Annotated in this window: 201 protein-coding genes and 3 pseudogenes (2 of these 204 cut by a window edge); 89 read left to right on the top strand and 115 right to left on the bottom strand. The window is 59.2% G+C overall.

Going from position 1 to position 230,686, the window contains the following annotated elements; genetic code table 11:
• Positions 1 to 330, top strand: partial view of a DNA helicase Rep gene (gene rep, locus BLU63_RS11230; protein ID WP_010465157.1) — the 3' portion only. 1,680 nt of this gene lie to the left of the window's left edge; only the last 330 of its 2,010 coding nucleotides appear in the window; its start codon lies beyond the left edge, outside the window; it ends in the stop codon at positions 328 to 330.
• Positions 331 to 414: 84 nt separating this feature from the next.
• Positions 415 to 987 (top strand): xanthine phosphoribosyltransferase, encoded by a 573-nt coding sequence (locus tag BLU63_RS11225; protein WP_010465159.1) that lies wholly within the window; start codon positions 415 to 417, stop codon positions 985 to 987.
• Positions 988 to 1,114: 127 nt separating this feature from the next.
• On the opposite strand, the gene BLU63_RS11220 is transcribed toward BLU63_RS11225, so the two are convergent.
• The 6 genes from BLU63_RS11220 to dadA form a co-directional block, all read right to left on the bottom strand.
• Entirely contained in the window at positions 1,115 to 3,037 is a 1,923-nt protein-coding gene (locus BLU63_RS11220; RefSeq protein ID WP_083375467.1) for an acetyl-CoA hydrolase/transferase C-terminal domain-containing protein, read from the bottom strand.
• A 138-nt stretch (positions 3,038 to 3,175) separates the two neighbouring features.
• A complete protein-coding gene (locus tag BLU63_RS11215) occupies positions 3,176 to 3,586 on the bottom strand; it encodes a c-type cytochrome (RefSeq protein WP_083375466.1) in 411 nt (136 codons plus the stop codon).
• A gap of 182 nt (positions 3,587 to 3,768) precedes the next feature.
• A complete protein-coding gene (locus tag BLU63_RS11210; RefSeq protein ID WP_007947433.1) occupies positions 3,769 to 4,317 on the bottom strand; it encodes a cupin domain-containing protein in 549 nt (182 codons plus the stop codon).
• A gap of 126 nt (positions 4,318 to 4,443) precedes the next feature.
• Positions 4,444 to 5,517: an alanine racemase gene (gene alr, locus BLU63_RS11205; protein ID WP_083375465.1), complete on the bottom strand. Its 1,074-nt coding sequence runs from the start codon at positions 5,515 to 5,517 to the stop codon at positions 4,444 to 4,446.
• Positions 5,518 to 5,621: 104 nt separating this feature from the next.
• Complete coding sequence (locus tag BLU63_RS11200) at positions 5,622 to 5,975, bottom strand: RidA family protein (protein ID WP_010465169.1); 354 nt, start codon at positions 5,973 to 5,975, stop codon at positions 5,622 to 5,624.
• The gene (gene dadA, locus BLU63_RS11195) at positions 5,947 to 7,251 is read right to left on the bottom strand and encodes a D-amino acid dehydrogenase (RefSeq protein WP_010465171.1); all 1,305 of its coding nucleotides are present in this window, start codon (positions 7,249 to 7,251) and stop codon (positions 5,947 to 5,949) included. The genes BLU63_RS11200 and dadA overlap by 29 nt, the downstream gene beginning before the upstream one ends.
• Before the next feature lie 157 nt (positions 7,252 to 7,408).
• Here dadA and BLU63_RS11190 point away from each other — a divergent pair, with 157 nt between their 5' ends.
• Complete coding sequence (locus BLU63_RS11190; RefSeq protein ID WP_010465173.1) at positions 7,409 to 7,897, top strand: Lrp/AsnC ligand binding domain-containing protein; 489 nt, start codon at positions 7,409 to 7,411, stop codon at positions 7,895 to 7,897.
• 130 nt (positions 7,898 to 8,027) lie between these two features.
• Here the strand turns inward: BLU63_RS11190 and BLU63_RS11185 are convergent, their stop codons facing one another.
• On the bottom strand, positions 8,028 to 8,381 hold the full coding sequence (locus BLU63_RS11185; protein WP_007947437.1) for a YkgJ family cysteine cluster protein: 354 nt from the start codon (positions 8,379 to 8,381) through the stop codon (positions 8,028 to 8,030).
• A 147-nt stretch (positions 8,382 to 8,528) separates the two neighbouring features.
• Here BLU63_RS11185 and BLU63_RS11180 point away from each other — a divergent pair, with 147 nt between their 5' ends.
• Positions 8,529 to 9,821: an NAD(P)/FAD-dependent oxidoreductase gene (locus BLU63_RS11180; RefSeq protein WP_083375464.1), complete on the top strand. Its 1,293-nt coding sequence runs from the start codon at positions 8,529 to 8,531 to the stop codon at positions 9,819 to 9,821.
• A gap of 136 nt (positions 9,822 to 9,957) precedes the next feature.
• Here the strand turns inward: BLU63_RS11180 and BLU63_RS11175 are convergent, their stop codons facing one another.
• Positions 9,958 to 10,203 carry a DUF1127 domain-containing protein gene (locus BLU63_RS11175; RefSeq protein ID WP_010465178.1) on the bottom strand — a complete coding sequence of 82 codons (246 nt, stop codon included), beginning with the start codon at positions 10,201 to 10,203 and terminating at the stop codon, positions 9,958 to 9,960.
• A 179-nt stretch (positions 10,204 to 10,382) separates the two neighbouring features.
• On the opposite strand from BLU63_RS11175, the gene BLU63_RS11170 reads away from it, so the two are divergent.
• Positions 10,383 to 11,816, top strand: coding sequence for an aminotransferase-like domain-containing protein (locus BLU63_RS11170; protein WP_010465180.1), 1,434 nt, complete (start codon positions 10,383 to 10,385; stop codon positions 11,814 to 11,816).
• Positions 11,817 to 11,876: 60 nt separating this feature from the next.
• The gene (locus BLU63_RS11165; protein ID WP_042932478.1) at positions 11,877 to 13,445 is read left to right on the top strand and encodes a phospholipase D family protein; all 1,569 of its coding nucleotides are present in this window, start codon (positions 11,877 to 11,879) and stop codon (positions 13,443 to 13,445) included.
• Between the two features lie 167 nt (positions 13,446 to 13,612).
• Here BLU63_RS11165 and BLU63_RS11160 read toward each other — a convergent pair whose 3' ends face one another.
• Both BLU63_RS11160 and BLU63_RS11155 read right to left on the bottom strand, forming a co-directional pair.
• Complete coding sequence (locus BLU63_RS11160; RefSeq protein ID WP_010465183.1) at positions 13,613 to 14,758, bottom strand: MFS transporter; 1,146 nt, start codon at positions 14,756 to 14,758, stop codon at positions 13,613 to 13,615.
• A 156-nt stretch (positions 14,759 to 14,914) separates the two neighbouring features.
• Entirely contained in the window at positions 14,915 to 16,408 is a 1,494-nt protein-coding gene (locus BLU63_RS11155) for an aldehyde dehydrogenase (RefSeq protein WP_010465185.1), read from the bottom strand.
• Positions 16,409 to 16,646: 238 nt separating this feature from the next.
• Between BLU63_RS11155 and BLU63_RS11150 the strand changes: the two genes are divergently transcribed.
• On the top strand, positions 16,647 to 17,009 hold the full coding sequence (locus BLU63_RS11150; protein WP_010465187.1) for a cupin domain-containing protein: 363 nt from the start codon (positions 16,647 to 16,649) through the stop codon (positions 17,007 to 17,009).
• 110 nt (positions 17,010 to 17,119) lie between these two features.
• On the opposite strand, the gene rpmG is transcribed toward BLU63_RS11150, so the two are convergent.
• Positions 17,120 to 17,275 (bottom strand): 50S ribosomal protein L33, encoded by a 156-nt coding sequence (rpmG, locus tag BLU63_RS11145; protein WP_008150173.1) that lies wholly within the window; start codon positions 17,273 to 17,275, stop codon positions 17,120 to 17,122.
• 11 nt (positions 17,276 to 17,286) lie between these two features.
• The gene (gene rpmB, locus BLU63_RS11140; RefSeq protein ID WP_007894701.1) at positions 17,287 to 17,520 is read right to left on the bottom strand and encodes a 50S ribosomal protein L28; all 234 of its coding nucleotides are present in this window, start codon (positions 17,518 to 17,520) and stop codon (positions 17,287 to 17,289) included.
• 445 nt (positions 17,521 to 17,965) lie between these two features.
• Here rpmB and BLU63_RS11135 point away from each other — a divergent pair, with 445 nt between their 5' ends.
• Positions 17,966 to 19,552: an ABC transporter substrate-binding protein gene (locus BLU63_RS11135; protein ID WP_083375463.1), complete on the top strand. Its 1,587-nt coding sequence runs from the start codon at positions 17,966 to 17,968 to the stop codon at positions 19,550 to 19,552.
• A gap of 142 nt (positions 19,553 to 19,694) precedes the next feature.
• Here BLU63_RS11135 and radC read toward each other — a convergent pair whose 3' ends face one another.
• A complete protein-coding gene (radC, locus tag BLU63_RS11130) occupies positions 19,695 to 20,369 on the bottom strand; it encodes a RadC family protein (protein WP_010465196.1) in 675 nt (224 codons plus the stop codon).
• Positions 20,370 to 20,505: 136 nt separating this feature from the next.
• Here radC and coaBC point away from each other — a divergent pair, with 136 nt between their 5' ends.
• The 4 genes and pseudogenes from coaBC to argB all read left to right on the top strand — a co-directional run bounded on the left by coaBC (position 20,506) and on the right by argB (position 24,812).
• On the top strand, positions 20,506 to 21,714 hold the full coding sequence (gene coaBC, locus BLU63_RS11125; RefSeq protein ID WP_010465198.1) for a bifunctional phosphopantothenoylcysteine decarboxylase/phosphopantothenate--cysteine ligase CoaBC: 1,209 nt from the start codon (positions 20,506 to 20,508) through the stop codon (positions 21,712 to 21,714).
• Between the two features lie 5 nt (positions 21,715 to 21,719).
• Entirely contained in the window at positions 21,720 to 22,175 is a 456-nt protein-coding gene (gene dut / locus BLU63_RS11120; protein ID WP_010465200.1) for a dUTP diphosphatase, read from the top strand.
• Positions 22,176 to 22,477: 302 nt separating this feature from the next.
• A pseudogene (locus BLU63_RS11115) lies at positions 22,478 to 23,881 on the top strand (phosphomannomutase/phosphoglucomutase); the annotation flags it as partial.
• A 25-nt stretch (positions 23,882 to 23,906) separates the two neighbouring features.
• Entirely contained in the window at positions 23,907 to 24,812 is a 906-nt protein-coding gene (gene argB, locus BLU63_RS11110; RefSeq protein WP_010465204.1) for an acetylglutamate kinase, read from the top strand.
• A 166-nt stretch (positions 24,813 to 24,978) separates the two neighbouring features.
• Here argB and pyrE read toward each other — a convergent pair whose 3' ends face one another.
• A complete protein-coding gene (gene pyrE, locus BLU63_RS11105; RefSeq protein WP_010465206.1) occupies positions 24,979 to 25,623 on the bottom strand; it encodes an orotate phosphoribosyltransferase in 645 nt (214 codons plus the stop codon).
• A gap of 82 nt (positions 25,624 to 25,705) precedes the next feature.
• Between pyrE and BLU63_RS11100 the strand changes: the two genes are divergently transcribed.
• Positions 25,706 to 26,485: an exodeoxyribonuclease III gene (locus BLU63_RS11100; RefSeq protein WP_007934608.1), complete on the top strand. Its 780-nt coding sequence runs from the start codon at positions 25,706 to 25,708 to the stop codon at positions 26,483 to 26,485.
• A gap of 167 nt (positions 26,486 to 26,652) precedes the next feature.
• Here BLU63_RS11100 and BLU63_RS11095 read toward each other — a convergent pair whose 3' ends face one another.
• Positions 26,653 to 27,021 carry a DUF4870 domain-containing protein gene (locus tag BLU63_RS11095; RefSeq protein ID WP_010465209.1) on the bottom strand — a complete coding sequence of 123 codons (369 nt, stop codon included), beginning with the start codon at positions 27,019 to 27,021 and terminating at the stop codon, positions 26,653 to 26,655.
• 27 nt (positions 27,022 to 27,048) lie between these two features.
• Positions 27,049 to 27,771: a ribonuclease PH gene (rph, locus tag BLU63_RS11090; RefSeq protein ID WP_010465211.1), complete on the bottom strand. Its 723-nt coding sequence runs from the start codon at positions 27,769 to 27,771 to the stop codon at positions 27,049 to 27,051.
• Between the two features lie 280 nt (positions 27,772 to 28,051).
• Here rph and BLU63_RS11085 point away from each other — a divergent pair, with 280 nt between their 5' ends.
• From BLU63_RS11085 to BLU63_RS11060, 6 genes are all read left to right on the top strand, one after another.
• A complete protein-coding gene (locus BLU63_RS11085; RefSeq protein ID WP_083375462.1) occupies positions 28,052 to 28,915 on the top strand; it encodes a YicC/YloC family endoribonuclease in 864 nt (287 codons plus the stop codon).
• 12 nt (positions 28,916 to 28,927) lie between these two features.
• Positions 28,928 to 29,548 carry a guanylate kinase gene (gene gmk, locus BLU63_RS11080; RefSeq protein ID WP_010465215.1) on the top strand — a complete coding sequence of 207 codons (621 nt, stop codon included), beginning with the start codon at positions 28,928 to 28,930 and terminating at the stop codon, positions 29,546 to 29,548.
• Between the two features lie 167 nt (positions 29,549 to 29,715).
• Positions 29,716 to 29,979: a DNA-directed RNA polymerase subunit omega gene (rpoZ, locus tag BLU63_RS11075; protein WP_007894670.1), complete on the top strand. Its 264-nt coding sequence runs from the start codon at positions 29,716 to 29,718 to the stop codon at positions 29,977 to 29,979.
• A gap of 57 nt (positions 29,980 to 30,036) precedes the next feature.
• A complete protein-coding gene (gene spoT / locus BLU63_RS11070) occupies positions 30,037 to 32,142 on the top strand; it encodes a bifunctional GTP diphosphokinase/guanosine-3',5'-bis pyrophosphate 3'-pyrophosphohydrolase (RefSeq protein WP_010465218.1) in 2,106 nt (701 codons plus the stop codon).
• 24 nt (positions 32,143 to 32,166) lie between these two features.
• On the top strand, positions 32,167 to 32,547 hold the full coding sequence (locus BLU63_RS11065) for a RidA family protein (protein ID WP_003229509.1): 381 nt from the start codon (positions 32,167 to 32,169) through the stop codon (positions 32,545 to 32,547).
• A 58-nt stretch (positions 32,548 to 32,605) separates the two neighbouring features.
• A complete protein-coding gene (locus BLU63_RS11060; RefSeq protein WP_010465226.1) occupies positions 32,606 to 33,346 on the top strand; it encodes a hypothetical protein in 741 nt (246 codons plus the stop codon).
• A 142-nt stretch (positions 33,347 to 33,488) separates the two neighbouring features.
• Here the strand turns inward: BLU63_RS11060 and BLU63_RS11055 are convergent, their stop codons facing one another.
• Positions 33,489 to 34,346: an SDR family oxidoreductase gene (locus BLU63_RS11055; protein WP_083375461.1), complete on the bottom strand. Its 858-nt coding sequence runs from the start codon at positions 34,344 to 34,346 to the stop codon at positions 33,489 to 33,491.
• A gap of 189 nt (positions 34,347 to 34,535) precedes the next feature.
• On the opposite strand from BLU63_RS11055, the gene exbB reads away from it, so the two are divergent.
• From exbB to BLU63_RS11025, 6 genes are all read left to right on the top strand, one after another.
• Positions 34,536 to 35,504 (top strand): tonB-system energizer ExbB, encoded by a 969-nt coding sequence (exbB, locus tag BLU63_RS11050; RefSeq protein WP_083375460.1) that lies wholly within the window; start codon positions 34,536 to 34,538, stop codon positions 35,502 to 35,504.
• Positions 35,505 to 35,510: 6 nt separating this feature from the next.
• A complete protein-coding gene (exbD, locus tag BLU63_RS11045) occupies positions 35,511 to 35,939 on the top strand; it encodes a TonB system transport protein ExbD (protein ID WP_010465232.1) in 429 nt (142 codons plus the stop codon).
• Positions 35,936 to 36,691 (top strand): energy transducer TonB family protein, encoded by a 756-nt coding sequence (locus BLU63_RS11040; RefSeq protein ID WP_010465234.1) that lies wholly within the window; start codon positions 35,936 to 35,938, stop codon positions 36,689 to 36,691. Before exbD ends, BLU63_RS11040 begins: the two co-directional genes overlap by 4 nt.
• Positions 36,692 to 36,977: 286 nt before the next feature.
• Positions 36,978 to 37,907 carry a hydrogen peroxide-inducible genes activator gene (locus BLU63_RS11035; RefSeq protein ID WP_010465236.1) on the top strand — a complete coding sequence of 310 codons (930 nt, stop codon included), beginning with the start codon at positions 36,978 to 36,980 and terminating at the stop codon, positions 37,905 to 37,907.
• Positions 37,908 to 37,916: 9 nt separating this feature from the next.
• A complete protein-coding gene (gene recG / locus BLU63_RS11030; protein ID WP_083375459.1) occupies positions 37,917 to 39,992 on the top strand; it encodes an ATP-dependent DNA helicase RecG in 2,076 nt (691 codons plus the stop codon).
• Between the two features lie 78 nt (positions 39,993 to 40,070).
• Positions 40,071 to 41,471, top strand: a complete 1,401-nt coding sequence (locus BLU63_RS11025) for an aminoacyl-tRNA deacylase and HDOD domain-containing protein (protein ID WP_083375458.1) — start codon at positions 40,071 to 40,073, stop codon at positions 41,469 to 41,471.
• A 96-nt stretch (positions 41,472 to 41,567) separates the two neighbouring features.
• Here BLU63_RS11025 and BLU63_RS11020 read toward each other — a convergent pair whose 3' ends face one another.
• Together BLU63_RS11020 and BLU63_RS11015 are read right to left on the bottom strand one after the other, a co-directional pair.
• Positions 41,568 to 42,920 (bottom strand): delta-60 repeat domain-containing protein, encoded by a 1,353-nt coding sequence (locus BLU63_RS11020; RefSeq protein ID WP_083375457.1) that lies wholly within the window; start codon positions 42,918 to 42,920, stop codon positions 41,568 to 41,570.
• A gap of 150 nt (positions 42,921 to 43,070) precedes the next feature.
• The gene (locus tag BLU63_RS11015) at positions 43,071 to 43,457 is read right to left on the bottom strand and encodes a helicase (RefSeq protein ID WP_083375456.1); all 387 of its coding nucleotides are present in this window, start codon (positions 43,455 to 43,457) and stop codon (positions 43,071 to 43,073) included.
• 502 nt (positions 43,458 to 43,959) lie between these two features.
• On the opposite strand from BLU63_RS11015, the gene BLU63_RS11010 reads away from it, so the two are divergent.
• Positions 43,960 to 44,343, top strand: a complete 384-nt coding sequence (locus tag BLU63_RS11010) for a DUF6124 family protein (RefSeq protein ID WP_083375455.1) — start codon at positions 43,960 to 43,962, stop codon at positions 44,341 to 44,343.
• 45 nt (positions 44,344 to 44,388) lie between these two features.
• Here BLU63_RS11010 and BLU63_RS11005 read toward each other — a convergent pair whose 3' ends face one another.
• The gene (locus BLU63_RS11005; protein WP_231990954.1) at positions 44,389 to 45,177 is read right to left on the bottom strand and encodes a lysozyme inhibitor LprI family protein; all 789 of its coding nucleotides are present in this window, start codon (positions 45,175 to 45,177) and stop codon (positions 44,389 to 44,391) included.
• 17 nt (positions 45,178 to 45,194) lie between these two features.
• Positions 45,195 to 45,500 carry an XAC2610-related protein gene (locus tag BLU63_RS11000; protein WP_231990953.1) on the bottom strand — a complete coding sequence of 102 codons (306 nt, stop codon included), beginning with the start codon at positions 45,498 to 45,500 and terminating at the stop codon, positions 45,195 to 45,197.
• Between the two features lie 173 nt (positions 45,501 to 45,673).
• On the opposite strand from BLU63_RS11000, the gene istA reads away from it, so the two are divergent.
• Positions 45,674 to 47,188 carry an IS21 family transposase gene (gene istA, locus BLU63_RS10995; RefSeq protein WP_038408847.1) on the top strand — a complete coding sequence of 505 codons (1,515 nt, stop codon included), beginning with the start codon at positions 45,674 to 45,676 and terminating at the stop codon, positions 47,186 to 47,188.
• 17 nt (positions 47,189 to 47,205) lie between these two features.
• Positions 47,206 to 47,961 carry an IS21-like element helper ATPase IstB gene (gene istB, locus BLU63_RS10990; RefSeq protein WP_083375454.1) on the top strand — a complete coding sequence of 252 codons (756 nt, stop codon included), beginning with the start codon at positions 47,206 to 47,208 and terminating at the stop codon, positions 47,959 to 47,961.
• Positions 47,962 to 48,370: 409 nt separating this feature from the next.
• Here the strand turns inward: istB and BLU63_RS33305 are convergent, their stop codons facing one another.
• From BLU63_RS33305 to BLU63_RS10840, 28 genes are all read right to left on the bottom strand, one after another.
• A complete protein-coding gene (locus BLU63_RS33305; protein ID WP_231990952.1) occupies positions 48,371 to 49,609 on the bottom strand; it encodes a lysozyme inhibitor LprI family protein in 1,239 nt (412 codons plus the stop codon).
• Positions 49,610 to 49,840: 231 nt separating this feature from the next.
• The gene (locus BLU63_RS32710; RefSeq protein WP_138739042.1) at positions 49,841 to 50,251 is read right to left on the bottom strand and encodes a hypothetical protein; all 411 of its coding nucleotides are present in this window, start codon (positions 50,249 to 50,251) and stop codon (positions 49,841 to 49,843) included.
• 3 nt (positions 50,252 to 50,254) lie between these two features.
• Positions 50,255 to 53,293, bottom strand: a complete 3,039-nt coding sequence (locus tag BLU63_RS10970) for a hypothetical protein (protein WP_231990951.1) — start codon at positions 53,291 to 53,293, stop codon at positions 50,255 to 50,257.
• A gap of 16 nt (positions 53,294 to 53,309) precedes the next feature.
• Complete coding sequence (locus tag BLU63_RS10965) at positions 53,310 to 54,329, bottom strand: tetratricopeptide repeat protein (RefSeq protein ID WP_083375453.1); 1,020 nt, start codon at positions 54,327 to 54,329, stop codon at positions 53,310 to 53,312.
• 5 nt (positions 54,330 to 54,334) lie between these two features.
• Entirely contained in the window at positions 54,335 to 56,371 is a 2,037-nt protein-coding gene (locus BLU63_RS10960; RefSeq protein WP_083375452.1) for a type VI secretion system Vgr family protein, read from the bottom strand.
• A 28-nt stretch (positions 56,372 to 56,399) separates the two neighbouring features.
• Positions 56,400 to 57,401 carry a serine/threonine-protein kinase gene (locus BLU63_RS10955; RefSeq protein ID WP_077748566.1) on the bottom strand — a complete coding sequence of 334 codons (1,002 nt, stop codon included), beginning with the start codon at positions 57,399 to 57,401 and terminating at the stop codon, positions 56,400 to 56,402.
• Positions 57,398 to 58,126 carry a PP2C family protein-serine/threonine phosphatase gene (locus tag BLU63_RS10950; protein WP_010465258.1) on the bottom strand — a complete coding sequence of 243 codons (729 nt, stop codon included), beginning with the start codon at positions 58,124 to 58,126 and terminating at the stop codon, positions 57,398 to 57,400. The genes BLU63_RS10955 and BLU63_RS10950 overlap by 4 nt, the downstream gene beginning before the upstream one ends.
• Positions 58,126 to 61,665 (bottom strand): type VI secretion system membrane subunit TssM, encoded by a 3,540-nt coding sequence (gene tssM, locus BLU63_RS10945; protein ID WP_083375451.1) that lies wholly within the window; start codon positions 61,663 to 61,665, stop codon positions 58,126 to 58,128. The genes BLU63_RS10950 and tssM overlap by 1 nt, the downstream gene beginning before the upstream one ends.
• Before the next feature lie 13 nt (positions 61,666 to 61,678).
• Positions 61,679 to 62,554, bottom strand: coding sequence for a type IVB secretion system protein IcmH/DotU (gene icmH / locus BLU63_RS10940; RefSeq protein WP_010465262.1), 876 nt, complete (start codon positions 62,552 to 62,554; stop codon positions 61,679 to 61,681).
• A gap of 5 nt (positions 62,555 to 62,559) precedes the next feature.
• A complete protein-coding gene (tssK, locus tag BLU63_RS10935; RefSeq protein WP_077748563.1) occupies positions 62,560 to 63,891 on the bottom strand; it encodes a type VI secretion system baseplate subunit TssK in 1,332 nt (443 codons plus the stop codon).
• Between the two features lie 2 nt (positions 63,892 to 63,893).
• Positions 63,894 to 64,394 carry a type VI secretion system lipoprotein TssJ gene (tssJ, locus tag BLU63_RS10930; RefSeq protein ID WP_010465266.1) on the bottom strand — a complete coding sequence of 167 codons (501 nt, stop codon included), beginning with the start codon at positions 64,392 to 64,394 and terminating at the stop codon, positions 63,894 to 63,896.
• Positions 64,395 to 64,399: 5 nt separating this feature from the next.
• Positions 64,400 to 65,596 (bottom strand): type VI secretion system-associated FHA domain protein TagH, encoded by a 1,197-nt coding sequence (gene tagH / locus BLU63_RS10925; RefSeq protein WP_077748562.1) that lies wholly within the window; start codon positions 65,594 to 65,596, stop codon positions 64,400 to 64,402.
• Between the two features lie 17 nt (positions 65,597 to 65,613).
• Complete coding sequence (locus tag BLU63_RS10920) at positions 65,614 to 65,754, bottom strand: hypothetical protein (protein WP_007894589.1); 141 nt, start codon at positions 65,752 to 65,754, stop codon at positions 65,614 to 65,616.
• 270 nt (positions 65,755 to 66,024) lie between these two features.
• Positions 66,025 to 67,542 (bottom strand): sigma-54 interaction domain-containing protein, encoded by a 1,518-nt coding sequence (locus BLU63_RS10915; protein WP_077748561.1) that lies wholly within the window; start codon positions 67,540 to 67,542, stop codon positions 66,025 to 66,027.
• Positions 67,543 to 67,552: 10 nt separating this feature from the next.
• On the bottom strand, positions 67,553 to 70,201 hold the full coding sequence (gene tssH / locus BLU63_RS10910) for a type VI secretion system ATPase TssH (protein ID WP_083375450.1): 2,649 nt from the start codon (positions 70,199 to 70,201) through the stop codon (positions 67,553 to 67,555).
• Positions 70,202 to 70,214: 13 nt separating this feature from the next.
• On the bottom strand, positions 70,215 to 71,222 hold the full coding sequence (gene tssG, locus BLU63_RS10905) for a type VI secretion system baseplate subunit TssG (RefSeq protein WP_010465275.1): 1,008 nt from the start codon (positions 71,220 to 71,222) through the stop codon (positions 70,215 to 70,217).
• Positions 71,186 to 72,973 (bottom strand): type VI secretion system baseplate subunit TssF, encoded by a 1,788-nt coding sequence (gene tssF, locus BLU63_RS10900; protein ID WP_010465276.1) that lies wholly within the window; start codon positions 72,971 to 72,973, stop codon positions 71,186 to 71,188. Before tssF ends, tssG begins: the two co-directional genes overlap by 37 nt.
• Before the next feature lie 24 nt (positions 72,974 to 72,997).
• Positions 72,998 to 73,465 carry a hypothetical protein gene (locus tag BLU63_RS10895; protein WP_231990950.1) on the bottom strand — a complete coding sequence of 156 codons (468 nt, stop codon included), beginning with the start codon at positions 73,463 to 73,465 and terminating at the stop codon, positions 72,998 to 73,000.
• Between the two features lie 363 nt (positions 73,466 to 73,828).
• The gene (locus tag BLU63_RS10885) at positions 73,829 to 74,107 is read right to left on the bottom strand and encodes a hypothetical protein (protein ID WP_224795533.1); all 279 of its coding nucleotides are present in this window, start codon (positions 74,105 to 74,107) and stop codon (positions 73,829 to 73,831) included.
• 26 nt (positions 74,108 to 74,133) lie between these two features.
• Positions 74,134 to 74,886 carry a hypothetical protein gene (locus BLU63_RS10880; protein ID WP_010465285.1) on the bottom strand — a complete coding sequence of 251 codons (753 nt, stop codon included), beginning with the start codon at positions 74,884 to 74,886 and terminating at the stop codon, positions 74,134 to 74,136.
• 5 nt (positions 74,887 to 74,891) lie between these two features.
• Entirely contained in the window at positions 74,892 to 75,398 is a 507-nt protein-coding gene (locus BLU63_RS10875; protein ID WP_083375448.1) for a PAAR domain-containing protein, read from the bottom strand.
• A gap of 10 nt (positions 75,399 to 75,408) precedes the next feature.
• Entirely contained in the window at positions 75,409 to 75,816 is a 408-nt protein-coding gene (gene tssE / locus BLU63_RS10870; RefSeq protein ID WP_008150080.1) for a type VI secretion system baseplate subunit TssE, read from the bottom strand.
• A 14-nt stretch (positions 75,817 to 75,830) separates the two neighbouring features.
• Positions 75,831 to 77,306, bottom strand: coding sequence for a type VI secretion system contractile sheath large subunit (tssC, locus tag BLU63_RS10865; RefSeq protein WP_010465290.1), 1,476 nt, complete (start codon positions 77,304 to 77,306; stop codon positions 75,831 to 75,833).
• Between the two features lie 29 nt (positions 77,307 to 77,335).
• Positions 77,336 to 77,839, bottom strand: coding sequence for a type VI secretion system contractile sheath small subunit (gene tssB / locus BLU63_RS10860; RefSeq protein WP_010465292.1), 504 nt, complete (start codon positions 77,837 to 77,839; stop codon positions 77,336 to 77,338).
• A gap of 32 nt (positions 77,840 to 77,871) precedes the next feature.
• A complete protein-coding gene (gene tssA, locus BLU63_RS10855; protein WP_077748557.1) occupies positions 77,872 to 79,428 on the bottom strand; it encodes a type VI secretion system protein TssA in 1,557 nt (518 codons plus the stop codon).
• A 649-nt stretch (positions 79,429 to 80,077) separates the two neighbouring features.
• Positions 80,078 to 80,353, bottom strand: coding sequence for an HU family DNA-binding protein (locus BLU63_RS10850; RefSeq protein ID WP_003213368.1), 276 nt, complete (start codon positions 80,351 to 80,353; stop codon positions 80,078 to 80,080).
• 192 nt (positions 80,354 to 80,545) lie between these two features.
• A complete protein-coding gene (locus tag BLU63_RS10845) occupies positions 80,546 to 81,694 on the bottom strand; it encodes an NAD(P)/FAD-dependent oxidoreductase (RefSeq protein WP_083375447.1) in 1,149 nt (382 codons plus the stop codon).
• Positions 81,695 to 81,716: 22 nt separating this feature from the next.
• Entirely contained in the window at positions 81,717 to 81,884 is a 168-nt protein-coding gene (locus BLU63_RS10840) for a rubredoxin (protein ID WP_010465298.1), read from the bottom strand.
• A gap of 202 nt (positions 81,885 to 82,086) precedes the next feature.
• On the opposite strand from BLU63_RS10840, the gene BLU63_RS10835 reads away from it, so the two are divergent.
• Positions 82,087 to 82,650: a chorismate--pyruvate lyase family protein gene (locus BLU63_RS10835; RefSeq protein WP_083375446.1), complete on the top strand. Its 564-nt coding sequence runs from the start codon at positions 82,087 to 82,089 to the stop codon at positions 82,648 to 82,650.
• Positions 82,650 to 83,540 (top strand): 4-hydroxybenzoate octaprenyltransferase, encoded by an 891-nt coding sequence (gene ubiA / locus BLU63_RS10830; RefSeq protein ID WP_010465303.1) that lies wholly within the window; start codon positions 82,650 to 82,652, stop codon positions 83,538 to 83,540. The genes BLU63_RS10835 and ubiA overlap by 1 nt, the downstream gene beginning before the upstream one ends.
• A 56-nt stretch (positions 83,541 to 83,596) precedes the next feature.
• Here ubiA and BLU63_RS10825 read toward each other — a convergent pair whose 3' ends face one another.
• Positions 83,597 to 83,983 (bottom strand): COG4315 family predicted lipoprotein, encoded by a 387-nt coding sequence (locus tag BLU63_RS10825; RefSeq protein WP_010465305.1) that lies wholly within the window; start codon positions 83,981 to 83,983, stop codon positions 83,597 to 83,599.
• A 152-nt stretch (positions 83,984 to 84,135) separates the two neighbouring features.
• Here BLU63_RS10825 and phoB point away from each other — a divergent pair, with 152 nt between their 5' ends.
• The 3 genes from phoB to BLU63_RS10810 all read left to right on the top strand — a co-directional run bounded on the left by phoB (position 84,136) and on the right by BLU63_RS10810 (position 87,657).
• Positions 84,136 to 84,825: a phosphate regulon transcriptional regulator PhoB gene (gene phoB / locus BLU63_RS10820; RefSeq protein ID WP_008150066.1), complete on the top strand. Its 690-nt coding sequence runs from the start codon at positions 84,136 to 84,138 to the stop codon at positions 84,823 to 84,825.
• Positions 84,826 to 84,906: 81 nt separating this feature from the next.
• Complete coding sequence (phoR, locus tag BLU63_RS10815; protein ID WP_231990966.1) at positions 84,907 to 86,193, top strand: phosphate regulon sensor histidine kinase PhoR; 1,287 nt, start codon at positions 84,907 to 84,909, stop codon at positions 86,191 to 86,193.
• 123 nt (positions 86,194 to 86,316) lie between these two features.
• Positions 86,317 to 87,657: a hemolysin family protein gene (locus BLU63_RS10810; RefSeq protein ID WP_083375445.1), complete on the top strand. Its 1,341-nt coding sequence runs from the start codon at positions 86,317 to 86,319 to the stop codon at positions 87,655 to 87,657.
• A 177-nt stretch (positions 87,658 to 87,834) separates the two neighbouring features.
• On the opposite strand, the gene BLU63_RS10805 is transcribed toward BLU63_RS10810, so the two are convergent.
• The 8 genes from BLU63_RS10805 to BLU63_RS10770 form a co-directional block, all read right to left on the bottom strand.
• Positions 87,835 to 88,731 (bottom strand): peptidoglycan DD-metalloendopeptidase family protein, encoded by an 897-nt coding sequence (locus BLU63_RS10805; RefSeq protein ID WP_083375444.1) that lies wholly within the window; start codon positions 88,729 to 88,731, stop codon positions 87,835 to 87,837.
• 205 nt (positions 88,732 to 88,936) lie between these two features.
• Positions 88,937 to 89,887, bottom strand: coding sequence for a response regulator (locus tag BLU63_RS10800; protein ID WP_083375443.1), 951 nt, complete (start codon positions 89,885 to 89,887; stop codon positions 88,937 to 88,939).
• 167 nt (positions 89,888 to 90,054) lie between these two features.
• Positions 90,055 to 90,816, bottom strand: a complete 762-nt coding sequence (gene phoU / locus BLU63_RS10795) for a phosphate signaling complex protein PhoU (RefSeq protein ID WP_008150055.1) — start codon at positions 90,814 to 90,816, stop codon at positions 90,055 to 90,057.
• 120 nt (positions 90,817 to 90,936) lie between these two features.
• Positions 90,937 to 91,770 carry a phosphate ABC transporter ATP-binding protein PstB gene (gene pstB, locus BLU63_RS10790; protein ID WP_010465315.1) on the bottom strand — a complete coding sequence of 278 codons (834 nt, stop codon included), beginning with the start codon at positions 91,768 to 91,770 and terminating at the stop codon, positions 90,937 to 90,939.
• Between the two features lie 95 nt (positions 91,771 to 91,865).
• Positions 91,866 to 93,536, bottom strand: coding sequence for a phosphate ABC transporter permease PstA (gene pstA / locus BLU63_RS10785; protein ID WP_010465316.1), 1,671 nt, complete (start codon positions 93,534 to 93,536; stop codon positions 91,866 to 91,868).
• Positions 93,537 to 93,551: 15 nt separating this feature from the next.
• On the bottom strand, positions 93,552 to 95,585 hold the full coding sequence (locus BLU63_RS10780) for an ABC transporter permease subunit (protein ID WP_169857242.1): 2,034 nt from the start codon (positions 95,583 to 95,585) through the stop codon (positions 93,552 to 93,554).
• A 485-nt stretch (positions 95,586 to 96,070) separates the two neighbouring features.
• A complete protein-coding gene (locus tag BLU63_RS10775) occupies positions 96,071 to 97,069 on the bottom strand; it encodes a phosphate ABC transporter substrate-binding protein PstS family protein (RefSeq protein WP_010465320.1) in 999 nt (332 codons plus the stop codon).
• Positions 97,070 to 97,300: 231 nt separating this feature from the next.
• Positions 97,301 to 98,599, bottom strand: a complete 1,299-nt coding sequence (locus tag BLU63_RS10770; protein ID WP_010465323.1) for an MFS transporter — start codon at positions 98,597 to 98,599, stop codon at positions 97,301 to 97,303.
• A 383-nt stretch (positions 98,600 to 98,982) separates the two neighbouring features.
• Between BLU63_RS10770 and BLU63_RS10765 the strand changes: the two genes are divergently transcribed.
• Both BLU63_RS10765 and BLU63_RS10760 read left to right on the top strand, forming a co-directional pair.
• Positions 98,983 to 99,387, top strand: coding sequence for an acyl-CoA thioesterase (locus BLU63_RS10765; RefSeq protein WP_007896491.1), 405 nt, complete (start codon positions 98,983 to 98,985; stop codon positions 99,385 to 99,387).
• A 57-nt stretch (positions 99,388 to 99,444) separates the two neighbouring features.
• A complete protein-coding gene (locus BLU63_RS10760) occupies positions 99,445 to 100,344 on the top strand; it encodes a D-hexose-6-phosphate mutarotase (protein ID WP_083375442.1) in 900 nt (299 codons plus the stop codon).
• A gap of 135 nt (positions 100,345 to 100,479) precedes the next feature.
• Here the strand turns inward: BLU63_RS10760 and BLU63_RS10755 are convergent, their stop codons facing one another.
• From BLU63_RS10755 to BLU63_RS10735, 5 genes are all read right to left on the bottom strand, one after another.
• On the bottom strand, positions 100,480 to 101,016 hold the full coding sequence (locus BLU63_RS10755; protein ID WP_083377256.1) for a DUF3299 domain-containing protein: 537 nt from the start codon (positions 101,014 to 101,016) through the stop codon (positions 100,480 to 100,482).
• 89 nt (positions 101,017 to 101,105) lie between these two features.
• On the bottom strand, positions 101,106 to 101,351 hold the full coding sequence (locus BLU63_RS10750) for a GlsB/YeaQ/YmgE family stress response membrane protein (RefSeq protein WP_010465333.1): 246 nt from the start codon (positions 101,349 to 101,351) through the stop codon (positions 101,106 to 101,108).
• Positions 101,352 to 101,461: 110 nt separating this feature from the next.
• Complete coding sequence (locus BLU63_RS10745; protein WP_077748549.1) at positions 101,462 to 102,544, bottom strand: 5-(carboxyamino)imidazole ribonucleotide synthase; 1,083 nt, start codon at positions 102,542 to 102,544, stop codon at positions 101,462 to 101,464.
• An 11-nt stretch (positions 102,545 to 102,555) separates the two neighbouring features.
• Entirely contained in the window at positions 102,556 to 103,047 is a 492-nt protein-coding gene (purE, locus tag BLU63_RS10740; protein ID WP_008150032.1) for a 5-(carboxyamino)imidazole ribonucleotide mutase, read from the bottom strand.
• 270 nt (positions 103,048 to 103,317) lie between these two features.
• Positions 103,318 to 104,235 carry a LysR substrate-binding domain-containing protein gene (locus BLU63_RS10735; protein ID WP_077748548.1) on the bottom strand — a complete coding sequence of 306 codons (918 nt, stop codon included), beginning with the start codon at positions 104,233 to 104,235 and terminating at the stop codon, positions 103,318 to 103,320.
• A gap of 180 nt (positions 104,236 to 104,415) precedes the next feature.
• Between BLU63_RS10735 and aspA the strand changes: the two genes are divergently transcribed.
• From aspA to BLU63_RS10700, 7 genes are all read left to right on the top strand, one after another.
• A complete protein-coding gene (aspA, locus tag BLU63_RS10730; RefSeq protein ID WP_010465341.1) occupies positions 104,416 to 105,840 on the top strand; it encodes an aspartate ammonia-lyase in 1,425 nt (474 codons plus the stop codon).
• A 521-nt stretch (positions 105,841 to 106,361) separates the two neighbouring features.
• A complete protein-coding gene (locus BLU63_RS10725; protein WP_083375441.1) occupies positions 106,362 to 107,813 on the top strand; it encodes an alanine/glycine:cation symporter family protein in 1,452 nt (483 codons plus the stop codon).
• Between the two features lie 104 nt (positions 107,814 to 107,917).
• The gene (locus BLU63_RS10720; protein WP_083375440.1) at positions 107,918 to 108,922 is read left to right on the top strand and encodes an asparaginase; all 1,005 of its coding nucleotides are present in this window, start codon (positions 107,918 to 107,920) and stop codon (positions 108,920 to 108,922) included.
• Positions 108,923 to 109,069: 147 nt separating this feature from the next.
• The gene (locus BLU63_RS10715) at positions 109,070 to 110,062 is read left to right on the top strand and encodes an AraC family transcriptional regulator (RefSeq protein ID WP_083375439.1); all 993 of its coding nucleotides are present in this window, start codon (positions 109,070 to 109,072) and stop codon (positions 110,060 to 110,062) included.
• A gap of 246 nt (positions 110,063 to 110,308) precedes the next feature.
• Positions 110,309 to 111,340 (top strand): histone deacetylase family protein, encoded by a 1,032-nt coding sequence (locus BLU63_RS10710; protein WP_083375438.1) that lies wholly within the window; start codon positions 110,309 to 110,311, stop codon positions 111,338 to 111,340.
• A 12-nt stretch (positions 111,341 to 111,352) separates the two neighbouring features.
• A complete protein-coding gene (locus BLU63_RS10705; protein WP_010465352.1) occupies positions 111,353 to 112,453 on the top strand; it encodes a polyamine ABC transporter substrate-binding protein in 1,101 nt (366 codons plus the stop codon).
• A gap of 151 nt (positions 112,454 to 112,604) precedes the next feature.
• Positions 112,605 to 117,188 carry a dermonecrotic toxin domain-containing protein gene (locus BLU63_RS10700; RefSeq protein WP_083375437.1) on the top strand — a complete coding sequence of 1,528 codons (4,584 nt, stop codon included), beginning with the start codon at positions 112,605 to 112,607 and terminating at the stop codon, positions 117,186 to 117,188.
• Positions 117,189 to 117,320: 132 nt separating this feature from the next.
• Here the strand turns inward: BLU63_RS10700 and pdxR are convergent, their stop codons facing one another.
• A complete protein-coding gene (pdxR, locus tag BLU63_RS10695) occupies positions 117,321 to 118,871 on the bottom strand; it encodes a MocR-like pyridoxine biosynthesis transcription factor PdxR (RefSeq protein ID WP_083375436.1) in 1,551 nt (516 codons plus the stop codon).
• Between the two features lie 90 nt (positions 118,872 to 118,961).
• Between pdxR and BLU63_RS10690 the strand changes: the two genes are divergently transcribed.
• The 3 genes from BLU63_RS10690 to BLU63_RS10680 are packed head-to-tail and all read left to right on the top strand — an operon-like array spanning position 118,962 to position 120,730.
• Positions 118,962 to 119,585 (top strand): FMN-binding negative transcriptional regulator, encoded by a 624-nt coding sequence (locus BLU63_RS10690; protein ID WP_083375435.1) that lies wholly within the window; start codon positions 118,962 to 118,964, stop codon positions 119,583 to 119,585.
• Between the two features lie 9 nt (positions 119,586 to 119,594).
• Positions 119,595 to 120,041, top strand: a complete 447-nt coding sequence (locus BLU63_RS10685) for a GNAT family N-acetyltransferase (protein WP_083375434.1) — start codon at positions 119,595 to 119,597, stop codon at positions 120,039 to 120,041.
• A 17-nt stretch (positions 120,042 to 120,058) separates the two neighbouring features.
• Complete coding sequence (locus BLU63_RS10680; protein WP_083375433.1) at positions 120,059 to 120,730, top strand: GNAT family N-acetyltransferase; 672 nt, start codon at positions 120,059 to 120,061, stop codon at positions 120,728 to 120,730.
• Between the two features lie 228 nt (positions 120,731 to 120,958).
• On the opposite strand, the gene BLU63_RS10675 is transcribed toward BLU63_RS10680, so the two are convergent.
• Positions 120,959 to 121,237, bottom strand: coding sequence for a helix-turn-helix domain-containing protein (locus BLU63_RS10675; RefSeq protein WP_083375432.1), 279 nt, complete (start codon positions 121,235 to 121,237; stop codon positions 120,959 to 120,961).
• A complete protein-coding gene (locus tag BLU63_RS10670; RefSeq protein WP_083375431.1) occupies positions 121,234 to 122,586 on the bottom strand; it encodes a HipA domain-containing protein in 1,353 nt (450 codons plus the stop codon). The genes BLU63_RS10675 and BLU63_RS10670 overlap by 4 nt, the downstream gene beginning before the upstream one ends.
• A 231-nt stretch (positions 122,587 to 122,817) precedes the next feature.
• Here BLU63_RS10670 and BLU63_RS10665 point away from each other — a divergent pair, with 231 nt between their 5' ends.
• Complete coding sequence (locus BLU63_RS10665; RefSeq protein WP_083375430.1) at positions 122,818 to 125,781, top strand: autotransporter outer membrane beta-barrel domain-containing protein; 2,964 nt, start codon at positions 122,818 to 122,820, stop codon at positions 125,779 to 125,781.
• 707 nt (positions 125,782 to 126,488) lie between these two features.
• Positions 126,489 to 128,348, top strand: a complete 1,860-nt coding sequence (locus BLU63_RS10660; protein ID WP_083375429.1) for an autotransporter outer membrane beta-barrel domain-containing protein — start codon at positions 126,489 to 126,491, stop codon at positions 128,346 to 128,348.
• A gap of 135 nt (positions 128,349 to 128,483) precedes the next feature.
• Here BLU63_RS10660 and oadA read toward each other — a convergent pair whose 3' ends face one another.
• Positions 128,484 to 130,292 carry a sodium-extruding oxaloacetate decarboxylase subunit alpha gene (gene oadA / locus BLU63_RS10655; RefSeq protein WP_083375428.1) on the bottom strand — a complete coding sequence of 603 codons (1,809 nt, stop codon included), beginning with the start codon at positions 130,290 to 130,292 and terminating at the stop codon, positions 128,484 to 128,486.
• A gap of 11 nt (positions 130,293 to 130,303) precedes the next feature.
• Complete coding sequence (locus BLU63_RS10650) at positions 130,304 to 131,719, bottom strand: acetyl-CoA carboxylase biotin carboxylase subunit (protein WP_010465373.1); 1,416 nt, start codon at positions 131,717 to 131,719, stop codon at positions 130,304 to 130,306.
• Positions 131,720 to 131,909: 190 nt separating this feature from the next.
• Here BLU63_RS10650 and BLU63_RS10645 point away from each other — a divergent pair, with 190 nt between their 5' ends.
• Entirely contained in the window at positions 131,910 to 132,872 is a 963-nt protein-coding gene (locus tag BLU63_RS10645) for a LysR family transcriptional regulator (protein WP_010465374.1), read from the top strand.
• Here BLU63_RS10645 and BLU63_RS10640 read toward each other — a convergent pair.
• The 3 genes from BLU63_RS10640 to BLU63_RS10630 form a co-directional block, all read right to left on the bottom strand.
• A complete protein-coding gene (locus BLU63_RS10640) occupies positions 132,814 to 133,023 on the bottom strand; it encodes a PA3496 family putative envelope integrity protein (RefSeq protein ID WP_010465375.1) in 210 nt (69 codons plus the stop codon). The two genes, BLU63_RS10645 and BLU63_RS10640, sit on opposite strands and share 59 nt — an antisense overlap.
• 251 nt (positions 133,024 to 133,274) lie before the next feature.
• Positions 133,275 to 134,141 carry a transcriptional regulator HexR gene (gene hexR, locus BLU63_RS10635; RefSeq protein WP_008027445.1) on the bottom strand — a complete coding sequence of 289 codons (867 nt, stop codon included), beginning with the start codon at positions 134,139 to 134,141 and terminating at the stop codon, positions 133,275 to 133,277.
• 135 nt (positions 134,142 to 134,276) lie between these two features.
• A complete protein-coding gene (locus BLU63_RS10630; protein WP_010465376.1) occupies positions 134,277 to 137,150 on the bottom strand; it encodes an EAL domain-containing protein in 2,874 nt (957 codons plus the stop codon).
• 258 nt (positions 137,151 to 137,408) lie between these two features.
• Here BLU63_RS10630 and uvrD point away from each other — a divergent pair, with 258 nt between their 5' ends.
• From uvrD to BLU63_RS10615, 3 genes are all read left to right on the top strand, one after another.
• Positions 137,409 to 139,592, top strand: coding sequence for a DNA helicase II (gene uvrD / locus BLU63_RS10625; RefSeq protein WP_010465377.1), 2,184 nt, complete (start codon positions 137,409 to 137,411; stop codon positions 139,590 to 139,592).
• 311 nt (positions 139,593 to 139,903) lie between these two features.
• Positions 139,904 to 140,776, top strand: a complete 873-nt coding sequence (locus tag BLU63_RS10620; protein WP_010465378.1) for a Tim44 domain-containing protein — start codon at positions 139,904 to 139,906, stop codon at positions 140,774 to 140,776.
• 136 nt (positions 140,777 to 140,912) lie between these two features.
• Positions 140,913 to 141,320, top strand: coding sequence for an SMI1/KNR4 family protein (locus BLU63_RS10615; RefSeq protein ID WP_010465379.1), 408 nt, complete (start codon positions 140,913 to 140,915; stop codon positions 141,318 to 141,320).
• A 21-nt stretch (positions 141,321 to 141,341) separates the two neighbouring features.
• On the opposite strand, the gene BLU63_RS10610 is transcribed toward BLU63_RS10615, so the two are convergent.
• Positions 141,342 to 143,105, bottom strand: coding sequence for a cation:proton antiporter (locus BLU63_RS10610; RefSeq protein ID WP_010465380.1), 1,764 nt, complete (start codon positions 143,103 to 143,105; stop codon positions 141,342 to 141,344).
• A gap of 204 nt (positions 143,106 to 143,309) precedes the next feature.
• Here BLU63_RS10610 and BLU63_RS10605 point away from each other — a divergent pair, with 204 nt between their 5' ends.
• Positions 143,310 to 143,792 carry an acyl-CoA thioesterase gene (locus BLU63_RS10605; protein WP_010465381.1) on the top strand — a complete coding sequence of 161 codons (483 nt, stop codon included), beginning with the start codon at positions 143,310 to 143,312 and terminating at the stop codon, positions 143,790 to 143,792.
• Positions 143,793 to 143,843: 51 nt separating this feature from the next.
• Here BLU63_RS10605 and pdxY read toward each other — a convergent pair whose 3' ends face one another.
• Complete coding sequence (gene pdxY / locus BLU63_RS10600; RefSeq protein ID WP_010465382.1) at positions 143,844 to 144,716, bottom strand: pyridoxal kinase PdxY; 873 nt, start codon at positions 144,714 to 144,716, stop codon at positions 143,844 to 143,846.
• Between the two features lie 118 nt (positions 144,717 to 144,834).
• Between pdxY and BLU63_RS10595 the strand changes: the two genes are divergently transcribed.
• Entirely contained in the window at positions 144,835 to 145,248 is a 414-nt protein-coding gene (locus tag BLU63_RS10595; protein ID WP_010465383.1) for a DUF3301 domain-containing protein, read from the top strand.
• Here the strand turns inward: BLU63_RS10595 and BLU63_RS10590 are convergent.
• A complete protein-coding gene (locus BLU63_RS10590) occupies positions 145,245 to 146,210 on the bottom strand; it encodes a CobW family GTP-binding protein (RefSeq protein WP_083375427.1) in 966 nt (321 codons plus the stop codon). The two genes, BLU63_RS10595 and BLU63_RS10590, sit on opposite strands and share 4 nt — an antisense overlap.
• 27 nt (positions 146,211 to 146,237) lie before the next feature.
• Between BLU63_RS10590 and BLU63_RS10585 the strand changes: the two genes are divergently transcribed.
• Complete coding sequence (locus BLU63_RS10585) at positions 146,238 to 146,594, top strand: hypothetical protein (protein ID WP_010465385.1); 357 nt, start codon at positions 146,238 to 146,240, stop codon at positions 146,592 to 146,594.
• Here the strand turns inward: BLU63_RS10585 and BLU63_RS10580 are convergent.
• Positions 146,591 to 147,241 (bottom strand): DUF1826 domain-containing protein, encoded by a 651-nt coding sequence (locus BLU63_RS10580; RefSeq protein ID WP_083375426.1) that lies wholly within the window; start codon positions 147,239 to 147,241, stop codon positions 146,591 to 146,593. The genes BLU63_RS10585 and BLU63_RS10580 overlap by 4 nt on opposite strands.
• Positions 147,241 to 148,449 carry a zinc metallochaperone GTPase ZigA gene (gene zigA / locus BLU63_RS10575; RefSeq protein WP_083375425.1) on the bottom strand — a complete coding sequence of 403 codons (1,209 nt, stop codon included), beginning with the start codon at positions 148,447 to 148,449 and terminating at the stop codon, positions 147,241 to 147,243. Before zigA ends, BLU63_RS10580 begins: the two co-directional genes overlap by 1 nt.
• A gap of 143 nt (positions 148,450 to 148,592) precedes the next feature.
• Here zigA and BLU63_RS10570 point away from each other — a divergent pair, with 143 nt between their 5' ends.
• Positions 148,593 to 148,970: a glutamine synthetase gene (locus BLU63_RS10570; protein ID WP_083375424.1), complete on the top strand. Its 378-nt coding sequence runs from the start codon at positions 148,593 to 148,595 to the stop codon at positions 148,968 to 148,970.
• Here BLU63_RS10570 and BLU63_RS10565 read toward each other — a convergent pair.
• Positions 148,967 to 150,163 (bottom strand): N-acetylmuramoyl-L-alanine amidase, encoded by a 1,197-nt coding sequence (locus BLU63_RS10565; RefSeq protein ID WP_083375423.1) that lies wholly within the window; start codon positions 150,161 to 150,163, stop codon positions 148,967 to 148,969. The genes BLU63_RS10570 and BLU63_RS10565 overlap by 4 nt on opposite strands.
• An 86-nt stretch (positions 150,164 to 150,249) precedes the next feature.
• Between BLU63_RS10565 and folE2 the strand changes: the two genes are divergently transcribed.
• Genes folE2 through BLU63_RS10530 form a run of 7 tightly spaced genes read left to right on the top strand, consistent with a single transcriptional unit; the run spans position 150,250 to position 156,397 of the window.
• Positions 150,250 to 151,146 carry a GTP cyclohydrolase FolE2 gene (gene folE2, locus BLU63_RS10560; RefSeq protein WP_010465390.1) on the top strand — a complete coding sequence of 299 codons (897 nt, stop codon included), beginning with the start codon at positions 150,250 to 150,252 and terminating at the stop codon, positions 151,144 to 151,146.
• A complete protein-coding gene (locus BLU63_RS10555; protein WP_083375422.1) occupies positions 151,143 to 151,811 on the top strand; it encodes a metal ABC transporter ATP-binding protein in 669 nt (222 codons plus the stop codon). The genes folE2 and BLU63_RS10555 overlap by 4 nt, the downstream gene beginning before the upstream one ends.
• Positions 151,811 to 152,677, top strand: coding sequence for a metal ABC transporter permease (locus BLU63_RS10550; RefSeq protein ID WP_083375421.1), 867 nt, complete (start codon positions 151,811 to 151,813; stop codon positions 152,675 to 152,677). The genes BLU63_RS10555 and BLU63_RS10550 overlap by 1 nt, the downstream gene beginning before the upstream one ends.
• An 11-nt stretch (positions 152,678 to 152,688) precedes the next feature.
• Positions 152,689 to 153,564 carry a metal ABC transporter substrate-binding protein gene (locus BLU63_RS10545; protein WP_083375420.1) on the top strand — a complete coding sequence of 292 codons (876 nt, stop codon included), beginning with the start codon at positions 152,689 to 152,691 and terminating at the stop codon, positions 153,562 to 153,564.
• The gene (locus BLU63_RS10540; protein ID WP_077748526.1) at positions 153,561 to 154,121 is read left to right on the top strand and encodes a gamma carbonic anhydrase family protein; all 561 of its coding nucleotides are present in this window, start codon (positions 153,561 to 153,563) and stop codon (positions 154,119 to 154,121) included. The genes BLU63_RS10545 and BLU63_RS10540 overlap by 4 nt, the downstream gene beginning before the upstream one ends.
• A gap of 2 nt (positions 154,122 to 154,123) precedes the next feature.
• On the top strand, positions 154,124 to 155,461 hold the full coding sequence (locus BLU63_RS10535) for a dihydroorotase (RefSeq protein ID WP_083375419.1): 1,338 nt from the start codon (positions 154,124 to 154,126) through the stop codon (positions 155,459 to 155,461).
• A 30-nt stretch (positions 155,462 to 155,491) separates the two neighbouring features.
• A complete protein-coding gene (locus BLU63_RS10530; RefSeq protein WP_083375418.1) occupies positions 155,492 to 156,397 on the top strand; it encodes a His/Gly/Thr/Pro-type tRNA ligase C-terminal domain-containing protein in 906 nt (301 codons plus the stop codon).
• 79 nt (positions 156,398 to 156,476) lie between these two features.
• Here the strand turns inward: BLU63_RS10530 and BLU63_RS10525 are convergent, their stop codons facing one another.
• On the bottom strand, positions 156,477 to 156,998 hold the full coding sequence (locus BLU63_RS10525) for a DUF3617 domain-containing protein (RefSeq protein WP_083375417.1): 522 nt from the start codon (positions 156,996 to 156,998) through the stop codon (positions 156,477 to 156,479).
• 131 nt (positions 156,999 to 157,129) lie between these two features.
• On the opposite strand from BLU63_RS10525, the gene cls reads away from it, so the two are divergent.
• Positions 157,130 to 158,569, top strand: a complete 1,440-nt coding sequence (gene cls / locus BLU63_RS10520) for a cardiolipin synthase (protein WP_010465398.1) — start codon at positions 157,130 to 157,132, stop codon at positions 158,567 to 158,569.
• Here cls and cfaB read toward each other — a convergent pair.
• The 5 genes from cfaB to hflK (BLU63_RS10495) all read right to left on the bottom strand — a co-directional run bounded on the left by cfaB (position 158,566) and on the right by hflK (BLU63_RS10495) (position 165,921).
• Positions 158,566 to 159,750, bottom strand: a complete 1,185-nt coding sequence (cfaB, locus tag BLU63_RS10515) for a C17 cyclopropane fatty acid synthase CfaB (protein ID WP_010465400.1) — start codon at positions 159,748 to 159,750, stop codon at positions 158,566 to 158,568. The two genes, cls and cfaB, sit on opposite strands and share 4 nt — an antisense overlap.
• A 216-nt stretch (positions 159,751 to 159,966) precedes the next feature.
• A complete protein-coding gene (locus tag BLU63_RS10510; RefSeq protein ID WP_083375416.1) occupies positions 159,967 to 161,877 on the bottom strand; it encodes a cation-translocating P-type ATPase in 1,911 nt (636 codons plus the stop codon).
• Positions 161,874 to 162,932 (bottom strand): protease modulator HflK, encoded by a 1,059-nt coding sequence (gene hflK / locus BLU63_RS10505; RefSeq protein WP_083375415.1) that lies wholly within the window; start codon positions 162,930 to 162,932, stop codon positions 161,874 to 161,876. Before hflK (BLU63_RS10505) ends, BLU63_RS10510 begins: the two co-directional genes overlap by 4 nt.
• Entirely contained in the window at positions 162,929 to 163,966 is a 1,038-nt protein-coding gene (gene hflC / locus BLU63_RS10500; RefSeq protein ID WP_010465405.1) for a protease modulator HflC, read from the bottom strand. Before hflC ends, hflK (BLU63_RS10505) begins: the two co-directional genes overlap by 4 nt.
• Positions 163,963 to 165,921 (bottom strand): protease modulator HflK, encoded by a 1,959-nt coding sequence (hflK, locus tag BLU63_RS10495; protein WP_083375414.1) that lies wholly within the window; start codon positions 165,919 to 165,921, stop codon positions 163,963 to 163,965. The genes hflC and hflK (BLU63_RS10495) overlap by 4 nt, the downstream gene beginning before the upstream one ends.
• Positions 165,922 to 166,138: 217 nt before the next feature.
• Here hflK (BLU63_RS10495) and lpdA point away from each other — a divergent pair, with 217 nt between their 5' ends.
• Positions 166,139 to 167,539, top strand: coding sequence for a dihydrolipoyl dehydrogenase (lpdA, locus tag BLU63_RS10490; protein ID WP_083375413.1), 1,401 nt, complete (start codon positions 166,139 to 166,141; stop codon positions 167,537 to 167,539).
• 70 nt (positions 167,540 to 167,609) lie between these two features.
• Here the strand turns inward: lpdA and BLU63_RS10485 are convergent, their stop codons facing one another.
• Positions 167,610 to 168,083, bottom strand: coding sequence for an Lrp/AsnC family transcriptional regulator (locus tag BLU63_RS10485; RefSeq protein ID WP_010465412.1), 474 nt, complete (start codon positions 168,081 to 168,083; stop codon positions 167,610 to 167,612).
• A gap of 145 nt (positions 168,084 to 168,228) precedes the next feature.
• Here BLU63_RS10485 and BLU63_RS10480 point away from each other — a divergent pair, with 145 nt between their 5' ends.
• Entirely contained in the window at positions 168,229 to 168,858 is a 630-nt protein-coding gene (locus BLU63_RS10480) for a LysE family translocator (RefSeq protein WP_144443394.1), read from the top strand.
• A gap of 3 nt (positions 168,859 to 168,861) precedes the next feature.
• Here the strand turns inward: BLU63_RS10480 and BLU63_RS10475 are convergent, their stop codons facing one another.
• The 6 genes from BLU63_RS10475 to BLU63_RS10450 all read right to left on the bottom strand — a co-directional run bounded on the left by BLU63_RS10475 (position 168,862) and on the right by BLU63_RS10450 (position 177,162).
• Positions 168,862 to 170,979 (bottom strand): hypothetical protein, encoded by a 2,118-nt coding sequence (locus tag BLU63_RS10475; RefSeq protein ID WP_083375411.1) that lies wholly within the window; start codon positions 170,977 to 170,979, stop codon positions 168,862 to 168,864.
• On the bottom strand, positions 170,966 to 172,159 hold the full coding sequence (locus BLU63_RS10470) for a DUF3142 domain-containing protein (protein WP_083375410.1): 1,194 nt from the start codon (positions 172,157 to 172,159) through the stop codon (positions 170,966 to 170,968). Before BLU63_RS10470 ends, BLU63_RS10475 begins: the two co-directional genes overlap by 14 nt.
• Positions 172,160 to 172,273: 114 nt before the next feature.
• On the bottom strand, positions 172,274 to 173,101 hold the full coding sequence (locus BLU63_RS10465; RefSeq protein WP_010465420.1) for a class I SAM-dependent methyltransferase: 828 nt from the start codon (positions 173,099 to 173,101) through the stop codon (positions 172,274 to 172,276).
• On the bottom strand, positions 173,095 to 174,252 hold the full coding sequence (locus tag BLU63_RS10460; RefSeq protein ID WP_010465422.1) for an acyltransferase family protein: 1,158 nt from the start codon (positions 174,250 to 174,252) through the stop codon (positions 173,095 to 173,097). Before BLU63_RS10460 ends, BLU63_RS10465 begins: the two co-directional genes overlap by 7 nt.
• Before the next feature lie 52 nt (positions 174,253 to 174,304).
• Positions 174,305 to 175,603, bottom strand: a complete 1,299-nt coding sequence (locus BLU63_RS10455; RefSeq protein WP_083375409.1) for a glycosyltransferase — start codon at positions 175,601 to 175,603, stop codon at positions 174,305 to 174,307.
• The gene (locus BLU63_RS10450) at positions 175,597 to 177,162 is read right to left on the bottom strand and encodes a glycosyltransferase (protein ID WP_231990949.1); all 1,566 of its coding nucleotides are present in this window, start codon (positions 177,160 to 177,162) and stop codon (positions 175,597 to 175,599) included. The genes BLU63_RS10455 and BLU63_RS10450 overlap by 7 nt, the downstream gene beginning before the upstream one ends.
• A gap of 428 nt (positions 177,163 to 177,590) precedes the next feature.
• Between BLU63_RS10450 and BLU63_RS10445 the strand changes: the two genes are divergently transcribed.
• Genes BLU63_RS10445 through BLU63_RS10410 form a run of 8 tightly spaced genes read left to right on the top strand, consistent with a single transcriptional unit; the run spans position 177,591 to position 186,577 of the window.
• Complete coding sequence (locus BLU63_RS10445; RefSeq protein ID WP_010465431.1) at positions 177,591 to 178,505, top strand: GDP-mannose 4,6-dehydratase; 915 nt, start codon at positions 177,591 to 177,593, stop codon at positions 178,503 to 178,505.
• Entirely contained in the window at positions 178,502 to 179,473 is a 972-nt protein-coding gene (gene gmd / locus BLU63_RS10440) for a GDP-mannose 4,6-dehydratase (protein WP_010465433.1), read from the top strand. The genes BLU63_RS10445 and gmd overlap by 4 nt, the downstream gene beginning before the upstream one ends.
• Positions 179,474 to 179,476: 3 nt before the next feature.
• Complete coding sequence (locus BLU63_RS10435) at positions 179,477 to 180,919, top strand: mannose-1-phosphate guanylyltransferase/mannose-6-phosphate isomerase (RefSeq protein WP_083375407.1); 1,443 nt, start codon at positions 179,477 to 179,479, stop codon at positions 180,917 to 180,919.
• The gene (locus BLU63_RS10430) at positions 180,920 to 181,717 is read left to right on the top strand and encodes an ABC transporter permease (protein WP_083375406.1); all 798 of its coding nucleotides are present in this window, start codon (positions 180,920 to 180,922) and stop codon (positions 181,715 to 181,717) included. It abuts the gene before it with no gap.
• Entirely contained in the window at positions 181,717 to 182,967 is a 1,251-nt protein-coding gene (locus tag BLU63_RS10425) for an ABC transporter ATP-binding protein (RefSeq protein WP_083375405.1), read from the top strand. The genes BLU63_RS10430 and BLU63_RS10425 overlap by 1 nt, the downstream gene beginning before the upstream one ends.
• Positions 182,964 to 184,331 carry a glycosyltransferase family 4 protein gene (locus BLU63_RS10420; RefSeq protein ID WP_083375404.1) on the top strand — a complete coding sequence of 456 codons (1,368 nt, stop codon included), beginning with the start codon at positions 182,964 to 182,966 and terminating at the stop codon, positions 184,329 to 184,331. The genes BLU63_RS10425 and BLU63_RS10420 overlap by 4 nt, the downstream gene beginning before the upstream one ends.
• Positions 184,315 to 185,445, top strand: coding sequence for a glycosyltransferase family 4 protein (locus BLU63_RS10415; protein ID WP_083375403.1), 1,131 nt, complete (start codon positions 184,315 to 184,317; stop codon positions 185,443 to 185,445). Before BLU63_RS10420 ends, BLU63_RS10415 begins: the two co-directional genes overlap by 17 nt.
• A gap of 1 nt (position 185,446) precedes the next feature.
• Positions 185,447 to 186,577, top strand: coding sequence for a glycosyltransferase family 4 protein (locus BLU63_RS10410; protein ID WP_010465444.1), 1,131 nt, complete (start codon positions 185,447 to 185,449; stop codon positions 186,575 to 186,577).
• 101 nt (positions 186,578 to 186,678) lie between these two features.
• On the opposite strand, the gene BLU63_RS10405 is transcribed toward BLU63_RS10410, so the two are convergent.
• The 6 genes from BLU63_RS10405 to BLU63_RS10385 form a co-directional block, all read right to left on the bottom strand.
• Complete coding sequence (locus BLU63_RS10405) at positions 186,679 to 187,053, bottom strand: DUF6124 family protein (protein WP_077748505.1); 375 nt, start codon at positions 187,051 to 187,053, stop codon at positions 186,679 to 186,681.
• Between the two features lie 444 nt (positions 187,054 to 187,497).
• The gene (locus BLU63_RS10400; protein WP_083375402.1) at positions 187,498 to 189,528 is read right to left on the bottom strand and encodes a 2Fe-2S iron-sulfur cluster-binding protein; all 2,031 of its coding nucleotides are present in this window, start codon (positions 189,526 to 189,528) and stop codon (positions 187,498 to 187,500) included.
• 63 nt (positions 189,529 to 189,591) lie between these two features.
• Complete coding sequence (locus tag BLU63_RS10395) at positions 189,592 to 190,218, bottom strand: glutathione S-transferase family protein (RefSeq protein WP_083375401.1); 627 nt, start codon at positions 190,216 to 190,218, stop codon at positions 189,592 to 189,594.
• A gap of 115 nt (positions 190,219 to 190,333) precedes the next feature.
• Positions 190,334 to 191,251, bottom strand: coding sequence for a LysR family transcriptional regulator (locus BLU63_RS10390; RefSeq protein ID WP_010465452.1), 918 nt, complete (start codon positions 191,249 to 191,251; stop codon positions 190,334 to 190,336).
• A gap of 286 nt (positions 191,252 to 191,537) precedes the next feature.
• Positions 191,538 to 191,930: a DUF6957 family protein gene (locus tag BLU63_RS32705; protein WP_074059250.1), complete on the bottom strand. Its 393-nt coding sequence runs from the start codon at positions 191,928 to 191,930 to the stop codon at positions 191,538 to 191,540.
• Positions 191,931 to 192,292: 362 nt separating this feature from the next.
• On the bottom strand, positions 192,293 to 192,931 hold the full coding sequence (locus BLU63_RS10385; RefSeq protein WP_228758830.1) for an antitoxin Xre/MbcA/ParS toxin-binding domain-containing protein: 639 nt from the start codon (positions 192,929 to 192,931) through the stop codon (positions 192,293 to 192,295).
• A 227-nt stretch (positions 192,932 to 193,158) separates the two neighbouring features.
• Between BLU63_RS10385 and BLU63_RS10380 the strand changes: the two genes are divergently transcribed.
• The gene (locus tag BLU63_RS10380) at positions 193,159 to 193,707 is read left to right on the top strand and encodes a 3'-5' exonuclease (RefSeq protein WP_017341626.1); all 549 of its coding nucleotides are present in this window, start codon (positions 193,159 to 193,161) and stop codon (positions 193,705 to 193,707) included.
• Between the two features lie 28 nt (positions 193,708 to 193,735).
• Here the strand turns inward: BLU63_RS10380 and BLU63_RS10375 are convergent, their stop codons facing one another.
• The 12 genes from BLU63_RS10375 to BLU63_RS10320 all read right to left on the bottom strand — a co-directional run bounded on the left by BLU63_RS10375 (position 193,736) and on the right by BLU63_RS10320 (position 208,916).
• Positions 193,736 to 194,218 carry a Mov34/MPN/PAD-1 family protein gene (locus BLU63_RS10375; protein WP_017341627.1) on the bottom strand — a complete coding sequence of 161 codons (483 nt, stop codon included), beginning with the start codon at positions 194,216 to 194,218 and terminating at the stop codon, positions 193,736 to 193,738.
• Positions 194,215 to 195,999, bottom strand: coding sequence for a HesA/MoeB/ThiF family protein (locus tag BLU63_RS10370; RefSeq protein WP_031319187.1), 1,785 nt, complete (start codon positions 195,997 to 195,999; stop codon positions 194,215 to 194,217). The genes BLU63_RS10375 and BLU63_RS10370 overlap by 4 nt, the downstream gene beginning before the upstream one ends.
• Positions 195,983 to 197,233: a nucleotidyltransferase domain-containing protein gene (locus BLU63_RS10365; protein WP_019821279.1), complete on the bottom strand. Its 1,251-nt coding sequence runs from the start codon at positions 197,231 to 197,233 to the stop codon at positions 195,983 to 195,985. The genes BLU63_RS10370 and BLU63_RS10365 overlap by 17 nt, the downstream gene beginning before the upstream one ends.
• Positions 197,233 to 198,399, bottom strand: a complete 1,167-nt coding sequence (locus tag BLU63_RS10360) for an SAVED domain-containing protein (RefSeq protein WP_019821280.1) — start codon at positions 198,397 to 198,399, stop codon at positions 197,233 to 197,235. Before BLU63_RS10360 ends, BLU63_RS10365 begins: the two co-directional genes overlap by 1 nt.
• Before the next feature lie 355 nt (positions 198,400 to 198,754).
• Positions 198,755 to 201,898 carry an efflux RND transporter permease subunit gene (locus BLU63_RS10355; protein WP_019821281.1) on the bottom strand — a complete coding sequence of 1,048 codons (3,144 nt, stop codon included), beginning with the start codon at positions 201,896 to 201,898 and terminating at the stop codon, positions 198,755 to 198,757.
• Positions 201,895 to 203,379, bottom strand: coding sequence for an efflux RND transporter periplasmic adaptor subunit (locus BLU63_RS10350; RefSeq protein WP_019821283.1), 1,485 nt, complete (start codon positions 203,377 to 203,379; stop codon positions 201,895 to 201,897). The genes BLU63_RS10355 and BLU63_RS10350 overlap by 4 nt, the downstream gene beginning before the upstream one ends.
• Complete coding sequence (locus BLU63_RS10345) at positions 203,376 to 204,632, bottom strand: TolC family protein (RefSeq protein ID WP_019821285.1); 1,257 nt, start codon at positions 204,630 to 204,632, stop codon at positions 203,376 to 203,378. Before BLU63_RS10345 ends, BLU63_RS10350 begins: the two co-directional genes overlap by 4 nt.
• Before the next feature lie 99 nt (positions 204,633 to 204,731).
• The gene (locus BLU63_RS33295) at positions 204,732 to 205,073 is read right to left on the bottom strand and encodes a hypothetical protein (RefSeq protein WP_019821287.1); all 342 of its coding nucleotides are present in this window, start codon (positions 205,071 to 205,073) and stop codon (positions 204,732 to 204,734) included.
• 74 nt (positions 205,074 to 205,147) lie between these two features.
• On the bottom strand, positions 205,148 to 206,086 hold the full coding sequence (gene copD / locus BLU63_RS10335; protein WP_019821289.1) for a copper homeostasis membrane protein CopD: 939 nt from the start codon (positions 206,084 to 206,086) through the stop codon (positions 205,148 to 205,150).
• A 3-nt stretch (positions 206,087 to 206,089) separates the two neighbouring features.
• The gene (copC, locus tag BLU63_RS10330) at positions 206,090 to 206,473 is read right to left on the bottom strand and encodes a copper homeostasis periplasmic binding protein CopC (RefSeq protein WP_019821291.1); all 384 of its coding nucleotides are present in this window, start codon (positions 206,471 to 206,473) and stop codon (positions 206,090 to 206,092) included.
• Between the two features lie 368 nt (positions 206,474 to 206,841).
• Positions 206,842 to 208,230, bottom strand: a complete 1,389-nt coding sequence (locus BLU63_RS10325; protein ID WP_024078224.1) for a heavy metal sensor histidine kinase — start codon at positions 208,228 to 208,230, stop codon at positions 206,842 to 206,844.
• The gene (locus tag BLU63_RS10320) at positions 208,227 to 208,916 is read right to left on the bottom strand and encodes a heavy metal response regulator transcription factor (RefSeq protein ID WP_024078225.1); all 690 of its coding nucleotides are present in this window, start codon (positions 208,914 to 208,916) and stop codon (positions 208,227 to 208,229) included. Before BLU63_RS10320 ends, BLU63_RS10325 begins: the two co-directional genes overlap by 4 nt.
• Positions 208,917 to 209,121: 205 nt before the next feature.
• On the opposite strand from BLU63_RS10320, the gene BLU63_RS10315 reads away from it, so the two are divergent.
• From BLU63_RS10315 to BLU63_RS10300, 4 genes are all read left to right on the top strand, one after another.
• A complete protein-coding gene (locus tag BLU63_RS10315) occupies positions 209,122 to 209,475 on the top strand; it encodes a co-regulatory protein PtrA N-terminal domain-containing protein (RefSeq protein WP_024078227.1) in 354 nt (117 codons plus the stop codon).
• Between the two features lie 164 nt (positions 209,476 to 209,639).
• Positions 209,640 to 210,176 (top strand): cupredoxin domain-containing protein, encoded by a 537-nt coding sequence (locus BLU63_RS10310; protein ID WP_024078228.1) that lies wholly within the window; start codon positions 209,640 to 209,642, stop codon positions 210,174 to 210,176.
• A 93-nt stretch (positions 210,177 to 210,269) separates the two neighbouring features.
• A complete protein-coding gene (locus BLU63_RS10305; RefSeq protein ID WP_019821297.1) occupies positions 210,270 to 210,521 on the top strand; it encodes a DUF2933 domain-containing protein in 252 nt (83 codons plus the stop codon).
• Positions 210,522 to 210,523: 2 nt separating this feature from the next.
• Entirely contained in the window at positions 210,524 to 212,881 is a 2,358-nt protein-coding gene (locus BLU63_RS10300) for a heavy metal translocating P-type ATPase (protein ID WP_024078229.1), read from the top strand.
• A gap of 311 nt (positions 212,882 to 213,192) precedes the next feature.
• Here the strand turns inward: BLU63_RS10300 and BLU63_RS10295 are convergent, their stop codons facing one another.
• From BLU63_RS10295 to BLU63_RS10280, 4 genes are all read right to left on the bottom strand, one after another.
• The gene (locus BLU63_RS10295) at positions 213,193 to 214,674 is read right to left on the bottom strand and encodes a DUF2971 domain-containing protein (RefSeq protein ID WP_161952183.1); all 1,482 of its coding nucleotides are present in this window, start codon (positions 214,672 to 214,674) and stop codon (positions 213,193 to 213,195) included.
• A 64-nt stretch (positions 214,675 to 214,738) separates the two neighbouring features.
• Complete coding sequence (locus BLU63_RS10290) at positions 214,739 to 215,104, bottom strand: histone-like nucleoid-structuring protein, MvaT/MvaU family (RefSeq protein WP_083375400.1); 366 nt, start codon at positions 215,102 to 215,104, stop codon at positions 214,739 to 214,741.
• A gap of 1,134 nt (positions 215,105 to 216,238) precedes the next feature.
• Positions 216,239 to 216,892: a hypothetical protein gene (locus tag BLU63_RS10285; protein ID WP_024078232.1), complete on the bottom strand. Its 654-nt coding sequence runs from the start codon at positions 216,890 to 216,892 to the stop codon at positions 216,239 to 216,241.
• A 12-nt stretch (positions 216,893 to 216,904) separates the two neighbouring features.
• Complete coding sequence (locus BLU63_RS10280; protein WP_024078233.1) at positions 216,905 to 217,642, bottom strand: HupE/UreJ family protein; 738 nt, start codon at positions 217,640 to 217,642, stop codon at positions 216,905 to 216,907.
• A gap of 513 nt (positions 217,643 to 218,155) precedes the next feature.
• Here BLU63_RS10280 and BLU63_RS10270 point away from each other — a divergent pair.
• Genes BLU63_RS10270 through BLU63_RS10250 form a run of 5 tightly spaced genes read left to right on the top strand, consistent with a single transcriptional unit; the run spans position 218,156 to position 221,887 of the window.
• Positions 218,156 to 218,449, top strand: a complete 294-nt coding sequence (locus BLU63_RS10270) for a metal-sensing transcriptional repressor (RefSeq protein ID WP_024078235.1) — start codon at positions 218,156 to 218,158, stop codon at positions 218,447 to 218,449.
• 7 nt (positions 218,450 to 218,456) lie between these two features.
• Positions 218,457 to 219,605 (top strand): nickel/cobalt efflux protein RcnA, encoded by a 1,149-nt coding sequence (locus BLU63_RS10265; protein ID WP_024078236.1) that lies wholly within the window; start codon positions 218,457 to 218,459, stop codon positions 219,603 to 219,605.
• Positions 219,606 to 220,043: a YqaA family protein gene (locus BLU63_RS10260; RefSeq protein ID WP_024078237.1), complete on the top strand. Its 438-nt coding sequence runs from the start codon at positions 219,606 to 219,608 to the stop codon at positions 220,041 to 220,043. It begins immediately after the preceding gene.
• The gene (locus BLU63_RS10255; RefSeq protein WP_024078238.1) at positions 220,040 to 220,783 is read left to right on the top strand and encodes a TraX family protein; all 744 of its coding nucleotides are present in this window, start codon (positions 220,040 to 220,042) and stop codon (positions 220,781 to 220,783) included. The genes BLU63_RS10260 and BLU63_RS10255 overlap by 4 nt, the downstream gene beginning before the upstream one ends.
• Before the next feature lie 39 nt (positions 220,784 to 220,822).
• Positions 220,823 to 221,887, top strand: a complete 1,065-nt coding sequence (locus tag BLU63_RS10250) for an N-acetylmuramoyl-L-alanine amidase (RefSeq protein ID WP_041161326.1) — start codon at positions 220,823 to 220,825, stop codon at positions 221,885 to 221,887.
• Between the two features lie 130 nt (positions 221,888 to 222,017).
• On the opposite strand, the pseudogene BLU63_RS10245 reads toward BLU63_RS10250, so the two are convergent.
• The 3 genes and pseudogenes from BLU63_RS10245 to BLU63_RS10230 all read right to left on the bottom strand — a co-directional run.
• Positions 222,018 to 222,488: pseudogene (locus BLU63_RS10245) on the bottom strand (IS5 family transposase); the annotation flags it as partial.
• Positions 222,489 to 222,547: 59 nt separating this feature from the next.
• The gene (gene ltrA / locus BLU63_RS10240) at positions 222,548 to 223,816 is read right to left on the bottom strand and encodes a group II intron reverse transcriptase/maturase (protein ID WP_010466266.1); all 1,269 of its coding nucleotides are present in this window, start codon (positions 223,814 to 223,816) and stop codon (positions 222,548 to 222,550) included.
• A 519-nt stretch (positions 223,817 to 224,335) separates the two neighbouring features.
• Positions 224,336 to 224,848 (bottom strand): annotated as a pseudogene (locus BLU63_RS10230) (IS5-like element ISPre1 family transposase); the annotation flags it as partial.
• 461 nt (positions 224,849 to 225,309) lie between these two features.
• Here BLU63_RS10230 and phnC point away from each other — a divergent pair.
• The 6 genes from phnC to BLU63_RS10200 form a co-directional block, all read left to right on the top strand.
• The gene (phnC, locus tag BLU63_RS10225) at positions 225,310 to 226,137 is read left to right on the top strand and encodes a phosphonate ABC transporter ATP-binding protein (RefSeq protein WP_003118432.1); all 828 of its coding nucleotides are present in this window, start codon (positions 225,310 to 225,312) and stop codon (positions 226,135 to 226,137) included.
• On the top strand, positions 226,134 to 226,997 hold the full coding sequence (gene phnD / locus BLU63_RS10220) for a phosphate/phosphite/phosphonate ABC transporter substrate-binding protein (RefSeq protein ID WP_010466255.1): 864 nt from the start codon (positions 226,134 to 226,136) through the stop codon (positions 226,995 to 226,997). Before phnC ends, phnD begins: the two co-directional genes overlap by 4 nt.
• 8 nt (positions 226,998 to 227,005) lie before the next feature.
• Complete coding sequence (gene phnE / locus BLU63_RS10215; RefSeq protein WP_010466252.1) at positions 227,006 to 227,833, top strand: phosphonate ABC transporter, permease protein PhnE; 828 nt, start codon at positions 227,006 to 227,008, stop codon at positions 227,831 to 227,833.
• Positions 227,834 to 227,841: 8 nt separating this feature from the next.
• Positions 227,842 to 228,852 (top strand): phosphonate dehydrogenase PtxD, encoded by a 1,011-nt coding sequence (ptxD, locus tag BLU63_RS10210; protein ID WP_003118429.1) that lies wholly within the window; start codon positions 227,842 to 227,844, stop codon positions 228,850 to 228,852.
• Positions 228,846 to 229,715 (top strand): LysR family transcriptional regulator, encoded by an 870-nt coding sequence (locus tag BLU63_RS10205; RefSeq protein ID WP_010466239.1) that lies wholly within the window; start codon positions 228,846 to 228,848, stop codon positions 229,713 to 229,715. The genes ptxD and BLU63_RS10205 overlap by 7 nt, the downstream gene beginning before the upstream one ends.
• Before the next feature lie 107 nt (positions 229,716 to 229,822).
• Positions 229,823 to 230,686 carry the 5' portion of an IS5-like element IS1384 family transposase gene (locus BLU63_RS10200; protein ID WP_010466230.1) on the top strand. The gene runs 117 nt beyond the window's last position, so 864 of the gene's 981 nt are visible here — the first part of the coding sequence; it begins with the start codon at positions 229,823 to 229,825; the stop codon falls past the right edge of the window.

Here is a 230,686-nt window from a genome sequence, read left to right as displayed (position 1 = left end):
TCCAAGGGCCTGGAATTCCCTTACGTGTTCATCATGGGCATGGAAGAGGAAATCCTCCCGCACCGCTCCAGCATCGAAGCCGACACCATCGAAGAAGAACGCCGCCTGGCCTACGTTGGCATTACCCGCGCGCGTCAGACCCTGGCCTTCACCTTCGCCGCCAAGCGCAAGCAATACGGCGAGATCATCGACTGCGCGCCGAGCCGCTTCCTGGATGAGCTGCCGCCGGACGACCTGGCGTGGGAAGGCAACGACGACACACCTGTTGAAGTCAAAGCCGTTCGCGGCAATACCGCATTGGCGGATATACGGGCGATGTTAAAGCGCTAGAATTGAGCACTTTTTAACCGAACACTTTTTAACCAGGCATTTTTGACAAGCTAGGCGCACATGGCGCCAGTAGAGGAACGCTTCATGGAAGCACTGCACCAGAAAATCCGCGAACAAGGCATCGTGCTTTCCGATCAGGTCTTGAAGGTCGACGCCTTTTTGAACCACCAGATCGACCCGGCCCTGATGAAGCTGATCGGCGATGAATTCGCTGCGCTGTTCAAGGACTCGGGCATCACCAAGATCGTCACGATCGAAGCTTCGGGCATCGCCCCGGCGATCATGACCGGCCTGAACCTCGGCGTGCCGGTGATTTTTGCCCGCAAGCACCAGTCACTGACCCTGACTGAAAACCTTCTGTCGGCGACCGTTTACTCGTTCACCAAGCAGACCGAAAGCACCGTGGCCATCTCCCCGCGCCACCTGACCAGCAGCGACCGCGTGCTGATCATCGATGACTTCCTGGCCAACGGTAAGGCGTCCCAGGCGCTGATCTCGATCATCAAACAGGCCGGCGCCACCGTCGCCGGCTTGGGGATCGTGATCGAGAAGTCGTTCCAGGGTGGGCGTGCGGAACTGGATGCCCAAGGTTATCGCGTTGAGTCGCTGGCTCGTGTGCAGTCGCTGGCTGGCGGCGTCGTGACCTTCATCGAATAAAGCCACACCGCATATCCCTTGTGGGAGCGAGCCTGCTCGCGAAAGCGCCGGATCAGTCAACGATGATGTCGACTGATACTCAGCATTCGCGAGCAGGCTAGCTCCCACAGTGGTTTTGGAGTGGCTGTTATGGCGCGGTGGCCTTGAGGCCGGTGAGCAGTAGCCGCTGAAACAGGTCCTCTTTCAGCCCTTCCGGGTTGGTCAGCTGCATCCGCTCCAGATGCTCGGGAAACGCCGCAGGCTCCGGCGCATCCAGTGCAGCCTTGCCCAACTCCAGAATCTCCGAGAGCTTGAACTTGCTCTTCAACCAGTTCAGCGACCGCAACAAATCCCTCTCCACCGCAGTGAAATCACACCCCAGCGGATACTCCGGAAACAAATTCGGATGCAACGCCTGAATCGCCTGCAAACGCTCCGGGCTGTTGTCGGCAAAACGCGGATCGATGCGGAAATTCTTCGGCAATTTGCCAACGTTCTGCGCCTGCTCGATCAACCCCGGCTGGAAGCGAGAGTCGCTGATATTCAGCAATGCCTCGATCACCGCCGCATCGGTCTTGCCGCGCAGATCGGCGATGCCGTACTCGGTGACCACGATGTCCCGCAGATGCCGTGGGATCGTGCAGTGGCCGTATTCCCAGACGATGTTCGAACTGACCTCACCGCCCGCCTCGCGCCAGCTGCGCAACAGCAGCACCGACCGCGCGCCCTCCAGCGCATGGCCCTGAGCAACAAAGTTGTATTGCCCGCCAACGCCGCTCAGCACTCGCCCGCTTTCGAGCTGATCGGCCACGCCCGCGCCGAGCAGGGTCATGGTGAACACGGTGTTGATGAAGCGCGCGTCCAGGCGCTGCAAGCGTTTGAGTTCTTCCTGACCGTAGAGCTCGTTGATGTAGCTGATGCGGGTCATGTTGAATTCGAGTCGCTTGCTTTGCGGAAGCTCGCGCAGGCGCTCGTAAAAACTGCGCGGCCCGAGGAAGAACCCGCCATGCACCGAGATGCCATCGGTTTGCGCGGCTTCGTCGAGAGTGCCGGCATTGGCTTGTTGCTGGGTCGGCACGTCCGGGTAGACCTTGCGCCGTACGATTCCGGCATCGGCCAGTACCAGCAAGCCGTTGACGAACATTTCGCTGCAACCGTAAAGGCCCTTCGCGAACGGATCGATGCCGCCTTCGCGGTCGATCAACTGCGCCCACTGGCTGAGATTGATATCCGCCAGCAACGCCTTGTAACCGGCATTGTCGGCCTGACGCGCCAGCAACGCTGCGGTCAGGGCATCGCCCATGGCACCGATGCCTATCTGCAAGGTGCCGCCATCGCGCACCAGCGTACTGGCGTGCAAGCCGATGAAGTGATCCTGAAAACCCACGGGCATGTTCGGCGTGGAGAACAGTGTGGTGTTGTCCTTCTCGTCGATCAGCAGGTCGAAGGTGTCGATACCTATTTCGGCGTCACCGGGCATGTAGGGCAAATCGTTGTGCACCTGGCCCACCAGCAGGATCGTCTCTCCCGCCGCCCGGCGCTTGGCGATCATCGGAAACAGGTCGAGGGTGATGTCTGGGTTGCAGCTCAGGCTCAGACGATCCGGGTGTTCGGCGTGGCTGGCCACCAGTTGCGCCACGAGGTTCAAACCGGCGGCGTTGATGTCCCGCGCGGCGTGGCTGTAGTTGCTGCTGACGTAGTCCTGCTGGGCCGATTCGCTATGCAGCAGGCTGCCGGGCTGCATAAAGAATTGATGGACGTGAATGTTCGCCGGCAGGCTGTCTTTGTGAAGTCCGGCGAGAAAATCCAGCTCCGGATAATCGCCAAACACCCGCTCGATGAAGGGTTCGAGGAAGCGCTTTTGCAAACCGTCGCCCAAGGCCGGGCGGCCCAGGCACAGGGCAGTGTAGATCGTCAGCTGCCGGTCGGGCAGTTGCGCGACGCGCTGGAACAACGCGTTGACGAAGTGGTTGGGTTTGCCCAGGCCCAGGGGCAGGCCCATGCGGATATGCGCTGGCAACCGCGCCAATACGTCATCGACCGCCTGCTCGATAGAACACAGCTGCACCATCTGATCCTCCCTTACATTCCGTGAATTGGGGTTGGACCGAGCTTGCCGGGCCTTTACTGCAAAGAATAGTCCCCAAGGAAAATCGCAGGCACAAAAAAACCGCTCGTAAGCGGCTTTTTCGCTGAAGATGCTGGCGTGTTACAGGCCGGACATTTCTTTGATGGCGCCCTTCAGCTCGTCGTCGGAGCAGTCGGCGCAGGTGCCTTTAGGCGGCATCGCATTGATACCGGTAATGGCTTTGGCCAGGATGCCGTCTAGGCCGCCCTGGTGATCGGCGCGCTCTTTCCAGGCAGCCTTGTCGCCGATTTTCGGCGCACCCAGCAGGCCGGTTCCGTGGCAAGCATTGCAATGTTTTGCAATCACATCTTTAGGCGCCTTGGCACCGCCACCGCCAGTAGCAGCAGCAACTTCCATCCCCTTGCACTCTTGACCCTGGACGCAAACCTGGCCGACTGGCTCAAGGCGTTTAGCAATATCGTCGTTGGTCGCTGCTTGTGCGCTGACTGCCCATAGGGCCAATACGGTTGCTGGTACGGCCAGCATTTTCATAATTAGATTCACGCGTTCACCCTCAATGGTGGCTAGTCACGCCTACGGCCACGGTTCGCAGGCGGGCGCAAGTATAACGGTAACCCCGTCACACTGAAACAACCCCAAAGTCGAAGGGGTCTTGTTGCGCAATGGAAAAACGGTTCGGGTGCCTCCGCCATGCTGGCAGGACGCCTCTTCTCTTAGAAATTCGCGGGCGTGGCTGCGCTGATTAGTCGCGCCGGCGCATCGAACGGGTTACGGAAACGGTGTGGCTTGGTACTTTCAAAGTAGTAGCTATCCCCCGCTTCGAGCACAAAAGTTTCGAGGCCTACCACCAGTTCCAGTCGGCCTTCCACCAAAATGCCGGTTTCCTCGCCCTCATGGGTGAGCATCTCGTCACCAGTGTCGGCGCCAGGCGGGTAGATTTCATTGAGGAAGGCGATAGCCCGGCTCGGATGCGCCCGACCGACCAGTTTCATGGTCACTGCACCATCGGAAATATCGATCAGCTCGTTGGCCTTGTAGACGATCTGCGTCGGTTTTTCCTGCAGGATTTCTTCGGAAAAGAACTCGACCATGGACATGGGAATCCCGCCCAGTACCTTCCTCAGCGAACTGATCGAGGGGCTGACGCTGTTCTTCTCGATCATGGAAATCGTGCTGTTGGTGACGCCCGCGCGCTTGGCGAGCTCACGCTGGGAAAGACCTTTGAGCTTACGGATGGATTGCAGTCGTTCACCGACGTCCAAGCTTGCGCCTCCAAGATTCAGGTTGTAGAAATATTGAGCGTTATCATGGCGACAGCGTTCAGTATTTACAACACTTTGGCCTGAATCCTGTTCAGCGAAGCGACTTCCGGTACGGACTGCTGACCGCTAACCCTCGGAATAGAGCTTTGGCACCCGGCGCAGGTTGCAGAAGATCTGATAGGGAATCGTGTCAGCGGCGGCGGCCACGTCGCTGGCGAGGATGTTTTTACCCCACAACTCAACGGTCGAACCCAGGCCGGCCTGCGGTACATCGGTCAGATCGATGCAGAGCATGTCCATCGACACCCGGCCAATCAACTGGCTGCGCTGCCCGGCGACCAACACTGGCGTGCCGGTCGGTGCCTGACGCGGGTAACCATCGGCATAACCCATGGCCACCACCCCGACGCGCATGGGCTTGGGGGTGATGAATTTGGCGCCATAACCGATCGGCTCGCCGGCCGGCAGTTCACGCACGCAGATCACTTTCGATTCCAGGGTCATCACCGGCTGCAAACGGGAGGCCACGGCGTTGGCTTCTTCAAACGGCGTGGCGCCGTAGAGCATGATGCCCGGGCGAACCCAATCGCTCGGAATCTGCGGCCAACCGAGTACCGCCGGCGAGTTGCGCAAGCTGATCTCGGCCGACAAACCTTTACGTGCCGCTTCAAACACAGCGACCTGCTCGGCGCTGGCCTGCTCGTGCAGCTCATCGGCGCGGGCGAAGTGGCTCATCAAGACAATCTTCGCCACCTTGCCGCTGGCCAGCAGCCGTTGATACGCCGCGTGATAATCCTTTGGATGCAAGCCAACCCGGTGCATACCGGAATCGAGCTTGAGCCAGACCGTGATGGGTTTGCTCAACGCGGCGTTCTCGATGGCTTCGAGCTGCCACAACGAATGCACCACGCACCAGAAATCATGCTCGACGATCAGCGACAGCTCATCGGCTTCGAAAAAACCTTCCAGCAACAACACCGGCGCCCGAATGCCAGCCGCGCGCAGCTCCAACGCTTCTTCGATACAAGCCACGGCAAATCCGTCCGCCTCGGCTTCCAGCGCCTGGGCGCAACGCACCGCGCCATGGCCGTAGGCATCCGCCTTGATCACGGCGAGGGCCTTGGCCCCCGTGGTTTCACGGGCGATCCGGTAGTTGTGACGCAGGGCTTGAAGGTCGATCAGGGCACGGGCTGGACGCATGGCGGCAGACTTCTAGGCGGTCATGGGAATAAAAACCGGCGCTGGCTGACGGCGTGAACCGCCAACAGCACCGGAAGAGGGATCTTTCTAACGTCCTGACAGGCTTACGGCAGAGCGGCGACGACCGACAGCTCGATCAGGATTTGCGGTTCGCACAGCTTCGACTCAACGGTCGCGCGGGCCGGGGCGACGCCTTTTGGCAGCCACTTGTCCCACACCGCGTTCATGCCTTCGAAATGCGCGTCGATGTCTTTCAGGTAAATCGTAACCGAGAGCAAACGGCTCTTGTCGGTGCCTGCCAGATCGAGCAAACGCTCGATATTGGCGAGGGTTTCACGGGTCTGCTGTTCAATCCCGGCATTCATGTCGTCGCCGACCTGCCCTGCCAGATAGACGGTGCCGCTGTGGACAACGATCTGGCTCATGCGCTCATTGGTGAGCTGGCGCTGGATTGACATGTTTTGCGGACTCCTGAAGTTTTGTGCCGTAACGGGAAATATCGAGGCCTTCGGCGCTGATCTGCGGCGTTTTCTTCGCCATCAGGTCAGCCAGCAAACGGCCGGAGCCGCACGCCATGGTCCAGCCGAGCGTGCCGTGACCGGTGTTCAGGAACAGGTTGCTGAACGGGGTGGCACCAACGATGGGCGTGCCGTCCGGAGTGGTCGGACGCAGACCGGTCCAGAAACTCGCCTGGGCCAGATCGCCGCCCTGAGGATAAAGGTCGTTGACGATCATCTCCAGGGTTTCGCGCCGACGCGGGTTCAGCGACAGGTCAAAACCGGCTATTTCAGCCATGCCGCCGACGCGGATGCGGTTGTCGAAACGGGTGATCGCGACCTTGTAGGTCTCGTCGAGAATGGTCGAGGTCGGAGCCATCGCCGGGTTGGTGATCGGCACGGTCAGGGAGTAACCCTTGAGCGGATACACCGGGGCCTTGATGCCCAGTGGCTTGAGCAGTTGCGGCGAGTAGCTGCCGAGTGCCAGCACGTAGCGATCCGCGGTTTCCAGCTTGCCGTCGATCCATACGCCGTTGATGCGATCACCGGCGAAGTCGAGCTTCTGAATGTCCTGGCCGAAACGGAATTCCACGCCCAATTTGACGGCCATTTCGGCCAGGCGAGTGGTGAACATCTGGCAGTCGCCAGTCTGGTCGTTCGGCAGGCGCAAGGCACCGGCGAGGATATCAGTGACGCTGGCCAGGGCCGGCTCAACGCGGGCAATGCCAGCGCGGTCGAGCAGTTCGAACGGCACGCCGGACTCTTTCAGAACAGCGATGTCTTTCGCCGCGCCGTCCAGTTGAGCCTGGGTGCGGAACAGTTGGGTCGTCCCGAGGCTGCGGCCTTCATAGGCTATGCCGGTTTCAGCGCGCAGTTCGTCGAGGCAGTCACGGCTGTACTCGGACAGACGCACCATGCGCTCCTTGTTCACCGCATAACGGCTGGCGGTGCAGTTGCGCAGCATCTGCGCCATCCACAGGTATTGGTCGATGTCGGCGGTGGCCTTGATCGCCAGCGGTGCGTGGCGCTGCAACAGCCACTTGATGGCCTTGAGCGGCACGCCCGGCGCGGCCCACGGCGAGGCATAACCCGGCGATACCTGCCCGGCGTTGGCGAAACTGGTCTCCATGGCAGCGGCCGGCTGACGGTCCACCACCACCACTTCGAACCCGGCACGCGCCAGATAATAAGCACTGGTGGTACCGATGACGCCGCTACCCAAGACCATAACGCGCATTTTCATATCCCTCATCGCGGCTTGCCGCTGACGTTCGTAGTTGTAGAGCATTGATGTGCGCAGTGTAAAAAAGATTAGGCAGTGCTTTTCACTATATAACTGCCTATATTTGGCGAGAATTCTCGGCAAAAACCCTTTTCACGGAGGCGCATCCCCTATGCGTACCAACACTCAGACCAAACGTGAGCTGGACAAGATCGACCGCAACATCCTGCGGATCCTGCAAGCGGACGGACGCATCTCCTTCACCGAGCTTGGGGAAAAGGTCGGGCTCTCGACCACTCCGTGTACCGAGCGGGTCCGGCGCCTGGAGCGCGAAGGGATCATCATGGGCTACAACGCCCGGCTCAATCCGCAGCACCTCAAGGGTAGTCTTCTGGTGTTCGTCGAGATCAGCCTCGACTACAAATCCGGCGACACTTTCGAAGAGTTCCGACGTGCGGTGCTGAAACTGCCCCATGTGCTGGAGTGCCATTTGGTGTCGGGGGATTTCGACTACCTGGTGAAGGCGCGGATTTCCGAGATGGCTTCCTACCGCAAGCTGCTGGGCGACATCCTGCTCAAGCTGCCGCATGTGCGCGAATCCAAGAGCTATATCGTGATGGAAGAGGTGAAAGAGAGTTTGTGCCTGCCGATTCCGGATTGAGACTTTGTGGTGTCTGTTGCCGATCGTTCCCACGCTCTGCGTGGGAATGCAGCCCGGGACGCTCTGCGTCCCATCCAGAGCCGAACGCGGAGCGTCCGTTGAGGCATTCCCACGCGAAGCGTGGGAACGATCACACGAGCACTTGGCGTGTCGACGCCATGTACTCATGAATCTGCTTCTCCACCCGCGGATGAATCAGCTCCACGGGCCCCCGCCCATTCGGGCACGGCAAGGTCTTGGTGGTCCCAAACAACCGGCAGATCAGCGGCCGCTCGTCATACACCGTGCAGCCATTGGGGCCCAGGTGCACGCAGTTGAGCTCATCCATCGCCGCATCCTGCTCGGCCCGGGTCTTGCGCGGCAGGCGGGACATTTCTTCCGGCGAGGTGGTCACCGGTCCACAGCAGTCATGGCAGCCGGGCACGCACTCGAACGAGGGGATCTGCTGGCGAAGCGTGCGGATTTTCTGGCTGTTGCAGCTCATCGAAGCGGTGACCCAAAGCGGAATAGACCGGGATTCTGACGCAAAAGCCGCGATCCAGACAGCACGAACCGACCAATGTTGCCCGCGCCGGAACGTCCGGCTTATGCTCCGTCAAATTTTATAGACACACGAATCAGGGACGCTCACATGAATGCCCGTGCCCAGCACACTGCCTCTTACTACGCCGCCAGCAGCCTGCCGCAGCCCGATCATCCGGTGCTGCAAGGCGATCTGGTGGCGGACGTGTGCGTGGTCGGTGGCGGGTTTTCCGGGCTGAACACGGCGCTTGAGCTGGCCGAACGCGGCCTCAGCGTGATCTTGCTGGAAGCGCACAAGATCGGCTGGGGTGCCAGCGGACGCAATGGCGGGCAATTGATTCGCGGCGTCGGTCATGGCCTCGATCAGTTCACCGACGTGATCGGTGCGCAAGGCGTGCGCCAGATGAAACTCATGGGCCTGGAAGCGGTGGAAATCGTCCGCCAGCGTGTCGAGCGTTTCCAGATTCCGTGCGACCTGACCTGGGGTTACTGCGACCTGGCGAACAAACCCCGCGACCTCGAGGGTTTCGCCGAAGATGCCGAAGAGCTGCGCAGCCTCGGCTACCGCTATGAAACCCGGCTGCTGCAAGCCAATGAAATGCACTCGGTGGTGGGTTCGGACCGCTACGTCGGCGGCTTGATCGACATGGGTTCGGGCCATCTTCACCCGCTTAACCTGGCACTGGGCGAAGCGGCCGCCGCACAGCAGCTGGGCGCAAAGCTGTTCGAACACTCGGCGGCGACCCGCATCGATTACGGCCCCGAAGTAAAGGTCCATACCGCCCAAGGCTCGGTTCGCGCCAAGACGCTGGTGCTGGGCTGCAACGCCTACCTCAACCAACTCAACCCGCAGCTCAGCGGTAAGGTGCTGCCCGCGGGCAGCTACATCATTGCCACCGAGCCGTTGAGTGAAGAGCTGGCGCACTCGCTCCTGCCGCAGAACATGGCGGTCTGCGATCAACGGGTGGCGCTGGATTACTACCGGCTTTCGGCGGATCGACGCTTGCTGTTTGGCGGTGCCTGCCATTATTCGGGCCGCGACCCGAAGGACATTGGCGCGTACATGCGGCCGAAGATGCTGGAAGTCTTCCCGCAACTGGGCGGGGTGAAGATTGACTATCAATGGGGCGGGATGATCGGCATCGGCGCCAACCGACTGCCGCAGATTGGCCAGCTCAAGGATCAGCCGAATGTGTATTACGCCCAGGCGTATTCCGGACATGGGGTGAATGCCACGCACCTGGCGGGCAGGTTGTTGGCCGAGGCGATCAGCGGGCAGCAAGGGGGCGGGTTTGATCTGTTCGCTCGCGTCCCGCATATCACCTTCCCCGGCGGGAAGCATTTACGCTCGCCGCTGTTGGCGCTGGGGATGTTGTGGCATCGGCTTAAAGAGTTGGTCTGAGGAAGTTGTAGCGTTTTTGCGGACGCCTTCGCGGGCAAGCCTCGCTCCTACAGGTTATGCGTCGGTCGGAAGATCGACACTAACCCTGTAGGAGCGAGGCTTGCCCGCGAAGAGGCCCGCCAGAACACCGCAAAACTCAGATCCGCCAGAAAGGCTTAAGCCCCTCCTCCCGCGCCTGCTCCCGACTCAACCCCACATCCCTGAGTTGCTCGGGCGTGAGCGTCAGCAACGCCTTGCGCGTGTGCAGACGATGCCAGAACAGACCCCAGCGACTCAGGCCGGACGGCGCATTGCGCATGACTGCCTCGCGCGCACCGTTTTTCTGCCCTGCCGCCAGTTCCTGACTGTGTAACGTCAGCCGCACATCGCTCAAGCCGTTCATTTTGATTGCTCCTGTTTACTTGGGTAGCCAGAGCTTTCATGATGCGCGGACGGCAAAAAGCATTACAGATTCAACGAGACTGTATTAACCCCATACAGATTCTTCGACTCAGCGTCTGAATCCGATAATTTAGCCCCATCTGTACTGGTTAACCGAATCACCCGCATCGAGACTGCGCCATGACCCTTTACGTCAACCTCGCCGAATTGCTCGGCACCCGTATCGAACAGGGCTTCTATCGCCCCGGTGACCGGCTGCCGTCGGTGCGGGCGTTGAGTGTCGAGCACGGGGTCAGCCTGAGCACTGTGCAGCAGGCCTATCGCGTGCTGGAAGACAGCGGGCTGGCGACCCCCAAACCCAAGTCCGGCTACTTCGTACCGGTGGGCCGCGAATTGCCGGAGCTGCCGGCCATCGGCCGTCCGGCCCAGCGTCCGGTGGATATTTCGCAGTGGGATCAGGTGCTGGAATTGATCCGCGCCGTCCCGCGCAAGGACGTCGTGCAACTGGGCCGCGGCATGCCGGACATCACCACGCCGACCATGAAACCGTTGCTGCGCAACCTGGCGCGCATCAGCCGTCGCCAGGACATGCCCGGTCTGTATTACGACAACATCTACGGCACCCTCGAACTGCGCGAGCAGATCGCACGCCTGATGCTCGATTCCGGGTGCCAATTGACCGCCCACGACCTAGTGGTGACCACCGGCTGCCATGAAGCGCTGTCCACCAGCATTCGTGCTATTTGCGAGCCGGGGGACATCGTGGCGGTGGACTCGCCCAGCTTTCACGGCGCCATGCAGACCCTCAAGGGCCTGGGCATGAAAGCCCTGGAAATCCCCACCGACCCGATCACCGGGATCAGCCTCGATGCGCTCGAACTGGCGTTGGAGCAATGGCCGATCAAGGCCATACAGTTGACGCCCAACTGCAACAACCCGCTGGGCTACATCATGCCGGAATCGCGCAAACGCGCCTTGTTGACGCTCGCACAGCGCTTCGACGTAGCGATTATCGAAGACGATGTGTATGGCGAACTCTCCTACAGCTACCCGCGCCCACGCACGATCAAATCCTTCGACGAAGACGGCCGCGTGTTGCTGTGCAGTTCCTTTTCCAAAACCCTGGCACCCGGGCTGCGCATTGGCTGGGTCGCGCCCGGACGCTATCTGGAACGGGTGCTGCACATGAAATACATCAGCACCGGCTCTACCGCGCCGCAACCGCAGATTGCGATTGCCGAATTTCTCAAGGCCGGGCATTTCGAACCGCATTTGCGGCGGATGCGCACGCAATACCAACGCAGTCGCGACCTGATGATCGACTGGGTCACGCGCTATTTCCCCGCCGGCACCCGCGCCAGTCGCCCGCAAGGCAGCTTCATGTTGTGGGTTGAGCTGCCGGACGGCTTTGACACCCTGAAACTGAATCGCGCCCTGCATGATCAAGGCGTACAGATTGCCGTCGGCAGCATCTTTTCCGCCTCGGGCAAGTACCGCAACTGCCTGCGGATGAACTACGCTGCCAAGCCAACACCGCTGATCGAAGAAGCCGTGCGCAAGGTCGGCGCCGCAGCGATCAAACTGCTGGCAGAAACGGACCACATCACCGACTGACCTTTCTCAGGAATCCAGCGTCCATATACCGACCTTTGCCGCCAATCGGAACGTTCCTACGTGAGAGTCAGACAGCCCCTACTTGCTCTTCTGCTACTCGCCTCGTTTCTGGGCGGTTGCGCCAGCTTCGACGTTCAACGCGAACCGAGCCAGGCTTTACCCGCCAGCGATTCGGCGTTCGGCCGCTCGATCCAGGCCCAGGCCGCGCCCCACGAGGGCAGGTCCGGCTTTCGCTTGCTGTCCAACAGCAGCGAAGCCTTCATGGCCCGTGCCGAGCTGATCCGCAATGCCCAAAGCAGCCTCGACTTGCAGTACTACATCGTGCATGACGGCATCAGCACGCGGATGCTGGCGGACGAATTACTCAAGGCTGCGGATCGCGGCGTGCGGGTGAGAATCCTGCTTGATGACACCACCAGCGACGGCCTGGACTGGATCATCGCGACCCTCGCTGCGCACCCGCAGATCCAGATCCGCCTGTTCAACCCGCTGCACCTGGGCCGCGCCACGGGCGTGACGCGCACCATGGGCCGCTTGTTCAACCTGTCGCTGCAACATCGGCGCATGCACAACAAGTTGTGGCTGGCGGACAACAGTGCGGCCATCGTCGGCGGCCGTAACCTGGGAGACGAATACTTCGATGCCGAGCCCAACCTGAATTTCACCGACATCGACATGCTCGGCGTCGGACCGGTGGCGGAACAGCTTGGCCACAGCTTCGACCAGTACTGGAACAGCGCGCTGAGCAAACCGATCGACGAGTTCCTGTCGAGCAGACCGACGCAAAAGGACCTGCAAAATACCCGCACGCGCCTGGAAGAATCCCTGGAAGAGACCCGCAAGCAGAATCATGCGCTCTATCAGCAGTTGATGACTTACACCACAAAGCCACGCATGGACATCTGGCGCCGGGAGCTGATCTGGGCCTGGAACCAGGCGCTGTGGGATGCACCGAGCAAGGTCTTGTCGGACGGCGAGCCTGACCCCCATTTGTTGCTGACCACGCAACTGGCGCCGGAGCTTACGGGCGTCAGCAAAGAACTGATCATGATCTCGGCTTACTTCGTACCGGGGCAGCCGGGGTTGGTCTACCTCACCGGCCGGGCCGACGCCGGGGTGTCGGTGAGTTTGTTGACCAACTCGCTTGAAGCCACGGACGTGCCGGCCGTGCACGGCGGTTACGCGCCTTATCGCCGGGCGCTGCTGGAACATGGCGTGAAGCTGTACGAACTGCGCCGCCAGCCCGGCGAAGGCGGCGGCAGCGGGCCGCATATTTTCTACAGCAAGTCCTTCCGGGGTTCCGATTCCAGCCTGCACAGCAAGGCGATGATCTTCGACCAGCAGAAATCCTTCATCGGCTCATTCAACTTCGATCCACGCTCGGTGCTGTGGAACACCGAAGTCGGCGTGCTGGTGGACAGCCCCGAACTCGCCGCGCATGTGCGTAGAGCGGCCATGGAGGGTATGGCGCCGCCCTTGAGCTATCAGGTGAAACTGGAGAATGACCGGATCGTCTGGGTGACGGAGGATGACGGCAAAATGCACACGCTGACCAAGGAGCCAGGGAGTCTATGGCGCCGCTTCAATTCCTGGTTCAGCACGGCGGTCGGCCTTGAGCGGATGTTGTAGCGTTGCTTCCATCAATCAAATGTGGCGAGGGAGCTTGCTCCCGCTGGGTCGCGAAGCGGCCCTAAACCAGAAGCCCCCGTTCATTCAGACTGAACGAGGGCTCCGATCGGCGACTGCTGCGCAGTCGAGCGGGAGCAAGCTCCCTCGCCACATGCTCGTGCAGGGTTTCAGGCCGGTTCGGCAACTCCACCGAACGCGCCTTGGCGTGACAGTAAGATCACCAACCCGAACGCCCCCGCGGCCATGAACAGCGGCAACGCATGCCCGCTGATCCATTGGCTGCCGGCACCGGCCGCCAAAGGCCCGATCAGGCAACCGATGCCCCACAGCTGCGCAATGTGCGCGTTGGCTCGCACCAGTGCATCGTCGCGATAGCGTTCGCCGATCAGGATCAGCGACAAGGTGAACAATCCTCCGGCGCTGGCGCCAAACAGCACCCACAACGGCCAGATCAACAACGTATCGATGAGCAACGGGATCGCCAGACTCGAAAGCAGCAACACCACCGCACACCCAGTGAACAAAGTGCGGCGTGACAAGCGATCCGCCAGCGCGCCGATCGGCAATTGCAGCAGGGCATCACCCACCACCACGGTGCTGACCATCGCCAAGGCGATTTCCGTGGTGAAACCCTGACGCAGGCAATACACCGGCAACAAGGTCAGGATCATCGCTTCAAACGCAGCGAACAGCGACACCGCCCAGGCAATCGCCGGCAAGCCACGGCAGAAGCCCCACAAGTCGCCAAACGTCACGCTGGCAGCCTCACTGGACGGTGCGCCGCTGCGGCCCAGCAACAGGAGCGGCGCCGCTATGAGCAAGCCGACGCCGACCCAGAAGCCGTAATCGTGTTCGGTGCCCAGAACGCCCAGCAGCAACGGACCGGCCAGCTGACTCAGCGCGTAGCTGCTGCCGTACAGCGCCACCAATCGTCCGCGCCATTGTTCGATCACCAGTTGGTTGATCCAGCTTTCGCCGAGGATGAAGACCAGGGTCAGGATCACCCCGATCATCAGGCGCATCACCAGCCAGACCGGATAGCTCGGCAACAGCGCCAGCAAGCCGATGGACACTGCCCCGGCCCACAGGCACAGACGCATGAGGTTGGCCGTGCCCAGACGCGAGGCCAGATGGCTGGAAATCTTCGCCCCCAGCAGCACGCCAATGGCCGGCATCGCTGCCATCACACCGATGGCGAACGAGCCGTAGCCCCAGCTTTCCAGGCGAAACGACACCAGCGGCATGCTGACCCCCAGGGCCAGGCCAACACTCAAGACAGACGCCAACACGGCGAAATAAGTCGCCCAACGCATGTTCCACGCTCCTGTGGATATTTTTTGGCACCGCACAAAACAATGTGGGAGCGAGCCTGCTCGCGATAACGGAACAACATTCAACACTGGATGTTGACTGTCACACCGCCATCGCGAGCAGGCTCGCCCCCACAGGGGATCTTCGTTGCGTGGTGCTTACAACTTGATCCAGGTCGCCTTCAGCTCGGTGTATTTGTCGAACGCGTGCAGCGACTTGTCGCGGCCATTGCCCGATTGCTTGAAGCCGCCAAACGGTGCGGTCATGTCGCCGCCGTCGTATTGGTTGACCCACACGCTACCGGCACGCAGCGCACGAGCGGTCAGGTGCGCCTTGGAAATGTCCTTGGTCCATACCGCAGCAGCCAGGCCGTAAGGCGTGTCGTTGGCAATCGCGATGGCTTCCTCGGCGGAGTCGAACGCGATCACCGACAACACCGGGCCAAAGATTTCTTCCTGAGCGATTTTCATCGCATTGTTTACGCCGTCGAAAATCGTCGGTTCAACGTAAGTGCCACCGCTTTCCTGAAGCGTGCGCTTGCCGCCAGCCACCAGTTTGGCGCCGTCGGCGTGGCCGGATTCGATGTAGGACAGCACGGTATTCATCTGCTGGGTGTCCACCAGCGCGCCGACGTTGGTCGCCGGGTCCAGTGGGTTGCCCGGCTTCCAGGTTTTCAGTGCTTCGATCACCAGCGGCAGGAAGGTGTCCTTGATCGAGCGTTCGACCAGCAGACGCGAACCAGCAGTGCAGACTTCGCCCTGGTTGAAGGCAATGGCACCGGCCGCCGCTTCAGCTGCGGCTTGCAGGTCCGGGGCATCGGCAAACACGATGTTCGGGCTCTTGCCGCCCGCTTCGAGCCAGACGCGCTTCATGTTCGATTCGCCGGAGTAGATCAGCAATTGCTTGGCGATCTTGGTCGAACCGGTGAACACCAGCGTATCCACGTCATTGTGCAGGGCCAAGGCCTTGCCGACGGTGTGACCGTAACCCGGCAAAACGTTAAGCACGCCTTTCGGAATGCCGGCTTCGACGGCCAGCGCAGCAATGCGAATAGCCGTCAGCGGGGATTTTTCCGATGGCTTGAGGATCACCGAGTTACCGGTGGACAGCGCCGGCCCGAGTTTCCAGCAGGCCATCATCAACGGGAAGTTCCACGGCACGATGGCGCCAACCACGCCGACCGGTTCGCGAGTCACCAGACCCAGCTGATCGTGCGGGGTGGCGGCGACTTCGTCGTAGATCTTGTCGATGGCTTCACCGCTCCAGCTCAGGGCTTGCGCCGCGCCGGGAACGTCGATGTACAGGGAATCGCTGATCGGCTTGCCCATGTCCAGGGTTTCAAGCAGCGCCAGCTCTTCGGCGTGCTGTTTGAGCAGGCCGGCGAAACGGATCATGGTGGCTTTGCGCTTGGTCGGTGCCAGGCGCGACCAGACGCCGGAATTGAAGGTGGCGCGGGCATTTTCAACGGCGCGCTGGGCGTCGGCGGCGTCACAGCTGGCAATCTTGCCCAGCAGACGGCCATCGACCGGGCTGATGCACTCGAAGGTCTCGCTGGAGACGGCATCGGTGTATTCGCCATTGATGTAGGCACGGCCTTCGATCTTCAGATCGCGAGCCCGTTGTTCCCAATCGGCACGAGTCAGGGTGGTCATACGAGTGTCCTCCTCTTGTTGAATACGAGCGCCCAACGATCGTCGCTGACGCTGTCAGGAATTCTGCCCAGCCAGCCTGATTTTTCGGCCCAAGGCAACCGCCACCCTAAACCAGCGACAGGTGAAGTTTCAATATATTTGACATAAGGCCGGCAAACGGCCTTGCGATGTTCATTTTAATAAACATAGACTTTGGGCTTTCCAACCAACCGCGCCGCAATCACGGGGGATAACAACAATGAGCATCCAGGACATCGTCGACTTCAGCCAGGCCACCACCCAACCCGATCGCTATCGGCCGGACCCGGCAAAAGTCCTCAAGGGCGACCCCGAGCAAGCGGTCTACAACCACTACAACAGCCCTTGCGGCCAGTTGAATGCGGGCGTGTGGGAAGGCGCTGTTGGCCAGTGGCATGTGAACTTCACCGAGCATGAGTACTGCGAAATCATTCAGGGCGTTTCAGTGCTGCGTGACAACGACGGCAACAGCAAGACCGTGCGTGCGGGTGATCGCTTCGTGATCCCGGCCGGGTTCAGGGGCACCTGGGAAGTGCTGGAGCCGTGCCGCAAGATTTATGTGGCGTTTGAACAGAAGGCCTGAGGATTTGTATTAGCCGGGCCGGCCTCTTCGCAGGCAACCCGTAACCTGCAGGCAACAAAAAAGGCCCGTATCTCGCGATACGGGCCTTTTTTGTAAGAGGGAAAAATCAATTACTTGATTTTGCCTTCTTTGTACATCACGTGCTTGCGAACGCGCGGATCGAACATGCGCTTTTCGAGCTTGTCCGGAGTAGTACGCTTGTTCTTGTCGGTAGTGTAGAAGTGACCAGTACCGGCGCTAGAAATCATTCGAATCAATTCACGCATGATTAGCTCCCTTAGATCTTGCCAGCTTTGCGGATTTCGGCCAGCACGACAGTGATGCCACGCTTGTCGATAATACGCATGCCTTTGGCAGATACGCGCAGACGCACGAAACGTTTCTCTTCTTCAACCCAGAAGCGGTGATGCTGCAGGTTCGGCAGGAAACGACGACGGGTTTTGTTGTTTGCGTGGGAAATGTTATTCCCAGTCACCGGACCCTTACCGGTAACTTGACATACTCTCGACATGCCTCAGCCCTCTAAAACCACATGCCCAACCCGGCATGGGTTGGCCGCTTAATCTCTCAGTCATTTGGCGCCAGGCGCCGCGTTTCTTTAGAGGTCTTACCGGCTACACCTACAGTGAAGGAACCGGGCCCCTAGAAAAGAGCGCTGCTTTATACCAGAAAGACTGGAGAGCAACAACATTCCGTGTGCGCGGACTTTATAAATTCCCCATTTTTCGGGCGCCGAGCGCCTTGGATAAAGGCTGTGGCCGATTAAGACCGCTCGTCGCAGAGAATCGGTCAACCGACCGATTTCGGGTTTTCCTCGGCCCGCATCACCGAAAACAAGCGCACATACTCTCCTTAAAATGAAAAAGGAGATAGTCATTTGCAAAAGAGCCCACTAGGGTAAGCCTTTTCCAGACTGCACTTGCAGATGGGCCTTCGATCTGTAAAGGAATCCGACCATGCGCCTCGCTGCCCTACCGCTGTTGTTCGCCCCGCTCCTGCTGAGCCCGCTGGCCCATGCCGCCGCCCTGAGCGTCTGCACCGAGGCGAGTCCGGAAGGGTTCGACGTGGTGCAATATAACTCGCTGACCACCACCAACGCGTCCGCCGATGTGCTGATGAACCGTCTGGTGGACTTCGACACCGCCAGCGGCAAAGTGGTCGCCAGCCTCGCGGACAGCTGGGAAGTCAGCCCCGACGGCCTGACCTACGTGTTCAAGTTGCACCCACAGGTGAAATTCCACCGCACCGAGTACTTCAGCCCGACACGCGAGCTGACCGCCGAAGACGTCAAATTCAGCTTCGACCGCATGCTCGACCCGGCGCACCCTTGGCACAAGGTCGCCCAGAGCGGCTTCCCGCACGCCCAATCGATGCAGTTGCCGGCGCTGATCAAGAAGATCGACGCACTGGACCCGCTGACCGTACGCTTCACCCTCGATCACCCGGACTCAACCTTCCTCGCGACCCTGAGTATGGGCTTCGCCTCGATCTATTCCGCGGAATACGCCGACAAACTGCTGAAGGCCGGCACGCCCGAGAAGCTCAACAGCCAGCCGATCGGCAGCGGCCCGTTCGTGTTCACGCGCTTCCAGAAAGATGCCTCGATTCGCTACAAGGCCAACCCGGACTACTTCCGTGGCAAGCCTTCGGTGGACCCGCTGATCTTCGCCATCACCCCGGACGCCAATGTGCGTTTGCAGAAATTGCGTCGCAACGAGTGCCAGATCGCCCTGTCGCCCAAGCCTCTGGACGTACAGGCCGCGCTGAAAGAACCGACACTGAAAGTGGAAAAGACTGACGCCTTCATGACTGCGTTCGTCGGCATCAACAGCCAGCATCCACCGCTGGACAAACCTGAAGTGCGCCAGGCGATCAACCTCGCCTTCGACAAGGCCAACTACGTCAAAGCCGTGTTCGAAGACACTGCCGAGCCTGCCAACGGCCCGTACCCGCCGAACACTTGGAGCTACGCCAAAGGCCTGCCCGGTTATCCGCATGACGTCGAGAAGGCCAAGGCATTGATGGCCAAGGCCGGACTCAAGGACGGCTTCCAGACCACCATCTGGACCCGACCTTCCGGCAGTCTGCTGAACCCGAACCCGAGCCTGAGCGCTCAAATGCTGCAATCGGACCTCGCGGAAATCGGCATCCAGGCCGAAATACGGGTGATCGAATGGGGCGAGCTGATTCGCCGCGCCAAAGCCGGCGAGCACGACCTGCTGTTCATGGGTTGGGCTGGCGACAACGGTGACCCGGACAACTTCCTCACGCCGCAGTTTTCCTGCGCCGCGGTCAAATCCGGCACTAACTTCGCCCGCTACTGCAACCAGGACCTGGACAAGCTGATCAGCGCCGGCAAGACCACCGGCGAGCAAGGTGTGCGTACCAAGCTTTACGAACAGGCCCAGGCGCAGATCCAGCAGCAGGCGCTTTGGCTGCCGTTGGCCCACCCGACGGCGTTCGCGTTGACGCGCAAGAACGTCGAGGGTTACTCGGCCAGCCCGTTTGGTCGCCAGGATTACTCCAAGGTCAACCTCAAGTAACGCTTGGAAACGCTGCGCGAATGCTTCTCTGTGGCGAGGGAGCTTGCTCCCGCCGGGCTGCGCAGCGGCCCTGAAGATCCTGTGAGCGCTGCGCACTCAAGCGGGAGCAAGCTCCCTCGCCACAGAAGCCCGTCCCCAAGCCCTACATCCACCCATACTCGGCCATTGAAAGCGGCTCGCCGTCACCAATGATGAAATGGTCAAGCACTCGCACATCAATCAATTCCAGCGCCTCTTGCAAGCGTTTGGTCAGCGTGCGGTCGGCCTGGCTGGGATCGGAATTGCCCGACGGATGGTTGTGGCAAAGGATCAATGCGGCGGCGTTATGAGCCAATGCGCGCTTGACCACCTGTCGCGGGTACACGCTGGTGTTGTCGATGGAGCCGCGAAACAGCACCTCAAACGCCAGCACCCGGTGTTTTGAATCCAGGAACAGGCTACCGAAGACCTCATGCGGCTCGTGGCGCAGCATCGACTTGAGGTAGTCGCGCACCGCCAGGGGGCTTTCCATCACTGAATCACGTCGTAACCGCTCTGCCAGATGCCGGCGGGCCATTTCCAGCACCGCCTGCAACTGCGCAAACTTTGCCGGCCCAAGGCCGAGCTCACCACTGAAGGTCCGAAGGTCGGCTTCGAGCAAAGTGCGCAGGCTGCCAAATTGCTGCAACAGGTGTCGCGCCAAATCCACCGCGCTTTTGCCGGACACACCGGTCCGTAAAAAAATCGCCAGCAGCTCTGCGTCCGAGAGACTCGCCGATCCCTGCTCCAGTAACTTCTCCCGCGGCCGCTCCGCCGCCGGCCAATCACGAATACTCATAGCACCTTCCCTGTCTGTGGGCGCCGCTGTTCCATAGCGGTCGCTGTGATATCGTAGCCAATCTTTTTTGCTGGCGATTTCATCCCTGGGGAGGGGGTCTCGCCATGCTGTCATCAACGAAATAAAAGGCAGACCTATGCAGCGGCTGTATCGGAAACGCATCGTTCTGGGCGTCGGCGGCGGTATTGCTGCCTACAAGAGCGCCGACCTGGTTCGCCGCCTGATCGACCAGGGTGCCGAAGTGCGCGTGGTCATGACCCGTGGCGGCAGCGAGTTCATCACTCCGCTGACCATGCAGGCCTTGTCCGGGCACCCGGTTCATCTCGACTTGCTGGACCCCGCAGCAGAAGCTGCCATGGGCCACATCGAGCTGGCCAAGTGGGCCGATATGGTGCTGATCGCCCCTGCTACGGCGGACCTGATTGCCCGTCTGGCCCAAGGCATTGCCGACGATCTGCTGACCACGCTGGTGCTGGCCACCGATGCGGTGGTCGCCATCGCCCCGGCGATGAACCAGGCCATGTGGCGCGACCCGGCAACCCAGGCCAACCTGCAAACCCTCGAAAGCCGCGACATCAAAGCCTTCGGGCCGGCCTCCGGTAGCCAGGCGTGCGGCGACGTCGGCCTGGGCCGCATGCTCGAAGCCGTCGAGCTCGCCCAGTGCGCGGCGGACTGCTTCAAGCGCCAGGCATTGACCGGCAAACACGTGCTGATCACCGCCGGCCCGACTCAGGAAAACATCGATCCGGTGCGCTACATCACCAACCACAGCTCCGGAAAAATGGGCTTTGCCCTGGCCGAAGCCGCGGTGGAAGCCGGCGCCCGCGTCACGCTGATCACCGGCCCGGTGCACCTGCCGACTCCGGATCGTGTCACCCGCATCGACGTGGTCAGCGCTCGCGACATGCTCGCCGCCTGCGAAGCCGCGATCCCTTGCGACCTGTTTATCGCCTCGGCAGCGGTCGCGGACTACCGTCCTGAAGTCGTCGCCCCACAGAAACTCAAGAAAGACCCTACGAACGGCGACGGCTTGTTGCTACAGATGGTGCGCAACCCGGACATCCTGGCCACCATCGCCACCCGCCCCGACCGTCCGTTCAGTGTCGGCTTCGCTGCCGAAACCGAACACCTGCTCGATTACGCTGCCCGCAAGCTGAAAGACAAGAACCTCGATTTGATCGTCGCCAACGACGTCGCCAACCCGAGCATTGGCTTCAACAGCGAAGAAAACGCCTGCAGCGTGATCGATCGAGAACTGCACGCCACACTTTTCGCCCAGACCAGCAAGAGCAAAATTGCTCGCCAGCTGATCACTTTTATCGCCGAACGTCTGAACCAGGTTTAATTTACATGCACGCTTTGCAAGCCAAGATCCTCGACCCCCGCATCGGTACCGAATTCCCGCTGCCGCAGTACGCCACGCCTGGCTCCGCCGGCCTCGACCTGCGCGCCATGCTGGAAAAAGACACCGTCATCAAGCCGGGCGAAACCCTGCTGATCCCGACCGGCCTGTCCGTCTACATTGGCGATCCGGGTTTGGCCGCGCTGATTCTGCCGCGCTCCGGCCTGGGCCATAAACATGGCATCGTGCTGGGCAATCTGGTCGGTTTGATCGACTCCGATTACCAGGGCCCGCTGATGGTTTCGTGCTGGAACCGTGGCCAGACCGACTTCAACATGGTGGTCGGTGAGCGCCTGGCTCAATTGGTTCTGGTGCCGGTGGTTCAAGCGCACTTCGAGATGGTCGAAGAGTTTGTTGAAACCGAGCGTGGTGCCGGTGGTTTCGGGCATTCCGGCAGCCATTGATCCGATAAAGCATCCTGTGGCGAGGGAGCTTGCTCCCGCTGGGCTGCGAAGCGGCCCCAAGATTTTGTGAGTGCCGCGCACCCAAGCGCAAGCAAGCCTCCTCGCCAAAATTCGCACAACGTTCATCTGGAAGGTTTACCGCCCAAAATCAAGGCATTGACCGATCATTACCCCGCAAACGCAGGTGGCATGGCCTTTTCGCACCACGAACTCTCAGTGGAAAACGCCGTCATACCCTTCAGTTTGAGCCCGCCGACGAGATTTTCGCGGACAGGTCCAGTCACTTTCGAGATGGAGCATTCCCACAGATGAGCACCCCAGCCACAGTCGCACCCAAGTTCCCGGACAGCATCTTCCGCGCCTACGACATTCGCGGCACGGTCCCGGAATTCCTGAACGCTGAGACCGCTTACTGGCTCGGCCGCGCCATCGGTGCCCAGAGCCTGGCCCAGGGCGAACCGAACGTTTCCGTTGGCCGCGACGGCCGCCTGTCCGGCCCTGAACTGGTCGAACAACTGATCAAGGGCCTGGCCGACAGCGGTTGCCACGTCAGCGACGTGGGCCTGGTGCCAACCCCGGCGCTGTACTACGCCGCCAACGTACTGGCCGGCAAATCCGGCGTCATGCTCACCGGCAGCCACAACCCGTCGAACTACAACGGGTTCAAGATCGTGATCGCGGGCGACACCCTGGCCAACGAACAGATCCAGGCCCTGCACGACCGCCTCAAGACCAACAACTTGAGCAGCGGCAAGGGCAGCGTCACCCAGGTCGAGATCCTCGACCGCTACAACACCGAAATCGTCCAGGACATCAAACTGGCTCGTCGCCTGAAAGTCGTGGTCGACTGCGGCAACGGCGCGGCCGGCGTGATCGCCCCGCAATTGATCGAAGCGTTGAACTGCGAAGTCATCCCGCTGTTCTGCGAGGTCGACGGTAACTTCCCGAACCACCACCCGGACCCGGGCAAGCCTGAAAACCTCGTCGACCTGATCGCCAAGGTCAAGGAAACCAACGCCGATATCGGCCTGGCCTTCGACGGCGATGGCGACCGGGTCGGTGTGGTGACCAACACCGGCAGTATCGTCTACCCGGACCGCCTGCTGATGCTGTTCGCCCGCGACGTACTGGCGCGCAACGCGGACGCGGAGATCATCTTCGACGTCAAATGCACCCGCCGCCTGACACCGCTGATCAAGGAATACGGCGGCCGTCCGCTCATGTGGAAGACCGGTCACTCGTTGATCAAAAAGAAAATGAAACAAACCGGCGCCCTGTTGGCCGGCGAGATGAGCGGGCATATCTTCTTCAAGGAGCGCTGGTTCGGTTTTGACGACGGCATTTACAGCGCCGCGCGTCTGCTGGAGATCCTCAGCAAGGAAAAATCCACCGCGGAAGAGCTGTTTGCGACCTTCCCGAACGATATTTCTACGCCGGAAATCAATATCCATGTGACCGAAGAGAGCAAATTCAGCATCATTGATGCATTGCACGACGCGAAGTGGGGCGAAGGCGCCGACCTGACCACCATTGACGGCGTGCGAGTCGACTACGCCAAAGGCTGGGGCCTGGTGCGCGCGTCCAACACCACACCGGTGCTGGTGCTGCGCTTCGAGGCCGATGACGAGGCTGAATTGCAGCGCATCAAGGACGTGTTCAAAGTCCAGCTGAAGCGTGTTGCACCTGATCTCCAATTACCGTTTTGATCTTCTGAAGCACCCGGAGCCCTGAATGACCCTCGAACGCGAAGCCGCCGCCAACACCGCCAAGGTCCTGTCCGAAGCGTTGCCTTACATTCGCCGCTATGTCGGCAAGACGCTGGTGATCAAATACGGCGGCAACGCGATGGAAAGCGAGGAGCTGAAAACCGGCTTCGCCCGCGACATCGTGTTGATGAAAGCCGTCGGTATCAACCCGGTGGTGGTTCACGGCGGCGGCCCGCAAATCGGCGACCTGCTCAAGCGCCTGTCGATCGAGAGCCACTTCATCGATGGCATGCGCGTGACTGACGCGCAGACCATGGACGTGGTGGAAATGGTCCTCGGCGGCCAGGTCAACAAGGACATCGTCAACCTGATCAACCGTCATGGCGGCAGCGCCATCGGCCTGACCGGTAAAGACGCCGAGCTGATTCGTGCGAAGAAGCTCACCGTGACCCGCCAGACGCCGGAGATGACCCAGCCGGAAATCATCGACATCGGCCAGGTAGGCGAAGTGGTCGGGATCAACACCGACTTGCTGAACCTGCTGGTCAAAGGTGATTTCATCCCGGTCATCGCGCCAATCGGCGTCGGTGCCAACGGCGAGTCGTACAACATCAACGCTGACCTGGTGGCCGGCAAAGTCGCCGAAGCGCTGAAAGCTGAAAAGCTGATGCTGCTGACCAACATCGCCGGCTTGATGGACAAGTCGGGCACGGTCCTCACCGGACTGACCACCCAGCAAGTCGACGAGCTGATCGCCGACGGCACGATCTACGGCGGCATGCTGCCGAAGATCCGTTGCGCGCTGGAAGCGGTTCAGGGCGGCGTGGGCAGCTCGCTGATCATTGATGGCCGGGTGCCGAATGCGATTCTGCTTGAGATCTTCACCGATACCGGTGTGGGTACGTTGATCAGCAATCGCAAGCGTCACTAAGCAACACAAACAAAAAGACCCCGCTCAGCTTGGCTGAGCGGGGTCTTTTTTTGCCTGCGCACCCCCTTGTAGGAGCGAGGCTTGCCCGCGAAAGCGATCTGACAGTCCCATCATTGCTGAATGTGACGACGCCTTCGCGGGCAAGCCTCGCTCCTACAGGTCAGCGTTAGACGCCGTACTGGGCGCGGTACGCTTCTACGGCTGGCAGGTGCTGCTTGAGCTGCGGATCATCCGCCAGGAATTCCAGCACCTGGTTCAGCGACACAATGCTGATCACCGGAATGCCGAAATCACGCTCCACTTCCTGGATCGCCGACAACTCACCGTTGCCACGCTCCTGACGGTTCAGGGCGATGAGCACGCCCTTGGCCTTGGCGCCGTCCTGGGAAGCGATGATCTGCATCACTTCGCGGATCGCGGTGCCGGCGGTGATCACGTCGTCGATGATCAGCACATCACCGGTCAACGGCGCGCCAACGAGACTGCCGCCTTCACCGTGGGCCTTGGCCTCTTTGCGGTTGAAGCACCATGGCAAATCACGGCCATGATGTTCGGCCAGCGCCACCGCAGTGGTCGCCGCCAGCGGGATGCCTTTGTACGCCGGGCCAAACAATACATCGAACGAAATACCGCTCTCGACGATGGCTGCCGCGTAGAAACGACCCAGCTGCGCAAGGGCCGAACCGGTATTGAACAGGCCGGCATTGAAGAAGTAAGGACTGGTGCGCCCGGACTTCAGGGTGAACTCGCCGAAGCGCAAAACGCCGCGATCGATGGCAAAACGAATGAAATCGCGCTGATACGCTTGCATGAAAAAAACCCCAAATACCACGGATTTAGCTAATTAGGTTGACGCCGTGTATCATACACGCACGCGATTTTTGGGGCCATTTATGCGGATCATCAGTGTGAACGTCAATGGTATTCAGGCTGCAGTGGAGCGAGGGTTGCTCAGTTGGCTGCAAGCACAGAATGCCGACGTCATCTGCCTGCAGGACACCCGCGCCTCCGCCTTTGAACTGGACGATCCAGCCTTCCAACTGGATGGCTACTTCCTTTATGCCTGCGAAGCCGAAGTTCCCGCCCAGGGTGGCGTGGCTTTGTATTCGCGGTTGCAACCGAAGGCAGTCATCAGCGGTCTCGGTTTCGAGACAGCCGACCGCTACGGGCGCTACCTGCAAGCCGATTTCGACAAGGTCAGCATCGCGACCTTGCTGCTCCCTTCGGGGCAGAACGGCGATGAAGACTTGAACCAGAAGTTCAAGCTAATGGACGATTTCGCCCGTTATCTGGATAAACAGCGACGCAAACGTCGCGAGTACATTTATTGTGGCTCGCTGTACGTGGCGCAACAGAAGCTGGATATCAAGAACTGGCGCGACAGCCAGCAATCCCCAGGCTTCCTGGCACCTGAACGTGCCTGGATGGACGAGATTGTCGGCAACATGGGCTATGTTGATGCCCTGCGTGAAGTCAGCCGTGAAGGCGACCAGTACAGCTGGTGGCCGGACAACGAACAGGCGGAAATGCTCAACCTCGGCTGGCGTTTCGACTACCAGTTGCTGACCCCTGGCCTGCGCCGTTTTGTTCGCAGCGCACGCCTGCCACGCCAGCCACGGTTCTCGCAACACGCACCACTGATCGTGGACTACGACTGGACGCTGACCATTTAAGCGTCTTTTCGCAGACGCAAAAAAGCCGACATCGCCGTCGGCTTTTTTGTGCGCGCCTCATTCCTGTAGGAGCGAGGCTTGTCCGCGAAGAACGATAACGCGTTGTTCCTGACAGACCGAGGCGCCTCAATTCGCGGGCAATCCTCGCTCCTACGGGACAGCGGTGGCTACTTGATCAGCCGCCAGGTGAACGGATACCGATACGGCACCCCTTCATTGGCTTTCACACCACCGATGATCGTCAGTACCAACGCACCAATCGCCACCAGGCCGAACAGGAAGAACCCGATGATCACCACCATCAGCAGGAAGCAGATGGCAGAGGCAATGGCGACTGTGATCTGAAAGTTCAGCGCCTCCTTGCCCTGGGCATCGACAAACGGGTCCATCTCGCGCTTCATCTGCCAGAGGATCAGCGGGCCGATCAGCGTACCGAACGGAATCCAGATTCCCAGCAACGCGGACAAGTGACAAAACATTGCCCACTGCCGAGCCTCTTTGCTCGGGATGGGAAGTAGCTGCTGCTCGTCACTCATGGTGTCCTCCTTGCGTGGAACATCCGATCAGTCGGCCAGTGCGGCCTTTTGCAGCTCGAAGATCTCGGTCATGCCTTTCTTCGCCAGTTCAAGCATAGCGTTCAGCTCTTCCGGCTGGAACGGCGCGCCTTCGGCAGTGCCCTGGACTTCGATGAAGCCGCCAGTGCTGGTCATCACCACGTTCAGGTCAGTCTCGGCAGCCGAGTCTTCCAGGTAGTCGAGGTCGAGCACAGGCTCGCCCTGGTACATGCCCACCGAAACGGCCGCGATCATTTGCTTGAGCGGGTCGCCGCCTTTCAGGCCGCCGCGCTTCTTGATCACTTTCAAGGCATCGACCAGCGCAACCATGGCGCCGGTGATGGATGCGGTGCGGGTGCCACCGTCGGCCTGGATCACGTCGCAGTCGACGTACAGGGTGACGTCGCCCAGCTTGGACATGTCCAGCGAAGCACGCAGCGAGCGACCGATCAGACGCTGGATTTCCAGGGTGCGGCCGCCTTGCTTGCCACGGCTCGCTTCACGCTGGTTACGCTCGCCAGTGGCGCGCGGCAGCATGCCGTATTCCGCGGTCAACCAGCCTTGGCCCTGGCCCTTGAGGAAACGCGGTACGCCGTTCTCGACGCTGACCGTGCAGATGACTTTGGTATCACCGAATTCGACCAGTACAGATCCCTCGGCGTGTTTGGTGTAGTTGCGGGTAATGCGGATCGAGCGGAGCTGATCGGCAGCGCGACCACTTGGACGTTTCATAGGGAATACCTGTACGGAGGACGGAAAACTGCCGAGCATTATAGAGCCGCGCGCCAAGACTGGGCACTTCTAAAAAATCCGTCCGACGATTGAAGGCGCTGACTAGAGCTTAGAACAGCGCTTTACCGACGGCCTGCAGCCCTTTGTCACACCGTGTGTTTGGGCGCATCCGCCCCACTGCGCTACAATCCTGCGCCTTTGCTGCCTGTCGGCTTTAATTCACAGATATCGGGTCTCGCGAAACCTTTGGTAACGCAAACCTGAATTGCGAGGTACCTCCATGGTGCACAGCATGACCGCCTTCGCCCGCGTTGAAAAAGCCGGCGCCCAAGGCACCCTGAGCTGGGAATTGCGCTCGGTCAACAGCCGCTACCTGGAACCCCATTTGCGCCTGCCGGAGTCGTTTCGCGACCTCGAAGGTGCGGTCCGCGAAGCGCTGCGCCAGGGGATATCCCGGGGCAAGCTCGAATGCACTCTGCGCTTCACCGAAGAAAACAACGACAAACCCCTGCAAGTGGACCGCGAGCGTGCCGCGCAATTGGTCGCTGCCGCCGAGACCATCGCCGGCCTGATCAAGAATCCCGCCGCATTGAATCCGCTGGAAGTCCTGGCCTGGCCTGGCGTTCTGGTGGGCGACGCCGCTGACCCGCAAGCCTTGAATGCCGAAGCACTGGCGCTGTTCAATGAAGGTCTGAAAGAACTCAAGGCCGGCCGCGAGCGCGAAGGCGCGGAGCTGGCCCGATTGATCAATGATCGCCTCACCTCCATCGAAGAAGATGTGGTGACCCTGCGCGAACTGGTCCCGCAGATGCTAGCCACCCAACGCCAGAAAGTCCTCGACCGCTTTGCCGACATGAAAGCCGAGATGGACCCGCAGCGACTCGAGCAGGAAATGGTCATGCTCGCGCAAAAGAGCGACGTCGCCGAAGAACTGGATCGCTTGAGCACTCACATCATTGAAGTTCGCCGGGTACTCAAGTCCGGCGGCGCTGCCGGTCGGCGCCTGGACTTCCTGATGCAGGAGCTCAACCGCGAAGCCAACACACTGGGCTCCAAAGCCTTCGACCCGCGCAGCACCCAAGCGGCGGTCAACCTCAAAGTGTTGATCGAGCAGATGCGCGAACAAGTGCAGAATATTGAGTAAGGCAACCCCGACATGACCCACAGCACCGGCACCCTGTACATCATTTCCGCCCCTTCGGGCGCGGGCAAGAGCAGCCTGGTCAAGGCCCTGACCGACGCTGATCAGGAGATCCGCGTCTCGGTCTCCCACACCACCCGCGCCATGCGCCCCGGTGAAGTGAACGGCGTGAACTATCACTTCGTCGAACGCGGCGAGTTCGTGAAGATGATCGAGCACGGGGATTTCCTCGAGCGCGCCGAAGTGTTCGGCAACCTCTACGGCACTTCGCAAAGCCACCTGCAGCAGACCCTGGACGAAGGCCACGACCTGATTCTGGAAATCGACTGGCAAGGTGCCGAGCAAGTGCGCAAATTGATGCCTCAGGCCCGCTCTATCTTCATTCTGCCGCCCTCTCTCCAAGCCTTGCATCAGCGTCTGAACAATCGCGGCCAGGACAGTGACGAGGTCATTGAAGGCCGGATGCGCGAAGCCGTCAGCGAAATGAGCCACTACGTCGACTACGACTACCTGATCATCAATGACGATTTCGCCCATGCGCTGAAGGATTTGCAGGCGATTTTCCGTGCCAATCAGCTGCATCAGAAGCGTCAGCAGCAGCGCAACGGAAAACTTTTGGCTGAATTGCTCGGCTAAACAGCCCTTCCCAAAACCGCTGCAAGGGCTTTACATTGGCACTTGCAGCGCGTTGAAGGGCTTGGTCAAAAAATCAGCGCTTCCCTAATCGCTGGTGATTTTTTAAACTGTTCAGTCCGCTCGCCCACCCGGGCAGCGCGCATATTGCATTCGCTCCGAGGAATACCATGGCCCGCGTAACCGTTGAAGACTGCCTGAACCACGTGGAAAACCGTTTTGAACTGGTCATGCTGTCCACCAAGCGTGCCCGTCAACTGGCCACCGGCGGCAAAGAGCCACTGGTCCAGTGGGAAAACGACAAGCCTACCGTTGTAGCCTTGCGTGAAATCGCCGAAGGCCTGATGAGCTACGAGTTCATCGCCAATGCTGAAATCGTCGAAGACGAACCGCTGTTCGCAGCGTTCGAGGACGAGTCCAACGAGGCAGTCTAAGCCTATGCCTGGTCGACGTAGCACGGCGCGGGGTCACAGCGAACGGCAGGAGTCATCATGCCGAGCATAGACGCCCTCGCCGATCGCTTATCGACCTACCTCGGCAAGGACCAGGTCAACCTGGTCCGCCGAGCGTACTTCTACGCCGAACAAGCCCACGACGGCCAACGCCGCCGCAGCGGTGAGGCGTACGTCACGCATCCTCTTGCGGTGGCGAATATTCTTGCCGACATGCACATGGACCATCAGAGCCTGATGGCGGCGATGCTGCATGACGTGATCGAAGACACCGGTATTGCCAAGGAAGCGCTGCAAGCGCAGTTCGGCGAAACCGTGGCCGAACTGGTAGACGGGGTCAGCAAACTGACCCAGATGAACTTCGAGACCAAGGCCGAAGCACAAGCCGAAAACTTCCAGAAAATGGCCATGGCCATGGCGCGCGACATTCGCGTGATCCTGGTCAAGCTCGCCGACCGCCTGCACAACATGCGCACGCTTGAAGTCCTGTCCGGTGAAAAGCGTCGGCGGATCGCCAAGGAAACCCTGGAAATCTATGCGCCCATCGCCAACCGGCTGGGCATGCACGCCATCCGCATAGAATTCGAAGACCTCGGCTTCAAGGCCATGCACCCGATGCGTTCCGCACGGATCAACCAGGCCGTCAAACGCGCCCGGGGCAACCGCAAGGAAATCGTCAACAAGATCGAAGAATCCCTCAGCCACTGCCTGGCCATCGATGGCATCCAGGGCGAGGTCAGCGGTCGTCAGAAACACCTCTACGGCATCTACAAGAAAATGCGCGGCAAGCGTCGGGCCTTCAACGAGATCATGGACGTCTATGCGTTCCGGATCATCGTCGACAAGGTCGATACCTGCTACCGCGTGCTAGGTGCTGTGCATAATTTGTACAAACCGTTGCCGGGACGCTTCAAGGATTACATCGCGATTCCCAAGGCCAACGGCTACCAGTCGCTGCACACCACGCTGTTCGGCATGCACGGTGTTCCGATCGAGATCCAGATCCGCACCCGTGAAATGGAAGAGATGGCCAACAACGGCATCGCCGCCCATTGGCTGTACAAATCCAGCGGCGACGAACAGCCAAAAGGCACTCACGCCCGCGCTCGCCAGTGGGTCAAAGGCGTGCTGGAAATGCAGCAACGGGCCGGCAACTCGCTGGAATTCATCGAAAGCGTGAAGATCGACCTGTTCCCGGACGAGGTCTACGTCTTCACGCCCAAAGGCCGGATCATGGAGCTGCCCAAAGGCTCCACGGCGGTCGACTTCGCTTACGCGGTGCACACCGACGTGGGCAACAGCTGCATTGCCTGCCGGATCAATCGTCGTCTTGCGCCGCTGTCCGAACCGCTGCAAAGCGGCTCCACGGTCGAGATCGTCAGTGCTCCCGGTGCCCGGCCGAACCCGGCGTGGCTCAACTTCGTGGTCACGGGCAAGGCACGGACCCACATCCGCCATGCGCTGAAACTGCAACGCCGTTCCGAGTCCATCAGCCTGGGCGAGCGCCTGCTGAACAAAGTGCTCAATGGTTTCGACAGCTCGCTGGAAAAAGTACCGGCCGACCGCGTCAAGGCGATGCTCGCCGAATACCGTCTCGAACTGATCGAAGACTTGCTGGAAGATATCGGCCTGGGCAATCGAATGGCCTATGTAGTCGCCCGCCGCCTGCTTGGCGAAGGCGAACAGCTGCCAAGTCCGGAAGGCCCGCTGGCGATTCGCGGCACCGAAGGCCTGGTGCTCAGCTACGCCAAGTGCTGCACGCCGATCCCGGGCGACCCGATTGTTGGTCACTTGTCCGCCGGCAAAGGCATGGTCGTGCACCTGGACAACTGCCGCAACATCAGCGAAATCCGTCACAACCCGGAAAAATGCATCCAGCTCTCGTGGGCCAAGGATGTCACCGGCGAATTCAACGTCGAGCTGCGCGTCGAACTGGAACATCAGCGCGGCCTGATCGCCCTGCTGGCCAGCAGCGTCAACGCAGCCGACGGCAATATCGAGAAAATCAGCATGGACGAACGCGATGGTCGCATCAGCGTGGTCCAACTGGTGGTCAGCGTGCACGACCGCGTACACCTGGCCCGCGTGATCAAGAAACTGCGTGCATTGACCGGGGTGATCCGCATCACCCGCATGCGCGCCTAAGCCCACTATTACAAGGAGTCATTCATGACCAAGACTGTTATCACCAGCGACAAGGCCCCGGCTGCCATCGGTACTTACTCCCAGGCGATCAAGGCTGGCAACACCGTCTACATGTCGGGCCAGATTCCTCTGGACCCAAAAACCATGGAACTGGTTGAAGGCTTCGAAGCCCAGACCGTCCAGGTGTTCGAGAACCTCAAAGCCGTGGCCGAAGCCGCTGGCGGTTCGTTCAAGGACATCGTCAAACTGAACATCTTCCTCACCGACCTGAGCCACTTCGCCAAGGTCAACGAGATCATGGGCAAGTACTTTGACCAGCCATACCCTGCCCGCGCCGCCATCGGCGTAGCCGCCCTGCCAAAGGGTTCGCAGGTTGAAATGGATGCCATTCTGGTCATCGAGTAATACATCCGGCGCAGCCTTTTCAAGGTTGCGTCGACTTCGTTTCTGAAAGGATTCCACCATGCGCCATGCGCTAGCTCTCTCGCTGGTCGCCCTACTCTTGGGCGGTTGTGCCAGCAACCCTGCCGATCGTGACATCAGCGGCACCTGGATCAATCAGGTGGCGATCGACGCTGCGTCCAAAGGTGGCCCCCTGCGTGAAGCGCTCCAGGCTTATGGCCCGAACCTGGAATGGGACGTCAACACCAAGGCCGCTCAGGCCCGCTACACCAACGGTTTTGAGAACGTCGACGGCAAGCTGCTGGGCGAAGAGTCCGGCGCCTGGAAAGTCGACTTTTATGGCAGCTCCGCCAGCGAACTGAAGCGTGACGGCAAGCAACTGAGCCAGGCCGCCAGCGAAAACGAGCCGGAGCAGGTCTTTGACCGCGCGTTGATTCCGGTCCCGGATGGCGCACCGATTGGCGCGAGCTTCGAACGCGCGCTGTACACCGCCTACATGGGCGGCAGCTGGAAAATCGTCAACGGTCCGGGCGAAGGCAATACCGTGCAATTCCAGGCCGATGGCCAGGTTGCCGGACTGCCGGGTGCCGATCGATATGCCCTTTGCCTGGCGGGCGATTGCGCGTCGATGAGCGGCGGCAATGACAACATGTGGCTGCAAGTGAACGGCCAGGGCAATACCTGGATCTTTGCGCGCAAGGGCAAGGAACTGGAGATTCTGCAGGCAGTGAACACGGCTCAGGCGGATGAAATGCCTCAGTTCACGCCGGGTGATCGCAAGTGGTTGCTGGAAAAGCAGTAACCCGGCCCCTGAAGGCCAACACAAATCCAGTGTAGGAGCGAGGCTTGCCCGCGAAGCGATGTAACAGCCAACATAGATGTTGGAAGTTATGACGCCTTCGCGAGCAAGCCTCGCTTCTACAGGTATTTTGGACGCATGAAAGTCAGCAACGGCCTTCGAGAATGGCGGCGTAGCCCTCGCGATACGTTGGGTACTTTGGCGCCCAGCCCAAGGCCTTCGCCCTGGCATTGCTGCATTGCTTGCTGCCCGTGCGCCGTACGCTCGCGTCGTCAGCCCACTCGGTCACGCCCAAATATTCACGCAACCAGCCCACCACTTCGGCCAGCGGCGCTGGCGCGTCGTCGACACCGATGTAGACGTCATCCAACGCCATCCCGCGTCGATCCGCTTCAAGCAGAAACGCCATCAAGCCCGCCGCGTCATCGGCGTGGATGCGGTTGCCATACAGCGGCGGGTCAACCGCCACGCGATAGCCACGACGCACTTGAGTCAGCAGCCATTCGCGGCCCGGGCCGTAGATGCCAGTCAAGCGCACGATGCTTGCCGGGATGCCGCTCTGGAGCGCCACTTTCTCGGCCTCCAGCATCAATCGACCCGAGTAGCCTGATGCAAGGGTCGGCGAAGTCTCGTCGACCCACTCGCCCTCCTGCTGCCCATACACACTGCTGCTGGAAACAAACAGCAGGCGATTCGGTACCTGCCCGTAGTCGTCGAGCCACTCCAGCACATGCTCCAACCCCTCGACATACGCGGCGCGATAACCGGCTTCATCGTGATTGGTCGCGGCCGCAGAATAAACGAGGTAATCCACGGCACCGATTGGCCACGTCTCAGGACAGTCCTTATCGAACAAGTCGCCGGCAACGCCAATGACCCCCTCGGGCAGGCGCGAGACGTCCCGCCTCAGGCCATGAACCTCCCACCCGGAAGCCATCAATTGCGTGGCCAAACGACCGCCGACATCACCACAGCCGGCGATCAACACAGAAGGCGCAGACATCAGAAAACTCCCATCAGAAAGGCAAAGACTAGCGCCGACAATGGACGAGCGGCTAGCAATGAAGGAAAAAAAGATACTCTATTACTTTTGTTAACAAGAATTACTTGCAATAATGCACGCCACTTTTGTTCTCGGCCTTACGAGGCCTGGAAGAGCATTTACCGTTTTTCTATTTCAGGTCCGGCCAGCATGACACGCAATCAATTCCCCGCTTCGCCAACCAAACGACCTCGCGCCTGGAGCGCAGTGGCCGCCCTGCTGCTCAGCCTGATGCTGGCACCGACCGCCGCTTTCGCTGACGTACAAGCTCCGGCCACTCCGGCCGCCGCCGCTGCTCCAGCCCCGGCTGATCATGCCGTCCCCGCCGTTGCACCCGCCGCAACCGACCCGGCTCAGGCAGTAGATGCCGAAGACGTCCCTGAAGTTCTCGAAGCCGACAACACCCTGGGCATGGCCCACGACCTGTCGCCTTGGGGCATGTACCAGAACGCCGACATTATCGTAAAAATCGTGATGATCGGTCTGGCCATCGCCTCGATCATCACCTGGACCATCTGGATCGCCAAGGGCTTCGAGCTGATGGGCGCCAAGCGGCGTCTGCGCACTGAAATCGTCCACCTGAAAAAAGCCACCACCCTTAAAGAAGCCAGCGCCACCGCCACGAAGCAAGGCACCCTCGCCAACCTGCTTGTGCATGACGCCTTGGAAGAGATGCGATTGTCTGTCAACAGCCGCGAGAAAGAAGGCATCAAGGAACGTGTTGCCTTCCGTCTCGAGCGTCTGGTTGCAGCCTGCGGTCGCAACATGAGCAGCGGCACCGGCGTGCTCGCCACCATCGGTTCCACCGCGCCGTTCGTGGGCCTGTTCGGCACCGTGTGGGGCATCATGAACAGCTTCATCGGCATCGCCAAAACCCAGACCACCAACCTCGCCGTCGTCGCCCCCGGCATCGCCGAAGCCCTGCTGGCCACCGCGCTGGGTCTGGTTGCGGCGATTCCTGCTGTTGTGATCTACAACGTCTTCGCCCGCTCCATCGCTGGCTACAAGGCGCAAGTGTCCGATGCCTCGGCTGAAGTCCTGCTGCTGGTCAGCCGCGACCTCGATCACCTGCCGACCGCCGAGCGCTCCGCGCAACCCCACATGGTCAAAGTAGGGTAATCAGCCATGGGCTTGCATTTGAAAGAAGGCGCAGACGACGATCTGGCCGAGAACCATGAAATCAACGTCACGCCGTTCATCGACGTGATGCTGGTGCTGTTGATCATCTTCATGGTGGCCGCTCCGTTGGCCACCGTGGACATCAAGGTCGACCTGCCCGCCTCCAGCGCCAAACCGGCGCCGCGGCCAGAGAAGCCGGTGTTCCTCAGCGTCAAGGCTGACCAGCGCCTGTTCCTCGGTGAAGACGAAGTGAAGGCCGAAGCACTTGGCGCCACCCTCGACGCCAGGACCCAAGGCAAGAAAGACACGACGATCTTCTTCCAGGCCGATAAAGGCGTGGATTACGGCGACCTGATGAGCGTGATGGACAACCTGCGCTCCGCCGGTTACCTGAAGGTAGGTCTGGTCGGGCTCGAGACGGCAGTCAAGAAATGATCACGACGCGCCATAAGCTGACGCGTTACAGCGCGAGCCTGGCCGTGGTGCTGGGCGTCCATGCACTGGCTATTGCGCTGGCGCTGAACTGGACGTCGCGCCCACCCATCGAGCTGCCTCCGCAGGCGATGATGGTCGAGTTGGCGCCGGTTCCGGCCCCACCACCGCCGGCACCGCCGAAGGTGATAACGCCGCCACAGCCACCGGCCCCGGTGGAAGAACTGCCGATCCCGAAACTGGCTGAAGTGCCGAAGGCCGAGATCGTTGTGCCGAAGCCGGTCAAACCCAAGCCCAAGCCGAAGCCGCAACCACCCAAGCCTGTGGAGAAAAAGCCGGAGCCGCCGAAGGAGAAACCGTCCGAGGAGAAACCTAGCGACGCGCAACCGACCCAGGCACCGACGGAGAAATCCGCGCAACCAGCACCGGGCCCATCGCCTGCACAACAGGCTGCCAAGGCCAGCTGGGAAGGCACTTTGCTCGCGCACTTGGGCAAGTACAAAAAGTACCCGGTGAGTGCACAGAATCGGGGCAAGCAAGGCACCAACCGTCTGCGCTTCATCGTTGATGGCGAAGGTAATGTGTTGTCGTACGAACTGGTGAGCCGTTCAGGCACCGCCGATCTGGACCGCGCTACCCTGGAAATGATCCGCCTCGCCCAACCGCTGCCCAAGCCACCGGCGGACATGCTGACCAATGGCACCATCGAAATCACGGCGCCGTTCCTCTACTCACTGGAAAAACGCCGCCGCTAATCGCAACACAAAACCATTGCAGGAGTGAGCCTGCTCGCGATCAGGCCACCACATTCAACCTTTTCGGTGAATGTAATACCGCTATCGCGAGCAGGCTCACTCCTACAGGGGTCTCCTCCAGCAGGAAAGTCCATGATCATGCAGAGAAGGCACCCAAAGGTGCCTTTTGTGTATCTGCCAGCGGCAAACCGGCATTACCCAGTGTCACTCTGCACACTCACTCTGATAACGTGCGTCTATCGATTGCAGCCGTTATGCTTGGCGCGCAACTTCATGGACGCTTGCTATGACTCTCACAGAATTACGCTACATCGTTACCCTCGCCCAAGAGCAGCATTTCGGCCACGCGGCCGAGCGTTGCCACGTCAGTCAGCCGACCCTGTCGGTGGGCGTGAAAAAGCTTGAAGACGAACTCGGTGTGCTGATTTTCGAGCGCAGCAAGAGTGCCGTGCGCCTGACTCCGGTCGGTGAAGGCATCGTTGCCCAGGCGCAGAAAGTCCTGGAACAGGCCCAAGGCATTCGCGAACTGGCCCAGGCTGGCAAAAACCAGCTGACCGCTCCGCTGAAAGTCGGCGCGATCTACACCGTCGGCCCGTACCTGTTTCCGCACCTGATTCCACAACTGCACCGGGTTGCCCCGCAGATGCCGTTGTACATCGAAGAAAACTTCACTCACGTACTGCGCGACAAACTGCGCAACGGCGAGCTCGACGCGATCATCATCGCCCTGCCGTTCAACGAAGCCGACGTGCTGACCCTGCAGCTCTACGACGAGCCGTTCTACGTGCTGATGCCGGCCCAGCACCCGTGGACGCAAAAAGAATCCATCGACGCCAGCCTGCTCAACGACAAGAGCCTGCTGCTGCTCGGCGAAGGCCACTGCTTCCGCGATCAAGTGCTGGAAGCCTGCCCGACCCTGGCCAAAGGCAACGACGGCGCCAAGCACACCACGGTGGAATCAAGCTCTCTTGAAACCATCCGCCACATGGTCGCGTCCGGCCTGGGCATTTCGATCCTGCCGCTGTCGGCCGTCGACAGCCATCACTACGCCCCAGGCGTGATCGAAGTGCGCCCACTGACGCCTCCGGTGCCGTTCCGCACCGTGGCCATTGCGTGGCGCGCGAGCTTCCCGCGTCCGAAAGCCATCGAGATTCTCGCTGACTCCATTCGCCTGTGCTCGGTGGCCAAGCCGCAAGCACCGGTGGTTGCGGCCTAAGTCGCTGCCATGACCGAGTTGTCGCAAGTGTCGGTCACGGCACTCAAGGGTGTCGGCGAGGCCATGGCCGAGAAACTGGCCAAGGTCGGCCTGGAGAATCTCCAGGACGTGCTGTTCCACCTGCCGCTGCGTTATCAGGACCGCACCCGTGTGGTCCCGATTGGCCATTTGCGACCCGGCCAGGACGCCGTGATCGAAGGCACCGTCAGCGGCGCCGACGTGGTCATGGGCCGTCGCCGCAGCCTCGTCGTGCGTCTGCAGGACGGCACCGGCGGGCTCAGTCTGCGCTTCTACCATTTCAGCAACGCCCAGAAAGAAGGCCTCAAACGCGGCACGCGGATTCGCTGCTACGGCGAAGCCCGGCCCGGTGCGTCGGGGTTGGAAATCTACCACCCGGAATACCGCGCCATCACCGGCCACGAGCCACCGCCGGTGGATGAAACCCTGACCCCGGTCTACCCGCTCACCGAAGGCCTGACCCAGCAGCGCTTGCGCCAACTGTGCATGCAAACCCTGACCATGCTCGGCCCGACCAGCCTGCCCGACTGGCTGCCGACCGAACTGGCCCGGGACTATCAACTCGCGCCGCTGGCCGATGCGATCCGCTACCTGCATCACCCGCCCGCCGATGCCGATGTCGACGAACTTGCCCTCGGCCATCACTGGGCTCAGCACCGTCTGGCCTTTGAAGAACTGCTGACCCATCAGCTATCCCAGCAACGTCTGCGCGAAAGCATGCGCTCCCTGCGCGCGCCGGCGATGCCGAAAGCCACCAAACTGCCGGCGCAATACCTGGCCAATCTGGGTTTTACGCCAACCGGCGCACAGCAACGAGTCGGCAACGAAATCGCCTACGACCTGAGCCAGCACGAACCGATGCTTCGGCTGATTCAGGGCGACGTCGGCGCGGGTAAAACCGTGGTCGCGGCCCTCGCCGCGCTTCAGGCGTTGGAGGCCGGTTACCAGGTCGCCTTGATGGCGCCCACCGAAATCCTCGCCGAGCAGCACTTCATCACCTTCAAGCGCTGGCTCGAACCGCTGGGCATTGAAGTCGCGTGGCTGGCCGGCAAGCTCAAGGGCAAAAACCGCGTGGCCGCGCTGGAGCAGATCGCCAATGGCGCACCTATGGTGGTCGGCACTCACGCGTTGTTCCAGGAGGAAGTGCAGTTCAAGAACCTTGCACTGGCAATCATCGACGAACAGCACCGCTTTGGCGTGCAGCAGCGCCTGGCATTGCGGCAGAAAGGCGTCGGCGGGCGGATGTGTCCGCATCAGCTGATCATGACCGCCACGCCGATTCCACGAACGCTGGCCATGAGCGCCTACGCCGACCTCGACACCTCGATCCTCGACGAACTGCCGCCCGGCCGAACCCCGGTCAACACGGTATTGGTCACCGATACCCGGCGTGTCGAAGTCATTGAGCGCGTGCGCGGCGCCTGCGCCGAAGGGCGTCAGGCCTATTGGGTGTGCACGCTGATTGAAGAATCCGAAGAGCTGACCTGCCAGGCCGCCGAAACCACTTACGAAGACCTCACCGCCGCGCTCGGCGAGCTGAAGGTCGGCCTGATCCACGGCCGCATGAAGCCCGCGGAAAAAGCCGCCGTCATGGCCGAATTCAAGGCCGGCAATTTGCAGCTGCTGGTTGCGACCACCGTGATCGAAGTCGGCGTCGATGTGCCGAACGCCAGCCTGATGATCATTGAAAACCCCGAGCGCCTCGGCCTCGCGCAGTTGCACCAATTGCGCGGCCGCGTCGGTCGAGGCAGCGCCGCCAGCCATTGCGTGCTGCTCTACCATCCGCCGCTGTCGCAGATCGGCCGTCAGCGCCTGGGCATCATGCGTGAAACCAACGACGGTTTTGTCATCGCCGAAAAGGACCTCGAACTGCGCGGCCCCGGCGAAATGCTCGGCACTCGTCAGACCGGCCTGCTGCAATTCAAGGTCGCCGACCTGATGCGCGACGCCGATCTATTGCCCGCCGTGCGCGACGCCGCCCAGGCATTGCTGGAGCGCTGGCCGGATCACGTCAGCCCGCTGCTCGACCGCTGGCTGCGCCATGGGCAGCAATACGGCCAAGTGTGAGCACCGTCGCAGTTTGTGGACGATGCTTTTAAACAAGCTGGTTATACTCCTGCAATTGTTTGAATACGGATACAGACCATGACTGAAGCTGCCCTCGCCCCGGACCCCCTGCACGCTCCGTCTGTTATTCGGTTGCTGCTGGGCAAATTGGGCATTGCCTACGAAGAAGTCCTCGATCACCACGGCCTCAACGCCTCGCGCAAAGTGCAGGCGGTATTGGTGGACGACGCCGTCGGTGCCTTGATGGTGCTGTTCCCGCAAAGCCAGTTGCTTGACCTCAATCGCCTCGCCGAATTGACCGGTCGCCGCCTCACCGCCGTGCCCACCGAACGCCTGGTGAAAATGCTCGGCAAGCACAACCTGAGCCTGCTGCCTGGCCTGCCGGCGCTGACCAGTTCGCCGTGCCTGTACGAAGAAAGCCTGCTGCGCGAACCGAAGTTGCTGATCAACTCGGGCGAGCCGGGCCTGCTGCTGGAAATCACCAGCGAAGATTTCAAAAGCATGCTGACCAAGGCCAGCGCCGCCAACTTCGGCGAGAACCTGACCAGCATCCGCCCCAACCTCGACCGCCCCGACGATGACCGCGAGGAAATCACCCAGGCCGTCCAGGCGTTCACCGCACGACGCATCCAGCAACGCCTGGAAGCCACCATCGAAATTCCGCCGCTGGCCGAGACCGCGCAGAAAATCATCAAGCTGCGCGTCGACCCCAACGCCACCATCGACGACATCACCGGCGTGGTCGAAACCGACCCGGCGCTGGCCGCCCAAGTCGTCAGCTGGGCCGCGTCGCCGTACTACGCCTCGCCGGGCAAAATTCGTTCAGTGGAAGACGCGATCGTGCGCGTCCTGGGTTTCGACCTGGTGATCAACCTGGCGCTGGGCCTGGCCCTGGGCAAAACCCTGAGCCTGCCCAAAGACCACCCGCAACACACCACGCCGTACTGGCAGCAATCGATCTACACCGCCGCCGTCATCGAAGGCCTGACCCGCGCCATGCCCCGCGCCCAGCGCCCGGAAGCCGGCCTGACCTACCTCGCCGGCCTGCTGCACAACTTCGGCTACCTGCTGCTGGCCCACGTCTTCCCGCCGCACTTCTCGCTGATCTGCCGTCACCTGGAAGTTAACCCGCACCTGTGCCACAGCTACGTCGAGCAACACCTGCTCGGCATCAGCCGCGAACAAATTGGTTCGTGGCTGATGCGCTACTGGGACATGCCCGACGAACTGGCCACTGCGTTGCGCTTCCAGCACGACCCAAGCTACGACGGTGCCTACGCTGAATACCCGAACCTCGTGTGCCTGGCCGTACGCCTGCTGCGCAGCCGCGGCATCGGCTCCGGTCCGGACGAAGACATCCCCGACGCATTGCTGGAACGCGTAGGCCTGACTCGCGACAAAGCCAACGACGTCGTCAGCAAAGTCCTCGAAGCCGAAGTCCTGCTGCGCGAACTGGCTTCGCAATTCAGCCAAGCCTAAAAGCATCGCGGGCAAGCCCACTCCCACAGGATTCACGCAATCCCTGTAGGAGCGAGGCTTGCCCGCGAGGAATCCAACTCGGTCTATCTGAGTGAATCAAGCCAGATAGCGCAACATCCATCCGCCCTTAAAGCTCGGCAAAGGTTCACCGTCTCCCCACAAGCTTCCGCAAATAACAATGCGTCCATCAGCCATTAATGCCATGTCCAAAGCGTGCTCAAACCCTTTCTCACCGTCAAAAACAGCAAAGCCTTTACCGGCATTGAATGTCATGTCCAATGAGCCGTCAGAAAGATAACGCGCCGTCACCACTGCCATCTCCTCAGAGACGAAGCCTTGCCCGGTGCTTCCGGTGACACTGATTGATCCATTGGCGTGCAACGCACAGCGCGCCCAATCCTGCCCCTGCGGCACCAATTCAGAAAAAAGGGCCCGTCCGTTGTTAAAAGGAAGATTGTAGGACCCACTCTTGTTTAAAACGACGATCACCCCGTTTTGAACGTCCTTCTCTCGCGAATTCCCCACCGCAACAATCCTGCCGTCACTTTCTCTAACCGTGATGGCGCTCAACATCATCCAGCGAGGACTCGGAATGGTCACCGCAAGGCCGCCATTAAACGTGCGGTCTACTTGTCCCAGTGAGTTGAAGCAAGTTACGAAGGCTCCCATGGATTCGTCCTGTTTCACGTACATGCCAGTCACCAATATCTGGCCGTCTGCCTGAACCGCAACACCTTCGGCACCGCTCCATTCATGCTCGACACCTGGGAGTTCGACAATCGCGGAGCCAGTCCCGGCGAACGTCAGATCGGGCGAGCCGTCTGAATTACGCCGCAGCACAATCCCCTTCGGTTTTCCGGAAGTGTTGATAACGGAACTGACCAGCACGATCTTGCCATCCGACTGCTCAACCACGGAGACTCCGCTGTGGCCAGAGACCCGGGAGCGTCCTGCCGACGTCTTTTCGCCATGGCGGCCAGCAACCTCCAGCGTCACCCCACTGTGCTGGGGACTACCCAAATCATCATAAGGAATGAAGAGTTTTCCATCGCCATTCAAGGACGTATCCAGTCGGCCATCCTGAAACTGCCGCACGATGAGCAAACCGCCACCGCTGAACGATATGTATTGGCCAACGATCAGCCACCCACCGTTAGCCAGAGGCCTGAGCCCGAATACATAGATGTCACTATCTTCGAAAGGCACTTCAACAAAGCCACGCTGCGCAGTGCCAAATGAGCGATCCAGCGTCCCGTCTTCATTCAGCCGCGCAACTATGACCGGAACGTTGAATGCTGTAGGCCTCATGGCAACAAGCGTTTTGTTGTCATCCAATGGGAGAACCGCATCGGGGAATCCGTACACTTCAGAGAGCGGAAAGTCCAAAACACCAGAACCGTTAAATGTCGGATCGAGGCTTCCTGAGTTGGCTGGTTTCAGCTGGATCATGATCTTGCTCCATCAAGGTGAGTGGAGTCCGCTATGGACCTCCCTCCCCGAGTAGAGCATTCACAGTCACCCTATCGCGCCTGTAAAAACTGACAGTTCTATTGTCCTCGTGAGCCTAACTGATGACAGCGCGAGCCAGCACTGGATTTATCAACGAACAGCAGCAGGCTTCTTTTTCGGCTTCAAATACTTGGTCAACCCCTGAAACCAGATCACCAACGCCGGATTGCCCTTGATCTGAATCGATTTGTCCTGAATCCCCGTCATAAACGCCAACTGCTTGTTCTTCGCCTGCATCGTGGCAAATCCATACGCCGCGTCTTTAAAGGCAATCGCAAACGCCGGCTCGGCATACACGCCCGACTTGCTGGTAATGCGCTGATCCTTCACAAAGAAATGCCGCGCCACCTTCCCGTCCAGGGTCTGTAGCTGGAACACCAATTCCTTGTCACCCAACTGCTGCTGAAACGCAGGATTAGTCCGACTGGCCTTACCCATCAACAAACCCAGCATCCACAGTAGAAAACGAAATTTCATGCGCACAGCCTCAAGAGAAAAGTGAACGGCCGGCGCAGTGTAGCGGCTTCAAGCGAGAACGCCACTGTTGTGCAGCGATAGAAGAAGATGCCGTGGTTTTTGACGCTGATGACTACCAAGTCATTGACGAAACGAGGGTGTTTAAAAGCGTGGAAATTTTGAGCTTTCTACGCTCGACTCCATCGGATTTTTCCTTCAATACGTGGTGCTGTTCGTGAACTAGGCAGCCTTTGGCTTCGCCGATAGTCTTTGTTCGTTACCGCAAAATCGGTGACACGGACGTGCAAGTCCGGTACATATCGCCGCACGGTCGCCAAACCGAACATCAAGCGTCTTTCTGCTCGATGTAAATGCTTCATGGCGGCTGTGCGTGGGAGGTCCCTTTGGGGTCTGCCGGGGTCCGATATGCCCGGTCTTGCACACCTGCGCACGGCTGCCACCCTTATTCGAATGCAAGCGAAGAGGAGACAGCTACATCTAAAACACATATCGGAAATTACTAATGATCAAGCCAACACCGAATCCACCAGCAAACGAAGCCACCTCCCCCTACGAATCCCTCGATTCGAAGAAACTCCACGAAGCCGCCGAACACGCCCTCAACCACCATTTCGCCCCACCACCCGGCGACAAACCCAAGCCTCGCAAAGGCAACCTCTTCGCCGTCTCCCCCGACATCGACACCGAAGCCCTCCTGGCCAACGCCTCGGAAGACCTGCTATCCATCAGCGCCATCGCCGCCAACCTGGCCGACGACGTGGACGGAGCACGACGCTCCTTAGCCTTGGCGCTAAGCAGATTGGCGGATGGGGTCCGGTTGTTGGTGGAGCGAGCGCTGGATCACATTGATTCGCCCAATCCGGCGGAGCATCGGGGGAAGGTGTAAGCAGGAACAAGGAGCGCGCCAACATTGGCGCGCTCCTAAAGATTTCTACAGTGCGAAATCCGAGACTTCAGTAAGCATCCAACATTGCCCACGCACGAAGCGATACTCAACCACGTAGTCCGTATCAGGCTTTTGCAAAATGGCCGTCGCCTTATCCCCTCTCTGCTCTTTGACGGTTAGCATCAAACCTTCAGCCTCTCGCTTCGCACGCTCAGGCACGAGTGGAAACTTGATCTGATCGTCCTTCAGCGAACGCTTTTCTTGTCGCGGCTCCGGCTCAGCATTCACCGTCACCACAAAAGTTAGGGGCCGTTGGACGAAGACCTTTTGAATGGCCGCACTCTCAGAGAAGGAAGCGAGAAAAGTGTTGAAGTCAGAGGATGGGCAGACAACGTCAGCAGTTTGAGCGTCTGAACCAGCCGAAATGTCAGGTGCAATCTTGTCCAGATAAACCGAACGCTCTCGGCTCATTCCCGTGATGCAACTGTTCACTGTCGTGACATAAGCAGGCTTGCCGGGCTCAATCTCAAACGCCTCAAGATGGCAATTCGCATCACGCAGCTTAATCCACGCACGCTGCGACTCCTTCACCGTCACCGCATACGCCTCCCCCAATTCGGGATTGGCTTGATATTGGGTTTCGAGCCGCGCCAGCAGTTGGTGATAACTCGTATTCAACTGTGAATCAGCACCAGCCTTCGACGCTTCAGAGCACTTATCAATTTGTAGGCTTGTCATGATCTCGTTGCACTCATCCTGAGCAAACGCCGTTGAAACCGGCAGAGCGGCCTGGAAAGTCAGCGCACAAAGAATGCTGAAAAAAAAGCGTTTCACTGTCTTCTATCCTTGATCTATTCAGATGAAATCCGAGCAACCGAATCAGGGGAGAGATCGGTGACACAAAGCTTTGGCTCATTCATTTCCCAGTAGGTGCTAAGCAGAGCTCTCTTGTCGCGCTCTACCCGCAGATTGGAGAAATCGTCGCCACAAGCTGGAGTCAGCTCCTTGAAAAAACCTGCTTCGGGCTGGTAAACAAAAATCCTGTGAATGGTGTAGGTGCCCATTCCGTCATCGATCTGCCAGACCGCAAAATCCTTTGCACCGTCGAAATTGAAATCGTCTATTTGTGCGGATTCCACGCTGACTCGGACACCCATTCCACGCACATCCGGACAGTGATTCCACGCTGATCCGGACACTCATTCCACGAGCATCCGGACACCGATTCCACGGCCATCCGGACACTTTCCAGGCAGGCAGCTACGCAGGATTTATTCACTACCATCGACCTCTTTTTCGAAGCAGAGAGGTCGTCGTGGAGCGTTTGTCCATGCGTAAAATCCGTGAGGTGTTGCGCCTCAAGTTCGATTGCGGGCTGTCTGTCCGTAAGATCTCCCGCAGTCTGGGCATAGGCCACAGCAGTGCCGGTGATTACCTCTGTCGCTTTGCCGCCAGCGGTCTAGCCTGGCCCTGCTCGTTGTCCGATTCCGAACTGGAACAGCAACTGTTCCCACTGGCCCCTGCGGTGCCCAGTGAGCAGCGGCCACTGCCTGATTGGTCTTGGGTGCACGCCGAGCTGCGTCGCCCCGGCGTGACCCTGGCGCTGCTCTGGCAGGAGTATCGCCTGAGCCAGCCGCAGGGTTTTCAGTACAGCTGGTTCTGCGAGCACTACCGGGCCTGGCAGGGCAAGCTGGACGTGGTGATGCGCCAGGAACATCGCGTCGGCGAGAAGTTGTTCGTCGACTACGCCGGGCAGACGGTGCCGGTGATCGACCGGCACAGCGGCGAGATCCGCCAGGCGCAGGTGTTCGTCGCGGTGCTCGGCGCCTCCAGCTACACCTTCGCCGAAGCCACCTGGTCGCAGCAGTTGCCGGACTGGCTGGGCTCGCATACCCGCTGCTTCGCCTTCCTCGGGGGCGTGCCGGAGATCGTGGTGCCGGACAACCTGCGCAGCGCGGTGAGTAAGAGCCATCGCTACGAGCCGGACATCAACCCGAGCTACCGCGATCTGGCCGAGCACTATGGCGTGGCGGTGGTGCCGGCGCGGGCGCGTAAGCCGCGCGACAAGGCTAAGGCCGAGGTCGGCGTGCAGGTGGTCGAGCGCTGGATCCTCGCCGCGCTGAGGAACCGCCAGTTCTTCTCCTTGAACGAACTCAACAGCGCCATCGCCTTATTGCTGGAGCGCCTCAACCGACGACCGTTTCGCAAGCTGCCGGGCTCCCGGCACTCGGCCTTCGAAGCCCTGGATCGTCCGGTGCTGCGGCCGCTGCCGGAGCAACCCTACGTGTATGCCGAGTGGAAGAAGGCGCGTGTGCACATCGACTACCACGTCGAGGTTGATGGGCACTACTACTCGGTGCCGTACCAACTGGTGAAGAAACAACTGGAAGTACGCCTGACAGCGCGCACGGTGGAGTGCTTCCACGCCAATCAGCGGGTGGCCAGCCACCTTCGCTCACCGCACAAGGGCCGGCACAGCACACAGGCCGAGCACATGCCCAAGAGCCATCGCGAGCACGCCGAGTGGACGCCACAACGGCTGATCCGCTGGGCTGAGCAGACCGGGCCGAACACGGCCGGCGTGATCAGCCACATCCTCGAACGGCGCATCCACCCAACCCAAGGCTACCGGGCCTGCCTGGGCATCCTGCGCCTGGGCAAGACCCATGGCGAAGTGCGCTTGGAGTTGGCCTGCCGTCGCGCCCTCAGCCTCGGTGCGTGCAGCTACAAGAGCCTCGAATCGATCCTGCGCCAGGGTTTGGAAAGCCTGCCGTTGGCTCAAGCCAACCTGCCCCTGCTGCCGGACGACCACGCCAATCTGCGCGGCCCCGGCTACTACCACTGAACACAAGGAATCCCACCATGCTGCCCCATCCGACCCTGGACAAGCTCCAGACCCTGCGCCTGACCGGCATGCTCAAGGCACTCGCCGAGCAACTGAAAACCCCCGACATCGACAGCCTGAGCTTCGTGGAACGCCTCGGCCTGCTGGTCGACCGCGAACTGACCGAACGCGACGACAAGCGCCTCAGCAGCCGCCTGCGTCAGGCCCGGCTCAAGCACAACGCCTGCCTCGAAGACATCGACTACCGCAGCCCGCGCGGACTCGACAAGGCGCTGATCCTCCAGCTGAGCAGCGGTCAGTGGTTACGCGACGGACTCAACCTGATCATCAACGGGCCCACCGGCGTGGGTAAAACCTGGCTGGCCTGCGCCCTGGCCCACCAGGCCTGCCGGGAGGGCTACAGCGTGCGCTACCTGCGCCTGCCACGTTTGCTGGAAGAACTGGGTCTGGCCCATGGCGACGGCCGCTTCGCCAAGCTGATGAGCAGCTACGCCAAGACCGACCTGCTGATCCTCGACGACTGGGGCCTGGCCCCGTTCACCGGCGAGCAACGGCGCGACATGCTGGAGCTACTGGACGACCGTTACGGCCAGCGCTCGACCATCGTCACCAGCCAGATGCCGGTGGACAACTGGCACGAACTGATCGGCGATCCGACCCTGGCCGATGCCATCCTCGACCGCCTGGTGCACAACGCTTATCGGATCAATCTGGAGGGTGAATCAATGCGCAAACGGACGCAGAAATTGACGACGCCGGGCACCTCAGACTAACAATGCCACCCCTGCGTCGCTGCGCTCCGACTGCCTGTCCGAATGATCGTGGAACAGGTGTCCGGATCAGCGTGGGCTGAGTGTCCGAATGGCGTGGAATCCGCACTATTTGCACATGCAGTTCGTTTTCAGCTTGAAAATCGATTGTCCGAGATTCGCTTTGGGTATCGCTTTTAACAGCGACCGTTAACATTGAGCCTTCCAGCACGAGCGTCGCTTCGACGTTTTTGGTTGGGCTGAAAGTGGTTGCCTCGGCAAATACCGGTGCCGTCCACAGCAGGCCGAGCAATGAAATGGCTAAATACTTGAATCGCATGTGCTCGCCCTACTCTCACTTCCATTCGGTTTCCAAAAAAGAGTCGGAGGCCATCTGAGCGCCCTGAGACACCAACTCATAGATTCCATTCCTTTAACGGTTCATGGGTAACTGAAAACGCATCCGCACAGCGCAATAAGCGAGGTCTTCACGAAACAAACGAAAACTCATCTCGCACTGTCCGTCCGCATACTGCTTCCAAACCGGATCGTCGAAGTCACCCCCTCCGAGCAGATTGATCGAGGCCTTCAGACCGCTTTCGCGATCCTGCCCTGCCATCAACGAAGCAGCTTTGTAAAAGCCATCATTCGGCATACCTGTCTGTAGATAAATGAGCTCACCCAACCGGGCAGTGGTTGTCTGCGCCAAGCACGTAAGCTTATCGATGGGCGCCTCCGCTCCCGGCAAAACCGCTTGATACAGATCCTCGCAATACGCTTCCTTGAAGCGCACCCATCTTCTTTGCACATCGGTGAGTTGCTTCCTGTCTGCGGGAGACAAGCTGGCCAGGGTTTTCTTGTATTGCTCATTCAACACAGCGTCGACTTTTTCGAAGCTTTGCTGGCCGCAAATGATCAAATCGGGATTGGTAAAGCTGTCAGGGTTGCAGGTTTCCTTTGCGATAGCGGATACACTTGAAGCAGATGAAGCATTCCCCGCAGGAAGCTTAGCCTTTTCCGAGGTGCTGGAAACGCAATTGGACAGGCAGGCCAGCGCCAGCAGATTCGGCTCATCACTTCCAGCAAATAGGTAAGTTGCAGCCCCGACACGGGTTCCGGCTCTATACACGGGAACACTTACAGCCAAGGATTTGGAGGGGACGGAGATGGCTGGGGCTTTCGGCACCACTACCACGTTACCTTCAACATCTCCACACAGTGCCTGCATAGCTGATTCGCTGAAAGGCACGCCACTTCGCGGAGTAAATAATTTGAAGTCAGGTCGGCAATCGTAGCCGTGCCAGTAAGGCCCTGACTGTTTGGCGGTATCTAATGAGAAGATGTAAATCCTCTGTAGATCAATCTTTCCACCCTCGTATCCAAACACCACCCAGCGACGGGACCGAGCCCTGGAAATATTTTCATTAGCCAGAATGTATTGACTGCCATCCCGATAGAGTTCAAACGAATTGAAAGCTCCAGTCGGCTCCGCCGTGTCAGATAGCATCTTGCCGGACCCGGCATCCAATATAAAACCATTACTATCTAGCACCACCGAGCAATTAATCGTGACATTGCCATCCTGCGTACACGATTGCAGGTTGTGAAAAATCGGTTCAGCGGCCACAATCGAAGGACATAAGAACACCCCCAACCAAAACAACTTACTCAATACTACTTCCTTTTATTGATGCAGACACTTATAGAATATCGAACAAATTAATTTATAGTTCGAAAACACAACTAATAAAACAGTCAAAACTACCCGACCGCGACCACATAACCCTCAATCTAAAAGAGTAATTTTTATTCACCAGACTCACATTCAATCAAGGAGACGGATTAATTTGATGCTCGTCCTCATAAGAGATGAAGACAGCTAAACTAATCCGACTCCACTCGGTTATTTCCCTGCTTCGGAACAGCTCAGATCTTTAATCACCGTCGCCACGACAGGAATGACGCAGCTTCTGCGCTGCTCACCGGTTGGCTGCAGAGGGGTAAGACTCAGTGTCAAATGGATACCGTCAGCTTTCACCGAAATATCTTCGAAACCAGCATCGGCAAAATCCGAACCAAATTTTTTACCTTCAAAGGTACAAAAATTCGAAGAAGACAAAACTTTCCAATTTTTCTCAGGGCTAATCACCTGAACTTCAAGACAGCTTTTACCAAATATTTTTACATATCTGACGACATTATCGCCAACACGACCGGCTCCGACCTCTGAGACCGGGCCGATATCTGGTATTTCCGCCGCTGCGTGCCCCATGTAAAAAGCACAAAATAACGGTATCCACTTCGAAAACTTCATAAATCACCTAAGATAATCAACACGTCTATTGAACCGATCTTCAGGCACATTGCCCCATTTTGAACGATCGCCTATTACACCTGAAAATGCAGACAAATTATTGTCAGTCATATGCCTTTGAATAAGAGCCCTCGAATCGCCAGTGTAGTCACCTCGATAAATCAAATCGATTGCCATATCCTGAATTTTTGGATTTGTCGAATCCCAGTTCAAACGACCGTAAAGGTTAATAGCATCGGACTTATCCGATATCCTAATAACTTCGCTCTTCATGAACTCGTAAATTGGTACGAACAATTGATACTGCTGCTTCCGTGTTATGAATATTTTTCTGATTTCTGGACTCGCGCTCTGCAGATAATTTCTTGCAGCATTACCACTTAAGCCTTTTGCTCCCAATAGCCAACCCAGCAATGGTTCACTAATACCTACAGCGGCAAGATCACTTTCAGGATTAGGTCTCTGACCGAGGTCGTAGCCTCTCCCAATCGTTATCCCGGAAACGCCCCCAGGCCAATGGACCTTTCGACTGAAATACATATGCAGTGGATTCGCCGGATCCTCCAGATCATTTCCCTCCACGTCAAATGTCAGCTGGCCTCTTTCGACTTTGAGCCACTTCAAATCATTATCATCATCCATAGCAAGGGAGTTTTCGATAAAACATATGGGATGAAAATGATAAATTAAACCTGATTCAATGGCCGCTTTCCCGGTAAGCTCTTCCCAAAAAACGTAGCTGCTAATACGCTCTTTTTCATGCGCCAACGCCTTCGGGGACGATTCCAATAACTGATTCAACTTACTCCACTTTGCAGAGTCCGCTTTGTCCTTCCACTCGGTCGGATGATAAGCGACCAGCTTCGACCAACATGAACGTGTTTCAGCATTTTTCAACGCATTCGCGAGCTCAGCTGACTCGACTTGACCATCGTGGTTTGTATCAACTTTAGCGAACAAGTCTTTGAAAAACTGGGGCAAGTCTTCGGGATCAAGAAAACCATCCGCCGTAGTATTTTTTTCTTCAACAATCTGAAACCCGAGCGTTTCCCAGTCGTGTGGGGTGATGATGGTCGCGCCCGTTTTTTTTACCAACCCGCTGACCGACTGACCGTCGTCACTGACGCTGACGTTATACCAGTCTTCCGTACCGATCTTGATCACGGGGGCCTTGCCGAGGTCGACGGCGTGGTCGAGCTTTAGCGTTGTCGTGCCGGTCGCCGGAGCTACTTTCTTAAGCTCCGTTCCGGCCGGCAATTGAAGATACTGCTTACCTGTTTTAAGGCCAGCGATGTTTTTGAGGAAATCTTTCACTTCCGCTTCGGTGGTGAATATTTCGACATGAACCTGAAACGTGCTGTCCGACGCGCCTTGCTCGCTAGTGAGATTTTCCGTCTGTCCCAAGTATCCAATCGGATCGCCAGCCTTGATGCCGGTACTGGTTGATACAACGCTATCAAAGTCCGTAGGAGTCACCGTCTCCCACTGCACATACTGACTTGCTGGATCGTTTTCGACGGTTGTCCAGAATGTTGGCGGTGCATTTCCCGTTGGCTGCCATACTCCGCCAGACACCAGTGTGCATAAGGCCATGCGCCGCAATTTGTTGCCAGCCACAAGGTTAACGACTTCTTTGCTATTGAACTCGATAACACTATTGACAGCCAACTCCAGGCCACCATCGATGGGTGCACCGGCAGGTTGTCCGTTTGTTGGATTCGCCGGATTCTGATGTAGTGGCAGACGTTTAGACGCCCTGGCTTTAACCTTTCCTTGCCAGTAATTTGGCCTTGCGCGTTCTGGTATGGCGTCTGCCGTCCAAATACGACGATGTTGTGTGTTTTTGTATGGCTCGCCATCCTTCAAATAGGCAAACCAAATTTCAGTACCTACGTCGCGAACTTTGTGCGAACCAGCCTTCACGCTGCCGGAAAGAATTTTGCCTTTGGCGTAGGTGATGTTGTTGACGTCCTTCTGCTCAAGAACTTCAAGCTTGGTGCCGTTAGTCATTTTTCCGGGAGAGGTTATGTCACTCGACAAGGGCGCCTGGTCATAGGCCTTGAAGTCCCCGACCTTCATGGTCACCTTCGGTTTTGGCGTTTCACCCGGGGATAACGGATAGCGTTTATAAGGCAGCAAATGCATATACAGACTGTAGAAATTCAGCTTGTTTTGCTTACCTTTATTCGGCCCTTCTTCCGAGTTTGGCGCCGACTTGTATTCATGGCGCACTAGGCAGAAGGAGTTGGAGTACTTCAATTTTTTCTCGTTGTCTCCGAAGGTCGATTCCAGATAATCCTCGTTAAGGCGATAAGCAACAACTTCGCCATCGGCCATGCAGCGTATCGGCTCATTCAGGACACACTGTGGGGCACTTGCATCGCTGATGTGGATGCCTCCATGCCAAAACTTATTGCTACCCAACAGGTAATGGCCTGACTTTTCATTTTCGAGAGCTTTGTAGACATCTTCTGCATCGGTGAACTGTTTACCGTCAGCCTTACGGAACGGATATTGGAAGTTCATAAGGGGCGCTGGAACTGCCGACGCAGGAGCAGGAGTCGGTGCGGGAGCGGCCGCTGGTGCCGCACCCGACCTATATTGCTCTTTTGCTCTCAAGAACTTTGTCGGTACAGGCCAGTAATGCGCCGGAGGGTTATCACCGAAAAAAGCCTCCGAAGGCCCGTTCGTGGTTTGAGCACCAAAGATTTTGCCGCCGCTAGTAGCCGGGTTGAAATCCATTACGATGCCGGTATGAAACAAACGACGGGTGCCCCTAAGGGGAAGAATATCGATCCAAAGGGCGATATCGCCCTTCTTGACCTCTGCTGGAGCCACCTCCGTGTAATAGGAGGAGACATTCATCGTTCTCGTCTCCTCATACGGAATTTGGTACCCCGCGCCAGTGAGCAACAGGTTCACCATATGTGAACAATCAATCAGCTTTTTTCCCGCAGCGTTTGTTTGCTGGCCATCACCACCCATCAGGTATACGTAATCACCGCCGGTGTACTGGTTTCTTAAATCAAGTGGTTCGGTCATTTCTGCTTCCTGCAAATTAATAGCAATAGCTGGCTTTGGTAGCATCAGCGTTTTGCGTACTCAAACGTTTCACGTTTCTGATGGCGGTGTCGTTACCCTGATCGGCAGCTAGCCGATAGCACGCCAGAGCTCTCGACATATCTTTAGTAACAAGCCTTCCTTCTTCAAAGGAGTAACCCAAGTAATTCATTGCGCTCGCAGAGCCCATTGAGGCTGCGCGAATGAGCTCCTTTTCAGATTGTTCAGGATGCTGGCAAGGGCCTTCAGCCGCAGGGTTGTTTCCGTAACAATAAAACGTGGATAGTGAGGCGGCCCCATCAGCAAGAGTGGTCGCTGCCGCTTTAAAAAGCGCCTCAACCTTCTCCGTCTCCAACTGCGGGGCCATCCCCGAAAGACTCAAACTGGCAGCATTCAAGCTGGATTGAGGATCCCCTGAAGCCGCCGCACACAGATAGTTTTCCAGCGAGGCCTCAAAAAATTCGCCCGTCAACCGGTATTGCTCCAGCCCCCCTAGTCCCCCGTAGACCTCCGCACGCTGAAAGCAGAAATTCTCCGCCTTGCTCATACTCGGCTTACTCGCCACAACCAGGTCTTTCTCACTGATCGACCAATCTTCAACCCCCACAAGCACCCAGCACGCCTGGCGAGAAAAGTTGAAGATTTTGATGTTGCTGTTGCCCGCACGTTTATCCACAACATTGAAGTGAGTGGCGTCGACCTCTTCGACTTCGACACCTTTTGTCTTATCTGTGGCTATGGGTGCCATCAGTGGAAATGCCAATGTGGAGCTGTTGACTCCCCTCGTTTGCGGCTCAAAATTACCGCTCTCTCCCGCGGGCTTTAAAACGAGCGACTTCACTGTCATGGCAGTGAGGCGCTGCTGGGTTTTTGCGTCCGCAGAAAACGCCGGAAGGAACTGTGCAAAGTCCTCGGATGGGCATTCATTAGCATAAACGCTGCCATGAAACAGGCTAAGCAGCGACGCGGTGAAAACTGCTACAGCGAAGCCATTTATCTTCTTCGAAACATCATCCATGTCGATCACTCAGAAAACACAAAAAAAGCCTTCGGTTTAACCTTCTCAGGCACAGCATTCCCCAACGCCTGATCCATCAAACTCCCCGCCTTATCCTTATCCGCCGCCCCCGGCAACACCGGCGGCTTAATCCCAATCCCCGTCCCGCTCCCTGCCGAACCACCCGCATTAATCTTCACCACCGGCCCAACAACCGTCACCCCGCCAGCATCCAGCTTGATAAAGCTCCCTCCCCCCAAAATGGTGAGTTCGCTGCCAGCTTCAATAACAATCTTCGCCCCAGCCTTCAGATGAATCTCTTTCCCGACACTCGTCAGCTGCGCAGTCCCGAGCTTCACGTGCTGGTTCTGCCCAATCGTCAGGTGATCATCCAGCCGCGCTTCAACCTTGCGGTCGGCGATGGTGGTGCGGTGTTCTTCGGCTTTCAGCTCGGTGTAGGTGTTCTTCACCACCGTGTCGTGGCGTTCATTCCCCACGCGAATCTTCTGATCATGCTCAATGTTTTCATCCCAATCCCGTTGGGCGTGAATAAAGATCTGCTCGGCCCCTTTCTTGTCTTCAATCCGCAGTTCATTGAACCCACCGCCCCCTGGGGAGCTGAGGGTTTTGAAGACGGTGCGGGTTTTGTTCGCCGGCAATTCGTAGGGGACCTGGTTTTCCTTGTGGTACAGGCACCCGGTCACCAACGGCTGATCGGGATCCCCTTCAAGGAACGTTACCAGCACTTCCATCCCAATACGCGGAATGACGATGGCGCCGTAGCGATCCCCGGCCCAGCTCGAAGACACGCGCATCCAGCAACTGGTTTTGTCGTCGGCCTGGCCTTCGCGGTCCCAGTGGAATTGCACTTTGATGCGGCCGTACTGATCGCAGTGGATTTCTTCGCCCTTGGGCCCGGTGACCATGGCGGTCTGGCTGCCGAGGACGCGGGGTTTCGGGTGTTCCAGCGCGGGGCGGTAGAAGACGTTCCATGGGGTGGCGAGGAAGCGGTTTCGGTAGCCCTGGTGGAAGTCGTCTTTGTTGTCGGTGGTGTCGCTGGTCACGGACTCTTCGAGGACTTGCGGCTGTTTGCCTTCGTGGACGATTTCGGTGAGCAGCCAGAGGTCGTTCCACTCGGTGCGCGGGTGGTCGGACATTTCCAGGAAGTGGCCGCTAACGAGGGTGGTCTGGTCGCCGTGGCCTTCGGCTTGCTGGTAGTCGGCGCGGTGGCGTTCGAGGGCGCGTTGGCTGAGGAATTTGCCGCGCGCGCGGTCGAGGAAGCGGCCGGGGTAGTCGTAATCTTCCAGATCCGGTTCGGTGCTTTCGCCGTCGGGTTTGTAGGCGGCTTCGAGTTGCAGGCGCGGTTTTTCGAAATCGTAGTCGCGGCGCGTGACGCGGCCGGTGCGGGTTTCGAGGCGCAGTTTGAAGCCTTTGATGACGGGCTCGTCGGCGACCATGCCGCTGCCTTGCACATACGCGGTTGGCTGCCCGAGCTTCGGGAACACGGTCTGGTCGTCGCCGAAGACCAGCAGATGGGCTTTGTCGCTGTGCTGGAAGTGGTAGTGAATACCTTCCTCTTCGCACAGGCGCTGGACGAAGTGCAGGTCGGTTTCGTCGTACTGCACGCAGTAGTCGCGATCCGGGCACGGCTGGCTGAGCTGGAAGCGGTAGGCGTTGCCCTTGATGCCGTGCTCGTCGAGGATCAGCGCGATGATTTTCGGCGCGGACATCTGCTGGTAGATGCGCTGGTTGGTGCGGTGATGCAGGTATTGCAGTTGCGGCACCAGAGAGATTTTGTAGCGGGTCAGGCGCTTGCCGGCATCGCCTTGGGCGACGCGGTAGATCTGGCCATGGATGCCGGAGCCCTGCGGATCGAACGCCAGGAACGCCTGTTTGTGCAGGAGTTTTTCCAGGTCCAGATCGGGGTTTTCGCTGACCAGTTCCAGGTCGAAGCGATACGGCTGGCTGATGCCTTCAGTGCCGGTGAACGACAGCACTTGCAGGTCGCCCACGTAGTCTTCAACAGTGAGGCTGAAGTGGGTTTCGTTAGCTGAGTTGAACATTGCTTGCTCCCTGTTCGGTAGTCATCCGTTACGCCCGCAGTCGCAGGCGTTGCAGCAAAGACGAAGTGGCGCCCAGGGCGTCACGCAGTTGGGCGGCGGTGATGGTGCGCTTGGCCGCATCGAAAGCCAGCGCCGTTCGCAGGGCTGGCCAGCAGTGTTTCGGTAGATTTCGTGGAGCGTGCAGCTCGCGTTCGAGGTGGCCGTCGCGGGCTTCGGTCGACGGCAAGCGGCGGAACGGGTGTTTGCCGCCCGCCAGTTCGTAGAGCACGCAGGCCACGCCGTAAACATCTGCACTGGCCGACAGCGGTTGACCTTCAAGCAGTTCGGGGGCGGCGTAGCCCGGGGTCCAGGCGTTGAAGCGGTCGCGGCTCAGGTGTGGCAAGCCAGGCAGGATGCCCTCTTCAGCCTGGCCGAGGCCGAAGTCGAACAGGCGCACGCCTTCTTCGCTGAGCATCACGTTGCTCGGTTTCATGTCACCGTGCAGCACGCCGCGAGCGTGGGCGTAGGCCAGCGCGTCGAGCAGCGGCAGCGCGATGTCGCGCAGTTCTTTCCACGGCAGGCCCAAGGGGCGCTCGCAGAGCAGTTTGTCCAGGGTCAGCCCACGCATGAGTTCCATGGTGATGAAGGCGCGCTGGCAATCGGTGTCCACTTCAAAGCTGTGCAAGCGCAGCACGTTGTCGTGGCGCAGGCGCCGGATCAGAGCGAACTCGCTGTAGAGCAAGGCGCTGGCGTCCGGCGATTCGGCAAATTCTTCGCTGAGGATTTTCAGCGCGATGTAAGGGTCGGGATCGCCGAACTGTTCGCTCAGCAAGTCCCGTGCGCGGTAAACCGCGCCCATGCCGCCGGCACCGAGCAGACGCTCGATGCGGTAACGGCCTGCGAGCACGTCGGGCATTTCGCCGATGCTGGCCTTGGTTGGCGCCAGCGCGGGCTCAGCTTTATGCGACTTGGCGAACGCGAAGTAAGTCAGGTTATTGGCTTCCTCGTCGGTCACCAGCAGGTCGTCGAGCGGCGGCATGAGTTGGGTCATTGTCGGATCACCACGGCAGTCAGGTTGTCCCGGGCCGAGCCACGCAAGGCGCCGTCGAACAGACGCTCCAGCGCAACGTGCGGCGCGGTCAGGCTCAGGGCGTTGCCCAAGGCATCGCTGCTGAGCCCTTGGTACAAACCGTCGCTGCACAACAGAAACGTATCGCCGGGGTAGACCTCGAGTTCGAGCACGTCCAGCGTCAGCACATCAGCCGCCCCGACCGCACGGGTCAGGGCATGGGCCGACGGATGCGCACGGGCGTCCTCGACGCTCATGTTTTGCTCGTCGATCAGTTGCTGTTGCAGCGAATGGTCCTTGGACAGCTGATACAAACGCTGGCCGCGCCACAGGTAGCAACGGCTGTCGCCGGCCCAGATACAGGCCGCTCGATTGCCTTCCACCAGCAGCGCCACCACGGTGCTGCCCATGATGCTGTCATGGCGCCCGGCGGTGACGGTCAACTCCTGACCCAAGCGGCGATTCAACCAGTGCAGGCACTGGCGAATGCCTTTGAGTCGTTCGTCGAAGTCGTCCTGCACCGGCAATTCCGCCAGGCTGGCGACGATCAACTGGCTGGCGATGTCGCCACCCTGATGACCGCCCATGCCGTCCGCGACCACCCACAGCCCCTGCTGTGGACAGTCGAGGAAAGCATCTTCGTTGCGCGCCCGAACCTTGCCCGGATCGGTACGCGCAGCGCTGCGCCAGGGACTGGCAACCAGCATCAGAGCTGCACCGGCATACGGAAGGTGCGCAGCACGCCCATGTCGAACGGGTTCGGCGTGCGCTGGCTGCTGAGCAGGTAATTGGCGCGCAGGCCACCCACGTCAGCTTTCAGGACCATCACGTCGCGACCGTTCAGGTACTCGGTCTGCATCAGGTCGAACAGACGGAACAGCGACCACGGGCCGGTGTTCTTCTCGATGCCGATCGGGCGGCCAGCCATTTTGTCGAGGACCAGGCTGGTGCGACCGTCTTCAGCGTCGGTCGGCCATTTGAAGGACACCGGCACGATCGGGCCGTGACGGTATTCGATGGTCTTGTCGCCAAACTTGAACTCGGAACGGCTGACAGCCGGGTCGAGGGTGTACGGCTCCAGTTTGAACTGCACTTGCGGCTCGGCCGGGTTGACCGAGAAGAAGCTCTGGCGGATCACTTGGGCCGCGGCCATCTGGTCGAGGTAGACCTTGGAGATCGGCATGCTGTGACCGTCGATGGAACGCAGACGGTAATTGCCTGGATCGCCACTGACGAACGGACGCATGTAGGTCTCGAAGAAGCGATCGTTGATGCCCTGCGCCTTGAAGAACTCGCGGAAGTCGCTGATCGCGACGTCGCTGGTGCTGTGGGCGCTGAACGGGTAGCGCTTGTTGATCGCCTTGCCGTAGAAGCTGTACAGCTCGCTCTGATAACGCTGGTTCAGGTACTGGTAGGAATCGTTCAGCACCAGACGCCAGGTGTCTTCGGCCAGCACGTTGAACCAAACGCTGACGGGACGCGGCAGACGGTTCGAGGCATTGCGCAAGTTGCTCAGCGCATCACGCTGGCCGCTCATGCGAGTCTTGGCCATTTCGAACGCGGCCTGATCCGGGGAACTGGCACGCGCCAGGCTCGCCAGTTGCAGTTGCAGGTCGTTGAGCGCCGTCAGTGCCGGGGTCAAATCAGCGGCCGGGCCGTTGTTGTCATCCAGCAGACGGTGCAACGGTTCGAAGCGGCGTTGCAGGGATTTCTTCGCGGTATCCGGCAGGTTTTTGATCGCCGCCATCTCCGAAGCCTGGTCCGCTGCGGCAGACGCCAGTTTGCCCAGCTTGCCCAATTTGCCTTTCTGATCGGCCAGTGCTCCAGCGGCTTCAGCCGCTTGCTCAGCCGGTTCGGCTTCTGCCGGGAACCGGGTGTTCTCGCGCACTTCCACCAGCAGTTGCAGCACCGGGGAATTGGCCGACGTCAGGCCCGCCAGTTGCTCGGCGCCCTCGCCCGCATCGTTGATCGGTGGCAGGGCAACCTGGCCGACCGCCTCACTCCAGAAGTTGGCGTAGTCGCGGAAGTACAATTGCTCCAGTTCGACCATCAGGCGACGCAAGTCCATGCCGCTGATGCCCGCGCCTTCGCCCAGTACCCAGTTGTCACGCAGGATATCGGTGACCAGCGCGCTGCCCTGAACCGAGAAATACTGCTGATAACCCTGCTGGGTGTAGAACCCCGGGATCACGTAATCGGTGCCGACAAACAGCGAAGCCTGCGGACCGATGTGTTGGCTCAGACGGTATTCCGGCAGGTTGCGGGCCTGCTCGCGCAGCATCCGGTAAACCACGTTGGCCAGCGACTCGCTGCGCAATACCTGACGCGCTTGGGCCACCAGTTGATCGTTCAGCGGGTAGATAAACGGCTGCTTGAGCAGACGCTCAAAGTGCGTGTTCAAACCGTTCTGCACCGCAGTGTTGCCGGCGTAACGCTGGGACCAGTCAGTGGCGACCCAATCCTTGAGCCATGCCGCATCGCGACGATCCTTCATGTTCAGCATCAGGTACGCGCGCAGGCTGTTGAGCAAGCGTTCGCGGTCCTTCATATTGGCGCGGATCTGCCCTTCCAGCAGCGTCGCAACCTTCGGCAGCAATTGCGCTTCGAGCTCACGCTCGTAGGCGTCCTTGACCACCGGGTTGACCTCTTCACCTTGGTACAGGCCGCCACGCTCGTGGTACGACACGTCACCTTTTTTCGGGAAGACCTGGGTCGCCGCATAGCTGGTGTCGAGGGTCTTGAGCACGGCCATGGAATCATCGCGCGCGGTCAGGGCCGAGCGCTGCTGAGTCCAGTTGGTCGCCAGGTTGCGCAGGTTTTCCAGACGCTCGTAGTTGGCGGAGAAACCGCCGGCCCAGAGCATGCCGAACAGCGCCAGTGCCGCCAGTGCGCCCACGTAAAGGGCACGTTGCCCCCAATGGATGCGGCTGCGTTCGCGCTTGTCCAGACCGGCCAGGTCGGCCTCGGGGAAAATCACCCGGCTGAGCAAATGGTGAATGAACCGCGAACGGCCACTGCGCAAGGTCGGCAGCATGCCGGCGCTCATGCCCAGACTGGCGCCGATGCCGGCGGTGGTCTGGTCCATCTCTTGAGTCAGGTGCGGGGCGCTGGTCAGGTAGAAACCACGCAACTGGCTGACACGCTGGTAGCGGTTGCCGGTGAACGCCATGTCGACGAACAGGCAAAGGCGCTCGCCGATCTGCCCCAGTTGATGCGGGAAGTCGAGGATGCGGCCACGGCGCTGGGTATCGCGCTCCTGGTGCATGCGCATGATCACCTGGCTGTTCAGGCGACGCAGCAGCTCTTCGAACTCGGCGCGCAGGACGGCGACGTCGGTGCCGCTCTGCTCTTTGCGGAAGCTGGTGCCGAGCACCTGATCGCTTTCTTCGCGGGTCAGTTGATCGAAGAACTCGTCGAAACCGAGCAGCTTGTCCGCCTTGCTCAGCACCAGATAAACCGGCACATCGACGTGCAGTTTCTGATGCACGTCTTGCAGACGCGCACGCACCTGGCGAGCCAGGGTGTCGAGGTCCTGCTCGGTGTTGCCCAGCAGCAATTCAACCGGGATGGTCACCAGCACGCCGTTCAACGGACGGTTGCGGCGACGCTTGCGCAGCAGGTCGAGCAAGGTGCTCCAGGCACTGCCATCGACTTCGGCATCCGGCTGGGTCAGGTAACGCCCGGCGGTGTCGATCAGCACACCGTGGTCGGCGAAGTACCAGTCGCAATGACGGGTGCCGAGGGTGTCGCGGGTCAGCTTGCGGTCGATCTTGTTGATCGGAAACTCAAGGCCCGAGAAGTCCAGCAGGCTGGTCTTGCCACTGCCCTGCGGGCCGATCAGCAAGTACCACGGCAAGTCACTGCGCCAGCGTTCGCTGCGACCGCGATACAGGCTCGAGGTCTTCAGGGTTTTCAACGCATCCTTGAAGCGCACGCGAAGTTCTTTCTGCTCTTCGTCGATCAGCTCTTCACGGCGGATACGATCCTGGCCGTCTTCGGTGTCTTCGATAGCCTTTTTGCGTACGCCAGCGCGCCAGCTGACGAAGACCATGGTCAGGCCCCAGATCAGGAACAGCACACTGATGGTCAGCAGGCGGGAGGTCGAACCTTCCCAGAACTTGTAGTCATCAACGGCCAGCAGCGGCCCGACAAACCACACCAGCAGCGCGACAAACAGCACCACCAGCAAGGTCCAGACCCAGGTCTTGCGCAAGAATGCGCCGACTTTCTTGAAAAACTTTTTCATCACACGTCCCTGTTTACGGCTGCGACTGCGGCTGGACCGCGGCCGGATCTAGCTGCTGAAAAGGTTGCAGAACGGTTTCGCGTTGCTCGCCCAATACCCAGGCGAAACCCGAATACATCACCACCAGGCAGACCACGGTGAACAGCACCACCATCCACGCCGGCACGATGCGCACCAGGCTGCGGCGCTGATCGTTCAAGCCTTCCCAATGCGGCGACAACTCACGAGGCACATCGCCGCGCAACTGACGGATCTGGCGATACAAGGCGTCGCGGATGCCTTCGAGTTCGAGCATGCCGCGGGCTTGCACCCGGTATTTGCCTTCGAAACCGAGGGACAGGCACAGGTACATCAGCTCCAGCATCGGCAGGTGCTTGACCGGGTTTTTCGACAGGCGATCCAGCAGCTGGAAGAACTTCTCGCCACCGAAGGTTTCGTTGTGGAAGCTGCTGAGCAGGCTCATCTGCGACCACTCGCTTTCGTTGCCCCACGGCGTGGTCACGACGGCTTCGTCGACCACGGTGCAGAGCACGTAACGCGCGGCCATCACCTGGCTGCTTTCGGCGCCGTTGTGCAGGGCGCGCACTTCAAACAGTTTCAGCCCGGCAGTCAGGCGCTCGTTGAGCGCGTACATGTCTTCGCGGGTATCGCTGTGCTTGAGGCGCACCACTTCCGACAACAGATCGGACGCCGCGGCCACCAGCGAATTGAGGCTGATGTTGAAGGATTCCGCCGGGCGCAGGCGCGCGGCATAAATCATCCGTTCTTCAAGCTGTTCGAAGCGCGGCGGTGCAGCGAAGTCTGTCAGCGGACTCGAAGCAGGGCCGTGGCCCTGGCGGTCGAGCAGGACGGTTTTATCGTCCTGGTTATGTTCCATGTCCTTGATCATGTCGGTCAGTTCCTGATGGCCCAGAATTTCAGTTCAAGCTCGGCAAATTCGCCGGACACGTGGAACGCGAAGCCGCCGGAGCGCTCGAGTTGTGCCAGGTCTTCGGAACTGAGTTCGAGAATGAAATAGGTTTTGTTGGAGTGGAACGCGATCTGCCGTGGTGCCACCGGCAACGGTTTGACCTTGATCCCCGGCAGGTGCAGGTTGACCAGCTGGCGGATGCGCTCCACCGGGCCGACCTTGAGGTGCGCCGGCAAGCGGTGGCGCAATTCTTCGGAGTCGCAGTTGGCACTGGCGGCAAGCACGAACGACGCCGAGCCCAGCAGTTTGTGGTCGTGCAACGGCGAGACAATGATCCCGTACTGACGCGCTTGCAGCACCAGTTCGATGGCGTGCTGTTCGAGCACCATCGACAGCACCTGACGAATCGCTTCCATCAGTTTGCGGAAGCTCGCGCCCTGGTCGCTGTGCTGGTAACGGCTGTCCAGACGCGGGCGTTTACTGTCGCTGGAGAAGGTTGCCAAGTCGCCGAGCATGGTCAGCAGCGTGCGGTACAACTCTTCCGGGTGAACCTGCTCCAGGCCGAGGTAGTGACGCAGCAGCAGTTCGGTGCGGTTGATCAGTTGCAGCATCATGAAGTCGCCGACTTCCGCGCCACCGACCTTGCCGTTGGAACGGATGCGCTCGGCGATGGTGTCGCCACGGTGACCGAGCATGCTGATCACTTCTTTCAGGCACGACAGCAAGTAGCTGGAGGCATGCGCCTGAATGTAGGTCGGCACGAAATCCGGGTCGAGGCTGATTACGCCGTCGGGCGTGGTGTCGAGCACGTCGCAGATTTTCAGCTTCACGTAAGCCTGGTCGCTCTGTTGCTCACCGAGCAACAGTTTGAAGTCCGGGCGGCCACAGCTGACCTGGCTGGCGGAGTCATCGCCTGCGTTGGAGTCGGCCACTTCCGCTTCATACGCGGTATAGCGCGCCAGCACGTCGGATTGCTCCGGGCGGCGGGACTCGATGTGATTGCCGGTGACCAGCGGCAGTGCCAGGTAGATCGGCGTGTTGCCGGTGTTCGGCGGCACGTCGAGGGCCAACGGCTCGGTGTTGCCGCCGAGTTCGAACAGACTGCCGTCCGGCAGAATCCCCGAGGCCTGGCTGATCACCAGTTTGCCCATGTTGAGGAACTGCAAATCGATTTCCAGATTGAGGAAGCCCCAGGTGTAGCTGCCCAGCAACTGGGTGCGGGTCTTCATCTGGTGCTCGTAATAACGGTCGTTATGCTGGAAGTGCTGCGGACGCAGCAGCATGCCTTCCTGCCAAATGACTTTATGGGAATTCATGTTCAGTCATCCGCCTTGGCGAGCGTTTCGTTGCTGTTGCGAATACCGGCCTGATCGAGGGTCAGGTCTGCGTCGGTGACTTCCACCGGGGTGATTTGCACCGTATAGCGCCATTTGGTTTCCGGCAGGTCGCGGTAGGCGGCGAGGATGCCGACGTAGCGGCTGCCCTCCTCCACGCTGAGCTTGAGCTCGACGGTTTCGCCCGGGCGCAGTTCGAGTTCTTCGCTGGCCACCAGGTCCGGGGCCAAGGATTCCTTGGCGCGCTCGTACAGGCTGAAGAAGTCAGCGTTCTCGAAGGTCACCGGGTGCTTGAGCTCGAACAGGCGGACGACGATCGGCGACGGACGCCCATTGAGGTCCGGGTTCAGCTGATCGCTGGCGGTGAGCTTCAAGTTGAGCTTGGTGACGTGGGAATACGGCGACAGCGACGAGCAGCCAGCCAGCAGCACCAGGGCCGCGAACGCCGTCAGCGTCTTGAAAAAAGCGGTCGAGCAGCGAGACATGCGCATCATCCTTGGTGGTCGGTGTGAAGGGTGGAAATCAGGCGGATCTGTTCTTCGTAGGCCTGGGCGAAATCGCGAGCCAGCAGGCGCTCGCTCCAGTCATCGTCCTGGCGCAGGGCCTGGTGATAACGACCGTAGGCTCTCCAGCGGCTGCCGGATGTGGCCAGCAACGGCTTGTTGTCGCGCTCGAAACGCAGGGTCAGTTGCTGCGGCGAGAAGTGTTCCAGCGTGCCGCGAACGGCGGCGCGGCTGGCGGTCAGCAATGCCACCTGATGCGCCTGCAAATCACGGAACGCACGGGAGATCGCTTGCTCGGGCGGCATCTGGCCCGGCTTGTTCGGCTGCAACAAAATGCCCAGCGCTTCGCCGGCATCGACGGCGAATTTCAGCGGGTTCTTGTGAGTGCCTTGCACCGTGGTCTGGGCCAGTCGCAGTTCGTTTTTCAGTTCGCTGCGGGTGCGCAGGCTCTGCTGCAACCCGCCGACGCTCTGCTTGAGCAAGCGCGCAGCGTTCAGCGCCATGGCTTCGCGGGCGTCGTGGTCGAGGCCTTTGAGGTCCACGCCCAGCGCGGCGCCGAAGTGCTCCCAGAAACCTTCGCTCTGACGCTCGACCGCTTTGGGCGGTGGAGCAGGGGCTGGCTCGGCCGGGGCGTTGATCAGCTCCGGGACCATCAGGCTTTCCATGTCGATGCGGGCGTAGTCGGCGCGCTGACGGGTGTCCTCAATGGTCGTGCTCGGGGAGATCAGTTCGTCGATTTCCGAATACACGCGCTCTTGCTGATCGAGAGCGTTCAGCGGATCGAGGTCGAGGAACGCATCGTCCGGAATGATGCTGCCGGCCGCTTGCGGACGGCCGACTTCGACGTCGAAGGTCGCCGGATCGCGGACCAGTCGCGCACGGATCTCGAAATCACCCAGCACGTACACGCTGCCGTGCTCGATGCGCATCGCTTCGCCCTTGCGCAGGCGCGCGCCGCTCTCGCTGTCCTGGATACCGTTGCTGCTGGTATCGGTCAGGAAAAACGTGCCTTCGCGGTAGCTGATCAACGCGTGGTGGTTGGACAGGTGACGCTTGCGGTCAGGGATGATCCAGTCGCAGTCCTCGCCCCGGCCAATCACGCCACCAGCCTGTTTGAAGGTCTTCTGGCACAAATCCGTGGGCACGAATTGCTTGGTGTTCAGCATTTCGAAAACCAGTTCCATGGTGATACTCCTTGCGGTCACTTGCCGCGATTGACCGCCTGCGGATCACCCAATGGGCGATAGGTGTTGTCGTTGTATTTGTAATTGCCGCTACAGCCGCCGAGGCCGCATAGAACGACGAGGGTCAGCAGGACGGCTTGCCAGTGACGAACAGGCATCAGAGGGTCTCCATGGGTAGACAAAGCACAAAGCGCCGACCCGGGTGGGCGGCGCTGTTAGAAGCGGATGAGGTTAGGCCGAGCGCTCTAGCCAGAGGCCTGGCGCGTCGCCTTTGTGGCGAGGGAGCTTGCTCCCGCTCGACTGCGCAGCAGTCGTAGATCAGCAGATGCGGTTTAACTGATGCACCGCGGCGCATGGGTTTGGGGCTGCTGCGCAGCCCAGCGGGAGCAAGCTCCCTCGCCACAGGTAATTGTTGGCCGCGAAATACGTTAACCATCGAAATCCCCCAGGTTGATATTCAGGCGCCCAAGGCGATAAAGCAGCGTGCGGCGTGGCAGGCCGAGTTCGCGGGCGGCGAGGGTCTGGTTGCCGTCGTTTTTGCGCAGGCAATCGAGCAACAGGCTGCGTTCGACCTGCTCCAGGCGTTCGCGCAGGTTCAGGCTGTTGTCTTCGGGCATGGCCTCCATGCGCAGGGAGAAATGCTCGGCCAGCAACTCACCGCCCTCGCACAGCAACACCGCGCGTTCGACCAGGCCTTTGAGTTCGCGCACGTTGCCGGGGAACGCATAGCCGGATAGGTGATCCAGTGCCGCATCGGACCAACGCACCGCATCGCGCTGCAAGAACGAGCACGCCTTGTCGGCGAAATGCCGGGCCAGGTCGAGGATGTCGCCTTCGCGCTGGCGCAGGGCCGGGAGCTCGATCGGGAATTGCGCGAGGCGGTAGTACAAGTCCTCGCGGAATTTGCCTTCGCTGACCAGCACCGACAAATCCCGGTGCGTCGCGGCAATGATGCGCACGTCGATCTTGTGGGTGTCGTTGGAACCCAGCGGACGAATCTCGCCTTCCTGCAAAACCCGCAACAGCTTGGCTTGCAGGGACAGCGGCATGTCACCGATTTCATCGAGCAACAAGGTGCCGCCATTGGCCGCGTCGAACAGCCCGGCACGGTCGCGGTCCGCGCCGGTGAACGCGCCTTTGCGGTAGCCGAACAGTTCGCTTTCCAGCAGGTTCTCGGGGAACGCCGCGCAGTTCTGCACGATGAACGCCTGGGAACGGCGCGGGCCACAGTCGTGGATGGCGCGTGCGACCACTTCCTTGCCGGTACCGGTTTCGCCGCGCAGCAGCACGGTGTACGGGCTGTGCAGGACTTTGCTGATCAGCGAATACGTCTCGCGCATGGCCTTGCTCTTGCCGATCAGGCCATAACCGCTGGCGCTCGGGACGCTGGCCTTCAACGGTCTCGTCTCACCCGCCGGCTGGCGCAAACGCTGCAACAGATGCAGTTGGCCCAGCACGAACGAACCCAGTTGAGCGAGGGAATCGGCAAAGCCTTGCAGGTCGACGTGCCGGCGACTGGCGCACAGCAGCAAGCCTTCGACGGCTTTCTGCTGATTGACCAGCGGCACGCACAACAGCGACTGCCAAGGCGTGGCCTGTGGCGGCAAAAAGCTGGTTTCGTGCAGGCTGCCGCTCAACTCGCTGAGGCTCACTACGCGGTTCTGGCACAGGGCGAATTGCAGCAGTTGTTCACCGTTGTAATCCGCCGGCAGGCTCGCCGCTTCCCGGGGTTGCAGGATGCCGTTGAGGCACTCGGCGTTCATCCCCAGGCACGTGTGAGTCGCGTCCAGCAGGTACAGCTGCGTCAATTCGCAACCACTGAGCTCGGCCAACCCGCGCACGAAGTCACCCAGCAGCGCAGCACCGTCCGCTGCGCGCGACAGGCTGGCGAATTGCGCCAGCAAGGCTTCGGCATACACCAGCGGTTGCGGCACTTGAGTGAACATCACACCCACCTCAGGCGAACTCGCACGTCACGCTGGCGCCACCGTCGAGCGTCGCGTGGACACGCTTGAGGCTTTCACCCGTGGCCATCGCATCGAGCAAACGGTCGGCCACCAGCGGCAGCACGTGCAGGTCGAGCAAGTGGTCGATCAAACGCGCACCGCTGTCGCTTTGGGTGCAACGTTCGGCCAGGTGATCGACGAGGTCTTGCGAGTAGGTGAAATCCAGCTGGCGACGGTTCAGGCGCTCGCCCAGACGATCGAGTTTGATTTCGATCAGCTCGCGCAGCACCGGGCCACCGACCGGGTAGTAAGGCACCACGCGCATCCGCGCCAGCAGCGCCGGTTTGAAGTGTTTGCTGAGCACCGGGCGGATGGTTTCTTCAAGCACTTCGGCACTCGGCCGTGCGCCGTTTTCGCAGAGTTCGCTGATGCGGTCGCTGCCCAGGTTCGAGGTCATCAGAATCAACGTGTTTCGGAAGTCGATCTCGCGCCCTTCGCCGTCGTTGGCCACGCCTTTGTCGAAGATTTGGTAGAACAGGTTCAGCACGTCCGGGTCGGCCTTCTCGACTTCATCGAGCAACACGACCGAGTACGGTTTCTGGCGCACGGCTTCGGTGAGCATGCCGCCCTCGCCATAACCAACGTAGCCCGGCGGTGCGCCGATCAGGCGCGAGACGGTGTGTTTCTCCTGGAACTCGGACATGTTGATGGTGGTGATGAAACGATCACCGCCGTACAGCAAGTCGGCCAGGGCCAGCGCGGTTTCGGTCTTGCCGACGCCGCTCGGGCCGACCAGCAGGAACACGCCAACCGGCGCATCCGGTTTGTTCAGGCCGGCAGCGGTGGCGCGCATCGAGCGGTCCAGCGCGTGAACGGCTTGTTCCTGACCACGAATGCGGGTGCGCAAATCGGTGGCGAAGCTCGCGACTTTGGCGTTGTGCTCGCGGGCCAGTTGAGCCAATGGCACGCCGGTCCAGGCGCTGATCACTTCGGCGACCAGACGCGGGCACACTTCGAAGCTCACCAGACGTTCTTTGACCTGCAGCTCGGTCAGGGCTTTGTGCGTTTCATTGAGTGCGGCTTCCAGGGTTTCAACGCTGTGCGCCTCGTCCACCGGCAGCGTTTCGATCACGGTGCCTTCGGCGTCTTCTTCAACCGTGACGGTTGGCTCGACGGCTGCTGCTTCACGGGCCTTGGCCAGTTGCTGACGCAGATCCAGCAAGCGTTCGGCCAATTCTTTCTGTTCGGTCCACAGGGTTTCCAGTGCGACCATTTCCTCTTCGGCGGTGGCCAGGCGATCTTCCAACGCGTCCAGCGCTTCGTGATCGATCAGCAAACCGGCCTCGGCATCACGGCGCAGGGCCTGACGCTGACGGCCACCTTCAGCCAGTTCACCACGCAGGCGTTCGAGGCTTTCCGGGGCGGCGGCGAGGCTGATGCGCACACGGGCGCAAGCGGTGTCGAGGACGTCGACGGCTTTGTCCGGCAGCTGACGGCCCGCGAGGTAACGTGCCGACAATTCCGCCGCCGCCACCACCGCGTCATCGCGCAGGTAGATGCCGTGGCTCTTCTCGTACACCTGAGCCAGGCCACGGAGGATGGTCACCGCTTCGCTGACGGTCGGTTCGTGCAGTTGCACCGGCTGGAAGCGACGGGCCAGGGCCGGGTCTTTTTCGAAGTATTTTTTGTACTCCGCCCAGGTGGTGGCGGCGATGGTGCGCAATTCGCCGCGGGCCAGGGCTGGCTTGAGCAGGTTGGCTGCGTCGGAACCGCCGGCATTGCCGCCCGCGCCGATCAGCGTGTGCGCTTCGTCGATGAACAGAATGATCGGTTTCGGCGAGGCTTTGACTTCGTCGATCACGCCTTTGAGGCGACGTTCAAATTCACCTTTGACGCTGGCGCCGGCCTGCAACAGGCCCATGTCCAACGACAGCAACTCGACACCTTTGAGCACTTGCGGGACTTCACCGGCAGCAATGCGCGAGGCCAGGCCTTCGACGATGGCGGTTTTACCGACACCGGCTTCACCGACCACGATCGGGTTGTTTTTGCGACGGCGGGCGAGGATGTCGACCATTTGGCGAATCGCGCCATCGCGGCACAGCACCGGGTCGAGTTTGCCGTCGCGGGCTTGTTGAGTGAGGTTGTGCGTGAAGCGCTCCAGCAGCGATTCGCCCGGCACGGCAGGCTTGCCGGTGGCCGGTTGTTCTTTCTGCGACAGGGCGAATTCTTTCAGGCGCTCGATGTTCAGCTTGGCCAGCAACGACTGGTAGCGGCTGCCGGCGTAGCGCATCGGGTTGCGCAGCAGCGCGAGGATCAACGCGGCTTGCTCGACCTGGCTCTGGCCCAGTTCAAGGTTGGCCACCAGCAACGCATCTTGCAGCCACTGCACCAGTTCCGGGGCGAACACCGGGTTGCGCGAGGCGCTGTGCTCGACCCGCGATTGCAACGCGGCGCTCAGTTCGCCGGCATCCACTTCGGCGTCTTGCAGCGCGCGTGCGAGCAGGCCTTGCGGGCGCTCCAGCAGGCCGAGCAGCAAGTCTTCGACGAGGATTTTGCTGCCGCCACGGGCGACGCAACGTTCGGCCGAACTTTCCAGGTCACGACGGGTTTCGGCGTCCAGCGCCTGGATAAGTTGTTGCAGGTCTACGTTGATCATGGGTCATCTGTCCTTAATGAATTTTGCTGCCCAGGGTAACCACGCCGTCCGCTTTTTCGCGGCCCAGCCAACTGGTCCATCCCAGGCGACAGGCGTTTTGCTCACCGATGCGCAGTTCGCGGATTTCTTCCTGGCGCAGCACCAGGCGAATGTCGTAATCGAGCGGGTCACGCAGGGTGAACCGCACCAGCGCGCACAGCGGCTGGTAGCCGAAACCGATCGGCAGGAATTCGTGGAAGCGCTGCCAGTCGAGCTCGCGGATGTGGATGCGGAATTTTCCGCTGCGGTCGCGCACGTGCTCGCCCAGCACCAGGTCTTCGCCAAGCAGGCTGTTGGCGCGGCCCAGACGATTGCGCTGCTCGTCGAGAATCTCCACGCGACGCTCGATGCACTGCTCGATGGTCAGTTCAGCGTGCTTGAAGTAGTAACGCAGCACCGCTTCGATCAGCGCCGCCGAGTGCGCCCGCAAACTGAGCAAACCGAGGTACGGCAGCAGACGTTTCCAGTTCAGTTCCTGGGCCTTGCGGATCTCTTCGCCGCCAAGGCCGATCAGGGCAAAAAGCTGGGAAGAAAACGGATCGAGCGCGCCGCTCTCGAAACTGGCGCGGTAGCGGTACTTGCGCCAGATCGGCAGCATCAGCCGTTGCAGGCGATGGTGGAACAGGTCGAGGAAGTTGCGGGTCGGGTTGCCGTCTTCGCTGTCGCCCAGGGCCTGTTCACCGTAGAACGCCGGCAGTGGCGAGCCGGAACCGACCAGGCCGATCAGGTTGAAACGCAGGCGCGCGCGCATCTGCCCGTGCTCGTGGAAAAACTCCACGCGATCGACGTCGCTGCCAGGGAAACCCAGGCTCGGGTTGGCCTGGAATTCGAGCTGATCGTACAGATCGTCCTGGCTCAGGTGCGGGTGGGCCTCGCGCAGCCGGTCAACCACCAGCAGCACGGCCTGAAACAGCGAGTACTCGCGTATTCCTCGGGTCAGCCCGCTTAAAGAAGCGGCTGAAGGCCCATACGTGGTGTCCATTGGTACACCTCTCCCTGTGTGCTTTTTACTCGCAGCTCGTGGTACGAATTGAGACTGGCGTAAAGCGCGAAAAACTCGTTAAGAACCGAGGCGAAAACGAACAGGTCGCCCTCGCCGATATACCCTTCCGGGTCGATGGTCAGTTCGGTGCGCAACCCGCGAACCGGTAACCCTCGGTGCAACCGGTCGACGTGTTTGTGCTTGATCGACTTGAGCCCGCCGAGCAGGCGTTTGCTGACTTTTTCAGCGTGTTGGTCGTAGTAGCGCGGCAGGTCGTAGGTTTCCAGAATCACCTTCAACGCGTTGACGTCGGCCAGCGACAGGTAGTTGAGCGACATGTTGCTGATCAGCTTCCAGAGAAAGTCGCGGTTCAGCGGCGGCGCGTAACTGGGTGTGGCCGGGGTGATGTTGCGGAAGCTCAGGAACTCCGGCGTGTCTTCGCAGGCCATGCTGATGTCGCCGAGCTTGAGCTTTTTGGGCAGATTCTGGTTGGTGCACATCAGCTCGATCGACAGGGTTTCGTGGGCTTCGGTGTGGCGGATGCCGAAGCTCAGGTAGGTGTCGAGGCCGTCGTGCAACAGCGACGAACGCTGGCGGATGCTGTAATGCGGACGGCTGTTGGGCACGTCGAAGCTCGGGTCGTGCTCGAACGATTCGAACGGCACGTATTCCTGATAACCGAGGCCGCCGGGCTTCCATCCCGTGACCGTTTCCACCGAGAACACGCCGCAGTTCTGCAAATCGAATTCGGCGGGCAGCAGCAGGTATTCGTCTTGCTTGCCGTCGAGGCGGATCGGCAGCGCGTCGTGCTTGAACAGGTTGACGATCGGCGTGCAGTAGAGCTTCACGTTGTCCAGCGTCGGGCGCATGCGCATGATGCCGCTCTTGCGAATGTCGAAGCGCAACTCGAGGCCGCGCATTTGCTTGAGCGTGTCTTCCGGCAATGCCTTGAGCATGTCCAGGCCGTTGACGTCGACGAACAGGAATTTGTCCTGGAAAGCGAAGTATTCCTGCAAGTAGCGATAGCCACGGAAGGTATTCAGCGGATACGGGATCAACGCTTCTTCTTCGGCGAAACCCACCGGCTGCACGCGGTCGCCGGGCATCTTGAACGCCATCGGCATGCCGTTGACGCCGTTGATGGGCTTGCCGGCGCCGTCCAGCGGGATCAGCTCGATGCCTTCCAGATTGCGCAGCAGGCTGAGGTAGAGCATCTGGCTGATGTAACGCTCGCCGGCGAAGTGCAGCCGCAGGCGGCTCAGCTCCAATTCACCGAGATGACCGTCAGCGCTCATCTCCAGACGCAGGCTCAACAGCGAGCCGTCGCCCTTCACCGAGTAATTCAGCGCAGCCAGATCCAGCGGCAAGACTTCGGTCGGGTAGCACGTGCGGAAACGGCAACGCACGTCGTCGATTGGCACACTCTCGACTGGCGTGTCGCGCTCGACCATCAACGCGGGACCCGAACGCTTCAACGGATCGAACTGCAAAATGCTGAACGCCGGCAACGGCCGCATGTAGTTCGGCCACAGCAAGTGCATCAGCGAATGGCTCAGCTCCGGCAACTCGTCATCGAGCTTCTGGCGCAGGCGCCCGGTCAGGAACGCGAAGCCCTCAAGCAACCGCTCCACGTCCGGATCTCGCCCGGCCTGGCCAAGGAAAGGCGCCAATGCCGGGCTACGCTCGGCGAATCGACGACCTAACTGGCGAAGTGCGGTGAGTTCGCTTTGGTAGTAGTGGTTAAAGGACACGGGGTACCTTCCTGGTGGTGGATCTCATGAAAAAACTGTCCTGTAGAGCGCGACTGTCAGACCGGAAACCACGTAGCCCGCAATGAGGAGGTACGGTAAAAAAGCCAGCCAGCCCAACATCATCGGGAACCCGGCAAGGCTCCCCAAAAGCACATGGGCCAACCCATAAATCACCCACGGGACAGCGTAAAAAGGGATGAAGGTCAGTGGTGCGCGCCACACGCTTTTCAAAATCTGCTGTTCGGTTTTTCCGTTCAGTGCTCGCATTGCCCACAGGGCAAATGCGATGTAGGCCGGGATTCCGAATGAGAGAACGTAGATCAACAGCATTTGTTGCCAGTCCAGAACCGCCGCGTATTCGTCGCCCTGCTCGACCAGTGTCAAAGCCAACATCACCAGGAGCGGAGACCAGAGCGCTACTCTGAAAAAATTTGGATTAGCGCAGCATTCGCTTTTTCGAATGTTCTGCGCCGAATCGTTAGTAAATTTCACTGAACACCCAGTGATTGAAACTGTAAAGAGCAACAACACCTACAACGGAGGAAACCAAGAACGAAAAGCCATCGTGCGAGCGTTTATATTTGAAGAAACTCATTAGCGCTCTTACAAAATAGTAAAAAGAAAACGCCATCATCGGAATATAAAAAAACATACAAAAAACAAATAAGCCTCCGTAGACATCAACCCCAGCTATTGACCACTTAGTTTTCGGATCAGTGCACGACATCAACAGAAAAACCGCGGAGGTCAAAAAATAAAAATAGTTGATCATTTTAAGAATTTTCGACACGACCAAATCTTTCGAATGCAGCAGCTCAAGCGCAATCTTTGGAATGGGGTTAGTTTCATAACTAATCACGACATCGGCCCATCTGAAAAAAACTTCGGAAGCACGAACAACACCAGCAAACCGATTATCCAAAGCACGAGCAAATAATAGTTACTGGGCATTCTGCAGGCCATCCACCCTTTAACCACTCCATAACCAATAGCGAACTGTAATAGCAAGAACGAGATAATTCCCAGCGGAACGGAAAGCAAATAACTATAAGGCTCCGCAAACCCGAACCGGATAACCGCATAAATTTCGAACAATGCAAACGGTGCGATCAAAGCGTTGGCGATGATGATCATTGCTCTGACTGTTTTTGCGCTACCCATCAACGCAAGCCCTGTGCATAGAGGAACTTTGCCAGCTCTAGTCGGCGCTGCTCACCTGAAGGACCGTCAATACCGTAGTAAAAATGTCCCACACCTTCTTTACGCTCGCTGGACTCGGTCATCTGCGAGCCGAGCAAAGGAGCATGCTCAGCCAAGTCAAAAAATGACATGCCTGCATGAATAGGGTCGCCATGCTCCTTCAAGTCAAGAATGACTACATGCTCGATCAGGGATTGCTGCCTAACTTCCCCAAGCATTTCTTCAGAAATTGGAGAACCTATCAGTACAAGATAATCAACGGCCTGCCCTTTATCTGCGTAATAAAGAGCAGATTGGGCGGCTACCAGCGATCCAAAGGAATAACCAATAAGATTAAATTGCCCTCCGGTTGGAAAAGATCGGCTAACGCCTAACGACTTCAGACTCCAGTCCGCCTCAACGCTATACGGTCCAGTGTCCGACATGCCGTTAATTTTCTTAAGCCTGTAACGGTGCTTATTGACGCCAGCAACAGCATCAGCATATTGACCCTCAGTATTACGCCCTACTACTGCGCCACTAATACCCACCATACGCAGTGACTTAATCTGGTCATCAATATACCCACCGGTCATCCCAGCACCACCGAGATAAACAGTCAGACCTTCTTCCAGAACGATATGTTTCGGTGTCCTGTCCGCAGTAGCAGTACTGCTGGTCGAAGCAACCTTTTTAAATATCCCTGTTGATGTTTCCAACACGTCTGTCGTCATTTGCATCAATCCTCTGATGCAACGTAAATATCGACTTTTTCCGCACTCGCGTGCCGCGTCACTCGATGAGTCAAACCTGTATCACTAGTAACGCCTTCTTCTTGAAGACCATTTTCTCGGACCAAGAGATATCGACGGTTTGCCATAGGCGCTCCGCTTTTGTCAGTCAGGACAAATTGCTCATCAAAACCAGGCAGAATCAAAGGCAACGGCGCCACAAACGGCACCGGCGAATGCGAATTCCCGATAATCACCGTCCCGGACCCAGCTGTAACCTTGTTGCCATGGGTCCCGACGGAATCCACCGTCACAGCCGGTTTGCCGTTGATCAAAACCGTCGTCGCCAATCCGCCCGACATCGCACCACCACACGCCGAGGCATCGCCTTGGCGGGCGGCCGCGAGGCCGTCGAAGAAGACGTCGCCGGAACCGGCGGCGATCGGGTTGGTGCCGTGGCCGGGGAGCGGGCAAGCGGTGGGGTCGGTGACACGTGCTGCGGGTTTGCCGGACATACGAATCTCCTTAGTTGACCTTGACTTGACCGCTGCCATCCAGGCGCGCGGCGAAACTGACCTGACGCTTGAAACCATCAACTTCCAGCAGGCCTTCGATGCTGAAGGACAGGCGAAGCTGATCGTGATCACGCGGCAGGGAGATGACACGCACATTGCTCAAGCGTGGCTCGTAGGCTTCGATGAAATTTTCGATGGCCAGACGGGCCTGACTCAGGGAGTCGTGCAGGCTCAGACGCATGTCATTGAGATCGGGTAGCCCGTAATCGGACAGCGTTTGCACGCTGCCCGCACGGGTGCTGAGCATCTTGGCCAGATGGGCAGCCACGGACGCCATGGCGGAGACCTCGCGGCTCCAGCCGACGCGTTTGTCCGCGTCGCCACCCAGGCGTTCGAAAAGGCTGCCGTATCCAGTCATGACTCAGGCTCCTCTTACTCTTTGTCCAGCTTGCCAACCAGCGACAGGGTGAAATCGGCCCCCATGTACTTGAAGTGCGGACGCACGTTCAGGCTGACGCGGTACCAGCCAGGCTCGCCTTCGACATCGCTGACGATGATCTGGGCAGCGCGCAGTGGACGACGGCCACGGACTTCGGCGCTTGGGTTTTCCTGGTCGGCCACGTACTGGCGGATCCACTTGTTGAGTTCCAGCTCGAGGTCGGTACGTTCTTTCCACGAACCGAGTTGCTCGCGCTGCAGCACTTTCAAGTAGTGAGCCAGGCGGTTGACGATCATCATGTACGGCAGTTGGGTGCCGAGCTTGTAGTTCAGCTCTGCGGCCTTGCCTTCTGCGCTGATGCCGAAGAACTTCGGCTTCTGCACCGAGCTCGCGGAGAAGAACGCCGCGTTGTCGGAGCCTTTGCGCATGGTCAGGGAGATGAAGCCTTCCTCGGCCAGTTCGTATTCACGACGGTCGCTAACCAATACTTCCGTAGGAATCTTGGTTTCGATTTCGCCCATGCTTTCGAAGTGGTGCAACGGCAGGTCTTCAACCGCGCCACCGCTCTGCGGGCCGATGATGTTCGGGCACCAGCGGAATTTGGCGAAGCTGTCGGTCAGTTTGGTGCCGAACGCGTAGGCAGTGTTGCCCCACAGGTAGTGCTCGTGGCTGTTGGCGACGGTTTCTTTGTACACGAACGATTTAACCGGGTTTTCTTCCGGGTCGTACGGGTTACGCAACAGGAAACGCGGCACGGTCAGGCCAACGTAACGGGAGTCTTCCGACTGGCGGAAACTCTGCCATTTGGCGAATTGCGGGCCTTCGAAGTGATCTTTCAGATCCTTGAGGTCCGGCAGGCCGGTGAAGCTTTCCAGGCCGAAGAATTTCGGGCCGGCAGCCGCAATGAACGGCGCGTGGGACATGCAGGCAACGCTGGAAACGTACTGCATCAGTTTCACGTCCGGCGAGCTTGGGGACATGAAGTAGTTGGCGATGATCGCGCCCACAGGCTGACCACCGAACTGACCGTATTCAGCGGTGTAGATGTGCTTGTACAGGCCCGATTGCATCACTTCCGGCGAATCGTCGAAATCGTCCAGCAGGTCTTCTTTGGAGACGTTGAGGATTTCAATCTTGATGTTTTCGCGGAAGTTGGTGCGGTCGACCAGCAACTGCAGGCCACGCCACGACGATTCCAGGGACTGGAAGTCAGGGTGGTGCAGGATTTCGTCCATCTGACGGCTGAGCTTGGCATCGATCTCGGCGATCATGCGGTCAACCATGGCTTTCTTGACCGGCTCACCGTTGTTCTGCGGCTTGAGCAGCTCTTCGATGAAAGCCGACACACCGCGCTTGGCGATGTCGTAGGCTTCGTCGTCCGGCGTCAGGCGGGTTTCGGCGATGATGCTGTCGAGAATGCTGTATTCGCCACTCTCTTTGTTCTTTTGCTGTGCTGCGCTAGTGCTCATGGTGTTGGCTTCCTTAGGCTGATGGAGACTCAGGCGTCCTGGGCTGCGGCGTTCAGGCCCAGCTCACCCAGTACGCGACCGCGGGATTCGTCGTCGGCGAGAACGCCTTCGATGGCTTTGCGGAACGCAGGCGCGTTACCCAGTGGGCCTTTGAGGGCCACCAGCGCGTCGCGCAGTTCCATCAGTTTTTTCAGCTCAGGCACTTGCTCGACCAGCGAGGCCGGGTTGAAGTCCTTCATCGAATTGACGCGCAGTTTCACGGCCAGTTCTTCAGTGTCACCTTCTTCCTGAAGACGGTTCGGTACGCTCAGTGTCAGGCTCAGCTCTTGCTTGGCCAGCACTTCGTCAAACGTCATCTTGTCGATGCTGATCGGCTTGCGATCTTCGACTTTGCGTTCGTCCTTGCGGTGGGTGTAGTCACCGATTGCCAGTAGTTTCAACGGCAGTTCGATCTCTTCCTGTGCACCACCGGTGGCAGGTTTGAAGGTGACGTTGATGCGTTCCTTGGGGGCTACCGAGCCTTCTTTGGCCATGGCTTTTCTCCTTGCGGTTGTGGCCCTGGGGCCTATTCGAGTACCACTTCGAGATCGAGGTGGCACAGCCTGCGATAAATCTCTTCCTTGCGTTCACGTACGGCATGGTTCTGCGGCAACAACTCGCAGCAGCTATGCAGTAAATGCAGCACTTCCAGCGCAAGATCGGGCTCCCAGGCGTTCAGGCCTGAGTCCTGTAATGTTTGGTCGAGTGTTTCGAGTTGGGTCTTGGCCAGTTCGTATTTCTTGGCCATGAAGCACAGCCGCGCGAGGGCGAACTGCCAGAAAAACCGGACGCGTCCGCCCTGGGCGCTTTGCAGCCCCTGCTTGAGGATCTGCACGGCGGCCTTGAGGCCGTCCTTGCGCAGGATCGGCAGGACTTCCTCGAGGGCCACTTCCCAGGCTGGCTGGGTGTCGGCGACTTCAACCTTGCGCGGCGCACTGGCGCTTTGCAGGTGCGGCATGACGCTGGCGCTGATCCAGGCGCGGGTGGCCGGATCGGCGAACGGCGCGCCGTCGTGGAAACGCAATTCGATGATGCCGGGCAGGCGCTGAATCAAAAGCGCGAAGTGGATTTCCACTTCGCGCATTGCCATCTCGGCGTTCAGGCCCTGGAGGCACTCCCAGACCATTCGCTGGCCATCGAACCAGAACGGCGCCTTCGCCAGGCTCGCCTCCAGTTCCACCAGCAAGTCGGCGTATTTGGCTTGATCGTAGCGGTCCTGATAGGCCTTGAGCTTGTCGGCGGGCAAGCCGCGCAACACGGTGATTTGCTCGGCGTTACGCTCGGGCACTGCGTCGATGGGCAGCCACAGCAGCGTGCGATTGAGGCGCAGGGCGCGCAGATCAGTGGCTTTCTGCTTGAGCCACCAGGCACACAACGGACGGGCACTTTCCTGCTGGGCGCGCAGGGCCTTGTGGGCTTCTTTTTCGTTGTCGATCGGTGCGCCGGGGGCGAACAGCTGCGTCGCGGCCTGTTTGACCTGGGCCACTGCGGCGCCAACCACGCCGGGTTCCGGCTGGTTGTCGGCGGCGCGTTGCACCATGTTTTTCAGACGGCGGGAGATCGGCAGCAGCAGCGGCGCATCGTCACCCAAATGCTCGGTGCAGGCGGCATCGAGGCCTTCCAGATGTTCGACCAGCCGCCGGAACATCGGCAACTGCTCTTTGATCGCGACGTTTTCGGTCAGCACCTGCTCGAGACGCGGCACCAGCCAACTGATCGCAGCGGAGCGGGTGCGGGCCTTGTTCGGGTGAAGGTCAGCCCAGTGGTTCTCGCACAGGTGGTGCAGCAACCCGAGGCCAGCCAGCAAGCCCTGGAACGATTCGCGCTGGTACAAGGCCCACGTCAGCCAGGCGCCGACCCGCAAATCCTTGGACTGGGTGCGCAGCAGGTTTTCGCTGTTTTCGCGGATTTTCAGCCAGTCGATCTGACCGCTTTCGTGCATGGACGAGGCTTTCGCCAGCTCGCTTTCCAGTGCCTCATATTCGCTCGAAAAGCGAACGTCCTCGCCCGCGAAATTCTCTTTGGAAACAGAGGCTTTTGCGAGTTCGAGGTAATGAGCGGAAAGTTTGCTTGAGTAGGACATCCATGGCCTTTAATTAGGATTACGGTCGAACGCCAATTGCAGTTGCAGCGGCGCGGGACAGTATCAAAGAGCTGCGATGAGTCTCATCCAATTGAGTTCGTGCTCTTTCAAGTGCGCGCATCGTACTCACGATGATGGCCACTAGCAAGCATCTGATTAAACAACAAGACGAAGTGCGCTTTATTGCGTGTAAGAGGTTTCCCTATATGAGACAGGGGATTCCCCGATGCCGATTTAATATTCACGCTCTTACGGCAACCCCTGAAAGCACTGAGCCAGAGCGCCCCGAGAGGGATGCGCCGATTTGTTGGCAACATTTTCCCCTCATAGCCGTAGAGCATGCCAACAATAAAAGACAATGAATGTAGGAATCGTCCGAAAGGTTGTGGTCATCATGGAAAAGAATGAGGCGCGACAACGGAGACGCAGGAAAGTGCCATCGCCATGATGGCACTTAATATATCGGGAGATATCAGTGAAGGACTTGAAACAGCGAGCAAGTGAGCATTAGTTTTCCAGAGTGTATTAATCAGTCCATCCCGGCATATATACACATTGGAACAGCACCTATAAAAAATGGGCATCCGAATTAATCGGTATGCCCATTTTTCAATACGGTTCTCCCCATTATTCAGGGAGTTCGCCGCAATTACGGATTAACGCTGTCTTTCAACGATTTGCCTGGCTTGAACGCGACAGTATTGCTGGCCTTGATTTTGACAGGTTCACCGGTTTGCGGGTTTTTGCCGGTGCGGGCACCGCGGTGGCGTTGCAGGAAGGTACCGAAGCCCACCAGCGTGACGCTGTCTTTGCGGTGCAGAGCGCCGGTGATTTCTTCGAGAACGGCGTTGAGAACGCGGTTGGCCTGCTCTTTGGTGAGATCTGCTTTTTCAGCGATTGCAGCGGCGAGTTCTGGTTTACGCATTAGTGAAGCCCCTTTGACGGTTTTTTGTTGTTATGTCCGTGCTGTTCTCGTTGGAACAGCGCCCAAAGCGCCGCAGGTGCTCTACTCTGCGGCAGACGGGAGTGAGAATGGCACGCACGGAAGAGCCGCGCCAGTCTCGGCGCGACCTTTGTAGGGGCAAAAGCGGGGTGATTCCGACAGAACGACCGGTATTTACGCCAGCAGTGCCGGAAGCTCTTTGTTCAGGGCCAGTTTTTCCATCACCGCCGCGCCTGTCAGGGCATAACCGAGCAGTTTCCCGCTGGCATCGCGGCATAAAGCTTTGATGTCCGCGCCCTGCCCTTCAACGGTCCAGACACCCTCGGCACCCCGTGGTGGTGGCGAAACCACCAACGGACAGACCGGGGTTTTCACGGTGATTGGCATCGGGCCATAACTCACGGCGGTGGGGTTGCCGGCGAGGGTTTGCGCCAGCGCTCTCGCACAGCTCATCAGGGGCATGACGTACAACAGATTCAGCCCATCGACCTCGGCGCAGTCGCCCAGCGCGTAGATATTGGCGTGGGAGGTTTTCAGGTGTCGATCGACCATCACGCCGCGATTGACCTGCACACCGGCCGCAGCCGCCAGATCGATACGCGGACGCAGGCCGATGGCCGAGACCACCACGTCGCAAGCAATCACCTGACCATCGGACAGATGCGCTTCCACGCCGTCTGCGACGCGCTGCAAGCGGTTGAGCACCGGACCCAGGTGGAAACGCGCCCCCAGGCTTTCCAGCCCGGCCTGCACCGCAGCAGCCGCCGCCGGGTGCAGTAGGGTCGGCATGACTTGCTCGCACGGTGCAACCAGTTGCACCTCGTAGCCGCCGAGGATCAGGTCATTGGCAAACTCGCAACCGATCAGGCCGACGCCTAGCAGCAACACCCGGTGTTTGCCTGCCGCTGCGGCGCGAAAGCGGGCGTAATCTTCCAGGTCGTTGATCGGGAACACCACATCCGCCGCATCGCCTTCGATGGGCACCCGCACGGTTTCCGCGCCCCAGGCCAGGATCAAGTCGCGATAAATGACCGCTTCCTCACCGATCCACAGGCGCTTGTGGCCCGGATCGATGCCGCTGATGCGCGTGTGGGTGCGCACTTCGGCCCTCAATTGCTCGGCCATGGCACCCGGCTCGGCCATGCTCAGGCCGTCAGCGTCTTTGTTTTTGCCAAAACCGGTGGAGAGCATCGGTTTGGAGTAGGAGCGTCCGTCATCGGCGGTAATCAGCAGCAACGGGGTTTCGCTATCGAGTTTGCGAAACTCCCGGGCCAGGTTGTAACCAGCCAGCCCGGTGCCGACGATCACGACAGGTGCGTTCATTCCTTACTCCTCTGGTGTTTTGTTAGTTGATTTCGATCATTTCGAAATCCATCTTGCCGACGCCGCAGTCCGGGCACAGCCAATCTTCCGGCACGTCCTGCCACAGCGTGCCCGCCGCAATGCCGTCGTCCGGCCAGCCCTCGGCCTCGTTATAAATCAGGCCGCAGACCACACATTGCCACTTTTTCATTCAGGTACTTCCTCAGGATTCAGGCTTATTGCCGGCGCGAACGGTCGATGGTTGGAGCGCTGCCGTCCGGCTCAGGGGCGTTTTGTACTGATCGGGCCCGGCAGATGCAAGCGCGTTCCGCGCAACGGCGGCCCCGATCAATCAAAATCGCTGGCTGACATGGTAAGCTCGCCGCCTCATTTGCTGCCAATAATGACTCACTGTGCCGCACTCAAAACTCCCCTCCGCTACCCCGCTGTGGCTCCCTCAAAGCCAACTGACGCCCCTCCCCGACACGTCTACCCTCGACTGGCTGTTCGACGAAGGCTCCCTGACCCGACGCCTGATCCGCTTGTCGAATGACGGCTTCAGCGTCACGCCGTTGTTTGAAGGCTGGCAAACGCTGCGCGCCGACGAATGTGCTGCGCTGGAGTTGGAGGAAGGCAGTGAAGGCTGGGTGCGCGAGGTGTATTTGCGGGGGCACGGCGAAGCCTGGGTGTTTGCCCGTAGCGTGGCGGCGCGCAGCGCCTTGCAGGGCGACGGCTTGCACATGGATGAACTGGGTAGCCGCTCGTTGGGTGAGTTGCTGTTTTGCGATCAGGCGTTCCAGCGTCGCGCCATCGAGGTTTGTCACTATCCTCAGGAATGGCTGCCGCTGGCGTCCCGGGCCCCCGAACTGTGGGGCCGTCGTTCGCGGTTCGACCGTGGCGCCTTGAGCGTGCTGGTGGCTGAAATCTTCCTGCCGACCTTGTGGCTCGCCGCCCGCGCCCACCCGGAGAACTGCTGATGTACCAGAGCCTGCTCAAGTCCCTGAACCGCTTGAACCCTCGGGCCTGGGACTTCATTCAGCTGACGCGCATGGACAAGCCGATCGGCATCTATCTGCTGCTGTGGCCGACCCTGTGGGCGCTGTGGATTGCCGGCAAAGGCTCGCCCTCCCTGGCCAACATTGTGATTTTCGTCCTCGGCGTGGTCCTGACCCGTGCGGGCGGTTGCGTGATCAACGACTGGGCGGATCGCAAGGTCGACGGCCACGTGAAGCGCACCGAGCAGCGCCCTTTGGTCAGCGGCAAGATCAGCTCCAAAGAAGCCCTGGTGTTCTTCGCGGTGCTGATGGGCGTGAGTTTCCTGCTGGTGCTGTGCACCAATGCGGCCACGGTCTGGTTGTCGTTCGGCGGTTTGGCGCTGGCCTTCAGCTACCCGTTCATGAAGCGCTACACCTATTACCCGCAAGTGGTACTGGGCGCGGCGTTCTCTTGGGGCATGCCGATGGCGTTCACCGCCGAAACCGGCGAGCTGCCGGCAGCGGCATGGTTGCTGTGGATCGCCAACCTGCTGTGGACCGTGGGCTACGACACTTACTACGCGATGACCGACCGCGACGACGACTTGAAGATTGGCGTGAAATCCACCGCCATTCTGTTCGGCGATGCGGATCGGGTGATCATTTTGACGTTGCAAGGCTTGGCGCTGGGGTGTCTGTTGCTGGCAGGATCGAAATTCGAGCTCGGGGGCTGGTTCCACTTGGGATTGCTGGCGGCGGCGGGCTGTTTCGCGTGGGAATTCTGGTACACCCGCGGCAAGGACCGGATGCGTTGCTTCAAGGCGTTTTTGCACAACCACTGGGCCGGGTTGGCGATTTTTGTCGGGATTGTGCTGGATTACGCCACTCGCTGACCGCCCAAGCCGTTGCCGACGCTATGTGTCGGCAACGGCTACAGGCGTTGAGTCGTCTATTTTTGCGACTCGTGAACAACGTGCCAGACGTCTTTCATTTTGTCGCCCACCATGTCGCCGGGTTTTTTGTCCTTCACGAAGGTGTAAAGAGGTTTACCGTCGTAGGCATATTGGCTCGTGCCGTCATCGCGCTTGATGACGCTCCACTTGCCAGCGGCCGTGGCACCCGCCGGTGCCATCATGGGTGGCCAGTTTTTGGCGCAATCGTCATTACACATCGACTTGCCGCCGCTGTCCTTGTCAAACGTGTACAAGGTCATGCCCTTGTGGTCGACCATCATCCCGTCCTTCATCATCGCCGGGTCGGCGGCGAAGGCCATGGTCGGCAGCGTTAGAGCTGCAGTCACTAAAAATGCCTTCCAGGATTGAGCAATGTGATTCATGGAAACCTTCCTTTTGTGGTTGTCAGGATTCGGACTTAGAGCTTAGTTCAGGATCATGACCACCGCCGACCTGCTAAATTGCTGTCACACGACTGCAATAATTCCGTTATCTAATGCGGCGCAAGACAGTTAAATGACAAGAGGATTAAGGCATGGTTGGCAGGAGCATTCTGATCGTCGACGACGAAGCGCCCATTCGCGAAATGATCGCCGTTGCGTTGGAAATGGCCGGCTATGACTGCCTGGAGGCCGAGAACTCCCAACAGGCCCATGCCATCATCGTCGACCGCAAACCGGACCTGATCCTGCTCGACTGGATGCTGCCCGGCACGTCCGGTATCGAGCTGGCTCGCCGTCTCAAGCGCGATGAGCTGACCGGGGACATCCCGATCATCATGCTCACCGCCAAGGGCGAAGAGGACAACAAGATCCAGGGGCTGGAAGTCGGCGCTGATGATTACATCACCAAACCGTTTTCCCCCCGTGAACTGGTGGCGCGCCTCAAAGCCGTGCTGCGCCGTGCCGGTCCTACCGATGGCGAGACACCGATCGAAGTCGGCGGCCTGCTGCTGGACCCGATCAGCCACCGTGTGACCATCGACGGCAAACCCGCCGAGATGGGCCCGACCGAATATCGTCTGCTGCAGTTTTTCATGACTCACCAGGAACGGGCCTACACCCGTGGCCAGTTGCTGGATCAGGTCTGGGGCGGCAACGTGTATGTCGAAGAGCGCACCGTCGACGTGCACATCCGCCGTCTGCGCAAAGCCCTCGGTGATGCCTATGAGAATCTGGTACAAACCGTGCGTGGCACCGGTTACCGCTTTTCTACCAAAGCCTGACCAAGAGCTTTCCCGCCCGACAAGCTGACAAGGACGCGTGTTCAATTGAACCAAAACTGGCATGGCACCCTGATCCGCCACATGCTGTTGCTGGTGACCGGGTGTCTGGTGATCGGCCTGATTACCGGCTACTACGGCTGGAGCCTCGCCGCGGGCCTGGGCCTTTACCTGGCCTGGACCCTCAAGCAATTGCTGCGGCTGCACGAATGGCTGCGGCTGCACAAACCCGACGAGGCACCACCCGACGGCTATGGCCTGTGGGGCGAAGTGTTCGACAGCATCTACCACTTGCAACGTCGCGACCAACGCGTGCGCGGACGCCTGCAAGCGGTGATCGATCGGGTCCAGGAATCCACTGCCGCGCTGAAAGACGCCGTCATCATGCTCGACAGCGAGGGCAACCTTGAGTGGTGGAACCGCGCCGCCGAAACACTGCTTGGCCTGAAGACGCCGCAAGACAGCGGCCAACCGGTCACCAACCTGGTGCGCCATCCGCGCTTCAAGGAATATTTCGAGCAGGACAGCTACGCCGAACCGCTGGAAATCCCTTCGCCGATCAACGATCGCCTGCGCATTCAGCTGTACATCACCCGCTACGGCAACAACGAACACCTGATGCTGGTGCGCGACGTGACGCGTATCCATCAGCTGGAACAGATGCGCAAAGACTTCATCGCCAACGTCTCCCATGAACTGCGCACACCGTTGACGGTCATCTGCGGTTACCTGGAAACCTTGCTGGATAACGCCGAGGAAGTGAACCCGCGCTGGACCCGTGCCTTGCAGCAAATGCAGCAGCAAGGCGGGCGCATGCAGACCTTGCTCAACGACTTGTTGTTGCTGGCCAAACTGGAAGCCACCGATTACCCCTCGGACAACCAGCCCGTGGCCATCGACGGCTTGCTGCAATCGATCACGAGTGACGCCCAGCAGTTGTCCGGCCAGAAAAACCAGCGCATCACCCTGGAAGCTGATCCAACGATCCTGCTCAAGGGCAGCGAAGCCGAGTTGCGCAGCGCGTTTTCCAACCTGGTGTTCAACGCAGTGAAATACACGCCGGCCGAAGGCAATATCCGCATTCGCTGGTGGGGCGATGAGCAAGGCGCGCACCTGAGCGTGCAGGATTCCGGGATCGGCATCGACAGCAAACACCTGCCGCGCCTGACTGAACGTTTCTACCGCGTCGACTCCAGCCGCAATTCCAACACCGGCGGCACCGGCCTCGGCCTGGCAATCGTCAAACACGTGCTGCTGCGCCACCGCGCACGGATGGAAATCAGCAGCGTGCCGGGCCACGGCAGCACCTTTACCTGCCATTTCGCGCCCGCTCAGGTCACAAAAACCCGGGTCATCAGCACCGCCGACTGATACCGGCCAGCACTCGCCACTAGGCAATCGCCCGGTCAGCCGCTACATTGGCTGACTTGTGCCTGCCCTTCAGGCACCGCATTGACCCCCTATTCGAATACACGGAACCCGCAAAACTCCATCATGGACCCTTCCCCAGGCTTGACCCTCGCGACACTCTTCGCCGATTTCGGCATGATTCTTTTTGCTCTGATCCTGGTTTTGCTCAACGGCTTTTTCGTTGCGGCGGAATTCGCCATGGTCAAATTGCGCTCGACCCGGGTCGAGGCCATCGCTGAGAAAAACGGCTGGCGCGGACACATCCTGCGCACCGTTCACAGTCAGCTCGATGCGTACCTCTCAGCGTGCCAATTGGGTATCACCCTCGCCTCCCTGGGCCTGGGCTGGGTCGGTGAACCGGCGTTCGCACACATTCTGGAGCCGCTGCTTGAAGCCGCCGGCGTGCAGTCGCCCGAAGTGGTCAAAGGCGTATCGTTCTTCGCTGCGTTCTTCGTCATCTCGTACCTGCACATTGTGGTCGGTGAGCTGGCCCCGAAATCCTGGGCCATTCGCAAACCCGAGTTGCTGTCGCTCTGGACCGCAGTGCCGCTGTACCTGTTCTACTGGGCCATGTACCCGGCGATCTACCTGCTCAACGCCAGCGCCAACACCATCCTGCGGATCGCCGGCCAGGGTGAACCCGGCCCGCATCACGAACACCATTACAGCCGTGAAGAACTGAAACTGATCCTGCACTCCAGCCGTGGCCAGGACCCGAGCGACCAAGGCATGCGTGTGTTGGCTTCCGCCGTGGAAATGGGCGAGCTGGAGGTGGTCGACTGGGCTAACTCCCGTGAAGACCTGGTGACGCTGGAGTTCAACGCGCCGCTCAAGGAAATCCTGGCGATGTTCCGTCGCCACAAGTTCAGCCGCTATCCGGTGTACGACAGCGATCGCCAAGAGTTCGTCGGCTTGCTGCACATCAAGGATCTGCTGCTGGAACTGGCGGCTCTGGACCACATTCCCGAGTCATTCAACCTCGCCGAACTGACCCGGCCGCTGGAACGCGTGTCGCGGCACATGCCGCTGTCGCAGTTGCTGGAGCAGTTCCGCAAGGGTGGCTCGCACTTCGCCCTGGTCGAAGAAGCCGATGGCAACATCATCGGCTACCTGACCATGGAAGACGTGCTTGAGGTGCTGGTCGGCGACATTCAGGACGAACACCGCAAGGCTGAGCGCGGCATTCTCGCGTACCAGCCGGGCAAGCTGCTGGTACGCGGCGATACGCCGTTGTTCAAGGTCGAACGCCTGCTGGGCATCGACCTGGACCACATCGAAGCCGAAACCCTCGCCGGGCTGATCTATGAAACCCTGAAACGGGTGCCGGAAGAGGAAGAAGTGCTGGAAGTCGAAGGCTTGCGGATCATCATCAAGAAGATGAAAGGGCCGAAGATCATTCTGGCCAAGGTGTTGATGCTCGATTAAGCGCGACACGGGCGGCGAGCGAGCTCTTGTGGCTAGAGAGCTTGCTCGCGCCGGCCGATCCGCGCCAGGGCGTAGCAGTCGTAAACCGATGAATGCGGTGTGCGGTTGCAGGCGTTGGGGCCGCTTCGCAGCCCAGCGGGAGCAAGCTCCCTCGCCACAGTAATCGTGCTGATCCGGCTATTGCTTGCCCAACGCAAAGTTGGGCAACGCGCCCACTGGCTGATTGAACTGATACGGAATCGACACCAACCCAAGCCCCGTATTGCGCTGCACCACGAAGTGCAAATGCGGCCCGCTGCTGTTGCCGGTGTTGCCCGACAGGGCCAGCGCACTCCCCACCGCTACCCGTTGCCCCTCGCGAACGCCCACCGAACCTTGCTTGAGGTGCAGGTACACGCCCATCGTCCCGTCATCGTGCAGCACCCGCACGAAATTGCCTGAAGGATCGGTGCCACGTCCGGTCTGGGCATTTTCGGTTTTCACCACCACCCCGCCCCGCGCCGCAATGATCGGCGTGCCTTCGGGCATGGCGATGTCCATGGCGTAACGGTTTTTGGCGCCGAAATGGCTGTATTGGCCGTTGGCACCCTGACTCAAGCGAAACGGCCCACCACGCCAGGGCAGCGGATACCGATAGGCCATGGCAGCCCCTGAAGGGTCGCCCAGGGAGTATTCGAACCTTGGGGTGTACGTCAGCGGCCTTCCGGCCTTCGTCGCCGTGAGCAGCGCCAGACGGATGTTGCTGCGGGCCGGCATCACCCGGCGGATCGGTCGGCTCGGCGCGCCGCTGACATTGCTCAACCCGGCAAAACTCAGCTCGATCTCGACCGGCGCATACAGGTCGTTGCGCACGTACACGTTGTCCACGCCCTTCTGCTTCTTGATCTCCAGGTACACCTGGCGCTCAAGGTGCTCGACCATGCGATCACGAAAAACGAACACCTGGGAGCCTGTCGTGGGGCGGTCGCTGTAGGAGACCACGCCATTGGCGTCTTTGGACTTGTAGATCGTCATGGCCACAGCCGAGGTGGAGGCCATGAAAAGACCACAGAAAAACAGCAGGCGCGCGAGCATGGGCAAGAGTCTGTCGAGTAAGGCCTGGGAAGGAGCCTAGCAGCTGCAATGGACCCGGGTAGTCGGCAGATGTTTCAAAATGGGCAGCAAAGGGGATGTGCGGTGAGTTTGATGGCCCCTTCGCGGGCAAGCCTCGCTCCTACAGGTCGGTGTGATCTGTAGGAGCGAGGCTTGCCCGCGAAGACGGACTCTCAGGCGATGAAGATTACGCGCCTGGGACGAAATGCTTCTGCGCCGTGCCACGTGCGATCAATCGGGAGATGTAGTCGAGCTTCTGCGCATCCTGATCCACAAAGCGGAAGGTCAGTTGCAGCCAGTCGCTGTCAGGTTTCGGCTCAAACGCGACAATGGCGTGCAAGTAGCCATTGAGGCGGGCGACTTCAGCGTTGTCGCCCTGCTCCAGGTCCAGCACGGCGCTGTCGAGGACTTGCGGCAGCGTGTCGGTGCGCTTTACCACCAGCAGCGCTTCCTTGATGCTCAAGGCTTTGATCACGCACTGCTGAATGCCGCTTGGCAAACGCAGCTGGCCTTGACCCCGACCGCTGGCGGGAGCGGAAGCAGCGCCCGGTGCCTTGACCGGCGGGCTATTGAGCAAACCGCGAGACGCAGCCGGGGCAGGGGTCGGCGCGGCGGCAGCAGGTTTGGCGAACGGGTTGACCGGCGTCGCTGCAGGTGCGACCACGGCCGCCTTGCCGCCGGTCAATGCGCTCAGGGAATCGTTGCCGAAAGCCGAGTTCATTTTGGTCGGCGCACCGTTCATCAAGGCGTCGAGCTTGCCGACCTTGTTCAGCGCTTGCTTGACCTTGGTCAGCAGTTGTTCGTTGGTGAAGGGCTTGCTGACGTAGCCGGAAACGCCGGCCTGAATCGCCTGGACCACGTTCTCTTTATCGCCACGGCTGGTCACCATCACGAAGGGCATGGTCTTGAGATTGTCCTGCTCGCGGCACCAGGTCAGCAGTTCCAGGCCAGACATTTCCGGCATTTCCCAGTCGCACAGCACCAGGTCGAACGCTTCCTTGGCCAGCATGGCCTGAGCTTTTTTGCCGTTGATGGCATCTTCGGTCCGGATACCCGGGAAGTAGTTACGCAGGCACTTCTTTACCAGGTCACGAATGAACGCTGCATCGTCCACCACCAACACACTGATCTTGCTCATCCATCACCCCTCGAAAAAATCCCGGCAAGCATACCGTTTTGCTGATGGCACATTGCCAAAAACCTTCAGTCACGCCGGGACTTTTCGTTCGCGGGTGCTGCTTTTGAAGTCGAAAGCCACACACAAAAACGCCCGGCCAAAGGACCGGGCGTTTTTCTTGGGCAGTCTTACTTATCGTCAGCTTTGCCCGGAACATTAGCGGTTTCGCCACTTGTGCCTTCAACTTCTTCTTTCATGCGCTTGAGGCCCAGGTGACGCACGTCCGTACCGCGCACCAGGTAAATCACCAGTTCCGAGATATTGCGCGCGTGGTCACCGATCCGCTCCAGCGAACGCAGCACCCAGATAATGCTCAAGACCCGCGAGATAGAGCGCGGGTCTTCCATCATGTAGGTCGCCAGCTCACGCAGTGCGGTCTTGTATTCGCGGTCGATGATCTTGTCGTACTGGGCCACCGACAACGCCAGGTCGGCGTCGAAGCGGGCAAAGGCGTCCAGCGCGTCACGCACCATGTTGCGCACCTGGTCGCCGATGTGGCGAACCTCGACGTAGCCGCGCGGGGCCTCGCCTTCTTCGCACAACTGAATGGCGCGGCGGGCGATCTTGGTCGCTTCGTCACCGATGCGCTCCAGGTCGATCACCGATTTGGAGATGCTGATGATCAGACGCAAGTCGGATGCGGCCGGCTGACGACGGGCCAGAATGCGCAGGCATTCTTCGTCGATGTTGCGTTCCATCTGGTTGATCTGGTCGTCGATCTCGCGAACCTGCTGGGCCAGGCCGGAGTCGGCCTCGATCAGCGCGGTCACCGCGTCATTGACCTGCTTTTCCACCAGACCGCCCATGGCCAGGAGGTGGCTGCGAACTTCCTCCAGCTCAGCGTTGAACTGCGCGGAGATGTGATGGGTAAGGCCTTCTTTACTAATCATTCGGTTCGCTCCGCGAAAGTTGCCAGCTTCAAGCTGCAAGCTTCAAGCAGTTATGTATAAGTCCTGATATCGCACCGCTTCCTACTTGCCGCTTGAAACTTGCGGCTTGCAGCTGTACGGCTAGCCGTAGCGACCAGTGATGTAGTCTTCGGTCTGCTTCTTCGCCGGATTGGTGAACAGCGTATCGGTGTCGCCGAATTCCACCAGTTTGCCCATGTACATGAACGCCGTGTAGTCGGAAACCCGCGCGGCCTGTTGCATGTTGTGGGTCACGATGACAATGGTGAATTTCGATTTCAATTCGTAGATCAGTTCTTCGACTTTCAGCGTGGAGATCGGGTCGAGTGCCGAGCATGGTTCGTCGAGCAGCAGCACTTCCGGCTCTACAGCGATGGTGCGCGCGATGACCAGACGTTGCTGCTGACCACCGGACAGGCCGAGTGCCGATTCATGCAGACGGTCTTTGACTTCGTCCCACAGCGCCGCGCCTTTCAACGCCCACTCGACCGCTTCGTCGAGAACGCGCTTTTTGTTGATGCCTTGGATGCGCAGGCCGTACACCACGTTTTCGTAGATGGTTTTCGGGAACGGGTTCGGCTTCTGGAACACCATGCCGACGCGACGACGCAGTTCGGCCACGTCTTCGCCCTTACGGTAGATGTTGTGGCCGTACAGGTTGATTTCACCTTCTACGCGGCAACCGTCGACCAGGTCGTTCATGCGGTTGAAGGTACGCAGTAGCGTGGACTTGCCGCAGCCGGAGGGGCCGATGAAGGCGGTCACACGCTGTTTCGGAATGTTCAGGCTGACGTCGTACAGCGCTTGTTTGTCGCCGTAGAACAGGTTCAGGCCCGGCACTTCGATGGCCACGGTTTCCTGTTCAAGGCTCAAGCTCTGTTTGTCGCGGCCCAGGGCAGACATGTTGATGCCGTGGGTATGTGCTTCGTGCTGCATGGGGTCTCACTCCGTTCGTAGCTGCAAGCTTCTAGCTGCAAGCTGCAAGTTTTGAGCAAAAGCGGCTTATAGCTTGCCGCTTGTGGCTAATGGCTTTAGCTGTCTAGAGCTTTGTATTTTTCGCGCAGATGGTTACGGATATAAACGGCCGACAGGTTCAATGTGGCGATCACCAGCACCAGCAGCAGCGCCGTGGCGTACACCAGCGGCCGCGCGGCCTCAACGTTCGGGCTTTGGAAGCCGACGTCATAGATATGGAAGCCCAAGTGCATGATCTTCTGGTCCAGGTGGAGGTACGGGTAGTTGCCGTCCAGTGGCAGCGACGGTGCCAGTTTCACCACACCCACCAGCATCAGCGGCGCCACTTCACCCGCGGCGCGCGCCACGGCGAGGATCATGCCGGTCATCATTGCCGGGCTGGCCATTGGCAGCACGATCTTCCACAAGGTTTCAGCCTTGGTCGCGCCGAGGGCCAACGAGCCCTCACGCACGGTGCGAGGAATCCGCGCCAGGCCTTCTTCCGTGGCCACGATCACCACCGGCACCGCCAGCAGCGCCAGGGTCAGGGACGCCCAAAGCAAACCCGGTGTACCGAAGGTCGGCGCCGGCAACGCTTCCGGGAAGAACAACCGGTCAACCGAACCGCCAAGTACGTAGACGAAGAAGCCCAGGCCGAACACGCCGTAGACAATCGCCGGAACGCCCGCCAGGTTGTTCACCGCGATGCGGATAATCCGGGTCAACGCGTTCTGCTTGGCGTATTCACGCAGGTAAACCGCCGCCAACACGCCGAACGGCGTCACGATCATCGCCATGATCAAGGTCATCATGACGGTGCCGAAAATGGCCGGGAAGATCCCGCCCTCAGTGTTCGCTTCACGCGGGTCATCGCTGAGGAATTCCCAGACCTTGCTGACGTAGAAGCCGATCTTGGTGAAGGTGCCCATGGCGTTCGGCTGATAGGCGCGGACCACTTTGCCGATGCCGATCTCGATCTCTTTGCCGTTGGCATCGCGGGCGGTCAGGCTGTCGCGGTTGAACTGGGCGTGCAGGTCATTCAGGCGGGCTTCGATGTCCTGATAACGAGCATTGAGCTCAGCGCGCTCGGATTCCATGTCCGCTTGCGCGGCGGCGTCGAGCTGGCCGGCCAGTTCCAGTTTGCGACCGTGCAGACGCACACGTTCCAGACCGGCGTTGATCGCGCCAATGTCGACTTTTTCCAGGGTCTTGAGCTGTGCTGCAAGCTTGTTCACGCGATCGACACGGGCCTGCAACTCGGGCCATGCGGCTTCGCCCTCAGCAATGACTTTGCCGTCCTGCTTGACGTTGACCAGGTAGCCGTAGAAGTTGCCCCACTCGCGACGCTCGACGGCCATCAGCTCCGGCGGCGTCTTCTGGTTGGTCAGCCACTCGCCGACGATCCAGGTGAAGTCGTTGCCGTTCAGGTCGCGGTTGCCGACCTTGATCAGCTCACGGGTCATGAACTCCGGGCCCTGATCGGGCACCGGCAGACCAGCGCTTTTCAAGCGCTCGCGCGGCACTTCTTCTTTCTGCACCACTTCGCCGATGACGAGGTGGTTGGCCTGGCCCGGCACGTCATAACTGGCGTGCACCAGGTCTGCCGGCCAGAAGTGGCCCAGACCGCGCACGGCAATCACCGCCAGCAAGCCAATGGTCATGATGACCGCGATGGACACCGCGCCACCGCTGATCCAGACGCCTGGGGCGCCGCTCTTGAACCATCCTTTCAGGGAGTTCTGTTTCACAGACTTCTACCTTTCTTAAAGCGACGAGTATTTCTTGCGCAGACGCTGACGAATCAGTTCCGCGAGGGTGTTCATGACGAAGGTGAACAACAGCAGCACCAGTGCCGAGAGGAACAGCACGCGATAGTGGCTGCCGCCGACTTCCGACTCGGGCATTTCCACCGCGACGTTGGCGGCCAGCGTTCGCAGACCTTCGAACAGGTTCATTTCCATGACCGGGGTGTTACCGGTGGCCATCAGCACGATCATGGTTTCACCGACCGCACGGCCCATGCCGATCATCAGTGCCGAGAAGATGCCCGGGCTGGCGGTGAGGATCACCACACGGGTCATGGTCTGCCATGGCGTCGCACCGAGGGCCAGGGAACCGAGGGTCAGGCCGCGGGGCACGCTGAACACGGCGTCTTCGGCGATGGAGTAAATGTTCGGGATCACCGCGAAGCCCATGGCCAGACCGACTACCAGAGCGTTGCGCTGGTCGTAGGTAATGCCCAGGTCGTGGGAGATCCACATGCGCATGTCGCCGCCGAAGAACCAGGTTTCCATGTACGGGCTCATGTACAGCGACAACCAGCCCACAAACAGAATCACCGGGATCAGGATCGCGCTTTCCCAGCCGTCCGGCACTTTCAGGCGGATGGACTCAGGCAGGCGGCTGAAGACGAAACCGGCGACCAGGATGCCGATCGGCAGGAGCATCAGCAGGCTGAAGATGCCCGGCAAATGCCCTTCCACATAAGGCGCGAGGAACAGGCCGGCGAAGAAGCCGAGGATCACCGTCGGCATCGCTTCCATCAGCTCGATCACCGGCTTGACCTTGCGGCGCATGCCCGGGGCCATGAAATACGCGGTGTAGATCGCGGCAGCGACGGCCAGAGGAGCGGCCAGCAGCATGGCGTAGAACGCGGCTTTCAGGGTGCCGAAGGTCAGCGGCGACAGGCTGAGCTTGGGTTCGAAGTCGGTGTTGGCGGCGGTCGATTGCCAGACGTATTTAGGCTCGTCGTAGTTCTCGTACCAGACCTTGCTCCACAACGCGCTCCACGACACTTCCGGGTGCGGGTTGTCGAGCAGCAGCGGCTGAATCTTGCCGCCCGCTTCGACGATCACACGGTTGGCCCGTGGCGACAGGCCGAAGACACCTTGGCCGTCGACCACCTGGTCCACCAGCAAGGTGCGGTGGGCGGTGCTGTGGAACACGCCAAGCTTGCCGGAGGCGTCGAGGGCCACGAAGCCTTTGCGACGTTCTTCAGCGGTGATTTCAACGATCGGCGTAGTGCCCATCTGGAAAGTGCGGATCTGCTTCAGGCGCAACTCGCCATCCGGGTCACGGGCCATGAACCACTGGGCGAGGCCGCCTTTGGAGTCGCCGAGGATCAGCGAGATACCGCCCACCAGTTGAGTACTGGCAGTGATTTCGGCGTCACCGTTTTCCAGCAATTTGTAGCGACCGTTGAGGCTCTTGTCGCGCAGGCTGAACACGTCGGCCTGGGCGCGACCGTTGATCACGTACAGCCATTGCTGACGCGGGTCGACAAAGATGTTCTTCACCGGCTCGGTCATCTGCGGCAGCTCGATACGCTTCTGCTCGTTGGTGACTTCGCCGGTCATCATGTTTTCTTCGCTGGTCAGCGAGAGCACATTGAGTTGCGAACCGGTGGAGCCAACCAGCATCAGAGTGGTGTCGGTGGCGTTGAGGCTGACGTGCTCAAGCGCACCGCCCGCCTCGTTCAGCGCAATCGGAGTTTCGCCGTACGGGTATTCGACGGCTGGCGAGATGGTTTTCTTGCCGTCCGGGTAGCTGACCTTATACGTGTGGCGGAACACCAGCGCCTGGCCATTGGACAAACCTACAGCCACCAAGGGATGGCCCGGTTGGTCTTCGCCGATGGAAGTCACGGTGGTGCCGGCCGGGATCGGCAGATCGACGCGCTTGAGTTCGGCGCCACTGTCGATATCGAAGAACAGCGCCTGCCCTTTGTCGGAAACCCGCATGGCGACCTGATTCTGTTCTTCCAGGGAGATCATCAGCGGCTTGCCGGCGTCTTGCATCCAGGCAGGCGTGATGGCGTCCTTGGCAGTCAGGTCGGCACCCTGGAACAGCGGCGCGACGACGTAGGCGAGGAAGAAAAAGATCAGCGTGATCGCGCCGAGAACGGCAAGGCCGCCCACGAGGACGTACCAGCGGGTCAGGCGATCTTTGAGCGCGCGGATGCGGCGCTTGCGTTGCAGCTCAGGCGTATTGAAATCAATTCGCTTGGGGGGATTAGTAGTCATGGTGGAATTGGCCAGATCATTCATGCGCACACCCTAGCGATCCTGTATGACAGAAAGATGACAATGCAGTGACGCAACAAATCCGCCGCCAGCGGGAACTGGCAGTGGACCGGAAATTTGGGGGCCGGCGTACCGGCATTTGCAGGATCGAAGCTTGCTCGCGAAGGCGTCATTACATTCAACGTCACGTTGACTGAACCACCGCTTTCGCGGGCAAGCCTCGCTCCTGCAGAGCCCGGGATTACCCCGGGCTCAGGGTTTTACTTTTTTGCTACGTTGCCGCCTTCTTGCAGACCCAGGTCAGCCAGTGCTTTTGCAGCAACCTTGGCCGGCAGTGGGATGTAACCGTCTTTCACTACAACTTCCTGACCCTGTTTGGACAGAATCAGTTTCACGAACTCAGCTTCCAGCGGGGCCAGAGGCTTGTTCGGGGCTTTGTTGACGTAAACGTAGAGGAAACGCGACAGTGGGTACTTGCCGTTCAGGGCGTTTTCTTCGCTGTCTTCGATGAACTCAGTGCTGCCTTTCTTGGCAAGAGCCACTGTCTTCACGCTAGCGGTCTTGTAGCCGATGCCCGAGTAACCCACGCCGTTCAGCGAGGAGCTGATCGACTGCACAACCGAAGCCGAACCTGGTTGTTCGTTGACGTTTGGCTTGTAGTCGCCTTTGCACAGGGCTTCTTCTTTGAAGTAGCCGTAGGTGCCGGATACCGAGTTACGACCGAACAGCTGAACCGGCTTGTTGGCCAGGTCGCCCGTCACGCCCAGATCACCCCAGGTTTTCACGTCGGTTTTAGCACCGCACAGACGAGTCGAGGAGAAGATCGCGTCGACTTGCTCCATGGTCATGTGCTGGATCGGGTTGTCTTTGTGTACGAAGACAGCCAGGGCGTCCACGGCAACCGGGATAGCGGTTGGCTTGTAGCCGTATTTGGTTTCGAAGGCTTGCAGCTCGTTGTCCTTCATCTTGCGGCTCATCGGGCCCAGGTTAGCGGTGCCTTCAGTCAGCGCAGGTGGCGCGGTAGAGGAACCGGCAGCCTGAATCTGGATGTTGACGTTCGGGTATTCTTTTTTGTAGTTCTCAGCCCACAGGGTCATGAGGTTGGCCAGGGTATCGGAGCCGACGCTGGACAGGTTGCCCGACACACCAGTGGTCTTGGTGTAGCTCGGGATAGCAGGGTCAACAGCGGCAACCGCGTTGGCAGTCGCAACGCCAGCAGCGACAAAAGTCATTGCCGCCATCAAACGCTTCAGTTTCATGCCTTACTCCTAGCAGATAGGGTGTGTTAGTCGGGGCCAAGTATCAGCAGGCCGTGTGAACACTCTATGGCTGAAATATGACAATTGGATGAAAGGCCAGCATTCGAGTTTTTACCGGATAATTCATGCGCCCCAAATCGCTAGCAGGCTAGCCCCACATTGCAATGCAATTCAATGTGGGCGCTAGCCTGCTTGCGATAGGGCCGGTACAGCTACAGACAGTTTCGGGGATCAGCGACCCTTCTTCCAAAGATACGCACCCACCAGAATCCCGACCCCGCAAATGATCGCCACGTAGTAGGCAGGTCCCATCGGGCTTTCCTTGAGCAGCAGCGTCACCACCATCGGCGTCAAACCACCGAAAATCGCATAGGCCAGGTTGTAGGAGAACGACAACCCGCTGAAGCGCACCACCGCTGGAAAGGCTTTGACCATCACGTAGGGCACTGCACCGATGGTCCCGACCAGGAAACCGGTCAAGGCGTACATCGGGAACAGCCAGTCCGGGTGGTTGAACAGGCTGTGATAGAACGTCCACGAGCTGATCAACAGCGCGGCGCTGCCAAACACAAACACTCGGCCAGCGCCGAAACGGTCAGCCAGGGCACCGGAAGCCACGCAACCTACACTCAGGAACACGATCGCCAGGCTGTTGGCCTGCAACGCGGTAGTTGGCGAGAAGTGGTAAACGGTCTGCAGCACGGTCGGCGTCATCAGAATGACCACGATGATGCCGGCGGACAGCAGCCAGGTCAGCAACATGGAAATCAGGATCGCACCGCGATGGTCACGCAGCACCGCGCGCAGCGGCACTTCTTCGGCCAGGGCCTTGCGCAGTTGCAGTTCGGCAAACACTGGGGTCTCGTGCAACCAGCGGCGCAGGTAGACCGAGAACAGACCGAACACGCCACCCAGCAGGAACGGGATCCGCCAGGCGTAATCGGACACTTCCAGCGGGGTGTAAATGCTGTTGATCGCCGTGGCGACCAATGAACCCAGGAGGATGCCAGCCGTCAGACCGCTCGTCAGGGTGCCGCAGGCATAACCGATATGTCGCTGCGGCACGTGTTCGGAAACGAATACCCACGCGCCCGGCACTTCACCGCCAATCGCCGCGCCTTGAATCACCCGCATCAACAGCAACAGGATCGGCGCCCACATGCCGATCTGCGCATAAGTCGGCAGCAGACCCATGATCAGGGTCGGCACCGCCATCATGAAAATGCTCAGGGTGAACATCTTTTTGCGGCCAAGCAGGTCGCCGAAATGGGCCATCACAATGCCGCCCAACGGACGAGCGAGGTAGCCGGCGGCGAAAATGCCGAACGTCTGCATCAGGCGCAGCCACTCGGGCATGTCCGCCGGGAAGAACAGTTTGCCCACCACCGTGGCGAAGAACACGAAGATGATGAAGTCGTAAAACTCCAGTGCACCGCCCAAGGCAGACAGCGATAACGTCTTGTAGTCGCTACGGGTTAACGGGCGTGCGGGCTGGGTCGGCTGCGCGATGCTAGAGGGCGCTGTGGTCATGGCAAGGGCTTCTCTTATAGTCGGATCTGCAACCCCAACAACGCTGGCGAGGGCTTGGGCAGGTCCGGCACGATAGCAAATTGTTCGAAAAAGCACATAGAGGTGCGTATTTGACGGTCAAAATGAGAACCGGACGGTCGTCTCGGAGTCTACCGATCGATATACTCGCTGCGTTGCAGCATTTGTAAGGGGTTGCTGTGCGAAAACGCGCTGGATGACTGGCAAGGTCATTGCGTGGCTCAGTCGGTTTCGCAGAGTTTCCCTTTAGGCGCCTTTCGAAAAACGTGACGAACGTAGTATGTTCGGGGCTGAATCGTTTTTTCTTGAGACGGCTATTCACCTGAAGTACCAATGAAGAGTCACGGGTCAGAGGCACCCCCGGCATGATAGAGCTCGAACAAGAAGATCCAATTCCGCAAGGCGACCTTGCCCTGCAAATCACCGCGCTTCCGCGTGAAACCAACGGCTTTGGCGATATTTTCGGCGGCTGGCTGGTGGCACAGATGGATTTGGCCGGCACCGCAATGGCCAGCAAAGTTGCGGGTGGGCGCGTAGCAACCGTGGCGATTGATCGCATGGCGTTCCTGGTCCCGGTGGCGGTGGGCGCTCAGCTTTCCTTCTATACCCAGGCGCTGGAAATCGGCCGCAGCTCGATTCAGATGATGGTCGAAGTCTGGAGCGACGATCCGCTGTCCAGCGAGTGGCGTAAAGTGACTGAAGCCGTGTTTGTGTTTGTCGCGATTGATGGCAGCGGCCGTACTCGTTCGGTTCCTCCACGCGCGCGTTAAACACGGCGACCTTTCTGCGGTCCATTGCAGTCATTGTTCCTGATCGAGAGTTGCCCCATGAGCACGCCCAACGTTGAAGCCGTGAAACTGGATGAACTGAACTGCTGGCGCATCCGCCACGGTCAGGCCGAATTGCTGGTTGCGCAGCAAGGCGCGCACATCCTCAGTTATCAATTGGCCGGCCAACCGCCGCTGATCTGGCTTAACGATGAGGCCGTGTTCAAGACTGGCAAGAGCATCCGCGCCGGCGTGCCGGTGTGCTGGCCGTGGTTCGGCAATTTCAAGCGCAACCCGCAAAGCGTCCAGGCGATGCGCGTCAGCAACGAACCGCCGACTGCCCACGGTTTTGTCCGGGCGATGGATTGGGAATTGGGCGGCATAGAAACCGAGGGTGAGAGCCTGAAGGTGGAATTCGTCCTGCCCTACCCCGAAGGCGGCTTTCCAGGCTGGCCACATCAGGTGGATCTGAAGTTGAGCATCCGTCTGGATGAGCAACTGCACATCAGCTTGACCAGCCACAATCAGGGCACCGATACCGTCACCATCAGCCAGGCGTTGCACAGTTACTTCGCTGTCAGTGATGTGCGCACGGTGCATGTCGAAGGGCTGGATGGCTTGAGCTATATCGAAACGCTGGACGACTGGAAAACCGTGACCCAGACCGGCGATCTGCGCTTTACCGGCGAAACCGACCGTATCTACCTCGATACCCCGGCGAAGCTGAGCATTGTCGACCCGGCCTGGAAACGGCGCATTGAGCTGACCAGCAGTGGTTCGCGCTCGGCGGTGATCTGGAACCCGTGGATCGAACGCGCGGTGGCGTTCAGCGACATGGCCGACGATGGCTGGCAGAAGATGCTGTGCATCGAGACGGCGAATGTGATGGATGATGTGGTGACGCTGAAACCCGGCGCCACCCACACTCTCGAAGTCAGCATCGCCAGCAACCTTTTATAATCAACACCACAAAACCAATGTGGGAGCGAGCCTGCTCGCGATGACGTCATAACATCCAACATCAATATTGGCTGTTACACCGCTATCGCGAGCAGGCTCGCACACAGTGGATCTTTGCCAGTCTGGTTGGCGCTGTTACAAATCCGACTCCTGCACCACCCGCACCTTCGCCGCATCCAGCGCATACGCCGCGTCAGCCAAATCATTGTTGACCTTCTCGACCTTCAGCGTGCCGGTCACCCACAGCGGTGTGTAGATATCGTCCAGCTTCAAACCCTTCGGATAACGCACCAACACCAATTGGTTAGGTGGCGGTGGCGGCACGTGGATGCAGGCGCCCGGGTACGGGACAAGGAAGAACAGCGTGCTGCGGCCCTTGGCGTCGGACTCCAGCGGTACCGGATAACCGCCGATGCGGATGTTCTTGTCGTTCATCGACGGCACGGTTTTGGTCGAATACATCACCGCCGGCAAGCCCTTGCTCTGCTTCATGCCACCTTTTTCAGTAAAGGTGCCATCGCCTTCGGGGGAGTTGTGGTCGATTTCGGGCATGGCCTCGAGGGCTTTCTGGTCCGACTTGGGCATCAGTTCGAGCCAGTCGGTTTCCGGCAGTTCGCCGGCATGGGCAAGGCCCGTACCCAGTAAAAGAATAGTCAGCAGAAAACGGCGCATGAAGGTGCTCGGCATAAGGAGAGGTCTGTGCAACGCCGAGCATTCTAGCCCTCCCCGCGTGCGGCGCGGAGAGGACTTCGTCGCTTGAATCAGTTCTTTCTGATCAAACCGTAGATCACCAGCAGCACCACCGCACCGACCAGCGCACCGATGAAGCCTGCACCTTCGCCTGCGTGATAGATGCCCAGAGCCTGGCCGCCATAAGTGGCCGCCAGCGAACCGCCGATACCGAGCAGGATGGTCATGATCCAGCCCATGCTGTCATCACCCGGTTTCAGGAACCGAGCCAGCAGGCCGACGATCAAGCCGATAAAGATGGTTCCGATAATTCCCATGGCACTTCCCTCTGATTGAATGGCAATGCAGAAGCCTAGTCAGACTTTCGCATCCTGCCATGAGAGAACGGCGGACCTAGAATGGTTCCGCCGCTGCCACATGAAACTGTTTATTCGGCGATGAGCGCTTCGACCTTGAGGATCTGCGCGGCCAGTGTTTCGCGGTTTGCACAACGCAGGTTGGCATGACCGACCTTGCGGCCAGCCTTGAACGCTTTGCCATAGTGATGCAGATGGCAATCGGCGATGGCCAGGACCTTTTCAGTCTCCGGGACTTTGCCGATGAAGTTGAGCATCGCGCTCTCGCCGACCTTCGCCGTCGAACCCAGCGGCAGGCCAGCAACAGCCCGCAGGTGGTTTTCGAACTGGCTGCACTCGGCGCCTTCAGTGGTCCAGTGACCCGAGTTATGCACGCGCGGGGCGATTTCGTTGGCCTTGAGGCCACCGTCGACTTCAAAGAACTCGAACGCCATAACGCCGACGTAATTCAGCTGCTTGAGCACGCGGCTGGAATAGTCTTCCGCCAAGGCTTGCAGCGGATGGTCGGTGCTGGCCACGGACAGTTTGAGGATGCCGCTGTCGTGGGTGTTGTGAACCAGCGGATAGAACCTGGTTTCCCCATCGCGAGCACGCACAGCGATCAGCGAGACCTCGCCGGTGAACGGCACGAAGCCTTCCAGCAGGCAGGCCACGCTGCCCAGTTCGGCGAAGGTGCCGACCACGTCTTCCGGTTTGCGCAGGACTTTCTGGCCCTTGCCGTCGTAACCCAGGGTGCGGGTTTTCAGCACGGCCGGCAGACCGATCGACGCCACGGCAGCGTCCAGATCGGCTTGCGATTGAATGTCGGCGAACGCAGGGGTGGGAATCCCCAGGTCCTTGAACATGCTCTTCTCGAACCAGCGATCGCGGGCGATGCGCAGGGCTTCGGCGCTCGGGTAGACCGGGACGAATTGCGACAGGAAAGCCACGGTTTCAGCCGGGACACTTTCGAACTCGAAGGTCACCAGATCGACTTCATCAGCCAGCTGACGCAGGTGGTCCTGATCGCCATAATCGGCCCGCAGGTGTTCGCCCAACGCGGCTGCGCAAGCATCCGGTGCCGGGTCCAGGAAAGCGAAGTTCATGCCCAGCGGGGTGCCCGCCAACGCCAACATGCGGCCCAACTGGCCGCCACCGATTACACCGATCTTCATCGTCAACAACCTCAGGCGATGCGTGGGTCTGGATTTTCCAGGACGCTGTCTGTCTGCTCAGCGCGGAATTTTTTCAGCACCGCGTGGAACTGCGGGTGCTTGGCGCCGAGGATACTCGCCGACAGCAGGGCTGCGTTGATCGCGCCGGCCTTTCCGATGGCCAGGGTGGCAACCGGAATGCCCGCTGGCATCTGCACGATCGAAAGCAGCGAATCGACGCCCGAGAGCATCGACGACTGCACCGGCACGCCCAGCACCGGCAGGTGGGTCTTGGCCGCACACATGCCAGGCAAGTGGGCCGCGCCGCCGGCACCGGCGATGATCACCTCGATGCCACGCGCCTCCGCCTCTTCGGCGTACTGGAACAGCAGGTCCGGGGTGCGGTGGGCAGAGACCACTTTCACCTCGTAAGGGATGCCGAGCTTTTCCAGCATATCGGCGGTGTGGCTAAGGGTGGACCAATCGGACTTGGAGCCCATGATCACGCCAACCAGTGCACTCATCGTCGTGCCTCTTCTCTCTGGGCGCCCGCAGGCGCGTCAAAAAACAACAAGCCACGCAAAATGCGTGGCTTGATTGTACGAATTATGGCCAGTCAAGCCGGCCGAAGGCCGCGCAGTATACCTCAATGAAGCAGATAAACAGCCCCTGAAACGACCATCTGTCATACGGCGCAAAGTGCCGGTTTTATTGACTTGAAGGTCAGCGAAAGAACACCACAAATCCCCTGTGGGAGCGAGCCTGCTCGCTCCCACTTTTGATCTTCAATGGTTTCAGGAACCCGTCGTGCCTTGGGCGGCGCCGCCTTCCAGTTTGCGCCACAGCAAACGAACGTTCGCCTTGCGCACCAGCGCGCAGCGATACAGTCGGATCTCCAGCGGCACATGCCATTGCGGGCCGCCGCAGACCACCAGTTCACCGCGCGCCAGTTCGGCACGCACGCTCAATTGCGGCACCCAGGCAATCCCCAACCCCTCGAGCGCCATGCTTTTCAGGCTGTCGGCCATGGCGGTCTCATAGATGGTGGTGAAGCGCAGCGCACGCTGGCGCAGCAGCATATTGACCGAACGCCCGAGAAACGCACCGGCGCTGTAAGCGAGCAGCGGCACACTGGCCTCGCCTTCCAGATCGAACAAGGGTTTGCCCTCGGCATCCGCCGCGCACACCGGCAACATCTCGGTGTGGCCAAGGTGCAGCGACGGGAAGATTTCCGGGTCCATCTGCAAGGCCGCGTCCGGGTCATAGAACGCCAGCATCAAGTCGCAACCGCCCTCGCGCAGCGCATGCACCGCGTCGCCGACGTTGGTCGCCACCAACCGCGTGGCAATGTTCAGGCCTTCATTGCGCAACTGCGCGATCCAGCGCGGAAAGAAACCCAAGGCCAAAGAGTGAGCGGCAGCCACTTGCATCACTTCGCCCTGCCCGCCTTCCAGGTGATGAAGGTGGCGCAGCACTTCGCCGAGCTGTTCAACCACAGTCCGCGCAGTCACCAGGAACAACTGCCCCGCCGCCGTCAGTTCGACCGGCGTGCGCGAGCGGTTGACCAACGTCAGCCCCAGCGCGGCTTCCAGGCTGCGGATTCGGCGACTGAACGCGGGCTGAGTCACGAAGCGGCGTTCCGCAGCCTGGGAGAAGCTGCGGGTGGCGGCCAAGGCGCTGAAGTCCTCGAGCCATTTACTTTCCAGATTCATCACGTCCTCCCGGACACGCACCAATTTAGGTCACACGCTCGCCGCACACACGGCGTCACACCGGCATTATGCCGAATGTGCATAGGCCAGTGTTTAACAGCATTGGCCGAAAATTCTCTACAAGCCTAGCATTTGCAGCGTTCCGGCACAGACCGGGTCCTTATCGAGATGATTTCTATCATGTCCTCCGCTGCATCTTTCCGCACAGAAAAAGACCTGCTTGGCGTACTCGAAGTACCTGCTCAAGCGTATTACGGCATCCAGACCCTGCGAGCGGTGAACAACTTCCGTCTCTCCGGCGTTCCGATTTCGCATTACCCGAAGCTGGTTGTCGGCCTGGCGATGGTCAAACAGGCCGCCGCTGACGCCAACCGCGAGCTGGGTCACCTGAGCGAAGCCAAGCACGCGGCCATCAGCGAAGCCTGTGCCCGTCTGATCCGCGGCGATTTCCACGAAGAGTTCGTGGTGGACATGATTCAAGGCGGCGCTGGCACTTCGACCAACATGAATGCCAACGAAGTCATCGCCAACATCGCGCTGGAGGCCATGGGTCACCAGAAGGGCGAGTACCAATACCTGCACCCGAACAACGACGTGAACATGGCGCAGTCGACCAACGACGCCTACCCGACCGCGATCCGCCTGGGTCTGCTGCTGGGTCACGACGCGCTGCTGGCCAGCCTCGACAGCCTGATCCAGGCGTTCGCTGCCAAGGGTGTTGAGTTCAGCCACGTCTTGAAGATGGGCCGTACCCAGCTGCAAGACGCCGTGCCGATGACCCTGGGTCAAGAATTCCGCGCCTTCGCCACCACGTTGAGCGAAGACCTGGCACGCCTGAAAACACTGGCCCCTGAACTGCTGACCGAAGTGAACCTGGGCGGCACCGCGATCGGTACCGGCATCAACGCCGACCCGCGTTACCAGCACCTGGCCGTTCAGCGCCTGGCCCTGATCAGCGGTCAACCGCTGGTTCCGGCGGCCGACCTGATCGAAGCCACTTCCGACATGGGCGCCTTCGTGCTGTTCTCCGGCATGCTCAAGCGCACCGCGGTCAAGCTGTCGAAGATCTGCAACGACCTGCGCCTGCTGTCCAGCGGCCCGCGCACCGGCATCAACGAAATCAACCTGCCGGCGCGTCAGCCAGGCAGCTCGATCATGCCCGGCAAGGTCAACCCGGTAATCCCGGAAGCGGTTAACCAGGTAGCGTTCCAGATCATCGGCAACGACCTGGCCCTGACCATCGCTGCCGAAGGCGGCCAGTTGCAACTGAACGTGATGGAGCCGCTGATCGCCTTCAAGATCTTCGACTCGATCCGCCTGCTGCAACGCGCCATGGACATGCTGCGCGAGCACTGCATCGTCGGCATCACCGCCAACGAAGAGCGTTGCCGTGAGCTGGTCGAGCACTCGATCGGCCTGGTCACCGCGCTGAACCCGTACATCGGCTATGAAAACGCCACCCGCATCGCCCGTATCGCCCTCGAAAGCGGCCGCGGCGTGCTGGAACTGGTGCGCGAAGAAGGCTTGCTCGACGACGAAATGCTCGCCGACATCCTGCGCCCGGAAAACATGATTGCTCCGCGTCTGGTGCCTTTGAAGGCTTGACCGAACGCAGACTCTTGCTCTTTTAACGAAGAGCACCAGGAGCCACACGCTCACCAGGTCGAGGGACTAGACACCTCTCACCTTTTGAGGGCTTGGGGATTTATTCCCCAAGCCCTTTTTTTTAACTTTTGTAAGGAAAACCGTCTTCTGTAGGAGTGATCCTGCTCGCGATGAACGATAACGCGGTGTAACTGAAATACCGCGGTGCCTGCATCGCGAGCAGGCTCACGCCTACAAAGGCCTGGCTCAAAAAGTCAGGTGTTTCAAAGGCTTCGTTTCGTCGCTTGCACCACAACCGTGCAGACGGACGGCACTCTCCTAGGTATAGTGCCGCCCCTCTTCGCGTGAGCGGTCGTCGGTAACGAGGCCCAAACCCATGCGAAACCCGAACTAATAACAAACCTGCGATATGGGCCCGGGACGAACACTCGCCTCACTGTTGTGCCACGTGCACACCGGTGTAACGCGATGTTTCTGCCTGCCCAACATTTGCCTACACAAAAAACAGCGAGGAATAATCCATGCTCGAAGTCATTAACGACTTCCTCTCAGGGAAAGTACTGATCGTGCTCATTGTCGGGCTCGGTAGCTACTTCACGATCCGCTCGCGTTTCGTTCAATTGCGCCATTTCTTCCACATGTTCGCGGTGTTCCGCGACAGCCTGAAAAGCAGCGCCGGCCAACTCAGTTCGTTCCAGGCCTTGATGCTCAGCCTCGCCGGCCGTGTCGGCGCGGGTAACATCGCCGGTGTCGGCATCGCCGTTACCCTGGGTGGCCCGGGGGCGGTGTTCTGGATGTGGGTGACCGCACTGGTCGGCATGTCCAGCAGCTTCTTCGAATGTTCCCTCGGCCAGCTCTACAAGCGCTGCGATGCCGACGGCACCTACCGTGGCGGCCCGTCCTATTACATCCAGCACGGTCTGCAGAAACGCTGGCTGGGCATGATCATGGCGTTCCTGTTGCTGGTGACCTTCGGGTTTGCCTTCAACGGCCTGCAATCCCACGCCGTGACTCACTCGCTGAACAACGCGTTCGGCCTCGACACCACCTACACAGGCCTGGCCCTGGCGGTGCTGCTCGGCCTGGTATTCATCGGCGGGATCAAGCGCATCGCCAAGGTCGCTGACCTGCTGGTGCCGGTGAAAACCCTGGTGTACATCGGCGTGACCATCTACGTGATCGTGCTGCAGTTCGATCAGGTTCCGGGCATGCTGATGACCATCGTCAAAAGTGCTTTCGGTCTGGACCAGGCGTTCGGCGGCCTGATCGGCAGCGCAATCGTCATGGGCGTGAAACGTGGCGTGTTCGCCAACGAAGCGGGCCTGGGCAGTGCGCCGAACGTGGCGGCCGTGGCTTCCGTCGAGCACCCGGTGGCACAAGGCGTGGTTCAGGCGTTCAGCGTGTTCCTCGATACTTTCGTGATCTGCACCTGCACCGCATTGCTGATCCTGCTCTCGGGTTTCTACACCCCAGGCTTCGAAGGCGACGGCATTGCTTTAACTCAGAACTCGCTGGCCGCCGTGGTCGGTGACTGGGGCCGCAGCTTCATTTCCGTGGCGTTGTCGTTGTTCGTGTTCACCTCGATCCTCTACAACTACTACCTGGGCGAGAGCAACCTGCGCTTCCTGATCGGTGAAAACCGCAAGGCGCTGATTGGCTACCGCACGCTGGTGCTGGTGTTGATTTTCTGGGGCGCCATCGAAAACCTCGGCACGGTGTTCGCCTTCGCCGACATCACCATGACCATGCTCGCGTTCGTGAACCTGATCGCGCTGTTCCTGCTGTTCAAGGTCGGCATGCGCATCCTGCGTGACTACGATGACCAGCGTGCCGCCGGGATCAAGACGCCGGTGTTCGATTCGAGCAAATTCCCGGATCTGGACCTGGACTTGAACGCCTGGCCAGCCAATCCGCCGGCCGCGGCTCCAAAGGCTGAAGCCGAACTGCAAGGCGTACCCGCAGCGCAACGCTGATGGGTAAACGACGGGCGCATCCTCTGCGCCCGTCAGTTAAAGTGCACAACTTGTGGGAGCGGGCAGGCTCGCTCCCACATGTCATCTCTTGCGGAGACTTTCCCATGGTTCCCAACTCCTACCCAGCCGCCCAGCACGTCATGGTGCTCTACACCGGTGGCACCATCGGCATGCAAGCCAGCGCCAATGGCCTGGCCCCGGCGTCCGGTTTCGAAGCGCGGATGCGTGAATATCTGCACAGCCAGCCCGACGTGGTCGTGCCGCAGTGGCGCTTTCGCGAAATGTCGCCGCTGATCGACAGCGCCAACATGAGCCCGACGTACTGGCAGCAACTGCGTGAAGCGGTGGTCGACGCCGTTGATGTCCAAGGCTGCGACAGCGTGCTGATCCTGCACGGCACCGACACCCTCGCCTACAGCGCCGCCGCGATGAGTTTTCAATTGCTCGGCCTGAATGCCCCCGTGGTGTTCACCGGCTCGATGCTGCCGGCCGGCGTGACCGACAGCGATGCCTGGGAAAACCTCAGCGGTGCGCTGGTTGCCCTGGGCCATGGCCTGGCGCCGGGCGTTCATCTGTATTTCCACGGCGAACTGCTGGACCCGACTCATTGCGCGAAGGTTCGTAGTTTCGGTCGCCATCCGTTCAAGCGCCTGGAGCGTCAGGGCGGTGGTGTGAAAGCCACTTCGCTGCCGGCTCAATTGAATTACAACCAGAGCAAGCAACTGGCGAAAGTCGCGGTGCTGCCGTTGTTCCCAGGCATCGGCGCCGAGCAGCTTGATGGCGTGCTGAACAGCGGTATTCAAGCCCTGGTGCTGGAGTGTTACGGCAGCGGCACCGGGCCGAGCGACAACCCTGAATTTCTCGCCGCTCTGGAGCGGGCGCGGGACAAAGGTGTAGTTGTTGTCGCCGTCACCCAATGCCATGAAGGTGGCGTTGAGCTGGATGTCTACGAGGCCGGTAGCCGGTTGCGAGGCGTGGGTGTGCTTTCGGGCGGCGGCATGACCCGTGAGGCGGCGTTGGGCAAGTTGCATGGGTTGCTGGGTGCCGGGCTGGACACCTCTGAAGTCCGGCGTCTGGTCGAGCTCGACCTTTGCGGTGAACTGGTCTGATACACCGCAGGACCTGTAGGAGCGAGGCTAGCCCGCGAAGACGTCCTTGAAGGCGCCAAAAGCTTCGCGGGCAAGCCTCGCTCCTACAAGTATTCATTCGCGGCATACAACTTGCTCGATTCCAGCATCCAATCGCTGGAACTTCCCATGCTCCACTCCCACCTCACCACCCTCAACGCCGTCTCCCTGGTGCTCAACACCTTCAAGGCCGAAGGCTTGTCCAGCGAAGCACTGCTGGCGGGAAGTGGCATCAGCGCGGCGGATCTGAGCCGGGCGGACACGCGCATCACCACCAACCAGGAGATGCAGGTGTGTGCCAACGCCGTCGCGCTCAAGCGTGATATCGGCCTGGAACTGGGCCGGCGGATGCACGTTTCGTCCTACGGCATACTCGGTTATGCGCTACTCACCTCTGCCACCTTCGGTGACGCTTTGCGCCTGGCGATGCGTTATCCGGCGCTGTTGGGAACACTTTTCGAGTTGAGCCTGGAAGTCGACGGCGAGCGGGTGTGGTTCGTGGCTGCCGATTATCGAGAGAACCCGGCGCTGGCCGTGTTCAACGCCGAGTTCTGCCTGGTGTCGTTGAAAGTCATTTGCGATGACCTGCTCGGGCACCCGCTGCCATTGCTCGCCGCTCGCCTGGAACATACGGCGCCGGATTATCGGGCGAGCTACGCCGAACACTTCGACTGCCCGCTGCACTTCGACGCGCGAGATAACGCCTTCGCATTCGACAAGCGCTGGCTCGACCAGCCCTTGCCGCTGGCCGATGTCATCACCCATCAGGCCATGGTCGACCGCTGCCGCAAGCAGAACACCGAATTCACCGGGCGTCAGGCGTGGTTGGGGCGGATTCGGCAGTTGCTTCGTGCGCAACTGAATGCAGCCCCGGGGCTGGAAGGTTTGGCGTTGCAGATGAATTGCTCGGCGCGCACCTTGCGTCGCCATCTCAAGGACTTGGGGTGCAGCTATCAGGAATTGCTCGATGAACTGCGCTTCGAGCAGGCCAAGCAGATGCTCTGTGAGGATCAGCTGCCGATCTACCGGATCGCCGAGGCGCTGGGCTTCAGCGAAACCGCGAGTTTCCGCCATGCGTTCGTGCGCTGGAGTGGTGTGGCACCGAGTCAGTTCCGGCCTTGACCCCCAACTCTCTGTAGGAGCGAGGCTTGCCCGCGAAAGCGTCTTCAAGCACGCCAAACGCTTCGCGGGCAAGCCTCGCGCCTACAGGTGGTTGCCCAACACCGGGGCACTTGCGCGCCAATAAAGGGCGAATTCCGGTCAGATCTTTTGGCCATATCGATCCCCTTTTGGCCTTTCCTGCCGTTCTCCGAATCGCGCTGCGCCGCAAGACTGTGTTCAACCGAATCAGCCTGCGGAGAACAAGAAATGCTGACGATCTACTCGGACGATCACCACCTGCACCACGGCCGTTGTGAATTGATGGACGGGCAACTGATGCCCTGCTTCGAAATGCCCTCGCGTGCCGACCATGTGCTGCAACGCGTGCAAACGCAGAACCTCGGCCCTGTCGAAGCGCCGAAGGATTTCGGCCTCGACCCGATCGCGCGCATCCACAGCCGCGACTACCTCGACTTCTTCAAAGGTGCCTGGGCACGCTGGACCGAATTCAAAACCGACGGCGATTTGCTGCCCTACACCTGGCCAGCCCGCACCTTGCGCCGAATCATCCCCACCAGCCTGCACGGCCAGCTCGGCTATTACAGCTTCGACGGCGGCGCGCCGATCACCGCCGGCACTTGGCAAGCGGCATACAGCGCAGCGCAAGTGGCCCTCACCGCGCAAGCCGCCATCCAGCGCGGCGCTCGCAGTGCCTTTGCCCTGTGCCGTCCACCGGGACACCACGCCGCCAGCGACTTGATGGGCGGTTATTGCTACCTCAACAACGCCGCCATCGCCGCTCAAGCGTTCCTCGATCAAGGCCACAAAAAGATCGCGATCCTCGACGTCGACTACCACCACGGCAATGGCACCCAATCGATTTTCTACGAACGCAGCGATGTGCTGTTCACTTCGATTCACGGCCACCCGGAAGCCGAATTCCCGTTCTTCCTCGGCTATGAAGACGAGCTCGGCGAAGGGGCCGGTGAAGGCTTCAACTTCAACTACCCTTTGCCGGCTGGCAGCGGCTGGGACCGTTGGAGTGCAGCGCTGGAGCAAGCCTGCAACGAGATCGAAACATACGGCGCCGACATCGTCGTCGTGTCCTTGGGCGTCGATACGTTCAAGGACGATCCCATCTCCCAGTTCAAGCTCGACAGCCCCGATTACCTGGCCATGGGCGCGCGCATCGCGAAGCTCGGCAAGCCGACGCTGTTCGTGATGGAAGGCGGCTACGCGGTAGAAGAAATCGGCATCAATGCCGTGAACGTTCTCGAAGGTTTTGAAAGCGCCCAATGAGGAATTAGAACAATGAACAGACTCACGCGTTTTATCGCACCGGTACTGTGCGCCACAGTACTCGGTGGCGCCGCCCACGCTGAAGAGCGAACGTTGCGCGTCTACAACTGGTTCGACTACATCACTCCCAAGGCGCTGGAAGACTTCAAGGCGCAGAACACCCAGACCAAACTGGTCTACGACATCTTCGACACCAACGAAGCACTTGAGGCCAAGCTGCTGACTGGTAACTCCGGCTACGACGTGGTGGTGCCCTCCAACGTGTTCCTCGCCAAGCAGATCGAAGCCGGCGTGTTCCAGCCCCTGGACCGTAGCAAGTTGCCGAACTGGAACCACCTCGATCCGAAGCTGATGAAGCTGCTCGAAGGCAACGACCCGGGCAACAAATTCGCCGTGCCGTACATGTACGGGACCATCCTGATCGGCTTCAACCCGGACAAAGTCAAAGCCGCGCTGGGCGACAAGGCGCCGGTGGACAGCTGGGACCTGATCTTCAAGGAAGAGAACATCAGCAAGCTCAAGCAGTGCGGCGTCGCCCTGCTCGACTCGCCGTCGGAAATCCTGCCCCTGGCCCTGCAACACCTCGGCCTGGACCCTAACAGCAAGAAGCCGGCGGACTACGAAAAGGCTGAAGCGCTGTTGATGAAAATCCGTCCGTACATCACCTACTTCCACTCCTCCAAATACATGGCGGACATTGCCAACGGCGACATCTGCGTCGCGGTCGGTTATTCCGGCAGCTTCTCCCAGGCTGCCAACCGCGCCAAGGAAGCCAAGAATGGTGTGGTCGTCGACATGCGCCTGCCCAAGGAAGGCGCGCCGATCTGGTTCGACATGCTCGCAATCCCCAAAGGCGCGAAGAACCCGGAAGACGCCTACACCTTCATCAACTATCTGCTGCAACCCCAGGTGATTGCACCCGTCAGCGATTTCGTCGGCTACCCGAACCCGAACAAGGACGCCACGGAACTGGTCGACCCGGCGATCCGCAACAACCCGAACCTGTACCCGACCGAAACGGCGATGGGTACGCTGTACACCCTGCAACCGTTGCCGCGCGATGCCGAACGCGCGCGGACCCGGGCCTGGACCAAGATCAAGTCCGGGACCTGATACCCGACTGCAAACCGAAGACTCGCGGCGACGCGGGTCTTTTTTTGCCTGCGATATTTATGTACCACCCGACACAGGGGGCCGCCCGATACCTTCTCCCGATTCCGCGCTGCGCAATCAGCAGCGGCGCGCTCTCAGTCAGGAGACGACCATGTCCGAAACCGTTGCCCCGAGTGCAGAAGAGCTACTGACCCAACTGGTCACCGGCCCCTCGATCAGAGAAGTCGCAGCGGCCGCGCTGAGTCCTGCGCTCAACGCGCTGTATCCGCTGTTGAGGATTGACCCGACACTCGCCACGGTCGTCACCCCGACCTGGGTCGATACCGGCACCGAGGTAGTGCCCGGCCCCAACGTGTTTGAATCGCTCACCGATGTGTTGGTACGACTCGGTTTGTCAGGACCGACGGTGACGCTCATCGATGGAGAACACTTCCTGACCCTGCAACCGGGCGCGGAACCGCAGGCTCAACTGCCGGTGAAAATCGATGCCATCGGCTGCCTGCTCAATGCGCTCGCACCGCAGTTGTTTATCGCCTATCAGCAACAGCAGCTTGATTACTGGAACCAGGAGACAAGCCCTTCGACGCCGCGCTGGCATTCGCTCGCGAAATCGCTGCAGGACATCTGGAGCCCCGATCCCGCCTTGGACTGGGATGCGGATGAAAAAGCCATGGCCCAGGCCATCTTCGATCACCCGGATCGCGCAACTCGGACACAGGACAAGTACCTGACCAAGGCCTGCCTGATCGACACCGATCGGCTTGAGAACGCCGTCAGCGAACACCTGCGCGTTCTGGATATCGCCGTGTTCGTGGGCACATCGGGCACGCGCACCTTGGTGCTGACGCACTCGATAGCCGAAGGGTTCAAGCGTTACGACTCGGTTGCCGCGCTGGGTGAAGCCGTGTTCAAACACCCTGGAACGTCAAGCGTCGAGCAGACCCTGCAATGGCGTCTGTATGAGCCCGAGGGCAACTTCTTTCACCACCAGGCCTGCGCGCTGATTGCGCTCGAGGTCGAAGCCATCGGTGCATTCGGTGCGGTCCAGCGCGCGTCTGCCACACCTCTTTCGCCACAAATCAGTGCGGCGGCAAAAAGCTTCACTGAATTTGAAGCCCTGCCGTCGTCACGCTTCAACAGGGTTCAGGGGTTGCTGACCGACTGGCTGAAAAACGCTTCGTCGGCGGACCTCTCCCGCTATAGCCGACACTTGATGGACCTGGCACAGCTGCGGGAACAGGACGCTGGAAAAACCTTCGACGAGGACATCGCGTCACTGCCGGCGTTTGCGCTGCAGACCCTGCGAGAGCAGATGATCAAGGATCATCCCGCGGCAGCCGACCTGGACCTGCAAGACATTGAAATCAGCATCACCAGCGTCGTGGTGCTCGGCGCTGTCGTGATACCCGGCAAGACGCAGACCACCACGCTGTCGCTGATCGAGCTGGCGCTGCAAAACCTGATTGCCGTTCCGCTGGGAAACAAGACGGTGAACTGCAAAAACGGCGACGCAGTGCCCATCTGGATGACCCCTGCCTATCTTGAAAAGCTCGTCACACAGGTCAATATCGGTGAGGTTTACCCGGCGCTGATCAAGCGCAAGTTGCTTGACGACCCGGCAGAAACGTTGCGACGACAGACGCTCTACACCCGCCATCTGCGTATCCAGCTGCCCTTGCAGGCGCTGCAACAGAAGATGCGCGGCGAGGCGGGTATTGATGAACGTGGTTACCAGTACGTTAATGCCGTCATGCTGGAAAACGCTGCCGACCGCAGGGTAAACGGGCAGGAGATTGTCATTCGACCGCTGGCCTTTATGACCGGTGATCGCGCCGGCAGCCAAGGCGATGAAGTCGCCAACATGTTCGTCATCGGCCCCAGGCTCACCGATCAAGGACCGTGCCTGCTCTACCGACCATTGCTCACCCCCTCGTTGATGCAATACCCGAGCGAGGCCAATCTGCTGTATGCCATCAAACACGAAAAATCACTTCGCCAATCGATCCTGGCCTGGCTGTCCGACGATGTTCGGTTCAACTATTCCCAGTATGTGTTCTCGGGTGATTTGCCTTCGGTCTGGACGTTGACCCAATTGCTGGTCGATCCCACGTCAGCCCTGGGCAAGATGGGCACGGTGACGCTCAGTGCAGCAGCCCTTGATGACACGCCGCTGGCCGCCCTGTTCAAGGCCAACGCCAACGCCATGATTACCTTGGCGGACCAACAATCGGTGTCCAATGCGCAAGCCCGCTGGGCAACACTCAAGCAAGGCACATGGATGCTGTTCAATGTCGCGCTGCCCTTTCTTGGTCGCACCGCCGGGGTGGCTGCGTGGATCTGGCAGATCATGGACGACTTGCAGGACATTACCGAGGCCGCTGAGAACGATGACAGCTCACTCGCCTGGTCCGCCCTGACCGATCTGCTGTTGACCCTTGGCATGGTGCTGGCTCATCGCGCCGCCACTCGCAACAAACCCGTCTCGCGGTTGCCCGAGAAGGTCGAGCCGCCACGCGTCATACCCGAAAGCAAGCCTGCGCACACCATCACGGTGAGTCATCTGCCCGACCTCAATCAGCCTCCACCCTCCCATGAGGTAGCGATGCACGCCATCGCCACGCTGCCGCCTTCATCCCTGGGCGTCTTGCTTGATGAACTGGCCGTCGCCGAACCCAAAGGGATGGCCGCCGCCTCCAGCGAGCCCGGCCTTCACCAACACCTCGGTTCGCTCAAGGGAAAATGGTATGCGAAGGTTGGCCAGCGATGGTTCGAGGTCACCCTCAACGACAATGACGATGTGCAGATCATTGATTCACGCCGGTCTCCCGCACGCACGGGGCCGTTGCTGATCAAGAACGCCAGGGGTGAATGGTTTATCGATACGCGGCTGAGGCTCAAGGCCGGAGGCAAGGAGAAACAACGGCTGGAGCAACAAAACCGGCAACGCCAGGCTGAACTGAAACAGCAAATGATCGCGTTCGAAAGCCAGACCCAAAGCCGCGAAACAGAGCTCAAGGAAGCTCAAAAAAACGCCCAGGCGACGACCGCCACCGACACCCATCGCCGCGTGTACCTTGAAATGCTCGACGCGCAGATGTCACTCCTCAGCACCAACATGGAACAGATGAAAGCCTTCAATGCTCGCGAGGCGATTCCCAATTACCGAAAAGCAATGATCAGTCGCCTGGATTTCCAGCTGTCGCTGCTGCAAAGATGGTTCGTTCAACAGCAGTCGGTTTTCGGCAATCAAATGCGCTTTTCCCTCGATCTTCTCGACAACCCGTCAACGGAAAATACACAGACCACCCGGCAAACCCATCAACTCACCGGCGAGTTGACCGCCAACTACATCAATAAAATCGAGTCGGCACAGGCGTGCTTCGAGCAACTGAACCTGCTCGGCAAAGAAGCCATCGAAGTTATCCGCGACGTTAAAGCCAACATGCCGTCGTTCGATTTAAAGGACCTCAAACTGTTTCAGATCACACTCGGCCAAGAGTTGTGCCTCGACAACAGCGTTGAGCCCGCACCTGAAGCGCGCCAGGCACTGGAGAGCGTTGTCGAAAATGCAGGCCTTGCGATTCAGGCCTCACTGGACCTGATCGCTGACGAAGAAGTGCTGCACTTGCCGGATCGGATCGACGGGCTCAGCGATCTGGTGGAGCAACTGACGATCACCGACCAGCGCATCGTCGATCTGCCCACGGAGTTTCCCGGTCAATTCCTGCAACCAGCCCTCGACGTGATGCGCCAACGTCTCGACGGTTTTCAACAGCGCACCGTGAAACACCTGGCGAGCTTGCTGCGGGAGCGCAAGGCACTCGAGCCGCTACCCGGCCCTTCCCGTCCACCGACCGCGCCCGCCAAGCGAATCATCAAGACCCGCTACAAAGGTACTGTGGTGGGCCAGCCTCGTGCCGACTCCATGACACACGGTTCAGAACTGATCGACGTGACCTCGGCGTTGACCGGTAAAGTCATCTCGACTTTTCATGAGAAAACCCCGGGGGTCTGGGTTGAAAGAGTGGCCCCGCCACCGGTTTCCGCCGTCGTTCTCCAACCCGACTTGAGTGCAAGCACCGCTCAAGGGCAGGCGTTGCTGGAGGGATTGGAAGCGTTCATTCGTCGAACGCAAGCCCATTCAAAAGGGATGCGTCGAATCCCCGTGGAAATCGAGGAGATGTTTCATCAGCAGGCTCACCGGCTGCAGGACGCCGCCAGCGCAATCGACGCAGCGTTGGTCGCGACCAATGCCACCGAGGGCGGTCCGGGATCCGTCGTCGTTTTGGTCAAGCAGCTAAACGACGCGGCGACCAAGCTGTATAACCAGGGACGCGTCACGCGAATCAGCATGACCAAACTACAGCCGCCGACAGCGGAGCGCGTCCGCTGGCTGCAAAGCGAAGGTCAGGTCGACATCGTCAAGAATCCAGGCCGACGCTTGCTCAAAAGCCGTAAACGAGACTATCTCGAGGAATATGAGGTCCGCGATCACAGCAGCCAAAGTGTTCTGTGGTATGCCCACTTTCACTATGCGGAGCCCGCTTCACCTGCACAAGCCTTCACCGCGGCACACCTGAAAACCGTGCAACAACGACTGCTGGGTGGCGCATCCGAGTCCCGCCACGCCAACGACGACCTCCAGGCGATCTCGATCTACCGCAGCGAGATCAGCCCGCAACTGGCGACGTCCCTGTTCTTCGCAAAAGTACCGGCCTCGGCCTCAGGGTCATAAACCGTGCTGAACCCGAGACCTGCATTCGCGGGTCTTTTTTTACCCGCGATATCTATCTACCACCTCCAGTGGCCGACGCCTGATTACCGTCGATGCACCAAGAGGCTTTCCCGGCCTCGTCATTGCAGCCACCTAAGGACGCCAGACCTTTTCCAGTCGCCCGAGCGCGGCGCTGATGGCCGCCTCGGGCACCGCCGCGAAACCCAGGACCAGCCCCGCGCGCTGGTCCATAGGTGTTGTCGAATCCGGCAACCAATAACCGCTCAGGGCATTGATCTCGACGTCGACACTCGCCGCCTGTTCTACCAGCTCGCGCTCGCGGGCCTGTGAGTCGACCGCCACGGTCAGATGCAGCCCTGCCGCGACACTCGGCAGGCTGCCGACGCCGGGAATATTCCGCGGCCAACCGGCCAGCAAGGTATTGCGCCGGCTCAGGGCCGCGCGACGCATGCGGCGGATATGCCGCTGGAAATGCCCGGTAGCCATGAACTCGGCCATGACCGCTTGGGTACTGACCTCGGAGTGCCGGACGTCCACCGCTCGACGTTGCGAGAACGCCTGCACCAGCGTTGGTGGCAACACCAGGTAACCCAGGCGCAGCGCCGGGAAGGCAACTTTGCCAAACGTCCCGACGTACAAAACCCGGCCCTGCCGGTCGAGTGCGGCCAACGGGGCCAGTGGCGCGCCGCTGTAGCGGTATTCGCCATCGTAGTCGTCCTCGACGATCCAGCCTTGGGTACGTTCGGCCCAGGCCAGTAACTCAAGACGTCGCGCCAGGCTCATCACCACCCCGGTCGGGTATTGATGCGACGGCGTGACATACGCCAGTCGACAATCGCTGAGGCCATTCAATTCCTGGCAGTCGATGCCCTCACTGTCCACCGCCACGCCATGCAATCGCGCACCGGCCACGGCGAAGGCATGACCTGCCGCCCGATACCCCGGATTCTCGATCGCCACCCCATCGCCCGGTTCCACCAGCAGCTGTGCACAAAGGCTAATCCCCTGCTGCGCGCCGCTGGTGATCACTATTTGCTCAGCCGAACACTGCATCCCTCGTGAACTGCGCAAATACGCGGCGATCATGCCGCGCAAACGCTCGTCCCCCGCCGGATCGCCATAACACAGTTGCTGTAAATCCGGTTTACGCCAGAAAGCGGCATTCAGCTTGGCCCAGACCTCGAAAGGAAATAGATCGAACGCCGGAACACCCACCCGAAAAGCCCGCGGCGGACCGCTCGGCGGCAGGGCCAAATGGTTCTTTTCTACGCGCCCCAACGCGCCACTGTGGATAACTTTACTGGATGAAATCACAGGTAAATCCAGCCAATTTGTGGATAAGGCTGTGGGTAACCCTGTTGACAACCCTGTGGATACTTTTGTGGATAATTTTTTCCCGGGTGCCGCGGCTTGAGGCAATTGCGCGACGTAAGTCCCGTCACCCACCCGCCCTTCGATAAACCCCTCGGCATAGAGCTGATCGTAGGCCCGCACCACACTGTTGCGGGAAATTGCCAACGCCGCCGCCAGATCCCGGGTGGCCGGCAATCGCGTGCCACTGGCCAGTCGTCCGTCGAGTACCCGCAGGCGCAAGGCCTGATAGAGCTGGCGACTCAGACCTTGGCGACGGTCAAGTTCGATACCCGCGGGGTTGAAGGACAATGAAAGCGACGTCTCGCTCATGACAATGGACCTATGAAACTGGTCATTAATGGCTCTTACAACAGACCAATAGCCTGCCTAGGATGGATGCATTCGCCAAGGAATATTTCCATGTACAACCCCAGCGGCTTTGCCATCAAAGATTTGCATGAACTGCAGCAGCAGATAATCGACACGCGTCTCGCCCTGATGGTCACCCACGGCGAGCAAGGTTTGCAAGCCAGTCATCTGCCGCTGTTATTCAATCCTGAGCAGGGCCCGAATGGCACCCTCTACGGCCACTTCGCCCGGGGCAATCCTCAGTGGAAGGAACTGCAGAACGGCGCCGAAGCCCTGGTGATTTTTGCCGGTGCCGACGCTTATGTCAGCCCGGGGTTTTACCCGAGCAAAGCCGAGCACGGCAAAGTCGTGCCGACCTGGAACTACGTCGCCGTGCACGCTTACGGAACCGCGGACGTGTTCACCGAGGCCGATCGCCTGCTCAACCTGGTGAGTGCGCTGACCGATCGTCACGAAGCAAGTCGCCAGCAGTCGTGGAAAGTCACCGACGCGCCCGCCGACTACATCGACGGCATGCTCAATGCCATCGTCGGGTTTGCCCTGCCGATCCAGCGCCTGGAAGGCAAGCGCAAGCTCAGTCAGAACCGCAGCGCTGCAGACATCGCCGGTGTGCGCGAGGGGCTCGCCGCCAGCCCTGATGTGCATGACCAGGCCCTCGCCCACTTGATGCGTTAAGGAATGAACATGAGTCAGATTGAAATTCGCCCGGTCAGCGCAGACGATCACGCCGCCTGGCTGCCGCTGTGGCAAGCCTACCTGCGCTTCTACAACACCGAATTGCCCGAGGCGGTCACGGACAGCACCTGGCAGCGCATGCTCGACCCGAATGAACCGACTCACTCGGCGTTGGCCTGGGTCGATGGCAAAGCGGTTGGCATGGTGAACTTCATCTACCATCGCTCGAACTGGAGTATCGAAAACTCCTGCTACCTTCAAGACTTGTTGGTAACGCCGCAAACCCGGGGCACCGGCATCGGCCGCAAGCTCATCGAATTTGTGTACGCCACCGCCAAAGCGGATGGTTGCTGCAAGGTCCACTGGCTGACCCACGAAACCAACGCCACCGCGATCCAGCTCTACGAGCGCATCGCAGAACGCCCCGGTTTCATCCAGTTTCGCAAAGCCCTTTAAGGTTCAAGGAGAACACTATGTCGACTTCACTCGCAGACTGGAAAGGCGCCCCGGCGCCGTCGGTTCAAACCATCGAAGGGCGTTTCATCCGCCTGGAAAAACTCGACCCGTCGCGTCACGCCGAGGGTTTATGGAAAGCCCTGCAAGGCCCGGGATCAGACCCGAAACTCTGGGACTATCTGCCTTACGGTCCTTTCCCGGAGCGCAGCGCTTTCAATGATTGGCTGAACAACCATGCGGCCAACAGCGACCCGTATTTCTTCAGCGTGATCGACCGTGCCAGCGGTGATGTACAGGGCCTCCTGAGTCTGATGTCGATCGTCCCGGCCCAAGGTCGCATCGAAATCGGCCACGTCACCTTCGGCGCGCCGATGCAGCGTTCGCCGAAAAGCACCGAGGCCGTTTACTTACTGGCCAAGGAATCCTTTGCACTGGGCTACCGGCGCCTGGAGTGGAAATGCAATAACGGCAACGCCCGCTCCAAGTACGCGGCCGAGCGGCTTGGGTTCAGTTTTGAAGGCGTGTTCCGTCAGCACATGGTGGTCAAGGGACAGAACCGGGATACGGCGTGGTATTCGATTCTGGATTCAGAATGGCCGGCGATTGGCGCGGGGTTTGAGCAGTGGCTATCCGATGAAAACCAGACGGAGTCCGGGCAGGTGAAAACACTGGTCGAGTGCCGCGGGTAGCTTTCAGAGTCTGGACGTACGGCTTCGCGGGCGAGCCGGATCGCCCGCGAAGTTTTGGATGTTCATTAACGCCTCGCTAAATCCCGCCTCCAGCCCAGCGAACCTGAAGTATCACAACCGTCCTCAATCAACATTGGCGAAATGCAGGCGCATTTATGAATAAATGCCCATACCCGCAACTTCAGTCCGTTGCTACACCCATTAAGCAAAAGCGGAGCTTGAGTTTTCTTAGTTCAAGTCTCGCCGAATCCGCACTACACCCATCTTCAGTCCAAACGGCTTGAACACGGCATTCAGCGATTTCAACGTTTGATTCCCTTCCCCATGCTCGATATGTACCAGCGTGCGCACCGAAATTTTGCACATTTTTGCGAATTGGGTCTGGTGCAGCCCTGTGGCCTCTACTCGTAATCGACGAACTGCCTCGCCTATCTCAAGAGTGCCTTGAGCCAGCCCTTCCTGGATACTTTCAATGAGTACAGTACGCTCGGCCACGGTCATGCTCATTTCAGGTCCCACTCTTTCAAACGCTGCTCCAGATTTTTCAAGGCAATTCGCGGGTGATTCATTGTTGCGTCGGGCAAGCCACTGGCGGTCAAAATGTCGGGGAGTGCTGCCAGATGTTTGGCATCCTCGCGCAATCGTTCGAAAGAATTCGACGCGTCACTCACCGCAGCTAATGGATCATTAGGATCGGCAATGTCAGCCAATGCTCGACATACGCCACGCCAATCAACGTCACCCGCTCTCTCCAGCTCTTTTGGCCATTTGGTAGTGCGTGTCACACCTTCGTCGTCCATCACCATAGGCGCCAGATCATAGATCGGTGCTAAACGAAACGAAGCTGTGTCCCGAAGGATTGCGGTGTTGCGGCCATGGTTATCTGAGTTGCCGAGGATTTTATTGATCAGATCCCGACGCAGGTAGTCAGCAACAAGATTCGGGATTTGGTCCGTCTGCCCCGCTTCACGCCAGAGTCTCGCAAGTAGCCGGATAACCTCCATGTGGTCCATTGCGCTACCGGGCGTGGTTATTTGCGCCAAAGAATAGATCGACTCCACGGCAAAACGCTCGACCCCCTGAGGGGTTACTTGTCGGTCAAAACGCTGCATCCACAAACTAGGTTTGGTCGCCTCTTCCAACGCCAAGCCCTGTTCTGCCACCGTCTCGATGTCTAGTTTCTGTAGTGCTTTGTAGTAGTGGTATTCGCTTCTGAGGATATCTTGATCGTTCCTGTTTCCTTTGTTGCGAGAGAACTTCACGAACCAGTGCTGGGTAACGTCTGCGTCGTCCAATACTGCGTCCGGGTATAAATGTCCATCCTTACCCTGAACTAACAAAAGTTTGGGCGCCTCGCCACCCGCCCCCGTTGCTCCACCAATAGCGGCGCCTTGCTCATAGGCATATTCGAGAAACCGGTTATCACGACTAATGACCTCTTGGCGTTTAAACCCTATAGCCTCACGCTGATCTACCGCCTCGACGGATTCCTTTATGCGCATATTGCCAATCGGTGCCGGAGTGCTTCTGGCCACTAAATAAAGATCAGTACTTATATCAGCAGGCTTGTCGCGACCTATGCGCGCCAGAAGAAATCTCTTGGCTGCACCGGAAGGTGCAATATCGTGCAGAAATGCTGGTGCACTGGATCGCTTGCCCTCCCATTCAAGGGGAAACCTGGCACTCACCGCCTTGGCAAATGGAGCTCCGATGTCCTCAATATTTTCGATGAGATAAGGTGTTGCGTAGCCGAAGTTACATCGACTTTCGAATCCTTTTTCAGGGCTGTCGAAGCTCAAGACCATGGCGTCGTGCCATTTCCCTGTAATGAAAATCTGTAAAGTCAGGTCGTACATGCCATCAGCACCTGCATAAATGCATTTCTTGAGGATTTCTTAAGCCTTGAGTGCACTATAGTGCGTTTGTGAAGCCCCAAGTTTACGCTTAAACGCATTAAAATGCAGATAGATCACGATTAGCCGTTTTAGAATGCAAAATAATGCAGATACAGAGGGCGCGCAGACATCATTCTGTAAACACCCTCCGCTATACCAGACGGCCCGCTTATAACAAAAAGGCCGTCTCACATGCCCTTCTCCCCCCAGCGCCTGGCACTCAGCATCGCGTTGTTGATCAGCACCGGCGCCCACGCCGCACCCTTCAAGAATGTGCAGATCGACACGCCGACCACCGCTGCGCAAACCCTCGGCGGCGCAGACACGCTGACGATTTCGGCGCCGGGCAGCATCACCAACGCTGGCAAGGCAGTGAGCCTGAAAGACAGCACCAGCGGCGTGGGTGTGGTGATCGATAACTCGGGCAGGATCATCTCGACCGGCGGCCGGGCGATCGACAGCAGCGGTGACCTGACTCAGGCACGCAACTACAGCATTTATAACCGCGCGGGTGGGCAGATTCTCGGCTTCAACGACGCGTTGCGCATCGACAGCAACTTCGCCAGCGGCAGCTTGCTGATCGACAACAGCGGCATTATCCGCTCGACCACCGGCCAAGGGCTGGACCTGGATGCGCTGCGCAGTGCCGGGGTCAAAACGACGATCATCAATCGCGCAGACGGGTTGATTCGCGGGGACGCCAGCGATGGCATGAAGACCGGCGCCAACGCGATAATCACCAACTATGGCGAGATCTCTACCGGCGACGCTCGAATCGCTGACAACAAATTCGACGGTATCGACATCGACACCGCGACCGGCGTGACGGTGACCAACTACGGCAGCATTTCCGGTGGCCGCCATGGCATCACCACTGACCTGGGCGCGACACTCACCAACTACGGTCAAATCACCGGCCGCAATGGCTCGGGCTTCGGCTCCGATGGCGACGGCACCGTCATCAACCACGGCACGATTACCGGTGCTTATTCGGGCCTGCAACCCAATGGCGACGGTGATGGCGTGGACATCGACAAGCTCGCCCACATCGAAAACTACGGCACCATTCAAGGTGTCGGTGCCGGCGGTGTCGACAAGGGGGGGTTCGCCAACGGCAGCGAAGGCATCGCGTTGGGTGGCGGCTATGTATTGAACGCCAACGGGGCGCTGATCAGCGGCGCCAACAGCGCCATTTTGGTGGACGACGGCAGCGGCGGTTCGGGCGTGGCCGCGACCACGCTGGAAAACTTCGGCACCATTCAGGGCCTCGACGGATTCGGCGTGAAGTTCGTCGGCGGGTTCGATGACAGCGTGATCAACGGCGGCACGATCAGCGGCAGCAATGGCCTGGCGCTGGATTTGGGTGGCGGCAACGACAACCTGACAGTGCGCAATGGCAGCCGCTTCGTCGGCATGGTCGACGGCGGCAGCGGTGACGACCACGTGGTGATGGACGACGCGGCGGGCGGCCATTTCGGTGCGAGTCGCAACTTCGAATGGCTGGAGGTCAAGCACGGGGCCTGGACGCTGACCGGCAGCGGTGATTTCAGCGAGGGCGGCGCGGTGCGCAATGGTGCAACGCTGATCAACCAGGGCGGCATCGCTGGCACTTTGACCGTCGATGCGGGCGGTGTATACGCAGGTGGTGGTTCGGTCGGCAACTTGCTGGTCAACGGGACGTTACGGACCAACACTCAACTCGGCACAGCAACCATCACCCACGACTTGACCATGGGCAGCGGCGCGACCCTGGCCTACGGCGTCAATGCCGATGGCAGCAGCGCGCCGATCCAGGTCGGCGGCTTAGCCAACCTGAACGGCTCAACCCTGGCGGTGAACCCTGGCAGCGGCACTTATCCGTGGCAGAGCCACTACACCGTCCTGCAAGCCGCGAGCATCAACGGCACCTTCGGCAAGGTCACCAGCGACTACGCGTTCATCACGCCGACCCTCGCTTACACCCCGACACAAGTCGACCTGACCTACACGCGCAACGATGTCGCCTTCAACCAATTCGCGGTCACGGGTAACGGCAGCAACGCCGCCAACAGCCTGGCCTCGATGGGCAAAAACAACGCGCTCTACAACGCACTGCTGAACACCACCAGCGCCACGGCCGGCGCGGCGATCGAGCAACTCGCCGGCGCCAGCAACGCTAACCTGACCAGCGCCACCCTCAGCGCCAGCAGCCAGATCGGCAGCAGCATGCTGTCGGCGATGCAGCAAATGGGCGGTGGTCCAGGATTGCTGGTCGGCCTGGATCAGCGCGACACCCCAGTACTCGCCGCCGCTGGCGTTCCCTCTGAAGCCCGCAACCTCAATGACCCGAACGCCCAAGGCCGACTCTGGCTGCAAGCCATCGGTGGCTACGGCAAGCTCGATGGCGAGCATGGCAGCAGCGGCCTGGAGCAGCGCACCAAAGGCAGCGTGCTCGGGGCCGACTGGGCGCTCAATCCGCAATGGCGATTGGGTGTTCTGGGCGGTTATTCGAAAACAGATCTGGATGCCACGGGAGTCGATGGCAATGTCGAGAGCTGGCACGCCGGCGTCTATGCCTTGCGCCAAAGCGGTCCCTTCGCTTTGCGCCTCGGCGCCGCGTACAGCGGTCATCAGGGTGAAAGCAAACGCACGGTGGCCTTCAACGGCTTCAGCGACCGCCCAAAAGGCGATTACGACGCCGACAGCCAACAGGCCTTCGCCGAACTGGGCTACGCAATGGGCAGCGGTCGACTCAGTGCCGAGCCGTTTGCCAACCTCGGCTACCAGCGTTATCACCGCGACCGCTACCAGGAAAAAGGCGACGCCGCCGCCCTTCAAGTCGATAAACAAACCCAGGACAACTTCAGCAGCACCTTCGGCCTGCGCCTGGCGCACCTGAGTTCACTGGATAACGGCATGAGCCTGACGCCCCGTATGACCGCAGGCTGGAAGCACACCTATGGCGATGTCAGCAACTCGACGCGTCAGGCTTTTGTGGTCGGGGGAACGGCGTTTAGCGTTGATGGCAGTTCACTGGACCGTGACAGTCTGGTGCTGGAAGCCGGGCTGGACCTGGGCATTTCGGCGCGGCATTCGGTGGGGATTGGGTACAGCGGAGAGATGGGGAGCAACAGCCGCAATCATGGGGTGATTGGGCAGTGGCAGATGAGTTTCTGATCCGTAAAAAACAGACCAGTCCGGAAAGGTTGTAGGCAAATACTCCACCGTGTGAAGGCCAATGCACACGTAATCTGCGGAGTAGGATTTTTGCTACAACCGAACTTCCATGGCCCTTCAAAAATGCCGGAAACGCCCGGCATTCAAGGACCAGCGCTCCCTCCTAGAGTTTGACCTTCTCAAAAACAAGGTCAAATTCAATGCCCACGCCGTCCACTTATCGCCCGCATCGACTCGCCCTGGCGATCGCCCTCTCCCTTGGCTGCATCGATGTATCGATGGCTCAGCAACCAGAGATTGATGCGGCTGTCGAAGCACCCGACAAAAAAGCTCGAACAACCGCTTGGCGAAAAAGTGATGATCTTTTGGCGATCAGGAACTTCATTGGTCCGATGCAGCATGCCGTCAAACCCGCTTCACTAAAGCCACAAGAACCGGTAATTCAGCCGCCAACTGATTCGGCTGCCCCGGAACCTGTAGATCTCGCAGCGCATCTTTACGACTTTCGCGAAACTGCCGACGATTCGCTCCCACCACCATCGCCCGCAACACCGGAAGGCGAACCCGGCCCGGTTTCGGCTGAGGTGCCAGCGAATCCTGCTCCACCTGTAGCCGCTACCACGGAACCCATCGATCCAGCGGAGCCTCTTTACGAGTTACCCGGGAACAATGATGCCCCGTTCGAAACGGTAGATAACGATTTACCGATGACGTTCGACGAATTCTCAAATGCCGATGGCGTCAAGCGCACCACTGCAGCAGGGCGGTACGAAAACATCGACGGCGTCTCACTGACACTGGGGATGGGAGATGACCTTCTTATCATCGGTAGCGGAGTCAGCTTTGCAGGAGAAATTCAGGGCGGTGGCGGGAAAAACGCAATACTGCTCGACTCCCCCGAGGGCGGCGTACTCGACAAAACCAGTCACTTTTCCGGGTTGCGAGTCGCGCAAGGCGCTTGGTCTTTGACGGGTAAAGACGACTTCGACCGCGGAGCCGAGGTATTGGACGGCGCAACGCTGTTCAACATGGGCAGCATCGCGGGTGATGCCATTGTTCGCGAAGGGGGTCGCTACGGTGGCCAAGGTGAAGTTCGCAATCTTTATGTAGACGGTACATTGCAGGTCAGCGAGCGGCTTGGCGCTCCACGCATCAAAGGAGACCTGATATTCACAGAGGGTGCCACACTCTCCTACGGCGTAACGGCTACCGGCAAGCCTCCCACCATCATCGTCGAAGGTATTGCAGCGCTTGAAAATGCCTCACTGGAGGTTGCTGCACTGCCGGGCAACTATCCCGACAGCAGTGATTACACAGTGCTGAAAGCCGGCCTGGTGGAAGGCAAATTCGGTAGCGTCACGAGCAATCTGGCGTACATGACGCCGAAGCTGTCTTACTCCAAGACTGATGTGGTGCTCAACTACGCTCGCAATGAAGTACCGATAGAGGATTTCGCCGCAGACGACAATGCTCGAGCGTTTGGCCAAAGCGTGGCCGAGCCGACGGCTAAAACAAGTGAGTCCAATGCGGCCGTCACCGCCCTGCTCACCACCGACAAATCCACCGCCACCTACGCTCTTGAGCAACTGGCCGGTGACAGCAATGCCAACCTCGCCAAGGCAACCCTCAACAGCGACAGCCCCGTCAGCGCCTCCTTGCTCTCGACCATGCGCCAACTGGACCGCGCCAGCGCGTACAACCCACGCGGCAACCGTTCCAACTCGCCACGACTCGCCGCCGGCAGCCCGGAAAACGGCAGGGTCTGGCTGCAAGCCTTGGGACACGGTGGAACGCTGGATCGCGACCACTACGCTCTGCAAACGTCGACCAAAGGCCTCGTTCTGGGCGCAGATTGGGGTGTCGATGAGGAATGGCGTGTCGGTGTGATGGGTGGCAAGTCTGAGACTCGCCTGGACAGCCGCGAACTAGACGGCGATCTCGACAGCTGGCACTTGGGCGCCTATGCCCTGCGCCAGAGCGGCCCCATGTCGCTGCGCCTGGGCGCGACCTACAGCAATCACGACGCCAGCACTAAACGTCGGGTTGCCTTCAACGGTTTCAGCGACCGCCCCGAAGGCCGTTATGCTGCCAGCACCCAGCAGGCCTTCGCGGAAGTGGGTTACAACCTGGGTCGAGCCAATGTCAGCATCGAACCCTTTGCCAGCCTTGGCTACCAACGCTATCAGCGCGACGGTTACACGGAAAAAGGTGGCGCGGCAGCGTTGAAAGTCCACGGCCAGACCCAGAACAACCTCAACAGCACGTTCGGTCTGCGACTGGCGAAGATCAACACCCTGGATAACGGCATGCAACTGACCCCGCGGTTCAGTGCCGGCTGGAAACACACCTACGGGGATATCGACATCGACACCCGTCAGCGACTGGCAACGGGCGGAAAGAACTTCACCGTTTCCGGTGCGCCGCTGGACCGTGACAGCTTGCTGGTTGATGCAGGTCTGGACCTTGGCTTGTCAGCGAAACATACGTTGGGGGTCGGCCTTAACGGCGAGATCGGCACTGACAGCCGCAATCACGGCGTAATGGGACAGTGGCGGATGGCGTTCTGATCAACCATTGATTCACCGCAGTCCCAGTGGGAGCGAGCAGGCTCGCTCCCACATTTTCAAACGCGAAACTGCGGGCAAAAAAAAGGGGAGCACATGCCCCCCCGAGGTTTAAAACGGTGTATCGAGGCTGTTATCTCAGCCTTCGATCTCGATCAGGATTTCGCCCGGGTTCACCCGGTCGCCCTTCGCCACATGGATGGCGGTGACTTTACCGGCGATGGCCGCCTGGACTTCGGTTTCCATCTTCATCGCTTCGGTGATCAGCACGGCCTGGCCGGCTTTCACGGTATCGCCTTCCTTGACCAGCACGTCGACGATGTTGCCCGGCATGGTGGTGCTGACGTGGCCCGGAGCTGTGGCTTGCTTGCGCTTGCTGCTTCCGCCGCTGACGAATTCGTTGAGCGGTTCGAACACCACTTCTTCCGGCATGCCGTCGATCGACAGATAGAAGTGACGCTTGCCTTCAGCCTTGACGCCAACACCGGTAATGTCGACGCGGTAGGTTTCGCCGTGGACGTCGATGACGAACTCGGTCGGCACACCTTCACCACCGGCCGAGGTCACACCGCCGGCTTCAGGAATCGGCAGCAGCACTTCTGGCGTCAGGGTGCCGGCCGCGCGTTCTTCAAGGAATTTGCGGCCGATGTCCGGGAACATGGCGTAAGTCAGCACGTCTTCTTCAGACTTGGCCACGGCACCGATCTCGGCACGCAGCTTGGTCATTTCCGGCTTCAGCAAATCGGCCGGACGCACGTCGATCACGTCTTCGCTACCAATCGCCTGACGACGCAGTTTCTCGTTCACAGTGCCCGGCGCCTTGCCGTAGCCGCCTTGCAGGTAGAGCTTCACTTCGTTGGTGATGGTCTTGTAGCGCTCGCCGGCCAGCACGTTGAAGAACGCCTGGGTGCCAACGATTTGCGAGGTCGGGGTCACCAGCGGCGGGAAACCAAGGTCTTCACGAACTCGCGGGATTTCGGCCAGCACCTCGGCCATGCGGTTCAGGGCCCCCTGCTCTTTCAGCTGGTTGGCCAGGTTGGAGATCATCCCGCCCGGTACCTGGTTGACTTGCACACGGGTATCGACTGCGGTGAACTCGCTTTCGAACTGGTGGTATTTCTTGCGCACGGCGTAGAAATACAGACCGATCTCTTGCAGCAGCTCCAGGTTCAAACCGGTGTCGAACTCGCTGCCTTTAAGGGCGGCGACCATCGACTCGGTGCCTGGGTGGCTGGTGCCCGAAGCGAAGCTGGAGATCGCGGTGTCGATGTGGTCGGCACCGTTTTCGATGGCCTTGAGTTGGCACATCGTGGCCAGGCCAGCGGTGTCGTGGGAGTGGATGAACACCGGCAACGATTGCTCGGATTTCAACGCCTTGACCAGCTCGCCGGTGGCGTATGGCGTCAGCAAACCGGCCATGTCCTTGATCGCCACCGAGTCGCAACCCATGGCTTCCATTTGCTTGGCTTGAGCCACGAACGCGTCAATGGTGTGCACCGGGCTGGTAGTGTACGCGATGGTGCCTTGGGCATGTTTGCCGGCCGCTTTTACGGCTTCGATGGCGACGCGCAGGTTACGCACATCGTTCATGGCATCGAAGATGCGGAATACGTCGATGCCGTTGACCGCGGCCTTGGCGACGAAAGCCCTGACCACATCGTCGCTGTAATGGCGGTAGCCCAGCAGGTTCTGGCCACGCAGGAGCATTTGCAGGCGCGTGTTAGGCAGCGCGGCGCGCAGTTGGCGCAGACGCTCCCACGGGTCTTCTTTGAGGAAGCGTACGCAAGCGTCGAAAGTCGCGCCGCCCCAGCATTCCAGCGACCAGTAGCCGACTTTGTCGAGCTTGTCGCAGATCGGCAGCATGTCTTCGGTGCGCATGCGGGTGGCGAGCAGCGATTGGTGGGCGTCGCGCAGGATGGTGTCGGTTACAAAGATCTTCTTGCTCATTCTTATATTCCTCACAGGCCTGCGTGGGCGGCGATGGCGGCGGCGATGGCCAGGGCCAGCTCTTCGGGTTTGCGCTTGATCGAGTAGTTGGTCAGTTCAGGGTGGCTATCAACGAAGCTGGTATTGAACTGGCCGCTACGGAATTCAGGGTTACGCAGGATTTCCTGGTAGTACGCGGCAGTGGTCTTGACCCCTTGCAGACGCATGTCGTCGAGGGCGCGCAAGCCACGGTCCATTGCTTCTTCCCAAGTCAGCGCCCACACCACCAGTTTCAGGCACATGGAGTCGTAGAACGGCGGAATGGTGTAGCCGGTGTAGATGGCCGTGTCGGTGCGCACGCCGGGGCCGCCGGGCGCGTAGTAACGGGTGATCTTGCCGAAGCTCGGCAGGAAGTTGTTTTTCGGGTCTTCGGCGTTGATCCGGAATTGCAGCGCGAAACCGCGGTGCTGGATGTCTTCCTGTTTCACCGACAGCGGCAGGCCGGACGCAATGCGGATCTGCTCACGGACGATGTCGATCCCGGTGATTTCTTCGGTGATGGTGTGTTCCACCTGCACCCGGGTGTTCATCTCCATGAAGTACACCTCGCCCTCGGCGAGCAGGAACTCCACGGTGCCGGCGTTCTCGTAGCCCACGGCCTTGGCTGCGCGCACAGACAGGTCGCCGATGTAGGCGCGCTGTTCCGGGGTCAGTTGCGGGCTTGGCGCGATTTCGATGAGCTTCTGGTTACGGCGCTGGATCGAGCAATCACGCTCGAACAGGTGCACCACGTTGCCAAAGCTGTCGCCGAGGATCTGCGCTTCGATGTGTTTCGGGTTGACGATGCATTTTTCCAGGAACACTTCCGCCGAACCGAAGGCCTTGGTGGCTTCGGAAATGACGCGCGGGAAGGCTTGTTCGAGTTCTTCACGGCTGTCGCAACGACGAATACCCCGGCCACCACCACCGGACGTGGCCTTGAGCATGACCGGATAACCGATGCGGTCGCCTTCGACCAGGGCTTCGGCGATGTCCGCGACGTTGCCTTCGGTCCCCGGGGTGACGGGTACGCCTGCCTTGATCATGCTGCGACGGGCTTCGGTTTTGTCGCCCATGCGGCGAATCACTTCAGCCGATGGACCGATGAACTTGATGCCGCGCTCGGCGCAAATGTCCGCCAGTTCAGCGTTTTCCGACAGGAAACCATAGCCGGGATGCAAGGCATCACAACCGGTTTCGACCGCCAGATTCACCAGCTTGCGCGCATTCAGGTAACCGGCCAATGGCTCGGCACCGATGCTGTGGGCCTCATCCGCACGCTTCACATGCAAGGCATGGCGATCGGCGTCGGAATAGATCGCGACCGAGCGAATGCCCATCTCGGCGCAGGCACGCACGATTCGTACGGCAATCTCACCACGGTTGGCGATCAGGATCTTTTTTATCACTTGGAGGTTCCCTTGAGCCGGTGGTACCCACGACCTGCTAGACCAGGTCGACGCGTGACTAAATGTTTCGACTTAGTCGCAGCCCCACACTAGCCCCCACAAGGGATTAACAAAAATGATTAATAATTGGGTTAGCCATAAGTAAAGACTTATAGTTGATCCATCAGCTTGTGGCGAGAGTGCTTATAAAATGCGTAAGTCATTGATGCGTATGACATTGCGTCAATTGCAGATCTTCAATGAGGTCTGTGATTTGAGGTCGTACAGCCGGGCAGCCGATGAAATGTCCCTCACCCAACCGGCCGTCAGCTTGCAGATTCGTCAGCTTGAGGAGCTGATTGGTCAGCCTTTGTTCGATTACGTCGGCAAAAAACTCTACATGACGGAAGCCGCCGAAGCACTACAGCGTGCCAGTCGAGACATTTTCGGGCGCCTGGAAAACCTCGATATGCAGCTGTCGGACATGCAGGGATCGTTGCAGGGACAGCTGAAACTGGCGGTGGAATCCAGCGCAAAGTATTTCGTCCCGCACTTGTTTGCTGCGTTCAAGCGTCAGCATCCGGAAGTGAATCTGCAACTGACGGTGGTCAACCGAGGGCAGGTGATCCGTCGATTGTCTGATAACCGCGACGACCTGGTGATCATGTCCATGGTGCCGCAGGACATGGGGCTGGAATTCCTGCCGTTCCTCAACAACCCGATCGTGGCCGTGGCGCCACCGGACCATCCGCTGTGTCACATGGGGCCGCTGCGCCTGCAAGACCTCGAGCCTTACACCCTGCTGCTGCGCGAGCCCGGCTCTGGAACGCGTATGGCGTGCGAAGAGTATTTCAAAGAGAAGCGCGTGCACTTCAACCAGACGCAGGAGGTCTCATCGGCCGAAGCCCAGCGTGAATGTGTGCTGGCGGGTCTGGGCGTCGCGCTGTTGACGCGCCACGCCCTGAACCTTGAGTTGGCGACCGGCGGATTGATCGAGTTACCGGTCGAAGAACTGCCGCTGTACCGCAGCTGGTGCCTGGTGCAGGCCAAGGCCAAACGGCTGTCGCCGGTGGCCCACGCATTCCTTGCGTTTATCCGCAGCGAACGGGTGCAGATCAGCGCCCTGGTTGAGCGTTTCGACGGGAAGTTGCGGGAGCTGCCTGCCAGTAGTTGAGTTCCAGATCAGAAAAATCGCCGATCTCGGCCAGCAACTGGCGGCGCTCGCAGCGATCTTCGATGGCGCGGCGAAATTCCATGCGGCGCTGGTCTTCTTGCTGGCGACGGGTTTTGACGGCGCTGTTGCGTTCTTCGTAGGGCTGGGCCATTTCGAGTCTCCCAAGGCGATTACGGGAGTTTCAAGATAGGCGCGAGGGATGACGGTTTGGCGGCGGGTGGGTTACAGAACGATGAAACTCGCAGACTGACCGCGAACCTGTGGCGAGGGAGCTTGCTCCCGCCCGGCTGCACAGCCGTCGTAATGAGCCTGATGCGATTGGTCAGAACATCGCTGTGAATGGTTTGGGGCCGCTCCGCAGCCCAGCGGGAGCAAGCTCCCTCGCCACAATTCCAGCCATTATCAGTCGTCGAGGGCTTTCACTGATTTGGGCGACAGCCGCAAGCTGCGCAGACTGCGTTTGACGCTCTTGAGGTGGTTGACCAGGCTCGGCCCGCGCGCCATGGCCACGCCCATCGCCAATACGTCGATCACCACCAGGTGAGCGATACGCGAGGTCAGCGGCGTGTAGATTTCAGTGTCTTCATGCACATCAATCGCAAGGTTGACGGTCGACAGCTCGGCCAACGGCGTCTGGCTCGGGCACAACGTGATCAACGAGGCGCCGCTCTCGCGCACCAGGTTAGCGGTGATCAACAAATCCTTGGAGCGCCCGGACTGGGAAATACAGATCGCCACATCGGTCGGTTTCAAGGTGACCGCAGACATCGCCTGCATGTGCGGATCGGAATACGCCGCCGCAGTCAGCAGCAAACGGAAGAATTTGTGCTGGGCATCCGCCGCCACCGCGCCCGACGCGCCAAAGCCGTAGAACTCGACGCGTTGGGCCTGGGACATCAGCGACACAGCCCTCTGCAATTCCACCGGATCGAGCTTCTCGCGAACCTCCATCAAGGTGTGCAGGGTGGTGTCGAAGATTTTCAGGCTGTAGTCCGCGACCGAATCGTCTTCATGGATCGCAAACTGACCAAAACTCGCACCTGCCGCAAGGCTCTGCGCGAGCTTGAGTTTCAAGTCCTGGAAACCGGAACAACCGATGGCGCGGCAGAAGCGCACGATGGTCGGCTCACTGATGCCCACGCTATGGGCCAGGTCGGCCATGGAGCTGTGCATCACCGCCGCCGGATCAAGCAGCACGTGGTCGGCGACCTTGAGCTCCGACTTGCGTAAGAGGTGGCGTGACTGGGCGATGTGTTGCAGCAGATTCAAAGGTCTGGACTCTTTGTTATTGGCAGGGGCCGGGGATGTAGCAAGCTTGTAGTTATACTACATGAATCGGCTTTTTGCCTGCTCAATGCGTAACTCGATGTCCCCATTCCACGCCACATACGCTTGATGTAGCACTTACAAGGGTTTTGCGTCCTCACCTAAAAGCGCCGCCAGGTCATCGGCCTCGACTGGACGGCTGATCAGGTAACCCTGCACTTCATCGCAGCGCTCGGCTTTCAAGAATTCCAGCTGCTCTGCGCGCTCCACACCTTCAGCCACCACTTTCAGCGACAAGCCATGCGCCATGGCGATGATCGCCCGGGTGATCGCTGCGTCCTCGCTGCCCTGCCCCAGACCGCGGATAAACGCCTGATCGATCTTCACGTAATCCACGGGAATGCGCTTTAGATAACTCAGGGACGAATAGCCCGTGCCGAAATCGTCGATCGCCAGTTTCACGCCCAGATCCCGCAGCTGCTGGAACGTCGCGATGATGTGCTCGACGCTGTCCAGCAACTGGCTTTCGGTGAGTTCGAGCTCCAGGTAGTGCGGCGCCAGGCCGGTTTCTTCCAGTACCTGTCGCACCAGGCTGACCAACTTGCCCTGGCGCAATTGATGCACCGACAAATTGACCGACACGCGAATCGGCTCAAGCCCCTGCCGTTGCCATTCGCAGGCCTGCCAACAGGCTTGGCGCAACACGAACTCGCCGATCGGACCGATCAGCCCGGTTTCCTCCGCCAGGCCGATAAATTCAGCGGGCGGCACACGCCCCATGGTCGGATGATCCCAGCGCACCAACGCTTCGGCAGCGTTCAGGCGCCCGGTGGCGAGGCAAAGTTTCGGCTGGTAATAGACTTGCAACTGCTTTTCTTCGATCGCTTTGCGCAGCTGATTTTCAAGCTGCAATCGCTCAAGGGTGCTGGCCTGCAAGCTCTCGGTGTAGAACTGGAAGTTGTTGCCGCCCAAGTGTTTGGCGTGCTGCATGGCAATGTTCGACTGGCTGACCAGCGCGGAAATTTCCCTGGCGGTGTCCGGCAACATGCTGATGCCCATCGAGGCGCTGACCACCAGTTCATGGCCATCGACGGTGATCGGCAAACGCAGTTTGGTCGACAACCGGGTCGCCACGCGCGCCAGGCTCGACAGGTTGCCGTAGGCATCGAATATCACCGCAAATTCGTCACCGGAAAGCCGCGCGATGGTGTCCGCCTCGGGCAATGCGTTGACCAGCCGTCGGGCCATTTTCTGCAGCAACTGGTCAGCGACTTCATGCCCAAGGCTGTCATTGAGCAGCTTGAAACGATCCAGGTTGATATGCAGCAGTGCCAGGCTGCGACGCCCACCCTGACGCACCCGCTGATGAGCCTCGCGCAGCCGTTCGCGGAACAGCGAACGGTTGGCCAGGCCCGTGAGTTCATCGTAATGGGTCAGATAGCGCATGCGCTCTTCGGATTCCCGTCGAGCGGACAGATCGGCGAAGAAGCCAACAATATGGCTCACCTTTCCCCGAGCATCCCGAACAGCGTTGAGTTGCAGCCACTGTGGATAGAGCTCGCCGTTTTTGCGGGTTTCCACCAGCTCGCCCTGCCACGTGCCGTGCTGTTCCAGCGCATGATGGATCGCGCCGTAGTGCCTGCGCGCATCGCGGCTGCACGGCAACTCGACGACGTTGCGCCCGATCATGTCGTCGATGTCGTAGCCGGTGACCCGGCTGAAAGCCTGATTGACCGCGATCAGCGCGTAATTGGGGTCGAAAATCACGATGCCTTCGCTGGCCGCCTCAAACACCGTCGCCGCCAGTTGGCGCTGTTCTTCCTGCCCCTTGCTCGCGCTGATGTCGCGGCGGGTGCCGACCATGCGGATCACCCGACCATTTTCGCTGCGCTCGACCGCTCGTCCACGGTCCTCGATCCAGACCCAGTGACCGTCGCCGTGCCGCACCCGGTATTCGATCTGGTAATCCTCGCTGCGGCCTTTCAAATGCTCGACCAGGGCACGACGCAGCGACGGCAAGTCTTCGGGGTGAAGGCGAGGCTTGAGGTGGCTGAGCATCGCGGTGACGAATTCCGGTTCCAGGCCGAACAACTCTTGAAGTTGGGTGTGATGGACTTCGTCAGTTTGCAGGTTCCAGTCCCACAGCCCGAGTTCACTGGCCTTCAACGCCAGCGCCAGTCGCGCTTCGCTCTTGCTCAGGGCCTGGTTGGCCGCGTCCAGTTCGAGGCTGCGCTGGGCGACCCGGTTTTCCAGCTCGACCTGGGCTTCGCGCAACTTGTCTTCGGCGCACCGGCGATGATCAATCTCTTTGGCCAACTCGTGATTGAGCTGGTCGCCGCAGCTTTGCGCCTGCTGCAGATGCTCGATCAGGGCCTGATTCTGAAAGCGCCGTAGCAAGCCGCTGTCGATCAACCTGTTGACCTGCCAGGCCACCACGCTCAACGCGCCCAATAAAATCAGCCCGAACCAGCCCCAACCCTGGCCTTGTTCATCTCCCCCCCAGAAGAGATAGGCGATGGCCGGCAACAGGCAGGGCAAGGTAAAGGACAGGAATGCCGGCAGGCTGACCGCATACGCAACGCTGGCCGACAGGGCGGCGGCGCCGATCAGGCCGAATACCCAGGCTTGCTGCATGAAATTATCAGCGGGAACCAGAGCGATGCCGGCACCGGCCAGGGTCAGGCCTGTCATGGCGGAGCCCAGCAGGAACATGCGACGCCAGACCGGATGGGCCTGGCGATTGGGAATGGCCGAATCGAAGGCCGCGACTTGAATCACCCGCAGGGCCACCAGCGATAGAAGCCAGATCAGCCAGACACTGACGATGAAGTAGCGCTGCGGACTCCAGAGCAGTGCGGCACAGACCAGCCCGTTGATCAGCATGAACAGCGTAGGCAGCAGCGAGCCCTGGTAGAGCAGGCGCGTGCGCTCGACCGCCATTTCCATGGCGTACTGTTTGCGGATAACCCGGGGCTCCACAGAAGGGCCCGACAGGTCGGAGCTGAGGGTCATAGGCAATGTTCTTGTTCTTATAATGGTGAGCATGAGCCCGAAACGTGGACGGAGCATACACAAGCCGATGCCCTTACCAAACTGCCCCGGATCATAAAATCGACAAAATTTCAGCCCCCCGCCGCCGCCTCAAAACCCTTGGAGCGAGCCCCGCCAACGCTTGCAGCCAGTGACTGACCGGTCGTCATTCGTGCTTCTTTCATCGGCTAATGCAAAGCTCGGTTTGCCCGGTGTGACGGCGCACCCTAGAATGCCCCGATGCGCGATGATCTCTCCCTTCTGCTGAACTCCCTCAACGATGCCCAACGCCAGGCCGTAGCTGCCTCCGTGGGTCGTCAGTTGGTCCTGGCCGGTGCTGGTTCCGGTAAAACCCGAGTGCTAGTGCACCGTATCGCCTGGTTGATCCAGGTCGAGAACGCCTCGCCCCACTCGATCCTGTCGGTGACCTTCACCAATAAGGCCGCTGCCGAGATGCGTCATCGCATCGAGCAGCTGATGGGTATCAACCCGGCCGGCATGTGGGTCGGCACCTTCCACGGCCTGGCGCACCGCTTGCTGCGGGCGCACTGGCAGGAAGCCGGCCTGAGCCAGACCTTCCAGATTCTCGACAGCGACGACCAGCAACGGCTGGTCAAGCGGGTGATCCGCGAGCTGGGGCTGGACGAGCAACGCTGGCCGGCCCGCCAGGCTCAGTGGTTTATCAACGGGCAGAAAGACGAAGGTCTGCGCCCACAACACATTCAAGCCAGCGGCGATCTGTTCCTGGCCACCATGCGCAGCATTTATGAGGCCTACGAGGCCGCTTGCCTGCGCGCCGGTGTTATCGACTTCTCCGAATTGCTGCTGCGTGCCCTCGACCTGTGGCGCGATCACCCGGGCCTGCTGGCCCATTACCAGAAGCGCTTCCGGCACATTCTGGTGGATGAGTTCCAGGACACCAACGCCGTTCAGTACGCCTGGTTGCGTCTGCTGGCCAAGGGCGGCGACAGTTTGATGGTGGTGGGCGACGACGATCAGTCGATCTACGGCTGGCGTGGCGCGAAAATCGAGAACATTTATCAGTATTCCGACGATTTCCCGGATGCCGAGACCATTCGTCTGGAGCAAAACTACCGCTCCACCGCCGGGATTCTCAAGGCTGCCAACGCCCTGATCGCCAACAACACCGGGCGCATGGGTAAAGAACTGTGGACCGATGGCGGCGAAGGCGAAGCGATCAATCTGTACGCCGCGTTCAACGAGCACGATGAAGCACGCTACGTGGTGGAAACCATCGAAAGTGCGCTGAAAACCGGCTTGGCACGTAGCGATATCGCGATTTTGTACCGCTCCAACGCCCAATCGCGCGTTTTGGAAGAAGCGTTACTGCGCGAGCGCATTCCGTACCGCATCTATGGTGGGCAGCGCTTCTTCGAGCGCGCCGAAATCAAGAACGCCATGGCCTACCTGCGTTTGCTGGAAGGTCGCGGCAACGATGCGGCGCTGGAGCGGGTCATCAACGTTCCGGCCCGTGGCATCGGCGAGAAAACCGTTGAAGCGATTCGCGACCATGCGCGCCACAGTGACGTATCGATGTGGGAAGCCATGCGCTTGCTGGTCGCCAATAAAGGCCTGACCGGGCGTGCCGCTGGCGCGCTCGGCGCATTTATCGAGCTGATCGAGAACCTTGCCGCCAAGTGCATGGAAATGCCGCTGCACCTGATGACCCAGACGGTTATCGAACAGTCGGGGCTGATTGCCTACCACGAAGCGGAAAAAGGCGAGAAAGGCCAGGCCCGGGTAGAGAACCTTGAGGAACTGGTCAGCGCCGCGCGCAACTTCGAAAACGCTGAAGAAGATGAAGACCTGACGCCATTGGCGGCGTTCCTAGGCCACGCGTCGCTGGAGGCCGGTGATACCCAGGCCGACGAGCACGAAGACAGCATTCAGCTGATGACCTTGCACAGCGCCAAGGGCCTGGAATTCCCTTACGTGTTCCTCGTGGGCATGGAAGAAGGCCTGTTCCCGCACAAGATGAGCCTGGAAGAGCCGGGGCGTCTTGAAGAGGAGCGCCGTCTGGCTTACGTCGGCATTACGCGGGCGATGCAGAACCTGGTGATGACCTACGCGGAAACCCGACGCCTGTACGGCAGCGAGACTTACAACAAGGTGTCGCGTTTCGTGCGTGAAGTGCCGAAAGGCCTGATCCAGGAGGTGCGGCTGTCCAACAGCGTCAGCCGTCCGTTCGGCGGTGGTCAGCAACAGAGCTCCAGCAGCCTGTTTGGCGGCAGCGAGATTCCGGACACCGGGTTCAGCCTCGGTCAGGCCGTGCGGCATTCGGTGTTTGGCGACGGCGTGATCCTGAACTTCGAGGGCGCCGGAGCCCAGGCCCGGGTGCAGGTGAACTTCAGCGAAGGCAGCAAGTGGCTGATGCTCGGTTACGCCAAGCTGGAAGCTATTTAGGCGCCTATGATCGTTCCCACGCTCGGCGTGGGAATGCATCTCGTGACGCTCCGCATCACAGTGGACGCAGAGCGTCCATGGCGGCGTTACCGCGCAGAGCGTGGGAACGATCTATCTGCGCCGCGCCCGCTACGGGCATTCCTACAGAACTTATCTCCTCGTCCTACAGACCAAAGTTAACAGGCCCGATTGCGCTGACCGAAGCTGAACGCAACCTGTCAGGCAAAAGCCCGAAACACTCTGCCGCTAGCCAGTAACACTTCAGCTGTGCAACATGGCGCGCGTGCCATCCACAAATGGGAATTCCCTTTATGAAACGTTTTCTTAGCATCGCCATGGCGTTGTGCATCGGCCTGACGATGAGCCTCGACGCCAACGCCAAGCGCTTTGGTGGCGGCAAGAGCTCCGGCGCTGCGCCGACTCACCAGACCAGCCAAATGGCTCCTTCTTCTGCCGCCGGTGGTGCTGCTGCCACTGCGGGCGCGGCCGGTGCCGCTGGCGCTGCCGCCAAGGCCGGCGGAGCTTCGCGCTGGCTCGGCCCTCTGGCCGGCATCGCTGCCGGTGGCCTGCTGGCCTCCATGTTCATGGGCGACGGCTTCCAGGGCATGCAGATCTTCGACATCCTGATCATGGCTGTCATTGCGTTCCTGATCTTCCGCTTCATCGCCGCTCGTCGTCGCAAGCAACAGGAGCACCTGGCTCCAGCTGGCGCACCGATGCAACGTGAAGTGTTCGAGCAGAAGCCAGCCGGCATGGGTTCGATCTTCGGCGGCTCGGCGGCACCTGCTGCCGCTCGTCCGGTAATCAACGCGCCAGCCTGGTTCAATGAACAGAACTTCATTGAAGCGGCCCGCAACCACTTCCAGTCCCTGCAGCAACACTGGGACTCCAACGAAATGGACAAGATCGCCGAGTTCGTGACCCCGCAATTGCTGGAGTTCCTGAAGCGTGAACGTGCCGACCTCGGCGAAGGTTTCCAGTCCACCTACATTGATAACCTCAATGTTCAACTGGACGGCGTGGATGATCGTGCCGACAAGACCATCGCCACCCTGACCTTTACCGGTGTGTCGAAGACTTCGCGTTTCGACCAGGGCGAAGTGTTCAGCGAAAGCTGGAACATGGAACGTCCGCAGGGCGAAAACCAGCCTTGGCTGGTGGCCGGTATCCGCCAGAACGGCTGATCCCCTCCGCGTTACGCATGCTGTAATAGAAACCCCGGCCTCGGCCGGGGTTTTCTATTTCGCAGTTGCATCTGTAGCGAGCTACTGTATAAACCGCCCCAACTAAACCGCGCCATCAAGCAAGAGGATCCCGGACGTGGAAGAAATCATCGAACAACTGCGTGAAGCCAACGAACCGGTACCGGTCCCCTTGGAGCTGCCTGACGAAGACCAGATCGTGGAAATCGAGGAACAACTGTTCATCGACATTCCCTTCGTCTTCAGAGAGTTTTTGCTGACTGTCAGCGACGTTGTCTACGGCAGCCTGGAGCCGGTGACCGTCACCGACCCGCAATCCCACACCTACCTGCCAGACGTTGCTGCCAACGCCTGGGATGCGGGTGTTGATCGCAGCATGATCCCGATCTGCCAGGACGGCGACAATTACTACTTGGTCGAAGAAGACGGCACCGTGGTGCTGTGGTTGGCCGAAGAAGAGCTGGTCGCCGAAGAAACCTGGGAATCGGTTTGGCACTGGGCGCGGGACGTCTGGCTGGAAAGCTGAGTCGTCTGACGCGCCGCGTGGTCAATGCCCGGACGACTCCTTGTGGTTGTCCAGTGTTTCGAGCAACGCCACCTGCATCCGCGTGTGCACGCGGATGAACCAGCGCCAGAGCAGTGCTGCCACCCCGGCGGCCACCACGACGATCAGTACCAGCAACTTGTTGGTCGGCAAAATACTGGCCGACAAGGCTGCCAGCAGCAGGAAGATCACCAGCAGCGAGAGGATCGGGATCACTTCGGCGATCACCCGGCGCACTCGCTGCGTGTGGCGCCCTGCCATCTCCGGCTTCACGCCCATCTCCGCCAACAGCATCGACAGCGCCTTGAGCTTACGATAAGCGGCGATCAGAAACGGCAGCGACAAGAGCAACGCCCCGCCCCAGATCAACGCTTTCTGCCAGCTCGGATCGCTGATCCACGCTTGCAGGTACACGGACATGCGTTCGGCGAAATACGCGCCGGAAAAAAAGATCGCAATCACCAGCGCCAGATTGACCCCGACCTGCAACAGAATCCGCCGGATCATCGACGCCAGCAGCGCGCCCTCGCCCTGAGGCTGAATGCTGCGCAGCCACTCGCCGTACATCCCCAACACTCGCGCCAGCCGCTGCGGCATCACCGCGGCAAGCTTGATCGACAGCGGATCAGCCGCGCGGATCAGATACGGCGTCAGCAACGTGGTAATCACCGAGACTGCCACGGCGACCGGGTAGAGGAAGTTGCTGGTGACCTGCAGCGTCATGCCCAGCGCGGCGATGATGAAGGAGAATTCGCCAATCTGCGAAAGCCCCATCCCCACGCGCAGTGAGGTGCGTCCGTCATTGCCGGCGATAAAGGCCCCGAGGCCGCAGGAAAGCATTTTGCCGAGCACAACGGCCACGGTAATCACTGCGATTGGCCAGGCGTATTGCAGCAGGATCATCGGATCGAGCATCAACCCGATCGCCACAAAGAAGATTGCACTGAACAGGTCGCGAACCGGCTCGATCAAGCGCTCGATCTTCAGCAATTGCCGTGACTCGGCCATGATCGCCCCAATCAGGAACGCGCCCAGGACCATGCTGTATTCAAGCTTGACCACCAGCAGGCAGAAGCCGAAACACAGGCCCAGCACAGTGATCAGCAGCATTTCATTGCTTTCGAACTTCGCCACATAGGCCAGTAATCGCGGCACCAGCAAGATGCCAATGACCAGTGCCACGATCATGAACAGCGAGAGCTTGCCCACCGTGGAAAACACTTCGCCGGAACTGACCGTGCCGCTGACCGCGATGCTCGACAGCAAGGCAATGATGCCGATACCGAGGATGTCCTCGACAATCAGCACACCGAAGATCAGCTGGGCAAAGCGCTCGTTCTTCATCTTCAGGTCGTTGAGCGCCTTGACGATGATGGTGGTCGAGGAAATCGCCAGGATCGCGCCGAGGAACAGCGAATCCATGGTGTTCCAGTCAAACCATTGGCCGATTTCGTAGCCGATCCAGATCATCAGCACGATTTCGAGGAACGCCGCGATGAATGCCGTGGCACCGACCTTGAACAGCTTGCGCAGGCTGAACTCCAGGCCCAGGCAGAACATCAGGAAAATCACCCCGAGTTCCGCGAGGGTCTTGATGGTTTCTTCGTCGTGGATCAGGCCGAACGGCGGCGTGTGCGGACCGATGATGAAGCCGGCGACGATATAACCCAGTACCACCGGCTGTTTGAAGCGGTGGAACAGCACCGTCACCACCCCTGCGACCAACATGATCACTGCCAGATCCTGAATAAAACTGATGGCATGCATGGTGTCGGGCTCCTTGAGGTGGACGTCCGGAGGTTAACACCGGGACTTCCGCCAGAAAGGCGGTGCAATATATGGAAACAGATCGATCCGGCGTGACGGCGAGCAGCCGCCCGGCGTCCCGATAACTGTGGTTTGAAAAAAACCGACCAGGCACCCGCAGAGGTGCCGCCCTTCCGCCATTCTGCCTTGACCCGTGAGAACGCTATGGAACCCGGAAACGCCCAGCTGTCGATGACGGTATTGATGACCCCTGACATGGCCAACTTCTCTGGCAATGTTCACGGCGGTACCCTGCTCAAATACCTCGACGAAGTGGCCTACGCCTGCGCCAGCCGTTACGCCGGTCGCTACGTGGTGACCTTGTCGGTGGACCAGGTGATTTTCCGCGAGCCGATTCATGTCGGCGAACTGGTGACCTTCCTGGCCTCGGTCAATTACACCGGCAACACTTCCATGGAGGTGGGCATCAAGGTGGTGACCGAAAACATCCGTGAGCGCTCGGTGCGCCACACCAACAGCTGCTTCTTCACCATGGTGGCAGTGGATGACGACCGCAAACCGGCTGCCGTACCGCCGCTGCAACCGCAGAACAGCGAAGACAAGCGCCGCTTCATGCAGGCTCAGCAACGCCGGCAGATTCGTCAGGAACTGGAAAAGCGGTATCAGGAAATCAAGGGCGATGCCTGACGTGTTCAGGCTTTAGATCGCTTTCGCGGGCAAGTCTTGCCCGCGAAGCTTTTAAAGGCTGATGGCAGTCGCTTCGAACTTCACCCGCGGATGCGCAATCCGGTCCTGCGCCCGCACCAGCTCCAGCTCATAGCTGGCACACGCCTGGGTTTCCAGCAGCACTTCATGCACCGCCGCCGCCGTGAACTCGAAGGCCGCCAACAGGCTGTCGCCTAACAGCACACGCGCCAGGAACAGCCCCGACGTCAGGTCGCCAACGCCCACCGGCTGACGCGGAAACGCCAGCAACGGACGACGCAGGTGCCAGCTGCCTTCCGCCGTTACCAACAACATCTCGAAGCCATCCGCCGGCTTGCCGGGATAGTCCAGATGCTTGACCAACACCGCCTTCGGTCCGCGCGCCAGCAGTGCGCGTGCCATCGCCAGGCAATCGAACAGCGACTGCGGCTTGCGCCCCGAGAAGCTGTCCAGCTCCAATTGGTTCGGGCACATGAAGTCCGCCACCGAAGCCGCCTCTTCCAGCAGGAAATCGCTGACTTCGGCCGGCACGCTGCAGCCCTTCTCCGGATGGCCCATTACCGGGTCGCACAAATACAGCGCCTTGGGGTTCATCGACTTGATCCGCGCCACACCCGTCAGGATCGCCCGGCCCTGAGCCGCACTGCCGAGATACCCGGACAGCACCGCATCGCAATTGCCCAGCTCGCCAATCGCCGCGATCCCTTCAACCAGATCGGGGATCTGGTGCGGTGCCAGCACCTCACCGGTCCACTGGCCGTATTGCGTGTGGTTGGAGAACTGCACGGTGTTGAGTGGCCAGACATTCACCCCGACCCGCTGCATCGGGAAAACCGCGGCGCTGTTGCCAGCGTGGCCGAACACCACGTGGGACTGGATGGCGAGCAGATGGGGCGTACGTTTCATGCGGTGAGTTCCGTAAAACGATTGAAATTCGAGCCGCGCAGTATGCGACGAAACACGGCCTGTACGACAGACCGGCGACGCAGTTAAGCTGGCACTATCTTGTTGGAGCAATTTGCTGATGCTGACCCTCGGAAATATCTTCGTGCTGATGCTGCTCGCCACTGGCGGCGCATGGCTGTGGCACAACCACGGCTTGCGCGAGCGCGCGCTGGAAAGGGTCAAGCTGCATTGCACCAAGCTCGGGATCGAGTTGCTGGACGGTAACGTGGCGCTGAAAAAGATCGCGTTCATCAAAGACGCCAACGACCGGCGGCGCCTGGCTCGTGTGTATAACTTCGAGTTCACCGTGACCGGCGAAACCCGCCACAACGGCACCATCACCCAGTTCGGCGCCCACAGCGCGCAGATCGAACTGGCGCCTTACCCAATGCCGTTCGACGACACGCCTGCTGTGGTCGACGTGGAGAAGCCTCGCGCGGAGGTGATCGAGCTGAGCCAGTGGCGGCAAGAACACACCAAGTGGCGTCCTTAACCGGTCCGACAGTCGGCCAACGCTTTTTGCAGTGAAGCCACTTCCTGCGGCTCACCGAAAATCAATTCGATCCTCGAATCCTGGCGCCATTCGCTCTGTTGCCATTCCAACGGCGAGTTATCCAGCGCATTCGCTGATACCCAACCGTCGACGCTGTGGATAACCAGCTTCGCCCGTCGCCAGGCAAAGCTTTCAAGCCACTGGCCAACGCGAGCCGCATCGAAGGTCTGAGTCGGATGCCACCGCCAACCGACGCTCCAGCCGCCGTCCTGCGCCTGACTCAAGCAAATCGGCAGCGCAGGATCGGTCCATATGGCCGGCATCTGCGCCAATCCCTTGGGCACGATAAAGTTATCCACACCCGCCTCCGCCTGAACGCCAAGGCCCGGTAATTCGTTCAACGGCAGGCGCGCTTGCTGCGTCCAGTACAAAGGACGAGCAGGCAGCTGTGCGGCGATTCGCTGGCGATCATTGACGTCGAGACCTTCCGCCTTGTTCAGCACCAACAAACCGGCACTGCTCAACGCCTCCTGTTGCGCCTCGGGCAATGGTTTGCCAGCGGCGAGCGCCTGGGCATCCAAAACCAGTACACAAGGTTGTACCGCCAGTACGCCTTGCCACGGCGCTTCACTCAATTGCTTGAGCAACTGCGCCGGGTGGCCCAACCCTGATGGCTCGATGAACAGCCGATCCGGCCGCGCCTTGCGCAGCAACCGCCCGAGGCCGATCTGAAACGGCGCACCGTTCACGCAACACAAACAGCCCCCGGCCACTTCCCCCAGTGCGATACCATCGGCGTCCCGGGTCAGCAGCGCGGCATCGAGGCCGATCTGGCCGAACTCATTGATCAGCACCGCCCAGCGCTCGCTCGCTGGCCGCTGCGCCAGCAGGTGCTTGATCAAACTGGTCTTGCCCGCGCCCAATGGGCCGGCAATGACGTGAGTGGGAATGTTCTGCAACATGGTCGATGTTTTCTGAGGAGGTAATGGATGCGGTTGATGGAATTGTCGTTGCTGTTGGCGCTCTGTTCCGGTGAGGCGCTGGCCCAGGCTTGCGTGGTACATAGCACAGCCGAACGACTTGACGTGAAAGTCTGCCAGCAGAACCGCAACATCCCGCAAAAGCTCTTCGCCGACGGATTCTGCCAGCCGAACCTTCCCGGGCAGAAAGTCGACGTGCAATACGTCGACCAATGTCCCACGGGCGCGTTCGGCGTGTGCAGCAACGCCCAAGTCGCCAATATGCCTTACCGACAGGATATTCACTATTACGGCGTAGCCACCGATGCGGCGTATCTGAAACCGTTTTGCGAAGGCCAGAGCCAGGGCAACTGGCTCAAGCCTTAGGCCAGCCAATCCAGGGTCAGGATCAAACGGCGTTCGCCCGACGCGGGTTGCGGCGAACGGTGGATCAGGCCGAATCCTTCGTTGCCGTGCCATTTCTCGCCTTTCAGCAGTGCCACTTCACCGCTGACGATCTGCTCGATCAGCGAATGCTGCGTGGGCTCGGCACCAGGCTGGCCCAGTTGCCGGCGATCCATCACCCCTTCTTTCAGCCACTGACTGCCCGCTCCGGAATACGTCGTGATTAACCGCACCGGCACATGATCGACGTGAAAACGCGGGCACATGGCCTTGTCCAGAACGCGCACGCGCAGGCCGATGCGCTTGGCGCCCAACAGACAAGCGAATGCGCTGACCAGCCAGGACACGTCGGCAATGAAACCGGCATAGCCTTCGAGATCGCGGAAACCGGATGCCAATTCATGCAGATCGGGCTCGGTGTCTTCGTTGGGTAACTCCAGGACCCGCGACTCGGCCAATGGCTCGTTCAGGGACAGCAACAAGCACCCGAAATCACTGATGTGCGCCGGGAGCTGGCGCTGCCAGATCGCCAGATTTACCCCGTCTTCAAGAATTCGGGTCAGGGTTTGCGGCGTTTCACCTTGAACCTGATGAACGACCGGCCGCAGCTTCAGACTGGGCGCCAGCATCAGGCGGCAACCTCTTCGTCCCAAGGGCCGAACGGATCTGACAGCAAACGCCAGCCTTCGATACCCAAGGCCATTTCATCATCGCTCAGCAGGCAATTGTCGAGTTCGGCGGTGAGTTGCGCAAAGTCGATGTTCTGACCGATAAACACCAACTCCTGACGGCAATCGCCGGTGGCTGCCGTCCAGTTTTCCATGATCCCGGCCGTGCTTTCTTCGTCCTGCGGCCACTGGGTTTTCGGCACGAAGCGCCACCAGCGCCCGGCGAAACCATGGCGCATCAAGCCACCGGCCTGGGACCAGCTACCCGCGTCCATATGCTTGCTGGCCAGCCAGAAAAAGCCTTTGGAGCGCAACAGTTTGCCGTTCACCCACGGTCGATCGATGAAGCTGAAAAAACGTTGCGGATGAAACGGTCGGCGAGCTCGGTAAGCCGTCGAGGCGATGCCGTACTCCTCGGTTTCCGCCACGTGTTCGCCGCGTAACTCCTGCAGCCAGCCTGGCGCTTGAGCCGCCTTTTCAAAGTCGAAACGCCCGGTGTTGAGGATTTCCTTCAGGGGGACTTCACCCATGACCATCGGGATGATGTGCGCCTGAGCGTTGAGGCGTTCAAGAATCGCGATCAGCTCCTCACGTTCGTGGCGACTGATCAAATCGATCTTGCTGATGAGGATCACGTCGGCGAATTCGATCTGCTCGATCAGCAGGTCGGTGATCGAGCGCTCGTCCTCCTCGCCCAATGTTTCACCACGGGAAGCGAGGCTTTCGGCCGCCTGATAGTCGAGCAGGAAGTTCATGCCATCGACCACCGTGACCATGGTGTCGAGCCGCGCGATGTCGGCCAGGCTCTGCCCCTCTTCATCCCGAAAAGTGAACGTTTCGGCCACGGGCAATGGCTCGGAGATACCGGTGGATTCGATCAACAGGTAATCGAAACGCCCCTCCCTGGCGAGCTTGCTGACTTCTTCGAGCAGGTCTTCGCGCAAGGTGCAGCAAATGCAGCCATTGCTCATCTCCACGAGTTTTTCTTCGGCACGATTCAGGCTGACATCGCGCTGGACTTCGCTGCCATCGATGTTGATCTCGCTCATATCGTTGACGATTACCGCGACTCGCAGGTTCTCGCGATTACGCAACACGTAATTGAGCAGCGTGCTTTTACCGGCGCCGAGAAAGCCGGACAGGACGGTCACGGGGAGACGATTGGGCATCAGGATTTCCTCACAGAGATGCCCGATCGCAGTGTCGGGCTGATTTCAATGTTATAGTATAACAATGCAATCAAGCCAGTCTGCTCTTGTCCTTCACGATAAAGGGTACGATGCTGAAACCCGCCCACGCCGTGAGAATTCCCATGCGCATTGCCCTGAAATCAGCGCTGGTTACCTTTTCGCTGTTGCTCGCCATAGACGCCCGGGCTCAGATCCCGAACCTGGCCACATGCACCCGAAGCGCCAATCTGCTCGCCTGCGTGGATGCCAATGGCAATGCCTATAGCGTCAACACCGTTGGCAGCACGATCTACTTGCGCGGTTTCGAAAGGGTAGGCAAACGCTATTGGGCGCAGACCAACAGCCGTTACGGTCAGCTCACGTTTTTCACCGGCATCGCCTCCGACGGCGAAGCCTGGGTCGGTTACAACCGGCGAGTCGGCTGGACTACGATCAACCGTTTCTCCAGCTCGGGCGGCAGTAGCGCCAGGTTCACCTGTAGCAGGATCAGCGGCTGCTAGGCCTGCGCTTTTTTCTGTTGCTGTTGCCAGGCGATGTAGCTGTCGAGCGGCGGGTTCTTCTGAAAATAGCGCTGCAATCCTTCGAATAATCCATCAGCCACAGCCTGCTGATGGCGGGCGGTTACCAGTCGCTGACTATCGCGAGCGTTGGAAATGAAGCCGGTTTCCACCAGGATCGATGGCACGTCCGGCGACTTCAGCACCGCGAATCCCGCTTGTTCCACACGCTTCTGATGCAGCGAGGTGATGGCCGCCAGACTGCCGAGCACGGTGCTGCCCAGCTGCAAGCTCGCGGCGATAGTGGCATTCATCGACATGTCGAGAATCACCCCGGCGAGCATTGGGTCCTTGTCCTTGAGATTGAGCAGACTGGTGGCGCCCAACAAGTCCGCGCCGTTCTCCCGCTGCGCCATGAAACGCGCCGTGGCCGAGGTGGCGCCGCCCTCCGACAAGCAATACACCGACGCGCCTGAAGCGGTGAGACGCGGCGCCGCGTCCGCATGCACCGAGATGAAGATATCGGCGTTGTGCTTGCGGGCAATCTCGACACGTTTACGCAGCGGAACGAAGAAGTCGTCGTTTCGCACCAGCTTCACGTCGAAGCCCTTCTCGCGTTTCAACCGCTTGGCCAATAGCTGGGCGATGGACAGGACGACGTCTTTCTCTCGCTCCCCTTTGGCGCCCACTGCACCGGGGTCTTTGCCGCCGTGACCGGGGTCGACCACCACGATGACGTCGCGCCTGGGGTGAGCCTTGTCGACCCTCGCCTGGGTCGCCTCGACGATGTTGAGCGGCGCTGATGGCTTCAGATCGAGGACCAGCCGGTCGCCTTGGCCATCCTGCGGCGGCAGCAGAAAGCTGTTGAGCTGAACCGGGCCGCTGAGGTCGAGGACGATCCGCGTATCGCCCTGACCAAAACGCCCGGACCGGATCGAACGAATGACCGTATTGCCAAGCGCCAGTTGGCTGAAGTCACCGCTGAGGCTGGCACCACGCAGGTCAACAATCAGCCGCTCGGGAGTGCTTAGCGAGAAGGTTTTGTACTGCACCGGCCCGCTCAAATCGAACACCAGACGCAGCTTGTCATCCGATCGCCAGAGCCGCGCGTTGCGAATCTGCGTAGCCGAAACACCAAAGGGCAACGCGAAGGCCGCGCAGGCCAGCATCCAGTTGAGCAAGTGACGTCGGTGCATGTTGGAAGCCGCTCGTGAAAAAGGCATGGTCGATTTCAATGTAATAACATAACATATGGAACCCCACTCCTACGACGGACCTGCTCATGAATGCGCTGACTCTGCCGGATATCGCCGCGCAGGCTTCACGCCAAGCCCTGCCACTCGACTGGGTGGGCATGTGCGGCATCGCTCTTCCTGTGTTGTTCGATGGCCAACGGCTTAGCGCAAAGGTGGACGCCGGCGTGAGCCTCGATGATGGAGAAGCGCGCGGTATTCACATGTCCCGGCTGTATTTAGCGCTGGAAGCACTTGAGCAGGAAAACCTGACGCCCGCCCTATTGCGGCGAGCTCTTCAACGTTTTCTCGACAGTCATGAAGGGCTGTCCCACGGCGCTTACTTAAAAATTGATGCGGATTTACTGCTCAAAAGGCCGGCGTTGATCAGTCCGCTGGCCGGCTGGAAAACCTATCCAGTGAGCATCGAAGCGCGTTTGAAAAACGCGATGTTCCACGTGGAACTAAAAATCGATGTTCCATACTCCTCGACCTGTCCGTGTTCAGCCGCACTTGCCCGGCAGTTGATTCAGCAACAATTCGTCGACGACTTCGCCAACAAGTCGCTGCAACACGCTGATGTATTAGCGTGGCTTGGTTCTACCAAAGGCATCGTTGCGACACCGCACAGCCAACGCAGCAACGCACGTTTACAGCTGCGGCTGGACGACTACCTGGATGACCTGCCGCTGATTGCACTCATCAATGACGCCGAAGCGGCACTCGGCACCGCCGTACAAACCGCGGTGAAGCGTGCCGATGAACAAGCCTTCGCCTTGGCCAATGGGCAAAACCTGATGTTCTGCGAGGACGCCGCTCGCCGATTGAATCTGGCCTTGAAACGCTCTCCCGGTATCAACGCTTTCCACATACGCGTCGTCCACGCCGAAAGCCTTCATGCCCACGATGCCGTTGCCGAAAGCCGATGGAACTGGGTAACCGCATGATCCGTTGTCAGGCATTGCGCTGGGGGGCGCCCGGTCAACCGCTTACGCCCCCTGTGGATTTTGAATTGCCCGAAGGCAGTCTGACTGCCGTGATCGGCGCCAATGGCTCGGGTAAAAGCAGTCTGCTGAAAGTCATCGCGGGGCTGCAAAAACCCTTGGCCGGAAAAGTCAGCCTCGCTATTCCACGCAAGGGCTCGCTTTCCTTCCTACCTCAACAGCAACACCTGGACAGGCAATTCCCCATCAGCCTTCAGGAGTTGGTAGCCGCTGGTTTCTGGGGCAGCAAGCAATCGCCAGAGATACGCCACCAACGTATCAAAGCCGTGCTGGAAGACTGGTGCCTGACGGGATTGGAACAGCGCCCGTTGATGGCCCTTTCCGGCGGCGAATTGCAGCGCGCCCTTCTCGCTCGCTTGAGTCTTGCCGAAGCGCCTTTGCTGTTACTCGATGAACCCCACGCCGCGCTCGATGAGCTGGGCCAGTCGCTGCTCTGGAAACACCTTCATAACTGGCACGCCGAAGGTCGAACCCTGGTGGTCGTGTGTCATGACCTCGCCGCCGTTCGCCAACACATTCCTCAAAGCCTGCTGATCAAAAGCAGCGGCTGCATCCTCGGACCCAGTACCGAACTGATCCGCCAACCACAGCAAGTGCAGGTGGCCTGATGCTCGCGGCCGCTCAGCTTTGGCAACCGTTCCACGAGTTTGTATTCATGCGCCGTGCACTCTTGGGCGGATTGGTCTTGGCTTGCAGCACCGCGCCGTTGGGCGTGTTTCTGATCCTTCGCCGGATGAGCCTGATCGGCGACGCGGTGGCCCACGGCATCCTGCCGGGTGCAGCGCTCGGTTTCTGGTTCGCCGGCTTGAGCCTCCCGGCACTGACCATTGGCGGACTTGGTGCAGGCCTGAGCATGGCCGGACTCGCCGCATGGATCACCCGCCGAACGGGGTTGCGCGAAGACGCGAGCCTCGCTGCGATCTATCCGATTTCCCTTGCCAGCGGCGTGCTGATCCTCGGCATTGCCGGCAAACGCCTGGACCTGCTTCACCTGCTGTTCGGCTCCGCGCTGGCGGTCGATGGGCCGACGCTGACCGGCATGCTGTGGGTCTCCGGGTTCAGCCTGATCGCCATGGCGCTGATCTACCGACCCTTGCTGCTGGACACCCTCGACCCGCTTTTCCTGCAAACCGTCAGCCGTCTTGGCCCGCTGGCTCACGGCGTATTCCTGACCCTGGTGGTACTGAACCTGGTGATCGGCTTCCAGGCCATCGGTGCCTTGATGGTGGTCGGTTTAATGATGTTGCCGGCCGCCGCGTCGCGGTTCTGGAGTCGCCGTTTACCCATGTTGATAGCGATTGCCGCCCTGCTCGGCTGCCTCTCGGTATGGCTCGGCTTATTGCTGTCGTTCTATTACTCGCTGCCCAGCGGCCCGGCGATCGTACTGGTGGCGGGCGGTTTGTATGCGCTGTCCGTGGTGTTCGGTCCGGTGCACGGTTTGCTGCGCCGCCCACCTTTGCTCACATCCCAATGAGGTTCTTTCCGATGCGCGCTTTACTCGTGCTGTTCAGTTTGATGCTGTCGATGTCGTTGTCTGCGGCGGAAAAACTTCAGGTGGTCACCAGTTTCAGCATCCTTGCCGACATGACCCATCAGGTCGGCGGCGACCATATCCAGATCACCAACATGGTCGGTCCTGACGCCGATGCCCACACCTACGAGCCGACTCCGGACGATGCCAAAGCCTTGCTCAGGGCCAGACTCATCATCAAAAACGGTTTGGGTTTCGAGCCATGGCTGGACCGCCTGGTGACCAGCACCGAGACCAAGGCCCCCGTCATCAGTGCGAGCCACGGCGTCATCCCGCGCTCCCTGGATGAAGACGGCGAGACCGTGCCCGACCCTCACGCCTGGCACAACCTGGCCAACACCGAGCTGTACATCAGCAACATCACCAAGGCGCTGATCGCCGCCGACCCGGCGAACACAGCCGACTACCAACGCAACAGCCAGGCCTACCTGAAACAGATCTACGCACTGCTCGCCCAAGCCAAGGCCAAGCTCGGTTCGCTACCACCGGGCAATCGCAAGATCGTCACCTCTCACGATGCGTTCGGTTATCTGGGCCAGGCCTACGGCATCGACTTCATGGCGCCGCAAGGCCTGTCGACGGAACGCGAACCTTCAGCCGCGGAAGTCGCTGCACTGATCACCCAGATTCGTCAGGCCAAGGTCAAAGCGGTGTTCATGGAAAACATCAAGGATGCCCGTCTGCTCAAGCAGATTGCCGATGAAAGCGGCGCGCACATCGGTGGCACGTTGTACTCCGATGCGCTCGCCGCAAGCGGTCCGGCGAGTACCTTTGCCGGCCTGTTCGAATACAACCTCAACACCCTCTACGACGCGTTGAGCAAGCCATGATCCGCAAGAACCCCTCAGGCGATTTGCCACTGATTGCGGAATCCGCCTATGTGGATAAAACTGCGATCATCTGCGGCAAGGTGGTGATTGGCGAAAACGTCTTCGTCGGCCCCTACGCCGTCATTCGGGCTGACGAAGTGGACGCGTCAGGCGAGATGGAGCCCATCACTATCGGCGCCAACTCGAACATTCAGGATGGTGTGGTGATCCACTCCAAGTCCGGCGCGGCGGTGACCATTGGCGAGTTCAGTTCAATCGCTCACCGCTCCATCGTTCATGGCCCTTGCACGGTTGGCGATCGAGTGTTCATCGGTTTCAACAGCGTACTGTTCAACTGCGCGGTCGGCGATGGCTGCGTGGTGCGGCACAACTCGGTGGTCGACGGTCGTGACTTGCCCGAAGACTTCTACGTGCCCTCCACCACCCGTATCGGCCCCAACACCGACCTGTCGCAGTTCCCACCGGTGAGCGTCAGTGCCTCGGAATTTTCCGAGGACGTGGCGCGCACCAACGTCGACCTGGTGCGCGGCTACAAAGCCCTGCAGAACGAGTTTTAACCATGAGCAGCGTGCTGGTTCGCAATGCCAGATTGGTGAACGAAGGTCGGGAATTCGATGGCGACCTGCTGGTGAGCAACGGCAGGATCGTGAAGATCGCGGGCAGTATCCACGGAGAAAATGCCCACGTCGAAATCGATGCACAAGGACAGTGGCTAGTGCCTGGAATGATCGATGACCAGGTGCATTTCCGAGATCCCGGGGCACCGGACAAGGGTAGCTTTTACACCGAATCGCGGGCGGCCGTGGCGGGCGGCATCACCAGTTTCATGGACATGCCCAATACAAATCCGGCAACCCTGACCCTCGCGGCACTCGATGACAAGAAGCGTCGAGCAGCGATCAACTCCGTCGCCAACTACGGCTTTCACTTCGGCGTGAGCAACGACAACCTCGACACCGTGGCGGCGCTCAATCCCTGTGAAGTAGCCGGTGTGAAAGTGTTCATGGGCGCCTCTACCGGCAACATGCTGGTGGACGATCCGCAGACGCTCGAACGATTGTTCGCCGAGGTGCCGACCCTTCTGCTGGCCCATTGCGAACACACACCCAGCATCGAAGCCAATGCTGCAAAAGTGCTCGAGCGTTTTGGGGAGCACATTCCCGCCTCGGTGCACCCGCAGATTCGCGATGCCGAAGCGTGCTTTCGTTCGTCCTCAATGGCCGTGGACCTGGCCAGGCGACACGGCACCCGCCTGCACGTTTTGCATTTGACCACCGCGCGTGAACTGGCGTTGTTCGAAGACAAACCGCTGACACACAAGCGCATTAGCGCCGAAGTCTGCCTGCATCATTTGCTGTTCGATGATCGCGACTACCCGAGCCTCGGCAACCTGATCAAATGCAATCCGGCGATCAAGACTCAGGCCGATCGTGATGCCCTGCGCCAAGCCCTGATGAGCAATCGGCTGGACGTCATCGGCAGCGATCACGCGCCGCACACCTGGGCGGAAAAACAACGGCCCTACCACCAGGCCCCGTCCGGATTGCCATTGGTGCAACACGCCCTGCCCGCGTTAATGGAACTGGTGATCGACGAAGTGCTGCCGATAACTGCCCTCGTGGCCAAGACCAGTCATCGCGTGGCTGATCTGTTTGCCATTCCCGACCGTGGCTATCTGCGCGAAGGCTACTGGGCCGACCTCGTTCTGATCAGAGCCGAGCCAGAGGGCGTGGCCGTTTCCAGGCAGCCGATCTTGTCGCAATGCGGCTGGACACCCTTCGCTCGCCAGCGTTTTCGCCACAGCGTCAGCACCACGATCGTATCGGGGCAAATCGCCTGGCACGACAAACGTCTTAATGACAACTGCCAGGGTTTACCCCTACGGTTTATGCGCTAACGCGCGTTAATTGCACTCGAGAGCACCGACATGATTCACATCACCCTGAGCGATGGTTCATTGCGTGAATACGACCAGCCGTTGTCGGTGTATGAATTCGCCGCGAGCATCGGTGCCGGGCTGGCCAGAGCGGCCGTGGCTGGTCGGGTGGACGGTGTTCTGGTGGACTGTGAGTTCATGATCGAGGCCGATGCCCGGGTCGGCATCGTCACGCCTCAGGAACCCGATGGGTTGGAGATCTTGCGACGCTCCTGCGCATTGATGCTGGCGGTGGCCATCAAGCAACTCTATCCAAAAGCGCAATTACAGATCGGATCGGCGATGGGTGATGGCTTCTTCTACGAGTTTTCGTTTGAGCGTCTGTTACACCTGGTCGACCTTGCCGGTATCGAAGCGCGCATGAGGACCCTGGCTGCAACCAACCATTCGATCCGGCGCAGAAAGCCGCCAACCGGATCGACGCCCCCGGAAAAGTCATTGCCCTATCTCCTTGGGGACTTCGAGTGTCTGTCAGTGGGGCCGCATGTTCCCGCAACCCGGGTGTTGCAGGCATTCGCGCTCGATCACATCAGCGGCACCGCGCCACAACGGGTTTATGGAACGTGCTGGCCCAGCCAACAGGAACTGGATGACTGGCGGTCGCCGCCGCACGTGATCATTGTCAGCATGGACGAGCGTCAGGCGGATTACGCACAGTCGGTGACCGAGGCGTTGCGCCGGGGTGGCGTGCGCGCTCGTGCTGATCTGCGCAACGAGAAAGTCCGCCACAAGATCCGCGAGCATAGTCAGCAAGTGCCGTATCTGGTGGTGATCGGTGAGAAAGAAAAAGCCGGCGGGTTTGTCAGTGTGCGCAGCCGCACCGGAGAGGATTTCGGCAGGATGGCGGTTGATGCGGTGTGTGAGTGGTTGAGGTCAATTGGCATTGCGAGAGTCTGAGCCGGCTCCTTCGCGGGCAAGCCTCGCTCCCACAGGATCTGCATCGACCCTGTAGGAGCGAGGCTTGCCCGCGAAGCTTTTAAGCCCTCGGCTTGACCGCCCCGCAATCCTGACCCAACCACACGGCGCGAGTATCGAGGCTACCCTTCTGCTGAAGGCCGGTCGCATTGAACGTGCCGTTGACCTTGGTGGTGAACTCACGATCACTGAGGAAAGTGGCGACTCCCGCGCCCTGCGCTTTCGGACAGCTGAAACGGAATTTCCACTGATTACCGCTGCGGTCAGTGATTTCCTGTTTGCAGCCCGATTGCGGGTCCGTCAGCGGGATATTGTCTGACTTCACTTGCTCCGGCGTCAGGCACGCCCGAATCCCCTTTCCGCCCATGGTGATGCCCTGCTTCTCCAGCTGCGCACGCTGTTGCGGAGTCATCTGGCCCTGCAACTGGCCGAGGATCAGCTGCAAGTCCGGCAGGTTCTGGTCATCGACCTTCATGTTGCTCGTGGTCAACTCCCACAAACCTGGCTGCAGCATCTGCGCCTGAGCGGCCAGGGGAACTGCTAAACCTAAAGCCACGGCCAAACCCAGCAGACGAACGTTCATCGAGTAACTCCTGATCAGTAGTGGCCGTTAGACGTCAGCCGCAGGCTTCAGTTCATGGGCCAATTAAATAGCGACATTCTGCACGGAACATGGTCTGTTAAGCATTGAATCTTCAGGAGCAAGGCTGCCCCATGGATTACTTTGGACCGCACATTTTCGGCTACATGATTGCACTGCTTCATACGCTGGGCCTGATCGCAGCCATCCACGCCGTACTCACCGTCCGGACCGCCCAGGGCGCTATCGCCTGGGCCCTGTCGTTGATCTTCATGCCTTACCTCACGCTTATTCCGTACTTGGTCTTTGGCCGCAGCACCTTCGATGGCTACATCAAGGCGCGGCGCCAGGCCAACGAGGAAATGCGCAAGGCGATCTCAGAGCTCAACTGGCGCCCCTGGGTAGAAGAGGCGCTGACCGCACGCGCCTCCAACGCCTACGCGTCCCTGCGGGCGATGCCGAAACTGGGGCGCATGCCGTGCCTGGCGAACAACGAAGTGCGCTTGCTGATCAACGGCCAAGCCACCTTCGACGCAATTTTCGAAGCCATCGACAACGCGAAGGAAGCGGTGCTGATTCAATTCTTCATCATCCACGACGACCGCCTCGGCCAGCGCCTGCAAACCCTGCTGCTGAAGAAAGCCGCAGAAGGCGTGGCCATACACTTGCTGTACGACCGCATCGGCAGCCATTCCCTGCCCCACAGTTACGTGCAGCCGTTGCGCGATGCCGGCGTAGAGGTCAAAGCCTTCGCCACCCGCAGCGGCTGGCTTAACCGCTTCCAGGTCAACTTCCGCAATCACCGCAAGATCGTCGTGGTCGACGGGATTCTGGGCTTCGTCGGCGGGCATAACGTTGGCGACGAATACATGGGCGAGAAACCGCCGCTGGCGCCCTGGCGCGATACCCACGTGCGCGTATGCGGGCCGGTGGTGGCCTGCATGCAGGAATCGTTTGCCGAAGACTGGTTCTGGGCGGCGCGATCATTGCCACCACTGATCCTGCCGGACGTGTATCCGGACGACGGTGTGCTCTGCCAATTACTCGCCAGCGGCCCGGCCGATTCCTACGAAACCTGTTCATTGTTCTTCGTCGAAGCCATCCATGCGGCAACAGAAAGGGTGTGGATCACCAGCCCCTACTTCATCCCCGACGAAGCCGTGTTCGCTGCGTTGAGACTGGCCGCTCTTCGAGGCGTGGATGTGCGGCTGCTTCTGCCCTCACGACCGGACCACCGAATCGTTTACGCGGCCTCAAGCCTTTATGCTTTCGAAGCCGTGCGCGCAGGCGTGCGCGTGTTTCGGTACGCGCCGGGTTTCTTGCATCAGAAGGTGGTGTTGATCGACAGTGAAATCAGCGCCATAGGCAGCGCCAACCTGGATAACCGCTCATTCCGGCTCAATTTCGAAGTGATGTTACTGACCGTCGACAGCGCGTTTGCCGCCGAGGTGGAACAGATGCTCAATGATGACTTCGCCCAGGCCCACGAGATCGCCAAAGAAGAAAGCCGGGAGACCCGCCGCCTGCAACAGGTCGGCATGCGGATCGCCCGGCTTATTTCACCGATTCTCTAAAGGTAGATGTCGTCTCGCGTCCAAGGCAGTTCATGGCTGCCATCGGCGTGGGCTTTCACCGCGAGGATCTGGTGCAGGTTGATCCAGCCTCTGGCGAACGCGTAAGCGCATCCCGCCAGGTACAACCGCCAGATCCGCAGCGCCTGTTCCGGAACCAGTTTTGAAGCCGCTTCCAGATTGTCCTCCAGGCGTTCGCTCCAATGGTCCAGGGTGCGCGCGTAGTGCAGGCGCAGGCTCTCGACATCGACGATTTCCAGCCCCGCTTCGCTGATCTCGGCGGAGATCATCGACAGGTGCGGCAACTCGCCGTTGGGGAACACATATTTCTCGATGAAATCCCCGGCACCGCGCCCCACAGGTCGGCCATCCGTGTGCTTGGCGGTGATCCCGTGGTTCATTACCAGGCCGCCCTCTTTCACTGCGCCGAACAAGGTCTTGCAGTACTCGGCCAGGTTGGCGTGGCCGACGTGTTCGAACATGCCGACGCTGACCACCTTATCGAAGCGCCCGTCCTGAGGCAGATCGCGGTAGTCGAGCAGTTGCAGTTCAACCAGATCGTCCAGGCCTTCGGCGGTCACTCTTTCACGGGCCAGGGCCAGTTGCTCTTTACTCAGGGTAATCCCGAACACTTTCGCGCCAAACTCGCGGGCCGCGAAACGGGCCAGCCCTCCCCAACCGCAACCGACATCCAGCAGGTATTCACCCGGTTGCAGACGTAGCTTGCGGCACAGGTGGCGGAACTTGGCTTGCTGGGCTTGCTCCAGCGTTTCGCTGCCGGTCTCGAAATAGGCGCAGGAATACGCCATGTCGCTGTCGAGCCACAGCTGATAAAACGCATTGGAAAGGTCGTAGTGGTAGGAAATCGCCTTCGCGTCGGTTTCCTTGTCGTGGAACGTGCGCACAGGCTGACTGTCGTCGTCCTCGCTCAACAACGCCTGACTCCATTCATCACAAACGCGGATCACGTCGCTGATGGAGCCTTCGAGTTCCAGCTTGCCTTCGACAAACGCCGCTCCGAGCGCGTCCAGGCTGGGATGAGTGAACTGGGTAACCATTTGTGGGTCCTTGACCACAATAGTGACGCTGGGCGTCGGCCCCAGGTTGAATTCATGGCCGTCCCAGAGTCGCAGGCGTAGCGGTAACTGCAGATTCTGTAAGGCCGGTGGAAGTTGCGCGAGCATGGAAAGTCCCCCTTGTTTCAGACGTCTGATGTGAGGGTAGACCATCCTAGAAAAATAGCTGGCTATCGATTTAATAGCGTTTTTCTATAACTCGCGGCGCTTAAACCAGCCGTCGTGCGTCCACAAAAGCAGATGGTCCTTACCCTAGATGACTACAAATTTGATGCACAGTTCTAAAAACTCGGTTTTGCCCTCATAGCCCTGGTTTAGAAGCGTTCAAGCCTCGTCTTTAATTTTCAGCAAAGGCTCCTGAAAGCGCAGCAGACGCCCCGCATTACCGAGCACCAACAACGTACTGAGGTTATGCAGCAACGCTGCAATCATCGCCCCCGCAGCACCGAGCCAGCCGAATGCCGCAAACGCGACAATCGCCAGGGTCCAGCCCAGACCGATGATCACGTTGACCTGCAAGGTCTGCCGACATTGGCGACTCAACCGGACACAGGTGCCGAGGCGACGCAGGTCGCTGCCGATCAACACAATATCCGCCGACGCCAGCGCGATGTCCGCGCCACCCGCGCCCATGGCCACCCCCACGACGCCGGCCTTGAGTGCCAGCGAATCGTTGATGCCATCCCCCACCACCATCGGCCGGAAGCCGTTGCCGATTTCCGTCAGCACCCGGTTGAGTTTGTCCTCAGGCAGTGCCTGCGCCTCAACATCGGTAATGCCGACATCCCGTGCCAGTGTATGTGCGACGCTTTGCCGATCTCCGGTGAGCAACAACTGGCGACCCAAACCCAGTTCACGCAATTCACTCAAGGCAAAACGCGCCTCAGGTTTGACGCTGTCTGCCAGCAACAGCCAGGCCAGGAATTCACCGTTGAGTGCCAGCCCGGCAATCGGGCCATCGTGTTCGGGAACCGCCGAAGTGGCGATGCCCAGTTGCGCGAATAGCTCTGGACGGCCGAGCGCTGCTTCGCCCTGCTCCGTCATCGCGACCACGCCCAGGCCCTGGCGCTCGTGGATGTCCGACAGCAGCAGAAAATGTTCCTGAGTGACCAACCCCGCGAGCGCACGGCTCACCGGATGACTGCTGGCCGAGCCGAGGCTCGCAGCGAGTTTAAGCACGTGACTGCGGTCCTCCAGCGGGCTGTCGATGGACTGCAAGCGCAAGGTGCCAAACGTCAGGGTTCCGGTCTTGTCGACCACCAGCGACGTGAGGTCCGCCAACTCTTCCAGGAACGCCGAGCTGCGAATCAGAATCCCATGCCGCGCCGCCACCGCCACGCCGGCAATCGCCGTGGCCGGCGCCGATAACACCAACGCGCAAGGACACGCCGCCACCAGCACCGCGAGCATCGCCTGGGCATCATTGGTGACAAACCAGGTCACTGCGGCCAACAGCAATACCAGCACCATGTAACTGCCGGCGTAACGTTCAAGCAAACGGGTGATCGGCGGCTTCGAACGCTCGGCGCTTTGCATCAGGGCGATGACTTTACCGAGGGTTGATTCGTTGCCGGTGCGTGTCACTTCGAGGCGCAGCAAACCGTCGAGATTGATCGCGCCGCCAAAGACCTGCATGCCGACACCCGCCTCGATCGGCACCGACTCACCGGTGATTGATGCCGTGTCGAGGCTTGCCTGACCGGACAACACCCGACCATCGGCCGGCACTCGGTCGCCCGCACGTACCTCGACAATGTCGCCGGTTTTAAGGGTGCCGTTGTCGACTTCGACGATGGCTCCGTCAGCCTGAACCTTGCGAGCGTGACTGCGGGTCAGTTTGCCGAGCGCACGAATCGCTTCCTGGGAACCGATCACGCTGCGCTCTTCCAGCACGTGGCCGAAGATCATGATGATCGGCAACAACGCAGCAGTCAGCAGATCACCCGTCGCCCAGGCACCGAGCATGGCGAGGGCAATCAGCTGATCGGTGATCCCGTGCAAGCTTGGATATCGCAGGCTGTACCACGCCGAACGCATCACTGGCACGGCCACCAGCAACGATGCAAAACCCAACAGCAATTGACTGACGCCCGTCTGCTCCGGTGACAGCCAGCGCCAGATCAACCCGAGGCTGAGCAAGCCAAGGGCAAGCATGGCCAAGGTCAATTGGCGTGCAGCGCTGCGTTGTTCAGCCGAGGACAACAGGCTGGGTGCGGCGGCGGTTGGGGTGGTCATTGCGCTGCTCCCTGAATGATCAGGCGGGAATCATCTTTCGGATTGACCGTCGTTACTGAGCCGGCCTGGCCGAGAATCTTCGGCATCCGCTCGCGGTAGATACGCAGCAACATTTGCGGGTCAGTGCCCTGTTGTTGCGCTTGGGCCAGGCTCAACACCGTGGCCGTATCAGCCGAAGCTTTGGCCAGCCGTTCGCTCGCTTGGGCGTGGGCGACTTGCAGTGTCCGGTCGCCTTGTTCATTGGCGGCCTGGGTCAGTTTCTCGGCCTCGGTGCGCGCATTGGCGACGGTTTTGTCCGCTTGCTGGCTGGCGGTCAGCACCGCATTGAAAGCGTTCACCGCTGGGCCGGGCAGACTCGATTGCACGTCGACTCGCGCCACTTCGATACCCAGGCCCTGTCCCGTCGTGGTCAGCTCGGCCAGACGCTGATTGATGCCCTGCACCAAATCACCGCGCAGACGTTCGCGACGTTCTGCCGCCTGATTGTCGCTACCGATCAGTTCCGGCCGCGCCACCAAAATGGTGTCCAGGTCTCGCGCGGCCGTCAGGGCAACGGCGCTGCGGGTGACCAGCCGATCGAGTGCCGGCAAAACATGTTCACCTTGAAGCACGAAGGCATAAGGTTCGGTGACCTTGTAGAAAACCCGCACATCCAGCTGCACCACGCCCGCGTCACCGGTCAGCAAATAGCCCGATCCAGCGAGCGTATCGCTCAGCGGTGTCGCGAAAGACGCCACCCGATCGGCCTGCAACGCAGCATCGCTACGAAGCAGATTCTCCACCCGACGCTCGATCACCCGATCAGCTGCCGGCAGCAAAATCACTTGCTCAAAGGGGCGCGGCCAGGCCAATAGCAAACCGGCATTCTGGATGCGATCCAGCGCGCCGAAGTGCAGGACCACCGCCCGATTCTGAGGATCAATCTGCCGCACATTGGAGAATGCCCACGCTAACGCAGCCAGAACGGTCACGCCGTAAAGCGCCAAAAAAGCCAATCGCCCAGCCTGAATCCAGGGGCTGCTTAACTCATGTGTTCCACGTGGAACTAAATTCATGGCTGTGACCCGGACTTGTTATCGAGGGTCGGTGGACCGTCAACCAGCACCCGGAAAGGTGCAGCATCAGTGCGCAATATCAGCTTGGTGTCCGGGGTGACGATCGTGCCCAATGTATCGAGGGAGCGCAGCAAGTTGTAAAGCTGTGGCGAACCGGCGTAGGCACGGCCGTAAATCTGCGCGGCTTCGACGCGGGATTGGGCTTCGATATCGGCAGCTTTCACCGTCGCATCAGCTTGCACGATGCGCGCATCTCGTTCAGCCGCGGACCGGATTTGCGCGGCTTCACGCTTGCCGATGGCGGTGCGCTCGGTGGCAATTGTTTCACGCTCGGCGCGCATGCGATCGACGGTGGCGGTGAGCGTCACCGACGGCAGGGTCAAACGCTCGATGCCCACTTGCAGCACGCGAACGCCATACGTGGTCAGCAACTGCTGATCGATCTGTTTACGCAACTGCGCTTCGAAGTCGGCAATGTGCACCTGATTGGCGTCGGTGTTGACCAGATTGGCCAGGTCGAAACTGCTCGCGGTGGTTTCCAGTGCCGACCCCACAAACGTGCGAATCTGCCGCGCCGCTTCGTCCGGCTGATTCTGCACGGCGCGCATAAAGCGCTGCACATTGTCCGGGTCGCCCTGAACCTGCCACGCCACGTAGGCCTGAACAATGATGCGCAATCCGTCGCGCGTGCCCACATCCTGCAAACCGCTGGAGGTGGTGCGCAGCCGTAAGTCGACCGGAATGGCCGCTTCAAACGGTGCCGGCCAGCGCCAGCCGAGACCCGGCTCCAGCAACACCCGCGACGGATTACCGAAGCGAGTAATCACCGTGGCCTCCCCCGAGCGAACCTGCACCAGACTCGCTGCCGCGATGGCGAATGCCACGAGCAACGCCGCCCACCCCATGCGCCGCCACGGGAATGGACCGGCTTCCTGTGAATCACCGTGATGATGGTGGTGACCGTGGTGATGTCCGCCATGTCCGTGATCGTGGCCGGCGTGGTCGTCATGATCGTGAGAGTGCGACTGGCTCAATGGGTAACTCCTGGCTGAGCGCTGTTGCGCGGCGACGCAGGATCGGCCGGCAGCGTGAAGGTACGTAGGTCGATGGTCGGTGCATTACTGGTGCCGCCCAGACGATGATCGAGCACCAGCAATTTGGCGTTGGCCAGACCCTGGGTCAGTTGGCTGAAATACTGCTCCAGCAAGAACGCTTGGCCGGCACTGGCATAGGCTTTTTGTTCGGCGGTGAATTTCAGATCAGCCGCCTGCGCGGCGGAGTTGATTTCATGCGCGCTGGCGCTCGCCTGATCGCGAGCGATGCTGGCCTGCAACTGCGCTTGATTGGTCGCTTGCGCTGCTGCCCCGCGCTCACGCGAGATCAATGCCTGGGCACCAATCTGCGCCGCCTGAACGCCGTGATAAGCGTTGGCTGCACCGGCCGGCGGATGGATCGCCTCCACCACGGTGGCGAGAATTTCCACACCGCTGTCGAGCTTCTGCAGATCAGATTGCACGGCGCGGCCGATCTCCTCGGCCAGCCCTACCCTGTCCTCGCCAAGCAAACCGTCGAGGGTCCGCGAGGCAAAGTCGTGCACCAGAATCCGGCTGGCAGTGCTGCGAATCAGCGTCGGTACATCGGCGCTGTTGTACGTCGCAGCCAACGCCGCTTGATCGGTCAGACCGATGCGGTACACAAAACGCACGTCCATGTTAACGATCTGAAAGCTCTGCTTGTCGGCACGGCTGCTGGCGATCACCTGGGATTTATCGTTCACATGGCTGGCGTCCCACAAGCGATTGGCAATCGCCGGCGCCGGGCCTTCTGCAGGTTCCAGGACGACCGGCACCGATGTTTCGCCAACGCTTGTTGCCAACTCGTGAACCACACCGTTTTCAACGCTCAACACCCGGCCCAGCGGCCACGGTAAACCGGCGTGCAAACCCGGACCGAACACTTCCACCGGTTTGCCGAACCGTTCGTAGATGCCCCGCCCTTGCAGGGGTATTTCGTGAACGCCGGTGAGCGACCACCCGACAATCGCCACCACCGCCATCACCGGTAAAAACGCCCGACGCATATAGGTGAAGGCCCAGATCTGCCGCAAGTCGATACCGAAGCGGTTATGCAGTTCGTGCTGCAACGCCAGCAACGGTTGTGGCGGCCAGCGCAGCATGTCGGCGACAACACTTCGTGCCAGCAACGTCGGTTCAAAGTGTTCACGGCGAGGACTGAACAACGACAACATGGCGCGTAGCAGCAACTCGGCCGCGACCAGTCCCGGCAGCAACCCGAACAACACGGCAAGGCGTACTGGCCAGACCGAAGTTTCGCTGCCAAACAACAAACACAACGCGCTGAGCACCAGGCAAATGATCGCCACCCGGCTCAGTTGCGCCAACTGCCCCGCTTCTGGCCATTGGGCGACGTTCTCTTGGGCGAGCTGACGCTCAAGCACCAGCAAACCGAAGGCCAGCAACAACGACAGCACGGCACCGACACTTGCCGATAACCCCAACGCTGCGGGCGCCAACGCGAGGTTCCAGAATTGGCTGATGCTGTAGATCGCCAACAGTGCCCAACCAGCGAGCCATAGGGTCGGTGCGCCGATCTGCCCGAGCAAGCGCACCCAGCGCTGACCGAGCCGCTCCAGCAGTCGCTCATACCAGCCATCGGGGGCAACGGTTTCATCCGAAACAACCTCTGGCAGCGGCGGATTCATCGCTTGCGCGCGCCACTGAGTCACCCACCATGCCGATTGCAGGCCGGCAATCAGCACCAGCAAACCGGCGCTCTGATTCACCAGCAACGGGGCCCACAGCGACAACGGCGCAAACAGCCCGACAAAAAACGCCAACACCAACCCGACCGCCGCCAAGGCACTCAGGCCGATGGCGAACTGACGCAATCGCCGCCCTTGAAAAACCGCCTGCTGAAAGCGCGGCAGCCCGGCTACCTGCGTTCCATCGACTTCGAGATCGACTTGCATACCACCCCAGTGCTTATCATTGGCCACATCGCAATTCGTTACGATATAACGAAAGTGGTGAAATTTTTGTACTAAATCGCTCTATCTAAAGATGCCCAACCTGTCGCTACGCTGAAGCCTTGACCGAAATAGCCGTAAACGCACATATTACGCTCATAATTTTAATCAAAGACTACGTTTACCCAGCCCATTTCCCTTTCAGTCCAGGAGTACATCCATGAGCACTTATGACGTCGTGATACTGGGCGGTGGCCCCGGCGGTTACAACGCAGCGATCCGCGCGGGCCAACTGGGCCTGAAAGTAGCGTGCGTGGAAGGTCGGGCGACCCTCGGCGGCACCTGCCTGAATGTCGGCTGCATGCCCTCCAAGGCACTCCTGCATGCCTCGGAACTCTACGACGCCGCCATGGGAACGGAATTCGCCAACCTGGGGATCGAGGTCAAACCCACTCTCAACCTCGCCCAGATGATGAAGCAGAAAGATGAAAGCGTGACCGGGTTAACCAAGGGCATCGAATTTCTGTTTCGCAAAAACAAAGTCGATTGGATCAAAGGTTGGGGCCACATCGACGGGCCGGGCAAAGTGACGGTGACCGACAACCAAGGTGGCAAGACCGAACTGAGTGCCAAGGACATCGTCATCGCCACCGGCTCCGAGCCCACTCCCCTGCCCGGCGTCCAGATCGATAACAAACGCATCCTCGATTCCACTGGCGCGCTGTCGCTGGCCGAAGTGCCGAAGCACTTGGTAGTGATCGGCGCCGGCGTGATCGGCCTGGAACTGGGCTCAGTGTGGCGCCGCCTGGGCGCCCAGGTGACCGTGATCGAATTTCTCGACCGGATCTGCCCCGGTGTGGATGCTGAGGCGGGCAAAACCCTGCAGCGCTCGCTGAGCAAACAGGGCATCAGCTTCAAGTTGAGCTCAAAAGTGACCAGCGCCACCCCGTCCGCAAACGGCGTTCAGCTCAGCGTGGAGCCGGCGGCGGGCGGCACTGCCGAGACGATTGAGGCCGATTACGTGCTGGTGTCCATCGGCCGTCGGCCTTACACCGAGGGTTTGGGCCTGGAAAACGTCGGCCTGACCACCGACAAACGCGGCATGCTCGCGAACAAGGGCCATCGCACCGACGCTGCGGGCGTGTGGGTGATCGGCGATGTCACGTCCGGGCCGATGCTCGCCCACAAGGCCGAAGATGAAGGCATGGTGTGCATCGAGCAAATCGTCGGCAAGGCGGGCGAGGTCAACTATGACTTGATCCCCAATGTCATTTACACCAAGCCTGAACTGGCCAGCGTCGGCAAGACTGAAGAGCAGCTCAAGGCAGAAGGTCGCGCGTACAAAGTCGGCAAATTCCCCTTCACCGCCAACAGCCGGGCGAAGATCAACCACGAAACCGAAGGCTTCGCCAAAGTGCTGGCCGATGAGCGCACCGACGAGATTCTCGGCGTGCACCTGGTCGGACCGAGCGTCAGCGAAATGATTGGTGAGTATTGTGTGGCGATGGAGTTCAGCGCTTCGGCGGAGGACATCGCGCTGACGTGCCATCCGCATCCGACGCGGTCCGAGGCGTTGCGTCAGGCGGCGATGAATGTGGAGGGGATGGCGACGCAGATGTGAGCCCGCCTGCCAGATGATCGTTCCCACGTCGAGGCGTCGAACCGTCCGCGTGGGAACGATCCTGCTCGGTCTAAAGCGGCAAATGCCCCAACGGCAACGCCCCCGGCGTCTTCACCGTGTGAATCGCAAAGTTGCTGCGGATATCACTTACACCCGGCAATTTCAGCAGGCGCTCGGTGAGAAAGCGGTCATACCCGCGTAGATCCGGCACCACCACTTGCAGCAGAAAATCCGATTCCCCTGACACCAGGAATGCCGAAATCACCTCCGGCAGTGCGGTGACGGCCAGGCGAAAGGCTTCGGCCTGTTCATCGTTGTGGCGCTCAACCTTGACCCCGACAAACACCGTCAGCCCAAGTCCCACTTCGTCACGATCAAGGTTGGCCTGATAGCCGCGAATCACGCCGGCCTCCTCCAGCATCCGCACCCGACGCAAACAGGGGGAAGCGGACAAACCGATCTCGTCGGCCAATTGCACATTGCTCAGGCGCCCGTCCCGTTGCAGGGCGGCGAGAATCTTGCGGTCGTAGGCATCCAGCTTCATGGCTTGGCAGATCCTGATGGTTTGATCGTCACAAAGTGGCAGGTTATGCCAATTACCCAGCATTTAGAAGCTGACTTCGCAAGCACCTGCCCCACCCTTCAACCCTAGACTGGCGCTACCGAATCAACAACGAATGGGGTGCAACGTGGAAGGACTCTGGCTGTTTTTCATGGCGCTGGCAGTGGTGTATCTGTTGCCCGGCCCGGACATGATTCTGCTGCTGCAAACCGGCGCCCGTCAGGGCAAAGGCGCGGCGTTGGCAACGGCGGTGGGTCTGGGCATTGCTCGTGGATGCCATGTGGCGCTGGCTGCGCTGGGGCTGGCGGCGCTGTTCAAGGCTGCGCCGTGGACCTTCGACGTGGTGCGCCTGGCGGGAGCCGCCTACCTGTTGTGGATCGGCATTCAGTGCCTGCGAACCACGATGTTGCCGAACCTGGATGGCGCAGACGCAACCGGCGAAAAACCATGCTGGCGGGCCTCCATCCAGCGCGGCTTGCTGACCAACCTGCTCAACCCCAAGGCGTTGCTGTTCTGCTCAGTGTTATTGCCCCAGTTCATCAACCCTCACGCCGGGCCGGTGCTCGCGCAATTTGCGGTATTGGGCATGCTGCTGGTCGGCGTCGGTTTGCTGTTCGACAGCGCCTATGCCTTGACCGGCGCCGCGCTGGGCCGCTGGCTGCAACGCAGCCCCTCGGCCCAGCGCCTGCAACAATGGGTGTTCGGCAGCCTGTTGATCGGCTTCGCGGTGCGGCTGACCTTTGTTCAACAGGCATGAGCCTTACTGCGCTTTACGGCGGCGCCGGTTGATCAATACCAGCGCCGCGGCCGTCACCGCGATAACACCACCGATCTGCAATGGCCACTTGTACGGCCGCAGCGCCGAACGGGCGGCGTCAGTCGCCTGGGTTACATATCGTTTGCTGGCATTCTCGAAGTCGGGATACGGGCACTGGTGGCCGAAATCCACCGCCCAAGCCACATAGGGCCCTTCTTTGACATAGCGCTGGTACAGCGCACTTTGGTCTTGAAGGCTGCTGTTCCACCCCGCCGCCGAGCACAACACAGCAGCAAAAGCCTGGCTGGTGTGAGGCAGGTTATCGGCGGCGCGGTTGGCCAAGGCCGTGGCGACGAATCGATAGTGGTAGCGCTCGTCGGGCTTCGCGGCACTGGCTTGCTGGCGCTGGACTTCACCTTCGGCCACCAAGGGACCGACCTTCAGCTCAGTCGTCTCCAGGCTGTAATTGCCGCCAAACGTGGCGTAGTCCGGGGCCATTTCATAACCCAGAATGTCCATGCCCCACTCGCGTGCCGTCCAGGCTGCGTTGAACAGAGCAGACGCACGCTTGGTCGGCCACCACGCTGAATCAGCGAGCTGACGCTGTTGCGCATACAACCGCGCCTTTTTCTGTAGATCGGGGTTGTCGAAATACACCAGCGCCTCGTCGTAGCGCTCTTCACGCAGTAATCGACGGCCGAGCAGATTGCGCAGTTGCGCCGCCACCGGCAACGGCACGTAGTTGTCGCGATCCTGCTGGCTGAGCGCTGGCGGCGCCGGCACCTGGGTGTCAACGTAATGCTTGAGCTCATCGACGGTCAGCACGCGCTCGGCAACGGTCGCGGCATCGAACCAATAGATACTTTGGCTGCGATAAAGCTGATCGAACGCTTGCAGGTAATCCCCGCGTTGCAGCGCCAGGATCGCGCTTTCACCCTCGACCCGGCACTTGGGTTGCAGGCTTTCGAAATCATAGTCAGGCGTGCGTCGCTCACCCCACGATTCGTTCTGCGGGAAGGCCTGGGCCGCCTTGGCATACGCCGCAGCCGCCGCGCTTTTGTCACCCTCACGCAACGCCAGTTTCGCCCGCAACCACCACGCCAGACCGCCGTCCCCGGCATGCTCAAGGAACGCTTTGGCGCTGGTGTAATCGCCCTGTTGATAATTCATCGCCGCCAGTCGGTCCGCGTTGTCCAGACTGCCCCGGGTGCTGCTTTGCAGGAGTTTGATCAGCTTCAGTTCATTCGGCGGTTGATCACCGAATGACCAGCCCAGGCGACTGATCAGCGACGCCGTCACCAGTTGTTGCACCGGTTTGCCCTTGAGCAACTCGGTCAACTGATCTTCAGGCATCGCCAGCAAATCCGCCATCAACAGCTTCAGCGAGGTGTAACCCACCGCCGAACCGTGGCGATTTTGCGTGGCGTACAGATTGATGGCGCTGTTCCAGTCGCCAGCGGTGCGCGCCACGCGGGCCTCCTCGCCGAGGCTGGCGACACCGAGTTCCAGCGGGTCGCTGAAGCCGTCGATGCTCAGCTGACGGGCCTGCTCGAAGGCTTTGCGCGACTGTGCCAACAGGTCAGGCGCTGCGTCTGCTTCGGCGCTCTGGGCAAACAGCGTCCGGCCCAATGAATAAGCGGCCCAGGTGCTGCGCAAGGCGCGTTGATCCGCCGGCAGCGCCAGCACTTTGTGGAAGTACTCGGCGGCCAGCGCATGATCACCGGCGTTGAACGCCACCGCACCCGCCAGATAGAAACGAAGCTCGGCCGGCAGGCTCGCGCCCTGGGTCTCGACTTGACGGGCATCGGTCAGCGCGCGCAACTGTTTGACCAGGGCTTGCTGCTCCGCCGTCAACCCGGCCTGCTCGGCCTTGTCTCGCTGCTCGGCGTAGTCGGTTGCCTCCAGGCTGTAAGGGGATGACTCGACGTTCTTGAGCCCTGCGATCACATGCCCCAGGCGATTGATCTCGAACTGGAAGTTGCCTTCCGGCAGCTCCGCCAGCGACTGGGCGCGGTTGTCCAGCAAGCGCATCGGGAAGTCCGGCCCGCAGGCCAACGCTGAACCCAGCGGCAGGCTGAGGCTCAGGCAAAGCACATGGCGGGGCCAGTTACGGGTGAACATTCGAACCTCCTTGATCAATGTGTGCGCAGCGAGCCCAACCGATGGCGCGCTGCTCGCCGGCCGGTATCCGGCCGTCGCGCAGGCGGGTGAAGGTAAGCAGATCCGGGCTTTGTTGCAATGCGTAACCGGCCAGCGCATCGGCACCGTCGCAGCCGCGAACCGCCAGCGTGACGCGTTCGGGCCAGGCGTTGTCGAGGTTGCCTTGATTGCTGACGCTGATGTCATAGAGGTCGTCTTGCGCGATGAGTTTCAAACTTAACCGACTATCGAGCGAATCTCCGCGAGCAACGGCCCTCAGCGTGTTCAGGCTCCAGGCCCGACGATCACCCACCAGCGGCAGACGAAACCAGATCAGACCGGCCAGATGCGTCGGTGGATCGGCGCGCAACTCGGCGGTGAGTGCGCTCAGTTGCAAGGGATCCGCCAGCAATTCCCGGCGTTGGCCGGCTCGCCCGACAGGCACTTCGCTTTCCACGACCGGCGCACCGCTGGCGCCCGGCAACAGGGCCACGCCATAGGCGGGCAGCGCCAGGTAAAAGGGTTTTGAGGTGATGAGGCTCCAGGCGTTTACCCATTTCCTGGCTTGATCCGGATCAAACAGACCACGACGCGGATCACTCACCGCATGCACCTGCAACACGCTGCTGTCGACGGTCGCCAAGAGTGCCGGCAATTCAGGGCTGTCGAGCCAGGCAGGCAATGCGGTGATGCTCAACGGCAAAGCGGCGGGTAAAGCCGCGCGCAGGTGAGTAAGAAATTCGCGGTAAGCCGGTAGCCGGGCGCTACCGGCGTCGTGGTCGATTTCCACGCCAGAGAGCGTCAGCCCCTGCCCTTGCCACTCGCTGAGCACTTGCTGGATGTGCGTCGTGACGTCGTCCTGATCCAGCGACTTGAGCTGGCCGTCGAGGCGAATCACCGCAATCAGCGGTCGGCCATCGCGCTTGAGCAGCGCCGGATCGACTCGCGCCCGGCTCCAGCCCGCCTGAGGAAACGCCTGCAAGGCCAGCACCCGCAAGGTCGAAAAGTCCGCGCGACTGTCTTGCAGGGCGGCGTCATGGGCTGACGTCCATTGCCGTTGCCAGACGTAGAGTTGCTGATCGAGCGGCGGCGCGTCTGTTTGCTCGCAACCGTTGAGCAGTGCCAGAGCAACAAGCAGGACAGAAAGACGAACTAACAACATGAAATCCCTGATCCTGGAAACACAGGGCTACAGGGTACACAAAACCTGTGGGAGCGAGCCTTTGTGATGAGGGGATTTATCCTCTCACCACAAGGCAGCGGCTACAGAGAGTGGCTACACCAAGGGCTTGCGGGCAATGATCACCTGACTTTTCGCCACGACCGCGTCCAGCGCCTGTTTGATCTGCGCGCCACGGGGCGACGCCAGAATGGCCTGCCACGTGTCGGCCCAGTGGTTGAGCAGCGGGTGGTCAGGATTGCTGAAATCGACCTTGGCTTCCCAGAACAACAGCATCCACATCGACCAGTAAAACCCGTACTGGCTGTGGCTGAGCACTTCCAGGCCGGCGTCGCTGACCATCGCCTTGAACTGCTCTTCGCTGATGATGCGAATGTGGTTGGGCTTCTGGAAATACTCGGGCGCGGCGATGTCTTTTTGCAGGTCTTCGGAGCTTGGGTGCGGGACGCTGAGCAAATACAGCGCACCCGGTTTGCCGACACGCACCAGTTCAGCAAGGAACTGCGCCGGATCGTCCACGTGTTCGATGACTTCGGTGGACACCACGCGAGTGGCCGTCGCATCGGCAATCGGCAGCGGGTTGCAGTCGGTGACGTGGCATTCGACGTCACGCGCCGGTGTGTCGCTCAGGCGCTGTCGGGTGGCTTCGACCTTGGCCGCGTCGATGTCGGCGATGATGATCTTCGCCCCGCGCATGCCGCAGAAATGCACGTTACCGCCGTCACCGCAGCCGACGTCCAGCAGCGTGTCTTCGGCGGTCACCGGGAACCCGGTGAACAGCTCGCCGGTTTGCTGATTGAACCAGCCGCTGAGCATTGCGTCGTGCAGGCCGAGCATGTACGGATCGACCTTCTCGACCGTGTCCGCCACAGGCGCCACGGGAACGGGTGTACCCGCCGTGAGTTTCTTCAAAAGGCTCAGCATGAGGTAGCTCCAGAGGTTTGGGCGGCTGTTCGGGACGTGCCCAGGCGTTTGACCAGCGAGGCACCGCGGTTACGCATGGGCATTTCGATGAAGCGGTAGTTGAGTTCGCTCAACAAAGCGATCAAACCGCCAGCAATCATCAGTGTCAGGATCGGATGGCCGCCGGGATTGGGCAGACCGGCGCCCTGCAAGCGGAACGTGAATTCGCGCACCAGCAAATAAGCCGGTATGTGGATCAGATAGATCCCGTAGGAGCGACTGCCGACCCACGTCATCAGGTTCTTCAACACGCCCCGTGGCAGCAGGTAGTCGCGATTGTAGGAAGCGATCCAGACCAGCACCGCGCACAACAACGCGATCGTGCCGATGCGGTAATGAGTGAACGTGAAGCGATCCGTCGCCATGAAACTGAGCACCAGCGACAGCGCGACCAATGCTGTCACCCCGGCCCATGGACGGCGCAGGAACGTCGGCTCCCAGCGCAGATACGAGGGTTGCGCGCTCCACATCGCCAACAGGATGCCGAGTGCCAGCGCATCGGTGCGAACCACCATCAAGATCGGTGTGCGCAACGTGAACAACTGCACCGCGACCAGCGCCAGCAAGGCCCAGACCAGGTGCTTGCGACAGATCAGAATCAGCAGCGGAAACAACAGGTAGAACTGCTCCTCCAGCGATAGGCTCCAGTACACGAAACTGGTGCCGTACTCATAGTTATAGAAGCTGTCGGCGAAGCGGAAGTTCGCGTACTGCGCGACCCCGGCCAGGGTCGCCTGAAGGTTGGCGTGCAGCGTGCCGAACGCTCCGGAGCGATTGAGAAAAATGCAGCCCAGCAACATCAGCGCCAGCCACAACCACGCCGACGGCAGCAATCGAAAGGCCCGGCGCAGCCAGAAGTTACGCGTCTGCTGCCAGTACTCCTGACGGGTGCTGCAACCCTGCAACGCCGGGATCAGGCTGCGCGCGATGACAAACCCGGAGATGGCGAAAAACAGATCCACGCCCCACCACGGCTGACCCCACGCGGTGATGGCTTGCAACAGCGGCACCGGGGCCGCAAACAGGCTGTCTTGCAGGTGATGAAACAACACACCGAGCACCGCAATGCCGCGCAACAACTCGATGTCCATGATCCGTCTGTCGTTATTCATGCCGTCCTCCTGGACGTTGCCCTGTTTTCCACCCCATTCAACACTGCGCGGATCATGCTTCGCGGGTATCCAGAGCGACGCGGGTTTCAAGGAGCTGCGCGAAGAAGGCTTTCAGTCGTTGCTCGGCGGTGGCCTGGCTGCAGAATTTTTCGAGGCTGGCCACCGAATGCGCGGACATCTGCGCGTAACGCTCGGCGTCGTTTTTGGCGACGTCATAGCTGGCCCGATAAGCGCGGCACAACGATTCCCAGTTCGTCACGTAACGCAGGGTTCGGAACGCCCTGCGCGGGTCGTGGGGCCAGGCCGTCAGTTCGTCGGTGGAGTCGATCAGAAACGCATTATCGGCATCCAGGTAATCGATCATCGCCGTGGTGCGTGGCGCGACCGCCGGTTTGCCGCAGGACATGAACTCCATCAGCGGCAGGCACTGGCCTTCGCCGTAGGAGGTGTTGACCACAAAGCGGGTTGCCTGCACCAGGTGCTCGTAGTCCGAATCCGCGAGGTAGCCGTAGATCAGCACGATGCGGCAGCGATAGGACTGGTTTTTGTACAAATGGTGAAGGATGTCGGTCAGCGCTTCTTCGGCATCGTGGTGGGTCAGTTTGAGCACCAGCGTCGCGTCATCCACCTCGCGGAACGTCACGCAGAAGGCACTGAGCATGTCTTCCCAATTCTTGCGCCCATCACCCGGGTTGAACACCGAGGTGTAAATCACGCCGTCGAGCACCAGTTCGTGTTCACGGGGCGGTGCTTCGAAATCGATACCTTCGCCTTCGCGTAACGACGCCGGCCCAAAGGCTCGCAAGTCCAGGGTGCGGCTGTCGGCCACCAGGCCTTTGATCTTCAAGCGCACCTGACTCGCCAGTGGCTGACGTTGCAACTGGGCGCCGCGTGCCGAGAATCGATCCCACACCGGCGCCGGCACCGCGACGATCGAATAGTCGGCGCCCATCGCCTCGCGCACGGCGTTTACCGTGTAGCTGGAATGGGTAATCGCCGCGCCTGAAGCGCGCAATACCGTGCGCCAATCATTGCGCGGTTCACCCGCGAAGGGTTCGTTGGGAATGGTGCTGAATTCCCACGCAAACACCGGCAAGGTCGGACAGGCGAAGTGCACCGGCGTGCAATGCGGCGGCGAGAACGACAGGAACACGCAGTCTTCACCTCGGGACAGCGCGTCGCGGTACAAGGCATCGACTTCGGTCTGCGGGTCTCTGACTTCCACCACACGCCCCAGACGTTCCAGCACCGGGCGGTATTCCTTGAGCACGAAGTAATAGCTGTACTCCGAACGGCCAAGGTTCTGGGCGATGGTGTGCTGGTTGGTTTCCGAATGAATGATGATCAGCATGAGGCGTTATCCGTCACGGCCGCTGCCGGCAAAGCCTGCGGCGTCAGCCCGAAAAAATCCGCCAGGCGCTTCTGCACCGGGGCGAAGGCGCAGTAGTCGTGCATGCGCTCGACCGCATCGCCCGACATGCGCCGGTACTCCAGCGGTTGCTCCTTGGCCGTCCGGTAGCTGTTTTCGTAGGCGGTTTTCAGCGAGCCCCAGTCGGGGCGATAACGCAGGGTCCGGTAAATGATCCGGGTGTCTTGTGGCCAGATGGTCAGCTCTTCGCTGGACTTGACCACAAACGCCACACGCTCATCGATGTAATCCTCCATGGCGGTGTGGTCCGGGGCGATCACCGGCTTACCGCTGGCCATGAATTCCATCAGCGGCAGGCACAACCCCTCGCAGCGCGACGCGTTGACGTAATAACTGGCGGCTTCGTACAACCGGGCGTATTGCGGATCATCCAGGTAACCGTGCATCACCACCACCCGACAGGCGAACGGCGAGAGTTGCGCGAGCAAGGTCATCAGCTCGTCGTAGTAGGACGACAGGTCGCTCTGGGTAATCTTCAGCACCAGCGTGGCATCATCCGTTTCGCGAAAGGCCCAGCAGAATGCGGTGATCAGTTGATGCCAGTTCTTACGACCATCCCTAGGGTTGAACACCGTGACGTACACCACGCCATCCACCTGGATTTCGACCCGGGAAGTGGTGTCCGGCCAATCCCGCGGTGCAGGCTCGGGCACGGCCATCGTCTGCGGGCCAGCGATAGCCGGCAGATATTCGGCAAGCCGTGCATGAGCGGTATCGGAAAGAAGATCGCGGATGCCTTCCCAATACCACTGGCTCAGAAAGTGCGTGCGATGCACCGGGACGGGCAGCGTTTTACCCATGTCCCGACGCCACATGTGCAGGTAATGGCGAGCGATGACGAAGCGACGTTTTAGCGTCAACGGCGGCGGCTTCAATGCCTCCAGCGCCGCCAGTTCCTCGGCGCTCGGCGGTACGGGAATCAGCGCGTCGGCAGACAGCCCAAGCGTGCGCGTATCGAAGATGCAGCCCTTGATCTCCAGTGTCGAACCGGCATTCACCGGCGCGCTGGCGTGGTGGCTGCGAATGGCCGCGAAGTTCTCCCACAAGGGCGTGGGCAACACCAGCACGGGGAAATCTTCGCCCATGGCCCGCCGAATCGCCCGGGCCGTGTGGCTGGAAAGCGTGATGACCCGGCCCTGGCGTGCCAGCATCTGCGTCCAGTCCTGACGTGGGTCGTTATCCCATTGCTCATCGGGAATGGAGTCGAACTCCCAGGCCACCACGCAGATCGTCGGGCATTCAAGATCGTTCGGGGTTTTCTGCGGCGGGGTGAACGACAGGAACAGACTGTCTTCGCCGGTGGCCAGCAATTGTCGATAGAGAGGATCGACCTCGGCGGTGGAGGACACCACATGCACCCGCCCGAGGCTTTCGAGCACCGGGCGATAAGCCTTGAGCACGAAGTAATAACTGTATTCGGGACGACCGAGGCTCTGACTGATGGAGCTGTCGTTGACGTCCGAGTAAAGAATGAAGTTCATGGCATCCCACGATGAAACCGCCATCCCGGCAGCCCCACTCTATGACGGCAAAGCCACGGATCGACCCGGCGTTTGCCAGTCGTCGTCCAGCGCCTTCTTGCCCGTCTACGTTCTTGTTTTAATGGTCAGCTTCGCGGGGTGTGAATACCACCCGGCCGAACCCTGGGTAATCGTGACGAGGGGCATTCTAAACACATCCGCTGAGGATTCGTGAACCGCCCGGCGAGAATAAATCGGGCTACGCTGACGAGAACTGACCAGTCACGGTGGGACCTGTTGAAATTGCCGCGCAATTGGCACAGATTGGCTACCAAACAACTACAACAAACGTTTCGCCTGTCTTTCGACCAAGGAATCCACCCGGTCTGTCAGACATCTCCATAAAGCCTGTGGGGAATGGACGAAATGCACGACCAAGGGGCCGCTGTTTGAAAAAGCGTCTGTTCGTTACGGGTCTCAGTGGATTCGTAGGACAACACATCCAAACCCGCCTGAAGGCTGATGCCTCGGAATGGGAGCTTCTGCCTGTCCCCGCCCGCTACGATCTCGGCGAGCCAGGCTCCCTCGACGGCCTCTGGCCGGACATGCCCGACGCGGTCATTCACCTGGCCGGCCAGACCTTCGTTCCCGAAGCCTTCCGCGATCCGGCACGCACGCTGACGATCAACCTGCTCGGCACCTTGAACCTGCTTCAGGCACTCAAGGCCCGTGGCTTCAACGGGACCTTCCTGTACGTCAGCTCCGGCGACGTCTACGGGCAAGTGACCGAGTCAGACCTGCCCATTACCGAACACCAGCCACCCTGCCCGCGCAATCCCTATGCCGTCAGCAAACTGTCGGCCGAGTTCCTCAGCCTGCAATGGGGCCTGAGCGAAGGCTGGCCGGTCGTGGTCGCCCGCCCGTTCAACCACATCGGCACCGGCCAGAAAGACAGCTTCGTCATCGCCAGCGCCGCCCGCCAGATCAACCGTATCAAACAAGGCCTGCAAGCCCCGCAACTGGAAGTCGGGGACATTGACGTCACTCGTGACTTCCTGGACGTGGGCGATGTGGTGTCCGCCTATCTGGCGCTGCTGGAAAAGGGTACGCCGGGACAGGTCTACAACATTTGCTCGGGGCGCGAGCAGAGCATCCGCAGCCTGATCGAACAACTGGGGGACCTCGCCCAGGTCGACCTGCAATTGATTCAGGATCCTGCGCGTTTTCGCCGCGCGGATCAGCGTCGCGTTTGTGGCAGCTCTGCCAAGCTCGCCCAGACCACAGGATGGACGCCTGAAATCACAACACAACAATCCCTGCGGGCGATCCTGTCCGACTGGGAGATGCGAGTACGACAAGAATGACTAAAAGTGCACTGATCACAGGGATCACAGGCCAGGACGGCGCCTATCTTGCCAAACTGCTGCTCGACAAGGGTTATAAAGTCCACGGCCTGGTGGCGCGTCGCAGCAGCGATGCACGCTGGCGTTTGCGTGAAATGGGAGTCGAGGGGGACATCGTTTACCTGGACGGTGACATGGCCGATGCCTGCTCGGTGCAGCGCGCGGTGATCAAATCCGCTCCGGACGAAATCTACAACCTGGCGGCGCAAAGCTTTGTCGCGGCCTCCTGGGATCAACCGGTCACCACCGGCATCGTTGACGGGCTGGGCGTGACTCACCTGCTCGAAGCGATCCGCCAGTTCAGTCCGCACACGCGTTTTTACCAGGCGTCTACCAGCGAAATGTTTGGCCTGATCCAGGCCGAGCAGCAGGACGAGAACACGCCGTTCTACCCGCGCAGCCCTTACGGCGTGGCCAAGCTGTATGGCCACTGGATCACCGTGAACTATCGCGAAAGTTTCAACCTGCACGCCAGCAGCGGGATCCTGTTCAACCATGAATCGCCCCTGCGCGGCATCGAGTTCGTGACCCGCAAAGTGACCGACGCCGCCGCCCGCATCAAACAGGGCAAACAGCAGGAACTGCTGCTGGGCAACATCGACGCCAAACGCGACTGGGGGTTTGCCGGTGATTACGTCGAAGCCATGTGGCTGATGCTGCAACAGGACAAGCCTGACGATTTTGTGGTCGCTACCGGCGTGACCACCACCGTGCGCGAGATGTGCCGCATCGCCTTCGATCACGTGGGCCTGAACTACCGCGACTTCGTGAAGATCGACCCGGCGTTCTTCCGCCCGGCCGAGGTCGAAGTGCTGCTCGGCAACCCGGCCAAAGCTCAGCGCGTATTGGGCTGGAAGCCAAAAACAGACCTGGATACCTTGATCCGCATGATGATGGATGCGGACATGAAACGCGTCGCCAAGGAGTAGGCCATGCTGATTCCTGTGATTCTCTCCGGCGGTGCCGGTACTCGCTTGTGGCCGGTGTCCCGCGAGGGCCATCCCAAGCCGTTCATGACCCTGCCCGACGGCCAGTCGCTGCTGGGCAAAACCTATCGGCGAGCGGCCGGTCTGCTTGATGGCTGGGGCGATATCGTCACGGTGACCAACCGCGACTACTACTTCCAGAGCAAGGATCACTATCAGGAGGCGCAGCTCAGTCGCCATCGCGGGCACTTTCTGCTGGAGCCGACAGGCCGCAACACGGCCCCGGCCATCGCCGCCGCCGCCCTGTCACTGCAAGCCCTGCACGGCGATGACGCGATCATGGTGGTGATGCCCGCCGACCATTTGATCCTCAACGAAAACGCCTTGAAGTCTGCGGTCGAGCACGCCGTGGCACTGGCCAGGGATGGTTTCCTGGTGACGTTCGGCGTGGTGCCGACGGCCCCGGAGACCGGTTTCGGCTACATCGAGACCGGCGCGGCACTGGACGAAAAAGGCGCCGCCAAAGTGCAGCGTTTCGTCGAAAAACCGGATCTGCAAACCGCCACCCATTACCTGGAAAGCGGCAAGTTCCTTTGGAACTCGGGGATGTTCTGTTTCTCCGTGACGACCGTGCTGGCCGAATTGCAGATCCATGCCCCCGAGCTGCTGGAGCAGACGCAAACCTGCATGGCGCAAAGCGCCCCCGTGGAAACGGCCGGGTGCCTGCAGCAGGAATTATCCCCGGCGTTGTTTGCCGAGATCACTGACATTTCCATCGACTACGCCTTGATGGAACGCTCCGACAAAGTGGTGGTGGTGCCCGCCGGTTTTGACTGGAGCGACATCGGCTCCTGGGGCGCGGTGGCCGCGCTGGTGCCGGCGGATGCGCAAAACAACCGCGCCAGCGGTGACGCGGTGTTCGTCGACAGCCACAACAACTTCGTCCAGAGCGAAGACCGGCTGGTAGCCGCGGTGGGTGTGGATAACTTGATCATCATCGACACCGCCGACGCGGTGCTGGTGGCCCACGCCGATCGCGCACAGGATGTGCGCCGGGTGGCCAAGCAGCTCAAGGACAAAAAGCACGAGGCCTATCGCCTGCACCGCACGGTCAGCCGGCCATGGGGCACCTACACCGTGCTCGAGGAAGGCCCGCGCTTCAAGATCAAGCGCATCGTGGTCAAACCAGGCGCCAAGCTGTCGCTGCAAATGCACCACCACCGCAACGAACACTGGGTGGTCGTCGAAGGCATGGCCAAGGTCACCAACAACGGCGCCGGCACCCATCTGGTGGCCAAGAACGAATCAACCTTCATTGCCGCCGGTCACAAGCATCGCCTGGAAAACCCGGGCGTGATCGACCTGGTGATCATCGAAGTGCAAAGCGGCGAATACCTGGGAGAGGACGATATCGTTCGCTTCGAAGACCAATACGGCAGGACGGTTTGAATGCTGCTTTCCCTATACCGCACGCTGCGTAGTTATCGAGGGTTTATCTTCGGTAGCGTCCAGCGTGAGTTTCAGGCGCGTTATCGCAATTCGCTGTTTGGTGCTCTGTGGCCGGTGCTTAACCCCCTGTCGATGATCATCGTCTACACCGTGATTTTTTCCCACATCATGCGCGCGCGCCTGCCGGGCGTGGATGACAGCATGGCCTACAGCGTTTACCTCTGTGCCGGCCTGCTCGCCTGGGGACTCTTTGCGGAAATCACCCTGCGCAGCCAGAACATGTTTCTGGAAAACGCCAACCTGCTGAAGAAAATCAGCTTCCCACGGATCTGCCTGCCGGTGATTGTGCTGTTTAACGCGGGCATCAACTTCGCAATCATCATGGCCCTGTTCCTGGGCTTTCTGCTGATCACCGGACGTTGGCCGGGAATGGCGTTGTTCGCCTTGATACCGCTGATGGCGTTGCAAATGATGTTCTGTGCCGGGCTGGGAATGATACTCGGCGTGTTGAATGTCTTCTTCCGGGATGTCGGGCAACTCTTCGGCATCTGCCTGCAATTCTGGTTCTGGCTGACGCCCATTGTTTACCCGATGAGCATCCTGCCGGACTGGGTGCAGCGCCTGCTGCAACTCAACCCCCTGACCAACCTGATCGTCAGCTATCAAAACATGTTTCTTTATGGGCAATGGCCGGTCTGGAGTTCGCTGCTGCCGATTTTTGTCACGGGCTTAGTGTTCTGTCTGATCGGGCTGCGTCTGTTTCGCCAGCGCGTCGGTGAAATGGTGGATGAACTCTGATGGGGCATATTCGCGTCACCGGCCTGGGCAAGGCCTACAAGCAATACCCGACCCGCTGGAGCCGACTGGCCGAGTGGCTGATTCCGTTTTCGCCCCTGCGCCACCACCAGCACTGGGTGCTGCAAGACGTCGAATTCGAGATTGCCCCCGGTGAAGCGGTGGGCATCGTCGGGGTCAACGGCGCAGGCAAAAGCACCTTGCTGAAGATGATCACCGGCACCACCCAACCGACGTGCGGCAAGATCGAGCTCGAAGGCCGGGTGGCGGCCCTGCTGGAACTGGGCATGGGCTTTCACCCGGACTTTACCGGCCGACAGAATGCAATCATGGCCGGGCAATTGCTGGGCATGCAGGTCGATGACATCGAAGCGCTGATGCCACAGATCGAAAGTTTCGCGGAAATCGGCGAAGCCATCGACCATCCGGTGCGAACCTATTCCAGCGGCATGCAGATGCGCCTGGCGTTCAGCGTGGCCACCGCACAGCGTCCGGACATCCTGATCGTCGACGAAGCCCTTTCCGTGGGCGACGCCTACTTCCAGCACAAGAGCTTCGAACGCATCCGCAGCTTCCGCAAGGCCGGCACCACCCTGCTGATCGTTTCCCATGATCGCTCGGCCATCCAGTCGATTTGCGATTCGGCGATCCTGCTCAAAGACGGCCGCATGGCCATGTACGGCAAACCCGAAGCGGTCCTGGATTACTACAACGCCCTGATGGCCGAGCGTGAAGGCCAGGTGGTCCGTCAGGAAATGCTCGCCGGCGGCGAAGTCCAGACCGTGTCCGGCACCGGTGAAGCGGCCATCCTCAGTGTGCGGATGCTGGACGAGAATGAACGTTCCATCGACGCCGCCGAGGTCGGTCAGAGCGTGGTGCTGGAAGTCCAGGTCGAAGTCCGCCAGGACATCGAGCGATTGGTGCTCGGCTTCATACTCAAGGACCGCCTGGGTCAGATGATGTATGGCATCAACACCCATCGCCAGGACAAGGCCCTGACCGATCTGCACGCCGGGGAGCGTTACACGTACCGTTTTTCCTTCGTCATGGGCCTGGGCAAGGGCAACTATTCCGTGTCCCTGAGCTTGTCGCGGCTGGACTCGCATCTGGATCGCAACTACGAATGGCGCGATTACGGGCTGGTGTTCCATGTGATCAACAACCGGCATGAAGACTTCGTCGGCTGCTCGTGGCTGGCGGCGAAAACCACCATTACCCGCTCCGACTCGATTGTTTCGGAACGCACGCCATGACGCGCCTTCTGGTGGAATGCACCCACGTGTTCCTGCACCCCAAAGTCAATTCGGGCATTCAGCGGGTGGTGCGTAACGTCATCAATCAATTGCCGGCTAGCGTCGACGGTGTTGAGTGCATTCCAGTGGTGATGCTCAAGGGCAAACTCTATCGGGTGCTCAAACTCGGTGCGTTGAACATCCCGTTTTTTGATGGGCTGATGACATTCGGTGGGCGACTGGAGCGGCTGGCTCATCGTTTCTGGCAACTGCATCAACGCTTGCACAATCGCAGTCACTCGCGAGTGATCAAGCGCCTGCTGCACGTGGCCTACCGCCTCACGGCGATCACCTGCTTCAGCATTCCTTTGCGCCTGATCGACGCCATCAACCAATATCAACTGCCCAAACGGTGCTCGCCATTGCAGCATCAGCCGGGTGATCAACTGGTGTTGCTGGATTCTTCCTGGCACAGCGATTTCTTCCCGTTTGCCGAACAGCTCAAGCGTGAAGGCGTGGGCATCGTTTCGGTGATCTACGACCTCATCCCGCTGACTCACCCACAGTTCTACGACACGCGGCTGGTGCAGATTTTCAACGAGTGGTTCAACTGGATCACCCAGACCGCCGACGGCTACGTGGCGATCTCCGCCACGGTGCGCGATCAGGTGCGCGAGGAATTGCAGCGTCGGCTGGGTCCGGCCAAAGCCGATACGTTGTGGTTCGATTATTTTCACCTCGGCTCCGAACTGGACCTGAGCGAAGCCTGCGCCGCCGTCGAGCCGAGACTGACGCACGTATTCAAAACACCGGAGCCGGTGTTTTTAATGGTCAGCACCATCGAGCCGCGTAAAAACCACGATTACCTGCTCGACGCGTTCGAACGTGCCTGGGCCTCAGGTTCGCAAGCCCGGCTGTGCATCGCCGGGCGCATCGGCTGGAAGTGCGACGCCCTGCTCGCCCGCGTGCGCAACCACCCACAGTTGAACCAACGCCTGTTCATGTTCAACGACCTGAGCGACACCAGCCTCGAACACGCCTATTCCCATGCTAGCGCGCTGGTGTTTCCGTCGTGGGTTGAAGGCTTCGGCTTGCCACTGGTGGAAGCCATGCAGCGCGGTTTGCCGGCCATGGGCAGCGACATTCCGATCTTTCGCGAAATCGGTGGCGAGTTCATGGCGTACTTTGACCTCGCCGAACCGCAAAGCCTGGCGGACCTGGTCACCGGTTTCGAACGCTCCGGGAAATTCCCGGCCGCTCGCAGCGTGGCGGACTGGCAGTGGATCGGCTGGCGTGAAGCCAGTGCGCAACTGGCTGAACGCACCCTGCGCAATCTGGTAGACGCGCCGGTCGTGCAAGAGAGGCAACATGCGAATTGCCCTTAACGCCCGGATCCTTCAAGCCCCGCGCACCGGCATCGGCCATTACGTCGCCGAACTGGCGAACGCGCTTGCTGATGAGCCCGATGTCGAACTCGCACTGTTCCACGGTTGGGGCTGGAGTTCGGACTTGCCAGAAGCCGCCATGCCCGGCTATTCGCGACTGACGCCGTTGCTGCGACAAATTCCGGGGGCTTATCAAGCCCGGCGCTGGCTGGAGCAGAAACGCTTCGATCAAGGGCGCTCGAAAACCATCGACCTCTATCACGAACCGAGCCTGTGGCCGCTGTCGTTCGACGGCCCGACAGTAATCACCCTGCATGACCTGACGCACCTGCACTACCCCGACACGCAACCCCCCTCGCGCCTGCGGGAAATCGAGCGGCGCCTGGCCGACGGCGTGCAGCGAGCGAGTCTGATTCTTACCGACTCGCAGTACATTGCCGACGAAGCCCAGGCGTATTTCGCACTGCCGGCCGAGCGTTTTGTCGTCGCACCGCTGGGCGTGGCCGCACGTTTCCACCCACGGGAGCCTGAAGCCATTAACGCGGTGCTCAAGACTCACGGCGTCGAGGCGCGGGAATACTTCCTGTGTGTTGGCACCCTCGAGCCGCGCAAGAACCTCACGCTGGCCCTGCGCGCCCATGCCCTATTACCGGCAGCCGTGCGCCAGGGTTTTCCCTTGCTGATCGCCGGCATGGCCGGTTGGCAAGGCGAACAATTCAGTGATGAATTGCGCGCAGCCCTGGCCACCGGGGATGTGTGCCTGCTCGGGTATCTGCCCGATGAAGCACTGGCACAGCTGCTGGCCGGCGCCCGGGCATTGATCTTTCCCTCGTTGTACGAAGGGTTCGGCCTGCCCGTCCTGGAAGCCATGGCCAGCGGCACCCCGGTGATTCTGACCCAGCATTCGGCCATGCCGGAAGTCGCGGGCGACGCCGGCAACTACATAGCACCGGACGATCCAGACACCTTGCGCGATGCCATGATCCGACTCATCGACGACCCGCTGCATTGGCAGGTCTGTCGCGAAGCCGGTTTGCAACAAGCGAAGCTTTTTTCCTGGGAGCGTTGCGCGAAGGCCACGGCCCGCGCTTACCGCCAGGCTATGGGAGACTGATATGCGCGTACTGCACTTTTACAAGACCTACCTGCCGGACTCGATGGGTGGCATCGAACAAGTCATTTTTCAACTCTGCGAAAGCGGTGCGCGCCACTCGGTCGACAGTACGGTACTGACGTTGAGCAACAACCCGGCACCTGGCGCGATACAGATCCGTCATCATCAGGTTCATCAGGCCCGGATGGATTTTCAGATGGCCTCCACCGGTTTTTCCTATAGCGTCTTCAAGCAATTTCGTGAGCTGGCGGCTGAGGCGGACGTGGTCAATTACCACTTCCCCTGGCCCTTCATGGACCTGGTGCATTTTTTCAGCGCCACTAAAAAACCCTGCGTGGTGAGTTACCACTCGGACATCATTCGCCAGCGCCATTTGCTCAAGCTCTACCGTCCATTGATGCGTCGTTTTCTGGACAGCGCCGACCGAATCGTCGCAGCCTCCCCCAACTACTTTCACACCAGCGATGTGCTTCAGGACTACCGCGAGAAAACCCGCGTCATCACCTACGGGCTGGACAAGTCAGGTTATCCACAGCCTGACGCTGCACGTACTGAACGCTGGCGCAAACAAGTCGGCGACCGGTTCTTCCTGTTCGTCGGCGTGATGCGCTACTACAAGGGCCTGCATATTCTGCTCGACGCGATGCAAGGGCTGAATTATCCGGTGGTGATCGTCGGGGCCGGACCGCTGGAGGCCGAACTGCATGCCCAAGCGAAGGCATTGGGGTTACAGAATCTGCACTTTCTGGGGCGGTTGGGTGACGAGGACAAAGTTGCTTTGCTGGAGCTGAGTTACGCAGTGGTGTTTCCGTCGCACCTACGCTCGGAAGCGTTCGGCATCTCGCTGCTCGAAGGCGCGATGTACGGCAAGCCGATGATCTCCAGTGAAATCGGCACTGGCACCAGCTACATCAACATCCACAACGAAACCGGGCTGGTGGTGCCGCCGAGTAATCCACAGGCGTTCCGAGAAGCAATGCGCACGTTGTGGGAAGACCCGGTGCGTGCGGCAGCAATGGGCGTGAAGGCTGAGGCGCGTTATCGGCAGTTATTCACCGCCGATGAAATGGGCCGCAAGTGGACGGCGTTGTATGAAGAACTGCTGGAAGAGAAATCCCTGTCCTACGCCTGAAATCTGTAGGAGCGAGGCTTGCCCGCGAAGGCGGTGTGTCAGTCGACATCAATGTTGAATGACACGCCGCCTTCGCGGGCAAGCCTCGCTCCTACAGGGGGTTAGCGGTGTGGCGCGGGGTTTACGGCAACGTTATCCAGCATCCGGTTCACCGCCAGCTCCGCGAGCATGACGATCTGCTGAATCGCCATCGCCGTGTGCCGGTGCGGTCCTTCCAGGTACCCCGCAAAATCACTCGCCATCACATTGGCCTGGGCCAAGGATTCACAGGTGTGGGCCAGCAGGTCTTCGTCTTTGATGTCCGGCGCGATCATGAACATCGTGCTGGGCTTGCGGGTCGCGGGGGATTTGAGGGCGGAGGGGTTGAGGTAGTGATCCAGCGCCCGCTCGGCGGCTTCGTTGAGCTTTTTGGAATCGATGGATTCGTAGGGGGAAACGTCGTCGGTTTCCGGGGGATTTGGTGTTTCTTTAATCATGGTGACACTCCGAATGAAGGGTTTTGCTGCCACTGATCGCTGCGACGCGATGTGAGGGAGGCAGCTGTACGCGGGGTCGCAGACCGAGCCATTCGGAAACTCGGCATACCCGAGGGTATCCCGCGCACAGCCGCCATCAAGCGGGCCGGCGATTATGCACCAAATGAACTGAACGGACTGCGACGCCCGATCGCTGATGTGCAGCGACCTCCAAAGCCTATCCCCCCGACTTCCGACACGACAACCGCTAGAACGTGTCGGAATCGTCCTCCCGAACACTCAAGTCTGTAGGACGTTCGCAGTATTTTTCAGGCCAACCCCGGCCCAATGTGGGAGCGAGCCTGCTCGCGAAGGCTGTTTAACATTCAACATTGAAGTTGGCTGATACACCGCTTTCGCGTGCAGGCTCGCTCCCACGAGGGTTTTCTGTGTTAGCCCGAAGGGTCACAAGTCCAGCACCAATGGCTGCGACCCCTGCGCCGGCACCGCGCAACAAATCAACACCTCTCCCGCATCGGGCACTTCCGCCGGAGGCTGTGGATAATTCACCGCGCCACTGATCAGACGCGTCTTGCAGGTCCCGCAGGAACCCCCACGGCAACTGAATTCCGGGCGCAATCCGCGGCTTTCCGCCAACTCCAGCAAACTGCCGCCATCCGGCTGCCAGCGCACTTCTTTGGCCGAGCGCTCGAACACAACGGGCACTGAAACCGTGGCGGCCGGTGGTTGTTCGATGACCACCGCATCCGGGTCTGGCGTGCGACGCAGTGTCGACGGGCCAAAGGTTTCGGCATGAATCCTCGAATCGCGAATGTCCAGTTCCCGCAGCGTGTCGTACAGCCCCTGGGTAAAACTGCCCGGGCCGCAGAGGACAAAGTCCACTTGGTCGTAGTCCTCCGCCTCAAGCATCGTCTTGAGCAAGTCGCCGTCAATCCGCCCGGTCAGGTCGAAATCTTCACCCTCGCGAGCCTCCGCCTCAGGCTGACTGAGCAACCGCCGCACGCGCACCGCGTCACCGAGGCCATCCAGCAAACGGTCCAGTTCCGGGCGAAACGGCTGATCGGCCAGGGTCCGCGAACTCTGGAAAAACCAGGTCGGACGAATACGCCGCGTGCGCAGGCCTTGATACACCACCTCGCGCACCATCGACAGCAGCGGCGTGATGCCGACGCCAGCCGCCAACAGCACCAGCGGCCGACGCTCATGGGACGCCACGGTGAAATGCCCTTGGGGCGCGCGGGCTTCCAGCACATCACCGACCCGGATCTGCTCATGCAGGTGCGACGACACGAGGCCTTCACGCTTCACGCTGATGCGGAAAAAATCATCGGACGGCGCGCTCGACAGGCTGTACGTGCGGATGTGCACATCGCCGGCAATATTGAAGCGCAGCGGCAAATGCTGCCCGGCCTGGAACACCGGCAACCCGGCGTCATCAGCGGGCTCCAGATAGATCGAACGGATGTTGTGGCTTTCCTGTTCGATGCGCGCCACCCGCAACGGCCGCCAGTGATCGCCCAGGGCCTTGGCTTGCAGGCGTGCATTTGCCTGCGCCCAGGTGCCTGTCAGCAAACTGGTGGGCGACACGCCGTCAAAGCGCCAGCGCAAGGCCAGCGCCGCAGGCCGGCGCACAACGCGCTCTACCTCAAAGGTCCAGAGCCGCTCGGCCCCCTGAAAAGCCTCGACCTGCGGGCCTTCGAGGATGACGTCCGCGCGGCCGCTGAGGTGCAGCAGATCGCCCGTATTGAAATCGATGAACAGCAAACCGGCCCGAGGATTGATCAGCAGGTTGCCCAAGGTGTTGAAGAACAGGTTGCCGGCGAAGTCCGGGATGGTCAGGCGATTACCTTCCACCTGTACGAAACCGGCCTGACCACCGCGATGAGAAACATCCACCGAGCGTTGGCCGTCGACGTCCACATAACTGGCGACAAAGAAGGTATCGGCCCCGGCGATCATGGCTTGGGCCGCGTCATCCAGCGCGTTGAGATGCTGCGCGACACGGGTCGACGGGTCCGCCAGGGGCACCGAGCGAAACTGGCGCAATTGAATGTATTGCGGGCAATTGCCGAACGATTGGTCCACCGTCACCCCGAAGCCGCTCGAAGTCACAGCACCGACCCGGCCATTCATACGGTTGCGACGCCGGGTGTGCAGCTCGATACCGAGCAGGCCGATCGCCGCGCCGTCTTGCAATTGCGCGGGGTCGTCGCTGCCGGGCAGGCTGTCGAACTGCAACAGCGCAGGCGCTGGAGAATGAGCAAAACCCGGCGGCCCTTCAAGAACACTGGCCCAAGGGTTACCGTCAGCATCCACCGCGCCGTACAGCATGAACGGCAGTTGCTGATAGAACTGGCGGTGCTGATCGGGCATCTCGCCGCGAATCACCCTACGACCTAATGTGTCCATTCGCTCGGCTACACCTACGTGAGCCTGCAACTGTTTCTCGCCAGCGTGCCAAGGTGAACGGTCCATAACGGCTTCTCCCCTGCGCTTATCGCGCAACAAGAACGGCCCGACTGAATCGGGCCGTGAGCATCAGGCTGTTTTTTGCAGGCCGGCGACGGTGCGCGGCATGCCGACAAACCCTGGCAAGGCTTCGACGCGCGCCAGCCAGGCGCGGATGTTGGCGTAGTCGTCCAGCGACACATTGCCTTCCGGCGCATGGGCGATGTAGCTGTAGGCCGCGACGTCGGCGATGGTCGGCTCATTGCCGACAAGGTATGGGGTGGCGGCCAGTTCCTGATCGATCACTTTGAGCACGGTGTGGGCGTAAGCGATCACCTCTTCAGGGTTGTAAGGCGCACCAAACACGGTGATCAGCCTTGCTCTTGCCGGGCCAAAGGCAATCGGCCCGGCGGCGACCGATAACCAGCGCTGCACCTTGGCCGCACCGACGGGATCGGTGGGCAGCCAACGACCGTTGCCATATTTCTGCGCCAGATAGACCAGGATCGCGTTGGAGTCGGCCAGCACCACGCCTTGATCATCAATCACCGGTACCTGACCAAAGCGATTGAGCGCCAGGTAATCCGGCTGCTTGTGTGCGCCCTTGGCCAGATCGACAAAGATCAGTTCAGTTGGCAGTTGCAGCAGGGACAGCATCAGCTCCACACGATGAGCATGGCCAGAGCGTGGGAAGTTGTAGAGTTTGATGGCTTGCATGGTCGACTCCGCTGGGTGGAGGCGCCAATTGGAAAGTGTCGGCGCCGATGGGTTGTCATCTTCCACCTGCTACCGAAACAACAGAATAACCAGCAAACGCAATCCATTATTTCAGCTAGAGCAATAATGCCTCGTTCTTCAAAGCGGGATGCTCGCGCAGGGCATTCACCGTGAAGTCGACAAAACTGCGTACTCGCGCTGGCGCCTTGCGCCCGCCCTGATAAATCACATGAATCGGCAACGGCGCCAGTTCGAATTCAGCCAGGACGATTTGCAACTCACCCGCCGCGACTTTTCTCGCGACTTGATAAGACAACACACGGGTGAATCCCAGGCCCAGGCAGGCGGCCGTGATGGCCGCCTGATTGGCGGTGACCACCAGCCGAGCCTCCGTGCGCACCGTCAGCGGATCGCCATTTTCAAGGAATGGCCAGTTACGTAACTGGCCCGTGGCCGATGTCGCAATGATCGGCGCCTGCACCAGATCCTGCGGATGAGAAGGCCGGCCATGCGCTGCGATCAGCGCTGGCGAACCACAAATCACCCGCCGCACTTCGCCGACACGAATCGCATGCTGATTACTGTCAGGCAAATCGCCGATGCGCACCGCCACATCGATTCCCTCTTCGACAACACTGACCACACGATCAAGCAACAGCGCATTGATACTGACCTCAGGAAACTGCGCCAGATAATCAACCATCACTGGCGTGACAAATAACTCTCCGAACAATACCGGCGCGGTAATCGTCAATTGCCCACGGGGTTGTGCGTGACTGCCCGCCGCCGAATCCTCCGCTTCCTGCACCTCGGTGAGAATCCTCCGACAATCCTCCAGATAACGCTGCCCCGCCTCGCTCAAATGCACGCTGCGGGTGGTACGGGTGAGCAACTGCGTGCCAATGCGCGTCTCCAGCGCCGCCACCGCCCGTGTGACACTGGCCGCCGACATCCCCAACCGACGCGCCGCCGCAGAGAAGCCCTGGTCCTGGGCGACGGCGGCGAAGACCTGCATTTCCTGGAATCTGTCCATGGGGCAATGTCCTTCATTCGGATAAAAAAAATCGCAACCATAGGCTGCGATTTTTAGTGTTGGTTACCAACAACATAGTTTGACACAGCCCCTCTCGTAAATCGGGGCCTGTAGGATGATCCGGGATCCACACGACAGCAACATAGACTGACACAGACGGGTCGCACTTCAAATACGGGGCTCGATTGGTAACAACATAGATTGACACAACAGCGAGAGCGTTCATTCAGGCCGAAATATTATGTGAGCGCGACCGGTCACTCACCTGTGCGGAAATAGTCTTTTTTCAGCACAGGCTCAGTGCGATGTCTAAATCCGTGTGCAACCTTCGACCAGTCCCCATCAGCACATAAACTGTGTTTTTTGTTCGAAATAAGCAGTCATGGGTGAAGGAAACACCCAGCGTTGTTCGGACCCAATCACCAGGCGGGAAGCGACCTTTACTGTCTTGGATAACGGTCAAAGCGTAAACGAGAGCAGGAATTAGCTGTCTATCCGTAATGGCTTTTCGCTGACGTGTTGGAATGTCGAGATCCAATATTGCCCAATCAGCAACAAGACAATAGGCATGGGAAGGAAAATGCAGACTGGCGAGGGCCACAGCATCTGAGGTGGTGAGTTGGCACCCATCTATTTTCTCACCCGCAGAAAGCACTGAGACAAAATCTGCCAGATTCATCTGTACCTCCGGCCGATCAAAAAAACGATTCGAACGAGAAGCATCAATCAGCTTAGCTCCCATCGACACACGAGGTTCCGATGCCGAAGACTGGGCCATTTCACAGCTGGTCCGTCTTCTCCCCTCATCCCACTGAACGGGATGATTTCTATCTAGCTGTCACCGGATAAAGTGGGTTTTCGCCAGTACCCAGCTATGCCATTGCCGTGCGTGAACCCTACCTAGCGGTAGGTGCCGATGTGGGTGAAACCTAGTGCTTCATGGATGCCCGTGCATGTCGTATTCGGCAAGGCGACGCCGGTATAGGCGCATGAAATCCATGTTACTCAAGGAGCGGTAGAAGCCGTTTGGCTGCGGCTGAATCAAAATGACATGCCCTCAGACACTTGAATCAGCATTTCTTCGACTAGATGTGTGCCAAAGGTTGTAGTGACCATCGCCGATGGGCTTTCTCCCAAAAAACGGGCTTTGGGTTTGGAAAGCCATTGTTTGGCCTTCCCTTTGTCACCGAAGATCACCTCGGCCATGGCGGTAATATGTGCAAACCGGAACAGGCGATCGCTCTCATGCAACGTTAAAAGCTGATTGGCTGACAGTTTTGTTTTGAGCGTTTTGGGTTGAATGATTCTGTCGCGTTCTTCGTCGCTGAGGGTTCCATCATCACAAAGCATTTTGATCAGGCTGACCGAGAAGCCAGCTACTATCATGTCGTGAATGTCCAGATCCGAAGCATTGACAGAGATATGAAGAAGCGTCTCCAGACGCATGCGGTAAGCATGATAGACATCCTGACGCAGGACGCCAGCAAACATGGGCCGCACTGATGTTGCGTTGCACACGGGCGTCAGGACTAATGTGCCATTCACTACCGTTAGCTCCAGGTCGTCCCCAACACCTAACCTCATTTGGTCAAGCAACTCTTGAGGCAGATCAATGATGATGTCGCCAGTACCGTCCTCAGTTTTCTGGCATTTTACTATCCAGCGCTCAGTTTCACTCATGATCGTCCGGCCCTCATCCGCCATCAGAGAATGACACACATCATTATGCTTGGGCCCAGAGCTGACCAAAGGAACGCGCAATCCGCTGGTAGACAGGCACTGCCGCTGCTCGAACGCCGGATAGCGAGTGAAACAGCAAAAAATGGGGCAATGGCTATACCTGCCTTTCCACCTTCACATGGCTAAGAGCCTGAGCGTGATCAGGTAACTACACGAAAGGATATGACATGCACCCTGATGAGCTTTATGTTTCCGTCGACGTCGAGACTTCTGGGCCTATACCAGGCGAATACAGTCTGCTTTCCATTGGAGCCTGTCTTGTAGCCCAACCTGTAACGTCCATCTATCTTGAACTACGACCTGACAGTCCAAAACACGACCCGGAAGCACTGGCAGTATCGGGGCTGAGTCTGGAGAAGCTGGAGCGCGAGGGCCTCGCTCCGCAACAGGCGATGCTGACATTTGATCAATGGCTGAAATCGTCCTGCCAACCGGGGCAAAAGGTCATTTTCGTAGGACTCAATGCACCGTTTGACTGGTCATTCGTCAATTACTACTTCCACAAATACCTGGAAACCAACCCCTTTGGTTTTACCGCTATCGACATGAAGGCCTACTTTATGGGCGCTGTAGGTTGCAGCTGGCAGGAAACAAAATCATCCAAAATGACCGCTGCGCTGAAGCCACTCAGCGAACCGAACCATAACGCATTGGATGATGCCCGCTTTCAGGCAGAGCTCTTCGCACTAATGCTAGCGGGTAAAGGTAAACGCTGACCTACCTTCCACCGCACTGACTCGAAGCTCATCTGATACAGGTTGCCTCAACATATCTGCCGTCCCTGAACGACCACGCCTTGATACCTTCTGGTTTTTCGGACTTGCCGACAATAACGGCTATTGGGTGCGGCAGATCCTGCGTGTAACGTGCAGCAAATTTGGAGAAACTTCCGATGTCTGCCGGAGAGATCACCGGAACGGATTGGGGATGCGTATGCCAATAGCCCACCAGACGTAACCCTTGTTCGTTGGCAGCCTGGATTTCCTGACGGCACCGCTCCGCATCCAACTCTAGCCAAGACCAGCCTGACCGATCGGCGCGATGAGGCAACGTGGCCAAGGCCAGCAGCAACCCTTTCGGATCAACCGGGTTGACAAATAACTGTCCCCCTCGCTCCACGCCAAAAAGGCCCTGCCGATGACTATCCAAGATGTCCGCGACAGCTTGGGACACCAATAGCTCGGAATTCACCTCCGGCCATCGCCAGCGCCATGCGATATCCGTCATACCGTTTCGTCCTTATCTTCCGGCCATCCGCGCTCGAGTAAGATTTGCTGCGCTCCCTCTGGCAGTTTGGGACCATGGTATTGGCCTCCTAGGCTCAGAACATCTTCAGGCCTGTAGATACTGCTGACCCAAGATGCAGTGGCGATGTTGCCGGTCAATGCGCGTAAGGCCGTGTGCGACACCATAGAGGCGATATTGGTCATTCCCAGCGAGCCGCCTGGGATAAAGCTCTCGCCACACGCGGGCAGTGGAACAACACCGCCTCCCGGCCACTCTGTAAATCTATGCAGAAAATCGCCGACGTCCGTGAACAACTGACGGCCATCAAAGGTGCCGGCTGGTGCGAATAGCGCATGGCCTACCTGGGTATACGGTTCGCTCCAGGCTTGTAAAAGCCCCCAAGGAGCGCCGCTTGATTTGGCTCGCCATACAGTGACCTCCGACTGCCAGTCTGCTGTCGTGATCACCACCAGATCTGCGTTATCAAACACTTCTGGTTTGCTGCTCATCACCACTTCGGCAAAAGTCGCATAAGCGGTGCATTCTGTCGTCGGAAGATCTAACAGAATCTTGTCCCTCAACGCGGAGGCTTTCAGTCTACCTAGGCTATCCGCTCCCAGAACGTGCCTCCCCAGATTGGCTGACACCAAAGTGTCAGGATCGATGAGGGTAAGGTGGCCGACACCGGATCGTGCCAATTGTATTGCCACCGCACTGCCTAACGAGCCAACGCCAACACAAACGACTCGAGCATTTTCAAGGTGCTGTGCAGTACCGCTTATATCGCGGGACAGAATGGACGCTCGATCAAGCACGTCCAGGGCAGTTGCTCGGACGAGCGCCGGAGGATGTGCATTTGCGATAGCTGGCCGACGGCGCGCTGTACGCAAGCCAAACTTTGCCCCCCGCTCCTGCTGTACGCCGAGCGAGCGCACATTGAGGCAATATGTTGGAGCATCTGCCCCTCCTGGAAGCTCCAGAACAATCCATCGACTCGCCAACGTTCCATGCAGCTCAAACCATGCCAGCAATTGCTCGGCATCGTCTGGTTGAAGGTGTGGCGTGAGCCACAGCAATAAATCTTCCGGATCCGGGGTGCGGATATCCGGATAAGTCTGAAGCTTGACGTAAAAACCGGGAGTTTCGGCCGCGCGAATGACAGCGGAGCGCCCGACAACCCGTCGGTAATGCCCTTTGAGTGCAGCTACGTTCGATGCTAACCAAACCGTTTCCTGACCGGATGGCATAACCCGGCGCGGATCGCTGAGAGCAAACAACTGCGAGGCGGCCTGAGGGCGATCCAACAGTAAGAGGTTCTGGAATGACTGACCGTGCTGAAAAGACCAGTAGGTAGTGATCTCATTCTGAAATTCGATATCGCGCGTTGCCTGGTTTGATCCCATCTTGGACAACGAAACGATCTGGGCCAAGCGAGCAAGGCTGTCCTCTACCACGACCTCCGGGGAGCCCATAATGGGGCGCTCCTGAAAGCCATGAAGGCAAAGCCCCGACTTGGTGGCATGCGGCCAAACCAGCCATGGAGAGGGTTCGACGTTCAGCCGCAAGAGTCCACGGGGAAAGTTGGAGGGGAAACCTATACGCAGTCGGCGCTCCTGCCCCGTGTAATCGGTGGGCAAGGGGAAGTGAAAGCACGCCGCTTCGTCAGCCCGCGTGGGTGCGGGCTGGAGCAATGCATCGGCAGCATCCTGACCTAGGGTGTTTCGCAGTGCGGCGATTCCGCGCTGCAATGGCGTCTTAATAGGATCAGCCAAGGCGTCCAACTGGCTTTACGCTCGACTGAGAGGTTCCGCCACCGCTGGCCCCTCCGAAGAGCGAACCCATCGAAGCAGAGTTTCGAGTAGTGCCATCCGGTCGGCCGGGCATCGTCCAGTTCGCAGGGATCTCATTGTTCACTGCCGTAATGAATGCCGGTGCAATACCGAAATTCTTTTTCACTGCCTCGGCAAAGGAATCGTTGGATTCAAAACTTTCCAAACCCAATGAAACAGATGCACTGGCGTCCGCATGCCATTTGGCAAATGCTTGGCGATAGCCTTGCCCCTCGCCCGGTCGATTCCACTTCTCTGCAAAGTTTTCGCCGTTATCGGCAGGATTGTAGACATAGCAGTCGCTACCTCTCTGCGCGATGTGCTGCGGCATCCTGCGAACGATTTCCAAAATTGCATCGAGCGGAGCCAGAGGCTTCGACTGCGACTCCTTTACGACATCCAGGTATGCGTGCGTGGCCAGGGTGGTGATGACCGCAGATATTGGGCGAGTATCAGCGCTCCTTGTCTTGATGGCCCATTCATCGCGATGCCGCTTGAGCAGCTTAATGGTCGCACGCAGGGGATCTTGATCGATGTAATCCTGATAATGCGGTAAAGGATCTTGTGTCGCGGCATCAAGCATCCGCTGGCTTTTGGCAACTACCAAGCTTTCCAGAGAGATTTCTTGGGCAGAAGCAACCTGCAACCAATTCGAGTAAGGGATAGGGCTGCTTGCTTTCCACCCTGTGACCCGATCCGGAACCTCCAGCTTACCTTCGCCGTTTGCTTCGCCATTTCCGTTGATCGCGCGGGCAGGCGTGACATCGATGTGGAAACCTGGATTTTCGTCGGCATAAACGATCCGGATGCCACGACGTAATTGCTTAACTTCTTCTTGAACGCGGGAGCCTTCCCTAAAACGCTGCTCAATCGCTTCTAGAACTTCCTTTGCACCAGCGCCCTGAGCGTGAGGAAGCCAAATAATCGCGTCCGCATCAATGGTGTCCAGATCCGCAGGCGCGCCGGGGATTGGCTTGATGGTCGTCTTCAGCCGCATCGAGCCTTGAACGAAAATATGGGCCTCAGCGAGCAGCGGGTTGTCGGAAGCCGAGAGGATTTTTTCCAGTTGGGAGTAGCGGTCATTGATTTTTTCGTACTGCGCTTCCGACAGCGAGATTTCCCGCGCGGCGCGAAGCAGAAAATATTCCCAACTGCTGCGCTTGGTCTGTTCGTTGCTCAAAAGCATTACATAGCCTCCTGGGCCACTGGACCCAATTGCAGTGTTTGCGTAAACCGATCTTGGTTTTCTTTGTCCCGATCGAAGATCAGGTATGTATGTTGATGCTGTGTTGTGAGCAACGCGCCAAACTCGATGGCTAATGCCGCAGGAATGGCGGCGAAGACGTGGATAGGGTCAGGAGTCAGAGCCTCAAGCTGGCTCAGTCGTATTTGAAGTGCGTCGCGAAAGGCATGAATCACCCGACGGTTCTGTACCATCGCGTAGCTTGGTTCTGGGATCGACAGCTCTGCAATACGTGCACCGGGTAGAGCGTCGGTCACGTCGCGAACTGGAACTTGCGCAGAAATGGAGAGCACCAACGCCAGTGGGCCATCGCCGTTGGGTGGAGGCGTAAACAGAAAACTAGGCGGCTCAGCAGACTGATCGGGCCAGCGCAAAAGATGCTCGCGGTGAAAAGAGAAGATCAAGCGTTTGGAACGGTCGCCGATACTCTGGCCCAACATCATCAAGGCCGGAATGTCGGCCAAGCCGACTACTGCTAGCGCGGGCGAATCGCCATAAGTGCCGCCGCGACGCTTGAGTTGCTGCTCCAGCTCATACTGGACGCTGTCTTTGACGTTCTGCCAATAGGTAGTGTCCCTGCCACGTGGTCCGGGTGCAGCGAAGGCGATTTTGATGCCTTGATCGAAGGCGGTTAATCCCTCGGCGGACATCGCAGTCAACAGATCGCGAACGGGGATATCGTTGATCGTCTGAAAATGCTGACTCTGGACGATGAGAGGAATAGCTCTGCCACCATCGGGGGTCGTTGCGGCGAGTCGGATGCGTTCCAGGTACGCTTGGTGTAAACCACTCAAATCATTTTCAGGATACCCATCTGCGTCACGATCAATTTTGTCATGACAACCTGGGCACAGGAGCATCAGATTAGCGGTATCGTTTGTGTGCGCCTCAGCATCATGATCCGCGCGTCCCCGAGGGCCTTTGGGACTGGCGGGCAGGATATGCGCCACTTCGCCCCATTTCATTGGCTTGCCGGCACGATAATCGAACGTCAGATCCGTGCCGCACAGTTCACAATGACCAGCGGTCTGTGTCCATACGATCCGCTTCGTCTCATCATTTGTGTTGAAGCGCCCGCTTGCGGGCTTAGCGTCTTCTTGTTCTGCCATTCCGACCTACCCCCGAGAAACATCCATGATTGAAAACGATGATGGCAAGATAAGATCATATTAGGGTCATTTGCCTCGATTTCAAGAGAGATCTAAGGGTGACGAATGCTGAGTCGGCTATAAGCAGGATGCTGTTTGTGGCTCATCGAAACGGAGTGTTCGCAGCGTTCGTTTTTCTGGCAAGTGCTGGTGGGTAATGGCACTGACCACAGCGTATGTATCGAAATTAGCGAGTTTATGCAAAAGACATAAACTTGCTAATTTCGATACATACCGCGCGTAGGACTGATGAGAACGGGCTGTGCAGCTCAAACGAGGCTGCAAGCGCAGCCCCTTTTGTATGCATTTTTACGCGTCAGTGCTTGCCAGGCTCAACGGACAAGTGTCGACGACGCATGAGGTGATAGGCCGCCGGGATCACAAACAGCGATAGCAAGGGCGCCGTAACCATACCTCCAATCATCGGGGCGGCAATGCGGCTCATCACCTCGCTGCCGGTACCGCTTCCCAAAAGTATTGGTAACAAACCAGCGATAACCACCGCAACGGTCATGGCCTTGGGTCGAACGCGCTGCACAGCGCCTTCACGAATCGCCGCAACCAGACCGCGCTCAGTGCGGTCGCCGACGTCTTCACGCTCGGCCCAGGCATTTTTCAGGTAGAGCAGCATGATCACGCCAAATTCGGCAGAAACGCCGGCCAGGGCGATGAAGCCGACCCCGGTGGCAACCGACAGGTTGAATCCCAACAGATAGAGAAACCATGCCCCGCCAGACAGTGCGAATGGCAAAGTGGCCATAATCAGCAGGGCCTCGTCAAAGCGTGCAAATGTCAGGTAAAGCAGCACGAAGATGATCAACAGCGTGGCAGGCACCACCAGTTTGAGTCGTGCGTTGGCCCTTTCGAGAAATTCGAACTGTCCTGAGTAACTCAGGCTCATGCCGGGCTGCAACTTGACCTGCTCGCTGACGACCCGGCGTAGATCGGCGACTACCGAGGCAATGTCCCGGCCACGCACGTCGATGTATACCCAACCAGAGGGCCGTGCATTCTCGCTCTTGAGCATCGGCGGGCCGTCGCTGACCTTGACCTTCGCCACCGTGCCGAGGGTGATCTGGCTCCCTAGCGGGGTGTAGATCGGCAATTGCTCCAAGGCACCGAGCGAGTCACGCCACTCCCGTGGATAACGCACGTTGATCGGGAAGCGTGCGAGCCCTTCAATGGTCTCGCCGACATTTTCACCGCCGATAGCGCCGGCCACGATGGACTGCACATCGTCGATATTCAGCCCGTAGCGGGCGGCGGCTTTGCGGTCGATATCCACATCGATATAGCGACCACCCGTCAGTCGCTCGGCCAGCGCAGAACTGACGCCGGGCACATCCTTGGCCACCCGCTCGACCGCCTGGGTAGCGGCATCAATCTCGGTCAGGTTGGTGCCGGCAACTTTCACCCCAATAGGACTCTTGATCCCCGTGGCCAGCATGTCGATTCGGTTGCGTATCGGTGGTATCCAGATATTGGTCAGCCCAGGAACTCGCACCACTCGATCCAGCTCTTCCACCAGTTTTTCCTGAGTCATACCTGGGCGCCATTGCTCCTGTGGCTTGAACTGGATGGTGGTTTCGAACATCTCCAACGGCGCCGGGTCGGTGGCAGTTTCAGCACGACCGGCTTTACCAAAGACATGTTCGACCTCCGGCACGGTCTTGATCAGGCGGTCGGTCTGTTGCAGCAGTTGCGCCGCTTTCTGCGCCGACAATCCCGGCAGAGCCGAAGGCATATAGAGCAGGTCGCCCTCGTCCAAAGGCGGAAGAAACTCGCCACCCAAGCGCGACATTGGCCATAGTGCGCTGATAAAAACCAGCAACGCGACCAGCAGCGTGATCTTCGGTCGTCGTAAGACTGCATCCAGAGCCGGCTGGTAGATCCGGATCAGCCACCGGTTCAACGGGTTCTGTTGTTCACTGGGAATTCGTCCCCGAATCCAGTAGCCCATCAACACCGGCACCAAGGTCACTGACAATCCCGCCGCTGCGGCCATGGCGTAGGTCTTGGTGAAAGCCAGCGGGCCGAATAGCCGCCCCTCTTGCGCTTGCAGGGTGAACACCGGAATGAACGATAGGGTAATGATCAACAAACAGAAGAACAGTGCTGGTCCAACTTCAGCCGCCGCTTCGGTCATCACGTGCCAATGACGTTCACCCTTCAGTTCCTCCCCCGGATTGGCCACGTGCCAGGCCTCAACCTTCTTGTGCGCGTTTTCAATCATCACCACGGCAGCGTCGACCATGGCACCGATGGCGATGGCAATTCCGCCTAGGGACATGATGTTGGCGTTGATCCCTTGATAGCGCATCACGATGAAGGCGATCAGCACCCCCACCGGCAGGGAGATGATTGCCACCAGAGATGAACGCAGGTGCCAGAGGAAGATGCCACACACCAACGCGACGACGATGAACTCTTCGAGCAGTTTGTGGCTGAGATTTTCCACCGCGCGGTCGATTAGTTTGCTGCGGTCGTAGGTGGTGACGATTTCCACCCCCGCCGGCAAGCTGCTTTTCAGTTCGTCGAGTTTGGCTTTGACCGCCGCAATGGTCTCCCGAGCATTCTTGCCGCTGCGCAAAATCACCACGCCACCGACGGTCTCGCCTTCACCGTCGAGTTCAGTAATGCCACGCCGCATTTCCGGTCCCAACTGAATGGTGGCGACATCGCCAAGGGTCACCGGCACACCGCCCGATCCCAGCTTGAGTGGGATCGCCCGAAAATCATTGAGCGTTTTCAAGTAGCCGGAAGCCCGCACAATGAACTCGGTCTCTGCCATCTCCAGGACGGCACCACCGGTTTCCTGATTGGCCTTGCCGATCGCGTCGGCCACCTCGGCCTGCGTGATACCGAAGCTGGCCAGTTTGAGCGGATCAAGCTGCACCTGGTACTGCTTGACCATGCCACCCACGGTGGCCACCTCGGCAACGTTGGGCAGAGTCTTGAGTTCGAACTTGAGGAACCAGTCCTGAAGTGCACGAAGTTGCGCCAGATCGTGTCCGCCATTGCGATCTACCAGCGCGTACTGGAAAATCCAGCCCACTCCTGTCGCATCCGGCCCCAACGCCGGTTTGGCGCTGGCCGGCAAGCGACTTTGTATTTGGCTCAGGTACTCCAACACCCGCGAGCGGGCCCAATACAAGTCAGTACCGTCTTCGAACAGCACATAGACAAAGCTGTCACCAAAGAAGGAGTAGCCGCGCACGGTCTTGGCGCCAGGCACCGAAAGCATGGTGGTGGCCAACGGATAGGTCACCTGGTTCTCGACGATCTGCGGTGCCTGTCCCGGATACGGGGTGCGGATGATCACCTGAACATCGGAGAGATCCGGCAGCGCATCGATGGGCGTGCTCTGCACCGACCAAATGCCCCAAGCCGTGACGAACAGTGTCGCCAGTAGCACCAGGAATCGGTTGGCCACTGACCAACGAATCAGGGCAGCAATCATAGCTGGCCCCCTGATTTCCCTAGACGCTCAACACGCAAGCCATCGTCGGTTTGACTCACTGCAATCCGGACCTTGTCGCCCGTTTTGAGGCCCTGCATCAGCGCCGGATTGGCGAGCGGGAACGTCATCGTCATGCCAGGCATGCCCAGCGTTTTGAAGGGGCCATGGGCGAGTGTGACTTCTTTGTCGTTGATCTCAACGATCTGCCCATCCGCCTCATGAAAACTGGAGGCTGCTGCGCTGGGTGGTGACTGTTCCTCTGAGTTTGCAACGATACCCTTGAGACTGGCCTCCGAGTCGAGCAGGAACTGGCCAGAGGTAACCACCTTCTGGCCCTCTTCCAGACCTTTCAAGATCGCCGTCTTGCCATCGTTTTCCTGCCCGATCAACACTTCAACAGGACGATAGCGGCCAGCGTCTTCAGCGAGCATCACCAGGGCACGTCGACCGGTGCGAATGACGGCCTCGCTCGGCACCCACAACACACTTTGCTCCGTTGAACGATTGAGGCTCACTCGTGCGGTCATACCCGGCCTGAGACGGCCTTCTGGGTTAGGTAACTCGACGCGGACGCGAAGGGTGCGGCTATCCGGATTGGTTTCCGGAAGAATCGCGCTGACGACGCCCTTGAGCACAACCCCAGGGAACGCGGGCAAACGCGCCTCTGCCGCTTGCCCCATGAGGATCGATCCAGATTCAGTCTCCGGAACGGCCAGGGCCAGCCAGACGCTACTCAAACCATTAACGCGTGCCAGTGTCTCGCCGGCGGCCACCGTCATACCCTCGCGCACATTGAGCTCTTGCAGCACACCACTAATAGGGCTGGTGAGGGTCAGGTTTGGTTGGACTTTGCCACTGCGCTCTACTTGAGCAATTGATGCCGCCGGCATCCCGGTGAGCCGCAAGCGCTGGCGAGCCGCTGCCAGCAAGCCCGCATCGCCACTGCGCTTGAGTGCGAGAAACTCCTCCTGAGCCGCAGCCCACTCAGGTACAAGGATATCCGCCATGGCGGCATTGGCTTTGATCACGTCGCCAGGAGCATGGGCATACACGCGCTCGACGAAACCCGCCGTACGGGCTTGAATGACGGCGACGTCCCGCTCGTTGAAAGCCAACACACCGACAACCTCCAGACTCGAAGCAAACACACCTCGACTGACGGTAGCCAGTCGCACACCGAGATTCTGAGTCAGGCTTGGATCAATGCGAACGGATGCGCTGTCCCCTTTGATGTCGGCGTACTGAGGGACCAACTGCATGTCCATGAAGGGCGACTTACCCGGCTTATCGAACTTTTGCTGCGGGGACATAGGGTCGTACCAATACAGTACTTTGCGTTCGTCCAGAGAGGGGAGGCTCTGCTCTGGGGCTGCACCAGGTACTTCGCTCATGCCCTGCTGAGCGAACCAGTAACCACCGGCAACACCCAATACCAGCGAGAGGCCTACCAGCAATGCCCCGTTCCACTTTCTAAGGTTCATTGGCTGGACTCCCCGTAGGCGAAATACAGGCGCGCGCTGGTCAGCGCTCGCTGCTCTTCCACATCAATCTGCTTGAGACGGGCTTCGATGAGCTCGCGGCGGGCGGCGACAACGGAGCTCAAATCGCCTTTGCCGGACCGATAGCTGGCCATGCTGAGCTCGACCTTTTCCTTGGCCAAGGGCAATAGGCTGTCCTGGGTTCGATGCACGGCACGATTCAGGCGTTCATAGTCGGCCAGCTCGTCCTCCAGTTGCTGGGTATGCTCGCGTGACAGCGCTTCGCGCTCAGCCTCAAGCTGGTTGAGTTCAGCGTGTTTGGCCGCAATCTTGGGGTTTTGCCGAGAATCAGGAAACAGTGGTAGATCCCAGGAAAGTTGCACGCTGACCATGTCGCCGAACTGTCGACCACGATGCTGATAGTCGACTTCCCAGCTCCAATCCGACTGTTTTTCCGCCTCGGCTTCACGGACCTTGGCTTGCGCTTCGCGGGTCATAGGCTCAAACGCTGCCAATTCTGGGTGATGTTGCAGCTTATGAGAGTAGCCAGAGGCTTCGACAGGCCATTCAGGCAAGCTGCCCACAGGTTTGTCGTTGGCGGCCGGGCCAATCCAGCGCTTCAGAGCCGCTCGGGCCTGCGCTCTCTGGCGAATCAGATCGTCCTGCTGCTCTTCCAGTTGTGCCGCTTCCTGTTTGGGCGTTACTGCATCAGCAGGTTGAGCGCGGCCGCCGGCAATTTGTGCACGGACGGTATCGGCCAGCAGACGGTTTTCTTTGTAGAAATCCTGGAACAGCGCGTCTTTACGCTCAACGGAGAAGCTGTTGATCCAGGCCAGCGCCGTGGCCTGACGAACCTTTAGACGTTCGACCCGGCGCTCAGCTGCGGCGCGGTTAATGGCTGCATCAGCGACCTCGATGCGGGCTTTGCGCTTGGCACTGTTGGGCATCTCCTGACTGACTCCGACCATTTGCATAGTCATGAAGTCCTGATCGATGCTCCAGCGATCCGGACCGCCAATGGGGTAGTTCTGTACGCCTAGCAGCAACTTGGGATCGGGTAGTTCACCAGCGGGGATGGCCGCACTACTGGCAGCCTGAATTTTCGCGTCTTGTGCAGTCAGCGACGGCGCATTGTTTTCAGCCAGCTGCAAAGCTTCATCGAGTGTCAATGCGGCAGCGAGACTCGGCAATGCCAGTACGCTTGCCGCCAGGCCGGCCACGAGGGACCACCCTGTGCAATAGCACTTGGAGTTCATGTTCACGATTCCTGTGATGATCCACTGCGCGCTTCATCAGACATGCACGCAGATATGCCATCCCGCTAACGCGGAATGAGGCTGAGTGTGGTACAGGAATCAAGTGCGGGGCGGTCGCCATACCCCTGACGGGGTTTGTACTGGATGGGAATCTAGGGAGAAGGACAGTACGAGGGGGCTGGATAAGGTGATAGGAGGCTTGATGATGGAGACTTGCAGCATGCCACCAGTCTTGCACTCCTGGCCTGGCTTACAGGGTTTGCCGTGCTCGGTGGGACTTTTCATGTCATGGCAGCAGTCTTGACCCATGCCGTCCATCATCGCCATGCCCATGGTTTTCATGGGGCAGGGCTCAGTCGGCGCCTGAACACCCGCCATCCCGCTGAGGGGGAGCGCCAGGCTAATCAGGAAAATCAGGCAAAACCGTAGGTAGCGTTTCATGGGCTGGAGTGTAGCCGGTGGAAATGGCCCTTACAATTCACCTTCTAGACTCCTTAGTCGGCTGTCACCAACCTCTATTCCGCGCTCATTTCCATTTCCGGACTTAAAGTGCCTAACCATGCGACAAGACAAATTATGACGACTGCCATTAAAAACTCGAGTGTCATGCTGCGGCGCAAGGCATTGACTGCGGCAGAGTATTCTCCATTTCGAACTGACCGCTCCAATACCGGACTTAGGTGAAAGCGGTTCAGCGTGGCTAAAACGATCATCCCAGCAAAGAGCAATATTTTCAAAAACAGCAGCTGGCCATAAGTACTGAGCATCACTTCATCGAGGTGTGGGCCAACGATAAACAGGTAATTTACTACGCCCGTAACGCTTATGATCGCAACAATCACTCCGCCGGCCGACTCAAAACCAGTCAGTACCCGTGCAAGAATTTGAGCTTCTTGTTCGCCCTTTAGCGATTTCAACCGCAGCAGTAGAGCGAATGCCAATAGAGCGCCCAACCAGCCACCTGCGGCTAATAGGTGGAAAATGTCGGTGATGAAATGCCAGTAGCGTCGACTGCCCTCATCCATGGCGCCGTGCCCTGTCCATGCCAACGTCGCCAACGCAATCGCTCCGCATACAGTGACGATCCAGAGACTGGGTGTTGGAAATCGCTTGTTCAACGCGACGCCAATAATTGCCATCACCAAGGCAGCTATTCGGACCATCCAGGTCAACCCGACGTCAGTCCCCATAAGGACCATTTCAAAAATATGACGATGTAGCTCCATAAGCTCCGACACACCGCTCATTGCTTTCGCAAGCAACAACATCGCGGCAAGGGACAGAGCTACACCTGCAACGGAAGTACCGTAAAGAAGCGACTCAAAATTCAAGACCGTGCCCGATACTCTTTCCTTTCCCCTGAGGCTGTACAAGCCGAAAATTGCCAATCCGAATAACAGCATCAGGTCGAAATAAAGAGCAAAGCGAACCACAATATTTATTGAGTCGCTCATAAATCATTTCACTTTAAATGAGAAGTTGCCGGTGATCGGGTGAGTGTCCGAGGAGACAGCACGCCATTCGACTTTGTAGGTACCGGTGGTCAAAGGTGCTGCCGGTGTAATCACCATCGTTTTCGGATCACCGCCACCAGCGACGGCGGCCTTAACACCCATTGGGGAGTTCGGCATGCCAGGCATATCGGTCATGATTAGTTTTGCACCGGAAAACTGAGTGGTGAGATTCTCAGAAAAGTGCAGTTCAATTTTCGAAGGGGCCGCCGCATTCGAGCCTTCTGCCGGAGTGGAAGAAAGGAGCTTTGGATGTGCTTGAGCAACTGCACTCAGAAGCAAACCAGCGGTAAGTGCAACAGCTACGGTCGTAGTTTTAAGGAATGACATGCAAGACTCCTCACAGCAAGAGCTGTTGATTCGAGGTTTGTTTGGAATATCTAATTTTTACTTTTCGATTCTTGTTAAAACCACTGATGATTAGCTAGTAGCCTCCGTGTTCTAGGTCAGGTTGAACACGAGAAACTCACTAGGCCCCAACGTCACAGTGCAAGAACACGATGCCACACGAACGCAAACTGTTCGATTACATTTCAGTCAGCTTGACGCGGTGTTTGGCCTCGAATTGGCGGGCGTAGCGAGACTTAAAGACGAGACCGCGTGCCCCAGATACTAGGGTTTTCACTCATTCAAAAATAACGAAAGTGGACGCTGGGCGCAGGCTGAGAGATCGCCGTTGATCACAAATACGCCGTTGTTCAGCTGACCTCCAAGTCAACACTAGGAAACTCTAGATGAAAGGCCGTTTTCCCGTCACATGACGTACACCAGATTTTGCCATCATGCGCCTCAATAATTGATCGGGTAATCGACAGACCTAGCCCTGCGTTGCTTGGACTCCCTTCTCGCCGCGCTGGGTCCACGCGATAAAAACGATCGAAAAGCTTTTCAAGATGTTCGGGGGCAATGGGTTCTCCGTGGTTCTCCACGACGACCAATACCGACATCTCCTTCTGGAGGATTTCGACACTGATCGTCTTCCCTTCAGAGGTGTAGCGAAGCGCGTTAGAGAGCAGGTTAGAAATGGCTCTGTGGAGCATAAGGACATCGCCTCGGACGCTGCCCCTTCCTGAAACCTTGAGTTGAATCCCTCGCTCATCAGCCAAAAGGCGGTAGTACTCAAGCAATTTTTCCACTACTTCCACGAGGTCTATTGGTTTGTTCTCGTGTGTGATCAGACCGTTGTCAGATTTCGCCAGAAAAAGCATGTCATCAATCATCCGACTCATACGCTTCAAGTCATCAAGATTTGAGTACAGGTTGTCTTCGTAGTCCTCAATATTCCTTTTTCTTGAAAGCACCACTTCGGTGTGGGTCATCAAGTTGCTCACGGGGGTCCGTAGTTCGTGGGCAATGTCTGCGGAAAAGTTCGATAACCGGACAAATGCATCGTCGAGCCTGGACAACATTGCGTTAAACGACAGCACCATTTGCTGAAGCTCTTTGGGAACGGGTGCTAAGGGGATGCGCTCTTTGAGTGATTTTGCTGACATTGAGGCAGCGACCCGCGTGACCTGGCGAATGGGCCGCATGCCACTGCTTGCTACCATCCAGCCGAGTGCAGCACTGACCAATGCGCTGATCACCAACCCTATCCAAAACCATCGTTCAAGCGTCTCGAAAAAGGACATATGCTGAGTAACGTCAAAGATCAAAATGACTGTCAACGGCTTGTCTTGCCCCGTCACAACGGCTTGTGCCGTCACTCCACGGAACATCTGCCCTTGCTCCCGCCACTCCCAGACGTTGTTGTTTGTGGTTGTGCGGAACTCCTTCGGAATATCTACCGGACCGGGATCAGCAAACAGCAGCTTGCCGTCACCATCGATTATTAGGGCAGTCAAATCACGGTGAGCCCCCAGCAGCGCCTCCAGCTCAGGCTTAAATTCGCTGAGTTGATCGATGCTGTTCAACCCGGACAAAATTCTCTGGGTCGAGTGGAGCTTTTCGTTCAATGCCTGCTGATCCAGCATCTTAAAGTGATGCCGACTGAGGTTATTGAAACTGAGTCCGGCGACCGTAAGCACGGCCGTTACCGCGAGCATGAACATCAGACTCATACGGGTCGTCAGGGACATTCGGTTCATTCCGACTCCGAATCAGGCGCGTCGAGCATGTAACCCATCCCCCTAGAGGTATGAATCAACTTGACCTCAAAGTCGTCATCTATCTTGGCCCTCAACCTTCTCACTGCAACCTCGATAACGTTGGTATCGCTGTCGAAGTTCATATCCCAAACCTGGGAGGCGATAAGTGACTTTGGCAGCACCTCCCCTCGACGTCGTAGCAACAGCTCAAGCAACGCAAACTCTTTGGCCGTAAGGTCTATGCGTTTACCTCCACGAATGGCCCGACGCTTGAGCAGGTCCACCTCCAGATCAGCCAGTTTCATATAGGTTTGCGAGGGAGCGCCGTTACCCCGACGCAGCAACGTTCTGACGCGAGCCAACAGTTCAGAAAATGCGAAGGGTTTGATCAGGTAATCATCTGCACCGAGTTCAAGTCCTTTCACTCGATCTTCAACGCGATCTCGCGCCGTGAGGAAGAGCACGGGAACATCTTTTCCGGATGCACGAACCTTCTGAAGTACTTCCCAGCCATCCAGCCCAGGCATCATGACGTCTAGAATCAGCAGGTCATAGGCCTCGCTCAAAGCGTGCTGTAGCGCCACCTTGCCATTGGTAAAGCGATCCACATTGAACCCCGCCTCCGTGAGTCCTTGCTGCAAATAGATACCTATTTTGGGTTCGTCTTCAGCAACCAGAAGTCTCATGAGGGTGGCTCTCGGATAATGATGAAGCGCAGTCTGCAACGAAACACGCCAGCCAACCAGCAACTGACAGAAAAGTAATATTGGCTTCAGGTAGATGTCAGCGAGCGCTGTCTAGGGTTCAAGCATGAGTACTTCCTGGTGCTCGACCGACTCTTCAGCATGAAACGTTAGGGAGCCGGAAAACAATTCCATAAGGAGTTGCCCCATGAATCGCCTGAAAATGCTGTTTTTTGTGAGCTCGATACTCGTCTCAGCTTCTGTATGGGCTGAAAGTGGCGGAGACCGGGTGATAGAGCGTATGGAAGGCCTGCGCGACAGGGCTGAAGCCGTACTGATCCAAGCTGAAAAAGCCCCTGAAGGACAGCGTCATGTCCACATGGCCGAGCATATGAAAATGCTCGGCGACATCATGAGCCAACTCCATAAAGATCATCCAGACGCCTCAATGTCACCCCAGCAGCACCTGGCCTGGATGGAAAAGCACGACAAAATTGTCGACGACGTTTTGAGTCAAATGCAACGCGAGCACAAGCTGATGCTGTCAGAGAACCATCAGTAAGCAACTCCCTGAAAAGAGCTTTTTGAACAGTCCTGTTAAATGCGGCGTCATCTGGACGCCGTATTTATTTCGAAAACTGACAGAAATGTAGTGTTCAGGTCAGTTAACTGGCAGCTCCGCATCATTAGCATAGCCAGTGTTTCCCACTTACTCTCGAGGTCACCATGAAAGCTAAGCTCGTTACCCCTGTCATCGCAGCAATCACTCTACTCTTCGGTGCTACGGCTATGGCCAGCGCAGGGCATGGGAAAGAGGACATCGGCCAGCCTGGAGTCGCCTCTGAGGTTACCCGTACGGTGGAGGTCGAGATGGGCGATATTTTCTTCAAACCTGAAAGCATCGACGTAAAGCCTGGTGAAACTATTCGATTTGTCCTTCGCAATGAGGGTTCGCTGCTGCACGAGTTCAACATCGGCAAAGCTGCTGCTCACGCAGCACACCAAAAAGAAATGGCAAGCATGTTCCAGAACGGAACGCTTAACCCCACAGGTACCGGGAAAACGATGAGCGGTATGGGCCACAGCATGGGTGGAATGAAGATGGTCGGAATGGAGCACAACGACCCGAACAGCGTCCTGATTGAGCCTGGCGCAACCAAAGAGCTGATCTGGACCTTCAACAACAGCACTGGGCTTCAGTTTGGCTGCAACGTGCCGGGGCATTATCAGTCAGGGATGGTCGGTCAGTTTGACCTGAAATAAGCCAGAGCTGGCTGCTAACACCGCTTCGACGCAAGAGTTGGCTACGCTCTGTCGCAGAGATCACAGCAATGCTCACACAGTGGGGTTTAGATCATGAATAACCATCAGCATCCGGATGGAAACACCACCGCACCATTTTGGAGGCGCAAAACAGGCGTTGTACTAATCATGCTCATTGCGATTGGTGCCTTTTACGTTTTGCGGGAGCATTTCAGCCACGTTTATCCATTTTGGCCTTATCTGATTCTGTTGATCTGTCCATTGATGCACTTTTTTGGACATGGACATGGCGGACATAGCCATGGCGATCAGGCAGCAACCCACAAGGACGAAAAAGGGGAATAGCCATGCCTACCATATCGAGCCACCACGACCACAGTCACGCCCATGCTGCTCCGCTCAATGACGATGATCTACGTGACCCGGTGTGCGGAATGGCAGTCACTTCATCAAGTAAGTTTGGTGAGTCTTATCAGGGACAGACATATCAATTTTGTAGCCTGAAATGCCAGGAGAAGTTTCGAGCTGATCCTGAACGCTACAGCGGTAATGTTTCGAGCGCCGAATCCCGCGTCACCTCTTCAGAGTCTGCGGTACAAACAGGCACTGAGTTTACCTGTCCGATGCACCCGGAAATACGCCAGCCCGGACCCGGCAACTGCCCTAAATGTGGCATGACATTAGAGCCGGTCATGCCCACGCTCGATGAAGAAGAAAATCCTGAACTCCGGGATTTCGCCCGCCGCTTTTGGTGGTCGCTGCCATTAACCGTGATAGTGACAGTGCTCGCCATGGCGGGACACTCGTTACAACTCCTCCATGGCTCGATCCAAAACTGGATCGAGCTAGCTCTGGCGACACCGGTGACCTTATGGGCAGGTTGGCCCTTTTTTGTAAGGGGCATAGCCTCTATTAGAAATCGCAGTCCAAACATGTGGACTCTGATTGGTTTGGGTACCGCCGCAGCCTACCTTTACAGCGTCATGGCAACGCTCTTACCCCAAAGCTTTCCCGCCACCTTCATGCAAGATGGACGTATCGGCGTCTACTTCGAAGCCGCCGCGGTCATCATCTCGCTCACCTTGCTTGGGCAGATTCTTGAGCTCAAAGCCCGATCGCAAACCTCCGCCGCCATTAAGTCCCTTCTCGGTCTATCGCCCAAGACCGCACGCCGGATCAATGCCGATGGACAGGAAGAAGACATTCCTCACACACATGTCCACCTTGGAGACCATCTGCGGGTCAGGCCTGGTGAAAAGGTGCCAGTTGATGGCTCAGTACTGGAAGGTGAAAGTGCGGTGGATGAGTCCATGCTCACTGGCGAGCCAGTGCCGGTAATGAAGAGAGCTGGAGATAGCCTGATCGGTGCCACGCTGAATACACATGGCAGCTTGGTAATGGAGGCGCAGAAGGTCGGCGCCGAGACCATGCTGTCACAAATCGTACAGATGGTCGCTCGGGCTCAGCGCTCCAAAGCACCAATGCAACGAATGGCCGACTCTATTGCTGGCTACTTTGTGATGGGTGTTATCGCGATTGCGATACTGACATTTGTCGGCTGGGGGCTTTTTGGCCCTGAGCCCAGTTGGGTGTTTGGTCTGATCAACGCTGTCGCCGTGCTGATCATCGCTTGTCCCTGTGCGTTGGGTCTTGCTACGCCCATGTCGATCATGGTTTCGACAGGTAAAGCAGCCAGCATGGGTGTGCTGTTCAGGGATGCCAGTGCCATCGAAAACCTTTGCAAGATCGACACGCTGATTGTCGATAAGACAGGCACCCTGACAGAGGGTCGGCCAGTGTTTCACAGCGTGGAGGCCACACCAAGTTTCAATCCCCACGATGTTCTTCAGCTGGCTGCCAGCCTTGATCAGGGCAGCGAACATCCCTTGGCTCATGCAATCGTCGATCACGCCCGAACCGAGAACATTAAGCTCACCAAGCCAGAATCCTTTGAGTCTGGTTCAGGTATCGGGGTCAGTGGCATCGTCGATGGCAAGAAGATCCAGCTGGGGAACACCGCGTTGATGGAAGCCGCAGGCGTGAACACCAAGCCCCTACAAGTGCGTGCAGAGTTGTTGCGTCTTGACGGCATCAGTATCATCTACCTCGCAATCGACGGGGTATTGGCAGGGTTACTGGCAGTATCAGATCCAATTAAGCCGACCTCCAAAGAAGCAGTCACCAAGCTCAAGGCTGATGACATCAAAATCATCATGGCTACTGGCGACGGGCTCACCACCGCTCGGGCTGTCGCCAGGGAGATGGGGATTGAAGAAGTCCACGGTGAAGTGAAACCTCAGGACAAAGAGCGTCTGGTCGCAGACCTCCAGCAATACGGCCGGAAGGTCGCCATGGCTGGTGACGGTATCAACGATGCACCGGCCCTGGCGCGAGCAGATGTGGGCATTGCCATGGGGACAGGGACTGACGTTGCGATGAATAGTGCGCAACTCACGCTGGTAAAAGGCGACCTGATGGGGATTTTACGAGCAAGGGCACTTTCGGTCGCAACAGTAAAAAACATGCGGCAAAACTTGGGTTTCGCCTTTCTTTACAACTCGATGGGTATTCCCCTTGCCGCAGGCTTGCTCTATCCACTGACGGGACACCTCCTGTCGCCAATGATCGCTGCCATAGCCATGAGCGTCAGTTCTGCATCTGTAGTTTTCAATGCATTGAGACTGAGGAATACCCGAATTGACTGAGCTTCAATTGCGAAATTGCAGCGCAATTGACCATGCGTTTGCATACGACCTGACCAGTCATTTGCATTTGACTGACCACCGATTGCAGAGGATTGGACCACCCAGACATCAAAGCTGAGAGGCTCATAACGACGCAAAGGAGACATTACGATCGTTGGCGGGAAGATCGCTGTTCCAATGGTTAGAGCGTGCACCCTCTACTCTTATGACCGCACAGCGATAGGCGCCGATTACAACCGTCGATAAATACTCGGCAGTGGCCGGCCCCGATGCCTGATTCCAACTTGCGGAAGAAGTGGAGAATCTGCGAGCTAGCTTTCAGCTGATGAATCGCCAGGCTCAGTAGAGCCACCATTTATATCAGCATCGTGTATTGAAACAGGTAATAAGCCATGTTGGATACTTTTCGTTTCCGGATCGTAATAGGCCTGGTAGAACTGAAACTCTTCACGGCCTTCACGTTCACAGTGGGCCTTGATAATCCTAATAGCTTTGAGTTTGTACTCCAACGGCGTCTTGATCCCAAAAATGACGCCCTCCAAGCTTGAAAACCGATACTTCAAAACTCGATGCTTTTTATCTGTGATGTCCATGCCGGAATTAAGAACCAAGCGGTACTCTTTTTCGGACTCCCACTGAGGAAGCTTTGAGGTCAAAGCGAAATCAAGGTTATTCCAGTGCCTCTCTCGCAGATCACTGGAATCAGTTTTGTACCACTCGCTAGTGGTACTCAGATTTCCTTGGCCATCGTTGTACCAGAAGCCACCTAATGCCTCGTTTGGGACGTTGCCTAATGATCTGAAGAAATCTATTTCCGAGTGTTCTCGATCGTAGAAAACTTCCTTGAACTGCATATTCTGGAAGCCATAAATGATGCCGCTATGACCAAGACCTATCGGCTTATTCATTTCAAGAGATAGTGCTTGGTCTTCACCTGAGACCCTATATTTCAGGCAGATGCCTTTGTGATTGTCTCCGTAGCTACCCCAGATGGCGGAGTTATTACACTCCTTCATAAAGCAGGCTACATACCATTTCGGGTGCATTAGCTGGTCGATTTGATCTAGATATCGAGGAGCAAATGCCGTTATTAGGTCATACACACCGTAATGATCATTGATCCATACGTGCGCAGCCTTGATGGAGAACGCCGAGGTTGTGACAGCAATCTGCCTGTATGACTCAAAATCACGATGCTGGCCATCATCTGCTTCGATATTTGATATTATCTTCAGATGAAAGTCACTGTCCCCTAGTGGGTCTCCAGGATTCTCAGGATGATGTGCACCGGTTAACTCGTACTTGTAACTTACTGAAAGTACGATTGTTAAGAAGCGCGTATGCAGAGAACTGAGGTAGAGCAACAACTGTGGCTTGTAGTGTTTTCTCTCGGCTTTAGAGAGTGCCTTGATGTACCCCTGAAATATCTCACTACTTTGGAGCAGGTAATCCATTTCCTGGAAAGCAAAGAGGTACACACCCCGGAGATTAGCAGGATACTGGCCAATTGGGAGCTCATTAGGAAGTGGCACGCCGCTCATTACCGCGTCATCAATCTCCCAGCTTCGAAGCGCTAGTATCAATAGGTAATGCCTAAAGAAATTCGCCCAGACGATTTCATCACCCGCCCAGTAGATTTCCTTGTACCCCTCTAGAGGATCGTTCAATTGCTCAGGCGGTGCGAAGTAAATCTCAAGCTTCTCAAGCTCACCGGGCACAGCCTCCTTGGTCTCGGTGGCGTCTTTTCCGAGCAGACGATCCGCTGTCCTGAACCTGTAGAGATGTCGATCCATGATTACCCCGCATGTGGCTACGAAAAAGGGCCCCACCGGGCCCTCATTTGTACTCAAACCGATCTTACTGAGTGCGCCAGGACTCAACAATGTCCGCGCCGAATTCAGTTTTCCATTCCTTGAGCTGGCGATGGTTCCCGCCCTTGGTCTCGATCAACTCGCCCGAATTTGGGTTTTGGTAGATCTTGACGTCACGTGCTTTGCGGACACTTTTCGGGGCAGCGGTAGTAGAAGCACGGCTTGCTGCCTGGGGATCGAGGAGAGCGATGACGTTGCGGAGGCTATAACCGTACTCGGCAAGCAAAGCCCGCAGCTTAGTTTCGAATTCAACTTCTTTTTTCAGGCCTTCGTCGCCTTTCATGGCTTCAAGGGCAGCGAGTTGTTCGGCCAAGTGTTTTCCGAGTTGACGGAACTCAGCAAGACGGGACATGAGATGACCTTTATAAAATGATTGAGCAGTATACGAATTGACAAATCTAGCGCAACAACTGAGATCTTAGAAATATCAGGATTAATCGCTATCCCCATGTGATCCGCTTAGCGACCAACCTGGCACGTAAATTATGCTCTTTGAGGCTTTTTCGATTGGTGTAGTGTGTTCGTCGAGAATCACGCTGTCCCTCTCGATTTTCCGTGGCCGGAAGGTGCTTTACTAAGCCAAATCCAATTTGTACAAACATTGGCGTCTTAACTTTCGGCTTTCGGACTTTGGGAGCTTTCGGTTTTTTGATCCGGTGTTCAGATCCTACCGACGTCTGAGGGGGAACATAAGGCGCAAATTGTGGGTATAGATCCTCAAAAAGCTGAACCTGCGCGGATACTGGAGTTACCCTAGTTACCCCGACCTCACCGGACTTGCGCCTAAAGTGATCGTCAGACGAATTCATTCTAGCTACAAAGTCCAGAATCGTCCCCCGAAGAGACCGCCCTGTCACAATGCGACGATGAATTCGTTTCCAGCCATCTTTCAGATTTCCCCTGGTCACGTCCCACTGCTCTGGTGACGAGAACCCCAGCTGTTTCGCGAACTCTATGTAATCTGGTGGTAAATCGTTTGCCATGTCCTTAGCCTCCGATTTTACAAGCATCGATGATGGCATAGAAGAATCAAGGGATGCTATACCAGTTCTGTCGAGAGCCTATCCGTTAGGTAATTGCACAGACTTGCCCAGCCATTTGCATTCGATTTGACCAGTAATTTGCTTCGGATTTGACCTGCAGGCTTCGTGGCCATGACCGGCAGAGGACGACCCAAAGCAGTCATTTGTTTGCGGGATATAGGCTAGAACTTTTCGTCATGCAGAAAAACGAGGCCGCAATCGCGGCCTTGTTTTTTTAGAGTGTTACTCGTGCGAATGTCCGTGCTCAGCGCTCTCGGAGGTTGTGCCTTTCTCACCACCGCCGCATGCCGTCATCAAGCCCAGGAAGCAGAACAGCAGCACAGAACGAATCAGAGTGGTTGGGGATTTCATGGGAATACTCTTCAAAAGTGGATGAAATAAATGGTCTGTGGTCAGGCTGAAGTCCGCGTTTTCGGCAGTAGGACAGCCGTCTCTGTGTCGGATTACTGTTTGACGTTCAGGTAATCACCACTCGTCTTCAACGAAATGGTCACGTCGTTATTGCTGCGATTACGCCAAAACCAACCATGGGTGCCGTCAAAAATGGCGGTGAATTCGCCTTTATTACTTTTGACCTGCTTGCCCTTGTTGTAGCTGTGGAAGTAACCCTTTTCACCGTTGTAGGGCTCGCCATGGGTGTCGTAGTTCACAAGCCCACCAGCCGCTGTCCATTCATAACTCACAGTCTTGTTCTTCAGCACTTCCAGTTTGATCTCTGTCCCTTCACCTGGTTTGAGCGTGACGGTCATTTGATTCGTCTTCATGGCTGGGGTCGGTGCCGACGCTGATTGGGCCACAGGTATTGCAGCAGGTTGGATTTGCGCAATCTGCGGAGCTGGAGCTGGAGCTGAACTAGGAGCTAATGCTTGCGGCGGCGCTGTATCCGCCAACGCCTCTTGGGCAAGGATGATCTTCAATTCGCCCATTTGGGTCAGACCCAGTGCGCGGCCCACACCCGTAGGATCAACGGCGTATTCCGAAGGCATGACAACGGTCATCAGCAGGCCAATAGCAGTCAGCAGTGCAATGACAGTCGAACGAACCAGTTTGCGAGTGCTGGGCAATTCATTAACAGTTGGAAGCGGAGTATTGAACATGGTCAGAATTCCTTAGGCGGAGATAAACAGGCCGGTGATCTGGTAACCCATCAGCAGGAAACCGGCACTCATCATGGCGACGTTGGCGGTATAGGCGTGGCGCCAGAAACTGGCGGTGCGCCGCCAATACCCCATCAGAATGAGAATCGCACTAAGGGCCAGCAACTGGCCGATCTCGACGCCGACGTTGAACGCAAGCAAGTTGGGGATCAGCCCGTCGGGCGAGATCTCGTACTCCTGGATTTTGGTGGCCAGGCCGAAACCATGGAGCAGGCCGAAAATCAGCGTGGCCACTTTGGTATTGGGTTGGAAACCGAACCAGCGCTGGAACGCGCCCAAGTTATCGAGTGCCTTGTACACCACCGAAAAACCGATGATGGCGTCGATGATGTACGAGCTGATGCTGATCTCGGTCAGCACGCCCAGCAGCAACGTCACCGAGTGGCCTACCGCGAACAGTGTGACGTAGAGCCCCACATCCTTCAGGCGGTAAAGGAAGAAGATCACCCCGAACAGAAACAGCAGGTGATCGTAGCCCGTCATCATGTGCTTGGCGCCCATGTAGATGAAGGGCAGCAACATGACGCCGGAACTTTCCTGGATAAAGCCCTTGTCACCTTCCGCGACGGCGTGAGCCATCGCCTCGGGCATCCCGAGGAAAAGTGCAGCGACAAGTAAAAACAACAGCAGTAGCGGGCGGTGCGATGGCGCAGTGAATGCGCCCACGCCGCTCATCGAGTGCGAATGCATGGATAAATCCTACGTTGGAGGGATCAAAGGCCGCTGCGCGGCCATGGTCAGGATGCGAACGAAGGACGGGGTGGACGCTTGATCAAGAATATCGGCGGAGGGGGAACTGCATATTGCGGGGCATCAACCCGCACCGATAGCTTGGGTTGTTCGGCCAAAATCAACAGTGAAGTGAGCTGCGGTGTTTCGTGCTGATGGTCAGGGGTCAGCGGGGAGTGATAGTGATCCGAGCAGCTCGCACACGACATCTCAGTCAGCTCTTCATGAGAGTGATGGGCGTCTTGCGCAACCTCCCAAGCAGGCTGTTTCGACGTCACTGACAACGTATAGGTATGCCCGGCCCAGGCCACAAACATGGCGAGGACAAGCGCGAATACCACCGTTGTTGTCAGTGTTCTGCTGAACATCGTGATCGGGCTTCAACTCGTTTTTCAGGGCTTTGATGCGTTTGACCGCATCCCCTAAGGGGGGATAGGATGCCAGCGTAATTCATTAAGGCCCGAGGCTCAAGTCATGAGTGAAAACGAACACAGCCATCCCCACACTCACCAAAGTCACGAGGCGATCATCAAGCGTCTCAAACGGGCGGACGGCCATTTACGCGGCATCATCACCATGATTGAAGAGGGGCGTCAGTGCGTGGACATCGCTCAGCAGCTGCATGCGGTCGAAAAAGCCGTATGTCAAGCGAAGCGCACGCTCATCCAGGATCACATTGATCACTGTCTGGAGGACACAGTCTCAGCCTTGAACAATGGCGAGCGCGCACCGTTGGAAGCCTTCAAACAAATCACCAAGTACCTCTAGGTCTGACATGCCCAACTTTGCTGAACTGCTGCAACAGGGCGGTACACACGCCTGGCTGTATTTCCCGAGCGCTATCTTGCTCGGTGCCTTGCATGGCCTGGAACCGGGCCATTCAAAAACCATGATGGCCGCTTTCATCGTGGCCATTCGTGGTTCGGTTAAACAGGCCGTTTTGTTGGGTCTGGCCGCGACGCTGTCGCACACCGCCGTGGTGTGGTTGGTCGCCATCGGCGGCATGTACCTGGGCAAAGGTCTGGACGCTCAAACCACTGAGCCGTACTTCCAGCTTGCGTCCTCTGCACTGATCATCGTAGTTGCTCTTTGGATGCTGTGGCGTACCTGGCGCGGTGAGCAGATGTTCAAGTTCGAGCAAGGTGATGACCACCACCACGGTGAGCATGACCATGGCCATCATGATGAAACCCATCGAATCGATACCGGCCACGGGCGCATCGAACTGTCGATTTTTGAAGTAGGTATGCCACCGCATTGGCGCCTGAAAACATTGACCGGACACGCTTGGGCTACATCGGATGTTCGCCTAATGACGACTCGTCCGGACGGCAGCACTCAATCGTTCTCTTTCGTCGAGCGCGAAGGCTTTCTGGAGTCGGCAGTCGATATCCCGGAGCCTCATGAGTTCAGTGCGCGCTTGAGTCTTGGGCATGCGGGCCACTCCCATGATTACGATCTGGCGTTCCAGGAGCATGATCACGGGCACGCGCATTCCGAACTGGAAGGTCTGGAGTTGTCAATTGATGGCTATCAGGATGCGCATGAACGCGCACATGCCAACGATATCCGTAAGCGCTTCACGAATCGTGAGGTGACCACGGGCCAGATCGTCATGTTCGGTTTGACGGGTGGTTTGATTCCTTGTCCGGCTGCCATCACCGTTCTGTTGCTGTGTCTTCAGGTTAAAGAAGTCGCGCTGGGAGGCATACTCGTCCTGTGCTTCAGCATCGGCTTGGCGATCACCTTGGTGGCGGTGGGAGCTGCTGCGGCTATTGGTGCTAAACAGGCTTCCAACCGCTGGCCGTGGCTGGGCACCGTGGCTCGTCGTGCACCGTACCTGTCCAGCGTGTTGATAATCGGTGTTGGTCTGTACGTAGGCTTCCATGGTTGGATCGGCTTGAGCGCCCAAGGCGTCGTTTAAGTGTTCGAACTCGCCAGCTATTTTGGTCTATTTCTGGCGGCATTCGGTGCCGCCACGTTATTGCCCATGCAGTCTGAAGCTGTGTTGGTCGGGATGTTGCTCTCCAACCAATACGTTGCTTCTGCGCTATTGGCGGTCGCCACCTTCGGCAACGTTCTTGGCTCTGCGCTGAACTGGATTCTGGGTCGCTCTATCGAGCGATTTCGCTACAAGCGATGGTTCCCGGTGAGCGAGAGCAAGCTCGAAAAGGCCCAGCAGTCTTACCTGCGCTACGGGCGCTGGTCGTTGCTGCTGAGCTGGGTGCCCATCATTGGCGATCCGCTGACGGTCGTCGCCGGAGTCATGCGCGAGCCATTCTGGAGTTTCCTGCTGATCGTCACCATGGCCAAGGGCGTGCGTTATCTCTTGCTGACCGCCGTCACACTGGGGTGGACATGACGACTGCTCATACAACCCAGCATTCCTCACTCAAGAGCCGAAGCAGTAGCCTGGATCTGATCAAGTGGCTGGCGATGCTGACCATGGTCATCGATCACTTGCGGTTGGTGTGGCCGGAGATGAGCAATCTGTTCATTCTGGGGCGGCTTTCCTTTCCGCTGTTCTGTGTCGCCATTGCTGCCAACGTGGCGCGCTCCAAACCGGGCGAATTACTGACTGCCGCGAATGGACGCTACCTCGCCTTGATGCTGGTGTTCGCCGCCATTTCAGAAGTGCCTTATCGCTATATCAGCACCTCGGGATCATTCAACGTGTTGGTTACCCTGGCATTGGGGCTGGTGATTGCCTGGGGATGGCAACATCGCACCTTGTTGAGCAGCGCTATGGCCTTGATGGCTGCCGCGATTGCCTACGTGCTGGATGACCCGTTGATGTACGGGCTATACGGCGCGCTCGTTCCTGCGGCTGTCTTGTTAGCGATCAAGAGGCCCGGTGCTCTTTGGTTGCTGCCAGCAGTTCTATGCCTGTTGAGCAACACCCGCAGTAGCATCGTGACCAGGGCTATGGATCTTGAAATTCACTCATTGCTGGCCTTGAGCACTGCATTTGCCGCTCCGCTGATCGGACTCTGGCTGCTGCATCAGAAGTTCACCTTCAACGTCTGGCCGGTGCGGCAATGGGGCTACTGGTTTTATCCGGGACACCTTGCCGCTCTGCAAGCTCTACGGTTCTTAATCTGAATGGCAGAGAAAGGACTCTCCCCAAAAACGGTAAACGAGATGCACAGACGTTCATTACTCAATCTATTTTTGGCCGGTTTTGCCTTTGCTTTACCTTTGGGCTTACAAGCCGCACAAGTCCTAAATGTTCGGCTATGGAACACCGACGACAAGCTTCGGCTGGTGCTAGACCTAAGTGGTCCAGCACAGTACAAGACCTTCTCCCTGACGGCGCCGGATCGGTTGATTCTCGATCTGATGGGAACCAGCCTTGCCTTTGATTTGAGCAAACTGCAACTGGGTAACATGCCAATCCGCGCTATACGTTCAGGGCCTCAAGGTACAGGAACGCGGATTGTCCTGGACCTGATAGGTCCCGTGCAGTTGAATACCTTCATGCTGGCACCTGAACAGGCACAGGGGCATCGCTTAGTGCTGGATATTTCCAACTCGGCATCCCCGGCAATACAGCCGGCTGCACCGCAGGTTGTGCTTAATGATTCGGCTCATCCAAAGCGCGACATCATCGTCGTGGTAGACCCAGGGCATGGCGGTAAAGACCCTGGAGCAGTCGGGGCCAATGGCGAGCGGGAAAAAGATGTGGTGCTGTCAATTGCTCGGCAGTTGGCCAAACGGATCGAGCGGGAAAAGGGGTTTACCGTGCGACTCGTACGCGACAGCGATGTTTACGTACCGTTACGCAAGCGGGTGGAGATTGCTCGCCAACACAATGCCGATATCTTCATTTCCATACACGCGGACGCCGCGCCTCGGCGCACGGCCTCCGGAGCGTCGATCTATGCGCTATCGGAAGGTGGAGCCACGTCCACTACTGCGCGCTGGCTCGCGCAGAAGGAGAACGGCGCCGAGTTACTCGGTACGACCAAAAGCCTCGCACTCAAAGATAAGGACCCCATGCTGGCAGGAGTGATTCTCGACATGTCGATGAGCGCTACAGTCGCAACGAGCCTGGAACTGGGCCACTCCGTACTGAGAAGTTTGGCGGGCATCACCACTTTGCACCAGAAGCGTGTGGAGCAGGCGGGCTTTGCCGTACTTAAGTCGCCAGACGTACCGTCAATCCTGGTTGAAACTGGATTCATCTCTAAGGATGGTCTGAAGTAGTTGTGTATTTCTGGCTGACTTCAGCCCCTGCCGATTTTAAAAGCGGCAAATCGATCAAAAACGCTCAGATCACCCGCTTATTTCTGTGTTTTTAGCCGCCGCGAGCACCTCGCGGCAGCCATTTTCCACATTACAGGCGCACCTCTCCTGCATTCGCCAGTAAATGTCGGCGCGCCATCCACAGGTTCGACAGCGCGAACAGCGTCATCAGTTGCGCCGTGTTCTTCGCCAGACCACGGAAGCGCACCTTCACATAACCGAACTGGCGCTTGATCACCCGGAACGGATGCTCGACCTTGGCTCGTACCTGAGCCTTGGCCTTCTCAATCTTGCGCTTGGCTTTGTACAAAGCACTGCGCTTATCAAGCTTCTTGTAAGTACTACGGCGGGCGGCGATCTGCCAGATGACCCCCCGGCCTTCATGTTCAGGGCGTTTCTCGACGCCGGTGTAACCCGCGTCGGCACCGACCATGTTCTCATCGCCGTGCAGCAGCTTATCGACCTGGGTGACATCGGCCACGTTGGCCGCCGTGCCCACCACGCTGTGCACCAAGCCCGACTCATCATCGACACCGATGTGCGCCTTCATGCCGAAGTGGTGAGTCGGCCGCGGGAACTGCCCCCGCAGCCGCTCGCAGAACCGTACGTGACACTCTCGCGTCATACGGCTCCCGTTATCCAACCTTGCTGCCCGGTCACTCGCCAGTGATGAAACAGCCGGGGTACCACAGTCCGCATCTTGTCCAGCCATTGGCTAATGCGCCGCTTGCGCCTATGAAGAGCCTTGTATTTTCGTCGGGCCCAGCGTTCAAGCGCGCGGTCAATGTGCTGGAAGATGCCAAGCATGGCTGTCCGATAGAACGAGCCATAGTATTGCGACCACCCCTGTATCACTGGATTGTAGAGCCGAGCCACGTCGACCAGCGTCACGTGGGTTTGGCGATTGAGTCGCCACCTGCGTACCGCTTGCCGCATCCGCTTTAAGGCATCCGCACTCGCTCCCGGAAGGAAGCTCGTGAAGAGCTGGTCTTGTTTGCTGAGCGCCTTCCTCGGCCTAAAGGTGAAGCCGAGGAAGGTAAAGCTCACATGCGGATAACCTGCGCGACGGTTACTGTCCTTGCAGTACACGACCTTCGATTTCTCGGGGTGCATCGTCAAGCCACAGGCAGCCAGCCGTGAAGCAATGGAGCGCATCACGTACTCCGCTTGCTTTCGACTGCGGCAGTGCACCACCGCATCATCGGCGTAGCGGGCAAACGGGCAGTTGGGGCTGGTACGTTGCATCCAGGTGTCGAAGGCATAGTGCATGAACAGATTCATCAGGAGGGGACTGATCACTCCACCTTGCGGGGTGCCGCGTTCGCGTCGGACGCGCATACCGTGATCCGTTTCGAACGGCGCAACCAGCCACCGCTCGATGTACAGAAGTATCCAGTCCTCCTTGATGTGCAGGCGCACCGCCTTCATCAGCAACCCATGATTGATCTGATCGAAGGCTGCCTTGATATCAAACTCCACCACCCAGTCGTATCGCCAGCAGCGCTCACGCGTGATCGCCACCGCCTGCTTCGCTGATCGTCCCGGCCGGTACCCATAGGAGTCCGAGTGGAAGATCGAGTCCAGCTCCGGCTCGATGAGAAGCTTGACCACGGTTTGCGCGACACGATCACCAACCGTGGGCACTCCCAGCTTGCGCGTGCCTCCCGATGCCTTGGGAATTTCTACTTGCTTGACCGGAGGCGGGAAGTACGACCCCGACGACATCCGATTCCACAGCTTGTAGAGATTCTTAGACAGATCCCGCTCGAAATCGGCGATGGTTTCATCGTCGATGCCGGCAGCACCGCGGTTGGCCCTGACCTGCTGGTAGGCGTCCCATACCGTGCGTTTCGCTATGTCATAAGGTTTCGCCGAGCTCACGCCACTCATCCCCGGAGGTTGGCAACGCTCGTCGGCCGGATAACGCCGCCCCTTCGCTCCACCTCCATTACAGAGGCTTCATCGCTACTACGGGAGGCTCCGCCCCTCGTTCCAGCATCGGTATTCTTCCTCATGGTGTTGGCCATTTGTCATTTTCCTTCGCATCTGGAACAAGGTTCTCACGTTCCGTACCAAAGCCTGTATGAAGATCATGCCGCCTATACACCGGCTGCCATCGGGTCCGTAAGCAGGTAACGCCCCGACTTGTCCTGAAGCCAGTACTCCACCTCAGTTTCGGCAGCACCTTGGGCATAACGATGCGTCATCGGACGGTTTGCTTTCGCTCATCTTCTCCATACTCACCTGCCATCCTCAGGGATGACTTTTCCTCGGTCGCTCACCACCACACCTTTTGGATGCAGCAGCACCGGGTGGTTTGAAGTCCGCTCCTGCAAGCCGACTTCGGAAGGCCTACTTCCATCTTCGGCACAGCAGCACAGGTCATCTGACCTGTGTTCGTGACACACAGTACTGGTTACCCTTCTTGGTCTGATGCATTTCCGGGTCGCGCTTACCGTCCTTGTTCTTGGTCGAACTCGGCGCATTGATCAGCGTGGCATCGACGATCGTGCCTTGGCGCAGCGACAGCCCTCGGTCGCCCAGATAGCCATTGATGACAGCCAAGATGCCGGCGGCTAGTTCGTGCTTCTCCAGCAAACGACGGAAGTTGAGGATGGTGGTTTCATCGGGGATACGCTCCAAGCTCAGCCCCGCGAACTGGCGCAGGATGGTGGTCTCGTACAGCGCCTCTTCCATCGCTGGATCGCTGTAACCGAACCAGTTTTGCATCAGGTGCACGCGCAGCATCGCCATCAGCGGATAGGCCGGACGACCGCCTTCACCCTTGGGATAATGCGGCTCGATCAAGGCAATCAAACCCTTCCACGGCACCACCCGATCCATCTCGATCAGGAACAACTCTTTGCGGGTTTGTTTGCGCTTACCGGCGTACTCGGCGTCGGCGAAGGTCATCTGCTTCATCGGGAAACTCGGTGGGTGGAATCCGGGTATTTTGCCAAAATCTGGAAGTCTTCTTCAGAGTTTCCCTAGCATTAAGCTGGGCGCGACAACAGACGTCTAGTTGGGCGGCACCTGAAGGTTTCGACCAGCCACATAACGGCCTAGGTCAATCGACGGGCAAGAATAGAATGTCTCCTATAGTCCGCTAGTGTGCGCTCTCTTGCTTGGATGGCATTACGTTCTGGCCCAACGTTACTGTAGCGAATCCGCAGCAGTATCAATCAAAGCCTCCTGTATCCCGCGTGAAGAAAGACGCTACGTTGCGCCCGTTCTTCCACGGCTTCGCTTGCCGCCCCGCTACGGCAGATTCGAAGTATTCATCGAAATGTCATCCTTTAGAAGCAGTGCGGTAACAAGGAATTTCTACCCTTTGCATCGCGAACCGCAATTGTGCGGCCAGCAATATTGCGAAAGGTGATCAAATGACGCCCCATCCGATACAGGACGCCGTGCTGCGGGTCGACCGGTTGAGCGTCGTCTATCCAGGCGGCGTGACAGCCCTACGCGATACCTCGATTGCATTTCGGCGTGGTGAGTTCACCGTGCTGCTTGGTCTCTCGGGCGCAGGCAAGTCGACCTTGCTCCGTAGTCTCAATCGACTCGTCACGCCCACTGGCGGCAGTGTCACCAGCGAACTCGGTGAACTCGGCAGCGGCTCGGCCTTGCGTCAGCATCGTCGGCGTACCGCCATGATCTTTCAGCACCACCAGCTAATCGAACGTCAAAGCGCACTGGCTAATGTGCTTACCGGTCGGCTGGCCTTTCACAACACGCTCCGCTCGCTGTTTCCTCTGCCGCGTGCCGATCAGGAGATTGCGCTCAGTTGCCTCGCTCGGGTCGGTCTGGCAGACAAGGCGCTAAGCCGGGTGGACAAACTGTCCGGTGGCCAGCAGCAGCGGGTAGGCATCGCGCGTGCGCTAGCGCAACAGCCGGCGATCATTCTGGCCGATGAGCCGGTAGCCAGTCTCGACCCGGCCACTTCGGTCCGTGTTCTCGGATTGCTGCGCGACATCTGCAAGGAAGACGGCATCACCGCCATCGTTTCGCTGCATCAACTCGAATATGCCCGCCGCTTCGCCGATCGCGTCGTCGGGCTGGCCGATTCTCAGATCGTTTTCGATGCCGCGCCCTCGGAACTCACCGATGCGCAGCTTGAGCGCATCTATGCAGGCCGCTCTACGACTCAGCCAGCGAATGCTCCGGCTGAACCACCTGTCATGCTCGAACCTTCACTGGAGATGTCCCGATGAAACGCTTATCCGCGCTCTTATTGACTTGCTTGCTGTCCGCTGTTTCAAGTTTGTCCGCCCTAGCGGCCGATGCCGATCCGGATGTGCTAAAGGTTGCCCTGCTGCCGGACGAAAACGCCTCCGAGCTGATCAAGCGTAACCAGCCGCTGAAGGATTATCTGGAAGAGCATCTGGACAAGAAGGTGCAGCTGATCGTAACCACCGACTATTCCTCGATGATTGAGGCGATGCGCTTTGGCCGTATCGACCTGGCGTATTTCGGTCCGCTGTCCTACGTCATGGCCAAAAGCAAAAGCGACATCGAGCCCTTCGCTGCCATGGTCATCGACGGCAAGCCGACCTATCGCTCGGTGATTATCGCCAATGTGGCGTCAGGCGTGAATGAGTATGCCGACCTTAAGGGCAAGAAGATGGCCTATGGTGACCGGGCATCGACGTCCAGCCATTTGATTCCCAAAACCGTGCTTCTTGAGACGGCCGATTTGACGGGTGGGCAGGACTACGAACAACATTTTGTGGGCACGCATGACGCCGTTGCCGTCAACGTGGCGAACGGCAACGCCGATGCGGGTGGGCTGTCGGAGGTAATTTTCAATCACGTAGCCGAACGTGGCCTAATCGATCCGAGCAAGGTGAAAGTACTTGGTTACAGCGGCGAATACCCCCAGTACCCCTGGGCGATGCGCTCGAACCTGAGCCCCGAGCTGAAAACCAAGGTGCGGGATGTATTCGTCGGTATCGACGATCCCGAAGTGCTGCGCAACTTCAAGGCCGAGGCCTTCGCGCCAATCACCGACGCCGACTACGATGTGATCCGCAACATGGGATCGCTGCTCGGCCTCGACTTCGCCACGATGTGAGCACCGATATGTCTACTCATTACGACGTGCAGGCGCTGCCTGCAGAGCAACGCGAGCACATCCTTCGAGGCTTCGGCCTCGGTTGGTGGCGCCAGCTGGGGCAGGTGGCGATTGTATTCGGAGTGGTGCTGTTGGCCTGCTGGTACGTGGGGCTGCTCGATGCCACCACGCTGCTGAACGGGCTGCCCTCCATCGCGACCCTGGCAGGCGAGGCCATGCCGCCAGACTTTTCGGGCTATCGAAGCTGGATTCGCCCCTTGATCGACACCTTGGCGATGAGCATCGCCGGTACGGCCATCGCAGTGGTGTTCTCGCTGGTGGTGGCCTTCGTTGCAGCGCGCAATACGGCGCCGCACCCCCTTGTGTTCGGTGTTGCCCGGGTGCTGCTCAATGCCCTGCGGTCGGTGCCGGAGCTGATCATGGGCATCATCTTCGTTGCAGCCGTAGGGTTCGGCGCCTTGCCGGGCGTGCTTGCCCTGGGTCTGCATTCGGTCGGCATGGTCGGCAAGTTCTTCGCCGAGGCCATCGAGCACGTCGACGAAGCGCCGGTGGAAGCCGCTCGGGCGGCGGGGGCTACGCCGATGCAAGTGCTGCTGCACGCGGTTTTGCCACAGGTGACGCCGCAGTTCGCCGACGTGGCGATCTACCGCTGGGAATACAACTTTCGCGCCTCCACCGTGATGGGCATGGTTGGCGCCGGCGGTATCGGCTTCGAACTCATGGGCTCGCTGCGCATCATGCAGTACCAGGAGGTTGCAGCAATCCTGCTGGTCATCCTGGCCATGGTCACGCTAGTAGACGCCTTCAGTGGCGTGCTGCGCAAACGTTTCAAATAGGACAAACCATGCTGCCGAAACTCGTTATAACTCACCGAGTACACGATGAGATCCTGCAACTGCTGGCGCCACATTGCGAGCTGATGACCAACCAGACCGACAGCACGCTGACGCGCGAGGAAATTCTGCGCCGCTGCCGCGATGCTCAGGCGATGATGGCGTTCATGCCCGATCGGGTCGATGCAGACTTTCTTCAAGCCTGCCCTGAGCTGCGTGTAGTCGGCTGCGCGCTCAAGGGCTTCGACAATTTCGATGTGGACGCCTGTACTGCCCGCGGGGTCTGGCTGACCTTCGTGCCTGATCTGTTGACGGTCCCGACTGCCGAGCTGGCGATCGGACTGGCGGTGGGGCTGGGGCGGCATCTGCGGGCAGCAGATGCGTTCGTCCGCTCTGGCGAGTTCCAGGGCTGGCAACCACAGTTCTACGGCACGGGGCTGGATAACGCTACGGTCGGCATCCTTGGCATGGGCGCCATCGGACTGGCCATGGCTGATCGCTTGCAGGGATGGGGCGCGACCCTGCAGTACCACGAGGCGAAGGCTCTGGATACACAAACCGAGCAACGGCTCGGCCTGCGCCAGGTGGCGTGCAGCGAACTCTTCGCCAGCTCGGACTTCATCCTGCTGGCGCTTCCCTTGAATGCCGATACCCAGCATCTGGTCAACGCCGAGCTGCTTGCCCTCGTACGGCCGGGCGCTCTGCTTGTAAACCCCTGTCGTGGTTCGGTAGTGGATGAAGCCGCCGTGCTCGCGGCGCTTGAGCGAGGCCAGCTCGGCGGGTATGCGGCGGATGTATTCGAAATGGAAGACTGGGCTCGCGCGGACCGGCCGCGGCTGATCGATCCTGCGCTGCTCGCGCATCCGAATACGCTGTTCACTCCGCACATAGGGTCGGCAGTGCGCGCGGTGCGCCTGGAGATTGAACGTTGTGCAGCGCAGAACATCATCCAGGTATTGGCAGGTGCGCGCCCAATCAACGCTGCGAACCGTCTGCCCAAGGCCGAGCCTGCCGCATGTTGAATCCGGTCTGGCTGAAGAGCCTGGTAGCGATCGTTCAAACAGGCAGTTTTCAGAGCGCGGCGAGGGCGTTGGGGCTGGCCCAGCCGACGGTGTCGCAGCACTTGCAGAAGCTTGAAGAGCAGGTCGGCGTAACGCTGGTGCAGCGCAGTCGTAGCGGCTGCCAGCCTACCACACGGGCGCTGGCCTTCATGCCGCATGCGACCGCCTTGCTCGACATGCACGCCCGGGCGCTAGAAGCCCTGCATGGCAATCGTGAGCGCGTCGGGGCCAGCTCCAACATCGGCACCTACCTTCTCCAGCCATTCGTGCGCAACTATCTGACGACCGCAAATGAGAGGGGCGAGGTGGATCTGCGCATCGCCGCCAACCCGGATGTGGCCGACCAGCTACTGGCGGGCCAGCTCGACGCCGCGATCATGGAATGGTGGCTACCTCACCCCGACTTCGAACACCGCCTCTGGCGGGTCGAGCCGCTGGTGCTTATCGTCAGCCCCGACCATGCGCTGGCTGAAGCAGGGTGCATAGAACGTGATCGTCTGGTGGACCTGCCGATGCTGGGAGGTGAACCGGGTAGCGGTACCGGACGGCTTCTGACCGAATACTTTGGCGAACTGGGCGTGCCTCGCAGCGGTATGCAGCTAGGCAGCACCGAGGCAGTCAAACAAGCAGTGAGGGCGGGACTCGGCGTGTCGTTGGTGATGGCTTCCGCAGTACAAGACGAAGTTCGCAGTGGCGCGCTGGTAGCTCTTCCCATCCCGGGGCTTGAAAAGCGTCTCCAACTGATCTGGCGCAAACCTCCCGGAAATCTGCACCCGCCGGGATTTGTGCGGCACTTATTGGAGGAGGCAGATCTAGCTGGATAAGGTGATGGATGGTTGCGATCCAGCGCTTGGCTTGTCAGCCTAGGGAAACTCTGAAAAAGACTTTCTGATTTGGCAAAATACCGCGACCCCACCCACCGAGTTTCCCGATGAAGCAGATGACCTTCGCCGACGCCGAGTACGCTGGCAAGCGCAAGCAAACCCGCAAGGAGTTGTTCCTGATCGAGATGGATCGGGTGGTGCCGTGGAAGGGCTTGATTGCTTTGATCGAGCCACATTATCCGAAAGGTGAAGGTGGCCGTCCGGCCTACCCGTTGATGGCGATGCTGCGTGTGCATCTGCTGCAGAACTGGTTCGGCTACAGCGATCCAGCGATGGAGGAAGCGCTGTACGAAACCACGATCCTGCGCCAGTTTGCCGGGCTGAACCTGGAGCGCATCCCCGACGAAACCACCATTCTCAACTTCCGCCGCTTGCTGGAGAAACACGAGCTGGCGGCCGGCATCCTCGCTGTCATCAATGGCTATCTGGGCGACCGCGGCCTGTCGCTGCGCCAGGGCACCATCGTCGATGCAACGCTGATCAATGCGCCCAGTTCGACCAAGAACAAGGACGGCAAGCGCGACCCGGAAATGCACCAGACCAAGAAGGGAAACCAGTATTATTTTGGCATGAAGGCCCACATCGGCGCCGATGACGAATCGGGTCTGGTGCACAGCGTAGTGGGCACGGCGGCCAATGTGGCGGATGTCACCCAGGTGGACAAATTGCTGCATGGCGACGAAAACGTGGTCTGCGCCGATGCAGGCTACACCGGTGTCGAAAAGCGGCCCGAGCATGAAGGACGTGAAGTTATCTGGCAGGTGGCGGCACGCCGCAGCACCTACAAAAAACTCGATAAGCGCAGCGTGCTGTACAAAGCCAAGCGCAAGATTGAAAAGGCCAAGGCTCAGGTGCGCGCCAAGGTCGAGCATCCGTTCCGGGTAATCAAGCGCCAGTTCGGTTACACCAAG

Origin of the sequence: Pseudomonas mandelii, from assembly GCF_900106065.1 — a bacterium.
GTDB lineage: Bacteria > Pseudomonadota > Gammaproteobacteria > Pseudomonadales > Pseudomonadaceae > Aquipseudomonas > Aquipseudomonas mandelii.
Note: the sequence above shows the minus strand (reverse complement) of the source record. Positions and strands in the feature narration are given on the sequence as shown.

Coding starts and splice junctions, on each gene's coding strand:
- BLU63_RS11225 (WP_010465159.1), top strand. CDS start 415: ATGGAAGCACTGCACCAGAAAATCCGCGAACAAGGCATCGTGCTTTCC.
- BLU63_RS11220 (WP_083375467.1), bottom strand. CDS start 3,037: ATGGTGCAGCTGTGTTCTATCGAGCAGGCGGTCGATGACGTATTGGCG.
- BLU63_RS11215 (WP_083375466.1), bottom strand. CDS start 3,586: ATGAAAATGCTGGCCGTACCAGCAACCGTATTGGCCCTATGGGCAGTC.
- alr (WP_083375465.1), bottom strand. CDS start 5,517: ATGCGTCCAGCCCGTGCCCTGATCGACCTTCAAGCCCTGCGTCACAAC.
- BLU63_RS11200 (WP_010465169.1), bottom strand. CDS start 5,975: ATGTCAATCCAGCGCCAGCTCACCAATGAGCGCATGAGCCAGATCGTT.
- dadA (WP_010465171.1), bottom strand. CDS start 7,251: ATGCGCGTTATGGTCTTGGGTAGCGGCGTCATCGGTACCACCAGTGCT.
- BLU63_RS11190 (WP_010465173.1), top strand. CDS start 7,409: ATGCGTACCAACACTCAGACCAAACGTGAGCTGGACAAGATCGACCGC.
- BLU63_RS11185 (WP_007947437.1), bottom strand. CDS start 8,381: ATGAGCTGCAACAGCCAGAAAATCCGCACGCTTCGCCAGCAGATCCCC.
- BLU63_RS11180 (WP_083375464.1), top strand. CDS start 8,529: ATGAATGCCCGTGCCCAGCACACTGCCTCTTACTACGCCGCCAGCAGC.
- BLU63_RS11175 (WP_010465178.1), bottom strand. CDS start 10,203: ATGAACGGCTTGAGCGATGTGCGGCTGACGTTACACAGTCAGGAACTG.
- BLU63_RS11170 (WP_010465180.1), top strand. CDS start 10,383: ATGACCCTTTACGTCAACCTCGCCGAATTGCTCGGCACCCGTATCGAA.
- BLU63_RS11160 (WP_010465183.1), bottom strand. CDS start 14,758: ATGCGTTGGGCGACTTATTTCGCCGTGTTGGCGTCTGTCTTGAGTGTT.
- BLU63_RS11155 (WP_010465185.1), bottom strand. CDS start 16,408: ATGACCACCCTGACTCGTGCCGATTGGGAACAACGGGCTCGCGATCTG.
- BLU63_RS11150 (WP_010465187.1), top strand. CDS start 16,647: ATGAGCATCCAGGACATCGTCGACTTCAGCCAGGCCACCACCCAACCC.
- rpmG (WP_008150173.1), bottom strand. CDS start 17,275: ATGCGTGAATTGATTCGAATGATTTCTAGCGCCGGTACTGGTCACTTC.
- rpmB (WP_007894701.1), bottom strand. CDS start 17,520: ATGTCGAGAGTATGTCAAGTTACCGGTAAGGGTCCGGTGACTGGGAAT.
- BLU63_RS11135 (WP_083375463.1), top strand. CDS start 17,966: ATGCGCCTCGCTGCCCTACCGCTGTTGTTCGCCCCGCTCCTGCTGAGC.
- radC (WP_010465196.1), bottom strand. CDS start 20,369: ATGAGTATTCGTGATTGGCCGGCGGCGGAGCGGCCGCGGGAGAAGTTA.
- coaBC (WP_010465198.1), top strand. CDS start 20,506: ATGCAGCGGCTGTATCGGAAACGCATCGTTCTGGGCGTCGGCGGCGGT.
- dut (WP_010465200.1), top strand. CDS start 21,720: ATGCACGCTTTGCAAGCCAAGATCCTCGACCCCCGCATCGGTACCGAA.
- argB (WP_010465204.1), top strand. CDS start 23,907: ATGACCCTCGAACGCGAAGCCGCCGCCAACACCGCCAAGGTCCTGTCC.
- pyrE (WP_010465206.1), bottom strand. CDS start 25,623: ATGCAAGCGTATCAGCGCGATTTCATTCGTTTTGCCATCGATCGCGGC.
- BLU63_RS11100 (WP_007934608.1), top strand. CDS start 25,706: ATGCGGATCATCAGTGTGAACGTCAATGGTATTCAGGCTGCAGTGGAG.
- BLU63_RS11095 (WP_010465209.1), bottom strand. CDS start 27,021: ATGAGTGACGAGCAGCAGCTACTTCCCATCCCGAGCAAAGAGGCTCGG.
- rph (WP_010465211.1), bottom strand. CDS start 27,771: ATGAAACGTCCAAGTGGTCGCGCTGCCGATCAGCTCCGCTCGATCCGC.
- BLU63_RS11085 (WP_083375462.1), top strand. CDS start 28,052: ATGGTGCACAGCATGACCGCCTTCGCCCGCGTTGAAAAAGCCGGCGCC.
- gmk (WP_010465215.1), top strand. CDS start 28,928: ATGACCCACAGCACCGGCACCCTGTACATCATTTCCGCCCCTTCGGGC.
- rpoZ (WP_007894670.1), top strand. CDS start 29,716: ATGGCCCGCGTAACCGTTGAAGACTGCCTGAACCACGTGGAAAACCGT.
- spoT (WP_010465218.1), top strand. CDS start 30,037: ATGCCGAGCATAGACGCCCTCGCCGATCGCTTATCGACCTACCTCGGC.
- BLU63_RS11065 (WP_003229509.1), top strand. CDS start 32,167: ATGACCAAGACTGTTATCACCAGCGACAAGGCCCCGGCTGCCATCGGT.
- BLU63_RS11060 (WP_010465226.1), top strand. CDS start 32,606: ATGCGCCATGCGCTAGCTCTCTCGCTGGTCGCCCTACTCTTGGGCGGT.
- BLU63_RS11055 (WP_083375461.1), bottom strand. CDS start 34,346: ATGTCTGCGCCTTCTGTGTTGATCGCCGGCTGTGGTGATGTCGGCGGT.
- exbB (WP_083375460.1), top strand. CDS start 34,536: ATGACACGCAATCAATTCCCCGCTTCGCCAACCAAACGACCTCGCGCC.
- exbD (WP_010465232.1), top strand. CDS start 35,511: ATGGGCTTGCATTTGAAAGAAGGCGCAGACGACGATCTGGCCGAGAAC.
- BLU63_RS11040 (WP_010465234.1), top strand. CDS start 35,936: ATGATCACGACGCGCCATAAGCTGACGCGTTACAGCGCGAGCCTGGCC.
- BLU63_RS11035 (WP_010465236.1), top strand. CDS start 36,978: ATGACTCTCACAGAATTACGCTACATCGTTACCCTCGCCCAAGAGCAG.
- recG (WP_083375459.1), top strand. CDS start 37,917: ATGACCGAGTTGTCGCAAGTGTCGGTCACGGCACTCAAGGGTGTCGGC.
- BLU63_RS11025 (WP_083375458.1), top strand. CDS start 40,071: ATGACTGAAGCTGCCCTCGCCCCGGACCCCCTGCACGCTCCGTCTGTT.
- BLU63_RS11020 (WP_083375457.1), bottom strand. CDS start 42,920: ATGATCCAGCTGAAACCAGCCAACTCAGGAAGCCTCGATCCGACATTT.
- BLU63_RS11015 (WP_083375456.1), bottom strand. CDS start 43,457: ATGAAATTTCGTTTTCTACTGTGGATGCTGGGTTTGTTGATGGGTAAG.
- BLU63_RS11010 (WP_083375455.1), top strand. CDS start 43,960: ATGATCAAGCCAACACCGAATCCACCAGCAAACGAAGCCACCTCCCCC.
- BLU63_RS11000 (WP_231990953.1), bottom strand. CDS start 45,500: ATGGGTGTCCGAGTCAGCGTGGAATCCGCACAAATAGACGATTTCAAT.
- istA (WP_038408847.1), top strand. CDS start 45,674: ATGCGTAAAATCCGTGAGGTGTTGCGCCTCAAGTTCGATTGCGGGCTG.
- istB (WP_083375454.1), top strand. CDS start 47,206: ATGCTGCCCCATCCGACCCTGGACAAGCTCCAGACCCTGCGCCTGACC.
- BLU63_RS32710 (WP_138739042.1), bottom strand. CDS start 50,251: ATGAAGTTTTCGAAGTGGATACCGTTATTTTGTGCTTTTTACATGGGG.
- BLU63_RS10970 (WP_231990951.1), bottom strand. CDS start 53,293: ATGACCGAACCACTTGATTTAAGAAACCAGTACACCGGCGGTGATTAC.
- BLU63_RS10965 (WP_083375453.1), bottom strand. CDS start 54,329: ATGGATGATGTTTCGAAGAAGATAAATGGCTTCGCTGTAGCAGTTTTC.
- BLU63_RS10960 (WP_083375452.1), bottom strand. CDS start 56,371: ATGTTCAACTCAGCTAACGAAACCCACTTCAGCCTCACTGTTGAAGAC.
- BLU63_RS10955 (WP_077748566.1), bottom strand. CDS start 57,401: ATGACCCAACTCATGCCGCCGCTCGACGACCTGCTGGTGACCGACGAG.
- BLU63_RS10950 (WP_010465258.1), bottom strand. CDS start 58,126: ATGCTGGTTGCCAGTCCCTGGCGCAGCGCTGCGCGTACCGATCCGGGC.
- tssM (WP_083375451.1), bottom strand. CDS start 61,665: ATGAAAAAGTTTTTCAAGAAAGTCGGCGCATTCTTGCGCAAGACCTGG.
- icmH (WP_010465262.1), bottom strand. CDS start 62,554: ATGATCAAGGACATGGAACATAACCAGGACGATAAAACCGTCCTGCTC.
- tssK (WP_077748563.1), bottom strand. CDS start 63,891: ATGAATTCCCATAAAGTCATTTGGCAGGAAGGCATGCTGCTGCGTCCG.
- tssJ (WP_010465266.1), bottom strand. CDS start 64,394: ATGTCTCGCTGCTCGACCGCTTTTTTCAAGACGCTGACGGCGTTCGCG.
- tagH (WP_077748562.1), bottom strand. CDS start 65,596: ATGGAACTGGTTTTCGAAATGCTGAACACCAAGCAATTCGTGCCCACG.
- BLU63_RS10920 (WP_007894589.1), bottom strand. CDS start 65,754: ATGCCTGTTCGTCACTGGCAAGCCGTCCTGCTGACCCTCGTCGTTCTA.
- BLU63_RS10915 (WP_077748561.1), bottom strand. CDS start 67,542: ATGTTCACTCAAGTGCCGCAACCGCTGGTGTATGCCGAAGCCTTGCTG.
- tssH (WP_083375450.1), bottom strand. CDS start 70,201: ATGATCAACGTAGACCTGCAACAACTTATCCAGGCGCTGGACGCCGAA.
- tssG (WP_010465275.1), bottom strand. CDS start 71,222: ATGGACACCACGTATGGGCCTTCAGCCGCTTCTTTAAGCGGGCTGACC.
- BLU63_RS10885 (WP_224795533.1), bottom strand. CDS start 74,107: ATGATCATCATCGCCAACGCTTTGATCGCACCGTTTGCATTGTTCGAA.
- BLU63_RS10880 (WP_010465285.1), bottom strand. CDS start 74,886: ATGACGACAGACGTGTTGGAAACATCAACAGGGATATTTAAAAAGGTT.
- BLU63_RS10875 (WP_083375448.1), bottom strand. CDS start 75,398: ATGTCCGGCAAACCCGCAGCACGTGTCACCGACCCCACCGCTTGCCCG.
- tssE (WP_008150080.1), bottom strand. CDS start 75,816: ATGACTGGATACGGCAGCCTTTTCGAACGCCTGGGTGGCGACGCGGAC.
- tssC (WP_010465290.1), bottom strand. CDS start 77,306: ATGAGCACTAGCGCAGCACAGCAAAAGAACAAAGAGAGTGGCGAATAC.
- tssB (WP_010465292.1), bottom strand. CDS start 77,839: ATGGCCAAAGAAGGCTCGGTAGCCCCCAAGGAACGCATCAACGTCACC.
- tssA (WP_077748557.1), bottom strand. CDS start 79,428: ATGTCCTACTCAAGCAAACTTTCCGCTCATTACCTCGAACTCGCAAAA.
- BLU63_RS10850 (WP_003213368.1), bottom strand. CDS start 80,353: ATGCGTAAACCAGAACTCGCCGCTGCAATCGCTGAAAAAGCAGATCTC.
- BLU63_RS10845 (WP_083375447.1), bottom strand. CDS start 81,694: ATGAACGCACCTGTCGTGATCGTCGGCACCGGGCTGGCTGGTTACAAC.
- BLU63_RS10840 (WP_010465298.1), bottom strand. CDS start 81,884: ATGAAAAAGTGGCAATGTGTGGTCTGCGGCCTGATTTATAACGAGGCC.
- ubiA (WP_010465303.1), top strand. CDS start 82,650: ATGTACCAGAGCCTGCTCAAGTCCCTGAACCGCTTGAACCCTCGGGCC.
- BLU63_RS10825 (WP_010465305.1), bottom strand. CDS start 83,983: ATGAATCACATTGCTCAATCCTGGAAGGCATTTTTAGTGACTGCAGCT.
- phoB (WP_008150066.1), top strand. CDS start 84,136: ATGGTTGGCAGGAGCATTCTGATCGTCGACGACGAAGCGCCCATTCGC.
- phoR (WP_231990966.1), top strand. CDS start 84,907: ATGCTGTTGCTGGTGACCGGGTGTCTGGTGATCGGCCTGATTACCGGC.
- BLU63_RS10810 (WP_083375445.1), top strand. CDS start 86,317: ATGGACCCTTCCCCAGGCTTGACCCTCGCGACACTCTTCGCCGATTTC.
- BLU63_RS10805 (WP_083375444.1), bottom strand. CDS start 88,731: ATGCTCGCGCGCCTGCTGTTTTTCTGTGGTCTTTTCATGGCCTCCACC.
- BLU63_RS10800 (WP_083375443.1), bottom strand. CDS start 89,887: ATGAGCAAGATCAGTGTGTTGGTGGTGGACGATGCAGCGTTCATTCGT.
- phoU (WP_008150055.1), bottom strand. CDS start 90,816: ATGATTAGTAAAGAAGGCCTTACCCATCACATCTCCGCGCAGTTCAAC.
- pstB (WP_010465315.1), bottom strand. CDS start 91,770: ATGCAGCACGAAGCACATACCCACGGCATCAACATGTCTGCCCTGGGC.
- BLU63_RS10780 (WP_169857242.1), bottom strand. CDS start 95,585: ATGCAAGACGCCGGCAAGCCGCTGATGATCTCCCTGGAAGAACAGAAT.
- BLU63_RS10775 (WP_010465320.1), bottom strand. CDS start 97,069: ATGAAACTGAAGCGTTTGATGGCGGCAATGACTTTTGTCGCTGCTGGC.
- BLU63_RS10770 (WP_010465323.1), bottom strand. CDS start 98,599: ATGACCACAGCGCCCTCTAGCATCGCGCAGCCGACCCAGCCCGCACGC.
- BLU63_RS10765 (WP_007896491.1), top strand. CDS start 98,983: ATGATAGAGCTCGAACAAGAAGATCCAATTCCGCAAGGCGACCTTGCC.
- BLU63_RS10760 (WP_083375442.1), top strand. CDS start 99,445: ATGAGCACGCCCAACGTTGAAGCCGTGAAACTGGATGAACTGAACTGC.
- BLU63_RS10755 (WP_083377256.1), bottom strand. CDS start 101,016: ATGCGCCGTTTTCTGCTGACTATTCTTTTACTGGGTACGGGCCTTGCC.
- BLU63_RS10750 (WP_010465333.1), bottom strand. CDS start 101,351: ATGGGAATTATCGGAACCATCTTTATCGGCTTGATCGTCGGCCTGCTG.
- BLU63_RS10745 (WP_077748549.1), bottom strand. CDS start 102,544: ATGAAGATCGGTGTAATCGGTGGCGGCCAGTTGGGCCGCATGTTGGCG.
- purE (WP_008150032.1), bottom strand. CDS start 103,047: ATGAGTGCACTGGTTGGCGTGATCATGGGCTCCAAGTCCGATTGGTCC.
- BLU63_RS10735 (WP_077748548.1), bottom strand. CDS start 104,235: ATGAATCTGGAAAGTAAATGGCTCGAGGACTTCAGCGCCTTGGCCGCC.
- aspA (WP_010465341.1), top strand. CDS start 104,416: ATGTCCTCCGCTGCATCTTTCCGCACAGAAAAAGACCTGCTTGGCGTA.
- BLU63_RS10725 (WP_083375441.1), top strand. CDS start 106,362: ATGCTCGAAGTCATTAACGACTTCCTCTCAGGGAAAGTACTGATCGTG.
- BLU63_RS10720 (WP_083375440.1), top strand. CDS start 107,918: ATGGTTCCCAACTCCTACCCAGCCGCCCAGCACGTCATGGTGCTCTAC.
- BLU63_RS10715 (WP_083375439.1), top strand. CDS start 109,070: ATGCTCCACTCCCACCTCACCACCCTCAACGCCGTCTCCCTGGTGCTC.
- BLU63_RS10710 (WP_083375438.1), top strand. CDS start 110,309: ATGCTGACGATCTACTCGGACGATCACCACCTGCACCACGGCCGTTGT.
- BLU63_RS10705 (WP_010465352.1), top strand. CDS start 111,353: ATGAACAGACTCACGCGTTTTATCGCACCGGTACTGTGCGCCACAGTA.
- BLU63_RS10700 (WP_083375437.1), top strand. CDS start 112,605: ATGTCCGAAACCGTTGCCCCGAGTGCAGAAGAGCTACTGACCCAACTG.
- pdxR (WP_083375436.1), bottom strand. CDS start 118,871: ATGAGCGAGACGTCGCTTTCATTGTCCTTCAACCCCGCGGGTATCGAA.
- BLU63_RS10690 (WP_083375435.1), top strand. CDS start 118,962: ATGTACAACCCCAGCGGCTTTGCCATCAAAGATTTGCATGAACTGCAG.
- BLU63_RS10685 (WP_083375434.1), top strand. CDS start 119,595: ATGAGTCAGATTGAAATTCGCCCGGTCAGCGCAGACGATCACGCCGCC.
- BLU63_RS10680 (WP_083375433.1), top strand. CDS start 120,059: ATGTCGACTTCACTCGCAGACTGGAAAGGCGCCCCGGCGCCGTCGGTT.
- BLU63_RS10675 (WP_083375432.1), bottom strand. CDS start 121,237: ATGAGCATGACCGTGGCCGAGCGTACTGTACTCATTGAAAGTATCCAG.
- BLU63_RS10670 (WP_083375431.1), bottom strand. CDS start 122,586: ATGTACGACCTGACTTTACAGATTTTCATTACAGGGAAATGGCACGAC.
- BLU63_RS10665 (WP_083375430.1), top strand. CDS start 122,818: ATGCCCTTCTCCCCCCAGCGCCTGGCACTCAGCATCGCGTTGTTGATC.
- BLU63_RS10660 (WP_083375429.1), top strand. CDS start 126,489: ATGACGTTCGACGAATTCTCAAATGCCGATGGCGTCAAGCGCACCACT.
- oadA (WP_083375428.1), bottom strand. CDS start 130,292: ATGAGCAAGAAGATCTTTGTAACCGACACCATCCTGCGCGACGCCCAC.
- BLU63_RS10645 (WP_010465374.1), top strand. CDS start 131,910: ATGCGTAAGTCATTGATGCGTATGACATTGCGTCAATTGCAGATCTTC.
- BLU63_RS10640 (WP_010465375.1), bottom strand. CDS start 133,023: ATGGCCCAGCCCTACGAAGAACGCAACAGCGCCGTCAAAACCCGTCGC.
- BLU63_RS10630 (WP_010465376.1), bottom strand. CDS start 137,150: ATGACCCTCAGCTCCGACCTGTCGGGCCCTTCTGTGGAGCCCCGGGTT.
- uvrD (WP_010465377.1), top strand. CDS start 137,409: ATGCGCGATGATCTCTCCCTTCTGCTGAACTCCCTCAACGATGCCCAA.
- BLU63_RS10620 (WP_010465378.1), top strand. CDS start 139,904: ATGAAACGTTTTCTTAGCATCGCCATGGCGTTGTGCATCGGCCTGACG.
- BLU63_RS10610 (WP_010465380.1), bottom strand. CDS start 143,105: ATGCATGCCATCAGTTTTATTCAGGATCTGGCAGTGATCATGTTGGTC.
- BLU63_RS10605 (WP_010465381.1), top strand. CDS start 143,310: ATGGAACCCGGAAACGCCCAGCTGTCGATGACGGTATTGATGACCCCT.
- pdxY (WP_010465382.1), bottom strand. CDS start 144,716: ATGAAACGTACGCCCCATCTGCTCGCCATCCAGTCCCACGTGGTGTTC.
- BLU63_RS10595 (WP_010465383.1), top strand. CDS start 144,835: ATGCTGACCCTCGGAAATATCTTCGTGCTGATGCTGCTCGCCACTGGC.
- BLU63_RS10590 (WP_083375427.1), bottom strand. CDS start 146,210: ATGTTGCAGAACATTCCCACTCACGTCATTGCCGGCCCATTGGGCGCG.
- BLU63_RS10585 (WP_010465385.1), top strand. CDS start 146,238: ATGCGGTTGATGGAATTGTCGTTGCTGTTGGCGCTCTGTTCCGGTGAG.
- BLU63_RS10580 (WP_083375426.1), bottom strand. CDS start 147,241: ATGCTGGCGCCCAGTCTGAAGCTGCGGCCGGTCGTTCATCAGGTTCAA.
- zigA (WP_083375425.1), bottom strand. CDS start 148,449: ATGCCCAATCGTCTCCCCGTGACCGTCCTGTCCGGCTTTCTCGGCGCC.
- BLU63_RS10570 (WP_083375424.1), top strand. CDS start 148,593: ATGCGCATTGCCCTGAAATCAGCGCTGGTTACCTTTTCGCTGTTGCTC.
- BLU63_RS10565 (WP_083375423.1), bottom strand. CDS start 150,163: ATGCACCGACGTCACTTGCTCAACTGGATGCTGGCCTGCGCGGCCTTC.
- folE2 (WP_010465390.1), top strand. CDS start 150,250: ATGAATGCGCTGACTCTGCCGGATATCGCCGCGCAGGCTTCACGCCAA.
- BLU63_RS10555 (WP_083375422.1), top strand. CDS start 151,143: ATGATCCGTTGTCAGGCATTGCGCTGGGGGGCGCCCGGTCAACCGCTT.
- BLU63_RS10550 (WP_083375421.1), top strand. CDS start 151,811: ATGCTCGCGGCCGCTCAGCTTTGGCAACCGTTCCACGAGTTTGTATTC.
- BLU63_RS10545 (WP_083375420.1), top strand. CDS start 152,689: ATGCGCGCTTTACTCGTGCTGTTCAGTTTGATGCTGTCGATGTCGTTG.
- BLU63_RS10540 (WP_077748526.1), top strand. CDS start 153,561: ATGATCCGCAAGAACCCCTCAGGCGATTTGCCACTGATTGCGGAATCC.
- BLU63_RS10535 (WP_083375419.1), top strand. CDS start 154,124: ATGAGCAGCGTGCTGGTTCGCAATGCCAGATTGGTGAACGAAGGTCGG.
- BLU63_RS10530 (WP_083375418.1), top strand. CDS start 155,492: ATGATTCACATCACCCTGAGCGATGGTTCATTGCGTGAATACGACCAG.
- BLU63_RS10525 (WP_083375417.1), bottom strand. CDS start 156,998: ATGAACGTTCGTCTGCTGGGTTTGGCCGTGGCTTTAGGTTTAGCAGTT.
- cls (WP_010465398.1), top strand. CDS start 157,130: ATGGATTACTTTGGACCGCACATTTTCGGCTACATGATTGCACTGCTT.
- cfaB (WP_010465400.1), bottom strand. CDS start 159,750: ATGCTCGCGCAACTTCCACCGGCCTTACAGAATCTGCAGTTACCGCTA.
- BLU63_RS10510 (WP_083375416.1), bottom strand. CDS start 161,877: ATGACCACCCCAACCGCCGCCGCACCCAGCCTGTTGTCCTCGGCTGAA.
- hflK (WP_083375415.1), bottom strand. CDS start 162,932: ATGAATTTAGTTCCACGTGGAACACATGAGTTAAGCAGCCCCTGGATT.
- hflK (WP_083375414.1), bottom strand. CDS start 165,921: ATGCAAGTCGATCTCGAAGTCGATGGAACGCAGGTAGCCGGGCTGCCG.
- lpdA (WP_083375413.1), top strand. CDS start 166,139: ATGAGCACTTATGACGTCGTGATACTGGGCGGTGGCCCCGGCGGTTAC.
- BLU63_RS10485 (WP_010465412.1), bottom strand. CDS start 168,083: ATGAAGCTGGATGCCTACGACCGCAAGATTCTCGCCGCCCTGCAACGG.
- BLU63_RS10475 (WP_083375411.1), bottom strand. CDS start 170,979: ATGTTCACCCGTAACTGGCCCCGCCATGTGCTTTGCCTGAGCCTCAGC.
- BLU63_RS10470 (WP_083375410.1), bottom strand. CDS start 172,159: ATGTTGTTAGTTCGTCTTTCTGTCCTGCTTGTTGCTCTGGCACTGCTC.
- BLU63_RS10465 (WP_010465420.1), bottom strand. CDS start 173,101: ATGCTGAGCCTTTTGAAGAAACTCACGGCGGGTACACCCGTTCCCGTG.
- BLU63_RS10460 (WP_010465422.1), bottom strand. CDS start 174,252: ATGAATAACGACAGACGGATCATGGACATCGAGTTGTTGCGCGGCATT.
- BLU63_RS10455 (WP_083375409.1), bottom strand. CDS start 175,603: ATGCTGATCATCATTCATTCGGAAACCAACCAGCACACCATCGCCCAG.
- BLU63_RS10450 (WP_231990949.1), bottom strand. CDS start 177,162: ATGAACTTCATTCTTTACTCGGACGTCAACGACAGCTCCATCAGTCAG.
- gmd (WP_010465433.1), top strand. CDS start 178,502: ATGACTAAAAGTGCACTGATCACAGGGATCACAGGCCAGGACGGCGCC.
- BLU63_RS10435 (WP_083375407.1), top strand. CDS start 179,477: ATGCTGATTCCTGTGATTCTCTCCGGCGGTGCCGGTACTCGCTTGTGG.
- BLU63_RS10430 (WP_083375406.1), top strand. CDS start 180,920: ATGCTGCTTTCCCTATACCGCACGCTGCGTAGTTATCGAGGGTTTATC.
- BLU63_RS10425 (WP_083375405.1), top strand. CDS start 181,717: ATGGGGCATATTCGCGTCACCGGCCTGGGCAAGGCCTACAAGCAATAC.
- BLU63_RS10420 (WP_083375404.1), top strand. CDS start 182,964: ATGACGCGCCTTCTGGTGGAATGCACCCACGTGTTCCTGCACCCCAAA.
- BLU63_RS10415 (WP_083375403.1), top strand. CDS start 184,315: ATGCGAATTGCCCTTAACGCCCGGATCCTTCAAGCCCCGCGCACCGGC.
- BLU63_RS10410 (WP_010465444.1), top strand. CDS start 185,447: ATGCGCGTACTGCACTTTTACAAGACCTACCTGCCGGACTCGATGGGT.
- BLU63_RS10405 (WP_077748505.1), bottom strand. CDS start 187,053: ATGATTAAAGAAACACCAAATCCCCCGGAAACCGACGACGTTTCCCCC.
- BLU63_RS10400 (WP_083375402.1), bottom strand. CDS start 189,528: ATGGACCGTTCACCTTGGCACGCTGGCGAGAAACAGTTGCAGGCTCAC.
- BLU63_RS10395 (WP_083375401.1), bottom strand. CDS start 190,218: ATGCAAGCCATCAAACTCTACAACTTCCCACGCTCTGGCCATGCTCAT.
- BLU63_RS10390 (WP_010465452.1), bottom strand. CDS start 191,251: ATGGACAGATTCCAGGAAATGCAGGTCTTCGCCGCCGTCGCCCAGGAC.
- BLU63_RS32705 (WP_074059250.1), bottom strand. CDS start 191,930: ATGAATCTGGCAGATTTTGTCTCAGTGCTTTCTGCGGGTGAGAAAATA.
- BLU63_RS10385 (WP_228758830.1), bottom strand. CDS start 192,931: ATGAGTGAAACTGAGCGCTGGATAGTAAAATGCCAGAAAACTGAGGAC.
- BLU63_RS10380 (WP_017341626.1), top strand. CDS start 193,159: ATGCACCCTGATGAGCTTTATGTTTCCGTCGACGTCGAGACTTCTGGG.
- BLU63_RS10375 (WP_017341627.1), bottom strand. CDS start 194,218: ATGACGGATATCGCATGGCGCTGGCGATGGCCGGAGGTGAATTCCGAG.
- BLU63_RS10365 (WP_019821279.1), bottom strand. CDS start 197,233: ATGCTTTTGAGCAACGAACAGACCAAGCGCAGCAGTTGGGAATATTTT.
- BLU63_RS10360 (WP_019821280.1), bottom strand. CDS start 198,399: ATGGCAGAACAAGAAGACGCTAAGCCCGCAAGCGGGCGCTTCAACACA.
- BLU63_RS10355 (WP_019821281.1), bottom strand. CDS start 201,898: ATGATTGCTGCCCTGATTCGTTGGTCAGTGGCCAACCGATTCCTGGTG.
- BLU63_RS10350 (WP_019821283.1), bottom strand. CDS start 203,379: ATGAACCTTAGAAAGTGGAACGGGGCATTGCTGGTAGGCCTCTCGCTG.
- BLU63_RS10345 (WP_019821285.1), bottom strand. CDS start 204,632: ATGAACTCCAAGTGCTATTGCACAGGGTGGTCCCTCGTGGCCGGCCTG.
- BLU63_RS33295 (WP_019821287.1), bottom strand. CDS start 205,073: ATGAAACGCTACCTACGGTTTTGCCTGATTTTCCTGATTAGCCTGGCG.
- copD (WP_019821289.1), bottom strand. CDS start 206,086: ATGAGCGACTCAATAAATATTGTGGTTCGCTTTGCTCTTTATTTCGAC.
- copC (WP_019821291.1), bottom strand. CDS start 206,473: ATGTCATTCCTTAAAACTACGACCGTAGCTGTTGCACTTACCGCTGGT.
- BLU63_RS10325 (WP_024078224.1), bottom strand. CDS start 208,230: ATGAACCGAATGTCCCTGACGACCCGTATGAGTCTGATGTTCATGCTC.
- BLU63_RS10320 (WP_024078225.1), bottom strand. CDS start 208,916: ATGAGACTTCTGGTTGCTGAAGACGAACCCAAAATAGGTATCTATTTG.
- BLU63_RS10315 (WP_024078227.1), top strand. CDS start 209,122: ATGAATCGCCTGAAAATGCTGTTTTTTGTGAGCTCGATACTCGTCTCA.
- BLU63_RS10310 (WP_024078228.1), top strand. CDS start 209,640: ATGAAAGCTAAGCTCGTTACCCCTGTCATCGCAGCAATCACTCTACTC.
- BLU63_RS10305 (WP_019821297.1), top strand. CDS start 210,270: ATGAATAACCATCAGCATCCGGATGGAAACACCACCGCACCATTTTGG.
- BLU63_RS10300 (WP_024078229.1), top strand. CDS start 210,524: ATGCCTACCATATCGAGCCACCACGACCACAGTCACGCCCATGCTGCT.
- BLU63_RS10295 (WP_161952183.1), bottom strand. CDS start 214,674: ATGGATCGACATCTCTACAGGTTCAGGACAGCGGATCGTCTGCTCGGA.
- BLU63_RS10290 (WP_083375400.1), bottom strand. CDS start 215,104: ATGTCCCGTCTTGCTGAGTTCCGTCAACTCGGAAAACACTTGGCCGAA.
- BLU63_RS10285 (WP_024078232.1), bottom strand. CDS start 216,892: ATGTTCAATACTCCGCTTCCAACTGTTAATGAATTGCCCAGCACTCGC.
- BLU63_RS10280 (WP_024078233.1), bottom strand. CDS start 217,642: ATGCATTCGCACTCGATGAGCGGCGTGGGCGCATTCACTGCGCCATCG.
- BLU63_RS10270 (WP_024078235.1), top strand. CDS start 218,156: ATGAGTGAAAACGAACACAGCCATCCCCACACTCACCAAAGTCACGAG.
- BLU63_RS10265 (WP_024078236.1), top strand. CDS start 218,457: ATGCCCAACTTTGCTGAACTGCTGCAACAGGGCGGTACACACGCCTGG.
- BLU63_RS10255 (WP_024078238.1), top strand. CDS start 220,040: ATGACGACTGCTCATACAACCCAGCATTCCTCACTCAAGAGCCGAAGC.
- BLU63_RS10250 (WP_041161326.1), top strand. CDS start 220,823: ATGCACAGACGTTCATTACTCAATCTATTTTTGGCCGGTTTTGCCTTT.
- ltrA (WP_010466266.1), bottom strand. CDS start 223,816: ATGAGTGGCGTGAGCTCGGCGAAACCTTATGACATAGCGAAACGCACG.
- phnC (WP_003118432.1), top strand. CDS start 225,310: ATGACGCCCCATCCGATACAGGACGCCGTGCTGCGGGTCGACCGGTTG.
- phnD (WP_010466255.1), top strand. CDS start 226,134: ATGAAACGCTTATCCGCGCTCTTATTGACTTGCTTGCTGTCCGCTGTT.
- phnE (WP_010466252.1), top strand. CDS start 227,006: ATGTCTACTCATTACGACGTGCAGGCGCTGCCTGCAGAGCAACGCGAG.
- ptxD (WP_003118429.1), top strand. CDS start 227,842: ATGCTGCCGAAACTCGTTATAACTCACCGAGTACACGATGAGATCCTG.
- BLU63_RS10205 (WP_010466239.1), top strand. CDS start 228,846: ATGTTGAATCCGGTCTGGCTGAAGAGCCTGGTAGCGATCGTTCAAACA.